141 protein-coding genes, 1 tRNA gene and 2 pseudogenes (1 of these 144 running past the window's edge) are annotated in these 178,609 nt (G+C 67.3%); 56 read left to right on the forward strand and 88 right to left on the reverse strand.

Features of this window, described 5'->3' with window-relative positions:
* Nucleotides 1-19,950 carry the 5' portion of a hypothetical protein gene (locus tag ACFP3H_RS09755; protein ID WP_378602793.1) on the reverse strand. 1,305 nt of this gene lie to the left of the window's left edge, so only the first 19,950 of its 21,255 coding nucleotides appear in the window; the start codon lies at nt 19,948-19,950; its stop codon lies off the left edge, out of view.
* 405 nt (nt 19,951-20,355) lie between these two features.
* Between ACFP3H_RS09755 and ACFP3H_RS09760 the strand changes: the two genes are divergently transcribed.
* The 5 genes from ACFP3H_RS09760 (at nt 20,356) to ACFP3H_RS09780 (ending at nt 28,792) form a co-directional block, all read left to right on the forward strand.
* Complete coding sequence (locus ACFP3H_RS09760; RefSeq protein WP_378602796.1) at nt 20,356-22,302, forward strand: Hsp70 family protein; 1,947 nt, start codon at nt 20,356-20,358, stop codon at nt 22,300-22,302.
* Complete coding sequence (locus ACFP3H_RS09765) at nt 22,299-24,785, forward strand: LuxR C-terminal-related transcriptional regulator (RefSeq protein WP_378602799.1); 2,487 nt, start codon at nt 22,299-22,301, stop codon at nt 24,783-24,785. The genes ACFP3H_RS09760 and ACFP3H_RS09765 overlap by 4 nt, the downstream gene beginning before the upstream one ends.
* Before the next feature lie 42 nt (nt 24,786-24,827).
* A complete protein-coding gene (locus ACFP3H_RS09770) occupies nt 24,828-25,907 on the forward strand; it encodes a hypothetical protein (protein ID WP_378602802.1) in 1,080 nt (359 codons plus the stop codon).
* 119 nt (nt 25,908-26,026) lie between these two features.
* A complete protein-coding gene (locus ACFP3H_RS09775; RefSeq protein WP_378602805.1) occupies nt 26,027-27,388 on the forward strand; it encodes a S1 family peptidase in 1,362 nt (453 codons plus the stop codon).
* 153 nt (nt 27,389-27,541) lie between these two features.
* The gene (locus ACFP3H_RS09780; RefSeq protein ID WP_378602808.1) at nt 27,542-28,792 is read left to right on the forward strand and encodes a S1 family peptidase; all 1,251 of its coding nucleotides are present in this window, start codon (nt 27,542-27,544) and stop codon (nt 28,790-28,792) included.
* Nucleotides 28,793-29,267: 475 nt separating this feature from the next.
* Here the strand turns inward: ACFP3H_RS09780 and ACFP3H_RS09785 are convergent, their stop codons facing one another.
* On the reverse strand, nt 29,268-29,909 hold the full coding sequence (locus ACFP3H_RS09785) for a DUF8020 domain-containing protein (RefSeq protein WP_378602811.1): 642 nt from the start codon (nt 29,907-29,909) through the stop codon (nt 29,268-29,270).
* A gap of 509 nt (nt 29,910-30,418) precedes the next feature.
* On the opposite strand from ACFP3H_RS09785, the gene ACFP3H_RS09790 reads away from it, so the two are divergent.
* The 3 genes from ACFP3H_RS09790 to ACFP3H_RS09800 all read left to right on the forward strand — a co-directional run bounded on the left by ACFP3H_RS09790 (nt 30,419) and on the right by ACFP3H_RS09800 (nt 34,490).
* Nucleotides 30,419-33,706, forward strand: coding sequence for a (Fe-S)-binding protein (locus tag ACFP3H_RS09790; RefSeq protein WP_378602814.1), 3,288 nt, complete (start codon nt 30,419-30,421; stop codon nt 33,704-33,706).
* A gap of 155 nt (nt 33,707-33,861) precedes the next feature.
* Entirely contained in the window at nt 33,862-34,062 is a 201-nt protein-coding gene (locus ACFP3H_RS09795) for a type II toxin-antitoxin system VapB family antitoxin (protein WP_378602817.1), read from the forward strand.
* An 11-nt stretch (nt 34,063-34,073) separates the two neighbouring features.
* Nucleotides 34,074-34,490 (forward strand): PIN domain nuclease, encoded by a 417-nt coding sequence (locus tag ACFP3H_RS09800; protein ID WP_378602820.1) that lies wholly within the window; start codon nt 34,074-34,076, stop codon nt 34,488-34,490.
* Here ACFP3H_RS09800 and ACFP3H_RS09805 read toward each other — a convergent pair.
* On the reverse strand, nt 34,465-34,989 hold the full coding sequence (locus ACFP3H_RS09805; RefSeq protein ID WP_378602823.1) for a YdcF family protein: 525 nt from the start codon (nt 34,987-34,989) through the stop codon (nt 34,465-34,467). The two genes, ACFP3H_RS09800 and ACFP3H_RS09805, sit on opposite strands and share 26 nt — an antisense overlap.
* Before the next feature lie 84 nt (nt 34,990-35,073).
* Between ACFP3H_RS09805 and ACFP3H_RS09810 the strand changes: the two genes are divergently transcribed.
* Together ACFP3H_RS09810 and ACFP3H_RS09815 are read left to right on the forward strand one after the other, a co-directional pair.
* A complete protein-coding gene (locus ACFP3H_RS09810; RefSeq protein ID WP_378602826.1) occupies nt 35,074-36,396 on the forward strand; it encodes a UDP-glucose dehydrogenase family protein in 1,323 nt (440 codons plus the stop codon).
* A gap of 88 nt (nt 36,397-36,484) precedes the next feature.
* Nucleotides 36,485-37,825, forward strand: coding sequence for a DUF7159 family protein (locus tag ACFP3H_RS09815; RefSeq protein ID WP_378602829.1), 1,341 nt, complete (start codon nt 36,485-36,487; stop codon nt 37,823-37,825).
* A gap of 64 nt (nt 37,826-37,889) precedes the next feature.
* Here ACFP3H_RS09815 and ACFP3H_RS09820 read toward each other — a convergent pair whose 3' ends face one another.
* From ACFP3H_RS09820 to ACFP3H_RS09830, 3 genes are all read right to left on the reverse strand, one after another.
* Nucleotides 37,890-39,164: a YibE/F family protein gene (locus tag ACFP3H_RS09820; protein ID WP_378602832.1), complete on the reverse strand. Its 1,275-nt coding sequence runs from the start codon at nt 39,162-39,164 to the stop codon at nt 37,890-37,892.
* Nucleotides 39,165-39,629: 465 nt separating this feature from the next.
* Nucleotides 39,630-40,853: a pyridoxal phosphate-dependent aminotransferase gene (locus ACFP3H_RS09825; protein WP_378602835.1), complete on the reverse strand. Its 1,224-nt coding sequence runs from the start codon at nt 40,851-40,853 to the stop codon at nt 39,630-39,632.
* A 267-nt stretch (nt 40,854-41,120) separates the two neighbouring features.
* Nucleotides 41,121-42,380, reverse strand: coding sequence for a helix-turn-helix domain-containing protein (locus ACFP3H_RS09830; RefSeq protein WP_378602838.1), 1,260 nt, complete (start codon nt 42,378-42,380; stop codon nt 41,121-41,123).
* 209 nt (nt 42,381-42,589) lie between these two features.
* Between ACFP3H_RS09830 and ACFP3H_RS09835 the strand changes: the two genes are divergently transcribed.
* On the forward strand, nt 42,590-43,102 hold the full coding sequence (locus tag ACFP3H_RS09835; protein ID WP_378602841.1) for a hypothetical protein: 513 nt from the start codon (nt 42,590-42,592) through the stop codon (nt 43,100-43,102).
* Here ACFP3H_RS09835 and dcd read toward each other — a convergent pair.
* Nucleotides 43,015-43,614, reverse strand: coding sequence for a dCTP deaminase (dcd, locus tag ACFP3H_RS09840; RefSeq protein WP_378602844.1), 600 nt, complete (start codon nt 43,612-43,614; stop codon nt 43,015-43,017). The genes ACFP3H_RS09835 and dcd overlap by 88 nt on opposite strands.
* Nucleotides 43,615-43,694: 80 nt before the next feature.
* On the opposite strand from dcd, the gene ACFP3H_RS09845 reads away from it, so the two are divergent.
* Nucleotides 43,695-43,765: transfer RNA gene (locus tag ACFP3H_RS09845), tRNA-Gly, on the forward strand.
* Between the two features lie 187 nt (nt 43,766-43,952).
* Here the strand turns inward: ACFP3H_RS09845 and ACFP3H_RS09850 are convergent.
* The 3 genes from ACFP3H_RS09850 to ACFP3H_RS09860 form a co-directional block, all read right to left on the reverse strand.
* Complete coding sequence (locus ACFP3H_RS09850) at nt 43,953-44,450, reverse strand: flavin reductase family protein (protein ID WP_378602847.1); 498 nt, start codon at nt 44,448-44,450, stop codon at nt 43,953-43,955.
* On the reverse strand, nt 44,443-44,943 hold the full coding sequence (locus ACFP3H_RS09855) for an NADPH-dependent FMN reductase (RefSeq protein WP_378602850.1): 501 nt from the start codon (nt 44,941-44,943) through the stop codon (nt 44,443-44,445). Before ACFP3H_RS09855 ends, ACFP3H_RS09850 begins: the two co-directional genes overlap by 8 nt.
* 131 nt (nt 44,944-45,074) lie before the next feature.
* Nucleotides 45,075-45,392 carry a hypothetical protein gene (locus ACFP3H_RS09860; RefSeq protein ID WP_378602853.1) on the reverse strand — a complete coding sequence of 106 codons (318 nt, stop codon included), beginning with the start codon at nt 45,390-45,392 and terminating at the stop codon, nt 45,075-45,077.
* Nucleotides 45,393-45,602: 210 nt separating this feature from the next.
* Between ACFP3H_RS09860 and ACFP3H_RS09865 the strand changes: the two genes are divergently transcribed.
* Entirely contained in the window at nt 45,603-46,709 is a 1,107-nt protein-coding gene (locus ACFP3H_RS09865; RefSeq protein WP_378603201.1) for a DUF4185 domain-containing protein, read from the forward strand.
* A gap of 169 nt (nt 46,710-46,878) precedes the next feature.
* Nucleotides 46,879-47,550, forward strand: a complete 672-nt coding sequence (locus ACFP3H_RS09870; protein WP_378602856.1) for a class I SAM-dependent methyltransferase — start codon at nt 46,879-46,881, stop codon at nt 47,548-47,550.
* 29 nt (nt 47,551-47,579) lie between these two features.
* On the opposite strand, the gene ACFP3H_RS09875 is transcribed toward ACFP3H_RS09870, so the two are convergent.
* On the reverse strand, nt 47,580-48,185 hold the full coding sequence (locus ACFP3H_RS09875; protein WP_378602859.1) for an alpha/beta hydrolase family protein: 606 nt from the start codon (nt 48,183-48,185) through the stop codon (nt 47,580-47,582).
* 235 nt (nt 48,186-48,420) lie between these two features.
* On the opposite strand from ACFP3H_RS09875, the gene ACFP3H_RS09880 reads away from it, so the two are divergent.
* On the forward strand, nt 48,421-50,256 hold the full coding sequence (locus ACFP3H_RS09880; RefSeq protein WP_378602862.1) for an acyl-CoA dehydrogenase: 1,836 nt from the start codon (nt 48,421-48,423) through the stop codon (nt 50,254-50,256).
* A 162-nt stretch (nt 50,257-50,418) separates the two neighbouring features.
* Here the strand turns inward: ACFP3H_RS09880 and ACFP3H_RS09885 are convergent, their stop codons facing one another.
* Both ACFP3H_RS09885 and ACFP3H_RS09890 read right to left on the reverse strand, forming a co-directional pair.
* Nucleotides 50,419-50,676: a hypothetical protein gene (locus ACFP3H_RS09885; RefSeq protein ID WP_378602865.1), complete on the reverse strand. Its 258-nt coding sequence runs from the start codon at nt 50,674-50,676 to the stop codon at nt 50,419-50,421.
* A gap of 148 nt (nt 50,677-50,824) precedes the next feature.
* Nucleotides 50,825-51,952 carry a helix-turn-helix transcriptional regulator gene (locus tag ACFP3H_RS09890; RefSeq protein WP_378602868.1) on the reverse strand — a complete coding sequence of 376 codons (1,128 nt, stop codon included), beginning with the start codon at nt 51,950-51,952 and terminating at the stop codon, nt 50,825-50,827.
* Between the two features lie 113 nt (nt 51,953-52,065).
* Between ACFP3H_RS09890 and ACFP3H_RS09895 the strand changes: the two genes are divergently transcribed.
* Together ACFP3H_RS09895 and ACFP3H_RS09900 are read left to right on the forward strand one after the other, a co-directional pair.
* Entirely contained in the window at nt 52,066-53,745 is a 1,680-nt protein-coding gene (locus tag ACFP3H_RS09895) for an FAD-binding protein (protein WP_378602871.1), read from the forward strand.
* Between the two features lie 107 nt (nt 53,746-53,852).
* Entirely contained in the window at nt 53,853-54,566 is a 714-nt protein-coding gene (locus ACFP3H_RS09900; RefSeq protein ID WP_378602874.1) for a helix-turn-helix domain-containing protein, read from the forward strand.
* Nucleotides 54,567-54,616: 50 nt separating this feature from the next.
* Here ACFP3H_RS09900 and ACFP3H_RS09905 read toward each other — a convergent pair whose 3' ends face one another.
* Together ACFP3H_RS09905 and ACFP3H_RS09910 are read right to left on the reverse strand one after the other, a co-directional pair.
* A complete protein-coding gene (locus tag ACFP3H_RS09905) occupies nt 54,617-54,880 on the reverse strand; it encodes a hypothetical protein (protein WP_378602876.1) in 264 nt (87 codons plus the stop codon).
* 295 nt (nt 54,881-55,175) lie between these two features.
* Entirely contained in the window at nt 55,176-55,391 is a 216-nt protein-coding gene (locus tag ACFP3H_RS09910; protein ID WP_378602879.1) for an LppU/SCO3897 family protein, read from the reverse strand.
* On the opposite strand from ACFP3H_RS09910, the gene ACFP3H_RS09915 reads away from it, so the two are divergent.
* Nucleotides 55,375-55,683, forward strand: a complete 309-nt coding sequence (locus tag ACFP3H_RS09915; RefSeq protein WP_378602881.1) for a hypothetical protein — start codon at nt 55,375-55,377, stop codon at nt 55,681-55,683. The two genes, ACFP3H_RS09910 and ACFP3H_RS09915, sit on opposite strands and share 17 nt — an antisense overlap.
* Before the next feature lie 323 nt (nt 55,684-56,006).
* Here the strand turns inward: ACFP3H_RS09915 and ACFP3H_RS09920 are convergent, their stop codons facing one another.
* From ACFP3H_RS09920 to ACFP3H_RS10060, 29 genes and pseudogenes are all read right to left on the reverse strand, one after another.
* Nucleotides 56,007-56,468, reverse strand: coding sequence for a hypothetical protein (locus ACFP3H_RS09920; RefSeq protein WP_378602884.1), 462 nt, complete (start codon nt 56,466-56,468; stop codon nt 56,007-56,009).
* 337 nt (nt 56,469-56,805) lie between these two features.
* Nucleotides 56,806-57,132: a hypothetical protein gene (locus tag ACFP3H_RS09925; protein WP_378602887.1), complete on the reverse strand. Its 327-nt coding sequence runs from the start codon at nt 57,130-57,132 to the stop codon at nt 56,806-56,808.
* A 539-nt stretch (nt 57,133-57,671) separates the two neighbouring features.
* Complete coding sequence (locus ACFP3H_RS09930) at nt 57,672-58,115, reverse strand: hypothetical protein (protein ID WP_378602890.1); 444 nt, start codon at nt 58,113-58,115, stop codon at nt 57,672-57,674.
* Nucleotides 58,115-58,498: a hypothetical protein gene (locus tag ACFP3H_RS09935; RefSeq protein ID WP_378602893.1), complete on the reverse strand. Its 384-nt coding sequence runs from the start codon at nt 58,496-58,498 to the stop codon at nt 58,115-58,117. Before ACFP3H_RS09935 ends, ACFP3H_RS09930 begins: the two co-directional genes overlap by 1 nt.
* An 8-nt stretch (nt 58,499-58,506) precedes the next feature.
* Nucleotides 58,507-59,787 (reverse strand): hypothetical protein, encoded by a 1,281-nt coding sequence (locus tag ACFP3H_RS09940; RefSeq protein WP_378602896.1) that lies wholly within the window; start codon nt 59,785-59,787, stop codon nt 58,507-58,509.
* Nucleotides 59,788-59,819: 32 nt separating this feature from the next.
* Nucleotides 59,820-60,872, reverse strand: coding sequence for a hypothetical protein (locus ACFP3H_RS09945; protein WP_378602899.1), 1,053 nt, complete (start codon nt 60,870-60,872; stop codon nt 59,820-59,822).
* Nucleotides 60,869-61,825 carry a hypothetical protein gene (locus tag ACFP3H_RS09950; RefSeq protein WP_378602902.1) on the reverse strand — a complete coding sequence of 319 codons (957 nt, stop codon included), beginning with the start codon at nt 61,823-61,825 and terminating at the stop codon, nt 60,869-60,871. The genes ACFP3H_RS09945 and ACFP3H_RS09950 overlap by 4 nt, the downstream gene beginning before the upstream one ends.
* A 126-nt stretch (nt 61,826-61,951) precedes the next feature.
* Nucleotides 61,952-62,995 (reverse strand): hypothetical protein, encoded by a 1,044-nt coding sequence (locus ACFP3H_RS09955; RefSeq protein WP_378602905.1) that lies wholly within the window; start codon nt 62,993-62,995, stop codon nt 61,952-61,954.
* Between the two features lie 25 nt (nt 62,996-63,020).
* Entirely contained in the window at nt 63,021-64,574 is a 1,554-nt protein-coding gene (locus tag ACFP3H_RS09960) for a Gp37-like protein (RefSeq protein ID WP_378602908.1), read from the reverse strand.
* 93 nt (nt 64,575-64,667) lie between these two features.
* Nucleotides 64,668-64,883 (reverse strand): hypothetical protein, encoded by a 216-nt coding sequence (locus tag ACFP3H_RS09965; RefSeq protein ID WP_378602911.1) that lies wholly within the window; start codon nt 64,881-64,883, stop codon nt 64,668-64,670.
* 368 nt (nt 64,884-65,251) lie between these two features.
* A pseudogene (locus ACFP3H_RS09970) lies at nt 65,252-66,004 on the reverse strand (transposase family protein); the annotation flags it as partial.
* Nucleotides 66,005-66,525: 521 nt separating this feature from the next.
* Nucleotides 66,526-66,954 (reverse strand): hypothetical protein, encoded by a 429-nt coding sequence (locus ACFP3H_RS09975; RefSeq protein WP_378602914.1) that lies wholly within the window; start codon nt 66,952-66,954, stop codon nt 66,526-66,528.
* 246 nt (nt 66,955-67,200) lie between these two features.
* Nucleotides 67,201-67,837 (reverse strand): annotated as a pseudogene (locus ACFP3H_RS09980) (transposase); the annotation flags it as partial.
* A gap of 628 nt (nt 67,838-68,465) precedes the next feature.
* Entirely contained in the window at nt 68,466-71,123 is a 2,658-nt protein-coding gene (locus tag ACFP3H_RS09985; RefSeq protein ID WP_378602917.1) for a DUF3990 domain-containing protein, read from the reverse strand.
* 87 nt (nt 71,124-71,210) lie between these two features.
* Nucleotides 71,211-72,104 (reverse strand): phage tail protein, encoded by an 894-nt coding sequence (locus tag ACFP3H_RS09990; protein WP_378602920.1) that lies wholly within the window; start codon nt 72,102-72,104, stop codon nt 71,211-71,213.
* Nucleotides 72,104-74,263 (reverse strand): hypothetical protein, encoded by a 2,160-nt coding sequence (locus ACFP3H_RS09995; protein ID WP_378602923.1) that lies wholly within the window; start codon nt 74,261-74,263, stop codon nt 72,104-72,106. The genes ACFP3H_RS09990 and ACFP3H_RS09995 overlap by 1 nt, the downstream gene beginning before the upstream one ends.
* Before the next feature lie 95 nt (nt 74,264-74,358).
* Nucleotides 74,359-74,775, reverse strand: a complete 417-nt coding sequence (locus ACFP3H_RS10000; RefSeq protein WP_378602926.1) for a DUF5361 domain-containing protein — start codon at nt 74,773-74,775, stop codon at nt 74,359-74,361.
* The gene (locus ACFP3H_RS10005) at nt 74,736-75,026 is read right to left on the reverse strand and encodes a hypothetical protein (RefSeq protein ID WP_378602929.1); all 291 of its coding nucleotides are present in this window, start codon (nt 75,024-75,026) and stop codon (nt 74,736-74,738) included. The genes ACFP3H_RS10000 and ACFP3H_RS10005 overlap by 40 nt, the downstream gene beginning before the upstream one ends.
* A gap of 117 nt (nt 75,027-75,143) precedes the next feature.
* Nucleotides 75,144-75,731: a phage tail tube protein gene (locus ACFP3H_RS10010; RefSeq protein ID WP_378602932.1), complete on the reverse strand. Its 588-nt coding sequence runs from the start codon at nt 75,729-75,731 to the stop codon at nt 75,144-75,146.
* Between the two features lie 71 nt (nt 75,732-75,802).
* Nucleotides 75,803-76,240 (reverse strand): hypothetical protein, encoded by a 438-nt coding sequence (locus ACFP3H_RS10015; RefSeq protein ID WP_378602935.1) that lies wholly within the window; start codon nt 76,238-76,240, stop codon nt 75,803-75,805.
* Between the two features lie 156 nt (nt 76,241-76,396).
* Nucleotides 76,397-77,278, reverse strand: a complete 882-nt coding sequence (locus tag ACFP3H_RS10020) for a DUF6881 domain-containing protein (RefSeq protein ID WP_378602938.1) — start codon at nt 77,276-77,278, stop codon at nt 76,397-76,399.
* The gene (locus ACFP3H_RS10025; protein ID WP_378602941.1) at nt 77,265-80,405 is read right to left on the reverse strand and encodes a hypothetical protein; all 3,141 of its coding nucleotides are present in this window, start codon (nt 80,403-80,405) and stop codon (nt 77,265-77,267) included. Before ACFP3H_RS10025 ends, ACFP3H_RS10020 begins: the two co-directional genes overlap by 14 nt.
* Complete coding sequence (locus tag ACFP3H_RS10030) at nt 80,402-81,016, reverse strand: hypothetical protein (protein ID WP_378602944.1); 615 nt, start codon at nt 81,014-81,016, stop codon at nt 80,402-80,404. Before ACFP3H_RS10030 ends, ACFP3H_RS10025 begins: the two co-directional genes overlap by 4 nt.
* A 165-nt stretch (nt 81,017-81,181) precedes the next feature.
* Complete coding sequence (locus ACFP3H_RS10035; protein ID WP_378602947.1) at nt 81,182-81,958, reverse strand: peptidoglycan recognition protein family protein; 777 nt, start codon at nt 81,956-81,958, stop codon at nt 81,182-81,184.
* 230 nt (nt 81,959-82,188) lie between these two features.
* Complete coding sequence (locus ACFP3H_RS10040) at nt 82,189-82,485, reverse strand: hypothetical protein (RefSeq protein ID WP_378602950.1); 297 nt, start codon at nt 82,483-82,485, stop codon at nt 82,189-82,191.
* Entirely contained in the window at nt 82,463-82,693 is a 231-nt protein-coding gene (locus tag ACFP3H_RS10045; RefSeq protein ID WP_378602953.1) for a hypothetical protein, read from the reverse strand. Before ACFP3H_RS10045 ends, ACFP3H_RS10040 begins: the two co-directional genes overlap by 23 nt.
* Nucleotides 82,694-82,726: 33 nt before the next feature.
* Nucleotides 82,727-83,494, reverse strand: coding sequence for a PE-PPE domain-containing protein (locus ACFP3H_RS10050; protein ID WP_378602956.1), 768 nt, complete (start codon nt 83,492-83,494; stop codon nt 82,727-82,729).
* A gap of 98 nt (nt 83,495-83,592) precedes the next feature.
* The gene (locus ACFP3H_RS10055; RefSeq protein ID WP_378602959.1) at nt 83,593-84,192 is read right to left on the reverse strand and encodes an ImmA/IrrE family metallo-endopeptidase; all 600 of its coding nucleotides are present in this window, start codon (nt 84,190-84,192) and stop codon (nt 83,593-83,595) included.
* A gap of 721 nt (nt 84,193-84,913) precedes the next feature.
* A complete protein-coding gene (locus ACFP3H_RS10060) occupies nt 84,914-85,606 on the reverse strand; it encodes a hypothetical protein (RefSeq protein WP_378602961.1) in 693 nt (230 codons plus the stop codon).
* A 379-nt stretch (nt 85,607-85,985) separates the two neighbouring features.
* Between ACFP3H_RS10060 and ACFP3H_RS10065 the strand changes: the two genes are divergently transcribed.
* Nucleotides 85,986-86,375, forward strand: coding sequence for a helix-turn-helix domain-containing protein (locus tag ACFP3H_RS10065; protein ID WP_378602964.1), 390 nt, complete (start codon nt 85,986-85,988; stop codon nt 86,373-86,375).
* Nucleotides 86,376-86,411: 36 nt separating this feature from the next.
* Nucleotides 86,412-86,804 (forward strand): transposase, encoded by a 393-nt coding sequence (locus tag ACFP3H_RS10070; RefSeq protein WP_378602968.1) that lies wholly within the window; start codon nt 86,412-86,414, stop codon nt 86,802-86,804.
* A gap of 33 nt (nt 86,805-86,837) precedes the next feature.
* Here ACFP3H_RS10070 and ACFP3H_RS10075 read toward each other — a convergent pair whose 3' ends face one another.
* The 8 genes from ACFP3H_RS10075 to ACFP3H_RS10110 form a co-directional block, all read right to left on the reverse strand.
* On the reverse strand, nt 86,838-87,209 hold the full coding sequence (locus ACFP3H_RS10075; protein ID WP_378602971.1) for a hypothetical protein: 372 nt from the start codon (nt 87,207-87,209) through the stop codon (nt 86,838-86,840).
* A gap of 58 nt (nt 87,210-87,267) precedes the next feature.
* The gene (locus ACFP3H_RS10080; protein ID WP_378602974.1) at nt 87,268-88,599 is read right to left on the reverse strand and encodes an acyltransferase family protein; all 1,332 of its coding nucleotides are present in this window, start codon (nt 88,597-88,599) and stop codon (nt 87,268-87,270) included.
* Nucleotides 88,592-90,043, reverse strand: coding sequence for a hypothetical protein (locus tag ACFP3H_RS10085; protein WP_378602977.1), 1,452 nt, complete (start codon nt 90,041-90,043; stop codon nt 88,592-88,594). Before ACFP3H_RS10085 ends, ACFP3H_RS10080 begins: the two co-directional genes overlap by 8 nt.
* 239 nt (nt 90,044-90,282) lie before the next feature.
* The gene (locus tag ACFP3H_RS10090) at nt 90,283-90,726 is read right to left on the reverse strand and encodes a hypothetical protein (protein WP_378602979.1); all 444 of its coding nucleotides are present in this window, start codon (nt 90,724-90,726) and stop codon (nt 90,283-90,285) included.
* A gap of 665 nt (nt 90,727-91,391) precedes the next feature.
* Nucleotides 91,392-91,745: a hypothetical protein gene (locus tag ACFP3H_RS10095; RefSeq protein WP_378602981.1), complete on the reverse strand. Its 354-nt coding sequence runs from the start codon at nt 91,743-91,745 to the stop codon at nt 91,392-91,394.
* Between the two features lie 438 nt (nt 91,746-92,183).
* Nucleotides 92,184-92,348 (reverse strand): hypothetical protein, encoded by a 165-nt coding sequence (locus ACFP3H_RS10100; RefSeq protein WP_378602984.1) that lies wholly within the window; start codon nt 92,346-92,348, stop codon nt 92,184-92,186.
* A gap of 174 nt (nt 92,349-92,522) precedes the next feature.
* Nucleotides 92,523-93,392 carry a MaoC family dehydratase gene (locus ACFP3H_RS10105; protein ID WP_378602987.1) on the reverse strand — a complete coding sequence of 290 codons (870 nt, stop codon included), beginning with the start codon at nt 93,390-93,392 and terminating at the stop codon, nt 92,523-92,525.
* Nucleotides 93,392-94,747, reverse strand: a complete 1,356-nt coding sequence (locus ACFP3H_RS10110) for a 3-oxoacyl-ACP reductase (protein WP_378602990.1) — start codon at nt 94,745-94,747, stop codon at nt 93,392-93,394. Before ACFP3H_RS10110 ends, ACFP3H_RS10105 begins: the two co-directional genes overlap by 1 nt.
* A 204-nt stretch (nt 94,748-94,951) precedes the next feature.
* On the opposite strand from ACFP3H_RS10110, the gene ACFP3H_RS10115 reads away from it, so the two are divergent.
* Complete coding sequence (locus ACFP3H_RS10115; protein WP_378602993.1) at nt 94,952-96,289, forward strand: acetyl-CoA C-acetyltransferase; 1,338 nt, start codon at nt 94,952-94,954, stop codon at nt 96,287-96,289.
* Nucleotides 96,290-96,372: 83 nt separating this feature from the next.
* Here the strand turns inward: ACFP3H_RS10115 and ACFP3H_RS10120 are convergent, their stop codons facing one another.
* From ACFP3H_RS10120 to gnd, 3 genes are all read right to left on the reverse strand, one after another.
* On the reverse strand, nt 96,373-97,335 hold the full coding sequence (locus tag ACFP3H_RS10120; protein WP_378602996.1) for an alpha/beta hydrolase: 963 nt from the start codon (nt 97,333-97,335) through the stop codon (nt 96,373-96,375).
* Between the two features lie 76 nt (nt 97,336-97,411).
* Entirely contained in the window at nt 97,412-98,116 is a 705-nt protein-coding gene (locus ACFP3H_RS10125) for a hypothetical protein (protein ID WP_378602999.1), read from the reverse strand.
* A 265-nt stretch (nt 98,117-98,381) separates the two neighbouring features.
* Entirely contained in the window at nt 98,382-99,413 is a 1,032-nt protein-coding gene (gene gnd, locus ACFP3H_RS10130; RefSeq protein ID WP_378603002.1) for a phosphogluconate dehydrogenase (NAD(+)-dependent, decarboxylating), read from the reverse strand.
* Nucleotides 99,414-99,714: 301 nt separating this feature from the next.
* On the opposite strand from gnd, the gene ACFP3H_RS10135 reads away from it, so the two are divergent.
* Nucleotides 99,715-101,571 (forward strand): VanW family protein, encoded by a 1,857-nt coding sequence (locus ACFP3H_RS10135; RefSeq protein WP_378603005.1) that lies wholly within the window; start codon nt 99,715-99,717, stop codon nt 101,569-101,571.
* A 50-nt stretch (nt 101,572-101,621) separates the two neighbouring features.
* Here the strand turns inward: ACFP3H_RS10135 and ACFP3H_RS10140 are convergent, their stop codons facing one another.
* From ACFP3H_RS10140 to ACFP3H_RS10150, 3 genes are all read right to left on the reverse strand, one after another.
* Nucleotides 101,622-102,806 (reverse strand): DUF5685 family protein, encoded by a 1,185-nt coding sequence (locus ACFP3H_RS10140; protein ID WP_378603204.1) that lies wholly within the window; start codon nt 102,804-102,806, stop codon nt 101,622-101,624.
* Nucleotides 102,807-102,881: 75 nt separating this feature from the next.
* Nucleotides 102,882-103,481 (reverse strand): TetR/AcrR family transcriptional regulator, encoded by a 600-nt coding sequence (locus ACFP3H_RS10145; protein WP_378603008.1) that lies wholly within the window; start codon nt 103,479-103,481, stop codon nt 102,882-102,884.
* An 86-nt stretch (nt 103,482-103,567) separates the two neighbouring features.
* A complete protein-coding gene (locus tag ACFP3H_RS10150; RefSeq protein WP_378603011.1) occupies nt 103,568-104,734 on the reverse strand; it encodes a glycoside hydrolase family 3 N-terminal domain-containing protein in 1,167 nt (388 codons plus the stop codon).
* 114 nt (nt 104,735-104,848) lie between these two features.
* On the opposite strand from ACFP3H_RS10150, the gene ACFP3H_RS10155 reads away from it, so the two are divergent.
* The 4 genes from ACFP3H_RS10155 to ACFP3H_RS10170 all read left to right on the forward strand — a co-directional run bounded on the left by ACFP3H_RS10155 (nt 104,849) and on the right by ACFP3H_RS10170 (nt 111,412).
* Complete coding sequence (locus ACFP3H_RS10155; protein WP_378603014.1) at nt 104,849-105,316, forward strand: universal stress protein; 468 nt, start codon at nt 104,849-104,851, stop codon at nt 105,314-105,316.
* Nucleotides 105,317-105,547: 231 nt separating this feature from the next.
* Nucleotides 105,548-106,666 carry an isochorismate synthase gene (locus tag ACFP3H_RS10160; protein ID WP_378603017.1) on the forward strand — a complete coding sequence of 373 codons (1,119 nt, stop codon included), beginning with the start codon at nt 105,548-105,550 and terminating at the stop codon, nt 106,664-106,666.
* A 41-nt stretch (nt 106,667-106,707) separates the two neighbouring features.
* Nucleotides 106,708-106,878: a DUF2613 domain-containing protein gene (locus ACFP3H_RS10165; protein ID WP_022566695.1), complete on the forward strand. Its 171-nt coding sequence runs from the start codon at nt 106,708-106,710 to the stop codon at nt 106,876-106,878.
* Nucleotides 106,859-111,412 (forward strand): alpha-(1->3)-arabinofuranosyltransferase, encoded by a 4,554-nt coding sequence (locus tag ACFP3H_RS10170; protein ID WP_378603207.1) that lies wholly within the window; start codon nt 106,859-106,861, stop codon nt 111,410-111,412. The genes ACFP3H_RS10165 and ACFP3H_RS10170 overlap by 20 nt, the downstream gene beginning before the upstream one ends.
* On the opposite strand, the gene ACFP3H_RS10175 is transcribed toward ACFP3H_RS10170, so the two are convergent.
* Nucleotides 111,384-112,490, reverse strand: a complete 1,107-nt coding sequence (locus tag ACFP3H_RS10175; RefSeq protein ID WP_378603020.1) for an acyltransferase family protein — start codon at nt 112,488-112,490, stop codon at nt 111,384-111,386. The two genes, ACFP3H_RS10170 and ACFP3H_RS10175, sit on opposite strands and share 29 nt — an antisense overlap.
* 184 nt (nt 112,491-112,674) lie before the next feature.
* Between ACFP3H_RS10175 and pgfA the strand changes: the two genes are divergently transcribed.
* The gene (gene pgfA, locus ACFP3H_RS10180) at nt 112,675-113,901 is read left to right on the forward strand and encodes a cell envelope lipid trafficking protein PgfA (RefSeq protein WP_378603023.1); all 1,227 of its coding nucleotides are present in this window, start codon (nt 112,675-112,677) and stop codon (nt 113,899-113,901) included.
* A 251-nt stretch (nt 113,902-114,152) separates the two neighbouring features.
* On the opposite strand, the gene ACFP3H_RS10185 is transcribed toward pgfA, so the two are convergent.
* A complete protein-coding gene (locus ACFP3H_RS10185) occupies nt 114,153-115,559 on the reverse strand; it encodes a polysaccharide biosynthesis protein (RefSeq protein ID WP_378603026.1) in 1,407 nt (468 codons plus the stop codon).
* Between the two features lie 205 nt (nt 115,560-115,764).
* On the opposite strand from ACFP3H_RS10185, the gene ACFP3H_RS10190 reads away from it, so the two are divergent.
* Nucleotides 115,765-117,558, forward strand: a complete 1,794-nt coding sequence (locus ACFP3H_RS10190) for an MmpA family trehalose lipid delivery protein (RefSeq protein ID WP_378603029.1) — start codon at nt 115,765-115,767, stop codon at nt 117,556-117,558.
* On the opposite strand, the gene ACFP3H_RS10195 is transcribed toward ACFP3H_RS10190, so the two are convergent.
* Entirely contained in the window at nt 117,527-118,693 is a 1,167-nt protein-coding gene (locus ACFP3H_RS10195) for a glycosyltransferase family 4 protein (protein ID WP_378603032.1), read from the reverse strand. The two genes, ACFP3H_RS10190 and ACFP3H_RS10195, sit on opposite strands and share 32 nt — an antisense overlap.
* Before the next feature lie 300 nt (nt 118,694-118,993).
* Between ACFP3H_RS10195 and ACFP3H_RS10200 the strand changes: the two genes are divergently transcribed.
* Nucleotides 118,994-119,794, forward strand: coding sequence for a class I SAM-dependent methyltransferase (locus ACFP3H_RS10200; protein ID WP_378603035.1), 801 nt, complete (start codon nt 118,994-118,996; stop codon nt 119,792-119,794).
* On the opposite strand, the gene ACFP3H_RS10205 is transcribed toward ACFP3H_RS10200, so the two are convergent.
* The gene (locus tag ACFP3H_RS10205; protein WP_378603038.1) at nt 119,795-120,091 is read right to left on the reverse strand and encodes a hypothetical protein; all 297 of its coding nucleotides are present in this window, start codon (nt 120,089-120,091) and stop codon (nt 119,795-119,797) included.
* A 212-nt stretch (nt 120,092-120,303) separates the two neighbouring features.
* On the opposite strand from ACFP3H_RS10205, the gene ACFP3H_RS10210 reads away from it, so the two are divergent.
* Nucleotides 120,304-121,761: an aldehyde dehydrogenase gene (locus ACFP3H_RS10210; RefSeq protein WP_378603041.1), complete on the forward strand. Its 1,458-nt coding sequence runs from the start codon at nt 120,304-120,306 to the stop codon at nt 121,759-121,761.
* A gap of 46 nt (nt 121,762-121,807) precedes the next feature.
* Here ACFP3H_RS10210 and ACFP3H_RS10215 read toward each other — a convergent pair whose 3' ends face one another.
* The 4 genes from ACFP3H_RS10215 to ACFP3H_RS10230 all read right to left on the reverse strand — a co-directional run bounded on the left by ACFP3H_RS10215 (nt 121,808) and on the right by ACFP3H_RS10230 (nt 126,843).
* Nucleotides 121,808-121,987, reverse strand: a complete 180-nt coding sequence (locus ACFP3H_RS10215; protein ID WP_378603044.1) for a hypothetical protein — start codon at nt 121,985-121,987, stop codon at nt 121,808-121,810.
* A 222-nt stretch (nt 121,988-122,209) separates the two neighbouring features.
* Complete coding sequence (locus ACFP3H_RS10220; RefSeq protein WP_378603047.1) at nt 122,210-124,039, reverse strand: phosphoenolpyruvate carboxykinase (GTP); 1,830 nt, start codon at nt 124,037-124,039, stop codon at nt 122,210-122,212.
* A 220-nt stretch (nt 124,040-124,259) separates the two neighbouring features.
* Nucleotides 124,260-125,747 (reverse strand): hypothetical protein, encoded by a 1,488-nt coding sequence (locus tag ACFP3H_RS10225; protein ID WP_378603050.1) that lies wholly within the window; start codon nt 125,745-125,747, stop codon nt 124,260-124,262.
* Nucleotides 125,734-126,843, reverse strand: a complete 1,110-nt coding sequence (locus ACFP3H_RS10230) for a hypothetical protein (RefSeq protein ID WP_378603053.1) — start codon at nt 126,841-126,843, stop codon at nt 125,734-125,736. The genes ACFP3H_RS10225 and ACFP3H_RS10230 overlap by 14 nt, the downstream gene beginning before the upstream one ends.
* A gap of 96 nt (nt 126,844-126,939) precedes the next feature.
* On the opposite strand from ACFP3H_RS10230, the gene trmB reads away from it, so the two are divergent.
* From trmB to ACFP3H_RS10245, 3 genes are read left to right on the forward strand one after another with little or no spacing between them, the layout of a single operon-like run.
* Nucleotides 126,940-127,743 carry a tRNA (guanosine(46)-N7)-methyltransferase TrmB gene (gene trmB, locus ACFP3H_RS10235; RefSeq protein WP_378603056.1) on the forward strand — a complete coding sequence of 268 codons (804 nt, stop codon included), beginning with the start codon at nt 126,940-126,942 and terminating at the stop codon, nt 127,741-127,743.
* A complete protein-coding gene (locus ACFP3H_RS10240; RefSeq protein WP_378603059.1) occupies nt 127,740-128,447 on the forward strand; it encodes an NYN domain-containing protein in 708 nt (235 codons plus the stop codon). Before trmB ends, ACFP3H_RS10240 begins: the two co-directional genes overlap by 4 nt.
* Nucleotides 128,448-133,895 (forward strand): MMPL family transporter, encoded by a 5,448-nt coding sequence (locus ACFP3H_RS10245; protein ID WP_378603062.1) that lies wholly within the window; start codon nt 128,448-128,450, stop codon nt 133,893-133,895.
* Between the two features lie 82 nt (nt 133,896-133,977).
* Here the strand turns inward: ACFP3H_RS10245 and ACFP3H_RS10250 are convergent, their stop codons facing one another.
* The 5 genes from ACFP3H_RS10250 to ACFP3H_RS10270 form a co-directional block, all read right to left on the reverse strand.
* Nucleotides 133,978-136,005, reverse strand: coding sequence for a DUF2339 domain-containing protein (locus tag ACFP3H_RS10250; protein ID WP_378603065.1), 2,028 nt, complete (start codon nt 136,003-136,005; stop codon nt 133,978-133,980).
* Between the two features lie 1,196 nt (nt 136,006-137,201).
* Nucleotides 137,202-137,873, reverse strand: a complete 672-nt coding sequence (locus tag ACFP3H_RS10255; RefSeq protein ID WP_378603068.1) for a DUF1707 SHOCT-like domain-containing protein — start codon at nt 137,871-137,873, stop codon at nt 137,202-137,204.
* A 62-nt stretch (nt 137,874-137,935) separates the two neighbouring features.
* Nucleotides 137,936-138,586 carry a response regulator gene (locus ACFP3H_RS10260; protein ID WP_378603071.1) on the reverse strand — a complete coding sequence of 217 codons (651 nt, stop codon included), beginning with the start codon at nt 138,584-138,586 and terminating at the stop codon, nt 137,936-137,938.
* A gap of 16 nt (nt 138,587-138,602) precedes the next feature.
* The gene (macS, locus tag ACFP3H_RS10265) at nt 138,603-139,781 is read right to left on the reverse strand and encodes a MacS family sensor histidine kinase (RefSeq protein WP_378603074.1); all 1,179 of its coding nucleotides are present in this window, start codon (nt 139,779-139,781) and stop codon (nt 138,603-138,605) included.
* Nucleotides 139,762-141,003, reverse strand: a complete 1,242-nt coding sequence (locus ACFP3H_RS10270; protein WP_378603077.1) for an AI-2E family transporter — start codon at nt 141,001-141,003, stop codon at nt 139,762-139,764. Before ACFP3H_RS10270 ends, macS begins: the two co-directional genes overlap by 20 nt.
* Nucleotides 141,004-141,075: 72 nt before the next feature.
* On the opposite strand from ACFP3H_RS10270, the gene ACFP3H_RS10275 reads away from it, so the two are divergent.
* Both ACFP3H_RS10275 and ACFP3H_RS10280 read left to right on the forward strand, forming a co-directional pair.
* On the forward strand, nt 141,076-142,611 hold the full coding sequence (locus ACFP3H_RS10275) for an adenylate/guanylate cyclase domain-containing protein (protein WP_378603210.1): 1,536 nt from the start codon (nt 141,076-141,078) through the stop codon (nt 142,609-142,611).
* 4 nt (nt 142,612-142,615) lie between these two features.
* Nucleotides 142,616-143,686, forward strand: a complete 1,071-nt coding sequence (locus tag ACFP3H_RS10280; RefSeq protein WP_378603080.1) for a lysylphosphatidylglycerol synthase transmembrane domain-containing protein — start codon at nt 142,616-142,618, stop codon at nt 143,684-143,686.
* A 1-nt stretch (nt 143,687) separates the two neighbouring features.
* Here ACFP3H_RS10280 and ACFP3H_RS10285 read toward each other — a convergent pair whose 3' ends face one another.
* Both ACFP3H_RS10285 and ACFP3H_RS10290 read right to left on the reverse strand, forming a co-directional pair.
* Nucleotides 143,688-144,044, reverse strand: a complete 357-nt coding sequence (locus ACFP3H_RS10285; protein WP_378603082.1) for a DUF3054 domain-containing protein — start codon at nt 144,042-144,044, stop codon at nt 143,688-143,690.
* A gap of 65 nt (nt 144,045-144,109) precedes the next feature.
* On the reverse strand, nt 144,110-145,696 hold the full coding sequence (locus tag ACFP3H_RS10290) for an NTF2-like N-terminal transpeptidase domain-containing protein (protein ID WP_378603085.1): 1,587 nt from the start codon (nt 145,694-145,696) through the stop codon (nt 144,110-144,112).
* Between the two features lie 490 nt (nt 145,697-146,186).
* On the opposite strand from ACFP3H_RS10290, the gene ACFP3H_RS10295 reads away from it, so the two are divergent.
* Nucleotides 146,187-146,741 carry a hypothetical protein gene (locus ACFP3H_RS10295; protein ID WP_378603088.1) on the forward strand — a complete coding sequence of 185 codons (555 nt, stop codon included), beginning with the start codon at nt 146,187-146,189 and terminating at the stop codon, nt 146,739-146,741.
* Between the two features lie 97 nt (nt 146,742-146,838).
* A complete protein-coding gene (gene aroQ, locus ACFP3H_RS10300) occupies nt 146,839-147,273 on the forward strand; it encodes a type II 3-dehydroquinate dehydratase (protein ID WP_378603091.1) in 435 nt (144 codons plus the stop codon).
* On the opposite strand, the gene ACFP3H_RS10305 is transcribed toward aroQ, so the two are convergent.
* Nucleotides 147,270-147,719, reverse strand: coding sequence for a nitroreductase family deazaflavin-dependent oxidoreductase (locus tag ACFP3H_RS10305; protein WP_378603094.1), 450 nt, complete (start codon nt 147,717-147,719; stop codon nt 147,270-147,272). The genes aroQ and ACFP3H_RS10305 overlap by 4 nt on opposite strands.
* Before the next feature lie 181 nt (nt 147,720-147,900).
* On the opposite strand from ACFP3H_RS10305, the gene ACFP3H_RS10310 reads away from it, so the two are divergent.
* The 3 genes from ACFP3H_RS10310 to ACFP3H_RS10320 are packed head-to-tail and all read left to right on the forward strand — an operon-like array spanning nt 147,901 to nt 149,880.
* Entirely contained in the window at nt 147,901-148,824 is a 924-nt protein-coding gene (locus ACFP3H_RS10310) for an ABC transporter ATP-binding protein (protein ID WP_378603097.1), read from the forward strand.
* Complete coding sequence (locus ACFP3H_RS10315) at nt 148,821-149,654, forward strand: ABC transporter permease (RefSeq protein ID WP_378603100.1); 834 nt, start codon at nt 148,821-148,823, stop codon at nt 149,652-149,654. Before ACFP3H_RS10310 ends, ACFP3H_RS10315 begins: the two co-directional genes overlap by 4 nt.
* Entirely contained in the window at nt 149,644-149,880 is a 237-nt protein-coding gene (locus ACFP3H_RS10320) for a helix-turn-helix transcriptional regulator (protein WP_067455043.1), read from the forward strand. Before ACFP3H_RS10315 ends, ACFP3H_RS10320 begins: the two co-directional genes overlap by 11 nt.
* A gap of 66 nt (nt 149,881-149,946) precedes the next feature.
* Here the strand turns inward: ACFP3H_RS10320 and ACFP3H_RS10325 are convergent, their stop codons facing one another.
* Nucleotides 149,947-150,915, reverse strand: a complete 969-nt coding sequence (locus tag ACFP3H_RS10325; RefSeq protein ID WP_378603213.1) for an NAD(P)-dependent oxidoreductase — start codon at nt 150,913-150,915, stop codon at nt 149,947-149,949.
* Between the two features lie 76 nt (nt 150,916-150,991).
* Between ACFP3H_RS10325 and ACFP3H_RS10330 the strand changes: the two genes are divergently transcribed.
* Nucleotides 150,992-151,336, forward strand: a complete 345-nt coding sequence (locus ACFP3H_RS10330; RefSeq protein WP_378603104.1) for a winged helix-turn-helix transcriptional regulator — start codon at nt 150,992-150,994, stop codon at nt 151,334-151,336.
* Nucleotides 151,337-151,358: 22 nt separating this feature from the next.
* Here ACFP3H_RS10330 and ACFP3H_RS10335 read toward each other — a convergent pair whose 3' ends face one another.
* Nucleotides 151,359-152,483 (reverse strand): glycerate kinase, encoded by a 1,125-nt coding sequence (locus ACFP3H_RS10335; protein ID WP_378603107.1) that lies wholly within the window; start codon nt 152,481-152,483, stop codon nt 151,359-151,361.
* 105 nt (nt 152,484-152,588) lie between these two features.
* Between ACFP3H_RS10335 and ACFP3H_RS10340 the strand changes: the two genes are divergently transcribed.
* Nucleotides 152,589-152,900 (forward strand): GNAT family N-acetyltransferase, encoded by a 312-nt coding sequence (locus ACFP3H_RS10340; protein WP_378603110.1) that lies wholly within the window; start codon nt 152,589-152,591, stop codon nt 152,898-152,900.
* Here the strand turns inward: ACFP3H_RS10340 and ACFP3H_RS10345 are convergent.
* Nucleotides 152,894-153,655 (reverse strand): lysophospholipid acyltransferase family protein, encoded by a 762-nt coding sequence (locus ACFP3H_RS10345; protein WP_378603113.1) that lies wholly within the window; start codon nt 153,653-153,655, stop codon nt 152,894-152,896. The two genes, ACFP3H_RS10340 and ACFP3H_RS10345, sit on opposite strands and share 7 nt — an antisense overlap.
* A 106-nt stretch (nt 153,656-153,761) precedes the next feature.
* Between ACFP3H_RS10345 and ACFP3H_RS10350 the strand changes: the two genes are divergently transcribed.
* The 3 genes from ACFP3H_RS10350 to ACFP3H_RS10360 all read left to right on the forward strand — a co-directional run bounded on the left by ACFP3H_RS10350 (nt 153,762) and on the right by ACFP3H_RS10360 (nt 155,670).
* Entirely contained in the window at nt 153,762-154,400 is a 639-nt protein-coding gene (locus tag ACFP3H_RS10350) for a YqgE/AlgH family protein (RefSeq protein ID WP_378603116.1), read from the forward strand.
* Between the two features lie 65 nt (nt 154,401-154,465).
* Nucleotides 154,466-154,975 carry a sigma-70 family RNA polymerase sigma factor gene (locus tag ACFP3H_RS10355; RefSeq protein ID WP_378603119.1) on the forward strand — a complete coding sequence of 170 codons (510 nt, stop codon included), beginning with the start codon at nt 154,466-154,468 and terminating at the stop codon, nt 154,973-154,975.
* Nucleotides 154,972-155,670, forward strand: coding sequence for a zf-HC2 domain-containing protein (locus ACFP3H_RS10360; protein WP_378603122.1), 699 nt, complete (start codon nt 154,972-154,974; stop codon nt 155,668-155,670). Before ACFP3H_RS10355 ends, ACFP3H_RS10360 begins: the two co-directional genes overlap by 4 nt.
* Before the next feature lie 48 nt (nt 155,671-155,718).
* On the opposite strand, the gene ACFP3H_RS10365 is transcribed toward ACFP3H_RS10360, so the two are convergent.
* The 3 genes from ACFP3H_RS10365 to ACFP3H_RS10375 form a co-directional block, all read right to left on the reverse strand.
* Nucleotides 155,719-156,510, reverse strand: coding sequence for an ABC transporter permease (locus tag ACFP3H_RS10365; protein WP_378603125.1), 792 nt, complete (start codon nt 156,508-156,510; stop codon nt 155,719-155,721).
* Entirely contained in the window at nt 156,507-157,469 is a 963-nt protein-coding gene (locus tag ACFP3H_RS10370; RefSeq protein ID WP_378603128.1) for an ATP-binding cassette domain-containing protein, read from the reverse strand. Before ACFP3H_RS10370 ends, ACFP3H_RS10365 begins: the two co-directional genes overlap by 4 nt.
* Before the next feature lie 116 nt (nt 157,470-157,585).
* Nucleotides 157,586-158,110 (reverse strand): EXLDI protein, encoded by a 525-nt coding sequence (locus ACFP3H_RS10375; RefSeq protein WP_378603131.1) that lies wholly within the window; start codon nt 158,108-158,110, stop codon nt 157,586-157,588.
* Between the two features lie 118 nt (nt 158,111-158,228).
* Between ACFP3H_RS10375 and ACFP3H_RS10380 the strand changes: the two genes are divergently transcribed.
* From ACFP3H_RS10380 to ACFP3H_RS10395, 4 genes are read left to right on the forward strand one after another with little or no spacing between them, the layout of a single operon-like run.
* Complete coding sequence (locus ACFP3H_RS10380) at nt 158,229-160,028, forward strand: thiamine pyrophosphate-binding protein (protein ID WP_378603134.1); 1,800 nt, start codon at nt 158,229-158,231, stop codon at nt 160,026-160,028.
* Nucleotides 160,025-160,681 carry an SRPBCC family protein gene (locus ACFP3H_RS10385; RefSeq protein ID WP_378603137.1) on the forward strand — a complete coding sequence of 219 codons (657 nt, stop codon included), beginning with the start codon at nt 160,025-160,027 and terminating at the stop codon, nt 160,679-160,681. Before ACFP3H_RS10380 ends, ACFP3H_RS10385 begins: the two co-directional genes overlap by 4 nt.
* 2 nt (nt 160,682-160,683) lie before the next feature.
* A complete protein-coding gene (locus tag ACFP3H_RS10390) occupies nt 160,684-161,697 on the forward strand; it encodes a 3-oxoacyl-ACP synthase III family protein (protein ID WP_378603216.1) in 1,014 nt (337 codons plus the stop codon).
* Complete coding sequence (locus ACFP3H_RS10395) at nt 161,694-162,722, forward strand: aminotransferase class I/II-fold pyridoxal phosphate-dependent enzyme (protein WP_378603140.1); 1,029 nt, start codon at nt 161,694-161,696, stop codon at nt 162,720-162,722. Before ACFP3H_RS10390 ends, ACFP3H_RS10395 begins: the two co-directional genes overlap by 4 nt.
* Before the next feature lie 90 nt (nt 162,723-162,812).
* On the opposite strand, the gene ACFP3H_RS10400 is transcribed toward ACFP3H_RS10395, so the two are convergent.
* Together ACFP3H_RS10400 and ACFP3H_RS10405 are read right to left on the reverse strand one after the other, a co-directional pair.
* Nucleotides 162,813-163,082, reverse strand: coding sequence for a hypothetical protein (locus ACFP3H_RS10400; RefSeq protein ID WP_378603143.1), 270 nt, complete (start codon nt 163,080-163,082; stop codon nt 162,813-162,815).
* A 58-nt stretch (nt 163,083-163,140) separates the two neighbouring features.
* On the reverse strand, nt 163,141-163,548 hold the full coding sequence (locus ACFP3H_RS10405; RefSeq protein WP_378603146.1) for an SdpI family protein: 408 nt from the start codon (nt 163,546-163,548) through the stop codon (nt 163,141-163,143).
* A gap of 237 nt (nt 163,549-163,785) precedes the next feature.
* On the opposite strand from ACFP3H_RS10405, the gene leuS reads away from it, so the two are divergent.
* Nucleotides 163,786-166,626 (forward strand): leucine--tRNA ligase, encoded by a 2,841-nt coding sequence (gene leuS / locus ACFP3H_RS10410; RefSeq protein WP_378603149.1) that lies wholly within the window; start codon nt 163,786-163,788, stop codon nt 166,624-166,626.
* 36 nt (nt 166,627-166,662) lie between these two features.
* Nucleotides 166,663-166,866, forward strand: coding sequence for a DUF5808 domain-containing protein (locus ACFP3H_RS10415; RefSeq protein ID WP_378603152.1), 204 nt, complete (start codon nt 166,663-166,665; stop codon nt 166,864-166,866).
* Here the strand turns inward: ACFP3H_RS10415 and ACFP3H_RS10420 are convergent.
* Together ACFP3H_RS10420 and ACFP3H_RS10425 are read right to left on the reverse strand one after the other, a co-directional pair.
* A complete protein-coding gene (locus tag ACFP3H_RS10420; protein ID WP_378603156.1) occupies nt 166,857-167,660 on the reverse strand; it encodes a polysaccharide deacetylase family protein in 804 nt (267 codons plus the stop codon). The two genes, ACFP3H_RS10415 and ACFP3H_RS10420, sit on opposite strands and share 10 nt — an antisense overlap.
* Nucleotides 167,661-167,848: 188 nt before the next feature.
* A complete protein-coding gene (locus ACFP3H_RS10425; protein ID WP_378603159.1) occupies nt 167,849-168,538 on the reverse strand; it encodes an SDR family oxidoreductase in 690 nt (229 codons plus the stop codon).
* Between the two features lie 142 nt (nt 168,539-168,680).
* Between ACFP3H_RS10425 and ACFP3H_RS10430 the strand changes: the two genes are divergently transcribed.
* Complete coding sequence (locus tag ACFP3H_RS10430; protein WP_378603162.1) at nt 168,681-169,181, forward strand: DUF6069 family protein; 501 nt, start codon at nt 168,681-168,683, stop codon at nt 169,179-169,181.
* 54 nt (nt 169,182-169,235) lie between these two features.
* A complete protein-coding gene (gene ggh / locus ACFP3H_RS10435; RefSeq protein ID WP_378603165.1) occupies nt 169,236-170,576 on the forward strand; it encodes a glucosylglycerate hydrolase in 1,341 nt (446 codons plus the stop codon).
* A gap of 1 nt (nt 170,577) precedes the next feature.
* Here the strand turns inward: ggh and ACFP3H_RS10440 are convergent, their stop codons facing one another.
* On the reverse strand, nt 170,578-171,249 hold the full coding sequence (locus tag ACFP3H_RS10440; protein WP_378603168.1) for a pentapeptide repeat-containing protein: 672 nt from the start codon (nt 171,247-171,249) through the stop codon (nt 170,578-170,580).
* Between the two features lie 75 nt (nt 171,250-171,324).
* On the opposite strand from ACFP3H_RS10440, the gene ACFP3H_RS10445 reads away from it, so the two are divergent.
* Complete coding sequence (locus ACFP3H_RS10445) at nt 171,325-171,735, forward strand: hypothetical protein (protein WP_378603171.1); 411 nt, start codon at nt 171,325-171,327, stop codon at nt 171,733-171,735.
* A gap of 76 nt (nt 171,736-171,811) precedes the next feature.
* On the opposite strand, the gene ACFP3H_RS10450 is transcribed toward ACFP3H_RS10445, so the two are convergent.
* The 3 genes from ACFP3H_RS10450 to ACFP3H_RS10460 all read right to left on the reverse strand — a co-directional run bounded on the left by ACFP3H_RS10450 (nt 171,812) and on the right by ACFP3H_RS10460 (nt 175,773).
* On the reverse strand, nt 171,812-173,866 hold the full coding sequence (locus ACFP3H_RS10450) for a PhoX family protein (protein ID WP_378603174.1): 2,055 nt from the start codon (nt 173,864-173,866) through the stop codon (nt 171,812-171,814).
* A 144-nt stretch (nt 173,867-174,010) separates the two neighbouring features.
* Nucleotides 174,011-174,811, reverse strand: a complete 801-nt coding sequence (locus tag ACFP3H_RS10455) for a hypothetical protein (RefSeq protein ID WP_378603177.1) — start codon at nt 174,809-174,811, stop codon at nt 174,011-174,013.
* 446 nt (nt 174,812-175,257) lie between these two features.
* Nucleotides 175,258-175,773, reverse strand: coding sequence for a lipoprotein LpqH (locus ACFP3H_RS10460; RefSeq protein WP_378603180.1), 516 nt, complete (start codon nt 175,771-175,773; stop codon nt 175,258-175,260).
* 141 nt (nt 175,774-175,914) lie between these two features.
* Between ACFP3H_RS10460 and ACFP3H_RS10465 the strand changes: the two genes are divergently transcribed.
* On the forward strand, nt 175,915-177,423 hold the full coding sequence (locus tag ACFP3H_RS10465) for a hypothetical protein (protein ID WP_378603183.1): 1,509 nt from the start codon (nt 175,915-175,917) through the stop codon (nt 177,421-177,423).
* Nucleotides 177,423-178,609, forward strand: a 1,187-nt coding sequence (locus ACFP3H_RS10470; RefSeq protein WP_378603186.1) for a hypothetical protein, incomplete at its 3' end; no start/stop codon positions are given. The genes ACFP3H_RS10465 and ACFP3H_RS10470, both read left to right, overlap by 1 nt.

The raw sequence follows: 178,609 nt of genomic DNA on the forward strand, positions 1-178,609 counted from the left end.
ACCGGTGTTGTTGTGGCTGGCACCGCTGAGGCCACTGCTGAACACGCCGGCCACCGCGTCCGGGTTCAGGACGTCGGTCATGCCGTTCATGATTCCGCCGATGCTGTCGACATTGCCGCCGACGCCGGTGATGTCCTCGAACGTGGAGCCGTTGATCAGGCCGTCGATCAGGTCGTTGCCGATCGGGGACTGGTCGATCGCCGCGCCGACGCCGCTGGTGGTGATGTCCTGGAAGGCCGCGCCGTTGAGGACATCGAGCACGCCGTCGTCGACCACATCGTTGAGAACGCCGTTGAGAATCGGGCTCTCGTCGATCGCCGCGCCGATACCGCTGGTGGAGATGTCCTGGAAGTTGGCCGCACCGAGCAGGCCACCCTCGCCACCGAGCAGACCGCCTTCGCCGCCGAGCAGGCCGCTCACGATGCCGCCGTCGATCACATCGTTGAGCACCGAGCTCTCGTCGATCGCCGCGCCGATGCCGTTGGCGGTGATGTCCTCGAAGACCGCGCCGCCGAGCAGGCCGCCCTCGCCGCCGAGCAGACCGGAGGCGATACCGCCGTCGATCAGATCCGCCGCGCCGCCGGCGCCACCGATACCCGCCACGCCGCCGTCGAGGACGTCGTTGAGGATCGGGACGTTGGACTCGTCGATCGCGGCACCGATACCGCTGGTGGTGATGTCGGTGAAGTCACCGCTGAGCAGGCCGCCGGCCAGGCCGGTCACGGCCGCGCCGTTCAGGATGCCGCCCAGGTCGTCGACATTGCCGCCGACGCCGGTGATGTCTTCGAAGGCCGCGCCGTTGAGGATGCCGCCCGCACCCGCCAGGCCGCCTTCGCCGTTCAGGATGCCGCCGTTGAGGATGCCGCCCGCGCCGGCCAGGCCACCGGTGCCCGAGAGCAGGCCACCCGCGATGCCGGTCACGTCGCCGGTGTTGGTCACGTCGCCGAGGGCGCCGCCGATGCCGGTGATGTTCTCGACGTCGACCAGATCGGTGAAGGTGGATTCGTCGATCGCCGCGCCGATGCCGTTGGTGGTGATGTCCTCGAAGTCGCCGCTGAAGATGCCGCCCGCCAGGCCGGTGATGTCCCCGTCGACCAGACCGCCGCCGAGCAGGCCACCGAGTGCGCCCGCCCCGGCGCCGTCGCCGCTGAGCACACCGCCCGCCACACCTGCCACGCCGCCGTCGACCAGGTCGCCGACCCCGGTGATGTCGCCGGTGTTGGTCACGCCGCCGAGCAGACCGCCCGCGCCGCCACCGAGCAGACCACCGTTGAGCACGCCGCCCGCACCGGCAAGGCCACCGTCGCCGTTGAGGATCCCGCCGGCCCCGGCCAGCCCGCCGTCGCCGTTCAGGATGCCGCCCAGGTCGTCGATGTTGCCGCCGATTCCGGTGATGTCCTCGACGTTCACGCCATTGAGGATGTCGCTCTCGTCGATCGCCGCGCCGATGCCGTTGATCGTGGTGTCCTCGGCGCCACCGAACAGGCCGCCGTCGCCGGCCGCACCGAGCAGGCCGTTGCCCACCCCGGCCGCGCCGAGCAGGCCACCGTCGCCGTTGAGGATGCCGCCGGCACCGGCCAGGCCACCGTCACCGTCGCCCGCCAGGCCACCCACGATGCCGCCGACCACGTTGCCGTTGCCGACGCCGCCCGCGCCGGCCAGGCCGCCGACGATATTGCCGACATCGCCGACATCGACCGCGTCGGTCACATCATGGGCGCCGATGCCGGTCAGATCGCCGCCGACCAGGCCACCACCGAGCACACCGCCAAGGGCGCCTGCCAGCGCGCCGTTGCCGAGCCCGCCGAAGTTGTTGAGCGACTCGTCGACCTGGCCGCCGATGCCCTGGATCTGCACGTCCTCCCACGCACTGGCCACGCTGTTGGCCAGGCCGCCGAAGTTGTCGCCGATGCCGTTCACATCGTTGAGTCCCGCGCCGAAAATGTTGTTGCCGCCGAGATTGATGTCGCCCATGTCAGTCACATCCCCAATGCCAGAAAGGTCAAGGTCGCCTACCACGCCGGTCACATCGCCGATCGAACCGACGATCCCGGTCACATCTCCCGCAATGCCACCGGCAACACCAGTCACATCACCTGCAATCCCACTGATGTCACCGACGGAGCCGGTCACATCGCCGATCGTGTTCGCCACATCCAGATCCCCGATCAGCCCGGTGACACCGGTGATATCGCCGATCGAGCCGGTCACATCGCCGATGACTCCACCTACCCCGGTGAGGTCGCCGACAGAGCCGATCAAGTCGCCACCGACGCCGGTCACATCGGCGATGCCGGTGACGATGCCGGTCAGGTCGCCGGTGAAGGCGCCCACATCGCCGGCGACGCCGGTGATGTCGCCGAAGAAGCCGGTGAGGTCACCGACCGAACCGGTGAGGTCGCCGCCGATCCCGGTGATACCGGCGACGAAACCGCCGATGTCGCCACCGAAACCGGTCAGGTCACCGAAGGAACCGGTCACGTCACCGAACAGGCCGGACACGTCGCCGACCGAGCCGGTGATATCGCCCAGCGAACCCGCGATGCCCGAGATATCGCCGAACGAACCCGCGATCCCGGTCAGCGAACCGGTGATGTCGCCGACCGAACCGCCGATGCCGGTGAGCGAGCCCGTGATGCCGGTGAGCGAGCCACCGATGTCGCCGACGGAGCCGCCGATACCGACCACCGAACCGACCAGGTCGCCGCCGACATTCACCACGTCGCCGAAGCTGCCGGTGATGCCTTCGAAGGTGTTGTTCCAGTCGCCCGAGATCGACACCAGGTCACTCACCAGGCCGCTGCCGAAACCGGTGATCGCGAAGGCGTTGTCGCTGAGGCCGGCGATCATGGCCGACCAGTCGCCGGAAACACCGGTCACGTCGCCCACCAGATCGCCGAAGTTCAGGTCACCGAAGGCGCCGGTCAGGTCGCCGAAGGTGCCACCGACATTGCCGATCATGTTCGACCAGTCACCGAAGACCGTGGTGACGTCGCTGAACGAATCGGTGATGCCGGTCAGGTCGCCGAAGGTGCCGGTGAGGTTGCCGACGTTGGTGATGTCGCCCAGCAGGCCACCCGTGCCGCCTCCGCCGCCACCACCGCCGCCGCCCGTGCCGCCGCCGATGATTCCGGTGATGTCGCCGATCGTGCCCGTGATGTCGTTGCCGCTCAGAGGTCCCGTCATGTCGCCCACCGTGCTGGTCAGGTCACCGGCGATGCCGGTCACGTCGTTGATTCCGGTCAGGTCGCCGCCGACACCGGTCAGATCGCCGAGAGAACCGATGAGGGTGCCGGTCGGGTCGGCGGTGATGTCGCCGATCGTGCTGGTCAGGTCGCCGCTCAGGATGTCGCCGACGGCGCCGACGCCAGTCAGGTCACCGATCACGTCACCGTTCACGAGGCCGCCGGTCAGGTCGCCGGTGTCGACCAGGTCGCCGGTGATGTCACCGATCGAGCCGCCGAGCAGGTCGCCGTTGATGAGGCCGCCGGTCAGATCGCCGACGCCGGTCAGATCGCCGGCGACGCCGGTCAGGTCGCCGACGAGGCCGCCACCGACGAGGCCGCCGGTGATATCGCCGATGCTGCCGACATCGGTCAGGTCGCCGTTGATGAGGCCGCCGGTGATGTCACCGATGTTGCCGACGTTGGTGAGGTCGCCGGTGATGTCACCGACGCTGCCGAGGTCGCCCGCCACGCCGGTCAGGTCGCCGACGAGGTCGCCACCGACCAGGCCACCGGTGATATCGCCGATGCTGCCGACATCGGTCAGGTCGCCGACCAGGTCGCCGCCCACGAGGCCACCGGTGATGTCACCGATGTTGCCGACATCGGTCAGGTCGCCGACCAGGTCGCCGCCCACGAGGCCACCGGTGATGTCACCGACACTGCCGACATTCGTGAGGTCGCCGACGAGGTCGCCGGTCACGTCGCCGTTGATCAGGCCGCCGGTCACGTCGCCGATGCTGCCGAGGTCGCCTGCCACACCGGTCAGATCGCCGACGAGATCGCCACCGATCAGATCGCCGCCGACCAGGCCGCCGGTCACGTCGCCGATCGCGCCGTCGAGCAGGTCGCCGGTCACGTCGCCGTTGATCAGGCCACCGGTGATATCGCTGATATTGCCGACATTGGTGAGGTCGCCTGCGATGCCGGTGAGGTTGCCGACGTTGGTGATGTCGCCGTCGAGCAGATCGCCGGTGATGTCACCGACGCCGTTGAGGTCGCCGGCGACGCCGGTCAGATCACCGATCAGATCGCCACCGACCAGGCCGCCGTCGATGAGATCGCCGGTGATGTCACCGATCGCGCCGATTCCGGTCAGACCGCCGAGCAGGTCGCCACCGACCAGACCACCCGTGATGTCGCCGACCAGATCGCCGCCCACCAGGCCTCCGGTGATATCGCCGATCGAACCGATCCCGGTCAGGCCACCGAGCAGGTCGCCGCCGACCAGGTCGCCACCAACGAGGCCGCCGGTGATGTCGCCGACCAGATCGCCGCCGACGAGGCCGCCCGTGATGTCGCCGATGCCATTGAGATCGCCGGCTACACCGGTCAGGTCACCGATCAGATCGCCATTGACGAGGCCGCCCGTAACGTCACCGACCAGGTCTCCACCGACCAGGCCACCGGTGATGTCACCGATACCGTTGAGATCGCCCGCGACGCCGGTCAGGTCACCGATCAGATCGCCATTGACGAGACCGCCGTCGACGAGGTCGCCGGTGATGCCACCGATCAGATCGCCGCCGACCAGGTCGCCGCCAACAAGGCCACCGGCGATGTCGCCGACCAGGTCGCCACCCACCAGGCCACCGGTGATGTCGCCGATCAGATCGCCGCCGACGAGGCCGCCGGTGATGTCGCCGATGCCGCTGAAGTCGCCGGCGATGCCGGTCAGGTCGCTGAGTACGTCGCCGCCGACGACGTTGCCGATCAGGTCGCCACCCACCAGGCCACCGGTGATGTCACCCACCAGGTCGCCGTTGACGAGACCGCCCGTGATGTCACCGACAAGGCCGCCGTCGATGAGGTCGCCGGTGATGTCACCGATCGAACCGATACCGGTCAGGCCACCGAGCACGTCGCCGTTGATCAGACCGCCGGTGATGTCACCGATCGAACCGATACCGGTCAGGCCGCTGAGGAGGTCACCACCGACAAGGCCGCCGATAAGGTCGCCACCGACCAGGCCGCCGGTGATATCGCCGTTGATCAGACCGCCGGTGATATCGCCGATCGAACCGATGCCGGTCAGGCCGCTGAGCAGGTCGCCTCCGAGCAGGTCACCGTTGATCAGACCGCCGGTGATGTCACCGATCGAACCGATACCGGTCAAGCCGCCGATCAGATCGCCGTTGACGAGACCGCCCGTGATGTCGCCGACCAGGTCGCCGTTGACGAGGCCACCGGTGATGTCACCCACCAGGTCGCCACCGACCAGGCCACCCGTGATGTCGCTGATCACGCCGCCGTCGATGAGGTCGCCAGTGATGTCGCCGATCAGATCGCCACCCACCAGGCCACCGGTGATATCACCCACGAGGTCGCCGTTGACGAGACCGCCCGTGACGTCGCCGACCAGGTCGCCACCGACCAGGCCGCCAGTGATGTCGCCGATCGAGCCGTCGATGAGGTCGCCGGTCACGTCACCGATGGAGCCGATGCCGGTAAGGTCGCCGCCGACCAAGCCGCCGACCAGGTCTCCGCCGACGAGGCCGCCGGTGATGTCGCCGATCGTGCCGATGCCGGTCAGGTCGCCGCTGAGGATGCCGCCGGCGATACCGGTCACGTCGCCGAGTGCGCCGATGCCGGTCAGGTCACCGCCGGTGATGTCGCCGACCAGACCGCCGAGGTCACCGGTGTTGGTGATGTCGCCGATCAGGCTGCCGATGTCGCCGGTGTTGGTGATGTCGCCGTTGAGGATGCCGCCGAGGATGTCGTTGTCGGTGATGTTGCTCAGCAGGTCACCGTTGACGATCCCGCCCGCGATGCCGGTGAGGTCGCCGGAGTTGCTGAACAGGTTGCTCGCGAGGCCGGCCAGGTCGATGCCGCCGATGAGATCGCCGCCGATGAAGTCGCCGCCGATGCCGGTGACCGCGGCGGCCAGACCGGTGAGGCCGATCAGGTTCGCGATATCGCCGTTGTTGGTCACGTTGCCGACGTTCTCGACCAGGTCGCCGGTGAGCTCGTTGTCGCTGATGCCGCTCAGGACGTCGCCGTTGATCAGGCCGGCGAGGTCGTTGTCGGTGATGTTGCCGACGAGGTCGCCGTTGACGACTCCGCCTGCGACGCCGGTCAGGTTGCTCAGGATGTCGCCGTTGACCACACCACCGGTGACCGCCGACAAATCGTTGAGGAAATCGCCGGTGAGGACGCCGTTCTCGGTGATGTCGCCGACGATTTCGCCGTTGAGGATGCCGCCCGCGACACCGGTCAGATCACCGGTATCGAGCAGGTCGCCGGTCACGTCACCGTTGACCAGACCGCCGGTGACGTCGTTGAGCACGTCGCCGTTGATCAGTCCGCCGGTGATGTCCCCGTCCACGAGGTCACCGGTGATATCGCCGATCGAGCCGACGTCGGTCAGGTCGCCGATGATGTCACCGTTCACCAGGCCGCCCGCGACACCGGTGAGATCGCCGTTGACGAGGCCGCCGGTGATGTCACCGTCCACGAGATCGCCGGTGATGTCACCGATCACGTCGCCGTTGATCAGGCCACCTGCGACACCCGCGATGTCGTTGTCGGTGATCGAGCCGACCAGGCCACCGATGTCACCCGAGTTGTCGAGCAGGTCGCCGGTGATGTCGCCGGCCACACCGGTCAGGTCGCCGTTCACGAGGCCGCCGGTGATGTCACCGGTGTTGGAGATCAGGCCGCCCGCGACGCCGGTGATGTCGTTGTCGACCAGGCCCGCGGTGAGATCGCCCGCGACACCGGTCAGATCACCGTCGATGAGGTCGCCGGTCACGTCGCCGTTGACCAAGCCGCCGGTCAGGTCGCCCGCGATGCCGGTGATGTCACCGTTGAGGATTCCGCCTGCGACGCCCGCGATGTCGTTGTCGGTGATCGAGCCGACCAGGCCGCCGATATCGCCGGAGTTGTCGAGCAGGTCGCCGGTGATGTCACCGTTGACCAGGCCGCCCGCGACACCGGTGAGATCGCCCGCGACGCCGGTCACGTCGAGCAGGTCACCGGTGATGTCGCCGTTGATCAGGCCGCCGGCCACACCGGCCAGCCCGCCGTCGATGAGATCGCCGGTCACGTCACCGTCGATCAGGTCGCCGGTGATGTCGCCCGTGTTGGAGATGAGTCCGCCCGCGACACCGGTGAAGTCGCCGTTGGTGATGTCGCTGAGCACGTCGCCGTTCACCAAGCCGCCCGCCACGCCGGTGATGCCGCCGACCACGTCACCGGTGTTGGTGATGTCGCTGAGCACGTCGCCGTTCACGAGACCGCCCGCGACGCCGGTGAGGTCCCCTGCGACACCGGCAATACCGCCGTCGATGAGGTCGCCGGTGATGTCACCGTTGACCAGGCCGCCCGCCACGCCGGTCACGTCGAGCAGGTCGCCCGTGATGTCGCCGTTGGTGATGTCACTGAGCACGTCGCCGTTCACCAGGCCGCCCGCCACGCCGGTCACGTCGCCGACCAGGTCGCCCGTGTTGGTGATGTCGCCGATCAGGTCGCCGTTGACCAGGCCCGCGGTGAGGTCGCCCGCGACCCCGGTGAGGTCGCCCGAGTTGTCGAGCAGGTCGCCGGTGATGTCACCGTTCACCAGGCCGCCCGCGACACCGGTCAGGCCGCCGTCGATCAGGTCGCCGGTGATGTCACCGTTGACGAGGCCGTTGGTCAGGTCGCCGGCCACGCCGGTCAGGTCGCCGGTGTTGCCGGTGATGTCGCCGACCGAACCGATCAGGCCACCGATATCGCCGGAGTTGTCCAGCAGGTCGCCCGCGACACCGGTCAGATCGCCGTTGACCAGGCCCGCGGTCAAGTCGCCCGCGATGCCGGTCACGTCGCCGTTCACGAGGCCGCCCGCGACGCCGGTCAGGTCACCCGCGACGCCGGTCAGGTCGCCCGCGCCGGTGATGTCGCCGACCGAACCGATCAGGCCACCGATGTCACCGGAGTTGTCCAGCAGGTCGCCGGTGATGCCGCCGTTGATCAGGCCGCCCGCGATGCCGGAGATATCGCCGGTGTTGGTGATGTCGCCGAGGACGCCGCCGATGTCGCCCGAGTTGTCGAGCAGGTCGCCCGCGATGCCGGTCACGTCGCCGTTGACCAGGCCGCCCGCGATACCGGTGAGATCGCCGGTGTTGGTGATGCCGCCGACGATGTCGCCCGCGACCCCGGTCAGGTCGCCGTTCACCAGACCACCCGCGACACCGGTCAGGTCACCGTTCACCAGACCACCCGCGACACCGGTCAGGTCACCGTTCACGAGGCCGCCGGCCACGCCCGCCACGTCGCCCGCGATGCCGGTCAGGTCGCCGGTGTTGCCGGTGATGTCGCTGACCAGGTCGCCGGTGTTGGTGATGTCGCCGACCACGCCGCCGATGGCGCCGGAATTGTCGACGAGGTCACCGACAATGGTGCCCGAGTTGTCGAGCAGGTCTCCGTTGATCAGACCGCCGGCCACGCCGGTGAGGTCGCCGCTGTTGCCGGTGATATCACCGACGATGTCTCCGGTGTTGTTCACGAGTCCTCCTGCCACGCCGGCGATATCGCCGCTGTTGGTGATGTCGCCGACCGAGCCGATGAGACCGCCGATCGTGCCGCTGTTGCCGGTGATGTCACCGACCGAACCGATCACGCCGCCGATATCGCCGCTGTTGGTGATATCGCTGAGTACGTCCCCGTTGACGAGACCGCCGGCGATGCCGGTCAGGTCACCGTCGACGAGGTCGCCGGTGATGTCGCCGTTGAGGATTCCGCCCGCGACGCCCGCGAGGTCGCCGTTGTTGGTGATGCCGCCGATGATGTCGCCGGAGTTGCCGGTGAGGTCGCCGATCACGTCCCCGTTGACCAGACCGCCTGCGACGCCGGTCACGTCGCCGGCGATGCCGGAGATATCGCCGGTGTTGTTCACCAGGCCACCCGCCACGCCGGTGAGATCGCCTGCGACACCGGCGATGTCGCCGTTGACCAGGCCACCCGCGATGCCGGTCAGGTCGCCGTTGGTCACGTCGCCGATGATGTCGCCGTTGACCAGGCCGCCGGCGATGCCGCTGACGTCGCCGACCGAGTTGGTCCAGTCGCCGACGGAGAAGACCAGGTCGTCGACGTTGTCGGAGATGTTGCCGATCGAGCCGGAGTTGTCGAGGAGGTCGCCGGCGATGCCGGTGAGGTCGCCGCTGTTGCCGATGTCGCCCACCGAACCGACGAGGTCGCCCGCGATGCCGCTGATGTCGCCGGTGTTGTTCACCAGGCCGCCCGCGACGCCGCTGATCGTGCCCGTGTTGTCGATCAGGTCGCCGGTGACGTCGCCGTTGATCAGGCCGCCGGTCACGTCGCCGTTGATCAGGCCGCCTGCCACACCGGTGATGTCGCCCGCGATGCCGGTGAGGTCGCCGGTGTTGCCGGTCAGATCGCCTGCCACCCCGGTCAGGTCACCTGCGATGCCGGTGAGGTCGCCCGAGTTGCCGGTGAGGTCGCCCGCGACGCCGCTGACATTGCTGAGCAGGTCGCCGCCGACGCCGGTGAGGTCGCCGTTCACCAGACCGCCCGCGACACCGGTGATGTCGCCGATCACGCTGGGGTCGCCGACCACGCCGGTGAGGTCGCCTGCCACGCCGGTGATGTCACCCGCGATTCCGCTCAGGTCGCCGGTGTTGCCGGTGATGTCGCCGACCGAGCCGACCAGATCGCCCGCGATGCCGGTGAAGTCGCCCGAGTTACTGAGCAGGCCGCCCGCCACCCCGGTGAGGTCGCCGGAATTGCTGAGCAGGTCGCCCGCGACACCGGTCAGATCACCCGAGTTGCTGAGCAGGTCGCCCGCGACACCGGTCAGATCACCCGAGTTGCCGGTCAGGTCGCCGGCGATACCGCTGACGTCGCCCGCGATGCCGCTCACGTCGCCGATGGTGTTGGTCAGATCGCCGGTGTTGTTGACCAGGCCGCCCGCGATGCCGGATACGTCGCCGACCAGGTCGCCGCCGACGCCGGTCACGTCGCCGATGCCGCTGAGGTCGCCTGCGACGCCGGTCAGGTCGCCCGCGATGCCGGTGAGGTCACCGGAGTTGCTGAGCAGGCCGCCCGCCACCCCGGTCACGTCGCCGACAGTGTTGGTCAGGTCGCCGGTGTTGTTGACCAGGCCGCCCGCGATGCCGGTCAGATCGCCGGAATTGCCGGTCAGGTTGCTGAGCAGGTCGCCGCCGACGCCGGTCACGTCGCCGATTCCGCCGGCGACACCGGTGAGATCGCCCGCGATGCCGGAGATGTCGCCGACCGAACCGAGCACGCCGCCCGCGACACCGGTCAGGTCGCCGGAGTTGCCGGTGAGGTCGCCGAGGGTGTTGGTCACGTTGCCGACGGTGTTGGTCAGGTCGCCGGAGTTGCCGGTCAAGTCACCGGCGATTCCGGTCAGGTCGCCCGTGATTCCGGTGATGTCGCCGACCGAACCGACATTGCCGGTCACATCGCTGATCGAATTGGTGAGATCGCCTGCGACCCCGGTGACATCGCCGACCGAACCGACGGTGTTGGTGAGATCGCCTGCGACGCCGGTCAGATCGCCGACCGTGTTGGTCACGTCGCTGATGGAACCGACGGTGTTGGTCAGATCGCCCGCGACACCGGTGACATCGCTGATCGAACCGACCGTGCCGGTCAGGTCCCCGGCAACACCGGTGAGATCGCCCGCGATGCCGGTGACGTCGCTGATCGAACCGACAGTCTGGGTCAGGTCGCCTGCTACGCCGGTGAGATCGCCGACCGTATTGGTCACGTCGCCGACGGAGCCGACGGTCTGGGTCAGGTCGCCGGCAACGCCGGTCAGATCGCCCGCGACGCCGGTGACGTCGCTGATCGAGCCGACGGTGTTGGTCAGATCGCCCGCGACGCCGGTGAGACCGCCGGCCACGCCGGTCACGTCGCCGACGGTGTTGGTCACGTCGCTGATCGAACCGACGGTGTTGGTCAGATCGCCCGCCACACCGGTCACGTCGCCGACCGTGTTGGTCACGTCGCTGATCGAGCCCACGGTCTGCGTCAGGTCACCCGCCACACCGGTCACGTCCCCGAGCGAGCCGACCGTCTGCGTCAGATCACCCGCTACGCCCGTGAGGTCGCCTGCGACGCCGGTGACGTCGCTGATGGAACCAACGGTGTTGGTCAGATCGCCCGCCACACCGGTCACGTCGCCGACGGTGTTGGTCACGTCGCTGATGGAACCGACGGTCTGCGTCAGGTCGCCCGCGACACCGGTCACGTCGCTGATAGAACCGACGGTCTGCGTCAGATCACCCGCGACACCGGTCACGTCGCTGATAGAACCGACGGTCTGCGTCAGATCACCCGCCACGCCGGTCACGTCGCTGATAGAACCGACGGTCTGCGTCAGATCACCCGCCACGCCGGTCACGTCGCTGATCGAACCGACCGTGTTGGTCAGATCGCCCGCAACACCCGTCACGTCGCTGATCGAGCCCACGGTCTGCGTCAGGTCACCCGCGACACCGGTCACGTCGCCGAGGGAACCGACCGTGTTGGTCAGGTCACCCGCGACGCCGGTGAGATCGCCGGCGACACCGGTCACGTCGCTGATCGATCCCACGGTCTGGGTCAGGTCACCGGCGACACCGGTCACGTCGCCGAGGGAACCGACGGTCTGGGTGAGATCGCCCGCGACACCGGTCACGTCGCTGATCGAACCGACCGTGTTGGTCAGATCCCCCGCGACGCCGGTGAGATCGCCGGCGACACCGGTCACGTCGCTGATCGAGCCGACGGTCTGGGTCAGGTCACCGGCGACGCCGGTCACGTCGCTGATGGAACCGACGGTACCGGTCAGATCGCCTGCGACACCGGCGATGTCGCCGACGGAGCCGACGGTCTGGGTCAGGTCGCCCGCTACACCGGTGAGGTCGCCGACGGTGTTCGTCACGTCGCCGACCGAGCCGATGGCGCTGGCGACGTCGCCGACCGTGTTGGTCACGTCGCCGACGGAGCCGACGGTTCCGGTGATGTCGCCGACGGAGCCGAGCACATCGCCCGCCACGCCGGTCACGTCGCCGACCGAGCCGACAGTTTGGGTCAGGTCACCGGCGACACCGGTCAGGTCGCCGGTCATTCCGGTGATGTCGCCGATGTTCTGGGTGAGATCGCCCGCGACGCCCGCGATGTCGCCGACGGAGCCGACGGTCTGGGTCAGGTCGCCGGCAACGCCGGTGAGGTCGCCCGCGACACCGGAGATGTCACCGACGGATTGGGTGATGTCGCCGACCGAGCCGACAGTTTGGGTCAGGTCACCGGCGACACCGGAAACGTCGCCGACCGAACCGACCAGGTCACCGGCAACCCCGGTCACGTCGCTGATCGAACCGACCGTCTGCGTCAGGTCGCCCGCAACGCCGGTCACGTCGCTGATCGAACCGACGGTGTTGGTCAGATCGCCCGCGACACCGGAGATGCCGCCTGCCACACCGGTCACGTCACCGACCGAACCGAGCACATCGCCCGCCACCCCGGTCACGTCGCTGATGGAGCCGACCGTCTGCGTCAGGTCGCCGGCAACGCCGGAGATACCGCCTGCCACACCGGTGACGTCGCCGACCGTGTTGGTGAGATCGCCCGCCACACCGGCGATGTCGCCGACCGAACCGACGGTCTGGGTGAGATCGCCGGCAACGCCGGTGAGATCGCCCGCCACGCCGGAGATGCCGCCTGCCACGCCGGTCACGTCACCCACCGAGCCGAAGACGTCGCCCGCCACCCCGGTCACGTCGCTGATGGAGCCGACCGTCTGCGTCAGGTCACCCGCAACACCGGAGACGTCGCCGACCGTTTGGGTGATGTCGCCGACCGAGCCGACGGTGTTGGTGAGATCGCCCGCGACACCGGAGACATCGCTGATCGAGTTGGTGAGATCGCCCGCGACCCCCGTGATGCCGCCTGCCACGCCCGTCACGTCACCGACCGAACCGAGCACGTCACCGGCGACACCGGTCACATCGCTGATCGAACCGACGGTGTTCGTCAGGTCGCCCGCGACACCGGAGACATCGCCGACCGAGCCGAGCACGTCACCGGCGACACCGGTCACGTCGCTGATGGAGCCGACTGTGTTGGTCAGGTCGCCCGCCACGCCGCTCACATCGCTGATCGAGTTGGTCAGGTCGCCCGACACGCCCGACACGTCGCCCACCGACTGCGTCAGGTCGCCTGCGACGCCCGAGACATCGCCCACCGAGTTGGTGAGGTTGCCGACGGTGTTCGTCAGGTCGCCTGCCACGCCGGTCACGTCGCCGATCGAGCCGGCGCCGTTGCCGATGCCGCCGGTCACGCCGGTCACCGACTGGGTGAGGTCGCCCGCGATGCCGGTGAAATCGCCTGCCACACCGGCGATGTCACCGACCGAGCCGACCGTGTTGGTGAGATCGCCTGCCACGCCGCTCACGTCGCTGATCGAGCCGACCAGGTCGCCCGCGACACCGGTGACGTCGCCGACCGAGCCGACCGTCTGCGTCAGGTCGCCCGCTACCCCGGACACGTCGCCGGTGATGCCGGACAGGTCGCCGCCGACGCCGGTGATGCCGCCGGTGATGCCGCTGATCGAGTTGGTGAGGTCGCCTGCCACGCCCGAGACGTCGCCGACCGAGTTGGTCACCTCGCCGACCGAGCCCGCGATGCCGGTGATGTCGCCCGCCACGCCGGTGAGGCCGCCGGCGATGTCGCCGACCGAGCCCACCGTGTTCGTGAGGTCGCCCGCGACGCCGGTCACGTCACCGACGGACTGGGTGAGGTCGCCGGCCACACCCGAGATGTCGCCGACCGACTGCGTCAGGTCACCCGCGACGCCCGAGACATCGCCGATGGAATTCGTCAGATCGCCCGCCACGCCGGTTACGTCACCGACGGAGCCGACGGTGCCGGTCACGTTGCTGAGCAGGTCGCCGCCGACGCCGGTCACGTCACCGACGGTGTTGGTCAGATCGCCCACGGAACCGACGGTGTTGGTGAGATCGCCCGCGACGCCGGAGATGTCGCCGGTCATGCCGGTCAGATCGCCCACGGTGTTGGTGACGTCGCCGACCGAGCCGACGGTGCCGAGCAGGTCGCCGCCGACGCCGGTCACGTCGCCGATGCCGCCCGCGACGCCCGAGATGTCGCCGATGGAATTCGTCAGATCGCCTGCCACGCCGGACAGGTCGCCCGCGATGCCGGTGATGTCACCGACGGAGCCGACGGTGTTGGTCAGGTCGCCGACCGAGCCGACGGTGTTGGCGAGATCGCCTGCGACGCCGGTGAAGTCGCCTGCGACGCCGGTCAGGTCGCCTGCCGCACCGGACAGGTCGCCCGCTACACCGGTGAGATCGCCTGCGACACCGGCGATGTCGCCGACCGAGCCGACCGTGTTGGTCAGGTCGCCCGCGATGCCGGTGATGTCGGTGATATCGCCCACCGAACCGACGGTGTTGGTGAGATCGCCTGCCACACCGGTGATGTCGGTGATGTCACCCACCGAGCCGACGGTGTTGGTGAGGTCACCTGCCACACCGGTGATGTCGCTGATAGCGCCCAGGTTGGTGATGTCGCCGACCGAACCGACGGTGTTGGTCAGGTCCCCGGCGACGCCGGTCAGGTCGCCGATCGAACCGACGTCGGTGATGTCGCCCGCGACGCCGGTGAGATCACCGACGGAGCCGACGGTGCCGAGCACGTCGCCCGCTACCCCGGTGAAATCGCCTGCGACACCGGCGATGTCGCCGACCGAGCCGACCGTGTTGGTCAGGTCGCCGCCGATGCTGCCGATGTCGCCGATCGAATTGGTGATGCCGCTGACGTCGCCCGCGACACCGGTGAGGTCGCCCGCGACACCGGATACGTCGCTGATCGAGCCGACCACATCGCCGGCCACGCCGGAGACGTCGCCGACGGAGCCGACCAGGTCGCCCGCGACACCGGTGACGTCGCCGACGGAGCCGACCGTGTTGGTGAGGTCGCCGAAGGTGTTGGTCAGGTCGCCGGCGACGCCGGTGACTTCGCCGACCGAACCGGCGATCCCGGTGATGTCGCCGGTCACGCCGGAGATGCCGCCGGTGATCCCGGTCAGGTCGCCTGCCACGCCGGTCAGGTCGCCCGCTACGCCGGTGACGTCGGTGATGGAACCGAGGTCGCCGCCGACCGCGGTGAGGTCGCCGACGGTGTTGGTCAGGTCGCCCGCGACGCCGCTGATATCGCCGCCGACCACGTCACCGACGACGTTGCTCACATCGCCGATGGAGCCGAGGTCGCCTGCCACCCCGGTGAGATCGCCTGCCACACCGGTGAATTCGCCGACCGAACCCGCGATGCCGGTGATGTCGCCGATCGAGCCGACCGACTGGGTGATGTCGCCGACGGAGCCGATTCCGCCGTCGAGAACATCGCCGACCGAGCCGATGTCACCGACCACATCGGTCACGTCACCGACCGAGCCGACGCCGGCGACCACGTCACCGACCACATTGCTGACATCGCCGACCCCGGTCAGGTCGCCGACCACATTGCTCACGTCACCGACGGAGCCCACACCCGAGATCACGTCACCGACGGAACCGACATCGCCGCCGATCACATCGCCGACCACGTTGGTCACGTCGCCACCGATCACGTCACCCACCACGTTGGTCACGTCGCCACCGACCACGTCACCCACCACGTTGGTCACGTCGCCACCGACCACGTCACCCACCACGTTGCTGACATCGCCGATCGAACCGACGCCGGCGATCACATCACCCACGGACCCGATATCGCCGACCGAGCCGAGCACATCCCCACCGACCACGTCACCCACGACGCCACTCACGTCGCCGACCGAACCCACACCCGAGATCACGTCACCCACGGAGCCACCGACTCCGGTCAGGTCGCCCACCACATTGCTCACGTCACCGACGGAGCCCACGCCCGAGATCACGTCGCCGACCGAGCCACCGATGCCGGTCACGTCGCCGACCGAGCCGAGCACGTCGCCACCGACGACGCCACCTACGACATTGCTGACGTCACCCACCGAGCCCACCCCGGAGATCACGTCGCCGACCGAACCCACGTCGCCGACCACCTGGGTGACGTCGCCGACCACATTGGTCACGTCGCCGATGGAGCCGACGTCGCCGCCCACCGAGCCGATATCGGACAGCACGTCGCCGACCGAACCGCCGACGCCGGTCACGTCACCGAGGACGTCACCGACCGAGCCGATATCGGTCACGTCGCCTACCGAGCCGATGCCGCCGGCGAGCACGTCGCCCACCGAACCACCGGTCACGTCGCCGACGACGCTGCCGATCGAGCCGACGTTCTGGGTCACGTCGCCGACCGAGCCGACGACGTTGCCCACGTTGCCCACCTCGGTGAGGTCGCCGACCACATTGCTCACATTGCCGACACCGCCGACCACGTCGCTGACGTCGCCGATGCTGCCGACCTCGGTGAGGTCACCCACCACGTTGGTGATGTCGCCGATGTTGCCGACCCCGCCGACGACCTCGCTCACGTCACCACCGACACTGCCGATGTTGGTGAGGTCCCCGACCACGTTGCTGATGTCGCCCCCGACATTGCCGACATCGGTCAGCCCGCCGACATTGGTGAGGTCGCCGACCACATTGCTGATGTCGCCCCCGACATTGCCGACGTCGGTCAGGCCGCCGACCACGTCCCCGCCGATGTTGCCGACGTCGGTGAGTCCACCGATGTTGGTCACGTCGCCGACTACGTCGCCGACGGAGCCGATGCCGGTCACCGCGTCGGTCACATCGCCGATCGAGCCGATATCGCCGGTGACCGAGCCGATCACGTTGCTGATGTCGCCCACCGAGCCGGCGCCGTTGAGCACGTCGCTCACGTTGCCCGCGACGTTGGTGAGGTCGCCGACCGAGCCGATGTCGCCGGTCACGTTGGTCACGTCACCGACGACATTGCTGACCGCGCCCGCACCGTTGAGTACGTCGGTCACGTCGCCGACGCCGATGTTGCCGGTCACGTTGCTCACGTCACCGACGACGTTGCTGATGCCACCGTCGACGACGTCGCCGACCACGTTGCCGACGCCGCCGTCGACCAGGTCGCCGGTGATGCCGCCGATGTCGGTGAGGTCGCCCGCGACACCGGTGATGTCGCTGATCGAGCCGATGTTTGTCAGGTCGCCGACCGCACTCGCCCCGTTGAGGACGTCGGTGACGTCGCCGATGTTGCCTGCCACGTTGCTCACGTCGCCGACCACGTTGCTGACATCGCCCACCGAGCCGATGCCGCTGACCACCTCGGTGACGTCGCCGATCGACCCGATGTCGCCCGCGACGTCGGTGATGTCGCCGATGGCGCCGATCCCGGTGACGGCGTTGGTCAGGTCGCCGACGTTGCCGGTGGTGACGTCGCCGAGGACGTCCCCGACGGTGTCGGCGTCGTTGAGCACGTTGGTGACGCTGCCGATTCCGCCTGCCACGTCGGTGATGTCGCCGATGGAGCCGACGTTGCTGATCACGTCGGTCACGTCGCCGATCGAGCCGGCGCCGTTGAGCACGTCGGTCAGGTTCTGGTCGCCCACCACCTGATTCACGTCGCCGACGACGCTGCCGATGGATCCGGCGCCGTTGAGCACGTCGCCTACGCTGCCCGCGTCGATGTCGGTGATGCCGCCGAGGACATCGCCCACCGAGCCGACGTTGGTGATGCCGCCGACCACGTCGCCGACCGAGCCGTTGAGCACGTTGCTGACGGCGTCGAGGTCGGTGATGTCGCCGACCGAGCCGATGTTGGTGACTCCGCCGAGGACGTCGCCGGCCACGTTGCTCACGTCGCCGACCGAGCCCGCCCCGTTGAGCACGTCGCCGACGGCGTCGATGTCGGTGATGTCGCCGAGCACGTTGCCGGTGTTGGTGACCGAGCCGAGCACGTCGCCGACGGATCCCACGTTGCTGAGAATGTCGCCGGCCGAGCCGACGGAGGCCACGTTGCCGAGCACATCGCCCACGTTGGTGACGCCACCGAGCACGTCGCCGACGCCGCTGATGTCACCGGCCGAGCCGATCACGTCGCCGACGGTGCCGACGTTGTTGAGCGTCTGGATGAAGTCGCCGAAGGCGAGCTCCTCGAGCACGGTGTTGAAGTCGCCGAAATCGCCGAAGTCGTTGAATACGTTGCTGATCGGGCTGACGCCGGTGAGGACGCCGCTGACGCCGCCGAGCGATCCGGAGACCACCGATACGGGCGCGGTGAGGTTGCCGATCAGCGCGTCGCCGATCTGGACGGCGTTGAACGCGTCGGTCATGTCGGTGGCGATCTGGGCGGCTTCGTTGAGTGCGTTGATGCCGGTGATGTCGCCGAGGGTGCTGCCGTTGGCCAGGCTCGCGATGTCGCCGAGGTTGGCGCCGCTGATCAGGTTGGTGACGTCGCCGACGTTGTTGCCGCCGAGCAGGTCGCCGATGTTGGCGCCGCCGACGAGGTTGGTGACGTCGCCGAGGGTGTTGCCGCCGCCGATCACGTCGCCGAGGCCGGTGATGTCGCCGAGGTTGCCGACCGTGTTGGTGAGGTCGCCGAGCTGGCCGACGTTGGTGAGGTCACCGAGGGTGTTGGTGAGGTTGCCGACGTCGCCGAGGTTGCCGAGTGTGTTGGTCACGTCGCCGAGGTTGCCCAGGGTGTTGGTCAGGTTGCCGACGTCGCCGACCACGTTGGTCAGGTTGCCGACGTCGTTGAGCGTGTCACCGAGGTTGCCGATGCTGCTCAGGGTGTCGCCGAGGTTGCCCAGGTTGTTGAGGGTGTCGCCGAGGTTGCCGACGTCGCCGAGGTTGCCCACGTCGCCCAGGTTGCCGATGTCGCCGAGGTTGATTCCGCCGAGATCGGTGCCGTTGAGCAGGTTGCTGACCGGGTCACCGTTGAGCAGGTTGCTGATCGGGTCGCCGGTGAGGATGTCGGGGCTGAAGATCTCGTTGTCGCCGTTGCCCTGGTTGTTGGTGGTGTTGCCGCTGTTGTTGTTGGTGGTGTTGCCACCGTTTCCGCCGTTGCCGCCGCCACCGTTGTTTCCGCCGGGTCCTCCCGGTCCCCCGGGCCCACCGGGCCCACCATTGCCGCCGCCACCGTTGTTTCCGCCACCCCCGTTGCCGCCGTTGCCGCCGCCCCCGTTGCCACCGTTACCGCCACCACCATTGCCCCCGCCGCCGTTACCGCCGCCGCCGTTACCGCCGCCGCCGTTACCGCCGCCACCATTGCCGCCGCCACCATTACCGCCGCCACCATTACCGCCGCCACCGTTACCGCCGCCGCCCCAGCCGCCATTACCTCCACCACCACCGGGCCCACCCGGCCCGAACCACCGACCTGGCCCACCGAAATACATCGCAGGCCCTGCCCCGGCCCCATAAGCCCCATACCCCGCACCAGCCCCATTACCGCCACCCGCGGCCGCACCGGATCGCCCGCCACCGCCACCACCGGCGGCACCGAAACGCCCGGCTCCACCGCCGAACCCGCCGTAACCGCCATACCCGGCGGCCCCGTACCCACCGGTGCCAGCACCCGCGCCGGCACCGACGATCCCGCGCAGCGGTGCCCCGCCGCCATCACACACCGAACGCGCCACCATCGGCGCGCAGGCAGCGATGTACTGCGGGGTCGCACACAATTTCGCCTGTTCGATGACCTGGTCGGGCGCATTGCAGTACGCGGCCGCGGCCTTCGGATCGCGCAGCAGATCGAGAATGAACTGCAGGATTGCGTTCTCCATGGGTGTGGTCATCGAAATCAGCTCCTTCGTGGATTTGCACGATGCTTCGACGCTATGGCTGCGGGCCTTCGGGTCGTAACGGGGCGGACCCCCGCATCTGGGCGGGTGCCTTCGTTAGGGGATTGCGGGGGATTAGGGGATCGGCCCGACGATCCAGCTCCGGGCCGTAACAGCAGCCGCTCAGCAACCGACAATGGAAATAGCTCGCTCGATGGTGTCCGTAGCTCCCGCATCCGCAGAGGTTTCGATATGACAGACCGTCTCGCGCTCGGCGTCACCGTCGGTGCATCGCGTTCAGTGGCCGTCGCGACGGCTGCCGACGGCGGTGAACCGGTGGCCGTGATCCAGCGACCCACTGCCGTAGAAGTAGCGACGACCGCGGGTCCTGCGGTCTTGGTGGAGGGGTTCTTATCGCGGGTGGGTGACCCGGTACGGATGCTCGCGCAGGACGGCTCCAGTCATGTGGCCGCCGACCTGGTAGCAGCGGCAACGACCCGGTTGATCGCCGATATCGCCGAGGTCACCGATGCCGACGCGGCGGTTGTCGCGTGCCATCCGGGGTGGTGGCCGGAGGTGCGGGTGCAGGCGGTGCGCGCGGCGTTGGACAACGCGGGCGCGGGCGCGGTGGTGCTCGTTCCCGAGCCGTTGGCCGTTGTTCGTCGCTATGAGATCGAGCGCGGTCTGCTCGACGAGGGCGCCCTCATCGTCTACGACCTCGGTGACAGTGGCCTGACGGTTTCGGTCGTGCGGACCGGGGAGAAGTCGGGTCTGCTGGGCGTTCCGGTGCACAGCTCGGAGATCGCCGGCTCGGAATTCGATTTGCTGACAATGCGCTATGTCCTGGGCCACGCGCTCGGCGACAACGAGATCAATCCGTTCGATCCGGCGGTCGAGACCGAGTTGGCGGCCCTGCGGGAACGCTGCCGCGTGGCGAAGGAAGATCTCTCGCTCGACACCGCGACGGTGGTGACGGTGGGTGCGTTGGCCGCCGATGGCAGCGGCCAGGTGCGCATCGTGCGTAACGAGCTGGAGGATCTGCTCCGCTCCGATGTGCAGGATTCGCTGGAGCTGGTCCGTGAGGCCGTGCAGCGGGCCGGGGTGGATATGCGTGAGGTGGAGTCGGTGCTGTTGACCGGCGGTGGTGGCGCGATGCCGTTGGTCGCCGAGCTGGTGTCCTCGGAGTTCGGGCTGCCGGTGGTGGCGTGTGTCGATCCGGCCACCGCGAGTGCGGCGGGTGCGGCGGAGTTGGCGGCGGATCTGTTGGCCGCGGAGAGTCCCGGGGTCTCGCCCCTGCTGGTCGACGGTTTGGGTTTGGCGGCCGGTCTGGCCGAGGAGCCGTCGGCCGCGGCCACCGGTTTCCCGGTGATCGACCCCGATCTCCTCGAGCGGGTCGAGGAGCCCGAGGAGTCGACGATCGACTTCGACGAGCCCGTGACCACCGGATCCGAACTCGCGACTACCGAGTCCACCGGTAAGCACGCCGCGGTCGCCGGTTCCGAGCTCGCTACGGCGGAGCCGTTCGGTGACGGCCCCGCCTTCTCCCTCGATGACATCGAGGACGACGACCCCAAGCCCCAGGTGGTCAATCGCAAGCGCATCGCCGTGATCGCCGCGGCGGTGGTCACCTTCGGCGCGCTGACCGCGGGCACCCTGGCCGTCGCGCCTCAGTTCGCGACCCCGAGCACGCCGTCGACGACGGAGAACGGCTCCCCCAGCGGCGGTGCCGATTCCCCGGTCTCGATCGCGACGACGCCCCCGTTGGACGCGAACGGTCGCCCGGTGATCGGCACGCCTGCCCTGGACGCTTCCGGCAAGCCGATCCCCGGCGCCCCGACCCTCGACGCGGCGGGCAAACCGATTCCGGGCACCACCGTCGACGCGACCGGCAAGCCGGTGGTCGGCACGCCCACCGTCGACGCCACGGGCAAGCCGATCCCCCCGGGTACGCAGAGCGCGCCGCAGGCCGGTCAGTCGCCCACTCAGCAGCAGCAGCAGCAACAGCAGCAATCGGCCGGTTCGGCCCCCGCGCCGGGCGCACCGGCCCCGGCCCAAGCCCCCCGGCAGCAGCAAGCGCCCGCACCGCAACAGCAGCAGGCGCCCGCCCCCCAACAGCAGGCCCCGGCTCCGGCTCCGCAACAGCAGAGCCCCGCTCCCCAGCAGCCCGCTCCGCAGCAGCCAGCCCCGCAGCAACCGGCTCCCCAGCAACCGGCCCCGCAGCAACCCCGCCCGCAGGTGCCGGCGCCCCAACTACCCAATATCGCCCAGGTTCCCGGCCAGGTTCTCAATGGCGCGGGCGAGGTAGTCGAGGGAACCGTCGGTGGCGTCACCCAGCTGCCCGGTGGACTGCTCGGAGGCGGCAATTGAGTTCGATCGCGCTCGACACCATGCCCAATGCCCGTGAAGTTCTCCGATCGGTCGATGCCGCGCCGCAGAAACCGGTGGTTTTGCTGCTGTCCGGCCGTTCCGGCACCGGGAAGTCGGTGTTGCTCGAGGCCGTGCGTCAGCGGTTGCGTGGCCGTGGTCTGTCGGTGGTGGCCACCGCGCCGTCGGCGGAGGACAACGGCGCGGTGATGGTGGCCGACGACCTGCACACCATGCCGCTCGACCAGCTAGAGGCTCTGCGTGTGGAGATCGAGTCCGGCACCCGTTCCTTCATCTGCGCGATGCAGCCGCGCCCGCATCATCCGGCGTTGCGTGCCCTGTGTGAGGCGATCAACCGGCACGGCCGCACGGTGGAGTTGCGTGCGCTGGGTTGTGGGGAGATCGGTTCCTTCGCCCGTGAGCTCGGTGTCACCGTCCCGCGCCCGCTGGTCGTGCATATCCACGACAAGACCGCCGGTGTGCACGGTGGCGTGGTCGCGGCCCTGTTGGCGGCGGGTACGGCCCGGCTGGACGCCGGTTTCGCCGCGGTCGACGAGGCGCTGACCGGCTGGACCCGGTCGCAGCTGGCCGGTGCCGACCCGGCCCTGCTCGACACTCTCGTCGTGGCCGCCACGGGGACCGGCCTGGACGCGGGTGAGCTCGCCGAGGTTCTCGGCGTGGAGCTCCCGGTCGCCAACGACCTGCTCGCTCGCGCTCGCGCCTGCTCGCTGGTCACCGACGCTGATCTGCTGTTGAGCGCGGCCGTGCCCCAACTGCGCATCCTGCTGGGCGATCGCCGCTATGTCGAGGTGCAGAAGCGCCTGCTCGACACCCGCCTCGACGCGGGCCTGCTCCGCGACCACACCGCCTTGCTGCTGGCCGAGTCCGGTGTCCGTGACGACCGGTTGGCCGAGTTCTTGTGCCGCGCGGCCGAGCACAACCGCGCCGAAGCGGCCCGCTATTACGCCGCCGCCGTCGCCGCGGGCACCGATCCGCGCTCGATCGCCCTGTCGTGGGCCGAGGCCGCCGCCCGCGCCGGCGACGACGACACCGCCCTGCGCCTGGCCGAGCCCCTGCTCGACAGCACCGACGCCGACGGCGCCGATCTGTCCGCCGCGGTGCGTATCTGCGCGAGCGTCCTCACCCGTCGCGGCCTGGTGAACCGTGCCGCCGCCCTGTATCGCTGGTTGGGTGCGAATCGGGTCGGCGCCGACTGGGCGGTCGCGGCGACGGTCTTGGTCTTGGCGGGCGATGGCGCCGCGGCCGCCGATGTGGCCGCCGATGCCGAACAGTGGCCGCCCACCCAGGCCGCCGCGGGGACCCGGTTGATCGCGCACGCCCTGCTCGCGTCCCTCGACCCGCACGGCGCGGGCACCGCGGCCGCCATCTCCGAACTCGTCCAGGCGGCCCATACCGGCAATCGCGACGGCGGCGTGACCACCCCGTGCAGTGCCGTCACCGCGGCCGCGCTGTTCAGTTTGAGCGCGGGCGAGCCCCGTCGCGCCGGTGACGCGATCCGCGCCGCGGCCGGTGCGGGCTTGCAGTTGCCGGTCCTGTCGGCGTGGACGGCGCTGCGCATCGGTGACGAGTGCCTGGCCACCGAGACGCTGGCAGGCATCGATATCGCCACCCTCGCCCCCCGCGACCGTCTGCTCGCGCACGCGTTGGCCGTCGGTCTGGCCCGGCGCAGCGGCGACGAACAGGCCCTGCACAATGCCTGGACTGCCGCCTTCCCGCTGTTCGACGAGGTCGATGTCGATCTGTTGAGCCTGGTCCCGATCGGCGAGTTGTGGTTGGCGGGCATCCAGTTGCGCGACGAGGGCCGCATCCAACCGTTGGTCGAGGCCGCTTCGGCTCTGCTGCGTACCTTGGGCCGTGCCCCTGCCTGGACCAATGCCTTCCACTGGTACGGCGTGCAGGCCGCGATCGCGAAGTCCTCGCCGACCGATCTGCTCCCGCACGCGCACGCGTTGAAGAACGCCGCGGCCGACGGCGATCCGCATGCCGCCGTGCTGGCCGACGCGGGTCGCACCTGGCTGTTGGTCCTGCGCGGTCAGGTCGATCTGGCCGCCGTGCAGTCGGCGGTGCTCGCCCTGGCCGCCCAGGGTCACACCTTCGACAGCGCCCGTCTCGCCGGTGACACCGCCCGGGTCGTCGACGACCCCACCTCGGCCAACGCCCTGCTGAAACTGGCCCGCTCGGTCCGCATCCCGGCGCGCCCGGATCCGTCGCGGACCAGCACCGACGACCCCCAGCCCGGCCCTCAGCAGGTGATCGAACCGCGCGCGCTCAGCGATCGCGAACGGGAGGTGGCCGAGCTGGTGCTGCTCGGTCTGACCTATCGCGAGATCGGCGCTCGGCTGTACATTTCGGCGAAGACGGTGGAGCATCACGTGGCGCGGATCCGACGTCGGATAGGCGCGCGCTCACGATCCGAATTACTGTCTATGCTGCGCGCGATGGGGCACGGTTCGCTACTGGTGTGACCTCGCGCGAATGATGTCCAATGCCGAAGCGAGGTAAACCGGATGGCCACTGGGGTCGGCCTGCGCATCGCCGATGACGAGTGCGTCGCCGCGGTGGTCACCGAAGACGGCACTGTGCGGCTCATCGAGCGAGCGTCGGTGTTGCATATGTCCGATGAGGGTGATGCCGCGCTGGGCGGTCCGGCGCCGGCGGGGCACGCGCATTCGATCGCCGGTTTCGTGCGCGCGATCGGTGATCCGGCCGGTGTCGATGTCGATGGCGGCGAGGCTTATCGGGCCGAGGATCTGCTGGCGACGGCGATGTTCTGCCTCATCGATCTCACGACCGAGCATCTGAGCGGTCCGGCCGAGTTCTATGCCACCCATCCGGCCGAGTGGTCGCCGGATGTGGTGCGTGGTGTGCGCGAGGCCCTGGATTATCTGGGTCTGAAGTCGGTGGCGTTGCTCGGCGAGGACGAGTTGCCGCAGCCGCAGGGCGATGCCGATCCGGGCCAGACTTTCGCTCGTGCGGCCGCCGAGGCCGCGCTGGTCGCGGTGTTGGCGACCCCGGCGGGGACCACTCCGCCCGATCCGATCGTCACCGAGAATTCGCAGGTGTCCACCGATGTGATGCCGGCGCTGCCGACGCCGATGGTGACCGCGCAGGCGTATTCGGCCGCGATGCCGGTGGCGCCGTTGTCGACGAAGGCGATGGCGCCGATCGCGGTCGCCCCGATCACCGATGCCCCGATCGCCTCCGCGCCCGCGCGCAGCAGGACCCCGTTGTTGATCGCCGCGGCCGCGCTGATCGGTCTGCTGCTCGGTGGTGTCGCGGTCTCGGTGCTGGTGCGCGGTGACGAGACGACCGCGCCGCCGACGATTTCCGATGCCAGCCCGGAGACGATCACCACCCCGGCGCCCGTGCCGCCGCCGCCGGTGGTGCCGACCACCACGGTCCCGATCGTGACGACCACGCCCGCCCCGGAGCCGACGACCGAAGAGCCGACGACGACCGTCCCGGAGCCGACCACCACGGTCCCCGAGACCACCGAGGCGCCGCCGACGACGACGCCGGAGCGCACTCGTCCGCTGCCCTTCAACACCTATATGCCCGCGCCCCTGACGATTCCGGGTCAGCGCTGAGGTCGGCGGCCGCACCGTAACCGCACCGGCTGAGCGGGCGTGCCCTAGAGTGATGCGCTGACCGACATGATCATCGTCGACGGTGGTCTCGGTCACTCGTTCGTACACGAAGGGACTTCATGCGCAAGTTGGTGGCGCGCCGCGCCGCGGTCAAGGCAGCCTCGGCCGGGTTCGCTGCGACCGTTCTTCTCGCACCCCTGCTCGGATCCGGCGTCGCGTCGTCGGAACCCCTTGCGCCGCAACAGCTTTCCGCAGACTCCCTACCCGGCGAACTGGTGACCGCACTGTCACGTGACCTGGGCATGTCAGCGACCGAGTACCTCGATCGGGCCGCGCGCGCCCAGCAGTTGCGCCAGTACGCCAGCGACTTCCGCGCCGAGAATCCCGAGACCTTCGCCGGCGCCTGGCTCACCCCCGACGGCAAGGCGGTCGTGGCCACCACCGACGCCGAGGCGGGCAAGATCGTCGCCGCCGCCGGCTACCAGACCCACCTCGCGCCGATCTCGGCCGGTGGTCTGGAAGGCGCGCTGGTGCAACTGAGCCAGTGGGTCGCGAGCCTGCCGCGCGAGATCTCCGCCCCGATCAGTTCCATCGCGATCGATGTCCTCAACAGCCAGCTGGTGCTCAATGTCGCCAACACCGGCACCGGCCACATGCTCAACCTGCCGACCCTGATCGCCACCATCAAGGTGGTGCTGTCGCCCGGCGGCGGCGGTCCGGTCGAGTACAAGCCGATGGGCGGCGACACCTACATCACCGCCAAGAAGGATCTGCACGACGCGAGCCTGCAGGGTGTCGACGTGTGCTCGTTCGGTTTCAACAGCACCGACGCCGCGGGCAACGCGCTCAATATCTCCGCCGGTCACTGCAACCCGAATGTCGACGAGAGCGGCACGGCGGCGGTGTACGTGCCCAACGTGCGCGATATCCCCAACAGCCCCGAGGTCGGTTCGTTCGTCCGGTCGGTGCTCGGCGGTCCCGCGGCCCTGGATTACTCGGTGATCAAGCTCAACGACCGCGCGGTGAACGCGGGCATGGATCAGCCGAGGGTGCGCGGCGCCAACGGCACCACGCTGCCGCTGACCGGCACCGCCGAGCCCGTCACCGGCGCCCCGGTCTGCAAGACCGGCCAATCCTCCACCTTCACCTGCGGTTTCGTGTCCGCGGATCGGGTGGAGACCCAGCTCTACACCGAGAACGGCGTCAGCAAGACCATCCGTGGCTTCGCCAGCACCGCCTGCACTCTCGGCGGTGACAGCGGCGGCGCGATCATCTCGGGCACGCTCGCGCTCGGAATCACCAGCGGCTCGAACGCGTCCGGTGCTCCCAACTGCACCGAGGCCAACACCCAGCTCGCCCCCTACGGCGGCACCGCCTCGCTCGGTGTCGCGATCCGGCCGATCCTGGCCGATATCGAGGCCAACTCCGGTGGCGGTGTTGGCAGCGGAATCATGGTGCGTACCAAGCCGAACGCGGGCTGAGCCGGGACGAATCACCGGCCGGACCGGGTGAGCGAAATCTCTTGCCCGGTCCGAGTAGGCATAAGTCGATCGACCCCATATAGTTCGATCATGCTCCTGCCACGTCTGGGTCGCACCCCGTCCGCGCGAAGCTCGACACGAGCTCGGAATTCTGTGATCGCCGCTTCGGCGGCGATTCTGCTGTTCGGCCCCACGATGGCGGTTGCCGACGCGGCGCCCGCGCCCGTCGACCTGCCCGCCCAGCTCGTCGAGGCGGTCACCCGCGACCTGAAGATCTCGCCCGCGGAGTACCTGCGTCGTGCCGATGTGGCCCAGCAGGTCGCCGCGTTCTCCACCACCGCGCAGCGTCAGTTCCCGCAGGTCTTCGCCGGTTCCTGGCTTAACGATCAGGGCAATGCCGTGGTCGCGCTGTCGCAGGGCCCCGGCACCGAGGAAGCGCGTGACGCGGCCCAGTCGGCCGGTTTCGAGGTCCGTGAGGTGGCCAAGAGCGAGTCCACGCTGCGCGGTGAGAAGACCGCGTTCGAGAACTGGCTCGCCGCCGCTCCCGCGGAGGTTTCCGCGCTGGTGCGTGGCGTCGTCGTCGACACCGTGAACAACGCGATCGCGGTGCGGGTGCAGCAGACCGGTCTGCCGCTGCCGAGCTTCATCGATCCCGCTCGCGTCGTGGTCACCGCGCCGCCGGTGGCGGGCGAGCGCGTCGAGCTGACCGCCACTCCCGTGGCCGGTGACGGCAACGGCGCCCTGGCCGGTGGCGACGGATACGCCTCGATCGTCGGTCGCAGTTCGCTGCGCTGCTCGCTCGGTTTCAACGGCACCGACCGTTCGGGCAATGTCGTGAACATCTCGGCGGGCCACTGCAACCCGGAGGTCGACAACGGTGGCAGCGCCGCCGTGTACGAGCTCAACGGTGACCGCGCGGGCGCTCAGCTGGGTAGCTTCCAGAAGTCGGTGCTCGGTGCGCAGGACTACTCGATCATCCGCGTGAACGACAACGCGCGCGCCCGCTTCGAGAACAACCTGGTCCGCGTCCCCGGCAACGCCCCCGTCCCCGTGGACGGCGTCGCCACCCCCGTCGTCGGCGCGCCTGTCTGCAAGTCGGGTTCGCGCACCGGCTTCAGCTGCGGCGTGATCAACGGTGTCGACCAGACCGTCCAGGTCGGCGACCGCCAGCTCACCCAGAGCTTCTCCGCCAACATCTGCGCCCTGCCCGGCGACTCCGGCGGCGCCATCATCTCCGGCCGCCTGGCCCTCGGCATCTCCAGCGCTTCCTCGGTCGCCGATTACCCGATCTGCGAGATCCCGAACATCATCGGCGCCATCACCGGCGACACCCCCCAGCTGTTCGCCCAGCCCCTCCACGTAATCCTCTCCGACAACCCAGGCCTCTCGGTCCGTACCAACTAGTCGGTACCCCCCCAGGCAGAGCAGCCCCAGAAAGGCCGGTAGCACCCCCGCTACCGGCCTTTCTGGCGTCCACCCACCCCTCCCACCTAACCCATCCGCACAACCCATATAGGCCCCCGCCATGACCGCACTCCCAACCCCGCACATCCCGACCCCGAGGAGGGATCGCCGCGCAGCGGCGTAGCGGCCCGGCCGCGAGTTAGCCGCCGTTGCGTCCGCGGCGCAGCCGCCAGCAACGGGTGCTAACTCGCGGCCCCTGGGGGCCGCGCTCGAGCGCGCCAGCGCTCCAAAAACACAGCCTGCCCAGCTCCCTGGGACCGCCGACCTCAATCCCCCAGCACCACCACAAGCCCAACCCCAATCCCCCAGCCCAACCCCGGTCCCCCACACCAGAACACCCCACCCCCAAAAAAACGCAAAAACCCCACTCCACCAGGAGCAGGGTTCAAGCGACCCAGGCCGAAGCCCGCAACAACTACTTCTTGTCAGCCCACACAGTCGTGCCATCCGGAGCCTGCAGCACCTGCAGCAGCTCCCACCCGGTCACAGCCATGGTCGGCCCACCGATAGCGATCATCCCGACAATGCCACCAACAGCGGCACCCACGGTCAGCCCCGGGATGCACCCGAGCGGGATCGTCACAACGCACCCGATCAGCGCACCGATAGCGGTACCGACGAACGTACCGATGGCGGTACCGATGCTGAACTTGCTGGAGAAGTCGTTGATCGCCTTCTGGTTCTCCTGCGCCGACGCGATTTCCGCGCCCTGCAGAACCGGCTTCGGCGAGACCTGGTGGGCCGCGACGTTCACGCCTTCCGGCTTCTCCGGGGTCAGTTCGAGGACGGTGGCGTCGTTGACGACCTCGGCCTTGGTCGGGATCTCGGTGCCGCCGATGGAGAACGCGATCGGCAGGGAGATGACCACGTCGCCGCGGGTGTCCTTGATCTCGGCGACGCGGGTCTTGGGCGCTTCGGGGGTTTCGCCCTCGAGCTCGACCAGCGAGAAGCTGCCGTTCTTCACCGTGGCCACGACGGTCTTGTCGACCAGTTTGACCGAGTACTTGATGTCCTGCGGCGCCTCTTCGGCGTGGGCGGTGCCCATGGCCACGGTCATAGCCCCGATAACCAGTGCGGCAGCCGCAGTAGTCCTACGGAAGTTCATTCAGGTTCCATTCATCAGGTGTGGTGCGGCGTGCGATCCAGCAACACGCGAGATCTCGTCAAGCGGGGGGTACCTCTGGTGAGATGTCCCCAACTTCTCCCCGAGCAGTGTGAAGACCAGCACAGCAAGCAGAACAGCCAGAGCCTAATGGACCGAAACCTTTGAGGCCAGAACGAATTTCGGCCGAAGAAGTAAGCATGACCTTAGCTTTGTCGCAGATCAAGCACGGTTTACGGTGTTAAAGAGCGGTAACGGAAACGATCCGACAAACTTTTTTGTGACATTGCTCACACGTCAATGACAGGTCCAGGCCCAGCTAACAAGGTCAGAGCACAGAAGCCGATCCTACGGTGGACAGCAGTAGTTACTGGCCGGTAACTTAGTGGCAGTTACGATACGAGCAATCGGGTGAGGTCTCCTCGCCCAGACACCTCGTGTTGCCTCGAAAGAAAGGTCGCGACATGAATGCCCTGACAATCACGTTGGGCACGATTGGAGCTGTGCTCAGCCTGTTCTGTTGGGCGTCGTTTATCGGCGGCGCATGGAACATCGGCAAGGCCATCACCATCGGACAGCCGGCTCCCGATCGTTGGCGACCGTTCTTCCCCCGCTTCAAGCACATGTTCATCGAGGTCGCGGCCCACACGCGGATGAACAAGTTCCGCACCGTGGGCTGGCCGCACTGGCTGGTCATGACCGGCTTCATCCTCGGCGCGATCCTGTGGTTCGAGGCCTACGGCCAGACCTTCAACGGCGCGTTCCACTGGCCGATCATCGGCGACACCGCCGCCTACCACCTGCTCGACGAGATCCTCGGCCTCGGCACCGTCCTCGGTATCGGCACGCTGATCGTGATCCGTCAGCTCAACCATCCCCGCGTGCCCGCGCGCCTGTCGCGCTTCAGCGGCTCCAAGATGGCGCCCGCCTATGTCATCGAGACGATCGTCTTGATGGAGGGCCTTGGCATGATCTTCGTCAAGGCGGGCAAGCTCGCCACCTATGGCGGCGCGCACGCCTCCACCGACTTCTTCACCATGCAGGTCGCCAAGATCCTGCCCGCGAGCCCGACCATGGTGTCGATCTTCGCGTTCATCAAGCTGATGTCGGGCATGGCCTTCCTGTACCTGGTCGGCCGCAACATCACCTGGGGCGTGGCCTGGCACCGCTTCTCGGCCTTCTTCAACATCTACTTCAAGCGTGAGGCCGACGGCAGCGTCGCCCTGGGCGCGGCCAAGCCGATGATCTCCAACGGCAAGGTTCTCGACATGGAGAACGTCGACCCCGAGGTCGACAATCTCGGTGCGGGCAACATGGCCGACTTCTCCTGGAAGGGCTGGCTGGACTTCACCACCTGCACCGAGTGTGGTCGCTGCCAGTCGCAGTGCCCCGCCTGGAACACCGGCAAGCCGCTCTCGCCCAAGCTGCTGATCATGTCGCTGCGCGACCACGGTTACGCCGCGGCCCCGTACCTGCTGGCCGGTGGCCGCAAGGATCCCGGTGGCGACGAGGTCGGTCTGGTCGATGCCGACGGCAAGCCCGACGAGGCCGCCCTGGCCAAGATCCCCGAGGCCGCCCGTGCCGAGGCCGCGCGCCCGCTGGTCGGTGCCGAGGACGTCATGGGCATCATCGATCCCGAGGTCCTGTGGAGCTGCACCACCTGTGGTGCGTGTGTCGAGCAGTGCCCGGTCGATATCGAGCACGTCGACCACATCATCGATATGCGCCGCTACCAGGTGCTGATCGAGTCGGAGTTCCCCTCCGAGCTGGCCGGTCTGTTCAAGAACCTGGAGAACAAGGGCAACCCGTGGGGTCAGAACTCCAAGGACCGCCTGAACTGGATCAAGGAAGTCGACTTCGACATCCCGGTCTTCGGTAAGGACGCCGACAGCTTCGACGGCTACGAGTACCTGTTCTGGGTCGGTTGCGCTGGTGCCTACGAGGACCGCGCGAAGAAGACCACCAAGGCCGTGGCCGAGCTCCTGGCCACCGCGGGCACCAAGTTCATGGTGCTCGGCGCCGAGGAGACCTGCACCGGTGACTCCGCGCGCCGCGCCGGCAACGAGTTCCTGTTCCAGCAGTTGGCCCTGCAGAACATCGAGGTCATCAACTCGGTGTTCGAGGGTGTGGAGCAGTCGAAGAAGAAGATCGTCGTCACCTGCGCGCACTGCTTCAACACGCTCAACAACGAATACCCGCAGGTCGGTGGCACCTACGAGGTCGTGCACCACACCCAGCTGCTCAACCGCCTCGTGCGGCAGAAGAAGCTGGTCCCGGTCGCGCAGGTCTCCCAGCAGATCACCTACCACGACCCCTGCTACCTGGGCCGCCACAACAAGATCTACAACGCCCCGCGTGAGCTGATGGAAGCCTCGGGTTCGACCCTGGTCGAGATGCCCCGGCACGCCGAACGTTCCATGTGCTGTGGTGCCGGTGGTGCCCGCATGTGGATGGAGGAGCAGCTCGGTAAGCGCATCAACGTCGACCGGGTCGACGAGGCGCTGTCCACCAACCCGACCAAGATCGCGACCGGTTGCCCGTTCTGCCGCGTGATGCTCAACGACGGCGTCACCGCCCGTCAGGAGGAGGGTCAGGGCGAAGGTGTCGAGGTCATCGACGTCTCGCAGCTGATGCTGGACTCGATCACCCGTATCGATGCCGCCGAACTGTCGGCCAACCTGCTCGTCGTGCAGGAGCCGAAGGTCGAGGAAGCGCCCGAGCCCGAACCGGAGCCCGTGGTCGTCGCCACGACCGAGACCGCCACCCCGAAGGCCGCCCCCACCGGCGGTGGCTTGGGCATGAAGGGTGCGGCGAAGGCACCCGGTGGCGGACTCGGCATGAAGGGCGCCGCGAAGGCACCCGGCGCGAAGGCCGAAGCGGCACCCGCCGCCGAGGCCGCCGCGCCCGCCAAGGGCCTGGGGATGAAGGGCGGCGCGAAGGCGCCCGGTGGCGGTCTGGGCATGAAGGGTGGCGCGAAGGCCCCCGGTGCCAAGGCAGCCGCCCCGGCCGAAGCACCGGCGACCGAGCAGGCTTCCGGCGAGGCGAAGCCGACAGTCGCCGCCAAGGGCCTGGCCATGAAGTCCGGCCTGAAGCGCCCCGCAGCCAAGGCTCCCGGCAAGCCCGCAGCTCCGGCCGCCGAGGCGACCTCCGCCGAGGCACCGGCCGCCGAGGCGAAGCCGTCGGTTCCGGCCAAGGGCCTGGCGATGAAGTCGGGCCTCAAGCGCCCGGCTGCCAAGGCACCTGGCGCGAAGCCCGCGGCTCCGGCAGCCCCCGCCGCCGAGGCGACCCCCGCCGAAGCACCGGCAGCCGAGCAGGCCCCGTCGGAGTCCAAGCCGTCGGTCCCCGCCAAGGGCCTGGCCATGAAGTCCGGCCTCAAGCGCCCCGCCGCCAAGACCCCCGGCAAGCCCGCAGCTCCGGCCGCCCCGGCAGCTGAGCCGACCCCGGCAGCAGCTACCGAGGCCCCGACCGCCGCACCGGCTTCGGCCCCCACCGAATCCAAGCCGACGGTCGCCGCCAAGGGCCTAGCCATGAAGTCGGGCATCAAACGCCCCACCACCAAGGCCCCCGGCACCCCGGCCGAACCCGAGCCCGAAGCTCCCACCGAGCCCAAGGCCGAGCCGGAAGCCCCCACCCTGGACAAAACCCCGGAGCCCACCAACGGCAACGGGCACACCACCCCACCCCCGCCCACCGCCAAGCCAGGCGGCCTCGGCTTCAAGTCCGGCGCCAAGTCCCCGGGCCGCAAGAACTGACAACTGAACACCGGTGAGAGCCCTCTCGGATTCTTCGGAATCCGAGAGGGCTCTCGCGTTGTCTGGGGGCCGGTGTCCCCGTGCGTCCCGCCATACCGCCAAGCGCCCAATTTTGATATCTTGGAGGCGATAGTTTTGATATCCGGAGGTAGGCCATGTCTCGCACACTGATCGACATCGACGACGACGCCCTGAATCTCGCAGCAGAAGAGCTCGGCACCAAGACCAAGGTAGCGACGGTCAACGCAGCCCTCCGTGAGGTCGCGAACCGGCGCGTAGTCACAAAGATGCTGCAACAGTTCCGCGACACTGAGACCGACCTCTCCGCCGATGGAATGAGAGGAGCCTGGCGCTGAGGACGATGTTCATGCTGGCTGACAAGTCAGCGATCGAATGGGTTCTACGCGACGACGCTGCCGCGGCAGAGTTCACCGCAGTGACCACCAGGCCCGGAGCTCTTGTCGCCGCATGCCATCTCACTGCTTTGGAGATCGGTTACTCGGCGCGCTCGCTAGCCGACTACACCGCCAAAATCGGGCATCAGAAGGCCCTGGTGTGGCTGCCGGTGACCGAAGAGGTGATGGACCGGGCCCTCGAGGTACAGGAGTTGCTCGCCGAACGTGGTTGCCACCGACTGCCGATTCCCGATCTGATCATCGCCGCGACCGCAGAGGTACATGGTGCGACGGTCATGCACGTCGACAGCGACTACGAGACGATCGCCGAAGTGACCGGACAACCGCACCACCGCCTGCCAGTCAGCAGTCCGCGAACCACGCCTTGACGTACCCCGCCGACTGATACGCGTAATCCCACGCCCATCGCACCGGCGAGAGAGACGGTTCCGGGTCGACGAACAGCAGCTCCCCCGCCCAACATTTCCCCAGGATGTAGCGCGCCCGCGAGATATGCGGCGTGAAGGTCACCACGATGACTCGGTCCCAGTCGCCCCCGAAATGCGCCAGCGCCCGCCCCTCCCCGAGCGTCGTGCGCGGTTCCGGATCGAAGCAGACGACCTCGAAGCTGTAGCCCCCGTGGCAGATTCGATTCACCATCGGACTGTGTTCGTAGGGGTTGGAGATCAGCACCCGGGGCGCGTACCCGTCGGCGGCCAACCGCAGCCCGAGCTGTTCGCGCCCGTCGTGCGCCCCGCCGAGCACCAGTATCGCGTCGGCCCGCCGCACGTCATCGACCCGCGGCCGCACGTACACCGGCCACAGCGCGACCACCGCGACCAGCACCGCGACCGCCGCGACTCCCCCGACGAACAGCATCCGGCGCATCACCGAATCCTAGGTTCACCAGATGTTGCGCCCCGGGCAGCCTCGCTGACGCGGCGTAGCCACGCGCGCCGCTTACCAAGAACTATGCGATGCACAGTCTTCGGAACGGGGTACCTCGGAGCCACGCACGCGGCGTGTATGGCCGAACTGGGACATGATGTGGTCGGGGTGGATGTCGATCCCGGCAAGGTGGCCAAATTGGCCGATGGGGTGGTGCCGTTCTACGAGCCGGGCCTCGAGGAGGTGTTGCAGCGCAACCTCGCTGCCGGCCGCCTGCGTTTCACCACCGATTACGCCGACGCGGCCGCGCACGCCGATGTCCATTTCCTCGGTGTCGGAACCCCGCAGAAGAAGGGCGAGTACGGCGCCGACCTGAAATATGTGCACGCCGTGGTCGATACGCTCGCCCCGATCCTGGAGCGCCCGGCGATGATCATCGGCAAGTCGACGGTCCCGGTGGGAACCGCCGCGGCCCTTGGCATTCGAGCGCGTGAGCAGTCGAAGGTCGCGGTGGAGGTCGCCTGGAATCCCGAGTTCCTGCGCGAGGGTTTCGCCGTCCAGGACACCCTGCGTCCCGACCGTCTCGTCCTGGGCCTGGACCACGGCCGCGAGAATTCGCGCTGGGTGGAGGACACCATCCGCGAGATCTACGCCGATCTCATCGCCGCCGAGATCCCGTTCCTCCGCACCGATCTGGCCACCGCCGAATTGGTGAAGGTGTCCGCGAATGCCTTTCTGGCCACGAAGATCTCGTTCATCAACGCCGTCTCGGAGGTGTGTGAGGCCACCGGCGCCGACGTCACCATGTTGGCCGACGCGCTCGGCTACGACGCCCGCATCGGCCGCCGTTTCCTCAATGCCGGCCTCGGTTTCGGCGGCGGCTGCCTCCCGAAGGACATCCGCGCCTTCATGGCCCGTTCGGGCGAGCTCGGCGCCGATCACGCGGTCGCGTTCCTGCGCGAGGTCGACAACATCAATATGCGCCGCCGCACCAAGGTCGTCGACATGGCCGCGCGCGCGTGTGGTGGTTCCCTGCTGGGCGCGAACGTGGCCGTCCTCGGCGCGGCGTTCAAGCCCGAGTCCGACGACGTGCGCGATTCCCCCGCCTTGAACGTGGCGGGCATGATCCAACTGCACGGCGCCGTGGTCACCGTGTACGACCCGAAGGCCGTGGAGAATTCGCGTCGCGTGTTCCCCACCCTGAACTACGCCACGTCGATCGCGGAGGCGTGCGATCGCGCCGATGTCGTGCTGGTCCTGACCGAGTGGAACGAATTCACCGCTTTGACTCCGGCCGACTTGGATCCGGTGGTACGGTCCCGTTCGATCATCGACGGTCGCAACTGCTTGGACAGCCCTACCTGGCGTGACGCCGGGTGGGTGTACGCCGGACTCGGTACCCCGTAGAGTGACGTTCCGAGCGGGGGCTTGTCGGACTCGGATCCGAGTTCACGGTCTCCGCAAGTCGTGCGGTACGAAACGAGATGGGCAGCGGATGAGTTCGGTTCTGGGAGTATCGGTGGGGGCCGGGACGGTGCGCCTTGCGCGTCCGCAGCACGGTGGCCCGCACGGGTTCGTCCCGCCGTTCCAGTTCGATGTCCAATCGATCGTGATGCCCGAGCAGCACGCCGAGGAGTCCGCGGCCGACGCCATCGCCGCTACCCTGTCCGCGTCTCCCGAGGTCGCCGCCACCACGATCACCTTCCGTAGCGAACCGCAGGCGAGGGCGGTGCGCGCCGCGATGGCTCGCCGCCAGCTCACCAACTATCAGCTCGTTCCCGAGGCTGTGGCGGCCGTGCATTTCGCCCACGCCACCACCGATATGCGTGAAGTGTCCACCTTGGCCGTGTACGACCTGGGCGCGTCGGGTCTCACGGTGAGCGTGGTCAATGCCCGCACCAGCGATGTGTATCAGTGCGAGCGGATCAGCGATATCAGCGGCGACTACTTGGATTCGCTGATCCGCGAGCAGCAGATCGCCTCGGGTCGTATCGCGCATCCGGCCGATCCGGCGGGCCTGTCCGCGTTGGACGCGCTGTGCCGTGCCGCCAAGGAGCAGCTGTCCCACAGCAACGCGGTGGCGTTGCCGAGTGAGCAGGGTCTGGTGCTGCTCACCCAGGAGAATTTCGAAGCGTTGATGATGCTGGCGATCGAGTCGTCGGCCCGGATGACCCGCGATGTGATCATCCGCGCGCAGCATCCGGTGCAGGCGGTGCTGGTGATCGGTGGTGGCGCCCGGATTCCGTTGATCGCCCGGGTGCTCGAGCGCACGATCGGTGTGCCGGTGTTGGTTCCGCCCGAGCCGGAGACCGCGTTGGCGCGCGGTGCCGCGCTGCTGGCCCGTCCCGCGCAGATCCAGCAGGCTCCCGCCGCTCCGCCGCAGACTCCGCTGGCCGAGCACGACGACGCGACTCCCGCTTGGCTCACCGCCCCGACCAAGCGTCGCCCCCTGTCCGCTCTCACCGACCGCGCGCACGCGCGCCGCGAACTGAATGTGGCGGTGCTGACGGTGAGTTCGCTGGTGGTGGTGGCCGCGATCGGTCTCGGCCTCGGCTACGGCCCCGAGGTCCTCGAGCGTGGTTCGTCGAGCGAGGGCTCCCAGGCCGTCCCCGCGACCACGTCGACGCGCCCCAGCACGGTCGAACCGACCCCCACCGTGGTGGTGCCCACCGAGGTCCAACACGAAACGGTCGCCGCGCCCCCGGTCGAACAACGCCAGACCGAGGAACCGGCCCCGCCCCCACCCACGCAGGGCCCCAACACCTTCACGGTCGTCCCCGGCCTCCCGCCGGTCGTCCTGCCGACCCTGCCCCCGGGCGCCATCCCCGGGTTGTAAGCCCCCGCATCGCTCGTGAGCTCGCGGCGCGCCCCGAGCTCACCGCATCAGCACCGCCCCGACCTCACCCCCGCCTGGCGTGCCGGGCCCGCGCGGGCACCGTCACCGCTTTGGACCCGAACGGCCGCGCCAACATCACCGCGATGGCTGTCGTCAACGGCACCGACAGCGCCAACGCGATCCCGCCGACTGCCGATCGCGTGATCTCGATGGCCACCGCGTCCCCCGTCAGCACATCGGTGATCGACCGTCCGGCCACGCTGAACAGCAGCAGCAACGGCAGCGCCCCGCCCGCGTAGGCGAGCACGAGCGTGTAGACCGTACTGGCGATGTGGTCGCGCCCGACCCGCATGGCCGCGGTGAAGATCTCCCGGCGCGAGGCGCCTTCGTCGAGCGCGGCGAGTTCGAAGGCCGCCGACGCCTGGGTGATGGTCACGTCGTTGAGCACGCCGAGCGAGCCGATGATGAAGCCCGCCAGCAGCAGTCCGGTGATGCTGACGTGCTGAATGTAGGTGGCCACGTTGGTGTTCTGTTCCTCGGACAACCCCGTGAGGTGGGTGATCTCGATCGCCACCCACGACAGCACCGCCGCGACCACCATCGAGGCCAGCGTCCCCAGCAGCGCCGAACTGGTCCGCAGGTTCACCCCGTGCGCGAGGTAGAGCACCACGTAGAGAATCAGTGCCCCCGAGACCAGCGCGACCGGGATCGCCGATTTCCCGTCGAGCAGCGCGGGCAGCAGGAAGATCACCACCACCCCGAACGCGAAGCACAGTCCCACCAGCGCCCGGAACCCACGCCAGCGCGCGACCACGCAGATCACCACCACGAACACGAGCACGATCAGCAGCAGTGGCAGCCCGCGCGAGTAGTCCTCGAACCCGTACATGGTGATCCCGGCCGGGTCCGCGGCGCGCACCATCCGAATGTCGTCGCCGGCGCGCAGGTCCGGTTGTCCGGGCCCCGGCGCGATCTCGAACAGCGTCTTCTTGCCCTTGTCGGGCCCCGACCGGATGTCGATGATGCTGCGTTGGCAGGAGTAGGCGGCGGTGCGCGGCGGTTCCGGCTGCCCGTCGAACGCCCGCCCGTTGGACGGACTCCCGCAGGACCCGATGTCCTGCATGACCACGGTCCCGGCTTCGGTCTGCACGACCCCGCCGGACATGGTCTGCATCGGCAGCGGCACTTCCACGTGCTGCTTGTCCGGCCACAGCATCACCGTCGCGATCAACACCACCGCCCCGATCACCGTCAACAGCCCGACGACGACCTTGGCGGCCGTGTCACTGATGGCAATGGGCCCGGAGTGATCGTGATGGTGATGATGATGCTCGCTCACCAGCCGAGCTTAAAGCACCTCATTTTCAATAACCCCCCGCCACACCAGATCTCACAAGAACATGGGTAACTCACCGGGCACGGGCTCAGCCAACTCACCTGGAAACCCCCGGCCGCATACAAAAGCCTCCCCGGGACTAGGTCTGGCCTGAGTCCCGGGGAGGCGGGTTTGTGGGCGGCGGAGAGCAGGGGGGGTGTCTCCGCCGCCGGGGTAGGCGCCCAGGGGGGTAGGCGCGCATACCTCGAGGCTCTCGGTTGTCCAGGGGGGGTAGACAACCGGGCCAGGCGCCGAAGCGCCGAGGTCTACTGTACACAAAAGATGGACTTTTGCACTAGTAGATCTTCAAAACATCCAAGATTCTGAACCCAGGGTCTGTTTTCCCTGTCATATCAGGACGCTCGCCCCGCCCAACCCCCGGAAAACGCACAGGTCAAGGCCATGACAAGTGAGGTCACACTGTAACCCCTACTGGCGGTAGCTCGACAGAAAGTTGCCGAACCGCTCGATCGCCACGGCCAGATCCCGCGCCCACGGCAGCGTCACGATCCGCAGATGGTCGTTCGCGGGCCAGTTGAACCCGGTCCCCTGGACCATCAGGATCTTCTCCTGCAACAGCAGATCGAGCACGAGCTTGCCGTCGTCGTGGATCTCGTGCACGTTCGGATCCAGCCGCGGGAACGCGTACAGCGCACCGCGCGGCTTCACACACGACACACCCGGGATCATGTTGAGCCGCTCCCACGCCACGTCGCGCTGCTCGAGCAGCCGCCCGCCGGGCAGAATCAGATCGTCGATGCTCTGATACCCGCCCAGAGCCACCTGAATCGCGTGCTGCGCGGGCACGTTCGGGCACAGCCGCGACGACGCCAGCAGGTCGATCCCCTCGAGGAACCCCGCCGCGTGCTCCTTGGGCCCGGTGATGGCGAGCCAGCCCGAGCGGTACCCGGCCACCCGATACGCCTTGGACAGCCCGTTGAAGGTCAGGCACAGCAGGTCGGGCGCGAGCGAGGCCAGCGAGATGTGCTTGGCATCGTCGTAGAGGATCTTGTCGTAGATCTCGTCGGCGAGCAGCAACAGCCGGTGCTTGCGCGCCAGGTCGACGATCTGCTGCAACACCTCCGCCGAGTACACCGCACCCGTCGGGTTGTTCGGGTTGATCACCAGCAGGGCCTTGGTCTTGTCGGTGATCTTGGATTCGATATCGGCGATATCGGGCTGCCAGCCGTTCTCCTCGTCGCACAGGTAGTGCACCGGGGTGCCGCCGGCGAGGCTGGTCATGGCCGTCCACAGCGGGTAGTCCGGGGCCGGGATCAGCACTTCGTCGCCGTTGTCGAGCAGCGCCTGCATGGTGACGGTGATCAGCTCCGAGACCCCGTTACCGAGGTAGACGTCGTCCACGTCGAGCTCGGGGAACCCCGGCACCAGCTCGTAGCGGGTCACGATCGCGCGCCGCGCCGACAGGATCCCCTTCGACTCGGAGTACCCCTGGGCATAGGGCAGCGCGGCGATGATGTCGCGCATGATCACATCGGGCGCCTCGAACCCGAACGGCGCCGGGTTGCCGATATTGAGCTTGAGGATCCGATGCCCCTCGGCCTCGAGCCGTGCTGCCTGCGCGTGCACCGGTCCACGAATCTCGTAGACCACGTTCTGCAACTTGGTCGACTGCTCGAGAACACGAGGGGTCACATGCGAAGGTTGAGGACTCACGGTCCCATGGTGCCACTGTCGGCAACCTGTTTTATCCCCCGACCCGAATATCGCAACACCTGCTCACGCACGTGCCGACCACTGCCGCCGGTCAGGGGTCCGCTGTCGCGGAGTGTGCGCTGACACGCGACCGACAGCTCGAAGGAGTGGCATATTCGTGCACTCAGCTGCCCGCCCGGGAGTTTTCCGCTCGAAAACGCGGAAGTATGCACGAAAATGCCAGGTCGTGGACCGGTTGTGGTGCACCTAAGCCCGGCCGGAAGCTCCGGGGAGGCGGAACTGCACGCAGAACTCCTCGATCCGCTCGTCGAGGCCCCGGGCTTCCACGGCGTCGCGATAGGTCGGCGCGGCGATCCGACGCCGCAACCCGACCAGCCGCTCACTCAGCTGCGCGATCCGCTTGTCCTCCGGCAGCCCGAGCACCGGCCGCAGCGCGTCGGCCGCCCCGTCGAGGCTGCCGTTGATGAGGTGGGCGGCCGCGTTGTCGACCCGTGCCAACGATTCGGCCCCGTAGGACCGCTGCAACGGCGGCCCACTCGAGTAGAGCGCGATCGCGCGCTCGGTGGCGGCGAGAGCCGGTTCGGCGCGACCGAGCTGAATGCACGTCGCGCCCGCGTAGTAGGCCGCCTTGGCCGGTCCGAACCCGAACACCCCGCCGATCTCGTCGTGCAGTTCGTCGCGTCGATCCCCCGCCGCCGCCTCGGCCGCGTGCAGGCACCGATCGGTCTCCACGTCGCTGCCCAATCGCGCCCACACCCGCGCCTCGATATTGAGCAACCGCACCCGCCCCAACCCGGGACCGACGAATTCCTGTCCGCTGCGGGCTAATTGGACCGCGTTGCGTGGCCGATCCGACCAGTTCTCGATCAGCGCGTGCATCCCCCGTGTCCACGCCCGTAACCCGTTGTGCCCGCTCAATTCCGCGTAAGCCCACGCGGCCCTGATCTGTTCGCCCGCCGCGTCGAGGTACCCGAGGTCGGTGCTCGCGTTGGCCAGCAACCCGGACAGCGTGCCCGCCAACAGGTATAGGTGGCTGGTGTCGACCGGCTTCTGCTGCCCGTCGAGTAGTCGATACACCCGCCTGCGCACCCGCAGCATCTCCACCATCATGGGAGCCGGTGCGGCATGGACGTATTCGTTGGCGATGCGCCGCACGTCGGCGTCGAGCTGGGCCAGGGTCGTTGCCCCCACGTTGGTGCCCTCCGCGGCGGCCGCGTGTTCGCTGGCCTCGTGCGCAGCCGCCATGATCAACTCCCTCTCCGACAACACCTCGGGCACCGCACCTGTGACAGCTCCGGCATCGACGAACGCGAGCCGGTCGGCGCCATCCACGGGCGCCAGCATGGCCGAGAACCGTTCGTGCACAACATCATCGGAGCGTGCCAGCGAGGTGTCGAGCGCGGCCTGATTCACCGGCCGAGGACGCACCCGCACCCCGCCGGCCTCCCACTTCGACACCAGCCGTTCGTGCACACCGAGATGAGCCGCGAACTCCCGGATGCTCATGCGTTTGGCATCGCGAAGAGCTCTGGCCTCTCTCCCTGTCCACTCCCCGACCACGGCGTCCACCATTCTCATCCGACGGACAACTTCCTCCAGAGTACGAGCGTCACAGTGATACTCACCACAACTTGGCGACAATCGGTGGCCAGGGGCAGTGAAAGGGCGGTGCGGGGCAGTGGTCACGCACCCCCGCCATGGGCGACTCTGGAAGCGTGGAAGCCAGAACTGTCGACGACTGGGTGCGGTGCTACCAGCGCGAATTCCGGCTACCCGTCCGTGAGCGCGGCGGCTTTGTGATGCTGCCGATCACCGACCGGCTCTGCGTGGTGCACCTGCCCACCGCGCGCGCCGAGAAGGTGCTCACGGCGTTGCGCGAGCAACGCCGTGAGGGTCCGGTGCTGGCACGCCAGATCCGCTGGAGCGTGCTCGCCGCGCCCGACGCCAGACCCACCGAGGAAGAGGCCGCCGAGCTCGCGGGTCTCGATATCGACATCCCCGGCCTCGGCAGCGCCGTCATGCTGCCGACCAGCCTCGGCCGGTGGAGTCGCGAGGGCTGTCACTGGGTGCGCCCGCCCACCGCCACCGACACCATGCCCGCGCTGTCGCTGGTCTTACGGATCGCGGCGGCGTCAGGCCCTCAGCGGTTGTCGACCGCGCTGAGCGAGGCCGGCGAGAGGGGAAAGTTCAGGTACGAACGCGACGGCGTCGGCCCCCGCTGCCCCTGATATTTCGACCCCGCCGCCGCGCTCCCGTACGGGTGCTCGGCCGGGCTCGACAGCCGGATCAGGCACAGCTGCCCGATCTTCATCCCCGGCCACAGCGTGATCGGCAGATTCGCCACGTTCGACAGCTCGAGGGTGATGTGCCCACTGAATCCCGGGTCGATGAACCCCGCGGTCGAATGCGTGAGCAGCCCGAGCCGCCCCAAACTCGACTTGCCCTCCAACCGTCCCGCCAGATCGTCGGGCAGCGAGCACACCTCGAGCGTCGACCCGAGCACGAACTCCCCCGGATGCAACACGAACGGCTCCCCCGCCTTCGGCTCCACCAAACTGGTCAGCTCGTCCTGCTGCTGGGCCGGATCGATATGGGTGTAGCGACTGTTGTCGAACACCCGGAACATCCCGTCGAGCCGCACGTCGATACTCGACGGCTGAACCATCGACTCGAGCATCGGTTCCACACCGAGCCGCCCCGCGGCGATCTCGGCCCTGATGTCACGATCGGAGAGCAGCACCGCCCCAGTGTAGGCACCCGATACTTGCATCGCCCCACAGGACTTCTGATAGAGTCGCGAACGCGCCCAGAGCGCACAATGCCGATGTAGTTCAATGGTAGAACTTCTGCTTCCCAAGCAGATGGCGCGGGTTCGATTCCCGTCATCGGCTCTCGTCCGCCTCCCCGCGTTTTTAGGCCAGACCTAGATGCGGGGAGGCTTTTTTGTGCGGCCGGCGGGTGGGTGTTTGGTTTGGTCAGCCCGTGCCCGGTGAGTTACCCATGTTCTTGTGAGATCAGTGGGTTTTTTACGGGGAAGGCCCCGGATCTTGTGATCCGGGGCCTTTTTTGTGGGGCTGATCAGCCTGTGTGCAGGGTGCGGAACTTGCTGCCGTGGAAGACCAGTGGGTCGATTCCCTCTCGGGCTGCCACTCGGTGGACTCGCAGGATCACTACCAGGTGGTCGCCGGCGGTGACCTGGGTTTCCGGTACTCCTTCGATCCAGGCTGTTGCTCCGTCGATGAATACCGCTTCGCCGGTCCCGCGGTGCACGGCGGTTTCGCGGAAGCGGTCGCCGTTGCGGGCGCCCAGTGCCTTGGCCGCGGCCTGCTGGTCGGTGCCGAGCAGGCTCAATCCGAGGTGGGTGGCGCCGGAGAGTTTCGGCCAGGTCGAGGACGAGTGTTGGACGCAGAACGACACCAGGGGTGGGTCCAGGGAGACGGGCACGAACGTGCTCACCGCCAAACCGTGTGGTACCCCGTAGATTTCGGCGCAGACCGCCACCACCCCGCTGGGGAAGTTCGCGAAGGCGCGGCGCAGTCCGTTGCCGTCGGCGGGAAAGTCCAAGAGCTCATGCATGTTTCACCTCTAGTGCCGATACCACCGGCGCCCACCGCTGCGCGTACGCCTCGATCACGCCGTCGTCGGCGTAGGTGCGGTCCCCGAGATAGAGCCCGGGTAGGGCAGCGGTCGCACCGATTTCCACCAGGACCGGCTTGAGCAGCAGGTCCGGTGCCAACGCGTGGGCGGGTCCGGCCCCGAGCATCACCGGCACCGCGAGCACGCCCGCCAGTCCGGTTCCCCCGTCGAACTGCTCGAGGAACAGCTTCAACAGCCCGGTGTAGGTGGCCTTGAAGGTCGGACTGGCGAAGACCACCAGTTCCGAAGCCGCCACCGTCCGTACCGCCGCGCCCACTGCGGGATCGCCCCATCCGAGCAGTCCGGGACCGAGCGTGACCAGGTCGATCACGGCCGGTTCGACCTCGGGCCGCAACGCCCGAGCCACTCGAATGCCCGCGTCCAACGTGCGCGAGGCCGGTTTCGGATTCCCGACCACCACCGTCACGCTCATCGTCGTGTCCCGGTGCTCGGCGTGTTCGTCGTCCTCGTTGTCACTGGCAACTCCTGTCGTGCGTCGGCGTTTCCAGTGCAACACCGACGCGCATACCGAACGAGGGTTTGAATCGCCGCGATCGATAGCCCTCAGCTGCCCATGCGCACGCACTCGGCCGCGATCTTCGACTGGGCCGCACTCACCTTCGCCGCGTCGTTCTCGCCGAGCAGTTTCACCGGGTCGTCGGATTGCGCGTTCGACACCATGACCCGCAGCCCGTCCTGCGACATCCCCGAGTCGATGAATACCCGCGCCGCGCAGTCGGCCAGGTCCGTGTCCTTCAACCCTTTGTCCTGCAACGACTTCGACAGTTCCGCCTGGGTTACCGCGGGCGCCTCGTCGCCGCCGCAGCCCGCCACCAGCACCGGCAGCGTGAGCAGTGCCACGGCGATCAGACTGTTGCGCACTCTGGTTCCTCTCGATCGTCGCGGATCGGCCGACCCGCGACGGTTCGGATCATGCCGCACACCGCCCACGGTGGCCACCCACCGCCGGCCACAAACGATCCGACAAGAATTCATGCCGAATAACTACCCGATGTACCCGGGATCACATTCCGAGACTGTTAGCATCGCTTCGATTTGCTGGCCAATCGAGCTGTGGAGGCAGTAGACACCGTGAACAAGACCGGATCAATCCTGCTGTCGGCGCTGGCAGGAACCACGGCCTTGCTGGTGAGCGCGGCGTCTCCCGTCCTCGCGAACCCCAACGCCATCAACCCGATTCCCGTGCTCAACGGCACGCACGGCCTGCCGGTCCTGCACGGCCGCACCGAGGCCGTGTTCCAGGTGACGGGCATGGCGAGCCCGAACAACACCCAGAACTACAACGTGCTCGGCACCGATCTGGGCATCATGTGGGACAACGGCCACGGCGAGATGCTCACCGCTTTCGGCGACACCGCGGGTATCGGTTTCCCCAATCTGCTCGCGGGCAGCACTTGGGCGTGGCGTTCCAATATCCTGGTCCGCACCCGCGACCGCGATCCCGCCGACGGCATCATGTTCGACAATGTGGTGCGCGACGTGGTCGGCCAGGCCCGTGACCTGATCCCCAGCCCGAAGATCCCGTTCATCGAGATCAGCCGCATCCCGACGGCGGGTATCTCCGTCAACGGCGTGCAGTACATGTCGCTGATGTCGGTGAAGACCTGGGATGCCCCCGGCGACTGGACCACCAGTTTCTCCGGCTTGGCCGCCTCCGCCGACAACGGCGAGACCTGGGCCGATCTGGGCCACACCCGCCGCCCCAACGAGGCGGGCCACAGCAATTTCCAGATGAACGCCTTCCTGAGGGACGGCGGTTTCATCTACGAGTACGGCACCCCCTCGGGCCGCAACAACGAGGCGTTCGTGGCCCGCGTCCCCGAGTCCCAGATCGAGAACCTGGCCGCCTACGAGTACTGGGACGGCGGCGCCTGGAAGCTCGACGACGTGAACGCGGCGGCCCCGATCATGGGCGGCGTCGGCGAACTCTCGGTGATGTACAACGAGTACCTCGGCCAATTCATCTCCCTCACCACCGACCCGTTCAACTCCGTGGTGCTGCGCCGCGCCTCCTCCCCCGTCGGCCCGTGGAGCGCCCCGGAGGTCCTGATCGACGCCCGCCAACTCCCCACCGCCTACGCCCCGTCGATCTACCCGTACCAAACCGGCCGCGACCTCTACTTCATGACCACCATCCACACCCAGTACAACGTCGTCCTGATGAGAACAACGTTGTAGAAAAGACACCCACTCGAATGACCATGTCTCGTAAGCACATGGGTAACTCACCGGGTACGGGCTAACATGATCACGTCCCCCTGGCAGCCGCGTCGCTATCGGCTGCGACCCTCAGTCTGGCCAGAGGTCACGGGGAGGCGGCGGAGCCCAGAATTCGCGGGGAGGCGGAATGGACGCGGGAGAGTGGGATAGGCGTTATGCGCGAAGTGAATTGGTGTGGGGTGCCCCGCCGAACAGCACTGTCGTCGAATACGTCTACGGCCTCGACCGCCGGATCCCTCTACTCCCCGACGAATCCGGCGTAACCCCCGCACTCCCGCGCGCCCTCGACCTGGCCTGCGGCGAGGGCCGCCACGCTCTCTGGCTGGCCACCCACGGCTGGCAGGTCACCGCCGTCGACTTCTCGCAGGTCGGTATCGACAAGGGCCGAACCGTCGCCGCCCGCCTGTCCCGTTCGGTCCGTTCCCGGGTCGACTGGCGCACCGCCGACATCACCGAACTCGCCGCCGCCGACATCACCGGCCCCTACGAACTCATCCTCATGGTCTTCGTCCACCTCCCCGCCGACGAACGCCGCACCCTGCTCAACGACCTCGCCGCCCTGCTCGCCCCCGGCGGCATGCTGTTGATCCTGGGCCACGCCACCCGCAATGTCACCGAGGGCTACGGCGGCCCCCAGGACCCCGACATCCTCTTCACCCCCGATGACCTGCGCGCCGACCTCGCCCACGCCGGGCTCACCATCCCCACCGCCCACGAGATCTTCCGCCCCACCGAGGGCCCCGACGCCATAGATTCCCTGCTCATCGCCCAACGCCCCCTGCCCGAACCCACCGACTGATCAAGATCATCAGGCCCTGCCGGCTTTCGCTACTCTCGGCCGACCGCCCACCGGGCGAACCAGGGTGTGACGGTGGCGGCGATGACGTCGAAGCCGGTGCGGAACGAGTGGGGTTGCTTGGGAATCACCCGAACCTCGGCGGCGTCGGCGGGATCGGGCACCCCGAACGGGTCGCTTCCCCCGTTGATCACCACCACCTCGATATCCCCGGTCGCCAGCAGCTCCTCGCGCCGACTCTTCTCGGGTTTGCCCGGCGGATGCAACGGGAACGACAGCGCGAGCACACCCCGCGCCCCCGCCGCCACGGCCGTCCGACACGCGACCCGGGCCCCGTTGCTGCGACCCCCCTGAACAACCGGCACCCCGGGAAACCGCTCCCGCAGCGCACCCACGATCTCGAGCCACGCCCGGTCCTGCACGTCGGCGTTGCCCGGCGCCCGCCGTCCGGCAACCCGGTACGGCTGCACCACCCGAGCTACCGCTCCACCGCCCTCGAGGGCCGAATCCCGCACGGCCAGAATGTCTTTCGCATCGACTCCACCACCGGCTCCGTGCGTGATCACCAGCAGGAAAGCCGGGCGATCCACGTCGTCGAGCTCGATCTCGGCCGGTCCCGCGGTCGTTTCGATGCGCACACCTCACGGTAGCCCCGTGGTCGCGGCGAGCAACGTTTCGGCAGTCGCGCGTGTTTTTCACATCACATTGCCATCCGCCCCTTTGCCGAGAGCCCTACCGGCCGGTAATATGGTGCATAAGTTACCCGCGAGTAGCATGCGGAAAACCGGCAGAGCTAGTCCGGTCGACACACCGACGGGCGGGAACGGCACCCCACCGACCGCACCAGAACTCAATGGAGAGTGAGTAACTCACATGGGCCACTACAAGGCAAACGTCCGCGACCTCGAGTTCAACCTCTTCGAGGTTCTCGGCATCGGCAAGGTGCTCGACGCAGGCGCCTTCGGCGACCTGGACACCGACACCGTCAAGGAAATGCTCTCCGAGGTCCGCCGCCTGGCCGAGGGCCCGCTGGCCGAGTCGTTCGCCGACGCCGACCGCAACCCGCCCGTGTTCGACCCGAACACCCATACCGTCAAGCTGCCCGAGTCCTTCAAGAAGTCCTACAAGGCGCTCGAAGACGGCGAGTGGTCCAAGGTCCCGCTGAACGAGGAGCTGGGCGGCCTCGCCGCTCCGTCCGCCGTCGCGTGGGCCCTGTCGGAGATGGTGCTCGGCGCCAACCCGCCCATCCAGATGTACGCCGCGGGCGCCGGCTTCGCCCAGGTGTTCTACAACAACGGCACCGAAGAGCAGAAGAAGTGGGCGGCCAAGATCGCCGACCGCAACTGGGGCGCCACCATGGTGCTGACCGAGCCCGACGCGGGCTCCGATGTCGGCGCCGGTCGCACCAAGGCGATCAAGCAGGAAGACGGCACCTGGCACATCGAGGGTGTGAAGCGCTTCATCACCTCGGCCGATTCCGACGACCTGTTCGAGAACATCATGCACCTGGTGCTGGCTCGCCCCGAGGGTGCCGGACCGGGCACCAAGGGCCTGTCGCTGTTCTACGTCCCGAAGGTCCACTTCGACTTCGAGACCGAGACCTACGGCGACCGCAACGGTGTGTTCGTCACCAACGTCGAGCACAAGATGGGCATCAAGGCCTCCACCACCTGTGAGGTCACCTTCGGCGGCCACGGCGTGCCCGCCAAGGGTTGGCTGGTCGGCGAGGTGCACAACGGCATCGCGCAGATGTTCGACGTCATCGAGAACGCCCGCATGATGGTCGGTACCAAGGCCATCGCGACCCTGTCGACCGGTTACCTGAACGCGCTGGACTACGCCAAGACCCGCGTCCAGGGTGCCGATCTCACCCAGATGACCGACAAGGCCGCGCCCCGCGTGACCATCACCCACCACCCGGACGTGCGTCGTTCGCTGGCCACCCAGAAGGCGTACGCCGAGGGCCTGCGCGCGATCTACCTCTACACCGCCGCGCACCAGAACCCGGAGATCGCCGAGGTCGTCTCGGGTGCGGACAAGGACGTCGCGTTCCGCGTGAACGACCTGCTGCTCCCGATCGTCAAGGGTGTGGGCTCCGAGCGCGCCTACCAGTACCTGACCGATTCGCTGCAGACCTTCGGTGGCTCGGGCTTCCTGCAGGACTACCCGATCGAGCAGTACATCCGCGACGCGAAGATCGACTCGCTCTACGAGGGCACCACCGCCATCCAGGCGCAGGACTTCTTCTTCCGCAAGATCGCCCGCGACCGCGGTGTGGCCCTGGCCCATGTGGCCGGCCAGATCCAGAAGTTCCTGGAGTCCGATTCCGCCAACGAGCGTCTCAAGGGTGAGCGCAAGCTGCTCGCCACCGCGCTCGAGGATGTCCAGACCATGGCCGCCACCCTGACCGGCCACCTGATGGGCGCCCAGGAGCAGCCGACCGAGCTGTACAAGGTCGGCCTGGGTTCGGTCCGCTTCCTGATGGCTGTCGGCGACCTGTTCATCGGCTGGATGCTGCTGAACCAGGCCGAGATCGCCCTCGCCGCCCTCGACAACGGCGCCACCGGCTCCGACGTCGCCTTCTACACCGGCAAGGTCGCCTCCGCCCAGTTCTTCGCCCGCAACATCCTCCCCGAGCTGACCGCCACCCGCGCGATCCTCGCCAACCTCGACAACGACATCATGGAACTGGACGAAGCCGCCTTCTGATCCGCCTCTCCGCGTATTTCGGCCGGACTCAGGTGGTTGTCCGGTCGGGGACGCGACTGGCGGGAAGGTGCGTGGGGAGTTAGCCGGTTCCCGGTGAGTTACCCATGTTCTCGCGAGATCAGTTGAACGGCCCGGAGCTTTTTGCTCCGGGCCGTTCGTCGTTCAGTTGCCGGTCGGCGGTTTGGCCGGGAAGAAGATCACGTAGAGCTGTTCGAGGAGGGTGTCGAAGGCTTCTCCCGAACCGGTGTAGACCTGTGGCGGGTAGGACACCGACTCCGGGGTATCGGCCGTGCCCGAGGTCAGCGCCGACAGGTCGGCCGACCCGGTGGGCGTGGTTTCCGCCGAAGCGGCACCGGCGCCGAGCATCGCGACGCTGACCACCGCCGCCGCGGCAACGCCGAACAGCCGAATTCCACTCATTGTGAACCCCTAATTTTTCAGACATTGGCCAGAGATGTTCCGGCACCGATCCCGTTCTAACAGCCGTGGCCCGCCCACGGGTAGAGGTAGGAATAGGGGCAAGACAACCCGGACCATCTGTGCCGACGTCACTCGGCGCCGCGCATCATCACTGCGCGAACCACCCCGACGGACTCACCTGCGCCCCCATCCGCGGCACATACTGCTCGAAGTACACCCGCGAGATCAGCTCCCGCCGACTGCGAACCCCCGCCTTCTCGAAGATCGATTTCAAATGATCCTGCACGGTGTAGGCCGACACATGCAGCGTGGCCGCGATCTCCTTGGTCTCCACTCCTTGCAGCACCAACCGCGTCACATCGTGCTCACGCGGCGTCAGCCCGAAGGCGGCGACGACGAGGGTGACGATTTCCGGCGGTCGCGCTTCCTCGATCGTGACCACCACATCCCCCACCGACCCGTCGCGCCCCGCCAACGGCGACGCGTGCAGCACCAACCACACCCCGCAGGCCGTGCGCACCCGAGCTCGCGGCATCTGCGCCCCCGGCGTCACCAGCATCCGCCGCGCCGCGCTGACCAGCGACAACACGATGCTCAACGGGTCGCCACTGTGCACCGAGAACCGCAATTGCGCGAACCGTTCCTCGGCCCCGAGGCTGATCTGCGCCACCTCGTCGCGCGCGTCCACGATCACCACCGCCGGCCCGCTGGGCACCTGCGGTTCCCCGTCGGCGAGCCGGGTCAGTACCCCCGACCGCACTCCCCGCGCGAACGCCCCCGACAGCGTCTCCAGATAGTCGATCTCGTCGTCACCGAAGCGCGGATCGTCGCTCCCCCGAAACATCGCCATGCACCCCCACACCCCCGACCCGTCCCGGAACACCAGCCGCGACTCGTCGGCGAACCCGTAGACGGGCCGCATCAACCGCGCCATCCGCTCACTGCGTTCGACTTCGTCGCCGAGCACCGCGCGCATCCCCACCGCCTGCCGGTCCGAGACCGCGAGCGACCGGAACGACGTGTCGTCCTCGACCCCGTACTCGATGACTCCCCAGAGCATGTCGTGGTCGTTGTTGGCGACCAGCGACCCGTATTTGCGCGCGCTGGTCAGCATCATCGTCGCCGGATCGTGGGTGCCGACGCACGCGGCCACCGCGGGCACCACGCGGCGCACCGCGTCGGTGGCCTCGAGCAGGAAGTCGTCGAGGCCGAGTCCGGCGCGGGAGAGCACGTCGAGATCGCCGCGCACGCGCTCGGGGAGTAACCGGCTGAGCATGTCTCCAGTATGGCGCCGCGACCGTAACCTCCGATATCCCAGATCCTTGGGATGCCCGTTTCCCCGCCCGCTTGGGATGGCCCGAGCGACCCGTTTCCAACGAATCTGGTCCGGTGACAATCACCATCGCGACCACTCCGGTCGACGAGACAGGTCGACTGGTCCACGCCGAGGACGCCGCCGCCCAGCTGTGTCTGGCGTTCGCGCGTCTCGATTCGGCGCTCACCGCACGAGGGGTCGGTGCCGCGTCGATCGAGGTCTTGCGGATTCGCACGCGCGTTCCGGTCGCCGATCTCGTCGATCTGGTCGAGGAATGGCTCGCGGGCGCCCCGGTGTCGGTGGAGCTCGTCGATGTCGCGCGGTTGGCCGTGCCCGGGATGCTCGTCGAGCTTTCCGCGCGCGTCCGGCTCACCACCTGCCGAACAGAAGGATCGAACATGACCCAGACCACGCCCGACGTCGCCGCTTTACGCGGCCTCGACGTCGTCTATTTCCCCGGCGACGCCGGGTATGACCAGCATCGCGCGCCGTGGAATGTCGCCGTGGACCAGCGTCCCGCGGCGGTCGCGGTGCCCCGTTCGGTCGAGGATGTGATCGAGGTGGTCAGCCGCGCGGCGGCGCTCGGCTTGCGGATCGCCCCGCAGAGCACCGGCCACGCCGCGTCCACGTTGGCCGACGCCGATTTCGCCCGGGTGGTCCTGTTGCGTCTGCACGAACTGACCGGCGTCACCGTCGACCCGACCGCCCGCACCGCGCGCGTCACCGGCGGCACCCTGTGGCGTGACGTGATCGCCGCCGCCGCCCCGCACGGCCTCACTGCCCTGCACGGCAGCGCGGGCGACGTGGCGGTGGCGGGTTTTGTCCTCGGCGGCGGTCTGTCGTTCTACGGTCGCGAGAAGGGTCTGGCGAGCTCCGCGGTTCGCGCGATCGAACTGGTCACCGCCGACGGTTCGTTCGTCCGCGCGACGGCCGAGGATCATCCCGACCTGTTCTGGGCCGTGCGGGGCGGCGGCGGCAATTTCGGTGTCGTCGTCGCCCTCGAACTCGACCTGCTGGACCTGGCCGACGTGTACGCGGGCATGCTGCTGTGGGACATCGAGCACGCCCCGAATGTCGTTGCGGCCTGGGCGGATTGGACGCGCTCGCTCCCCGAGTCGGTCACCACGTCCCTGCGCCTCATGCGCTTCCCTCCGGTCCCCGAGCTCCCCCCGTTCCTGTCGGGCCGCAGCCTGGTGGTCATCGACGGCGCCGTCCTCGAATCCGATTCCCGCGCAGCCGAACTCCTGGCGCCCCTACGCGCCCTGTCCCCCGAACTCGACACCTTCACCCGCATCCCCACCCTCGCCCTGCTCGACGTGCACATGGACCCGCCGTTCCCCACGCCCGTCGCGAGCGACCACGCCATGTTCGACCACCTGCCCGCCGAGGCGATCGCCGCCCTGCTCGCCGTCGCCGGCCCCGGCGTGGAAACCCCGCTGATGTTCGCCGGTTTCCGCCATCTGGGCGGCGCGTTGGCCCGCCCGCAGGATGCCGCGCTCTCGCACCTGCCCGGCGATTACGCCCTGTACGCGGTGTGCGTGACCCCCACTCCCGAACTTTTCGCGATGGGCGAGCGGATCACCGAGGGTGTCGTCGCGGCCCTGCGCCCGTGGGCCAACGACCGCGTCTTCGGCAATTTCGCCGAGCGCCCCGGCCTCGCGTCGAAGGCCTTCACCCCGGCGGAATGGCAACGCCTGCACCACATTCGCGACACCTACGACCCCAAACGCACCTGGCTGTCCAACCACGGATAGCCCTGCCACGGCCCGGAGTTCGCGCTCCGGGCCGTTTTTCGATGGCGGTGATCAACGCCGCGTATCCTGGAGTTCACCGTCGGTCGGGGTGAGGCTCGGGGGTTGGGATGGGTGAAAGTACCGCGCTCAGTGTGTATTTACGCGAGCGACGCATGGCGGCCGGGTTGGCGCGCAGCGAGCTGGCGGTGCGCGCGAAGATGGCGCCGCTACTGATCAGCCAGATCGAGTCGGGCACCCTTGTCCCCAATTCGCCTATGCTGCAACGCCTTTTCGACAGTCTCGACGTGCCGCTGTGGTATCGCAGGCACATCCTGATCCTGGGCCTGCCCGCCGTCGACTCGGGCCCCGCCCTCACCACACCCTCGGCCGAGGATCTCGCCGACCTGGCCAGCCTCACCCATCCCGCCTGCCTGGCCCGTTTCCCCACCATGGACGTGCTCGCCGCCAATGCCGAGTACCAGCGCCTGTTCCCCGGTCTCGGCGCCGGCGTCAACAAGCTCGAGTGGATGTTCCTCAATCCTGTCGCGAAGAAGGTCTATCTGGACTGGACCACCGAGGCCCAATTGCTCGTCCACGCCTTCCGCATGCTCTCGCCCCTGGTCGCCAATCAGCGCGTCACCGCGATCACCGAACAGTGCAGCCGCTCACCCGATTGGGATCCCGTGTGGACCAGCGACGTGCGCGCCCAGGACATCGCCCGCCGCCACCTGCGCCTGCGCGAACGCAGCACCGGCCTGGAACGCCGGATGACCCTGCGCGTCTACGACCCCGCCTACCCCACCCGCCCCTGGTGGCTCTACCGCCTGATCCCCGCCCGCTGAACGCCGCGAGGCCCCCGTCTCCGCAGCGACGGGGGCCCGCGAGAACTCGGTTACTCCTCGGCGTCGCCCGAGCCCGAGGTGAGCTGCTCGATCAGCGCGGCGAGCCCGTCGGCGGACCCGGTCTCGGCCTCTTCCTCGACGACCTCTTCGGCTTCCTCCGAGGACCCCGAGGTCAGCGACGCCAGCAGCGCCGCCAACTGCTCCGACGACCCGGTGCTGGGCGCGGGCTCTTCGGCCGAGGCCGTCCCCGCACCGAGAACCCCGATGCTCGCCGCCGCGACCATCGCCACACCGAAGACACGAATCTTGCTCATTGTGAACCCCTCGTAATTCAGACTTTCCACGGCTGTGCGCCGCACAAGATGTCTAACAGCGGATCAACCCCGTGCGACAGCCCGTTGAAAGGGGGGCAAGACAGCCGCGATCAGGACCCCAACGCGTTGATCGCCAACTGCAACAGCGAGGTCAACCCCCAGATCACCGGCGTAGCCGACCCCGGCGAAATCTCCAACCCCGTATCCATATCCAGTACCCTCACAGCCGCTCAACCATCAACAATTCTATTGTTCACCAAGATCATACGACCCCCTCCGCCCCGCACCCGCCCGCTCATCGCGGGCTGATCAGACACAGCGTGAACTCACCTGTCGTATAAACGAATTCGGTCTCCGGATAGCCCCGGCACCGCATCGACCGCTCCAACTCCGACGCGTACTGCCCCGTCCCCGCGACCTTGGCGACCACCTTGCCCATCGCCGCCGGATCCGAACACGCCACCTTCTCCACATCGGGCCGATCGTCCTCGAACTTGCCCGTGTGGTTCACGACGCAATCCCCCACCAGCGCACTGCCCGCCGACCGCGCCTCCGATGCCACCACAGCCCACGCCGCCACCGGCACCATCACCACCGGTATCAACAACCCCAACATCCCCGCCCGCCGCCGCAACGGCTTCCCCGGATCCAACGGCCGCCCAGGACTCCCCGGAATCGGCGCCCCCAACGCCTTGATCCGCCCCGCGGCCCCCAGGTTCTGTACCAAGATCACCGGCGTCACCACCAACGAAACCAGCCCGTACCACCCCATCAACACGCTCTCCACCGTCAACCGCCGATAGGTAGCCGTCCCACAGTCCCGACAGAACGGCCCCGCCTCGGTAACAAACCGCATCCACACCGCAAACCCGTAGTGCCCCCGAATCGGCGTCCGCACCGCGGGCGTAGCCCCACACAAACAGCAATAAACCCCATTAGCCACCACCCCAATCCCCTGATCTACCAACGCAACACTCCCTCGATCCACAGTGCCCGCCGATCGAGCAACCGAAGATCCTAACCCACAACTCAGCCCACAAACACTCAATCATGCTGTCTCACAACACTCCGAAAGAAGCCGTCAGAGACAAGGCCGGCATGGGAGCGTTCGCAATCGACACTTCGTTTAACCGAAGTATCTACACCAGACGTCCTCTGCCATTCCGGTTTCATCAAAATAGTTCTCCACACCGGTTTCGGTTGCGCGGGCGAGTTTGGACCGCTCACACGGATCGATCTCCGTACCAATGGCGTCCGAAATCTGACGCAGAACCGAGGTCAGCCTCGGCGCATTGTATGCAAATATCTCAGCCTGACTTCTTCCCCGAAGGTCAAAAGGCATCCATACATCGATATAAGTTTCCAATGTAACAGTTAGATAGTCCGCACCGAAACCTACTAAAACTGCGAGCGCTTCAGAATCATAGCTATATCGACTATAGGGATCGAACTGCCCCGTCAACCAGGAGTGAGTCCACGAATATGTCGGCACAAACTCGCCCCTCTGCTGAACACTTCGATTTCCTATTCGATCCACCAACCGGGATCCCATCACCGACAGCTCGCCCTGGTAGTCGAACTCAGCCACTGACCCGCCTACCGCGCTCGTGACACGAGCAGACGTTGCCGGGTCTCCCACTGAAAGGCGCTGACGGGACAAGATCTCATGGACGGTAGCGTGCACGTTGCAATTTTTCATAATTACCGCCTCGCCGGAAAACTTGCTATCAAATAGATCTACCCCCCACTGCCACCGAGCAACCGGCCACTTGACTCTCATCTACACCTCCTTTCCAGGAATCAATCGAACGTTCTCCGAGACTAGAATTTCGCCATTCGAAGCTCGGACAATGCCTGACTCATCGTCGCCGTCGATCAATATACGCGCCTGAAGCGAGGGCCGTTACCGAGACCACGTTACGATCCTAATCAACACCCTCGGGACGGTCGTATTCAAACTTCGCAGACATGACCCATGTCCCGGCAGCCTCCTTTTCATAGTGATAAGTAGCAGATCGCAAATGCGAACCACGCTCGATATGAAGATCTACCAGTTTCCCCACTGCATACAACAGGTCGTCATCCGGAAAGATGATCGGCTGCAAAGCCGACTTCAGGGTGATGCTGTACTGATCACCCTCCACCACGATCACGAGATCGGCCGAGTCATCTTCCTCATACATCTCCGCTAACACCAACCGCCCGATCTCCAAATCTAGCCCAGCATGCAGATCGAGAAAAGAGTCAGACATAAAACGAATCCTTCAAGGAATTTTGATCCAGACCAATCAAAGCACGCACTGACTGCGGCCAGTGGACCAACACGTCGCACCCCGGTACCCAACCGTGTTGTCGGCAGCCGACGGAACCATGCCCGGAAACGCGGCGTTTATCGCCTCAGCAGTCGGCGCCGACGCTGCAGCAGACCCGATGGGCGGCAGCTCGACCGGCACCGCCGAAGCTCTCGCCCCCACCAGAGCCACTCCAACCGACATCACCGCGGCCACACCGAGCACGACCAACCGATTCCTCATCCCCGCAACCTCCACATTCGCGCTCCCGACCGGCCCTGCGCCTACGCAGTGCTCGCTCCCGAACGTCACGCGCACCCAGGTGAAGCATAAACGCGCAACGGACGATCGCAGCCCACGCCGCGATCATGCTTCCACGAATATGGTTGCTGGACTGTCTAATTCGCGCGCATGCTCGCACTGCGGCCAACTACCAAACCAAAAAAGAGCCCAACCCCGCGAAGGGGTTGGGCTCTTTCGGATGGGCTCACACCACTACATCACCCGATCCGCAGAAACGTTGCGGCACTTCCGGTGATGGTGGCGTACCACAGCGGTGTACTGACATTGTGTGTCGTCTCGACGGTTACTACATCACCCGGCGCGATCGCGGCAGTAGTGCTCACCACCATCGTTCCCTGGTTCCCTGTCACGACCGCTCCCGTCGCGATCACCGTGGTCCCGTTCAGCACCAATCTGGCTTGGAAGTTCCCCGCCATCCCGGCACCCGAGTACGCGACATTGGCGACGATCGGCGTGGCGTCGGCACCGCTCTGGGTTTGGAGTCCGTTGCCGGACACTACGGAGCCCGGGTATCCGACGGTGTCAGCCGTCCAGCCGGGAACAACCGTGAAAACGGTGGCGCCGCCCGTCGTGACATTGCCGTTCTTCGTCATCCCGGACGGACTGAAGGGAGCCTCGCCACCTGCGAAAATGTGCGGCATCAGCCACTCACCTCCTTGTCGGCCGCCCCAGGAGGGCTCACGAACTCCGACACGGGTTCGACACCCGACCCCACCTCGACCTCGGTTTGAGACACCGACTCGATCTCGGACTCAGGATCCGGCTCGGGCTCGGGCTCCGGATCCGGATCCGGCTCGGGTTCGGGTTCGGGTTCGGGCTCAGGCTCGGGCTCGGGCTCGGGCTCGGGCTCAGGCTCAGGCTCGGGCTCAGGCTCAGGCTCGGGCTCGGGCTCGGGCTCAACAACCTCCTCGAGACCCCCCGGATACCCCGATTCAGGAGTAGCCCACACCGGCGTCCCACCCTCCGACACCTCCTCCTGAACAGGAACCGGCCCCCACATCATCACCGGCCCACCGATCTGCATAGTAGGCATCAAATCGTCACCCCCCGCATGCTCGCCTGCAGACCACGCCCCGCAGGACTGTCCACTGTCGTCACGTGCACTGTGACCCGGTCACCGATAGCGAAGCTCCACGTTCCGGTGACCGTGGTGTCGAGCGCGTGGTTGGCCGCGGCGATCGTCGCTGAGGTCCCAGCCACCGCCGTGCCGTTCTTGCGAAGCTCGACCACAAGGTTGCCGGTACCGGCTGTCTCGCCGCGGTAGGTCACCTTGGAAATGGTGATAGCCCGCTCGATCCGCACCCCTTCCGGAATCGTGCTGCCTGCCCCGGCCGTACGAATCCCGCTGTGCGACTTCAACGCGATGTCATACGCCTGACCCGCTGCGGTCGGCGTACGCGCATCCGACAGCCGCGGATCCGAACTCGACACCGCATCGACCGCGGTCCGCACCGCCGCCGCATCGGCAGCGGTGAGCAGCGTCCGCCCCACGGCCGTCGAATCGGCGATCTGACTCGCCGGATGGGTGTGTGCGGTCGGTACACGTGCGTTGTTCAGGCGCGGATCGTCTCCCGCCACCGCCGTGGTCGCGGTGTCACCGATGACCGGCGGGAACGTGGCGGGTTTACCGCTGATCCCCGACCACTGGGTGGTGCCGGCCGGACCACGCACCACGATGCCCTGACCGTTGGCGGTCCAGCCACCTACCCGGTAGATGTACAGCAGCCCATCGGATTTGACGATGAACTGGCTGCCGATGGCCGGGGCCGCGGGGAGTTCGGCGTAGGTGTTGACCTGACCGTCGATCTGGAGCCCGGTCCCGGGCGGACCCATCACCACCGCGTTGCCCGCCGAGGCGGGAACCGGCGAGACCAGCGTCAGATCGACCAGGCCCGTGGCCCCACCATCGGGGTTCTCCGAATCCGGCCCCGGCATGTACTTCGGCACGTTGAAGCTATAGGGCTCCAACGGAATTCGCTCGCCGTCATACGAGAGATCGAACGACACCCGCCAGGTCCAGTCCGAGGGATTGGTCGCCGGACTGGGTGCCACGAGTCGCACACCACGCTTGCCACGCCAGGTCAGATAGCCGAACTCGTCGAGCTGGCATTCGTAGTGTTTCGGCAGCTGAACGTAGGTCGCCGGGCCGGCCGTAGCACCGGGAACCAGCACTTTGGGCGCATCGGCGGTGAAGGTGAGAGTTCCTGTCAGCGGCGGGAATTCGGGAAGATCGCCGAGGTCGGGCCCGTCGTTGATATTGGCGAGGAACCGCCCGACGACCTTTCCGTATTCGAGCGGGGGCAGATCAGCCATGGATCAATGCCTTTCGAGAGTAGGAGAAGGGATCACGCGGTGAGCGGGACCGCGCGGACCTGAAGGTGGGAGTAGTTGTTGTAGACGTTGTATGTCCCGGTCCCGGTCACGCGCTCGACCACGACGTAGAGCGTCACCGTCTGATTCGCGGGCACGACGCCGAACGTCGGGCTGGGTTGCGACGAATAGGCGAACCCGCACCCCGGCGACACCGGGACGTGAGCTGCCCGAGTAACCGGGTGGCCCCAGCCATACCCGACGACATCGCCGTCGATGCTCCCGATTCGAACCAGCACGTCACAGCGCACAGGCGGCCCGGATTGGACAATCACACCGCCCTCGACCAGCGGTCGCCACGCCGTCGGCTGCGCCGGAATGGTGATGGAGGCGAGAACCTTCTTCTGCTCCTTGAGGTTCTGCCCGGAAAGGAACTGCTTCTCACCGATCACCCACGGCCCGCGCGGATGCGGAGTCGGGATGGGCCGAAACTTCTGTGCCGTAGCGTCCCAGGCCAGCACGTGGTCCTGGCCCAGCGGACGGTCCTCATCGATGAGAACGTCCGCCGCGTCCTGAATGCGGCCGGCTTCACCAGGGTCACCTTGGACTCCTGTGGCACCACGCGGAAAGGTGATTTCGACGTGCTGGCCGGGTGCTTCACCGATGACTCGGACCGAAGCGGACGAGCCTACCGGGCCCGCGACAGCACTGCCGGACAGCTGGTTCGCGGGTCCGCGGCGACCTGGACTCTTGAAGGCATCATCGAAGGCGATGAGTTCCATTCCAGTCCAGTAGTAGACCGCGTTCTCGGCGACTACACGCCAGGCCTTACGCGCGTCGTCGGTTCCCAGCCCGAGTGCGGTCAGCGCGGCGACATCGGCGACGTCACCCTGCCACAGCCAGGGCCAAGCGGCCGCACCTTCCGCGCCGGGCGGCCCCTGCGGGCCTTCCCGCAGCTCGATCAGCACCTCCCGGTCGACCATTTCGACGGGGTTCACCGTGTACGGCAGACCGACCGAGTCGGCGACGCCACGCATGGTGATCATGACGTCTTCGTCGTATACGGGCGTCTGGTCTTCGGTACTCACACTGCCCCCACGGGTCGAGCCAAGCAGACGACTTCCGAGTCGTCCATGATGTAGTCGTAATTGGCGGTGCCGGCATTGCGGCTGAGTACCACGGAGAAAGTGGCGCTCTGACCAGCGGGGATAACACCGACCGAGCTGGTCGGCGTCAGATTCCGCACGCCGAAGAACGGCTGGAACCGGGCACGGCTGACGATGCCGGTCACCTGCCCCGAACCCAGCGCCACCAATTGGCCTGTCGGCGAACCGATGCGAACCTCAGCGTCGACGCGCGTGGTGAACTGGTCGTAGTTCTCCCGCGAGCCCACGACTACGCCGCCGAAGATCATCGGGCGCCACGCGGTGTCCTGAGCGGGAACATTCAGCTGGGCCACGACTTTGGTCGCTGCGGAGATGTTGCTCTGGGAAGCGACGAAGCCGGCACCGCCGTCCCACGCGTGGTTGTCATTGATTGTCCACGGCCCACGCAGGCCCGGGTAGGGGGTGGGCTTCCACTTGCCGAGAGCGCCATCCCACATCGGGACAGCGCGATTGGCGTGAGCTCCGTCGAGATAGTCGGGGGACTGGCGAAGCGGGCCGGGCCCACCCAGTGCGCCCTTCTTGCCCTGAACCCCTCTCGGCACAACGAAGTTGAGCACGAGGTTCGGCGCCACGCCGGTGACCGTCACTGCCAGATCGGATCCAACCGGCCCGGTTTCGACCGTACCGATGGTCACCGAGCAGGACTCGCCGTCGGGTCCAGCCGCACCGAATGCCTCGGCGAAGCTGTCGAATCCCGAACCGTTCCAATATACGAGCGCCCCGGTGGACAGCACCCGCCACGCTTTGCCCGAGTGGGCGATGCCGAGCTTCGCCCCGATCGCCGACAGCGCGGCCTGATCGGCGACGTCGCCTTCCCACCGAAACGGCCGCGCCGCCTCGCCGGTCGGGCCGACCGGGCCCGCGAGCCCGGTCATCAGTTCCAGGTCGCCGGCACGTGGTGTGCCGTGCATTGCCTGAACCACGCCGGCACGTCCGACACCTTCATCGATGCCGCGGACCAGTGTGGACTCGAAATATTCTCCTACAGTAGTCATTTCAACTCAATCTGTGGATTCGGCAAATACGACGAGAGAGCACCGGCCCGGATGGAACCCGATGTTGCCGGTACCGGTGCCGACTCGTTCGACCGCGACGGCAAGTGTCGCGGGTTGGCCTGCGGGAACAACGGCGTAGTCCGACGACGGCGACAGCGAACGGGTCGTTGTGCCGTCCCGGTAGCACGGAATAACAGGCATGTACAACCAGCCACCGGCGCCGGCCGCTGTGGTGGCGAGTACCGCACCTTGCGAATTGTTCAGGCGCACAGTGAATTCACCGGATTGCGCGCCGTTGTTCACCGAGTACACATAGGAGTGGCCGTACACCAGCGGCCGCCAGGCGAACGGCTGCGCGGGAATGGTGAGAGTCGCCACCTCGATCCGACTGACCGCAGCCACGGTCTCGCCGACGAAGTCTTCCTGGTACCAGGCCCACGGCCCAGCACCCATGGGCGCGGATGCCGACCGGAAGCGTCGGGTCACTCGGTCGTAAGCGAACACGCCACCGTGGCTGGGACCGCTGGTCGTTTCATAGTCGTCGGCCATGGTGATGGTGCCGGACGCACCGACCGGACCAACCGGGCCCGGCAGGCCCGCCGCCGCCGTCGAACGGAGCTGCTGTTCGGCACCGGCCCCGATGAATTCGATCGCCGGGGTTGTCAGCGTCTCGCTATGCACTGTCGCTTCGGCAACGGTGATCGCATTCGCCGCGGCAGCAGGACCCACCGGCCCGACCGCGTCAACGGAATGCTGCCAACCTGAGCCGGTCCACACATCCATGCCGTTGTCGTCGAGCCGATGCCACCATTTGCCGCGGTCCTCAGCACCCAGCCCGGTGGGCCGTGCCGCGGCGTTCGCGATGGTCCCGATCTTGCGGAAGGTGCTGCGCGGTTTGCCGCGCGCACCCTGCGGCCCGGAAGGACCGGCAGGAAGCGGCAGGTCGCGCACATCGTCGCCCACGTCGACCTGTGCGGTGAGAATAGGCAGCCCATCGATATCGGGGGTGCGTCGGGCAGTGATATGGGCGGGGAAACTGATATCCGCCATGTTTTCCTCCTCTGCGTGAGGTGTGTCAGATGATGAGCAGGTCGAGGTCGGCGCCCACGTCGGTGGACAGGTCCTTGATCGCCGAGGCCACGCGGCCGAGCCGCTGCCACGCCTTGACCACCGAGTCCTCCTCGTCGGACCCGTCACCCACGGTGATCTCCCATTTGGCTGCGGTTTCGCGGTCATCGGTGAACGTCAGCTCGGTGACGAAGTCGGTGAACACCTTCTGGCCCATCGCGAATCCGATCTGGTCACCCAGGCCGAAGTCGCGACCGATCAGGTAGGGGGCGTTGTCCTGGATGGTCACCTTGTGGCTGGTGTAGCCGCGGGTCAGGTGCAGGCCCTGGCGCGCGGCGACGAAGCCGTCCAGGGTGAAGGCCTTGTCACTGCCGGTGATGTACAGCTCGCGGAAGGCGTACGGACCGGCTTTGTCGACCCGTTCCATGTCCCGGTAGACCATCCAGGCGAGGAACACATCGTCGAGCTGGCCGCGATAGAGCCAGTCCAGTCCGATCAGGGACAGCAGTCCCTTGATCGCCATCTCGATACCGGCGTTCACCCAGCCCGGCGATCGGCCACCGACGATGATGTCGGTCGCGGTCGGCTTGTGCAGCGCCACTTCGGAGGCGCCGATGCCGGAATACTCGCCTTCGAAGTACCAGACCCAGGGCAGGTTCCGCATGGTGCCGAACTTGCCCGGCGTCCCGTAGACCGCCTCGTATTCGCTGGTCGAGTCGAAGTTCGGATACCGCACCGGCGTGGTGCCGTCATCGGCGAACTCCTCGAACCACGACAGGATGCCGTCCAGCAGCGTGCCGGTCGGCCCGGTCACACCGGACTTGTCGACCGTCTCCAACACCACGGTCGGCTTGTCGAGGAAGAACCACTCCGGCGCCGGCTGCTCGTCCTCACCCGGCAGGAAGAACCGGGCCGTCAACATGACCCCGGAGTCCTCGAGCATCGGCGCGAACAGCTTGTCCGCCATATCGAATCGCGCCGAGGCTGCACTCCATCGACTGGTGTCGGTGCGCGGATCGACCGGCACCACCGCGATGGGAAACGTCGTGTTCCCTTGCAGCCGCATCAGATTCATCGTCAGGTAGGTCGTCACCAAGGTCCTGACCGGACCGAACAGGATGTGGTGACGGGGAAACTGCGCGAGCACCGGTGCGAACGGGCTCGCCCAGCAGCAGATCGTCGACACGTGGTTCCAGGCGTGAATCGCCTCGATGTCCACCGTCTCGACCCCGTTGTCGTCCCGAATGATCGACGCCTTCGTGATGTACCCGTCCCACCGAAAACCCCTGGTGTTCACGGTGATCGGCAGCGTCGTATCCGCGTGATTGCCGAACAGATGGTCGAAGTGCACCATGTCGCGCGGACAGATCATCTTCAACCCGCCGGCGGAGTTCCGCGGAAAGCTCACCTGCAACGACAGGTAATTCCGCTCCTCCCCCACCTCCTGCATGTCCTTGTCCCAGTATCGAACAAGAACCTCTTGATCCCGAGCATCCTCCTGCTCGACCCGAAACATCTCATCCATCCGCCGCGATTCCGCGTACGGTTCCCAAACACCCATCCTCCACCACCTTTCCTTGTTTTGGGCATAAAAAAACCCAACCCGGATCGGGTTGGGTTTCACTGGCCTCACCAGGGCCGTACTCGCATACGACTATTCGGCCACAGTATCGTCATACTTCTCGACCCGAACCAGAATGCCTCCGGTAATCAACTCGTCACTCGGAATTCGAACAGTGCTCATCAACGGAATTTCGCGCAACTTTCCATCAAGCAGCATCCACAACCCGAAGCAATCATCCTCCTCGTCGCGGATCATAACCTGCACGGAGTAGGGGTCCGGCCAATCCAACCCCTCGAGATGCTTCATGAGGCCCCACCAGTTATACCTATAGAACTGAATAACCCACATGTAGCAGTCGGACGAACCCATGAAGGTCCCCTCGAACACTGAGTCATCTACCGGCGTGAAACACTGATGCCATTCCCGATCAGAATCCGGTTCTGTCAATGGCTCCATTACCGACCGGCCATCACGGGCGATTACGATGACCTCCGCAAATCGACTCAATGCTCCACTCTCCATATCCCGGTTGCACATATATCCGACATGATACCGACCAACTTCTTCAGCTGCTACTGAATAAATTAGATCACAATGAGTGGCTGCCTGAAATGGAAGTCGACGTGCACCATACCCTGAGCCCTTTTCATCCTGCCGAAGCGGGCGGCTTGACGCTCGTGATCCTGGAGAACGCTGATCGCCTTCACCAGACGGGTGGTCTTGTCCGGGCAGCAACGGAGCTTGCGCAGGATCTTCCATACTTTGAGCTGGGCGAACGCCCGCTCCCGCGGCCGCGTAGCCGGGCATGAGCGCGGTTGGCTTGCTTCTGCGAGGCCGGCTTGTTCCTCCCTTTGTACGGGGTGAGAACTCCCGCGACGCCTTGGTAGCCCTTGTCCGCCAACGTGACCCAGCCTCCGATGACCAACTCGGTCACGATCTGCCAGATCCAGGCAGCTTTGCTGTCGTGGACACTGCCGGGTAAAGCTGGCGAGAGCCACACGATCTCGCCCTCGGGCGAGGCCAGGACCTGCACGTTCATCCCGTGTAACCGGTGTTTGCCGGAGTAGAACGGACGATCTGCGGCGACTCGGTCGATCGCGATTACGGTGCCATCCAGAATCAGATAGCTGTGACCAGCGGCTTTGGCCTTCCTCAACGACGATCTCAGGCTCGGTGCCTGTGCTGATAGCAGCGTGGTTGTTTCCTCGACGTAGTGCCAGGCGGTGCTCGTAGAGACCTCGAACCCGGCCGCGAGATCGGTGAATGGTTCACCTTTGCGCAGGTAGACCAGGACAAGCATGGCTTGTTGGCCGGGATCGAGTGCGCGCCACCGTGATCCGATCTCGCGTCGGCGCCGGCGGATCACGGCGGCGACGAAAGTGCAGGGTCGAAGATGACAACGGCAGTGCGGCACGGTAAAACAGCATGGGAAGCCTCTGGTGGACGAGTCGATGTGGTAATCAGCTCTCTTACCAGGGGCTTCGCCAGTTCGCACGCCAGGGAGGCGCCAATCATGCTGCGGGGCAACGCCGTTCAGCGGCAGGATGAAAAGGGCTCACTGAACCCATACTGCACCCGAGGTTCTATGGATGAATATTGGCGAGATATCTACCAAGCCGCAGCAGATCCAATCTTCCCGACCACCATCGAGAGAATCGCAGTAAAATTGGCCGCCATCAAGGTCCTCGGTTCCAAAAATAGAGACAATGCCCATTCGCGGACCGTTAGTCATGGAGAGAACGCTCGCTAGCCCATAGAATACACCGGCTACCGCTCCCATTTCTCCTTGACCGCCGGGCATGTCACCAGCACAGATACCGCCGGGACGACGCGCAAGCACCGCCCGCGCACGCTCGACCAGATCCGCCAATTCGACTACCGCGTGAGGACCTCTTACTGTTATTGGCACATAAAGTGCTGATGCCGTTACAATCGGCATACAGCTTCGTCAAGGCTGCGGCAATGCCAGAATATCAGCATTGCTCATTCCCGAATCTAGCAGAAGTTCCAATGCGGGACTAGAAACAACCAGGACAGCTCCATTGCCGCTTAGGCCGAAATCATCTACGGAGGCCACACCGATCGGCTTGAGCCACATCCACTCAGGCAGATCTATATCCATCCGTTCGATACCCTCCGAAGAAACGGAAGTAAGCACCTCCGAAAACTCTATACCCGTCATACCAGAGGTCTCCATTTTCTCCATAAGATCCCTAGTAACAATGAAGCATGGACTACTTTCCAAGAGCGGATCACCGAGCCAATCGTCGAACACGTACTCGAGCACGAGGACCTCCGGCGGTGTCTTTTCGAGGTTGTAGACAGTCCGCGGACCGTGACCGCCCGCTACTTCGGGTTCGATACAATAGAATTCCATCCGACTATCCTAGCCGATCACAGTGGCGGATCAAAGAAATGACCAAACGTTCTATCTATGTATGTCGCATAGTCAAGTAACTGCTGCTTGGTCGGAATGGTCCCAGCCTGCTCGTGACGGCGATAGAATCGGTTCCACGACTTGCGAATAATACTCAAGTGCACCCTGCTATTCACCGTACCCTTTGGGATGCCCCGAAGGTTTTCAAGGGAGTGCATTTCAGCATCCGAAACCACACCTGGATACTCTCCTTCGGGCGAAGGCATGCTCGACTCGAGCACGGACCTTGCGGTGAGACTTGTTGTGGGCTTGCTTCCATTCCGGCAACTCGATACCGGGTGATCGACGGTGCGGGATGATCACACCGGTGCCCTAGTAGCCGCCATCAGCGATCACGATCGCGTTGCGGCACGCGTGAGCGGCACCGGACTCGGCCCACGCTCGGCAGTCGTTGCGGTTACCTGGCAACGGTTTTCCCAGCGCGACGACCAACTCGGTGTCAGCGTCGATGACGACTTGGTGGTTAGTGGAGTACCGGTAGTTCTTACTCTGCGCGGCGACCTTGTGGTCGCGGGTCGGGACCAGGGTTTCCGTCGACGATCAACACCGCGCCGCGGGCGAACCGGGCGCGTGGTCGGAGCGCCAATGCCGGTCCCAGGTCTTCGATCACCCTGGCCGCGGCCGACTTCGAGACTTCGAACACTGCCGCGAGTTGCCGCGTTGTCAGGTTGGTTCGCCAGTATGTGGCCACCAGCAACACCCGGTCCTCGAAGCGCAAACCTCAGGGACGACCGCGTAACGGCCGGTCAGCGCCCTCGCGCCGCAACTTCGTGATCAGCCGAGCGAACGTCGCCGGCCGCAGCCCGGAGAACAGCTCCACCATCACCGGATCGGATGCCGAGATCACCACCGGTGACACGGTACCCGTTGTCGCTCAACGACTTACGGGACATCTCTTAGACCCGACCCAAACTCATCCATCCACCGTAGTTCTGCGTGCAGTCGCATTAACGGAATTCCGCACCAGGAGAGAACCTACGTCAGATTCGGCACCTTGCGATATAACAAAAACGAAATATCACTTCACAACCTCCCCCATAGCCTATGCGGCCACCTAATGGGATTTTTTCCAGCGCGGATCGATACCTTAGAAATCATCCACCAACGTCTAGCCCACCAAAGGAATTTCCAAATAAACAGGGAATTTAGGAGAATCTGAAAACGGCTCGGCGCGGGCAGTTGGACACAGCCAGCCGATTCCATCTCGCCAACAGGAATTCCAAACAAGATACTCCTTGCCCAGAGTTCCGGCTCGATCAAATAGATCGAATGATCATCGCCGACGATGCGCACACCTATAAACCGGGCGTCAACCCGAATCATAGCATCGCGGTGTTCCAATCCGTATGAATTCGAAATCTCAGACGCAATGCGGCAGAGATAATCAAGCGCTTCCTGATCCCTCCACATATTTATACCCAGCACCATCCCTAACTCCTATTCAGTCGATATTATTGGACTATATACCTATTCAGCACATCTATCGCACCTTTCGTGTGCCAACTCGTCTGAGTACCACTTCCTGTCGGAGCTTCTCCACGAAGGTACTTGGGCAAATTTGACAGAATCGGTCCCTCGACAACATCGAACGCATGGTCATTGAGTATATCATCGCGCCTAAACCGAGAGATGAAATTGGCCCACGATCCATCTGCACTTGGGAAATTCAACCGCGCCAATCGAGACATTTCGGATCGAGGGACCCGAAACTCAACGATGCCCGGAAAAGAACCGGGATTTCGATTCATAGCGCTCTGTGCATATTTGATGGCTTGGTCGTATTCGCGTGAAGTGTAGAATCCCGGCCCGAAGTCCAGCTTTCCGGGAGAGTTTCGACCAAACTGAACACCCGAACTCCTGATGATATTGGCGAATTCAGCCGTTGTTCCATGATAGAAAGTAATATTAGCATTGTTGCCACCTCGTCGCCCAAATAGCCACCGCGTATGCCATGCCGATGAGGACCTATTTACGCCATCAATCGAGACGTTTGCGGCACCGCGCGAGGAGGTACCGCCAGCCATGTTTCTAGTTCCGGCCGACACGAGAGCTCTCGAACGAGACGCAACATCAAGAGATGAGTCCAGTTTAGCGAAGGAATTGCCTGCAACCGACGCAATTTTCGCTTCGAAGGCTAGTTCTTCTGCTATCCATGAACCGATTCGAGGGCTGCCTTGGAAAACCTCTGGAACACTCGCCGAAACAGAACCGGAGGGTTGGCCTAAGCCATTCGGTCGTAGTCTTGGTGCACTTGCCGACAGTTGTACCGCCTCAACACGGTTCGGCATTAGCGGTGGCCTCAGTACATAACCTGGGGCCATTGGAGCGGGAAATGAGGTATACTTGGATGATCTAGCTCCACCCACAACGCCCGTAAGCGTATCTCCTGCGCCCAACCCGGCGATTGCGAGCTCGCGGCCGGTCAAAGAAACACCTTGAGAGGCAAGACGACTGCCGAAATACCGACTACCGATACCGACACCGAGACGCGCCCCGAGAAATGCCATTTCGGGTATACCGAAAAGGATCATGACCCCGTCGTAGACAAGCTGCCGGTTGTCTTCTGCGGACCCAGAGTCCAGGTCGAACATTTCGCCCGATACAAGAATTCCGTCGATATTTCTGAACGAGGTGTACTTGAGTCCGCCAGAATCCCATTTGCCGATACCGCGAAGGTTTCCCTGCTCATCAAAATAGGCATCGAGTTCGTACTTCGAACCGTCGGGATTCCGCATATGCCATTTCTGGATCGAAGTTCCATCCGGAATACGCACCAGCGCCTCGCGGCCGACGATCGGATTGGGGACCCACCTTCCACTCATCGGGTCGAACGTGTTTCCATAATCGGTTCCGCTGAGAGCTGCGTTGTACTCGTCCACCGGAGTTGTCGTGCCATCGGGTCGTACCACTGACCGATTGCCTAAATGGTCGGTGACGATGCTGCTCGGCTTGCCGTTCGTTCGGTCGGGAACTGTCAGTACTTCCATAGAAGGACCGTCACTACGTGTGTATTCAGTGACCGGTGTCCCGAGCAGGCTCGGCTGAAATTCTGCAGTACTGGTACGGCCATCGCTGTGCCACATCGTGGCGTAGCCGCTGGTCCCGTCTGGATTCAGCTGAATTACTTGCGCAGGCACAGTCGAACCGGGTGCTGGTTCTACGACGATGATGTTCGATTTGCTGTAGTGAACTGAATGTGAGCCGTCTGGATTCGCCGTCCAGGTAATACGATTTCCCTGTCCGTCGTCTACAGTTCGTGTCTTGGAGGTTCCGAACTTGTCGGTGATGGTGGCGTCGCGGGTGAGACCACCGGTCCCGGGCACAATTTCCGAGTGACTCTGGGAGACCACTTCACCGAATCTGTCTCGGACGGTCGTATCATTTTCACCGGTGGTTGGATTCTGGACGCCTGTAATTATCGTCTCGTCGATTCCGACCGTAACAGTTGCGACTCCCGCAAAGGTTGTCGAATCCCCCGGCGCGACCGGGATATTCTTCATGTATTCGTATATGTACGGTTTCTCGGCGAATTGAGTTTGGGCTGGAATCGGTTCTTGAACTCCAAGCATCGCTCCCGTCAGCGACCACGGCTGACTCACTGACGTCGCGGGCAGACGCGGTGCCGTCGGTTCAGCGGTCGGCGCGAGCGCAGGGCTGGTGGTAGTCGGCGCGGGCGTCGAAGTGGTCGGCGTACTTTGCGGTTGGGGGGCAGTTGGTACGGCAGCCGTATTGTTCGGAGATGTAGGCGCGGGCTGTACCGGAGTAGGTTGCTGGTTTCCGCTCCTCGGCTCCGCGACCTTCTTCTCCCCCGGATCCGCACGCGTGCCACGCGCTATCGGCTCATCGCTTACCGGCGGATCGATCTGGACCGGCCCATCGACGAAATCAATACTCGGTGGCGACTGCCGCCCGATACCGAGCAGCTCCTGCACGTTCCGAATCCGGTCGAACTGCCGCGCCGCAGAATGCGGAGTCATTCCGGCGAAGTTGTACGTCCGTGACGGACGCTCAGTTCCGCTGGACGCCTCAGACCCCAGCGGAGTCAAAGACGCCAGCCACTGCTGAAACCGAGACGGGTCATACCCCACGACAGGCTCCGGCACCACCACGGCGATACCTCCTCAGCTATCGAGAAAGCCCAACCCCCGCAAGGGGATTGGGCTTTCTCTCGATCGATGTTCAGTTGGCGGGAAGGATCAGAACGGTCGCGAAGACCGCGGCGTCACCGCCCCGATCACACTGGATTCGGTGTTCCCGTCCTCGACTTTCACCACGATGTCGGTGCTGGTCCACGGGTTCAGCGACGCGAGCCAGCGTCGACCGGCGAGCTGTCCCCAGACATTCACAACAGCGGTACTGCCCTCGGTGTAGAGGCGGGCGGTCCGGTGGCGCGGGTGGGTGTCGATGCGCAAGGTCTGACCGGCTGTCAGACGCGGCGTCTGGACCAGTCGTGGCTGTTCACCACCGACCGGGTCCAGGATCGACCAGCGCCCTGGCCCGTTCATCGTGTAGCGCGGCCAGGCCGGCTGATCCGCCGCATTGCGCAGGCGCAGAACGCCTTCACCGGTGCCGGAGGCATTGGTCCACACCATGGTTTCGTCGAAGTGCCGCTCGAGCGGATCCATCGCGGTCGCCGAGATCCGGTACATCGCGAAGCCGTTGCGGGCCGGGTCGATGTCACCGGAGGGCTCCGGCGCGGAATCGAGCTGGAACTGCTGGAATCGCCAACCCTGGTGTCGGGTGAAGTAGCCGACGGTGACCGGCTTGTCGGTTGACCAGCCTCGGAACCACGCGTCGTGCACCGCGAGGAATTCGCGCACGGGGTTGGACTCGCGTGCGACGGAGGCCGCGGAGATGATGGCGAGGAAGTCCCACTCCTTCTTCCACCGGACCGACCTCGCGAAGGTGGCACCATCTTGCCGCGCCCCTTCGGTGGTGAGCAGCTGGACCGGTGCGAACATGAAACCTGTTTGCGCCGAGAGCCTTACGCCTTCGCGGCCCGCGTTGGGACCAGCCAGGTGCCATACGCGACCGTTGTTGTCCCACACCACGATCTTGGTGTCTTGCATTTCGAGCATGTGGTTGGCCATCACCCGACTCCTCCGCGTTGCTGTGCGACCGTTTTGCGGCGCTGGACGCGGGCGATGGACATCGCGACGCTAGTGGGGTCCATGCCGTTGAAATTGAAGATGTCGCCGCGGGCGGTGTGCCCGCCGACGCCCTCGGCCAGGTCCGTCAGACCGAAGCCGGTGCCGACGAGTTCCTTGGCGGTGCTCGCCGCCCATTCGATCGGCTTGGCGACCAGGTCGACCGCCTTGCCCATCACTGTCGATCCGGCGAAGGATCCGAGCACGCCACCGATCGCGGCACCGGCGGGACCTGCGATCGCGGTGCCGAGACCGGCGCCGAGGAAGCCGCCCACCTGGCCGGCCAGATCCTGGGCCGCGCCCTTGGCTGCACCGGTGAGACCTTTGACCAGGCCGCCCGAGGAGGTGCCGGTGAGGAATCCCTGGACGCCCGCCTGCAGACCCGACCCTTCGTCGTAGTCGAATGCCTTCTGCTGCTCGTACGGTACGAGGAACTCGGTGTTGGATTCGATGCCGAGCTGTTTGGCCAGTTCACCATCGACCGAGAGCGCGTTGGAGACGGCCGGGATACCGAGTGCTCCGGCCAGCGCGCCGACGGTCGAGCCGACGTCACGCAGGGCAGTAGTGTCACTGAGTCCGAGCGATTCGCCGAAGTTCTTCGCCAACTCACTGCCGACGATCGATCCTCGATCGATGTAGTCGGCGCCTCCGTAGGTGGTCCGGTGCTCGGGTTCGGCCAGGCTGGTTCCCTGGAGGCCCTCACTGAGACTCGGCGTACGCGGCGTCGTCGCCGGTCCGAGGTCCACAGTGCCTCCGGTACCGCCGGAGAGGTAGACGACATTCGACCCGCCCCCCGAGGATCCCCCGGAGACGACGATGCTGTTCGACCCGCCGTCGGAACCACCACCGCCCGAACTCGTCGACAAGGTCGGGGCAGCACCGCCGGGTGCGACTTTGCCGCCCGACACTCCGTCCGAGAGGGTCGGATCCGAGGGCATCGTGCCGATCGCGGACTTCAACGACATCGATGCCGCGAATCCACCACCGAACCGCGAGCCGATCGTCTGACCGAGCTGCTCGCCGATCTCCGGCGCGAGCTGGCCGGCCGGTCCGAGCGCGGGCGCGATAGCCGCACCGAGCGCCGCACCGACCTGACCGCCGGCTTCGGTCGCCGAGGCGACGATTCCCGCGGACAACGCCTCGGAAAGCGCCGACAGCGGAGCCGCCGAGCCCTTGGCGGTCGAAGTCGACTCCTGGGCGAAGGCGGGCATCGCGCCCATCAGACCTTGCGGTTCCACGTTCAGCGCAGCCGTGATCGGCGGCCCATCGGTGGGGAATGGCGAGTTGGCGCCGAGATCGACCTGCACAGGTTCGGTTGTGCGACGACCGAACGGTCCGCCCGCACTCAGCACGGGCGCCAGGGCTCCGCCGAGTGCGGCGCCCGCGGTCCCCGCCGCGTCGACGGCCGCGCCGCCGATGCTGCCGAGCACATCCGCGATCAGCCCGGTTCCGAGCATCTCGCGCCACTTCTGCGGGTCGCCCATCCCCGAGTCGCCGACCAGTCCGCCGTTGGCGAACCCGGGCAGCATGCCCGCGAGGTAGCCGGCCGAGGGAACCCAGCCGGCGTTGATGGCCTCCAACAGCGGGAGCGCCCCGGCAGTCGCGGCCGCGTTGACCACGAACTCACCGTTCGACAGTCGGGCCAGGATCGAATCGCTGCTACCGGTGCCGGGTCCACGTACTGCGCCACCAGCGGCGTAACCCGCTGGTGCACTGATATTTTCGGAGACGACATTCTCGACACCGGATTCGGGCTTGGCCGGGTTGAGCAGTGTCGTCTTCGACGAGAACTTGATCAGACGAGTCTTGGTGTCGGTCGCGTCCGCGTCGGGGCGGAGCAGGTCCATCGCCTGCCCCGCGACCCGTTCCGCGATCGTGCCCGGCCCGGTGCCGAGCACATCGGACAACACACTGTCGAGCACCCCGAACAGGCCGGAGCCGATCAGGGCGTTCGGCGGGATGCGGCCATCCTTGTCGAGCAGGACCGTGTCCTCCTCCGGCAAGGTGATCGTGGCCGTTCCGCCGCCGGTGCCGCCCTCCCAGACGGCCCCGCTCGGCAGGCTGATCCGCATTCCCGGAGCCGGTGTGCCGCTCGTGGTCATCGCAAGAACGTCCGGCAATGTCATCGCCGTTGGGCGTTTCTTCTTCACAATTGGTATCCACTTTCTGCGTTCGACCGCTCCGGGGCTGCGGCCACCTACTCGTTCCAGCCGAGGAAGTCGTTCATCTGATCGAGTTCCGTTGCGGTGCCGACTCGTTCGCGGTTCGACTTCCGGCCCGGACGAGCGATCGGTTCGGGCTGATTGCGCCCGCGTCGACCGTCATCGGTTCTGGCCCAGGCCAACCACCGCAGGCTGTCGGAGACGTCCGCCAACAAATGCTCGGCGACCTTCCATCGACTGGCTTCCGGATGAATCACCCGAAGCAGCGCCGAATCGAGGGGAAGGTGCTTCACGATCGATCGCAGATCGGCCCAGCAGAGCGCGTCGGTGCCGAGCATCCGCAGCCGAAGCCCGAAGGCGATCAGGTCGTATTCGATTGCCTCGCTGTGCTCTTCGAGAAGAGCATCGAGGCTTAGGATTCCCCCAGGCTCAGCCCCGAGTGCGCGCGCCACGCCTCGAGCAGCCGGTGGTAGTCGTCGGGATCCATGTCGTCGAGCACCGCGAGCGCCTCGGGCGTCAGGTTCAGCTCGAGCAGGGTGTACATCGCGTCGACATCGCCGAGCCGACGAATTCGACGAACGAGACCCGGCTTGAGGTAGGACAGCGAAGGCAGCACGATTTCGGCGTCACCGACGAGGTAGGTGAAATCGTCCTTCACGACCGCGGGCTGGGCGATCTTGATGGGAGCAGCAGGAGAAGTCATGGGTAGCAGACCCTTTCGTTGTTCGGTGAAGGTGAATGACAGAAATAGGGAAGGGCCCAGCGGCGGCGGGCGGGCCTGCGCATAGGTGTTTTACCCGCCGCCGTTGGGGGCTTTCAATCAGGCAGTCTTGAGACCGTCATCGAGGTAGCGGTACGCCTTGATGCCGGAATCGTCCTTGAATGCCTCGACGTTGATCGTGAAGCCGGCCAGTTCGTTGGACACGAACTTCTTCTCGGTGATCGAGGAGATCTTGGCGTTCGGCAGCACGATGCGGAGCTTCTTGTCCTCGGTCTTCATGTCGAAGATCCACGAGCGACGCGGCAGGACCGCGCCGGTCTCGCGGACGTTGATCAGCTTGCCCGAGGTGGAGGTGGCCGCGGTCGCGGTCACATTGTTCTCACCGAAGATCTCGCTGAGCACGTCCTCGTCCCACACCGCGTAGAGGGTGAGGCCGAAGCGGACCGAGTGCTCGGTCTGCAGCTGGGCGATGATATCGGCGTTCCAGTCCTTGACCGTTTCGACCCGACGCTCACCGAGCGACTCGATGCCGTCCTCGGAGACGTAGCCCAGCGCGGTGAACGCGGGGGCGATGGTGCCGGCCGCGGTGGTCGGCAGGACGGTGTTGAGCGGCGCCACCAGGACACCGCCGGAAACGGCCAGGTTCGGGGTACCGGCGCCGATGAAATTGCTGGAAGGCAGAGCCATTGTTGTTATCTCCCTTGGGATTGTTGCGCAGGCCCTCGGGATGGGTACTTCAGTTCGACTCCGGAACGGAGTCAGGCGAGGACAGTGCCTCGCACAATCAGGTCGGTGACAAGTGTGTACCGCGGCGCGGCTGTCACCGGATCGGTGTCGTTCTCCATACCCGCATCCTCGACCTGGTCGCACCACACGGTGCCCAGGTAGCCGGGAGCGGCAGCACTCAGGATCGAACGCACAAGCGCGGCAAGGGTTGCCGCCGCGCCGGCGTCGTCGGTGCACTCGAGAACAACACGAGGACGATCGAGAATCAGCTGAGCGCTACGGCGCCCCTCCCGATCCTCGACATCAACTCGGGCTTTTCGGTCGTTTCTGGTAACTCGCACCATCCGGGCCGGACGCGGATCTAGGACCCGGCTGACCACAGTCGCGGTATCAGATACCGCGGCAAGTTGCGTCGTTAGATAATCGACCAAAGTTTGTTCGATATCAGGAAACAGTATTCTTTCATTCATGTCAAGTCCTTGAACAGAAATCGATCGGAACCATGATTTAGGCATGAAAAATCCCGACCGAACAACCGATCGGGATATCCATAAATATACGCGGAGCATACCTTTCGATAGAGCGAAACCCTGCGTTACCAGAAAGGAACTAGGGACACCGATCGATCAGAATCCATAGACAATCAGCCACTCAGTCTGGAACTGCTCTGGCGAAATCTGCGCAATAGAAACTATACGCTCGTCCCGCAACAGCTCCGAAGTTGACGGCCACGGATCCTCATGAGACAGGGTATACTCCCCCTCTGATGTGAGACTGGCGCTGTCGACACACCCATTAGGGAAAACCTCAACCTTTCGGTATTCGAGTCGACCTTCTCCCAACTCCAAGAACACCATAACTGGATCACGCTCAGAAACGTACTTCCGAACGATGCTGAAGTATTCGATGCCCGGTTCCTCGGGAACAAAACTAACAGCAAGACGCGAGGCGATCGCCCTATCCATTACAGGCTTATACAGATCGCTGGGACCAAGTTCCGCGTCTTTTCCCGGCCGATCCGCATACTCGGGATGCCTCCTGTCGGCAGTGTCGGCGTCCACATTGGGCAAATCATCGCCCAACTCTTCGGCAATCCACTCCGGAACGAGGGTACGTGGATATAGCTCGAGCTCCTTGACAAGATCACGAAATATTTCTTCGCCGACTTCGGGGCGCTCGTCGTATCCGAAGCTGCTCTCAAAGGAGCGGTCTGCCAACACGCTACAGCGCATGGTGAGCCACGATCCACGACCAGGAATGTACATCACATCTTTGAGTTCCCGAACCGAATTCGGAAGTCTCGCAGGTATGATAGGTGCGGGGAAATCGCCTTCACCGGAGTCGAATATAACACGTAAGAATGCACGTTCACCCACCAAGGCAAATTCGGCATCAATTCGATGCCACCCCCCATGAGCGCTACTCACCAAATCATCCGCAATGTTTCGCAACAAAGTCTGCTGCAGAATAATTGCCTGGTCGCCCGAGGTGCGATCATCTGTTGACAATTGAGTTTACCTCTTCCCATTGTCGATCACCGTGCATTCGATACCGCGTGTGATAGTACCACGGAGCACGCTCATCTCCTATCGGTCTCCTGCCTACAGAAGGAAGTCGAACCGGAGGTGCGCCGTAATCTAGAACAAGACTGAATTCGGCTAGCCCGGAACCACCATTTGATACCGACTGCCTCATCTTGGCGGTGACCTCTGCCTCCATCTGATAATACGCACCCGGAGACTGGTTCACAGCACTGCGTTGAGGCGAATAGAATGCCATTTCGGCTGGTGAGCCCCATTCATTTCGGAAGTGATGTCCAGCATCCAGTGGACGTCCCGATATTCTGCCACGCATTCTATTGAAAGCATTCTGCAAGCTTGCGGATCTCACACGATTGGCCAGAGGAACAATTCCGAGCCCTGAGCCGTACGCCTCAACGACCAAGCCTGTACGGTCGGTTCGCAACCAGAACTTTCCATTTACACGATATACTGCGTTCGGCTGCAAGTCACGGAGAATCTTGTTGCGCTTAATCGCACCAGTTGTACCACCATCCTTGTCGCGTGATCCCCATGTATCGATGAACTCCGGCGTTCCCGTCGAATTCGTATGCACATACGTTACGTTCTTACCATCATGAAACTCGTAGCGATGGCCTGGCTCCAATTTTGTTGTCACGACGTTCCCGTTTCCATCGAACGGATTCCGCAACTTTGCCTTGTCTTGAGGATTCAATAGGCGCGAAAAGGACGACACCGGCGGCCTATATCCGGGTAGCTGGCGGTAAACGTCGGAGTAGTGTGCACCGTTGGTTGATCCAGATCGGAACGGCTGAGCGGACGATGGGCGGCCCATCTGTCCTGTCGGTGTCGACCGCCCTGATCCGCCACGACTATTTCCCGAGTAGAAAGTTGCGCCACCGTTTCCAACTCGCCCGCCGAGAGCAGATGCACCCTGTTCTGCCAACTCGCGGAGCATACGCAGCCGAATTGACCTGGCGACGCTCTCGAATACCTCGACTGTCGCTGTCAGAGCATAATTTCTATTGCGGCCATGCTCGATCAAACTATTGGTGACGTCTGCCGACTGCTCTTTCAGCGAAAAGTATCCTCTAGCGTCCGTCACCGGACTTACATCTTTCGGGTTTCGACCACTGAGAGAGGCGTCCAGGCCATTGGACGGCTTCCGTCTCCCCCCTTTCCCAACTGCGTTTACTAAGTCGGCTGCTGTACCAGTATTTCGAGCCGAAGTCGTAGCGCCAGCTTTTACTGCAGGACCAAACCCTTTTATCGGTAGAAGCAATGTGGCTGCACCGAACGCCAAATCGCCAGAAGTCTTTAATGGGTGGCGTGTCGAGCCTTCCAAATCGGTATTCAGCACAGCCAAGGATCGTGCGTTAATGCTACGCTGCACTGGGATCCAAATATTACCTACAGCATCGGTGAATCCTTGGCCTCCGGAAACCCACTTGCCGAGTTGACTTGCAGCAGTAAACTGCGTCTTCAAGTCTGCGGAAACGATGCCAAACGCCGCAGCACCGATGCCGATTCCTAGGCCTAGGGTCGTACTCGAAACCGGATCCAGCCGGATGTCATCTCCAGTCATCGACCTAGAAATAGAAGGTAGATCCGGCTCGTATCCGAACTGCCCAGCGAACAGATTTATATCTGCGCCAATATTTGTCAGCTCGAACGCCGATAGGCCAACTGTCTTAACTTTGTCATGGATCCAAGTTCGATAACTCCCCAGAGAGTCAATAAGCTTTTCGGTTGTAGATCTCGTGTCCTCAGTGGGAGTGGTATCGACATCCTGCCGTGACCCGTCTGGATTTATGATGGTGTAGTGCCATGGATCCTTTACATGAATCCGCAGACCATCCTCCGCATATATCATTCTGGTGCCGTCGGAATGATCTAGATATGACGTTCTTTTACCGTCTGGATCGTAGCTATTTTCTCGGGTTACGACCCCCCGGAAGTTCCGGGACGTGCTGTGCAGCAATTTTCCGGACGAGTCTCGTATCGACTCGAAGGATCCGTCATCGGTCAGGATGATAGTGGAGTATGTGTTGCGACTGTCATTCGCAATCCAGCCGCTTATTCGCTTGTCAGATCCGATGTGTAGGTTTCGATACACCCCGGCATGGTCCGTTCCGAGAACATCGACACTCTGATCCGCGTTATACGTGCGATGTAGCCCATCGATCCCGAGATACCAACCAGTCTGATCGTGGTGCCGCTCCCCTACCAACTCGGTGTAGGACCTGCCCATTTCATCAGTGTTCGTGCGATAGGAGTAGCGATCGCTATTGCTATCGGGTATCGTGAATTCTTGCTCGCCATTATCGAGTTGCTCCGTTCCCCAGATAGTTCCCGACCGTGTATCTAGAGATACTGATTCACTTCCGCCCTTGCTGAGAATAGAGACTATCGTTGGATTCGAAGGGTCGTCACCAGGCGCCATGGTGTACTGCAGCGAATTTCCTGCACCGACACCATTTGCCCCCTCTGGAAGAATAACCGACATTGTGCCGGAGGAATTCATCCAAATCGTGTATCCCCCGTTTCCGTCAGCCACACGACGCATACTTATAACGTTGTTATCTGGAAGCGTGATTGTGGTATCAATAGTTTGCCCACCAGTCCCAGGAACGATCACATTCGTGGCAACGCCAAGCTGCGTCGTGGTCTCCCACGGAGTGCCGTCCGGCTGATCCGGTGGAGGACTAGCGACATCGAAGACAGAAGGACCCTGGTATTCCGGTGGCGTCCACTCAGAAGTCACACCTGGCTGTGCCGGCGACTTCTTCTCAGTCGGCGCTGGTGAAGTAACACCTGGCTGCTCTAGCGGTTTCTTCTCCGGTGGCGTCCACTCAGAAGTCACACCAGGCTGTACCGGCGACTTATCGTTGATGAGCGTTGCTGCCGAACTGCCGGGATATCCCGCCTGTTCTGTCAGCTTCCGCTGGGCCAGCACCCGGTCATAGGCTCGCGCGGCAGCAGCCGGATTCATCCCCGAATGGTTGAAAACCCGTGACTGCCGCTCCCGCTCACCCGACGACCCAGCCCCCAGCGGTGTCAACGACGCCCGCCATGCCGCGCCGGCACTCACCCAATCCGAAACGACATCACTCATTTCGAACCGTCCGACGCATCATCGATCCTGCGACGCAGCTCGGCCACCATCGCCGCGTACGCTTCCGACTTCGTCTTCCCCTCACACGCGATCCCCCGGGGATGAGTCGCGAACCACGCACTCCCCTCGACCTGTTTCACCGTGATCTCGTCGAAGTCGTAGAACTCCTCGACATCGGGCGTCGGCCAATTGCCTTCGGCGTCGGGCGTGATGTGCGTACCGGTGTCGAACGCGCCGGGCGCGCCGGCCGGAGTCGGGACCCACCTGATCTCCTCGAGTTCGGGATGCACCCGCACGCCTCGCTTGATCAGGTATTCCGCGACCCGGGTCGCCTGCTTGATCGAGGTCACTGTCGGCTCGGCTAGCCTGCGCCCGACCGGGCTGGTCCATGCGGGCAGGTGGATCACCGAAAGCTCTTCCGCCAGAGCGCGCACCTGCGGGTCGAGTTCGTCATCGGTTTCCGGCTCGGCGAGCTTGCCCGACATCGTCTGCTGCAAGAAGGCCAGGAACTCGGGAGTGACCAGCTGGCCGGACTCGGTCCGAACGTATTCCGGTGTCGAGGCTTCGTTGGACTTGAAGTCGACCGAACCGATGATTTCTTTACCGGACATGTGGTGGAGCCTCCCGAGCTCTGGGCATGAAAAAAGCCCGTGCCTGACGGCCGGGCTCGTGCGGGTTGTGGGTATGGAGTCAGGACAGGCCGAGCAGCGGCAGGATCACCGGGGCGAGCAGTACGGCCAGCTCGAGTAGTTCGAGAAGGACAGGAAGCATGGAGGTCACCTCCTCTCGGGCGAGGGCGATTCGAGGGCCTTGAGTCGGTCGAGAACGTCGGCCAACGCGTCGACCACCGTCATCCCGTCGAGCTGTTCCCACCCTCCGAACATCCCCGCGTCACGCTGCTGGCTACCACACAGCTGCTCGCGAATATCCTTCACATCGGACCCGATCGGGCCGCAGAAGGCGGTGATGAAATCTTGGAGTCGGGTGACTTCGGATGCGCTCATCGGAGCGTCCTTTCCGTCGATGAATGCCTGTACCTCGCGACGGAACTCGTCCATGTCGATACCGGCCGGGTCGATTTTTCCTTCGTGGGAGTACTCGCGGTGGGCCACGCAGTCCTCGGCGTCGCGGCCGATGCGGGCCAGGATGGCCGCGCAGCCGCGCTTGTAGGCGTCGAGTTGTGCTGGGGTCCAGTCGGTTCCGTCGCCGCGAGATACGGCTTCGATGCCGATCACGTGGTAGTTGGCGTTGTTGGTCGGCCAGCCGGGCCAGGAGCCGCGGCCCGCGTGCCAGCACACGCCCGCGGCGATCACGCGGTAGGTGCCGTCGCGTTCGAGGACCAGCTGGGCGAGTGGGCCGGGAAGGTCGGCGCGACCGTCCTGGACGATGCGCCAGTCGTTGCGGCCGCCGCCCGCGGTGTGGTGGCAGAGCACGCCGCGGATGTCACGGAAGTCGCCGTGGCCTCGGTCGCGCCAGCCTTGGTGCTCGATCACGTCGAGGCCGGCATCGCGCAGTACGTCGGCGAGCCACACCGGATCTCCGGTCCAGGACATGCGTTATCTCCTTGGGTGAGTGAGGTTTTGGTGGTCCCGCCCTCGCTGATGAGGGGAAGTGGCGAGGGCGGGACCTTCGCTCCTGACGCAGCGTCTGCGTCTACGACCGCGTTCCACCTGCGGGAGACGGGCGCGTCAGGAGCGGGCATGCGGCGGGCTCGAATCCCGCACTGTGTCGAGTGTTCTCCGGGGGCCGACCGCATGCGGTTCTGGGACGACGTCGAGGGTCGTCAGATTTCTTCTTGCAGGGTGGCGGGGATCTTGTACTGCGCCACCGGGGGTTCCTGGCCTGGCACATGCAGGCGCAGGAAGCCGAGTAGTTCGTCGATGTGGCGCTGAAGCGCTCGGATCAGTCGGATCGCGTCGCGGAATCGCAGGTGATCGTCGGCCGCCTGTTCCTCGAGCGCGACGACCCGCTCCCGCAACTTGGCGACTTCCCTGGCCTGCCACGCTGTCACCGCGCCGATCACGGTGGCCAGTGCCATTCCGATCGCCTGCACGAACTCAGGGCTCAACCACGTCGACATGTGCTTCACCGGCCGTTCCGGTGACCGGTGTGACAGCGGGGCGGATGAGCGCGCCGGCGATCACCGGAGTCGCCAAACCGTAAAGAGTGAGCAAGGTCTCGATCCACGCGGCATCGATCTCACGTCCCAGGAGATAGGCGAGGACGCCGGTGATCGCGACGAGTACAGATCGCACGAGCGCGGGCTCCGGGGTCTTGTTGATTCTCATAATGTGTTCCTTCCCACTACTTTTCGTGGGTGTTCAGATGCGCCCTTCGGCGACATCGCGGTTCAGCGCCTGGGCGAGTGCGCGGGCGTGGCCATGGCGGACGTAGTCGGTGGTGTGCCTGCCGTCGAACAGGTAGCCGCGAGCGAAGGCGACAGCGCCGGACCACTGCTGCCAGTTCGAGGGAGACCACCAGCGCTGCAACTGATTTCGCGTGGCGGTATCGAGCATTCGCTGCGCCCAGCGCACGGCCGCGTTCGCATTGGCGAAGCTGAAGAACGCGCTCAGGTCCGCGATGGTCCGCAGCGGGTTTCCCGCAGGCAGAGCGGTGATCGGGTCACCGGGGGCCGCCGCCCAGTAGGTGGGGATGCCGTCGATGTGCCGCTCCCCCACCACGCCGTAGCCGCCGGGATCGGTGTCGCCGAGGTACTTGCCCGCGGGGCGCCGGGGATCGGCGATCAGCGCGCAGGCGATCACCTCACGGCCGGGATGCTCACCGCGACCGATCTCGGCCGCGAGGTCACCCGCGACCGCCGCACCCTGCGAATATCCCGCGAGTACAACGAGATTCGGCGTGCGGTCGATGGCGGCGAGCAGTGCGCGCTTACCTTCGGCGACGCTTTCGGTGTAGCTCACATACGAGCCGTAGTCGGCGGGGTAGGGAACCATGCGGGCGGTGAACATCGACGTGTTCAGCCCGTCGATGAAGGCGCCGGTGACGCCGTCGCCGCCCGGGTTCCAGGTTCCGCCGACAACCAGCACGTCGATGGTGCGAGGCGATCCTTTCGGGGACCACAGTGACATGTTCGTACCTCTCCGGAACGTGGTGGAAGATCGCATTACTGCGCCAACGACAAAGCCCCCGTTCCGTTTTCACGGGACGAGGGCTGAGTGGGTCTTGATTACCGGTGGTGTCGGCCGGGCGCCAACTGGCGTAGTACGTCGCCCGAGCTGGAGGTCGGCCACAGGCACCGGTAGGGGTACTCCGACGGCATTCCGGGCAGCCAGCCAAGGCGGTCGAGCAGGTGGGGCGGTATCGCCGCGAACTCCTCGTTCGCCAGGTTCTGCAACCGCCAGCCGAGCAGGAACTCGGTGACTCCGAGCAATGCCGCGACGGTGGGAAGATCGTTGGCGACCTCCAACGCGTCACGAAGATCCGCGATGGGGATCAGGCGGTGTGCGACCACCTCGTGCACCTGCATCTCGACGCGACCGCGCCACCGGTCACCGTCGAGTGCTGCGGCGAGCTCGAGCGAATCGGCCATCTCGATGTGTGCGACAGCGTGTGCGATCACTTCGTTTCGCACATGACCGGAGAGATCCGCTTGGATCACGATCGCGCGGTCGACGACCGACCAATACGACACGAAGTCGAAGACCACCGCCGACTCCACCCGGATTCCTTGGTCGAACGCGGCTTCTTGGGCGTTGAACCCATTACGCTGCACCGGGATATTTCGTCGGCCGGGCACCGAAGCGTCCGACTCACCTTCATCACCCATGGCAATACACAACTCTCACAACTCGGAACTCAACACGACCTTCACACCATCACCACCCGACGTTGTCAGATGGCGTATGTCAGGTCACCGAGAGGTGGGACGCGTCACAATGGTCGGTCGTCGGAGCGAACGCCAACGGTCCACCGCACCAGCGATGACTTGGAGATCTTCTACACAGATATCGGCGAGGTCGACGTGGCCGACCGCCTTCTTTCCACCTGCCATCGAAGTGCCTACCCGAGGCAGGCGGCCATCTCCTTCACAAGCGGATCCCTCCCCGATCGACCTGCCGGAATCGTCGGGAGTAATTGCACCGAATGCACCTGACACAAGAAGAACCTCACCCAGCAGCCGAAATGTCGAGACTCTCGGTCGAGAGCACAAGCCCATTCTAGCGTCGACACGAACTGTGTCCCGATCAGGATCCACGGGGCCGACACTCGTCGGAGTCGAATCATGCTGCGCTAAACCACTTTTGGGCACGGCAATTCCCGCTGGCACTAGTTTGCGGCATCGCCCGCAACTTGTCAACCCTCAGTTTCGTGCGATGCGAAATCGCAGGTGGCGGTGGGTATTTCGATCGCGTGAGGCCGCCGAGTCTGCGCGAATATGGTGCGGCCTAAGCCTTTTGGACCCGTCCACCCGCTCGCACCGAAGCCCACACAACGCCAGCGGGGCGCCGGCAGTGATCTGCCGACGCCCCGCTGGGCCACTCTGTTCGCTATGCATCTTTCGTTCGCGCCCGCGATGGGAGGGCCCGGTGCGCGTCCAGAACCTCACCGACGACGAACAATTCAGGCCACTCCGCCGACCAGGGCCCCGGCACCGGGGAGATCAGACCCGCCTTGCGCAGCGTGCGGACGCGACGAGCAGTGAGCTTGCGAAAGCCGTCGCCCAACTGCTCGGCCAGCTTGCCGATGGCGGCGGCGTGCAGGCGCACGGCCCTGGCGCGCAGGACCAGGTCGGCGTCGGCAGCCGCGATCTCGGCGGGTGGGCACACGACCGTCTCCGCAGCTTCGATCGCGGCGCTGATCTCAGCCGGTGCGGTCTCCACACCTTCGGTCATGGCGAACGCAACGATGTTGCGCTGCAACCATTCCGCCATCCCCGCGATACCCGTGGCGCCGCTGTAGGCGACACCGCGCTGTTCACAAACCAACCGAACCCATGCCGCCAGGACCGATTGGAGATGGTCGGCCGCGGTGGCGGCGGCCGGATTGAACGGGAGCCGCTGTTCGCGCGCACCGTTACGGGTGCGGTAGTCCACGGTGCCGAACCGGGTCTGGCGGGTGCGCGCGTCCGCCAAATCCTCGGCAAGGTCCGGGATGTCGCCGAGCATTCTGGCCAGGTCCCGCGCATCTTCTCGATCCAGGTACAGGTGGTTGTCGTCGGCCCACCTGTCCAAGGGGGTCACACCGCACGGATCCTCCCGCGTGCGGTTCGACGCCGGAACGGCATCGTTTGGGCCCATGTACTTGCTCCTTCGGTTGATAGCGGGGCAGAGCCCCGGGCATGCCCGCTACGCGGCCGAACGGAGTGGCGCCTAGCGGGGCGATGTCGCGGAGTGACTCCTACTGGGACCCACAATCGGACATACGTTGTATGCAACGTTGTTGGGCCGCCGCTGTCAAGCCGAGTTCGCGCAGCGCGTTACCCAGTTATAAGTTCGCACAAACAAACTCGGCCGCCCCTAGTACCGATCCCAAGGTGGGGTCAGCCGCGACTAACACGCCCGCAGCGAGTGGATGCATACACTTCGTGCATCAGTGCAAACAATCTGCTACCCTCGATGCATGGTGAGACAACGGAGCGCGGTGGTCCCGTCCGAGGTCAGCGCCACCCTGCGGCTTGCTCGCAAGGAGCGCGAGATGTCGATGGACCGCGCCGCCAAGGCAGCACGAATCAGTACGAGCCTGTGGACGCAGGTCGAGAACGGCACCCAGTACAAGCGCGGCCAGAAGGTCCAGGCCAGCACAACCGCCGAAACCTTGCAGGCCATGGCCGAAGCAGTCGGCCTGGATGCCGAGCCCCTGCTCACGCAGGCCGGCTTGGACCCGGTCGACACAGAGCGGCCGCGACCCCAACCCGCCGAGGGAATCGTCGACCTCTCCGGCCTGTCCGAAGGGGACCTGCGGATCGTCGCCGCCTACGTCAACGGCCTTCGAGCGGCCAGGCACAGCTGAGCAGGATCCGCCCAGCAGCCCTCCTGACGGTCACGGTTGAAAGCACTGCCCTGGAAACAGGTTCCCGTCGCTGACCTCAGCACGGGCACAGGGCATGGTCGACGCGAGCGCCGCACGTTGAAGACCACCGCGATCGATGCCGGGATCGGCTTCCCCGGCGCCGAGCAGGTGCTGCGGATGACCCGGACTCGCACCGACTACAAGACCGGGAAACGCAGCACTGAAATCGTGTACGCGATCACTACCTTGACCGTCGCCGATGCCTCGCCAGCGTTGATCGCTACGTGGTTGCGGGGACACTGGGGGATCGAGAACCGAGTCCACCGGGTTCGTGATGTCACCTTCGACGAAGGCCGTTGCCGAGCGCGCACTGGTCACGCACCGCAAGTCCTGGCGACCTTACGCAACATTCGATATCGGCATTGGTAGCTGATGCTCCGAACGCATCCCTGGCCGGTATCGTCAAACTCCGATATCCATACCATCGGAAGCCTGGGCGTACAGCAGAGTAGAGTTTTCTTCTATTACGAGTTCGTCAGGCTGCCGGTCCAAGGTCACCTCGTCTTCAGCGGCCCATTCTTCACGGAGCAATGTGACTGCGATATCGAGATAATCGCCGGCGGTGACGGTGGCTTCCTGCCGAAATCTGGTGGCACGATTATCGCCACTCCCGACATCCGATGGCGGCATCAGGTTCAGAGTGCAGCGGTCCTCGGTGACCACCGCGGATTTCCTCCCCCATTCGATGGTGAACAAATTGTCCTTCTTGTCACCATTGGGGAGTGGAACCGGGGTGAACCAGATGCTTCCCGACTGCGGAATTACATGTTCCATACCGCGTGGACTGAATTTGACCGTATCACCGGCTGCACCCCGTAGACGAAATCTCATCTCAACCTCTCGCGTCCATCTTCGCCATCACCCGGTGCCCCCGCGCGAGGAACGGTTTCTCGATCTTGTTGTAGGTCAGCACAGACAAGGCCATGGCGACGATGAGCCAGGTGGTCCAGGTGAGCCAGGGGGCGAGGACGCCGAAGGTCGAGGTCGGCCATTTGGGGACGAAGTTGGTGACCAGGCCGTGGACCAGGTAGAGGGAGAAGCTGATTCGGCCGAGGAAGAGGAGGGGGCGGGGGAAGGAGTGGCGGCGTAGGAGTAGGGCCGCGGCGAACAGGGCGTAGGCGACGATGATGCTCAGCGCTGGTCCCTTCAGGCCGAGTTGTGTGGCCTCGGCGGCCGGGTCTCCGCCGAGGGCGGGGATGAGCACGAAGGAAATCACCATGCAGAGCGCGAGGCCGAACACGGCCCACCCGAGCCACGCGGGGGTGTCGCCCGCTGTCATGCGGTAGAGGACTGTGCCGACGAACATCGTCGCGAGGATGGCGGCCGAATAGCCCGAGGGGCCTGGTTGGTTGAGTGCCAACGGGATGGCGAGCGCGGCGATCAGGACTGCGACGGTCGCAGCGCGACGGGTGGGCGCGCGCCAGGCGAAGAAGGCAGCGGCCACGGCGGTGGCGGCGAGAACCGCCAGGCGGGTCGTGAGGTCGGAGTCGGGGCCGTTGAGCAGCGCGGGCGTCAGGAACAGTGCGGCGGCGAGGATCGCGCCGATCGCCAGGATCGCGACGGGGACGGACCGGCGGTTGAGTCTGCCGAGGAACAGCAGCGAGACGAGGGCGTAGAAGATCAGCTCGTAAGAAAGGGTCCACGCGACCACGAGTATCTGCGAATCGTGACCGGTGATGAAGTAGTGCGCCATCGTGGCGTTGGTGACCAGGTTCCACAACGGTTCGGTGAGAAAGCCGGGCGGGCCGCCGTACATGCCGACGAGGTGCAGCAACACCGCCACGACCATGATCACCCAGAACAGCGGGAACAGTCGGAAGAATCTCCCGACCCAGAAGGCGCCGAGCGAGCGGCCGCGCTCCATCGAGGCGGGGATGATGAATCCGCTGACGATAAAGAAGACGAAGACTCCGACCACGCCCGGGTTGACGTGATCGCCCAGGTATTTGCCGTATGCGGGCCACAGCGGGGCGGAGAAGTGCTCGAGCACCACGGCGAGCGCGGCGATGCCTCGGAGGGCATCCAGGAACTCGTACCGGCCGGCGCGGACGCGACCGGTCGCATTCGAGGATGAATCGTCCGGGCCTGCCGGCGAGGTGAGAGTGGCCCGACGCAGCGCCGTCGACCAGGCGAAGCCGCGGCTGCCCAGTTCGGTCTCAGTCAACTGCCGTCACCCAACTCCGCTGACTGCCGGATTTCTGGCCGATCTCACCCACGACTCGGCCGACAGGTTCGCCGGCATCCTTTCGTGCCACCACGAATCGCATACCCGACGCCAATTCCTCAGCAGTGCAGACGAATTCGGCGGTCACCAGCAGTTCCATCCGCGCCGCGTCGTCGGAGCAGACCCGGAGACCGGCGCGAGCGCCGCCGAGGACGAGCGGAACGACCTCGGCCCACGCGCCGTGCGGGCGACGTTCCAAGACGATCGCGCGGTCGCCCGCCGCCTCGGCCATGGACTCCAAAGCCGCTGGTACACCTACCATTTCATGGCGACGGTTGACCAGAGAGTTGGTCATCGCGACCACCGCTATTCCGATCACGAGTAACCCGACGCCCGCGTATTTCAGCCAGTCGGCCCGCTGCGTGAGGCCGATGAGCAGCAGCATGAACATGAACAGCGGGACCGCGTAGGAGAAGTAGCCGATATAGGCCTCATCGATCTGATCGATGCCGATCATCGCGTAGATCGACATCAACGGCACTGTTGCCGCGCAGAACGCGAGGCCGACCTGCAGGAACCGCTGCCCGCGCGCCACCACCGTGACCAGGGTGAACAGCGCGACGAAGGTGATCAGGGCGAGCACGAGGTTGGGACCCCAGAACTGCACGGTATAGGCCGCCGCCGTCCACGGCAGATGAATCCCGTGTCCGCCGCCGTAGCCGACGTACTTGGGCAATTCGCCGGGGAAATTCACGATGGTGTTGAGCAGGATCGGGAAGGTGAACGCGGCCACGACCGCACCGAACAATCGCCAATCACGCGTGGCGACCTCCAGCTTCCATCGCCAGATGACCAGGTACAGCGCGATCCCGCCGAGCAGCGGCACGAAGAACAGGAATTCGGCGTGCCCGTGAATGAGCAGTCCGCCGGCCAGCGCCGCGATCCACAGATGTTTGGTTCGGCCCGCCACCACCGAGGATGTCGCGATCAGGAAGACGAGGAACGGCCCGAAATACACATACGGGAACCAGAGGTGGCTGATCAGTTCGCGATAGGCGGTGAAGAACAGCAGACTCGCGCCGCCGAGCCCCGCGATGAGCATCGACGACGGGTACCAGCTGTAGACGATGCTCAGCGCCAGCGCCAGCATCGCGGCGTTGAGCAGCAGGATCGCGATGGCCTGCCCGTTCCACGGCGAGGGCACCAGATGCAGGATGTCGTAGAAGAGCCACTCGCCGAAGGCCTGCACGTAGATGAACGCGGGGCCGGGATGATGGAACCCCACCCGCGAGTAGTTGCCGACGAGCAGCTCGAAATCCTTCGCCGCGAGCACCTGGATCGAGACGGTCGCCGCGTCTCCCTCCTCGAACAGCACCCGGGTGAACAGGTCGCGACTGCTGACCAGCAGCGCCGCCCCGTACGCCAACCATGTCGTCACGAACACGACCAACACCGGACGCCCGCTCCGCGGAGCTGACCTGTCCCCCACCACGGTCGAATCCTCGACCGCCACATCAGTTTTCGTCACACCACACCACGGATAGCTCGAACACGGGCAACTGAACGTACAGCTGGAATCCTAGTGTCGGCCCGGGTGAACGCCAGTTGTGGGCAGTCGCTCGGCGACTACGGCCGAAACGACATATGCCCGGCGCTGGTCCGGGCATATGTCATCGGGTGGAGTTACTCGTCCCCGCCGGCTTCCGGCTCGATCGGGTCAACCGGGTCGACGGGGTCAACCGGGTCGACGGGATCGACCGGGTCAACGGGGTCAATCGGGTCGACGGGGTCGATCGGATCGATCGGATCGGTCGGATCGGTCGGGTCGGTCGGGTCGACCGGGTCCGCCCCCGCGGAACCGGTGACCAGTGCTTCGAGCAGGTCCGCCAGACCGTCGGCCGAACCGCTGCTGACTTCCTGCTCGGTACCGCCGCCGGTCTCGGGCGTGGTCTCGTCGGCGGCGGCGATGCCGGTACCGAACATGGCCATCCCGGCCGCGAGGACCAGACCGAAACCGAGCGTGCGCATCTTCTTCATTGAGTGAATCCCCTTGGTATGCAACATGATTGCCGACGTCATTGCCGACTGAAAAAAGTCTGGCACGCGGCCGGCGCAGCGCCTCGACACAACAGCGTCAGCGCGAGCACAACGCGATTGCCGGATATTTGCCTATCGCTGGGCGGCGCCAATGGTTCGGCCGCGAGATCCCCGCTTCACACCCGAGCAGATGTCGCGATTGTCTGATTATTTCAAGATCATCATCGCTGGCCAATCCGCCGTTTCCGACCCCACCAGCCCCGCCCGCAGCCAGATCCGAAGTGCCGAACCTTTCTTGATACCCAGTTAATGACCGGCACAGTTCATGACTAATCTCACCCCGAAGAGGCGTAACAATAAAATTGCTGAAATCGATTGCTAGACAGCGTATTTGAGGTCTTTCGGCCAACCGATGGAGTAGCCGGAAGATGTCCGGCCAGGTTCCTGCCGAATAGCTGTTCAATCCTGCGTCGGCGACCCGCCCCGCAGTCGAGGCACCTGCCCCCAGGACCCAAAGAGCAAGAACCCCACCGTGAACGCAGCATATGTGATCTACATCACCGATAAAGCCGCAGTGCACAAGGGTCCGTTATCGCCCACAGAGCCGGGATCGAAGTTCTGTCCGTCTTCATAGAAGGCCCAGGCACGCGCCGAATCGGCAACCCTTGATGATGCGAAACGCTTCACTTCCCGGCACACGGGTCCGAAACGACGAATGCCCGGCACAAGGCCGGGCATTCGTCATCGGGTGAGAGTTACTCGGTCCCGCCGGTCTCCGGCTCCTCCGCACCGGCCGAACCGCTCGTCAACGCCTTCAGGATGGCGGCGAGGCTGTCCGCGGAGCCGGTGGCGGGATCATCGGCGCCGCCGGCCTCGGCCTCGTCGGCGATGGCGTCGGCGGGGTCCGCCGGATCAGCCGGGGCCTCGGCGGAGCCGGTGAGCAGAGCCTCGATCAGAGCGGCCAGGCCCTCGGCCGAACCGGTGCTGACTTCCTGCTCGGTGCCGCCGCCGGTCTCGGGCTTCTCATCAGCCGCGGCGACACCGGTGCCGAACATGGCCATTCCGGCCGCGAGAACGATGCCGAAACCGAGCGTGCGAATCTTCTTCATCGAGTCAATCCCCTTGGTATGCAACATGATTGCCGACGTTGTTGCCGACTGGAAAATTTCTAACATCCCGAGGGTTGCCGACCCCAGCCCACAGGTTCGAGGGCAGGCGGTATTAGATAGCCGCAAGTTCGCCATCGCCGAGCTCGCCGCAGCGAGGTCACCCGCGAACCATCCCGACCATGTCTCAATTGCCTGATTCGCAGGACGAATCACTGCTGGACAATCGACCGAATCAACCACCACTCGTCGGAACAACCCCCACAAACAGGGGGTCGCGGTGGCAAAACCTCCCGCGTACCCAGTTAACGCCCAGCACAGACCATGATTGATCTCACGCCGCCGACTCCGTAACGAGCATGTAGCTGTAAACGATTACGCCGCAACGAATTTGATGATTCAGACCCGGACAAGAAGCTGCCGAACGTCCCCGAACCGCCCCTACCGATTCAGGAGCTGGCCGGCGCGCTGGAACGAGACGCCCAGTTCTACTGCCACCTCGAAGGAGCTCGGCTCGACTTCCAGCAACGTGGCAATCAGGTCGCGCGCCATCGGCTCGACCTCGCGCAGGTTGCGAGCTTGCGTCCACTGATCGATCTCGACCACATGGACCAGCCAGAATCGTCCTTCTCCCAGTACTTCCTCGCACTGCTTGTAGACCGTCTCAGCGTAGCGATTGCCGAGGTCAGAATGCCGACCGATAACCCAAGGGTCTAGTCGGCCCGCAACAACAAGGGCCGCACACCCCCCTGGAGTGTGCGGCCCTCGCCGGTGACGGCCTCAGCGCAACGTGGCGGTGAGGTGTGGGTAGCCCTTTGTGGGGTGGCGGATGGACAGGTCCCAGCCGGTGCCTGCCTGGTCGGCGTAGATGTTCACCGAGGACGGGATGAAGATCGGCTTGCCGAATTTGACCGTGTAGGTGGCCTTTTCGGGGACGCGGCCTTCCACCGAGGCGAGGATCGTCGCGGCCGACCACATGCCGTGGGCGATGGTTTTCGGGAAACCCATTGCCTTGGCGCCGATTCCGGAGACGTGGATCGGGTTGCGGTCGCCGGAGGCCGCGGCGTAGCGGTTGACGATCTTCTGGTCCACGCGCTGCACGCGCAGCGGAGGCGGGGGGACCTCGTCGGCCGGTGGCACCGATTTGGGGCCGCCGGACAGGGAGGTGCGCTGCTGGTGCAGGAAGGTCGAGACCTGGCGCCAGACCAGTTCGCGGCCGACCCGGATCTCGGTCACCGCGTCCACGAGCAGGCCCTTGGGGTGCTCGCGGAGGTTGTCGATGTGCGCGGTGAAGTCGAGCGGTTCGGCCGCCGAGATCTCGCGGGTGCGCTCGATGACGTTCTCGAAATGCACCGCGCCGACCGCCGTGAACGGGAAGTCGCGCGCCACGAGCAGTTCCATCACCAGCGGGAACGCGAGGATGAAGGGGTAGGTCAGCGGCAGGGTGTCGCTGAACCGCAGCCCGGTGGCGTGGCAGTAGGCGGCCAGGTGGTCGGGGTCGACCCGCACGCCGTCGACGACGACGCGACGGTCGGGCAGGGTCGGCTTGCGCGCGGACAGCGCGGCGGGCAGCGGGACGGCGCCCAGCGCCGCCTTCGCGTAGAGGCCGCCGTTGCCGGGGACCTCGGTGAGCGTGATCGTCTGGGTCATCAGGCGCCGATCAGGCTCTGACCGCAGACGCGAACCACGTTGCCGCTCACCGCGTTCGACGCGGGGCTCGCGAAGTAGGCGATGGTCTCGGCGACGTCGACGGTCTCGCCGCCCTGCAGCAGCGAGCTCATCAGCCGACCCGCCTCGCGGGTGCCGACGGGGATCGCGGCGGTCATGGCGGTCTCGATGAAGCCGGGGGCCACCGCGTTGATGGTGATGCCCTTCTCGGCCAGCAGCGGGGCCTCGGCGTCGACCATGCCGATGACACCGGCCTTGGAGGCGCCGTAGTTGGTCTGGCCGCGGTTGCCCGCGATGCCGGCGATGGAGGACACGTCGATCACGCGGCCGCCCTCCTTGAGCACGCCCTTGGCGACGAGGCCGGAGGTGATGCGGTGCGGGGCAGCGAGATTGACGCTGATGACCGAATTCCAGCGGCCCTCGTCCATGTTGGCGAGCAGCTTGTCGCGGGTGATGCCTGCGTTGTGCACGACGATGTCGATGCCGCCGAAACGCTCGGTGGCGAAGTCGGCCAGGCGCTCGGCGGCGTCGGGGGCGGTGACGTCGAGGGCCAGGGCGGTGGCGCCGACCCTGTTGGCGGTCTCGGACAGGGCCTCGCCGGCGGCGGGGATGTCGGCGACGATCACGGTGGCGCCGTCACGGGCGAACACCTCGGCGATGGTGGCGCCGATGCCGCGCGCGGCGCCGGTGACCACGGCCACCTTGCCCGCCAGCGGCTTGTCCCACGAGGTGGGGGCGACGGACTCGGCGGCACCGACGCGGATCACCTGGCCGTCGACGAACGCGGACTTGCCCGAGAGCAGGAAGCGCAGGGTGGACTCGAGACCCGTTGCGGCAGCACCGGATTCGGGGTGCACGTAGACGAGCTGGCCGGTGGCGCCGCGCAGCAGTTCCTTGGCGATGGAGCGGGTGAAGCCCTCGAGCGCGCGCTGGGCGATCTGCTCGTCGACCGAGCCGACCAGCTCGGGGGTGGTGCCGAGGACGACGACGCGGCCCGAGGGCGCGAGGCTGCGCATGGCGGGCTGGAAGAACTCGAACAGCTGGGCGAGCTTGTCGATGGAGTCGATGCCGGTGGCGTCGAAGACCAGCGCGCCGTATTTGGTGCCCGACTCGAGCGAGTCCGCGACGGTGTAGTCCGACAGCAGCGCGCGCACGGGCTCGGCCAGTCGGCCCTTGCCGCCCAACAGCACCGGGCCCGGCAGCGCGGGCTCGCCCGCCTTGTAGCGGCGCAGCTGCGCCGGCTGCGGCAGACCCAGCTTGCTCGCGAGGAACGCGCCGGGGGCGGAGTGGATGAAAGATCCGTAGAGGTTCGGTGCACCCTTGCTCTTGGCTGCCACTGTTCCTACCTTCTGTGCTCGACGAGTGTGTGACCGTGCTCCGCCCAGTGTCCCCCGTGTGAGCGCACACTTGCGGGTACGGTGTCGACAACGAACTTACTCCGGAGTAAGTTTAATGTAAACCGATACGACGCTGTGACCGCACGGGGGCCAATTCCACCGGCCACGCGTTACCCGGAACCGACAAGACCATGGAGAACTCGAGTGACAAGCAAAGCCCGCTCGGCCACGGCCAAGGCTGCAGCTAACACTGCCAAGCCCGCGAAGACCCAGCGCCCGGTCGCCATCGTTGGCGGTAACCGCATTCCGTTCGCTCGCTCGGACAAGGCGTACGCGAAGGCGTCCAACCAGGACATGTTCACCGCCGCGCTCGACGGGCTGGTCAGCCGGTTCGGCCTGCAGGGCGAGCGTCTGGGCATGGTCGTCGGCGGCGCCGTGCTCAAGAAGGTCGGCGAGCACAGCCTGATCCGCGAGAGCGTGCTCGGCTCCAAGCTCTCGCCCTACACCCCCGCCCACGACCTGCAGCTCGCCTGCGGCACCGGCCTGCAGTCGATCGTCACCGTCGGTGACGCGATCGCGCTGGGCCGCATCGACTCCGGCATCGGCGGCGGCGCCGACACCACCTCCGACGCGCCGATCGGCGTGAGCGAGGACATGCGCGAGTGGATGCTCACCGCCAACCGCGCGCGCACCACCAAGGACAAGGTCAAGCTGGTCGGCCAGCTGCGGCCCTCGATGCTCGGCATCGAGATCCCGCGCAACGCCGAGCCGCGCACCGGGCTGTCGATGGGCGAGCACGCCGCCATCACCGCCAAGGAATTCGGCGTCCCCCGCGAGGCACAGGACGAGCTGGCCTACCTCTCGCACAAGAACATGGCCGCCGCCTACGACCGTGGCTTCTTCGACGACCTGGTCACCCCGTTCCTCGGCCTGACCCGCGACGACAACCTGCGTCCCGGCTCGACCGTGGAGAAGCTGTCGACCCTGAAGCCGGTCTTCGGCGTCAAGGCGGGCGACGCCACCATGACCGCGGGCAACTCCACCCCGCTCACCGACGGCGCGTCCGCGGTGCTGCTGTCCACCGACGAGTGGGCCGCCGAGCACAAACTGCCGGTGCTCGCGCACCTGGTGGACTCCGAGGTCGCCGCGGTCGACTACATCCACGGCCCCGACGGCCTGCTGATGGCGCCCACCTACGCGGTCGCGCGCCTGCTGGCCCGCAACGGCCTGACCCTGCAGGACTTCGACTACTACGAAATCCACGAGGCCTTCGCCTCCGTGGTGCTGGCCACCCTGGCCGCGTGGGAGTCCGACGCCTACTGCAAGGAGCGCCTCGGCCTCGACGGCGCGCTCGGCTCGATCGACCGCAGCAAGCTCAACGTCAACGGCTCCTCGCTCGCCGCGGGCCACCCGTTCGCCGCGACCGGCGGCCGCATCGTCGCCTCGACCGCGAAGATGCTGGCGGAGAAGGGATCCGGCCGCGCGCTGATCTCCATCTGCGCCGCGGGCGGCCAGGGCGTGGTGGCGATCATCGAGCGCTAGTCGGCGCCGCGCACGACAACAGCGGGTGGTCTCCGGTTCGTCCGGCGACCACCCGCCGTCGTTCGTCCGGTTACCGGCGGAGATCAGCTCGTGCCGAGGGCCTCGGCGAACAGTGGCCAGGACGTGTGCAGGTCCTGTTCCCAGTACTTCCAGGTGTGGGTGCCCGTGGGGCGGAACTCGACCTGTGCGGGGATCGCCAGTTCGGTGAGGCGGGCGGCCAGGCGCTGGGTGCACAGGTGGGCGACGGCTTCGATGCTGCCGCCGAGCAGGATCTGGTCGAGGTAGGCGGGAGTCGGTGCGGCGGCGGCGGTTTCGATCGGGCCGGGTAGGCCGGTCGCGCTGGAGAGGTAGATCGCCGTGCCGCGCAGGCGTTCCGCGTTGAGGATCACGTCGTGCGCGCGCCAGGCGGGGTCGTCGGGGGCGCCCCACATATTGGCGGCGTCGGCGCCCGCGCGGGCCATCACCAGGTCGACGGCGGCGCGGCCGACGGGGTCGGCGACGGCGGCGCAACCGCTGTAGGCGCCGACGGCGCGGTAGCGGTCGGGGGCGGCGATCGCGAGGTTCAGCACAGCCGTGGCCGACATCGACAGTCCGGCAATGGCATTCACGCCGGTGGTGCGCAGGGTGGCGTCGATGATCGGGGGCAGTTCCTCGGTGAGGAAGGTCTGCCATTTGTTGCGGCCGAGCGTGGGGTCGTCGCGCTGCCAGTCGGTGTAGTAGGAGAACGCGCCCGCGGCGGGGGTGACCACATTGACGTTCTTGTCGGCGAAGAAGCTGACGATGTCGGTCTGGTTGTACCAGTTCGCGACATCCTCGCCGCCGCCCGCGCCGTTGAGCAGGTACAGCGTCGGCCGTGGCGCGCTGGTGTCGGCGGGGGTGATGACCCGCAGCGGGATCACCCGGTCCATCGCCGCGGAGTACACCGACAGGGTTTGTTGGCGTTGGCCCGGCCGGTCGACATGGTCGAGTCGGGCCACGTCGGCATGTGCGGTTACCGACGAAAACGCCAGCAGCACAAGGACGATCAGCGCCGCGCGCTTCACCATCGAATCCTTCCTCACTGTGTTCCCCCGGATCGCCGGGACGGAGCGTGAGCCGCCCCGGCGACCAGGTGCCGCGCGATCAACTCCCGATGAGATTGCGCAGCACGTTGGAGATGATGTCGGACACCGAACCGGTGGAGCTGAGCTGACCCTCGGAGGATCCGAGGCCGTTGTCGCCGAGGCTGCCGATCACCGTCTCGCCCGCGTTCGCGCCGCGCGCGGTGAAACAGGCTGTCAGGTTGGGCATTTCGTTGCCGACGCCGACCGTGCCCGCCACCCCGACACCGCCGCTGGTGACGGCCTGGCCCGCGGTGAGCGAGCTGGGCACCGGGTAGGTGATGGTCAGGGTGACCGGGTTGCCGGAGTTGACGAACCAGCCGGTGCTGGTCACCTTCCAGCCGCCCGCGTTGGGGGTGGGCGTGACGTCCTCGGTCTGCTGGCCGCCGATGGCGTGATAGGCGGTGATGGTGGCCTTGGTCGGGGCGCCGAAGCCGACCGGCGGGAAGTCGGTGATGGTGTTGACGTAGGGGTTGCCGATGCCGGTGGTGCCGATGACGACCTTGTAGGTGGCCGAGGTGCCGATGCCGATCTGGGCCGCCTCGACGGTCTTGTCGTAGACGTGGGTGACCCCGACGGTGCTGATGTCCTTCTTGGTCGCGTGGCTGCTCACCGCGCAGGTGCCGTCGGCCGCGGCGATACCGGAGCCGAGGCCGACGCCGACGCCGGCGATGACCAGGGTGGTGGTGGCGATTCCTGCTGCGAGACGCGAGGTGCTGAGGTTCATCGGCCCAAAATATCGACCCAAATGGACGCTTGTCCTGAAAAATAAGAACACGTTCTAATATTTGTGGAGTATCACCGTTTCACTCCTGGGATGCCCTCTACGCAGGTACGATCCGGGATTCGCCGACTGCCGGAATCGACCCGAAAACGCCACAACCGGCCCCGTCCGAGGACGGAAGCCGGTCGTAGGGCGTCAAGGTAGCTGAACTACTTCTGCGGCAGCTCGTTGTGACCGCCGAACGCCTTGCAGAGTGTTCCGTCCGGGCCTACTTCTGCGGGAGCTCGTTGTGACCGCCGAACGCCTTGCGCATCGCCGAGAGCATCTTGTCGGCGTAGAGGGCCTGCCCGCGCGAGGAGAAGCGCTGGTAGAGCGCTGCTGACAGGACCGGGACCGGGACAGCGGTGTCGATGGCGGCGTCGATGGTCCAGCGGCCCTCGCCGGAATCGGAGACGCGACCGCTGAACGAGTCCAGGTCGGGGTCGGCGACCAGGGCCGAGGCGGTGAGGTCGAGCAGCCAGGAGGCCACCACCGAACCGCGCCGCCACACCTCGGTGATCGCGGGGATGTCCAGGTCGTACATGTAGTACTCGGGGTGCTCCATCGGCGTCTCCTCGGCCGAGTGCTCACCGTGCAGGTACTCCGCGCCCGCGTTCGCGTGCTTGAGGATGTTCAGACCCTCGGCGTAGGCGCCCATCGCGCCGTACTCGATGCCGTTGTGCACCATCTTCACGAAGTGCCCGGCGCCGTGCGGCCCGCACAGCAGGTAGCCCTTCTCGGCCTGCGAGGGCTCACCGATGCGACCGGGGGTGCGCGGGGCCGACTCGTAACCGGGCGCGATGGTCGACAGCAGCGGCTCGAGGTAATCGACCTGGGCCTGATTGCCGCCGATCATCAGACAGTAACCGCGCTGCAGACCGAACACACCGCCCGAGGTGCCGATGTCGAGGTAGTGAATCCCCTTGGGCTCCAACGCCTTCGCGCGCTTGATGTCCTCGTGGTAGCGGCTGTTGCCACCGTCGATGATGATGTCGCCCGGCTCGAGCAGCTCGGCGACCTGATCGATCACCGCGCCGGTCGCGCCCGCCGGAATCATCACCCACACCACCCGGGGCACCTCGAGCAGACCGATGAACTCCGCGAGGTCGGTGGTGCCCTGGAACTTGTCACCGAGCTCGGACTCCAGCTCGGGGATCGGGCCGGGGTGGCGCTCGTAGCCGACGGCGGTGTGGCCGTCGCGCACGATGCGACGCACGATATTGGCGCCCATCCGGCCGAGGCCGATCATTCCCAGCTGCATCAGTTCTCCTCGTTGTCCGGTGTCGAGACAATTCTCACCACGGATTGTCCCGCGCTCGCGCATCATCGCGCAGCGCGGTGTCGCCGGGCACGCGGAAAATTCTTCCGATCGAGTTGTAACGCCCCGCTCCGGGCCACGATAAACAGATCGGCTCCGTGTAGTTGCCAGACCCCCGACCCGGCAACTGCGCGGAGCCTTTCACTGCCTCGACCCGGCCTCGAGCTGCCGAGCGGGTCGATCCGCGTTACCCTCGGGCCGGACCCCGCAAACATCTCGGGGCCATCCCAACGGAAGGACCTCCGTGCCCAGCGAGTCGAAAGCCGGAAACCCGGCCGACCGAAGGGGCGAGGTCGGACTACGCAAGCTGCTCGAATCAAATCGCACTTTCGATGCCGACACCACCGCCCTCACCCAGCCCCTGCGCACCGTGCCCCGCGACCAGTGGGCCACACCGACGCCGGGGCGCCCTTCGCCGACCCCATCGGGCAACCAGCAGCTGCTCAAGCGGATCGGCATCGTGGTCGGTGCCGTGTTCGCCGTCGGCACCGCCGCCTACCTGGCCGACCTGGCGCTGAGCGCCGGTGAGGTGCCGCGCGGCATCGTCGTCGCCGGTGTCGAACTCGGCGGGATGGACAAGGCCGAAGCCGACGCGCTGCTGCACGCCGAGCTCGGACCCAAGGCCGAACGACCGCTCCCCGTGCGCATCGGCGATGTGCAGGCGAGCCTCGTGCCCGCCGCCGCCGGTCTCGCGGTGGACTACGACCGCACCTGGGACACCGTCGGCTCACAGCCGCTGAACCCGGTGCGTCGCCTGATCTCGCTGTTCGGGACCCGCGAGGTCCCGGTGTCCAGCACGGTTGACGCCGCGGCGATGGACGCCCAGCTCGAGACCTTCCGGGTGCACGACAACCCGACCGTCGAGGGCACGGTGCGCTTCGAGAACGGCAGGCCGGTCGCGGTGGCGCCGGTGCCCGGACACGTCCTCGACGTCGACGGCGCGCGCACCACCATCACCGAGCGGTGGGCGTCGAGCAGCGAACTGGATCTGCCCGTGGTGGCCGCGCCGGTCGCGGTGCGCGCCGACGCGGTGCAGGCGGCCGTGCGCGATCTCGCCACCCCCGCCGTCGCGTCCCCGATCACGTTGACGGGCAAGGACACTCAGGTCACCCTGACCAGCTCGCAGATCGCCGACACCCTCGGCTTCGTGCCCGACGGCAACGGCGGACTGGCGGCCCGATTCGACAGCGACGCCGTGATCGCCCTGCTCGGGGCGGACCTGGCGAAGTCCGAGGTGGAGGAGAAGGACGCCACCTTCTCGGTGACCGGTGCGGGCAAGCCGAACGTGGTGCCCGCCGTGGTCGGCGAAAAGGTCGACTGGGCAAAGACTTTGGAGCAGCTGCCCGCCGTGCTCACCCAGCCCGGCCCGCGCACCAGCCCCGTCGCCTACGAGCGCATCGAACCCAAGCTCACCACCGAGGCCGCCAACGGGCTCGGGGTCAACGAGCTGATCGGCCAGTTCACCACCGGCGGCTTCAGCGGACCGTCGGGCGTGAACATCCGCACCGTCGCCGCGAAGGTCGACGGCGCGGTGGTCAAGCCCGGAGACACGTTCTCGCTCAACGACTTCACCGGCCCGCGCACCGCCGCCGAGGGCTACGTGGAATCCGGGATCATCGACAAGGGCAGGCCGAGTACCGCGGTCGGCGGCGGCATCAGCCAGTTCGCCACCACCCTCTACAACGCGGCCTACTTCGCCGGCATGGAAGACGCCGGACACACCGAACACAGCTACTACATCTCGCGCTACCCCGCCGCGCGCGAGGCGACAGTGTTCGACGGCGCGATCGACCTCGCCTTCCGCAACACCGCCGCGACGGGCGTCTACATCCAGGCCATCGCCACCGGATCCGACATCACCGTGCGGCTGTGGGGCACCAAAACCGTGAACGTGGAGTCGATCACGGGCGAGAAGTCGAAGCCGACCGAGCCCAACGAGATCACCCTGCCCAAGGGCAAGGACTGCATCGCGTCCGAGGGCGCGCCGGGGTTCACCATCTCCGATACGCGAGTGATCACCGATCACCAGACCGGTGCGCAGATCTCGCGGCATACGCGGACGGTGAAGTACGACCCGATCCCGATCGTGAAGTGCGAGTGAGCGGCGCTCTCGCGCGGTAGGTGAATTAACCACCGCGCGAGAGCGTTTCGTCAGCAGTCGCAGCAACATCCGTCGCAGCAGCAGCCGTCACCACAGCAGTCGCCGCAGCTGCTGCAGCAATCGCAACCCTCGCAACAGTTGCCGCAGTTCTTGGCCCAGGCATCCTTTTTCTCGCCGGTACACGGGCTGGTGTGGTCGACACAGCAGGCCATGCCGGTGCAGTAGACGCCGAGGATCAGCCCGGACGCACGCAGCGGTCCGGGCCGCCTCGGCCCCTTGTCCAGCGGCGCGGGGAATTGAAACGGCGAATTCTGTTGGGCGACCGGCGAAGTGCGGCAGGCGTGCCCGACCACCAGCCCGAGCCCCTGCCCCAGCCGCCGCACCAGACTCGCCAACGGATCCAGCAACGCCCACCGCACCGTCGGCAGCTGATCCAGCTCGGCCTCCGCCGCCACATCCCGGATCCGAGACTCGCTCTCGCGCAACAGATCATAGGCACGCGGCATATCAGTCCCCGTGGCCTCGAGCGGATTGAACCGCCCCCGCAGCCGGTCCCGCTCGAGATCCTCGATGGCGTCGGCGAGGTGCGCGATGCGACCGACGTGGCGCCCGATCTCTTGAAGGGCAGCAACGTTTTCCGGGCGACCAGCCAGGGTCGCGGCGTGACCGAAGAGGGTGGCCGCGCAGAGCTGCGTGGGGCCGGTGAGATCGTCGAGGGTGGTCGCGCCGAGTTGCGTAGGCCCGGCGAGGTCGTCGAGGGAGGCCGCGCGCGCTTCGAGCGCGGACTGCGAGGCTATTGCGGCCAGCATGGGCGCTACGTCCAGCCCGATCTGATCGGCCTGCCGCTGGGCGCGCACCGCCCACGTATTCGACACCCGACGCATCGGCCGCCGCGCGGGCGCCGCCGCGTCACCGTCGTCGACATGATCGCGAATCTTGGCCGCCCCCAACAGTAGTGACGCCGTCGCGGCCAACTGCACCCCCGGCGCGCTCGCACTCACCACCGAGGCCCGCCGCATCCCGCGCAGCGGACACGGCGCCGCCATCGTGCGCGCCCCGGCTCCCGCCTGCGCCTCGGTGAGCACACTCAACACGATCGCGTCGGTATTGGTCGCCGCGCGGGCCAGCTGGCCGTGCCCGTCGCGCAGACCGAGGCACAGCCCGCACATGTGCGCCTGCCACTGTCCCGGATCGATGCCGTATTTCGCCGCGCCGTGCGCGCACGGCTTCAACACACCGAACAACTGCCACCCCGTTTCGAGATTTCGCCAACGCTGCACAATCGCAGGCAGCGGGGGTTATCGCAACAGTTACTCGGGCTTCTTGCGACCGGCCAGACCACGCCAGGCGAGATCGTCGAGCAGATCGACCGCCTCGGCCACCTCGATGCGCCCGCTGGCGACCCGGTCGGCGATGGCCTCGCCCGCGCCGATCACCGCTGCGGCGACCACCTCGAAATTGGTGCCGGGGTCGGCATGGCGGGCGCTGGACTCGAGCAGCTTGGCGGTGAGTTCGATGACGCGCTCGCGGGCGTTGTCGATTTCGGCGGCGAAGGATTGCTGGCCGATCGCCTGACGGTAGAGAACCTGCCAGGACTGGCGGTTGCGGTCGACGAAGTCGAGGAAGCCCTCCAGCGCGGTGCGGACCTGTTCGTGCGGGGTCAGTTGCGGGTTGCCCGCGGGCGCGACGGCTTCGATGAAGCGCAGCCCCTCGCGTTGGATGCAGGCGCGGAAGAGTTCGTCTTTGGAGCCGTAGTACAGGTAGAGCATGGGTTTGGAGATCTTCGCCTCGGCCGCGATGGCATCCATCGACGTGTCGTGGAAGCCCCGTCTCGCGAATACCTCGACAGCCGCGTCGAGCATCTGCTGCTCGCGAACTGCCCGGGGAAGCCGCTTGGTCCCGCCTGCCATCCACTCTCCTACCGCAGGGTGAACCACCTATCTTACTCCAAGGTAAGTTCACCTGCGTTCATTTGCCACACGGTCGCCGGGGCCTATCAGCAGCCCAACGCCACACCCTTGTAGCGCGCCATCCGCAGCACGGAGGCATCAACCCGGTCGGCGGGCAGTTTGCCACTCGACACCGACTGTTCCAAACGGTCGAGCACCTGCGGCACCGCGTCCGAGCTGATCCACAGCGCGTTGTCGGCGCCGGCGACCAGCGTGGCCTCGACCGCGTCCTCGATCGACATCCGCGAGGTGATGGCGGCCATCCCGCTCAGATCGTCGGTGAAGATCGGGCCGTTGAACGGCGCCGCCCCGTACCCGGTGCCCTCGCGCAGCAGCGTCATCACGGCGGGACTGATGCTGGCGGGCACGTCGGGCTCGGTCAGGCCGGGCACATCGAGGTGGCCGACCATCACCGCGGCGCCGGAGTTCACCAGGTCGCGGAACGGGACGAGGTCGGTGTTCTGCATCTGATCCAGCGGCGGGGTGGTCACCGCGCCGGTGTGGGAGTCACCGGAGCCCGAACCGTGGCCGGGGAAGTGCTTGATCACCGAGCCGAGACCCACCTCGTTGGAGGCGCGGATGTAGGCGCTCGCGTAGTCGGTGACGGTCTTGGGGTCGTCGCTGTAGGAGCGGTCGCCGATCACGCTGTTGTCGGGCTGGCTGCTCACATCGGTATCGGGGGCGAAATCGACCGTGATCCCGACGTCCTTGAGGGCCTGCGACCTGGTCAGCGTGAACTGGTAGTACTCGTCGGGGCTCTGGGTCTGCGCGATCACGCGGGCCGAGGGCGCGGTGCCGATCACGTTGGCCGCGCGCGAGACACGCCCGCCCTCCTCGTCGATGGTGACCATCAGCGGCACCTTGGCATTGGCCTTGACGGCGTCGAGAGCGGAGGCGTTGAGCAGGCTGGTATCGGTCCAGCTGCCGATGAAGATGCCGCCCACCTGCTCCGAACTCACCACGTTCGACGCGTCCGCCGAGCCGGTGATGCCGACGGTGAGCAGCTGCGCGAGCTTCTCCCGCTGCGTGAGCTGAGCGAGATACTCTGCACCGCAAGCGTTTTGGGCCGGCGTGCCCGATGGATCCGCCGCACCGGCGGAGGGACCTGCCGCGCTGCTGCTCGCCGCGGGCGTCGTCTCGTTCGACGACCCTCCCGAGCAAGCGGTGGCGACAGCGGCGAGAACTGCGAACACGACCACAGGCGATTTCCGCATGTGCTCCACGGTAGCTCCCCCGTGGCCCGGACCACAGCCTCAGGTTCGCCATCGGGATGTCCGATTCGGGGGTAATCTGGGGAAAAGCAGCTCCGACCAGCGCAGGAGGTCGTCATGGCATGCGATCGGATGCTCATCGCCTACGACGGTTCCGAACACGCCAAGCGCGCCATCTCCTATGCCGGGCGTTTCCTGAGCGCCGAACGCGCCATCCTGCTCACCGCGTGGGAACCGATGGTCCGCCAGGCCGCCCGCATCTCCGGCCTGTCCGGGGTGATGCAGCCCGAGTGGGTGCCCGACGAGGACGTCGAGGACATCGCCTACTCCGACGCCCGCAAGATCAACGCCGAAGGCATCCACCTGGCCGCCCTCGCCGGAATCGACGCCGAACCCCGCACCGCCGAATGCACCACGACCATCTGGAACACGATCGTGGACTGCGCCGACGAACTCGACGTGGACATCATCGTCGCGGGCACCCGCGGCGCCACCGGCCTACGCGCCCTCCTCCACAGCAGCGTCGCCGAAGCCGTCCTGAAGCACGGCCACCGCCCGGTCTTCCTGGTGCCACCGGACCAGTAGTCGTCCGCCGGCCTGGCCTACGTCGCGCGAGCACACGTCGTCACACGAAGACGCACCTCGCCGCACGAGTCCTCCGTCGTCCTCAACTCACGAACCGGTCGCCGCCAGATGGCGTCGCCGACTCGGTCAGTTGATCACCACGCCCTGGTGACCGTCTCGGGCGGAAACCGCACCACCAGAGCGTGGTGATCAATCGACCAGGTGCGGTGGCGGGGTTAGGGTCGGGGGACCATGGATGAATTTCTGCTGGCTCGGCCCGACTCGGTGGTGCGGGGGTCCGGGGTGCGTGTGAGTTTCGCTGATCCGGGCGCGGCGGTCGCGGCTCGGCGGGGTTCCGCGATGGCGATCGTCGGGGCGCTGCCGTTCGATCCGGGTCAGGCGGCGGCGCTGTGGCAGCCCCGCGAACTGCTGCATACGGCGGGATCGTGGCGACCGGCCGCGCTGCCCGAGTTGCCCGCCGTGCGCGTCGTGGCCGAAATACCCAGTCCCGCAGAACATGTGGCGCGGGTGACGAAACTCGTCGAACAGCTCGGCGATCCGGCGAACGCGCTGCGCAAGGTGGTGGCCGCGCGGTCGATGGTGCTCGAGGCCGAGAGCGCGCTCGACCCGGAGGTGCTCGCCGGCTACCTGCTGGCCAGGCACCCGAACGCCGCCGTGTACGCGGTCGACCTGTTCGCGGCGGGACGACCGGGCGAGACGCTGATCGGCGCCACGCCCGAAGTGCTCGTCGCCCGACACGGCGATCGCGTCAGCCTCAACCCACTCGCGGGCACCCTCCCCCACCTGCCCGACCCGGCCGACGATGCCGCCCAGGCCCGAGAACTGTTGTCCAGCACCAAGAATCGCGAGGAACACGCCTACGTGATCGACTGGATCCGCGAGCGCCTCGCCCCGGTCTGCGCCGACCTCCACATCCCCGACGCGCCCGAACTCCTCAGCACCGAGCAGGTCTGGCACCTGGCCACCCCCATCCACGGCACCCTGCGCGACCCCTCGACCACCGCCCTCGACCTCGCCCTGCTGCTGCACCCCACCCCCGCAGTGAACGGCACACCCTTCGCCGACGCGCTCGACACGATCACCGCCGGGGAACCGTGGCGCGGCTTCTACGGCGGCGCGGTGGGCTGGTGCGACAGCGACGGCGACGGCGAATGGGTGGTCGCGATCCGCGGCGGCGAACTCGCCGCCGACCGGCGCCGCTTGCGGGCCAGCGCGGGCGGCGGGATCGTCGCGGCCTCGGACCCACGGGCCGAACTGGCCGAGACCACGGCCAAGCTCGGCACCCTGCTCGGCACCCTGCGTTGCGCGCTGCCCAACGACGGACCGAGCCCCTCGCACCTGCTAGGTTGACACCGAGACAGGCCCCGACGTCGAGCGTATTGGAGTGCGCGATGAAGTTTGCTGTTCCGGCTGTTGCCAGCGCGGTCGGCGGCGCCCTGCTGAGCGCGATCGCCGTCTTCGCCATCACGGCCGCGGTGCAGCAGAACACCGCACCCTCGATCGACCGCAGCGGTGACAAGGACTCCTCGCTGCTCAACGCTCCTGAATACGGCAGCCGCTGAGTCGCGCGCCCGCGCGTCACGCCCCACCACGGGGCAACCGGACAGGGCGCCACTGGGGTGGCGCTGGCTCGTCGGCACGGTAGTCGCCGCCTTCGTACTGACCTTCGCGCAGGCGCCCGGCCTCACCGTCGCCGACACCAAATACGACCTCGCGCAGAACCCCCTCGGCTTCCTCGCGCGGGCCGCCCACCTGTGGAACAGCCAGGCCCCCATGGGCCAGGTCCAGAACCAGGCCTACGGCTACTTCTTCCCGCACGGCGCCTTCTTCTCCGCGGGCCACCTGCTGCACCTGCCCGCCTGGGTCACCCAGCGCGTGTGGTGGGCGCTGCTGCTGCTCGCCGGGTTCTGGGGCATCGTCAAGCTGTGCGAAACGCTCGGGATCGGCTCGCGCGGGTCACGGGTGATCGCGGGCATCGCCTTCGCCCTGTCCCCGCGCGTCCTGACCACGCTCGGGTCCATCTCCTCGGAAACGCTGCCGATGATGCTGGCGCCCTGGGTGCTGCTCGCGCCCGCGGCCCTCGGGGTGGCGATCCGCGCTCGGCACTCGTCCGAGACCGCAGATCATTCGAGCGTGAGCCCGGCGCGGCGAGCTGGGGCGGTGTCGCCCACCGCACCAGGGGGGACGACCCGGCGACGCGGCCCCGCGAAGCCGCTGGATCCAGCGAAGGAGACCACGCGCTCGTCGGCCTCGCACGCGAGTACCGCGAAAGGTAACGACGGCCCGGCAGTCGAGCGCACGCGTCGACGCGGTGGTGTGTTCTCACGGGTGAGGGGGTCGGTACCGGGTTCGTCCCAGGTCACCGGTGGCGCGCTCTCCCCTGCCGGGAGCGCGTTGGCGTTGGCGCTGATGGGGTCGGTGAACGCGGTGGCGACGGTGGCGGCGTTCCTGCCCGCCGCGCTGTGGTGGGCCTCGTATCGACCGAATCGGCGGTGGTGGCGGTTCACGCGGGCGTGGATTCCGCTGCTGGTGCTCGCCACGTTCTGGTGGGTGGTGCCGCTGCTGCTGCTCGGCAAGGTGAGTCCGCCGTTCCTCGACTTCATCGAATCCTCCGGCGTGACCACGCAGTGGGCGTCGCTGAGCGAGGTGTTGCGCGGCACCGACAGCTGGACCCCGTTCGTCTCGCCCGAACGCATCGCGGGCGCGGTGCTGGTGACCCAGCCCGCCGCGGTGCTGGCGACAGGTCTGCTCGCGGCGGCCGGTATGGCCGGGCTGGCGCGGTCGGCGATGCCGTACCGGGGTCGGTTCGTGCTGATCCTGTGCGTGGGGTTGGCGGGAATCTGCGCTGGTTACGTCGGCACACTCGGCGGCCCGTTCGCCGAATCGGTGCGGATCTTCCTCGACGCTGGGGGCGCGCCGCTGCGCAATGTGCACAAGCTCGAACCGCTGATCCGGCTGCCGCTGGTGGTGGGTCTGGCGCACCTGCTGGGTCGGGTCGCGCTGCCCGCCTCGGTGCCGATGCCGGTGTGGCGCAGCGCTTTCGCCCATCCCGAACGCGATCGCCTCGTCGCGGTCGCCGCGCTGGTCATGGCCGCGCTCACCATCGCCACCTCGCTGGCCTGGACCGGTCGACTCGCCCCGCGCGGCGCCTACGACCGGGTACCCGCCTACTGGACCGACACCGCGAACTGGCTCGCCGACAACGCCGCCGACACCCGCGCCCTGATCGTGCCCGGCGCGCCGTTCGGCAGTCAGATCTGGGGCCTCACCCGCGACGAACCCCTACAGGCTCTGGCGAGTACCCCATGGGCCGTGCGGGATTCGGTCCCGCTCAATCCGCCCGGCACCATCCGCGCGATGGATTCGGTGCAGCGCCTCATCGCCGACGGCCGCCCCTCCACCGGCCTGGCCGCCACCCTGGCCGACCAGGGCATCGGAATCCTGGTGCTGCGCAACGACCTCGACCCCGAGACCTCCCGATCGACCCGGCCGATGCTGGCCCACCGCGCGATCGAGGGCTCGCCCGGAATCACCAAGGTCACCTCCTTCGGGTCGCTGATCGGCCCGCGCGCGGCGGATCGTGGGCTGGTGGTGGACAACGATCTGCTGCCCGCCTACCCGGCGGTCGAGATCTACCGGGTCGACGTGCCCCCGCCGGGCACGCCCGCCACCGTGCGCAGCGGCACCGGCGCGCCGTCGTCCTTCCCCGGCGCGTACACGACCCCGCTGGCCTCCGCGCCTGTGGTCCAAGGCGGCCCGGAAGTCCTGGAACGCCTGCGCCGTGACGGTGAAAACCCCATCGCGCCAACACTTCTCGAAGCCGACCGGGTCCGCGCCGGACTCCCGCCGCGCCCCGTCCTGCTGACCGACACCCCCATGGATCGCGAGGCCGACTTCGGTCGCGTCGACAACCACAACTCCTCGATCCGCGCCCCCGACGACCCGCGCCGCACCCACAACCTCGTCCCCGACTACCCCGTCGAGGGAACCGAACTCGTGCGCGGCGAATGGTCCGGCGCGACGGTGACCGCGTCCAGTTCCGCCTCCGACGCCACCCAGATCGGCGGCGCGGCCCCCGGCAGCTCCACCGCCGCCGCCGTCGACGGCGACCCCAGCACCGCGTGGATCAGCAATGGCTCCGAATCCGCTCTCGGACAGTGGATTCGACTCGATCTGGACGCGCCGATCGCGAACGGCTCGCTGCGTTTCACGACCACGGCGGCGGCGCTGGGCGACACGGTGAAGTGGGTGGAGGTCCGCACCTCGCGCGGAACCGTGTCGGCGCGCATCACCGAACCGGGCACGCCCGTGTCCGTCGCGCTGCCCGCGGGCAAGACCGACTGGGTGATGATCACCGCCGCGCGCACCGAAACCGGCACGCGTGGTGGGCAATTCGGCATCAGCGAACTCACCCTCGACGACTACTCGAACCGGGACGCGCCCGTGCGCGTCGACATCCGCCACCGGGTCGTGCTGCCCGAGGTCGCGCCCGGCACGATCGTCAACGGCTGGGACCTCGGACAGGAATTCCCCGGCCGCAGCAACTGTTTCGACGGACCCGACCGCGTGCACTGCAGCAAGGGACTCGGCCTGCCCGCCGAGGAACCCGGCGTCTTCGGCCGAACCCTCTCGGTACCCGAACCCCTCACTGTCGGTACCGATCTCACCGTGCGTACCCGGCCGGGACCCGGACTCGAAGCGCTGCTCACCGACGACACCCGCCCGGTCGCCCGCGGCAAGGCCGATGTCGCAGACCTGCGCGGCGCGGCCTTCGCGGCCACCGACGGCGACCCGAAAACCACCTGGACCGCCCCCGAGACCACCGTCCGCGAAACCGGCGGCGCCAAACCCACACTGGTACTGGAACTTCCCGAACCCGCCTTGGTCACCGGACTCGACATCACCACCGCACTGGGCGGCCTGCCCGCGACCGCCACCGCCGTCGCGGTGAACCTGGGCAACGGCCCGCAGATCCGCGAACTCCCCGAACGCGACCGCGGCGAACCCGCGCGAATCTCGCTGTACCCCACCGAAACCGACCGCATCGAGATCAGCATCATGCGCTGGAACGACGTCCTCGACCGCACCGCCCTCGGCTTCGTCCTCACCCAGCCCACCGGCCTCGCCGAAGTGGAAGTACTCGGACCCGACTACCCCGCCCACGCCCCCGGCGACCGACTCGTCACCATCGGCTGCGCGGACGGACCGGTGATCGCCCTCGGCGGCCGCGCCGTCCACACCACGGTCACCGCCACCGTCGACGAACTCCGCTCGGGCGCACCGGTTTCCGCACGCGCCTGCGAAGCGGACGCCACCGACATCGAACTCCTCCCCGGCCGAGTCGACCTCACCGTCGTCCCCACCGAACTGTTCACCGTCGACCACCTCCACCTCCCCCGCACCGACCCCTACCCCGGCGCGCCACCCACCGACCCCAGCGACCAGGCACCCTCGGAGGCCAGCGGAACAGCACCTTCGCTCGAAACACCCACCGACTCAGTCCCGCAACTGCTGGTCCTCCCACTCAGCACCAACGTCGGCTGGCAGGCAGAGACCGCTGACGGCAAGGAACTCGAACCGGTTGTCGTGGACGGTTGGCAGCAGGGTTGGTTGCTTCCGGCAGGCACCACCGGCGAGATCACCGTGTCCTTCCCGGCCGACCGCTGGTATCGCCTATCGATCTTCGGCGGACTTCTCCTCCTGATTCCCCTTGTGCTGCTTGCCATCCCGCGCCGACGCGAGGTCCCCGACCTCGGCCCGCCCCCCGGCACCTGGGGCGTTCGCTGGGGGGCGGCAATCGGCCTGACCGGAGCCGTCGCGGTCATCTCCGGCCCCATCGGCGCGGCAGTCGCCCTGATCGCCTTGGCCTGCAGTCACTTCCGACCACTGCGCACCGCGCGCACCCTGCCCTGGATCGCCGGACTCGGCACGTTGATCTCCGCCGCCGCGCTCTCGACGGGCACGTGGCGATCGGGCGTCGAGTACATGGGCGGTTCGGTCCTGGCCCAGGCCCCGGCGGTACTGGCGGTGGTCGCGGTGGGCGTCGCGGCCCTGCCACGTCGCCGACTCAGGTCCCGGCGGAAACGGGCTCGCTAGCGCGGCGGGCGGCGGCGCGCTTGTCCCAGCGGGCCGCCCAGCGGCGAGCCGGTTCCTCGACCAGCGCGAAGCTGGCCGCAGCGAGCGGCAGGGTCAGCAGCGTCGTCAGGACGATGACATAGAGGAAATGGCCGCTGAACGGCAGGATCCCGAAGACCGGGAACACGATCGTGAGCACCACCAGATGCCACAGGAAAATGCCGTAGGACCAGCGGCCGAGGATGGCGGCGGTGCTCGATTCCAGCCAGCGGTGCGAGGTGTCGCGGGTGTGGATCACCAGCGGCGCCAGCAGACAGAAGGCGAGAATCGTGCCGAGCACGATCTTCATCGCGTACTGCCAGGGGTGGGCGCGTTCCAGACCGGCGGGACCACCGAACTCCGTCGCCGAGGCCAGCAGCGCCACCAGCGCCACCGCCCACATCAGCCGCTGATTCGACAGCACCCGCGCCCACCGCGCCCCCGGCCGCACGAGATAGACCAGTTCCGCGAGCACCATGCCCGCCGCGAACCACGGCAGATAGCCGGGCAACCAGTTGTCGGCGTGGATGGCCTCCGGCGTCGGAATCGGCCACAGGTTCCAGGTCAGGCTCACCGCGATCAACCCGCACAGCACCGGCACCCGCCACCGCGCCGCCCGCCCGCGCAACCGCACGACCGACCACGCCAACAGCGGCAACACCAGATAAAAAGCCATCTCCACCGACAGGCTCCACATCTGGGTGAGCCCGTCGGTCAGGGTCAACGGCACGAACACCTGCAGCAGGTGCAGGTTCGACACCCACACCCGCAGGTTCGCCGTCTGCGCGGCGCCCGGCAGCAGCAACAGCACGAACACCACCACCACCCAGTACGCGGGCAGCACCCTGGCCACCCGGTGCAGCAGGTAGCGGACGGTGGTCGGGGCGCGACCGAATCCGCGCGCCGCCGCCGCGTGCGGGCGCCACAGCAGGAAACCCGACAGCGCGAAGAACACCGCGACCGCCATATCGAAGCGTTCCAGGATCGGGCCGATGACCGGGGTCGCGGCCGTACCGGTCTGGAACGCGACATGGGTGACCAGCACACCGAGTGCCGCCATTCCGCGCATTCCCTCCAGAGCGGGAATGAAGGCACGGGGGGCTGAAACGGGGCTGGTGGCGGTTGTCATCGAGATCCAGTCTGCCGTGTCGGCGATTTCAGTGGTACAGCGCACGCACCTTGCGAGGTCGGGCTGTTAGTGTCGACCACCGGGCCATCCGTGTTCGAACGACGAGGAGAGTTACATGGCACTGAGTGCCGGTACCAGAAGGACGGTCGCCTGCGTGCTCGTGGGTCTGGGCGCGGCATTACTCGTCGCCGCGCTGATGATCCCCACCTACACGGTGAGCAAGGTCGCCAAGACGCCGCTCGACCTCGAGATCACCACGATCGCGGAGAACCAGAAGGGCGAGGAGAGCCTCGTCCTCGACTCGAAGTCGCTCACCACCGGCGACGGGCCCCCCGTGGTGAACAAGGATGTGCCGCTGGTCTCCCAGCGCTTCGTCACCGTCGAGGAACCCTCCGACGCCGACCAGATGACGCTGCAGGCGGGCCAGACGCTGCGCCGCACCGACGTGCAGGGCGACACCGGCCTGCTCTCGGCCCTCATCGACCGCGTCACCATCTCGCGCACCACCGGCATGCCGGTCGACGCCGACCCCAACGGGTCGATCGCGGTGACCGTGAACAAGGACGGCAGCGTCATGGAACCGGTGCAGCACACCGGCATCGGCTACCGCTTCCCGATCGGCACCGAGAAGAAGACCTACCCGTACTTCGACATCAACGTGCGCCAGTCCTTCGACGCGAACTTCATCGAAGAGACCGAGATCAACAACCTCAAGGTCTACCGGTTCCAGATGACCGCGCCCGTCACCAACACCTGGGACGTGCAGCAGTCGCCGACCAACCGACTCACCCTGCCCGCCGCCAAGTGGGGCGTCGAGGGCGGCGAGGAGCCGGTCACGATGTACCGCTACTACACCAACGTGCGCGACCTGTGGGTCGAGCCGCAGACCGGCACCGTGATCAAGGGTGGCGAGTCGATCCACCTGTTCTACGCGCGTTCGGGCGACAAGCCCGAGGTCACCGCGCTCAAGTCGCACATCGTGTTCGACGAGGCGACGATCGAATCGCAGATCGCGATCGCCAAGGACAACACCGACAAGCTCTCCCTGTTCGGCCGGATCGTGCCGATCGTGTTCGGCATCCTCGGCGTGCTGGCCCTGCTCGGCGGCCTGTTCCTCGGCCTGCGCGGCGGCGGCACCCCCGCCCACGCCACCCCCCGCGGCTCACGAACCACGCCCGTCCCCACCACCGCCCCCGATGCCGACGACACCCCCACCACCCAGTGGGACGACGACGACACCGGAGCCACCCGCTGGGACGGCGACGACGCGCCCACCACGCAGTTCCCACGCGGGGACTACGACGGCCCCACCGAACAGATCGACATCAACAAACGCCCCTGAGCGACAGCACTTCTCGAACGGCCCCGGTCACCGCGACCGGGGCCGTTCGTGGTTTCCGGGCTGGGGGAAGGGCGGGTCGAGGGCGGCATAAACGTGCAGAGAATCGCTGATCGGGCCCGATTCTGGCTTTCGGAACGGTTGCGTGCACGAAAATGCCACCGTGGGGACTCTGACCTACCTGATTCCAGGCGAACTCGGCACCCTGTCCATCCTGGTTCCGAGGAAGACAGGCGCTCCGGGGTCGCTGGGAGCTACCGGGCGCGCAAGTCGAAGTCGGCCGTTGGCTTTCGAGCGGTGTGCAGGACGACCGCTGCGACGATCGTGGTGGTGACGGCGGCTACCGAGACGGCCGTTGTGATCAGGGTGGTGATGGTGCGGGCGAAGGCAAGCATGAGGGTGATCTCGACGGCCAAGCCGATCCAGGTGACGGCGGCCAGGGCGGTGCGTTCCACGGCGATTGCCGAGAGGAGGGCACCTTGCAGGACCGCCAGAATAGCGCCGTGCAGGGCGAACATCCACAGAATGCCCTGGATGGGGGCGTAATCGGCACCGGCGAACAGCGGGGCCAGTGGCGCGGCCACGGCGGCGCCCACCACCGCGACGATGCCGATCAGCGACAACACCGACAGCGCGTCGCGGATCGCGCGCGCGGAATGGGTCGGCTGCGCCATCCGGGGATACAGCACGACACCGACTGCCTGCGGCAGCCAGAACGCGATCTTGGTGGCGATGGTGCCCAGCGAATACCGGCTGGCATCGACCTCGTCGAGCACGATCCGCACCACGATCAAGTCGACCGAGGACAGCGCCATCAGCGCCGCCTGCACCTGCACCGCCCGCAGGACAGGCAGCACACCGACGGGCTTGACCGGAGTGGGCGCGCTCACCGCCGAGCGCGCTCGCCCGAGCCCCCGCGCCGCCACGACCGACTCGCCCGGCACCGAGTCCCCACCGGACGACGTCGCACGGGCCCCGCCGTCCACTACCGGTGAACGGTCCGCGCCACCGTCCACTGCCGGTGAACGGTCCGCGCTACCGTCCACCTCGCCGTCCACTACCGGTGAACGGTCCGCGCCACCGTCCACCTCGCCGTCCCCTACCGGTGAACAGTCCGCGTCGCCATCCAACCGGCGCTGACCGGTGGTCGATCGAGCGATCCGACCGGCGATGATCGCGGCGCCGACGATGCCGAGCGCACCCGCCCACAGCGCGCCGGCCGCACCGCCGCCGAGCGCGAGGGCGAGCAGCGCGGGCGCGACCCTGGCGGTACCGGCCATCGCGAGAACCGTCGCCAACGCGCGGAAGTGGTTGCCGCCCTGAAGAATTCCCTGCTCACCGGAGAGGATCACCAACGCGGGCGCGGCACCGAGCGCGGCCGCCGCCGCCCACACCCCGACATCGAGGACCACCGCGACCACCGGGATCAGCACCACCGCCACCGCGGCCACCATCGCCGCGCACCGCCACTGCATCGACCGCACCGCGCCCGCCGTGGCACCGCGCACCACCTCGCGCGCCACCACGTTCTGCATGGCCAGGGCGGGCACCGCGCACAGCAGCTGCACGGCGAGCAGGCTCGCGAACTCGCTGTACCCGGCCACGCCGAGCCAGCGACCGGCGAACAATTGCAGCAGGTAGCCGGCGACGTTGGCGGTCATCGCGCCGGCCGTCACCCAGGTGAGGTCAGCGACTACAGGGGGGCGACGGACCGAGGACACGCCCCATCGTCGCACCCCACTGTGTTCGCCATCACGCCAACCCCGAAAATGTGAGTCCGAGCGGACTCACCTCGAGCGATAGCGCCGTTCGATGCCGCCACCTGCTCGACCGCGATCGCGCCGGTACGTAAGGTGCACTCACGTGATGAGTCGTGGGCAAGCCAGGGCCGTGGTGGCCGGATACTGCGCCCTCCTCACGGCGATCATCATCGGACCGCTGGCAGGCTCCGGCTACCTGCTGCTGCGCGACGCGGTGAGCACCCCCCGCTCCTACCTCACCGACTCCGCCCTCGGCCTCGGCGCCGCCGCCCCCCGCGCCGTACCCCAGGACGCCCTGCTCGCCGCCCTGTCCCCCGTCGTCGACGGCGGCATCCTGGTGAAGGCGATCCTGATCGTCGCCCTGTGGTCGGCCGGTTACGGCGCGGCCGCACTGGCCCGCCGCCTCGTCCGCGCCGCCACCGGCGCCCAACTCGTCGCCGCCACCGTCGCCCTGTGGAACCCTTTCGTCGCCGAACGCCTCCTCCAAGGCCACTGGAGCCTCCTCGCCGGCTACGCCGCCCTCCCCTGGACCGCTCTCGCCGCCACCCGCATCCGAACCGCTTCGCGCCGAACAGGATTCAGCGACAACCCGGACCAGGGAACAACGAACCGTGTCGAATCTTTCCGCCGCACAGGCACTCTCGGCGGCTGGGCCGCACTGACCGCGAGCTTCGCCGCCGCCGGATTGACCCCGACCGGTTCGCTGCTGGCCGCCGTCATCGGACTCGCGCTGGTCGGCCGGCGCGCGCTACTTCCCGCCGCCGCCCTGTGGATCGTGACGTGCGCCCCCTGGCTGACCGCCACCGCGCTCGGCTCCGGCACCGAGCCGTCCGACCCGGCCGGTGTCTCCGCCTTCGCGGCACGCGCCGAACCGTGGCTCGGCACGCTCGGCAGCCTCGCCGGACTCGGCGGCATCTGGAACGGTGAGGCCGTACCAGCAAGTCGCACAACACCTCTCGCACTGGTCGGCACGCTGTTGCTGCTGGGCATCGTCGCGTTCGGGGTGCGCGCGGTGTGGGCTGAGCGCACCGGTCGGACACTGTTGGTAATCGCGGCGGTGGCGATCGTGCTGCCCGCACTCGGTGCGACGAGTTGGGGCCTGGCGGCAGGCGAGTGGCTGGTCGTGCACGTTCCCGGCGCCGGACTGCTGCGGGACACCCAGAAGTACGTGGCGCTGGCGATGCCCGCCTACGCGCTGTGCGCGGCCGCCGCGTGTCGGACCGTCGCCCGAGCGATACGGCGCCCGGAGGCCGAAGGCGAGTCGAAGGCATCCGTGCGTTGGGTAGCCGCCCTGTTCATCCTCTTGACCACCCTCCCCCTGGCCGACCTCGCCTGGGGAGTCGGCGGCGCCCTGCGCCCCGTCCACTACCCGGGGGGCTGGCATCAGGTCGCCGACCGCATCGAGGCCCCCGGCGACATCGCCGTCCTCCCCACCGGCATGTTCCGCCGATTCCCTTACAGCGGAACACCTCCCGTCCTCGACCCCGCCCCCCGCATCCTCCCCAACGACGTCCTACAAACCGGCGAACTGCGAGTCCGCGGCTACGCGGTCACCGGCGAGGGAAACCGAGCACGCACCGTAGAAGAAGCCCTCCTCCGAGGCGCCCCCGCCACCGAACTGGCCACCCTCGGCGTCGGCTGGATCCTCGTGGAACGCACCACCCCCGGCCCCCTCGGCGCCTCCGACCGCACCCTCACCACCGCCGACCTGCGATACCAGGACAACGACCTCGCCCTCTACCGAATCCCCGACCCGGCCACCCTCGACTCAGCCACCCCCACCCAACGCCGAATCTCCGCAGGCGCCCACCTCCTCTGGGCCCTCCTCCTGACCACAGCCCTGCTCACCGCATCCCGCCACCCCGACCCTAGATCCGAGGCGGAGCGACCAATCCGCTGACGGTGCGCCCCGCCGCGGCGGCCGCGAGGACTTCGTAGACGCCCGCCCCGGTCTGCTCCCAGGAGAACTCGTTCGCACGCGCCCGCGCCTTCTCACCCATCACCTGGCGCGTGTCGCGGTCGGCGAGCAGGTCGGCGGCGGCGCGGGCGAGGGCGGGCGCGTCGTCCACGAGCAGGCCGGTGACGCCGTCGACGATGGAGTCGGTGAGGCCCCGTGAGCTGCGGTAACCGATGGTGGGAACGCCGTGCTGGGCGGCTTCGATGACGGCGAGGCCCCAGCCTTCCTTGCGCGAGGGCATGACGTGGACCCACGCGGTCGAGAGGATCTCGTGCTTGCGACGTTCGTCGACGTGGCCGTGGAAGGTGACCGCGTCGGCGATGCCGAGGGTGTCGGCGCAGGCGCGCAGGTTGGGCGCCCACCACCCGTCACCGATCACGTCGAGGTGCACGTCGGGGAAGCGTTCGCGCAGGTGCGCGACGGCGGTGAGGGCGTCCTCGATCTGCTTGTGCGGGACCAGGCGCGACAGCACCGCGATGCGCGGGTGCGCGGCACGGGTGGTGTCGGTACCTGGCACGACCTCGACGGGGACCGGTTCGGCGCCGTTGCGGACCACCGCGATGCGCTCCCGGTCGACACCGAGCACCGACAACTCCTCGGCCGAGGGCAGCGACACGGTGAGGTACTGGTTGTCGCGATGCACGCGCGGGGACAGCGTGGACTCGATCCACCAGCCGATCCGCCCGACCAGCCGCCCGGCCACCGGCCACTGCTCACGGTGCCCGTGATGCACCAACACCACCGACGGCACGCCCGTGGCGCCGGCGAAGAAGGGAATGCCGTTCTGGGTGTCGATCACGACATCGGGGCGCACCCCACGCAACGGCCCGAAACCGAGCCGACCGGCCACGATGGCGGCCAACGCGCGCGGATACACGGTGAAGCGCCCACCCGCGCGACTGATATCGATGCCGTCGACCCGCTCACGCCTGGCCGCACCGGGGTATCCGGCCGTGCGCAGGGTGACCTTGATGCCCCGCGCGGCCAACTGCGCCCCGACCTGCTCCAGATACCGCTCGCTGCCACCACCCTGCGGGTGCCCGGTGTCACGCCAGCAGAGTAGGAGGACTTCACGCACGGTCGGGACTCGCATTCGATTCGGTGGCAGACAAATGTCGACGCCCACACTAGCGGGTGTAGGTCACACAACAGGTCGCTCTCTGCGGTGTTCGCCCAGATCAGCCGACCTGGGCGTGGTTCGCGCGCCGCTCAGACCGGCATCGGCCGAGTCCGAAGGTGGCATATTCGTGCATCCCCACAACGAACAGCCCGTTTTCTGGCTCCGCGACGCCGAAGTTGCACGATTATGCCAACCTCCCACCCACTCGACGCCCCCACCACCTGCCGCGCACCACAGATCTGCAAATACACTGCTGCCGTGTCGACCGCCACCCCGCAGAGAACCGAGCAGCCGATCCAGCCACGCGACCAGTCCAGGTTCGCGCGCCGGGCCACCCTGCGCAGGTCGCTGCGCCTGCTCACCAGCTTCCGCTTCGAGCAGTCCGACCCCGGCCGCTTCTACGGCGGCATCGCCACCGACAGCGCCGAGCTGGTCAGCGACTTCTACGCCGACGTCACCGGCCGCGACCTCACCGGCACCGTGGTCCTCGACGTCGGTGGCGGCCCCGGCTACTTCGCCGACGAGTTCAGCGCGCGCGGCGCCCGCTATGTCTCGGTCGAGCCGGACCCGTCGGAGATGCACGCGGCGGGGCTTCGGGTGTCGGGTTCGGTGCGCGGGTCGGGCATGGCACTGCCGTTCCGCGACGATTCCTTCGACGTCTGCTTCTCGTCCAATGTCGCCGAGCACGTGCCGCAGCCGTGGCTGATGGCCGAGGAGATGGTGCGGGTGACCAAGCCCGGCGGCCTCATCGTGTACTCGTACACGGTGTGGCACGGACCCTTCGGCGGACACGAGACCGGCCTGTGGCACTACCTCGGTGGCGAATTCGCGGCGCGTCGGTATCGGCGTAAGCACGGGCGCGAACCCAAGAACAGGTTCGGCCGTTCGCTGTTCGCTGTCACGGCTGAAGATGGATTGCGCTGGGCCGCAACGACTTCAGCCGATATCGATACCATTTTCCCGCGTTATCACCCGCGTTGGGCGTGGTGGCTGGTGCGCGTTCCGAAGGTTCGCGAGTTATTGGTGAGCAACCTCGTGGTGGTCGCTACCAAAGCCTGATCACGCCAGCCAACTCAATCTTCGTGCCCTGCGCGCCGGTTCGGGCAATACCGTGTCCCACGGTGATTCCTGAATTGCCAGACCGACGGTCTCCAACGTGGTAAGGCCGACCTGATCGGCGAGCGCTCCGACCATCGCAACCGCCTCAGCGGCCTGAATGGCGGCAGTCGCCTGCTCGATCGTGAGGGTGCGGCCGGGCAGGAAGGAGACAACCCATCCGCCACTGCCAACACTTTTCGCCTGATGGTCGGTCTGGTCGCTGGTCATCAACGATCGGCCGATCACTTGCACAGCCATGAGTAGGTCTCCCCAATTCGCTGTTAATGTTCGATGAATCGAGCGCAGCTGATCAGTAGCTAAAGCATCCCCTTTTCACCAGCTGAACGCAATAGTGCGTTTCCCCGAAAAGCGAACCGACAGGTTGGAATTCGCAATCTTCACAGTCGTTGCGCCCCAGCGATTTAGAACAGGTTGCAGACAATCCCCTTCCAAAACTGTAACGTGTTCTCATGCACTACGACAGTCTGTTCATCGGCGGCAAGTGGACAACCCCGGCCGGTAGGGACCGCATTTCGGTGGTCAGTCCGGCCACCGAGGAGACCGTCGGCAGCGTGCCCGCGGTAACGAATGCCGACGTCGACGCGGCGGTCGCCGCGGCCCGCGACGCGTTCGACAGCGGGCCGTGGCCGACGAAAGATCCGCTCGAAAGAGCCGAGATACTTGCCAAAGTCGCACGACTGATCGAGCAGCGCTCGCCGGAACTGCTCGCCGCGCTCACCGCCGAGATGGGCGCGCCGACACTGGCGGCGTTGACCCTCAACCAGATTCCGGCCGTGGCTGCCCTGGACGCGCTGGTCGAACTGGCGAAGACGTTCGCCTGGAACGAGACTCGGGTCGGCCTGTTCGGAACCTCGCGTGTGTCACGGGAACCGCGCGGCGTCGTCGCCGCGATCACGGCGTGGAACGTGCCGCTGTTCCTCGCGGTGAACAAGCTCGGACCCGCGCTGCTCGCGGGCTGCACGGTGGTGCTCAAGCCCTCGCCGCTGACCCCACTCACCGCGAACATCCTCGCCGACCTGTTCACCGAGGCCGGGCTGCCCGACGGCGTGCTCTCGGTCCTGCCCGCCGAGGCCGAGGCCAGCGAATACCTCGCCGCCCACCCCGACGTCGACAAGGTCACCTTCACCGGGAGCACCCCGGTCGGCAAGAAGCTCGCCGCGATCGCCGGCGAACAGCTCAAGACCGTCTCGCTCGAGCTCGGCGGCAAATCGGCCGCCATCGTGCTGCCCGATGTGGACCTGGCCGCGAGCATCCCCGTCCTCGCGTTCTCGGGGCTGATGAACAGCGGACAGGGCTGCGTCGCGCAGACCCGGATCCTGGCGCCGCGCAGCCGCTACGACGAGATCGTCGACGCCCTGGTCGCCCACGTGCGCACCATGCAGACCGGCGACCCGACCGACCCCGCCACCCAGCTCGGCCCGCTGATCAGCGAGAAGCAGCGCGACCGCGTCGAGGGCTACATCGCCAAAGGGCTGGCCGAGGGCGCGCGCCTGGTACTCGGCGGCGGACGGCCCGCCGGTGTCGAACGCGGCTGGTTCGTCGAGCCGACGATCTTCGCCGACGTCGACAACGCGAGCACCATCGCCCAGGAGGAGATCTTCGGCCCGGTCCTGTCGGTGATCCCCTACGACACCGAGGACGAGGCCATCGCGATCGCCAACGACTCCGACTACGGCCTGGCCGGTTCGGTGTGGACCACCGACATCGACCACGGCGTCGAGGTGGCGGCGCGCATCCGCACCGGCACGTTCGCGATCAACTGGTACGCCTTCGACCCGACCGCACCGTTCGGCGGCTACAAGAACTCCGGCATCGGCCGCGAGAACGGCCCGGAGGGACTCGACGCCTTCTGCGAACAGAAATCGGTCCTGATGCCGATGGGCTGGAGCGACAACTCATCCAGTTGAGACGCGCTCACACCCACGCGTGCGCATCACTCTGCTGGACCACTCCCTAACTCTCCGGCATACGCACCCGCAGTACCGGTTGCGCGGACACCTCGCCCCGGGCCGGTAGGTCGACGACTTCGACTCGCCAGCCCGGCGGCAGGACCCGTTCCAGCCGACCGGCCACGCGGTGCAGGGGAGTGCTCGAACAGGTGTCGGACTCGAATCCGGTCACCAGATCGGTCATGCGTCAAACCACCTCTCAACGTCGATCATCGTCGACCGCGTGGCGGTGCAGGAGTCTCGCGGGGGTTGAGCTCGTCAGGAAATATAGGCGAGAAGCAGCGTAACCGGGATCAGCGACGCACTGACATGCCCAGATGTACCCACAAATCCTTCGGCGAATCGTCCCCGGAACAGAAACCGCCCGTACCGAAAACGGTACGGGCGGTTCAGTGTTAGAGCCGGATCAGCCCAGGCGCTCCTTGAGTGCCTCGAACTCGTCGCGCACGCCGGAGGGCAGCTTGTCGCCGACGAACTCGAACCATTCCTCGATCGAGGGGATCTCCTTGCGCCACTCGTCGGCGTTCACCGCGAGTGCCTCGTCGACATCGGCGGCGACCACGTCGAGGCCGGCCAGGTCGAGGTCGGCGGCCGCGGGGACGTTGCCGACGGCGGTCGCGGTGGCGTTCGAGGTGCCCTCGATGCGGCCGACGATCCACTCCAGCACGCGGGAGTTCTCACCGAATCCGGGCCACAGGAAGCGGCCGTCGTCGCCACGACGGAACCAGTTGACGTAGAAGATCTTCGGCAGCTTGGTCGCGTCGGCGTTCTTGCCGAGGTCGATCCAGTGGTTGAGGTAGTCGCCCACGTGGTAGCCCAGGAACGGCAGCATCGCCATCGGGTCGCGACGGATGGTGCCGACGGTGCCCTCGGCGGCGGCGGTCTGCTCCGAGCCCATGGTGGCGCCCATGAACACGCCGTGCTCCCAGCCGAACGACTCGGTCACCAGCGGGACGGTGGTCTTGCGGCGACCGCCGAACAGGATGGCCGAGATCGGCACGCCCTGCGGGTCGTCCCACTCCGGCGCCAGGGTCGGGCACTGCGACATCGGGGTGCAGTAGCGCGAGTTCGGGTGCGCGGCGTGCGTGCCGGACTCGGGGGTCCAGTCGTTGCCCTTCCAGTCGATCAGGTGCTGCGGATCGCCTTCCAGGCCCTCCCACCACACATCGTTGTCGTCGGTGTTGGCGACGTTGGTGTAGACGGTGTTGCCCGCGTCGATGGTGGCCATCGCGTTGGGGTTGGAGCTGTGGTTGGTGCCCGGCGCGACGCCGAAGAAGCCGAACTCCGGGTTCACGGCGTAGAGCTGGCCGTCCTTGCCGAAACGCATCCAGGCGATGTCGTCGCCCAGGGTCTCCGCGCGCCAGCCGGGGATGGTCGGCTGGATCATCGCCAGGTTGGTCTTGCCACAGGCCGACGGGAACGCGGCGGCGATGTAGTAGTTCTTGTTCTCCGGCGAGATCAGCTTGAGGATGAGCATGTGCTCGGCCAGCCAGCCCTCGTCGTGGGCCATCGCCGAGGCGATGCGCAGCGAGTAGCACTTCTTGCCCAGCAGCGCGTTGCCGCCGTAGCCGGAACCGAAGGACCAGATCTCACGATCCTCGGGGAAGTGGGTGATGTACTTGGTGTCGCTGCACGGCCACGGCACATCGGCCTGGCCCTGCGCCAGCGGCGCGCCCACGGAGTGCAGCGCCTTCACGAACGGGCGGTCGGTGCCCAGCTTGTCGAGCGCGGCCTGGCCCATGCGGGTCATCACGCGCATCGAGACGACCACGTACTCGGAGTCGGTGATCTCCACGCCCAGCTTGGGGTCCTCGGCGCCGAGCGGGCCCATGCAGAACGGCACCACGTACATGGTGCGGCCCTTCATCGAGCCGCGGTACAGCTCGGTCATGGTGGCGCGCATCTCGGCGGGGTCGACCCAGTTGTTGGTCGGACCGGCGTCGGCCTCGGTGGCGGAACAGATGTAGGTGCGCGACTCGACGCGCGCCACATCGGAGGGATCCGACAGCGCTAGGAACGAGTTGGGTTTCTTCTTCTCGTCCAGCTTCTTGAAGGTGCCGGCCTCGACCAGCTGGGTGGTCAGGCGATCCCATTCCGCGTCGGAGCCGTCGGCCCAGACGACGCGATCGGGCTGGGTGAGCTCTGCGACTTCCTGTACCCAGGCGAGCAGTTCACTGTGCTCGGTCGGCGCCTTGCCGTCGGATCCACGAAGACCAGGAATGGTCGCTGAGGTCATGAAAACTCTCCTGAGATGGGCGGTTGTTCGATCCATCGATCGCCACCATGGGCGGGTAAGGCGTCCGCAGTGACCCTGACCGCGCACGGACTTCGAGCCGCGCATCGACTGGCAATAGCGGACGCCCAGGTTCCTACCTCAAGGTTAACGCGATATGACGACCGATATGGCATCGGGCTCCATTACTGGTACCCGCGAGTCAGTTCGCCAATCGCGCCGGTCACCACTGATCGAGAACGGCGATGTCGCGTTCACATGCCGACAGCTGCGCCGGACGCTGGGCGACGAGCCCGCGCGTGAGCGCGTCCAGCTCGGTGACGCGCCGGTCGACGGCCACCGCGCGCGCCGTGGATTCGCGCACGACGTGCTCGGCCAGCTCGGTCTCCGCGTCCACCAGCACGCCCGCGACACGCTGTTCGAGCTGGGCTTTGACATTCACCAGGGCCTCCGAGACCCAGTGCGAGAGGTGATTGCGCTCGGCGAGTCGCCTGCGGGCGCGCACGACCCACGCGGCCGCGCCGGCGCCGAGCAACAGGGTCACCGGGAAGCTCGCCGCGTCGAGTGCGGGCACCAGTGACATCGGCGCGACGATCAGTCGACCGAGGCCGACACCGGCCGACGCGCCGAGCACGATCATGAGGTGATCTTCGACACCACGGTGCCGTTTGTCCGGATCGGGGCCGACGCGCGGGGCCGGATCCCGGCGCACCTGCGCGGGAGGCGCGGTGCCGATGCGGCGGGCGGCCTCGCGCACCCGCTCGTCGATCACCGCGTCCACAGAAACGGACAATTCGCCCGCCGCTTGCTGGAGTCGTCGCGGATAGGCCCGCAGCTCGGCGCCGTCACAGCGATCGAGTTCGGCGCGGGAACGATTGTGCAGGGCCCGCACCATCGCGCCGACCTCGGTGGTCAGGTCGACACGGGCCAGTTGGACCTGACTGCGCACCGCCGCCAGCCCCGCCTGCCGACCGCCGTCGCGTTCGGCCATCAGCCCGATCCGCTCCTCGCGCAGCCGAGCGGTGTCGGTGCCCGAACGCAGGGCGGTGATCTGCTCGTCGATCCTGGCCCTGGTGTCGGTGAGCACGCGGGACAGCACGGCCGCGCGACGCTGCGCGCCGTCGACCGGTCCGCGCGCGGTGGCCGCGGCGAGCACGGCGTGCAGGCCCGCGACGCCGGAGCGGTCGAGTAGCGCCGAGTCGTCGGCGGCGCGGGCGGCGGCGGACAGACGCGCGGAGACGGCGAGGATGTCGAGGTCGGTGACGCCACGATCGGCGAGGAGTTCCAGATTGCGCGCACGGGTCGTTCGCCAGTCCTGGTAGGCGTGAAAACCGTTCATGGCGAGCAGGATTCGTCGATCGGCGGCGCGGAGTCGATCGATCAGAGCGAACATATCGGCACCGAGCACACTGCCCGCGTCGAACAGGATGAGCGCGGCGGCCGGGTCGGTGATTTTGACGGCGGCCGGGTCGGCCAGGTCGATATGCGGCTCGAAACGGGCGAGTTCGGTGCGCAGCAGGGTGGTGTTGGCGTCATCGGGTGCGTAGAAGTCGACGCTGGAACCCTCCCCGGCGGCGTTCATCGCGCGAATCAAGGCGCCGCCCTGGGGATTCCAGCGATCGATGACGGCGTTCACCTCAGCGGGCAGGGCGGCCTCGTCGGTGGACGGTTCGACCTGTTCCGCGAGGTCGGTCGCGTCAGAGTCCCGCACTGCTCAACCGCTCCCACGCTCGCACGTACCCGTTGTGCACCCGCAGCGCCGCGCGCCGGGCCGGAGGCGGCATATCGCTCGACACCACCGCGCGCCAGCGCGTGGCCCGCGAGAGCGCCTCGTCGGCGTCGGCGGGCGCGGGCGAGCGGTAACCGGCGGCCAGGTGGGCGACCTGCGGGCAGGCCAGGCCCGCGCACAGGCCGGTCCACAGCGCTTCGTCGCCGACCAGGTACTGCTCGATCAGTTCGCGGGCGCGGCCGCCGTCGCCGGGCACCGCGCGGGCCGCCGCGCGGATCAGCTCGTCGAGCAGTTCGCCGCCGCGCACCGCCTCCACCTGCTCGTATCGGCGGTGCACCAGCGCGTGCAGCGGGTCGATCCCGCTCGCGGAGTGCAGGATCTGGATGATCGCCGAGGAGGGCAGGTCGGGGTCGGCGCGCAGGGCCGACAGGGCGCAGTCCACGCCGTAGAGGTCCCAATGGGCGATCAACCGCTGCCGGGCCTGCTGATCGGAACCGCTGCCGATGAACAGGTCCGCCGCCAGCACCGACGGCACATCGGGCCCGACCGCCAGCCTGCGCAGATCGCTCAGATCGGCCGCGTCCACCGCGCCCGCCCTGGTCCGGGCGGCGACCGAGGCGATGATCGGCACCACCGGCAGGCCGAGCTCGCGGGCGTGCTGCTGCGCCGCCGCCACCGCGTCACCCCAGCGCGCACCCACCGCGTCGGCCTTGTTCAACACCACCAGGGCGCGACCGGCCGGAACACTGGCGAGCAGTCGCAGGTCAGCGGTCTGCGGCGCACCCGCCAGCACGTAGATGACCAGGTCGCCGTCGAGCACGGGGTCGGGCTCGTCGGGCTGATCCACCGGCGTGGTCTCCTGCGCCGACAGCAGGGCCAGCGCGGCCGACACGGTGCTCCGCCCGCTCAGCGCGCGCCCGGTGATCTGGATGTGCAGCGGACGCCGGCGGCGCGCCGCGGCAGCGCTCAACTGCTCGGCGATCGCCGGATCGGTGCCACGGCCGACGGCGAGTCGGGCGATCAGCTCGTCGAGCTGATCGGCGGCGCGGGTCTGGTCGAATTCGCTGGCTGTCGGCATCGGATACCCCCTTTACGGGGGCATTCTGTCAGATCGGGGCCGACCCAGCCGCCTCCCGCGAACTCGCCTGCGGCGTAACTCCGGGCATGCTGGACAATGGACGACGTGAACGACGCCGCCAACCACGCCGAGCCGACCAGCCACAAGCTGTCGGAGATGCCCAACGACGCGGGCCGCCGCTCGCTCACCGGCTCCCGGCTCTACCCCCGGGTCACGAGCTTCCGGTCCCGACGCGGCGCACTGACGCCGAACCAGCAGGCTTCCTGGGATCGCACCTGGCCGGTGATCGGGCGCGACGTGTCCAACGATCCGGTCGACGCCGACGCCTGGTTCGGGCGCTCCGCCCCGCTGGTCATCGAGATCGGCTGCGGTACCGGCACCGCCACCGCGGCGATGGCCAAGGCCGAACCGCACCTGAACCTGATCGGCATCGAGGTGTATCACCCGGGCCTGGCCCAGCTGGTGCAGCAGGTCGAGCGCGAAGAGATCGACAACATCCGCCTGCTGCGCGGCGACGCCGTCGATGTGTTGGAGAACATGGTTGCTCCGGAGTCGCTGATCGGGGTTCGGGTGTTCTTCCCCGACCCGTGGCCCAAGGCCCGCCACCACAAACGCCGCCTTTTGCAGGCGCCGACCTTCTCGCTCATCGCCAGCAGGCTCGTGCCCGGCGGTGTGTTGCATGTCGCTACCGACCACGCGGATTACGCGGAACAGATTCTCGAAGTAGGCTCGAAGGAACCGCTGTTCACCGGCCTGAACGACACCACCGGTGGCGACAGCGCCGCCAACCGCGTGACCGCGCCGATCGGCTTCGAACGGCCCGTCACCAAGTTCGAAGGCAAAGGTCTGCGTGCCGGAAGCGTCATCAACGAGTTCATATGGGGGAAGATCGACAGATGAGCGTGAGTGAGATCGCCCCCGAGATGCCGGTGTCCACCCCCGGTTCCGAGGCGCCGAGTGGTGCCGATGTGCGACGCGTTCTGCTGGTCTGGGACGCGCCGAACCTCGACATGGGACTCGGCGCCATCCTCGGTGGCCGTCCCACCGCCGCCTATCGCCCCCGTTTCGACGCCCTCGGCCGCTGGCTGCTGGCCCGCACCGCCGAGATCTCGGTCTCGTCCAAGGGCCGCATCGAAGCCGAGGCCACCGTCTTCACCAATATCGCGCCCGGCACCGCCGACGTGGTCCGCCCCTGGGTGGAAGCGCTGCGCAATGTCGGTTTCGCGGTGTTCGCCAAGCCCAAGATCGACGAGGACTCCGACGTCGACGCCGATATGCTCGCCCACATCGCCGCGCGGCAACGCGACGGCGGGCTGGCGGGCATCATGGTCGCCTCGGCCGACGGTCAAGCCTTTCGGGAGCCGCTCGAGGCCATCGCGGCCAAGGGAATCCCAGCTCAGGTGCTCGGATTCCGTGAGCACGCGAGTTGGGCCGTCACTTCCGATACCCTCGGGTTCGTCGACCTCGAAGACATCCCGGGCGTGTTCCGGGAACCGCTGCCGCGGGTGAGCCTCGAGTCGCTGCCCGACGAGGGCGCTTGGCTGCAGCCGTTCCGGCCGTTGTCCGCGCTACTCACTTCTCGCCCCGGTCAAGGAGTCGCTTAAGTGTTCACCCGCTGGGGCGATCTGGTCTATCGGTTCCGTTTCGCCGTCATCGTTGTGGTCGGCGCGGCGATGTTGGCGCTGGGCGCCTACGGCATGGGGCTGGGCCCCCGCCTGTCCCAGAGCGGCTGGTTCGATCCGGGTTCGGAATCGGTGCAGGGCGCGCAGATCGCGGACGGATCGTTCGGTCGCGACCACATGGCCGACGTGATCGTCATGTACAACGCGCCCGAGGGCAAGACGATCGATGATCCCGAGTTCTCGCAGAAGGTCATCGGCAGTCTGACCTCGATCGTCAACGACCATCCCGATCAGATCGGCATGATCAACGGCACCTATTGGAAGGTGGGCGACGCGCCCGCCGTGCCGTCGGCGTTCGGCTCCAAGGACAAGAAGCACGCGTTCGCCTCGATCGCCATCGAGGGTGACAACGACACCGTCATGATGGCCAATTATCGCGCCGTGGCGGATGTCTTCTACATCCCCGGCGTCGATGTCGAGGTCTCCGGCCTGCAACCGCTCGCGGTCACCCTCAACGACACGATCGCCCACGACACCAAGCGCATGGAAGTGCTGGCGCTGCCCGCCGTGGCGATCCTGCTGTTCTTCATCTTCGGCGGCATCGTCGCGGCCGCGCTGCCGCTGATCATCGGCGGTCTGACGATCATCGGCGCCACCGGTCTGGTGATGGTGCTGACCAACTTCACCGAGGTCAACTCCTTCGTCACCGGTGTCGTCTCGATGATCGGTCTCGGCCTCGCGATCGACTACGGGCTGTTCATAGTCAGCCGTTTCCGCGAGGAATTGGCCGAGGGCTACGACACCAGAGCCGCCGTCCGACGATCAGTGATGACCGCTGGACGAACAGTCGTGTTCTCCGCGACCATGATCATCGCCAGCCTCGGCGGCATCCTGCTGTTCCCGCAGGGCTTCCTGCGATCGGTCGCCTACGGCACCATCGCGACCGTGTCCCTCGCGGCGCTGACCGCGGTGACGATCCTGCCCGCGATGCTGGCCGTGCTCGGCCCGCGCGTCGACCTGCTCGGCCTCAAGCGTTTCCGCAAGACCAAGACCGCCGAGCAGATCGAGAACGGCTTCTGGGGCAACATGACCCGCTGGGTCATGAAGCACCCGCTCAAGATCGCCATCCCGATCACCGTCGGTCTGCTGCTGCTGATCATCCCGGTCAAGGACCTGGCGTTCGGCGGCATCAACGAGAAGTACCTCCCGCCGGACAATCCGACGCGCTCGGCACTCGAGCACTTCTACGAGGTCTTCCCGCAGAAGAAGACCGACCCGATCCAGCTGGTCTTCGTCTCGGACAACACCACCGCGATCGGCAAGGTCTGGAAGGAAGCCAACCAGGCTCCCGGCCTGGTCGGGCCGTTCGACGTGCCGACCAAGTCGCCGACCAACGCGGAGGTGTTCCGTACCTCGGCGACGCTGGTCGATCCCACCGGCGATGTCGCGCCGACCATCGACTACCTGCGTGGCCTCGAGATACCCGACGGCGTGACGATGTATGTCACCGGTCAGCCCACGCTCATGGCCGACAGTATCGACACGCTGCTGCACCTGATGCCATGGATGATCGCGCTCGTCCTGATCACGACCACCGTGCTCATGTTCTTGACGTTCGGCTCACTGGTGCTGCCGATCAAGGCCGCCCTGATGAGCGCGCTCGGCCTCGGCTCGACCCTCGGCATCCTGACCTGGATCTTCGTCGACGGCCACGGCGCCTCGCTGCTGAACTTCACACCACAACCGATCAGTGCCCCGGTTCTGATGTTGATCATCGCGATCATCTACGGCCTGTCGACCGACTACGAGGTCTTCCTGCTGTCCCGCATGGTGGAAGCGCGCGCCCAGGGCGCCTCGACCACCGAAGCTGTGCGCATCGGAACCGCCCAAACCGGGCGCATCATCACCGCCGCCGCGCTGATCCTGCTGGTGGTGACCGGCGCGTTCGCGTTCTCCGACATGGTGATGATGCAGTACATCGCCTACGGCATGATCGCGGCGCTGTTCATCGACGCCACCGTCCTGCGCATGCTGCTGGTCCCCGCGATCATGAAGCTGCTCGGCGACGACTGCTGGTGGGCGCCGAAGTGGATGAAGCGCATCCAGGAGAAGATCGGCCTGGGCGAGCCCATCCTCGATGACGAGCGTCCCGGCACCGGCGACGCGGTGGACCTGGTGAAGACCACCCCGATCACCGACCCGCCGACCATGCAGATGAAGGCGGTCCCCGACTCCAAGCTGGCCCGCACTCCCCGCAGGCCGCGCACGGTCGCCGAGATCGAGTCCGAGGCCCCGACCCAGCGCATGGACAAGATCACCGAGACCGACGAGCCCGCCCGCTCGCGCGCGCCGATCTCCCCCGATCCGACCCGCCCCCGCGCCGCCATGCTCTCCTCGGGCGAGCCGACTCAGGTCCTGCCCGTCGTCAAGCCCGGCGCCACCCCCGAGGACCTCGCCGCCGCCCCCGAGGACTCCGGCCTCGACGTGGCGAAGCCCGAGTCCGGCGAACCCACCCGCGTCCTCCCGATCGTCAAGCCCGGCACGCCGAATCCCGCCCTGACCAAGGACGATCCGCCCACCGACAACGACCCGGACGCCTCCGCCCCGACCCGCGACAACGCGAGCCCGACCACCAACCTCGGCGACCCCGAGACCGGCCCCGGCGGAGCCACCCGCACCACCAACGGCTCCACCTCCGGCGCCACCAGCTTCGGCACGATCGCGAACGCCCAGGGCAGCAGCGGATTCGGCGCCGGCTCGACCCGACAGGGAAGCACCAGCTTCGGCACAGGCTCCACCCCACAGGGTGATACCGATTTCGACGCGAGCTCGAACCCGAAGGGCAACACCGGTTCCAGCGCGAGCCGGGACCCGCAGGGTCCTGCCGGTTTCGGCGCACGCCTGAACCTGGAGGACAGCACCGGTTTCGGCACGGGCTCGACCCCGCAGGGTGATGCCGGCTTCGGCACGAGCTCGAACCCGGAGGACAGCACCGGCTTCGGCGCGAGCCGGGACCCGCAGAGTGATTCCGGTTTCGGCGCACGCTCGAACCTGAAGAGCAGCACCGGTTTCGGCACGAGCCCGGCCCCGCAGGGTGATAGCGGTTTCGGCGCGAGCCCGAACCCAGAGAGCAACACCGGCTTCGGCACGAGCTCGACCCCGCAGGGTGATGCCGGTTTCGGCGCACGCTCGAACGCGGAGAGCAGCACCGGCTTCGGCGCGAGCCCTGCCCCGCAGGGTGACACCAGCTTCAAGCTGCCGAGCCGTCGGACTGATGCACAGGCGCGCCCTGACGGTGTCAGCGCACTTTCCAGCGATTCGGCGAGCACGGGTTCGCAGTCGCTCGGCGACACCGGATCGGACATTCCGAGGCGTGTTCCCGACGCGGCGGCACGTCCGACCAGCGACATCAGCCTTTCCGGTGGCGCCGGTTCGCTCTCGCTCGACGAGGCGACCGACGTCCGGTCCGACGGCCAAGCCGACGCGCGACCGGTTGTCGACACCTTCGGCGCCTCACCGAGCCCCGCCGGCTTCACCGGCCCCAGCTTCGGCACCGATCCCCGCCCCGCCGTCGAAACCCCCAGCGGCCGTTCAACTTCGGACACCGACCCCGCAGACAGCGCGGATTCCGATCTCGTCCTGCCCGGCCTCGACAGCCCCACCCGCCCGCGCGGCTCCGAGCGCGTGCAACCCCCCACGGGCTACACCGCAGGCGTCATCGGCGATACCCCGCCGACCGGTCCCGCCTCCACCGAATCCAGCGACAACACCGGATTCCCCGGACCCGCAACGGTCCTCCCCCAGCGGCCGAGCATCATCCCGCCCGCCCGCCCGAACGTCGCAACCCCACCCCCGATCAGCGCGTTCCCCCCGCCGGCCCCGAGCATCGTCAACCCGCCGACCGGCGTAACTCCGCGCGCGGCCGACAACCCCCCGAGCGGCGTAACACCCCGCACGACCGATACCCCGCCGACCGGCATCAACCCGCCGAACGACGCGACACCTCATACAGGCGAAGCCTCGTCGAGCGGAGCAACGTTCCGCGCGCCCGAAACCCCGCCGAGCATCGTCACACCCCCACGCGGCGTAACACCCCGCCTGGCCGACAACGCGCCCAGCGGCATCAATCCGCCGAACGGCACGACCCCTCGCACGACCGACAACCTGCCCGGCGACGTGACGCCCCGCCCAACCGAAACCTCGCCGAGCGACGCGGCGGCAGCCCGTACGGGCGATGCCTCGTCGAGCGGCGAGGCCTTCCGCGCGGCCAGTACCTCGCCGAGCGGAGTGACACCTCGCGAGGCCGGAACCTCGCCGAGCGGTATCGACCTGACGGACGGCGCATCGTCCAGCGTGGCCGAGAACCCGTCTGCCGGCGTCACCCCGGCGAGCGCTGACAACCCGCCGAGCGGAACCTTCAGCGGATTCAATCCGGTCACCGAATCCAATTTCCGCCCGATCAGGCCGTTTTCGCGGCCGCCCGAGTCGAGCGCGCCCGCCGCGCCCGGCACCGGGACCGGCGCGGGATCCAGCCGTCCACTCGGTTCGGACACTCCGACTGGCGAAGCTGATAGCTCCGCGCGCGAATCTGCTTCGCGGGCAAGCGTTTTCGTCCCTCCCACGGACCTGTCGGCAACGCCGGGCGCACACCGCGCCGACGCCCTCGCGGGTACAGCGAGCGAGTCGGCGACCGAACGCGAGCCCTCGGACTCGTCGCGACGGGAGTCGTCGGACTCCGCACACGGCGTGTTCGGCACCCCGGTCCCCGTCGAACCCCAGCAGCCCAGTTCCCCGTGGAACAACGGCATGACCGGTCCGGGAACCCCGCGCGGTTTCACCACGCCGGAGCCGGAGCACGGTTCGCGGTTCGCCTCGGCCACCCCCTCGGCGGACAGCACGAACGGCTCGGCCGGCCCCGCCGCAGCTCACCCGGACAACTCCGCCGATTCGCCGAATCCCTCGGTGTCCCGGCCGGATTCGCCGCGTCTGGCGCAGGTGCGTCCGCAGGTGGCACCGACCGGATTCACCGCCGTCCCGCTCAACAACGAAACCGGCCCGCTGCCGATCTCGCTGCTGCAACAGGGCGAGGCGAACGGGCGGGGCGACGACGAGAGCGCTCCCGGTCAGTGGCAGGCGCCGTCGGGTTTCACGGCCGTTCCCGCCTCGCCCGCGGAATCCGAGGCGGCCTTCGACGCCACCGAGCAGGCCGAGCAGCGCCTGCCCGCCTCGGCACCCGCCGAGCCCGAAAACGATTCCCCCACCGCGGAATCGGGTGGCGCGGATACCCGCAACGAGATCGAGAACTGGATGGCTCAGCTGCGCTCCTCCCGGCGCGGCACGCCCGCCGACGAGGGTCGCCACCACGGTGGCGAGGGCCGCACGGTCAGCGTGAACGAGCTCCTGCGCCGCCGCGAGGACGACACCAACTGACGCACCCAGGACCACGACGAAACCCACGGCCAAGCTATCGGGCCGTGGGTTTCGTCGTTCAGTGGGTTTCGCCGTTCAGTGGCTAGTCGTCGGAACGCGGCGCCGCCTCCGCGAAGGCGCGTGCGTAGCGGGTTCCGGTGAGCAGCAACAGCATTCCGACCACGAGGAACGCCGCCACCCGGACCAGCCCGGACAGTGTCGCCAGGTCGAACAGGAACAGTTTCGCCAGTGCCGCCGCTGCCAGCAGCAGCCCGGAGACCAGGAAAACCTTCGCCACCGCGGGCGATGTCGACAGCCGCCGCAATCCGTAGAACAGCGACCCGGTCGCCGCCACCATCCACACGATGGTCGCGAGACTGTGCCCGACGATGAATCCGTCCGCCCCACCCAGCGCCACCCCGAGCGACACCGAGGCCACGAGCACCAGATACAACCCGGCCACACCCACCGCGATCCACACCACCGAGACAAGTGTCGGATCCGCGACCCGCGACAGCCGGGGCACACTCCACGCCACCATCGCCGCAACCCCCAACCCGACCACCGCGGCCACCGCCGTAGAGAAGTCGAGCTCCCCCTCCGCAAGCCGCTGCACCGCCAGCGTTTCCGGCGATGCGACAGCGAACAACACCATCCCACCGAGCAACGCGAACCCCGCCCCGATCCACGCCGCGACCCGCGTCCGACTCGCCACGCCCACCCCGAGAAACGCCAGCCCTACCACGAACAACATCGTCGGCAACACCCGAGGCTCATCCCCCGCCACCACCACACACGTCTGCAACAACGCAACCGCCCCCGTCAACCCAGCCACCAGCGCGGTATGCCGAGCAACCCCCAACCGCCCACCCCGCCCGAACCCCTCAGCACCGGTAGGCGCCGGAGCCGCCACATGATTCGGCCGGACAGATCCTGAACCTGACTGTGCAGCAACGACATCCGAACGCGCACCACCGATTAGCGGCTCAGCTCCCGCATGATTCGCCCAGTCAGCAGCGGATCCCGACTGCGCACCACCGGCAGACGACTGAGATCCGGCATGATTCGCCCAGTCCCCAGCGGCACCTGACTGCGCAGCACCGGCAGTCGACTGAGCTCCCGCACGATCCGCCCAGTCCCCAGCGGCACCTGACTGCGCAGCACCGGTAGTCGACTGAGCTCCCGCACGATCCGCCCAGTCCGCTGCGGAGCCCGACTGCGCAACACCGGTAGGTGACTGAGCTCCGGCATGATTCGGCCGGACAGCCGCACCGCCATGCCCGGTGACCGGACCGCCCTGGTCACGTGACGACCCCGGGATTCGATTTGTGAGTCCCGGAATCACCGCGGTCGCGGCGAGCGCGAGTAGGGCGGCGGCGAGGATGCCGGTGATGGTGGCGCTGACGGGGCGGTCGAACAGGGCCGCGGTGGCGAGTACGGGCAGGGCGGTGAGGGCGATCGTGATGCTGGCGGTGATGTCGCCGGGGTGGCGGCGGACCGCGAGTAGCGCGCCGACCAGGCCGACGACCGCGCAGGCGATGGCGGCGATCAACAGGCCGCGGCGCTGGGTGATCTCCTCGCCGGAGATCGCGCCTTCGAGGCCGCTGAGCGCGACCATGCCCAGGATCGCGAGCACCACCGGTAGCGTGCGGGCCACGTGCAGGACCGGCCAGTTCCGGCGCATCTGCACCGGAACGCCGGCCGCCTGCAAGACCACCAGGAATCCGAGCAACATCAATTCGGTGGTCAAGGCGGGCGACAACACCGCCGCCCCGACCACCACACCCACCGCCAGCGGCTGCGACTGCCACCGCATCGCGATCCCCACCCCGACCAGGGCAACGACCAACGCCGCCGCCAGTCCCACACCTCCCGGGATCCACCGGTAGTACCCGGTCATCGCCACGACATCGAGGTACAGCCCGGCAATACCCGTGGCCACCAACGCGATTCCACCGACGCGCCCACCCGGCCGGCCGAACACCCGCCACCCGGCCCCCACCAGCCCGACCGACAGCACCCCACCGGCGACAACCCGCGCCACCGGCCCGAAGAACCCGGCCTGCGCCGCCAACACCAACAGCATCAGCACGCCAACCAGCGTCACCGCCACCCCGGCCACCGCGAGCACCCGAGAGATAACCCCTTCCCGCTGCCACCACGGAACCCGAGGCGCCACCGGCCCCGACACCGCCCGCCCCCGCCCACCAGCAGGATTCCCCCACGCACCCCGCCCACCAGCCACATAACCAGCAGGCCCCGAAACACCAGGCCCCCATCCGGCCCCAACCGGCCGCCCAACCCCCGGACCAGGAACACCCTGCCACCCACCAGGCCCCGCAGGCCCACCCGGCCAACTACCCGACCCACCGGGCCCACCCGGCCAACCTCCGGGCACTCCTTGCCAACTCCCTGGACCACCAGGCATCCCGTGCCCAACACCGGGACCCCCAGGCATCCTCTGCCCAGCACCCGGCCCCCCGGGCACCCCCTGCCCAACACCCGGACCCTCGGGCACCTCCTGCCCAACACCCGGACCCCCGGGCAGACCATGCGAAGCACCCGGACCCCAAGGCCCCTGCCACCCAACACCCGGCACCACGGGCGCCCCGGGCACACTCCCCGACCCCCCACGCACGCCATGCCCAGCACCCGCCCCCTCTGATCCCCGCTGCCCACCGCCGGACCCGGCACCCGACACCACGGCCGCCGCCTGCCCCATCCCAGGACCCCCAACACCCGGGTCCCCGGACGCCCCGACCCCAGCCGTGCCGAGCCCACCGCCCGAAACCCCACCCCCCGGAAGCTCGTCACCGACCGCACCCGGCCCACGGTCGAACGTCGGCTCGACATTCACAGCCCCCGGACCTCGCGGCACATCGCCTGCCGGCTCCGAAGATGCCGACCGCCCAACACCCTCAGCATCCGCCTCCGACAGTCCACCGCTCGCGGCTCCACCCTCAACCGCAACATCCGACCCCCTGGACGGCACCCCCGCATCCACAGCACCCGTCCCACTGGAACCCGACTGCCCCTCAACAGGTTCCGCAAGCCCGGAACCATCCCCACCGACGACAGCGGACTCCCCTACCGCCCGCCCCTCAACAGCACCCCCCGCCAACAATTCCCGACGCAACTGCGCCGACAGCACATCCAGATCACCCCCGAGCCGCCCCATCTGCGCGCCGAGCGCCGTGAACTCCCCGGAGAGTCGCGCTACGAGCGCGGGATCGATAGCTGTACTCATTCCTCCATGATCGACCCCCGACCACCGCCGAGCATGAGTAGAAACCCCCGCCCGACCCCCTGTTCCTACGCGAACTCCCCCTAGGAGCCCAGGAACCTCTTCCACTGCACCATCAGCGGATACTTCGCCGTCACCGACCCGAATCGGACGCGCCCGTGGACGACGAGGTGCAGCGGCCCGATCGGCGGACCGGTGCGCACCTTGTTGTTGGCCGAGGACCCGATGAGATCGAGGCCGTTGAGGTCGACGGTGGCGGCGGCCGGGACGAGCAGGGTGAGGCTGGTGCAGTAGTCGTCGACCTGGATCTCCACGATCTGTGTCTCCATCACCGCTTCGGTGAAGTCCAAGGTCACCCCCGACATCAGATTGTTCAGATGCAGCACCGGCGGCACCTGCCAGGCCCCGCGCCGGTTCACCCCGGACAGCCGACTGCGGATCATCGCCGGATTGGAGCCGCCGTGCGGAACGGGCACGCGTCGGGGCTGGGGCATGGCGGCGGGCTGGGGGACACCGGCCACCCGCATGCCCGGTAGATCGACCAGGACGGCGTTCAGTTCGCCGCGGGTTCTGGCCGCGAGTGCGGTGTCCATCCGTTCGGTGAACTCGCCGAGGGAGAGCATCCCGAGCCCCACCGCCCGTTGCAGCAGCTGCCCGACGTGCTCACGTTCGGCGTCGGAGACGCGCAGTTCCCGGTCGCCGACGGGACCTGCCGTCGCGGCGCCGGGTACGAAAATGGATTCTGGACCGCCCATGCCTTCGAGGGTAACCACGCGCACCCGTCCGGCACATCAGGGCAAACCCCCATAGCCGTCCCCTACTCGAGCCCCTGCTCGATCGCGTACCGGGTGAGCTCCACCCGGTTGGCCAACTGCAATTTCCGCAGGGTGGCCTGTACGTGGTTCTCCACGGTCCGGTGCGACAGGCTCAATCGGGTGGCGATCTGCTTGGCCGACAACCCCTTGGCCACCATCCGCAGCACCTCGGTCTCCCGCTCGGTCAGCGACGGCCGATGCGGTTGGTCGGCGGCCACGGGCGCGGTGGCCATGCGCCGGTATTCTCCGAGCACCAACCCGGCCAGTCCGGGCGTGAACACGGGCTGACCAGCGGCGGTGGCGGTCACGGCGTCGATCAGCTCGGTCGCGGACGCGCTCTTCACCAGGTACCCGCTGGCCCCGGCCTTGATCGCGTCGAGCACGTCGTCGCGTTCGGCCGAGGCCGACAGCACCAGCACCCGACTCTTCGGCGACACCCGCAGCACCTCGGCGGTGGCGGTGGCCCCGTTCCCGTCGGTGAGCTGCATGTCCATCAGCACCACATCGGGTTGCACGGCCGCGGCCCGCCGACCGGCCGTGCCGACGCCGTCGGCGGTGGCGAGCACCTCGAACCCGGCTTCGGCGAGGTCGCGCGAGACACCTTCGCGCCACATCGGATGGTCGTCGACCACCATCACGGTAATGACCGCCATCGTCGCTGCTCCTCTCTCAGCGCGCCGATCGGCGCGGAATCCGGAATTCCCATTCGGTGCCGAGGTCGGGCCCCTCGGTCAACAACTCGACGGTCCCCCCGAGCGCTTCGATCCGCCCGATGATCGATCGCGAAACCCCCATCCGCCCTTCGGCTTCGGCGGCGGCGAGCCGACCGGCCGCGATGCCGACCCCGTCGTCACGCACACTCACCACGATCACATCGTCGGTATCTTCCAGCAGCACATAGGCTTTCGCCCCGTCCCCCGCGTGTAGCGAGACGTTCGACAGTGCCGTCCCCACCGCCGCCGCGATCTCCTGCGCCACCACCCGCCCGATCACCACGGGATCGCCCGGCGTGGCCACCGACACCGTCGGCGTGGCCCGCACGGTCAACAGCGGCCGCAGGTCCACCTCGGCCGCCCCCGCATCCGGCAGTTCCGCCTGCTCGGACAGCAACACTCGCAACGCCACCTCCTGCTCCCCCGCTCGCGCGGCGAGTTCGCTTGCCGCACCGCCGATCTCGGTCCCGCGCCGTTTGATGAACGCCAACACCTGCAACACCCCGTCGTGCACTTCCCGAGCCAACCGCTCCCGCTCCTGCGCCGCCGCCGTGATCCGCAGGGCCCGCTCGAGCTGCCCCTGGGCCCGCCGCGCCGTATTGGCCGCCAACCCGAGTGCCAACCCCACCGACACCAGCACCGGCGCGGTCGCGTCGCCCCACACGTCCTGGCCCCACTGATCCCGCACGGTCACGACAACCGCCGACATGAACAGTCCCGCAACAACTCCCGCCACCGGCCCACGCAACACCGCCATCGAGATCACCGAGTTCGCGATCCACAACGTCGTCGGCAGCGTCTGATGCCCGTGATACCAATCGTAGTCCGCCACAAGGCGAGTCGAGGCGATCAGCGCGACCGTCACCACCTGGTCCCCGAACACCACCCACCCGCGAATCCGCCCGGTCGCCTCGGGGAAGTACCACTGCGACAACAGCAGTGCCGAGGACCCCGACCAGATCGCCATCACCGCGATCAACATCCAACTCAGCCGAGGATGCTCGTAGTACTGCACCGACGCGATCTGCTGGCCGATCGCGTACAGCAGTGTGACCAGCCGAAACGCCTGCGCGGCCCGCCACAGGGGCGCGGTCGCGGCGTCGGCGGAGCTCAACTCAGCTGTGTGGGTCCGCATCGCCGGACTCGGCTTCCTCCCTGCGCAACCGCTTCGCCACATCGAAACGGCCGGCGGGCTCGGTCTTGTCGGGTTCGGCCACGAACCGTTTTCGCTCGTCGCCGCCGACGATCTCGCCGTAGGCCTCCTGCGGGCTGTCGGCGAGCAGGTAGCGAATCGCGGTGTTGCCCACCGCGATCAGCGGCACCGCGAGCAGCGCCCCGGCGATCCCGCCGACGACCAGGCCCGCGGTGATCGCCAACACCACGGCCAGCGGATGGATGCTCACCGCGCGTCCGAGCAGCAGTGGTTGCAGCACATGGCCTTCCAGCTGCATCACCGCGATGATGATGCCGAGCACGATCAACGCCGTGACCAAACCCTTGGTGACCAGCGCGATGAACACCGCGACGAACCCGGCGAAGAACGCGCCGATGATCGGGATGAACGCGCTGATGAACACCAGCGAGGCCAGCGGCAGCGCGAGCGGCACGTGCAGAATCGCCAACCCGGCCCCGATGCCGACCGCGTCCACCGCGGCCACCACCACGGTGGCGCGAACGAAGCCGATGAGCGTCCCGAAGCCCAGTTCACCGGCGGTGCGGACCTTTTCGCGGTGCGCGGTGGGGATGATCCGGGTGACGAAGTTCCAGATCTGATCGCCGCCGTAGAGGAAGAAGATCAGGATGAACAGGATCAGGAACGCCCCGGTGACGATGTGCCCGATCGCGGTGGCGGTGGTGAGCGCGCCGCTGGTCAGGCTCTCGCGGTTGTCCTGGATGGTGCGCACGATGGTGTCGCCGGCGTTGCGGATCTGCTGATCGCTCAGGTGCGCCGGACCGTTGATCAACCAGTCCTGCACCTTGTGCACGCTGTTGGTGACCTCGTTGGACAACCCCGGCACACCGTCGACGAACTGCTCGACCACGAAGGTCAACACCCCCGCCAGCAGCCCGATCGACCCGAGCAGCGCCACGAACACCCCGAGCGCGCGCGGAATCCCCGCCCGCTGCATCCAGTCCACCAGCGGCGCGAGCAGCGCGGCGGCGAGCAGGGCGATGGCCAGCGGAATCACCACGGTGGCGAATCGCTGCACGATCATCCCCACCGCGATCAACGCGCCGAAGATGATCAGCAGCCGCCAACTCCAGGCGGCGGCTTTGCGGACCAGGGGATGAACAGCCTCGGCGTCGGAACGCCACGGCGTCGACGCGGGTGCGGAATCTACCTTCTGGTCGGTCACTCGAGAGAGCCTATCGGTCACAGCGCTAGATTGGTTGTCGTGTCGGCGCCCCTGGAAGCGGTCAAACAGACCATGCGAACGCGCTGGCCGCTGTACCTGACGTCTGTGCTGTTGGCGAATGCCTTCGGCGCGGTGCTGGTGTGGGCGTTCATCCAATATGGTCTGCCCGTTCCCGAAGGCGATCCGGGTGGGGTGCGCCAGACCGGTCTGCTCGCACCGCTGCTCGTCTTCGGTGTCGCCGCGGTGCTCAGCATCATCGCGGCCGCGCTCATGTTGCGTCCGGTCATGCGCTGGCAGATGCGCGGTGGGCCGCCGAGCAGGCGTGAGCAGATGGCGGCGCTGCACGTGCCGCTGCGTCAGTCGATCGTGCACCTGATCCTGTGGATCATCGGCGGCGGCATCCTGGCGGCGCTGATCATCGCCGAGTCGCCGGAGTTGGCGGGCGCGGTGATCGTCACCGAATGTATGGCCGCCACCATCGTGTTCGGCTTCACCTACATGCTGGGCGAGCGCATCCTGCGTCCGGTCGCGGCCGAGGCGCTCACCGAGGGCACCTTCGACCAGACCCTGACCCCGGGCGTTGGCACCAGGATGGCGATGACCTGGGGCATGGGAACCTTCGCCCCGACCATCGCGATCGTGCTGCTGTGCGTCACCCAGATCTCCTCGGACGTGAAGTTCTCGGCGAAGTCGCTGGCCATCTCGATCCTGCTGCTGTGCGGGGTGGTGATTTTGCAGGCGCTGGCGCTGTCGATGCTGACCGGTTCGTCGATCTCGGACCCGGTGCGCCAGTTGTCCCAAGCCATCAACAGGGTGCAGGCCGGTTCGCGCGATGTGCAGGTGGAGGTCTACGACGGCAGTGAGATCGGCCTGCTGCAGGTGGGCTTCAACCGGATGATGGACGAGGCGGCCAAGCGGCGCAGGTTGCAGGAGCTGTTCGGTCAGCACGTCGGCGAGGACGTGGCCCAGCGGGCGCTGGACTACGGCACCGAACTCGGCGGCGAGACCCGGTTCGTGGCGGTGCTGTTCGTGGACATGGTCGGCTCCACGGCCGCCGCGGCCGAACGCCCGCCGACCGAGGTGGTCAGCCTGCTCAACGAGTTCTTCCGCGTGGTCGTCGACGTGATCGACAGCCACCACGGCTTCGTCAACAAGTTCGTCGGCGACGCCGCCCTGGCCATCTTCGGCGCCCCGCTCGATCGCCCCGACGCCCCGAGCGCCGCCCTGGCCGCCGCCCGTGACCTGCGCGAACGCCTGCGCGAGGTGACCAGCCTCGATATCGGCATCGGCGTCTCGGCCGGGCTGGCGGTCGCCGGAAACATCGGCGCGGCGAACCGTTTCGAGTACACCGTGATCGGCGACCCGGTTAACGAAGCCTCGCGCCTGACCGAATTGGCCAAGGACCATCCGGGTCGCGTTCTCGCTTCGGGCAGCGCGCTCTACTTCGCCGACGAAAGCGAGCAAGAACATTGGGTGACCGGCGACGAGGTCCAGCTGCGCGGACGACGCAGAAAAACTCGATTGGCCTGGCCGAAGTCGGCCGTCGAGGCGCCGCGACCGTGCCCGGACTGTGGTCGACCGGAAGCCGACTGTGTTCACCTAGGCTGAGATGGTGACGGCCGAAGGCGACCTAGCGGGTGCTCCGGCCGGGCGCCGCCGCCGTTTTCGGTGGGTCAAGTGGGTGCTCGGCGCGGTGATCCTCGCGCTGCTCGTCGGCGAAGGGGTGTACCTGTGGCCCCGGCTGCACGAGTCGTGGCGCACGCTGACCGAGATCCACTGGGGGTGGTTGTTCCTCTGTATCGCCCTGCAGGCGCTGTCGATGAGCGGGTTCGGGCGGGTGCAGAAACAGCTGCTGCACGCGGGCGGGGTGGATGTCAGCCAGGGTAAATCGGTCTCGGTGGTCTACGGCGCGACCGCGATGTCGCTGACGTTGCCCGCGGGTCAGGTGTTCTCCACCGCCTTCACCTACCGCCAGACGCGGCGCTGGGGCGCGAGTCCGATCGTGGCCTCGTGGCAGCTGGTCTTCTCCGGCGTGGTCGCCGCCGCCGGCCTGGCCCTGATCGGCATCGCGGGCGCCGCGCTGGTCGGGCAGGGGATCGGCGTCAAATTCGTCGGCTCGCTGGTGGTGCTCGGCCTGGTCCTGTTCACCGGCAACTACCTCGCCCGCCATCCCGGCACCCTCGAGGCGATCCTGCGGCGCGTGCTCGCGGTCATCAACCGGCTGCGCAAGAAGCCCGCCGATCACGGCATCGCCAAGCTGGGCGAGATCCGGCGCCAGCTCGAGTCGGTGGATCTGGGGAAGAAGGACGGCGCGCTGGTCGGGGTGTGGGCGCTGGTGCACCGGTTCGCCGATGTGGCCTGTCTGGGCGCGGCCTGCTTCGCGGTCGGGGCCGATCCGAAGTTGTCCGGGCTGCTCATCGCGTTCGCGGCGGGTAAGGCGGTCGGCTCGATTCCGTTCGCGCCCGGCGGCATCGTCTACGTGGACGCGACGCTGATCTACGGTCTCACCGCGGGGGCGGGCCTGCCCGCCGCCCAAGCCGTCGCGGCCGCGTTCGTCTACCGGCTGGTCAGCTTCATCCTGGTCGCGATCGTGGGCTGGATCGTCTTCGCGTTCCTGTTCCGCACGCCCCAAGCCGACGACGAAGAGTACGAGCAGGAGTTCAAGCAGCAGCGGCGGATCTGATTCACCGCAGCGCGCGAATGGCCGCACGCCAACCCAGCAGGAACAGCGCCAGCACCGTCGCGGCGACGATCACGAAGCTCAGTGCCACGCCCTGACCGCTGATCGCGCGAAAGGTCATCCCGCCGACGAGCGTGCCCGCCCAGATCAGAATTCCGCTGGGCCACACCGTGATCGCGTCGAATCGGGTGCTGCGCGCGACGAACATCGCCAGCAACCACCCGAGGATCAGCCCTAATGCGAAGGGCCACACCGTTTTCACGAGTCCGGCGAGCACGGCCTCATCATGACTTCGTCGACCGATCGCGCAGAACACGATCACCAAGACCAAATCGATACCGAACGGTGCGTATCTCTTCACCGACGTAGCGTAACCGGTCAAGATCGACTTCGAGACCGGCCCACCATCACTGACCAGTGATAACCCTACGGCTCCGGGGTGGCCAGCGATCGCAACATCACCGCGGCCAGCCGCGAGGTGGCGTCCCCGCTGTCGACATCGGCGATGTGCACCGCGAAGACCAGATCACCCATCGTGGCCAGCAACCAGCCGTCGTTGCCGCCCGTCGCGGCGAACGCGGTGATGTCCCGGAATCCGCGCAGCGCAGCGGTTTCCGGCTTGCCGCTGCCCTCGTTCATCATCGCGCGCAACCTGTCGACCGCCGCCGAGGGCAGCTCGGGCACCGGCGTATCGGTGGTGCCGGGACTGCCCGCCACGATCATCGGCGGCGCGACCGAACCGCGCGAGATCGCCGCGGCCGCGATGGCCATCCCGAACGGACTCGCCTGCACCGCATCCGAACCCGCGCCCTGGCGCACCTGCTCGGTGCTGCGGCCCGGCGCGCTGATCCGTCCGGTCACCTCGTCGAGCCCGGCCACCTTGAAGTCGACGCCCACCCCGAGCGCGGTCGCGGCCTCGGCCGCTTCCTGCACGGTGACATCCTGCGGCGGCTTGTTCTTGGTCGCCGCGGCCACCGCGCGGAACAGCTCCATCGTGCCGCCGGCGGGGTAGAGCCCGGTGAAGGCGACCGGCCCCTTCTCGGTGGCGTAGGAGTTCTGCGCGACCGCGACCACCGCGCCGGTCGAGGGCTGGATGGCCACCACCGTCGCCGCGGTACCGGCGCTGACCACCGCGTCCTCGGCGGCGCGTTGCAGACGCTGGTCCATCGTGGCGGAGATATCGGGACCGGCCGGGCCCTGATGGCCCGCCACCTGGTCGACGAGCTTGCCGTCGGGTTCGAAGATCTGCACGCCCCAGCCCGCGGTGGCCTCGAGGCTGTCCTGCCACACCTTGCGCAGCGCGTCGAGCATGGGCGAGCGGGTGCGCCGGTCGGCCGAGATCAGCTTGGGCTGCTTCTCCATCACCACGCCCGGCACCCTGGCCATGCGCGGTTCCAGGATCTCGAAATCGCCGTCGCGCAGGTTCACCGCGACGATCGGCTTGCCCTGCGAACCGGCCAGCTGCTGCATGAGCGAGGCCCCGGTGATCAGCGGCGCGACGGGTTCGATGGCGTCGGCGAGCGCGTTGGTGGTGGCAACCAGGTCACCGGTGCGGCTCGGGTCGATCTTGATGACATTGAGGGTCTGCTCGGTCATCAGCGTCTGGCCGGGCAGGTCGATGACCTTCGGCGGCGGCTCGGCCTTGGTGCGCACGAGTTTGACCGTGCGGTTGTCGGCCAGCTGCGGCATGACCACGGCAGGCTCCCAGGAGATCCGCCAGCCGATGGCGAGCTTGCGGACCTTGCCCTGCAGGGTGTAGTTCCAGTCCTTGTTCTCGCCGAAGTTCCAGGAGACGTCCATGCTGAAGATGGCCGATTCCTTGTCGAGGTCGATCACCTGCGAGGACTCGTAGTCGACGGTCCCCGGCTGCAACCCCTCGAACATTTGCTTCATGGTTGCCGACGCGGCGGCGGGGTAGGAGGTCAGGTCGGCGGCCTCGGCGTAATCCTGCTCGTCGAGCAGCTCGGTGAAGCGCGCGACCACCGTCTCCGCCTCGCTCGTAGTCCCACCCACTCCGCACGAGCACAACGCTGCGGCGAGGGTCGCAACCCCCGCGATCGCCATTGCGCCGCGGACGCGAAAGCGGCGGGATCCCCACACATCCATATCGCCCACTCTTCACTCTTGCCACTCCGGAAACAAAATCACCGTACCCGAAGTTGGACCGTCTCCAATGCCCCGGTAACTCGGGACTCTGCCCGACCTCGACACCTCGATTGTGCCGGAAATCTCGCCCCGATGAGGGACCGTTTTCCAACCTCGCCCAGTAAGCGAGGACAACTTGCTGTGTCAACCGTACCGATCGCTACGCCGGGTAGTGCGGATCTCGCATTTGTCCGGCGATTCAACGCGAGGGTACCCAGACCGGCCCGCGGCCAACCCCTCGGTATCCCCGCGCGACCTGCGCACGACCCGTTCACGCAGAGCGGAATCCGGGCTCGCGTTATCGGCGTAATCTTGTAATCACTGCAAGACGCACAACGGAAGACAGCAGGTGATCCCCATGCGGAACGCTCATCGTGAACGCGGATTCGGCCGCCCCGGCGGCTGGCAGCAGGCCGACCTGCCCGATCCCGCCGACGCCGCCGACTGGTTCGCCGGACGATTGCCCGCCGACTGGTTCGCCGGTCCGGTCGAGCTCGATATCGACCGCGACGAGATCGTCGTCATCGGCGAACTCCCCGCCGATCCCGACACCCCCAGCGCCACCAGGGAGGGCGCGCTGGCCCGGTTCCGCGAGTCCACCCGCCCGGCCCGGATGCGGATCGCCGAGGAGGCCCAGCGTCGCTACGGCCGCAGCGTGGCCTGGGGCGTGCGAGTCGACGGCGAGCGAATCCTGTTCACCCACTTGGCCGTCCCGGTGATGACCCGCCTGCGCCAACCCGAACGCCAGGTCCTCGACACCCTCATCGACGCCGGCGTGGCCCGCTCCCGCGCCGACGCCCTGGCCTGGACGGTGAAACTCGCCGGCAAGCACGCCGAATCCTGGCTCGCCGAACTCCGCGAGGCCATGCGCAAGGTCGACGACCTGCGCGCGGAAGGCCCGACTGGTCTGTGAGCTCGGCGGAGCCCGCCCTGATCCGGACTGAGTGGAGGGTGCGACGAAGGTAAGGGCTCCGCCTCGAGCGCGCCAGCGCTCCAATTAAGATGTCGACATGGAGCGCAGGCCGATTCTTGTCGTCAACGGGCCGAATCTGAACATGCTCGGCACCCGGCAGCCCGAGATCTACGGCGCCGAAACCCTCGACGACGTGATCGCGCTGTGCGAGAAGACCGCGGCCCGCTTCGATCGCACGGTCATCGCCTTCCAGTCCAATCACGAAGGCGCCCTGATCGATCGGATCCAGCAGGCCCGCGGCGAGGTGGGCGCCATCGTGATCAATCCCGGTGGCCTCACCCATACCTCGGTGGCGCTGCGTGACGCGCTGGTGATTCCCGAGGTGCCGATCGTCGAGGTGCACATCAGCAATGTGCACGCGCGCGAGGAGTTCCGGCACCACTCGTTCGTCTCCCCGATCGCGACCGCGGTGATCGCCGGCCTCGGCCTCCAGGGTTACGCCGCGGCGATCGAATTCCTGAGCAACTCCTAGCGGTCCAGCCGGAACACCGGGAATCCCGGTGCGGCAGCGGCGAATTCAGTATCGGTCGAGTTCTCGTCGAGACCCTCGAAGAACTTGCCGACCTCCCAGCCCCACTTCGCCAGGTAGCGGCGCAGCAGTGGGGCCTTGTCCGCGTCGGAAACCTCGGTGGCGGTGAAGGTTTCGGACTTGCGGCCCAGTCGCAGCTCGCCCTCGCCTGCGGCCCGCAGGTTGCGCACCCACTGGGTGTGGCCGCGCGGCGCGACCAGGTAGCGCTGCCCATCGGCATCGGTCAGCACGTTCACCATCGCCGTGCGCCACTGCCCGCTCTGCCGACCGCGCACCGCGAGCAGCCGCGATCCCGCGACGCTGACGCCCAGTTTCGGCAGCAGTTTGGCGATCTTGTTCATGGTCGGTTCGAAGCCGGTGGCGCCGAGGTGGCGGGTGGTGTCGGTCATGGGAATCACTCCTGAACTGTGAGCACTGCTCTCTGTTGAGTACCAGCATGCGCGCGCCATGACCCGAAGTCAAGAGCACCGCTCACAGTTTCCGAAATGTCCTTTTCCAGCGGAAGTATTGCCGTTATGGAATGTAGTACATATGCTACATACCATCGAAGGTCGATGACTGGGAGGACTCATGGCTTCGAGTAACAACGTCGTTCTCGACGTTCACCAACTACGCATGCGCTACGACGACAAGGACGTCCTGCACGACGTCACGTTCCAGGCCCGGCGCGGGGAAGTGCTCGTCATGCTCGGCCCCAACGGGGCGGGCAAGACCACCACGATCGAGATCCTCGAGGGGTTCCGCAGACGCTCGGCCGGCGAGGTCGAGGTGCTGGGGGCCGATCCCGAACACGGTGACGAGCACTGGCGCGCCCGCATCGGCGTGGTGCTGCAATCCTGGCGCGACCACGCCAAGTGGCGGGTCACCGAACTGCTCGCACACCTGGGCACCTACTACGCCCCTTATTCCACGACCACCATCCAACGACCTTGGGACACAGCTCAACTCATCGACCTGGTCGGTCTCACCGAGCAGGCCGACGCCAAGATCTCCACCCTGTCCGGCGGCCAACGCCGCAGGCTCGACGTGGCGATCGGCATCGTCGGCAGGCCCGAGGTGCTGTTCATGGACGAGCCGACCGCGGGCTTCGACCCGGCCGCCCGGCGCGACTTCCACGACCTGGTCCACCGGCTGGCCGATCTCGAGGACACCACCGTCCTGCTCACCACCCACGACCTCGACGAGGCCGAGAAACTCGCCGACCGCATCCTGGTCCTGGCAGGCGGACGGGTGATCGCCGACGGTTCCCCCGACGAGCTGTCGCGGTCGATCGCGGGTGAGGCGCAGGTCAGCTGGACCATCGACGACCAGCGCTTCGTGCACACGACCACCGAGTCGACCAGGTACGTGCACGAGCTGTTCCGCCAGCACGGCGAGGCCATCGCCGATCTCGAGGTGCGCCGCGCCTCCCTCGAGGACACCTATATGACCCTGGTCCGGCGCGCCGAATCCGGCGCCGCCGCCGTCCACACTCTCGCGGAGGTCACCCGATGAGCGCGATCCGTGCCGGCCTCAGCCGCGGCCTGATCGAATTGCGTCAGGCCTACACCAATCCCGTCGACCTGATCGGCCAGTTCCTCACCCCCACCATCACGCTGGTGATCCTGTTCCTGCTGCGTAACAAGACCTACGGCGACACCGAGCTGTCGATCGCCGAGTTGGCCGTGCCCGGTCTGCTGTCCACGATCATCTCGTTCAACGGCATGTACGCCCTGCTCAACGTACTGGTGCAGGACCGCGAGGACGGCACCCTGCTGCGGGCGAAGGCAGTACCGAAGGGCATGGTCGCGTACTTCGTCGGCAAGATCGTGACCACGGCGGGCGCGGTGCTCGTGCAGCTGGCTATCGTGCTCGGCGTGAGCATGGTGATCATCGGCGGGTTCTCGCTGAGCGCGGCAGGGGCGGTGACCTTCGGGTGGGTGGTCGCGCTCGGGCTGCTCGCGGTGCTGCCGTTCGGCGCGATCCTGGGCAGCGTCCTCGACGCGCGCACCAGCTTCCTGCTGACCATGCCGCTGATGGGGGTGATCGCGATCTCGGGCATCTTCTACCCGATCACCGCCATGCCCGGCTGGTTGCAGGGGGTGGCGCAGGTGTTCCCGGTCTACTGGCTCGGGCTCGGGACGCGCTCGGCGCTGCTGCCCGCCGACGCGGCCGCGATCGAACTCGACGAGTCCTGGCGGCACCTGGAAACCGTTGGGGTGCTTGGTCTCTGGGCAGTCGTCGGGCTGCTGATCGCGCCGACCGTGTTGCGTCGGATGGCCGGTCACGAGTCCGGTTCCAGCATGGCGCAGCGTCGAGAGAAGGCGTTGCAGCGTGCCTTCTGAGGTCATCTACAACCGCATCGCGATGTTGCGCGCCGAACGCGGCATCTCGCGGCGAGACCTGGCCGAGGCGCTCGGCGTGCACTACCAGACCGTCGGCTACCTCGAACGGGGCGAATACAGCCCCAGCCTGCACCTGGCCCTGCGCCTGGCGGCCTATTTCGAGGTGGCGGTGGAGGTGGTGTTCTCGACCGAGCCGTTCCCCAGGCTGGGCGCCGAGACCGCGTGAGCACCCGATACCGTCCGGCGGCACAGCCGGACGGTATCGGCGTGTCAGCGCCCACAACCTCGCCGGTCAGCTCGTCGGCGGCGTCACGACCCCCTCGCCGCGCATCAACTCGTAGGTCGACACCGGTTGTCCCGCAGCCTCACTCGCGGTGACGGCCTTGCGCCAGTACGACTGCGCCAGGTGCGAGAACCCCGCGTCGACGCCGACCTCCTCGCTGGCGTCGATGATGTGCTGCGCACCGGCGACCATCATCTTCAGCGAGGCCAGGTCGGCCCAGCCGCCCGCCTGGTTCGCGACCGAGAACTCCTGCATGAAGTGCGGGTAGGCCTCGCTGGACCGCACCGCGAACGGCACGAACTGGGCGATGTCGTGACCGGACGCGGCGATCATGGCCGTTGCCTGGTCGAAGGCGAGCAGCCACGGGTGGAACGTGGTGAGCAACGCCTGGTAGAAGACCTGCGCGAGGCCGTCGTCGGCACCGAGGTACTCCTGCGGGCTCAGGGGGCGCAGGAGTTCGGCGTGCGCGTCGAATACCTGCTTCGGGCCGCTGTAGAAGATGTAGGACGCGGGATGGTCGATGTGCTCGCCCGCCGACATCACGCCGCCGGAGAAGAACTCGGCACCGCGCTCGCGCACCCACGCCGCGCCCGCTCGCGCCTTCTCCGGCGAATCCGAAGACAGGTTCGCGATCACCTTGCCCGCCAACGCTTCCGGCGCCTGACCGAGCACGTCGTACATCGCGGCGTAGTCGGTCAGACTCAGGACCGAGACCTCGTTGGCGGCCAAGGCCTCGGCCACTGTCTCGGCTCGCTTCGCGCCGAGGGCGACCATCGCGTCGACCTTGGCCGGGCTGCGGTTCCACACGGTGACCTCGACGCCCGCCGCCAGGAAGGCGCGCACCATGGCCTGGCCCATCGGCCCGAGGCCGAGGACGGAGACGGAGCGGGTGCTGTGCTGTTCGGACATGTGCTGCCTCTTCCGATCTGGGGATTCTTGGTGGTTCGGCGCCGCTTTCCATGGTGTCCGCGCGGGTATCGTCGGGGAAGACCGAACGTTCGGGTGGGGTTGCTTACCTCGAGGTTGGAAATACGGTCAGAAGGGTGCGGCGACGATGAGCAGTGACGCGGATCACGACGTGTGTGGCATGAGCCTGGCCATCGACGTCATCGGTGGGAAGTGGAAGATGCACCTGATGTGGGTGCTCGGCGGCGGACCGCAGCGGTTCGGGCAGATCCGACGGCTGCTGGACGGGGTCAGCGAGAAGGTGCTCGCGGAGAATCTGCGGCACCTGGAAGCGCACGGTGTGGTGCGGCGCGAGATCTTTCCCGAGATTCCGCCGCGCGTGGAGTACTCGCTCACGCCGCTCGGCGAAACCCTGCGCCTGGCGTTGGCACCGCTCGAGGTGTGGGGCGATGCGCACCGCAGGGTGCTGACGGGGCCCGTCGCCGCCGGTTGACGGTGCGGCCCCGGCGCGGGAACTACAGGTGCTCCACCGCGATTCGCTCGCCGATCCGTTCCAGCAGCTCGGCCGCCGCGATGATCGATCGCGCCGGATCCGGTTCCAGATCGCTGAGCGGGTAGCAGTCGGCGAACCCCGCCGCGTGAATCTCCCCCTGTGACAACAGCGTTCGCCCCACTGCCGCGACCACCGGCACCCGCGCCGTCTTGGCCGCCGCGGCCACCCCCACCGGCGCCTTCCCGTGCATGCTCTGATGATCCAGCGATCCCTCCCCCGTGACCACCAGCGCCGCCCCCTCGACCAGCGCCGTGAACTCCAACAGCTCGAGCACCACATCGATCCCACTGCGCACCTGCGCACCCAACACCGCCAGCACCCCGAACCCGGTGCCGCCCGCCGCCCCCGCGCCACCGATCTCGGCGTAGCCGGTCCCCAGCACGGCAGCCCAATTCGACAGCGCCGCTTCCAGTTTCACCATCTGTCGCGCGGTCGCGCCCTTCTGCGGCGCGTACACCGCCACCGCCCCGGCGGGCCCGAGCAGCGGATTGTCCACATCGCAGGCCAGGGTGAAACTCGCCGTCGAGACCGCCGGGTGCAGTCCCGCGCGATCCACCGACACGACCTGCTCGAGCAGCGCGGCCACGTCCCCGTCACCGGTCAGTTCGCGCCCCTGCTCGTCGAGCAACCGCAACCCCAACGCCCGCAACAACCCCGACCCGCCGTCGGTCGAGGCGCTCCCCCCGAGTCCCAACACGATCTCGCGCGCCCCGCCGTCGAGCGCGTGCGCGATCACCACCCCCAACCCGAAGGTGTTCGCCACCATCGGCGCCAACCGCCCACCGGGCAGTTTCACCAACCCCACCGCCGCCGCCAACTCCACCACCGCGGTCTCCCCCCGCACCGCGTACACCGCGGTCGACGCCTCCCCGGTCGGTCCCGGCGCGGCCACGTCCACCCGCTTCCACCCGGCCGCCGCGAACGCCTCCACCATCCCGTCCCCACCATCGGCCACCGGCACGCACCGCACGTCGGCATCGGGCGAATGCCGCGAAATCCCGCGCGCCAACGCGGCCGCTACCGCCGGCGCCGACAACGAACCCTTGAACTTGTCCGGCGCAAGCAAAACCAACGGTCCAGAACCCATCCCGACATCTTCCGCCCAAACCACCGACCTCGCACCCCCCAATTTCCCCAGCACCACCCCGGCCAACGCGCGCGGTCGGGCCGTCGACACCTGTAGCGTCGAGATATGGCGACCGAGGTCCGCAACAACACCGCGCTCGAGCGGTTCGAACTCACCGCCGACGGACAACCCGCCGGCTACATCGAATACCAGGACACCGGGGACGAACGCGCCCTCGTGCACACCGAGATCTATCCCCAGTTCGAAGGCCGCGGCCTGGCGAACGTGCTCATCCAGGCAGCGCTGGACGCCAGTCGCGAACAGGGGTACGGGATCCTGCCGATGTGCCCGGTGGTGTTGCATTTCGTCAACACCCACCCGGACTACATCGCCTCGGTTCCCCAGCGGGCCAGGGGTTTGTTCGGGCTGCCTCAGTAGCGCGCGACCGCCGCGTCGACGGCGGCTTGCAGTTCGTCCTTGACCAGGCGGGCGATATCGCCGGGTCGGGGCGGCAGTTCCAGGATCGCGGTGCGCAGGTAGGCGACCCCGCCGACCACATCGGCGGCGGTCAGTTCGGCGGCCGGGTCCGGGTGCGGGCCGTAGTTCATCCCGATCGCGATCAGGGCGGGGGCGGCGTCGAGTTTGGCCGCGCGGAAGGCGATGTGCCCGATGCCGCTGCCGACCGACTGCACCTTGGTGTGGTCGACGTCATTGCAGGTTCCCTCGGGGAAAACGGCGAGGTGATCGCCCGCGGCCAACCGCTGCGCGCACACGTCCATCATGCGCTGACCGGCCGCGTTCACCGCGCGGATCCCGTGGTCCTTGCCGCGGAACACCGGGATCCCGCCCATCATGTCGACCTTGCGGCGCTGTTCGGGGTCGACGAACAGTTCGTCCTTGGCCAGCACCCGCACCCGCCCGATCTTGGCCCGCAGCGGCGAGCGCCACGCGGTCGCGGCCACCGTGTACGGGTCGCTGGTGGAGAGGTGGTTGATCGCGTAGATCACCGGCCGACCGGCGCGGATCAGCGCCCGCAACTGCTCCTTCGCGCCGTCGGCGAACAGCACGCGCGGCCGGAATCGACGGGCCAGCACCGCGTAGGAGGCCAACGCCTTCCACCGATTCTGCTGATGTCGCAGGTAGTAGTCGTACACGGCGTCGTTGTCGTCGAGCAGGACCGCTGGCGAGTGCATAACGCGACCCTACCGGGCGAACAGTGGCGCGAAGTGTGTGAAAAATTCCGGTTCCGATCCGGTGCGAGGCAAGCGCTCGGGGCCGCCGCAATGCGATGATGGCTCGGTGGCAGGCGGAGACGACCCGGACGAACGCCGGACGCGCGACGGGCACGGCGACGATCGGCGGCGCGGACAGCCCGCGGCGGGAGTGCGCGCGGGCAACCTGCTGGTGTCGGCGATCGACCTGGTGGAACCCACCTTCCGGCGCACCGTCGTGTACGTGATCGAACACAACGACGCGGGCAGTCTCGGCGTGGTGCTCAACCGCCCGAGCGAGACCCCGGTCGTGGACGTGCTGCCCGCGTGGGCCGATTTCGCCGCCTCGCCCACCGACCTGTACATCGGCGGCCCGGTCAAACGCGACGCGGCGCTGTGTCTGGCGGTGCTGCGCGAGGGCGTCGACATCTCCGAGATCCGGGGCCTGCGCCGGGTCGACGGCCGGGTGGTGCTGGTGGATCTCGACGCCGACCCCGCCGAGATCACCCCGCTGCTGGAACAGCTGCGGATCTTCGCCGGCTACGCGGGTTGGTCGATGGGCCAGCTCGACGGCGAACTCGACAACGAGGACTGGATCGTGGTCTCCGCGCTGCCGTCGGACCCCGTCGCCACCGACCGCCACGACCTGTGGGCGACGGTCCTGCGCAGGCAACCGTTGCCGCTGGCCCTGCTCGCCACCCACCCGATTGAACTCGAACGCAACTGACCCCGTTACTCCTACGACGAGCAGGAGTGACTATGAATTTCGACGAGCAGTGACGCGGGCGGCCGATGAACGACGGACGCGACGAATTGATGCGCGCGCTCTACGCCGAGCACGCACCCGCGCTGTGGCGCTTCACCCTCGGGTTGACGCGCGATCCGGGCCGGGCCGAGGACATCGTGCAGGAGACCCTGCTGCGGGCCTGGCAGCGTCCGGCCGTGCTGGAACAGACCGATACCTCGCCGCGCGCCTGGTTGTTCACCGTGGCACGTAACCTGGCTGTCGACGAGCATCGCAGCGCCCGCAATCGCCGCGAGTTCGGCACCGACACGCTGCCGGAGCAGGCGAGCCCGGATCAATCCGACCGCGCCCTCGACGGCTGGTTGGTCGCCGACGCGCTCGCCACCTTGAGCCCGGATCACCGCGAGGTGATCGTGCGGGCCTACTACCGCGGCCTCGGCATGGCCCAGATCGCCGATGAACTGGGTATCCCACCGGGGACGGTGAAATCGCGCCTGCATTACGGCATGCGGGCGATGCGATTGGCGCTACAGGAGATGGGGGTGACGAACCGATGACCGACCTCGCCGACGAGTACAGCACCTGGGACGCTGCCTATGTCCTCGGTTCGCTCGGTGCCACCGAGCGCCGGGAGTACGAGACGCACCTGCTCGATTGCGAGCACTGCCAGCAGGCGGTGTCCGAGCTGGCCGCGATGCCGGGCATGTTCGCCCTGGTCGATCGCGATACCGCGCTGTCGATGATCGAACCGCCCGCCCTGGTCCCCCCGCCGGTCCCCGACCTGATTCCGTCGCTGGCCGCGGCGGCCGAACGGCGCAGGAAGCGGCGACGCTGGACGGGTGTGGGCGCCGCGGTGGCGGCGGCCGCGGCCGCCGTGACGATCGCGATCCCGGTCACGGCCACGGTCGCGCGCACCGAGGCCCCGACCGAGCAGGTCGTGGCGCAGCAGGCCATGCGGGCCGTGGAGCAGACGCCGGTCAGCGCCGAGGTGAAGTTGGTCGCCGACGGCGATCGCACCCGCCTGGTCATGACCTGCCGGTACGCGCCGAGTTCCTACGGTTCCACCTACACCAACACCTACGGTCTGGTGGTGACCGCCGGTGATCAGCGCTGGGAACTGGACCAGTGGCCCGCGGGTCCGGGCACCGAGTTGACGGTGGATCGCACCATCGACGCGCCGCCGGATTCGATCAGCAAGGTGGAGATCACCTCGGTCGACTCGGGCCGCACGATCCTGGTCGCCGAAGTCTGAGCGCGAACAGCCCCGGAGGAATTCCTCCGGGGCTGTCTCGATAGCGGGTTACGCCTGCTTGCCGAAGATCGACCGCGACCACAGGTACCCGCCACCGGCGATGACCGCGCACCAGGCCAGGGCGATCCAGCCGTTGGCGCCGATCTCGGTGCCCATCAGCAGCCCGCGCAGGGTTTCGGTGATGGGCGTGAAGGGCTGGTATTCGGCGAACTGCCGCAACCCGACCGGCATGGTGTCGGTGGCCACCAGCCCGCTGCCGAGGAACGGCAACATGATGATGGGAAACGGTGCGTTGCTGGCACTTTCGACGGTGGGCGAGAGCAGGCCGAGGGCGATGGCGAGCCAGGAGAAGGCGAAGGTCACCAGCACGAGCAGCCCGAGCGCGGCGATCCACTCGAACGCATCGGCGTTGGGCCGGAACCCGATCAGCAGCGCCACACCGGTCATCACGGCGATGCCGCCGACGGCCTGGAGCAGCGAGCCGAGCACCTGCCCGGTGAGCATCGACGACCGCGAAATCGACATCACCCGAAAGCGATTCACGATGCCCTTGCTCGCGTCGCCGGCGATCGACACCGCTACCGACACCGTCATGTACGCGGGCAGCATCAACATCATGCCGGGCGCCAGATAATCGATGTAGTTGCCGCCGGACGACTTCTCCAGCGCGCCACCGAACACGAAGTTGAAGATCAGCATCAGCACGGTCGGCATGATGATGATGCTGAAGACCATGCTCGGATAGCGCTTGGCGTGCAGCAGATTGCGCCGCAACATCGTCATCGTGTCGGCGAAGGCGTACGAGGCGGACTGGGTCTGGGTCTTGGTCTGGGTGGTCATCGCAGTGACTCCTGCTCGGTGGTGGTGGTGCGGCCGGTGAGGGTGAGGAAGACGTCGTCGAGGTTCGGGGTGTGCACGGAAATCCCGCCTGCTTCGAGGTTTTCGGCATCGAGCACATCGAGCACCGCGCGCAGCGAGCGCACGCCACCGTCGCCCGGTACCGCCAGGGTGAGCCCGTCGCTGCCCTCGAGGACCTGGGCGGTGGGGCCGAAGGCGGAGCGCGCGATGTCGAGGGCGGCTCGTTCGCTGAAATCGATGCGGATGTGTCCGCCGGGGATCAGCCGTTTCAGTTCCGCCGCAGTGCCTTCGGCGACGATCCGGCCGCGGTCGAGTACCGCGATGCGGTCGGCCAGGTGGTCTGCCTCCTCCAGATACTGGGTGGTGAGGAAGACGGTGACGCCGAGGTCGTCGACCAGGGCGCGGATGATGTCCCAGATGGCGCGCCTGCTGCGCGGATCCAGGCCGGTGGTCGGCTCGTCGAGGAAGATCACCCGCGGGTTGCCCACCAGCGTCATCGCGAGGTCGAGCCTGCGCGTCATGCCGCCGGAGTAGGTACTCGCGGGCTTGTCGGCGGCCTCGACCAGATCGAAGCGTTCCAGCAGTTCGGTTGCCAGACTGCGGGTTTCGCGCTTCGGGAGGTGATTCAGGTCGCCCATCATCGCCAGGTTCTCGCGGCCGGTCAGCAGTTCGTCGACGGCGGCGAACTGTCCGGTGACCCCGATCATGCCGCGCACACCGGCGGCGTCGGTCGCCACGTCGTGGCCGCCGACGGTGATCTCGCCCGCGTCGGCGCCGATGAGCGTGGTGAGGATCTGCACGGTGGTGGTCTTGCCCGCGCCGTTGGGGCCGAGCAGGGAGAAGATGGTGCCCCGCGCGACGGTGAGGTCGATGCCGTCGAGGACCGTGTGTTCGCCGTAGGTCTTGCGCAGGCCGCGTGCGGTGATGGCCGAGTTGACCATGGTCGTCCCTTTCCAGAAAATTACATTCATTGGTGCGAATAAGTGCATGTTTGATCCACGCAGCCCCCCGGGGGGCTGCGGTGCTCAGTGAGGTATGTGGTTGTCGCCGAAAGGATTTAGATGTCGAGCTCCTCGACCATGGGATGCGCGGTCATGTCTTCGACCTTGCGGTAGAGCTTGTCCGGGACGCGCCCCTTCAGGTCCTTCAGCTCATCGAGGATCTCGTACTCGTAGTCGCCCCAATCCCACGGTGCGCCGATGCCGAACATGCGGCGCCAGTACTTCCATTCCTTCATGTCCCCGGCGGCCTCACCGGTGGGGTAGTCCTCCCACTTCGCCGTGTGGGTGTAGAGCACGAGCTTGCCCTTGCGACTGCGATACACCGCCTGGTGCAGCGCCTGCTTCTCGCCGGCGTCGCGCCACTCACCCAGCAGCGAGCCCTGGAAGCGCACCTGCCGGACACCGTCGCGCCCCACCTGCAGGGTGATCTCCTCGAACCCGGCCGCACGGCCCTCTTCCAGCTCGATGAGCCTGCGCAGGGCACTGACCACCGTGCTGGACAGGTTGCCGCCGACGAGTTCCTGCGCCCGCGCGAACACGGGCAGATCGTCGTCGGCTACGTAGATCGTCTTGTTGGGCATGAGGTAACTATACGTATATGTGTACGTACACACAAGGGTGAGTATTCGTCCACCCTCTGAACTCGCCCTCGGCGCGCCTCGTAATCGGAGTAGGGGCCACGAAGCAGAAGGAGGGCCGATGCCGGATCGAGTCGTCGATTACCTGGTACGGGCGGTAGCCGAGGCGGGAATCACCCAGATCTTCGGCGTGGACGGCGCCAATATCGAGGACCTGTTCGACGCGATCTTCGACGCGGGCAACACGCCCGAGGGGATCATCGCCAAGCACGAGTTCTCGGCGGCGACGATGGCCGACGGGTACGCGCGCAGCACCGGCGGGCTCGGTGTCGTCGCGGCGACCTCCGGCGGCGGCGCGGTGAATCTCGTTGCCGGACTTGCCGAGTCCTTCACCTCGCGGGTGCCGGTGCTGGCTCTGGTCGGGCAGCCGCCGACCAGTCTCGAGGGTCTCGGCGCGTTCCAGGATACGAGCGGACTCGCCGAATCCATCGACGCCGCCGCCCTTTTCGCGACAATCAGCCGCTACTGCGTTCGCGTGACCGACCCGGCCGAACTCCCCGCCCAACTCGCGGCGGCCGTGACAGCGGCACGGGAAGGCGGCCCCGCCGTTCTCCTGCTCCCGAAAGATGTTCAGCAACAGTCGATGCCGACGATCGTCGACGCACCACTCGCTCCGGCCGACAGCCCAGCTGGACCCGGCCCGTCCGGATTGTTCAACAACGCCTCACCCGAACCGGGCTCATCCGCGCGACCCCACCCCGCCGACGGCCGCCCGGCAGCACCCGCCCTGTCCATCGACGCACCGCCCGTTCCGTCCGAGATCGTCTCGCCCACCCAGACCGTCGCCGCCGCACTGGTCGCGGCCCGCAGCACCGGCAAGGTCGTCATCATCGCCGGTGACCAGGTCGCCCGCGACGACGCTCGGACCGAGCTCGCCGAACTGGTCGCGGCCCTGGACGCCTCGATCGGCCTGGCCCCCGACGCCAAGGACGTGTACTCCAACACGGGCCCCGGCTACTGCGGGGTCGCGGGCAGCATGGGCCACGCCGAGCTGGTCGAAGCACTGAGCGCGGCGAGCGTCTGCCTGCTGGTCGGTACCCGCCTGCCGGTCACCGCCCGCGCCGGGCTCGACGCCGCGCTGGCCGAGCTGCCCGTCCGCAGCGTGGGCGCACTGCCGCCGTATCTGTCCGCGACCCACGCCACCAGCACGGACCTCGCCGACACCCTCACCACGCTGCTCGCCGGGCTCGGCACCGAGCGCGGCGCGGGCGGGCGCACCACCGCGCCCACACCGATGACCGTCCCGGCCGCGGCGGGTCCCGGCCTGCGCTACCGCACGGTCGTCGAGGCCATCCAGACCGCCCTGCCCGACGGCGCGGATATTTTCGCCGACGCGGGTAACACCGGCGCCGCCGTGGTGCATTACCTACGGGTACCCGAGCACGGTCGGTTCACGGTCGCACTCGGGATGGGCGGCATGGGTTACGCCTTCGGCGCGGGCATCGGTTCCGCGTTCGCCCGACGCCACGGTGGGCACCGCACCGTGGTCATCGCCGGTGACGGCTCGTTCTTCATGCACGGCATGGAGATTCACACCGCCATCGAGCACGACCTGCCCATCACCTTCGTGGTGTTCAACAACAACGCGCACGCCATGTGCGTGACCCGAGAACAGCTCTACTACCGAGATCGATACAGCTTCAACCGTTTTCAACCCTCGTATCTGGGAGCGGGCATCGCCGCCATGTTCCCCGGGATCGACGCCCCCACCGTCTCCGAACCCGACCAGCTGGCCGAGGCACTGCACCGCGGCTTCGCCACCACCGGGCCGTCGTTCCTCGAAATCCTGTGTGACCCCGACGAAGTCCCGCCGTTCCTTCCCTTCCTGTCAGCCATCGAATCCTCCAGGAGCACCCCGTGACCACCAGCGCCCTGCCCGCCCTGTCCGACATCCGTGAGGAGGTGCCCGGCATCCTGCGGATCGAGAATTCCGACCGGGAGGCCACCACCCCGATCATCATGGACATGCTGCGTTCGGTGTATCCGCACGAGCAGATCTTCGGCGACTACTGCCCCGTGCAGACCTACATCGCCGCCCCGCCGCGCGAGGTCTACGAGTACCTCGCCGACACCCGTTCGCTCGAGGAGTGGACCTACAGCCTGCGCGGTTTCGTCGAGACCGAGGAGCCGGGCCTGTGGTTGGCCTACGACCGCCTCGGTGACGCGACCAAGTGTTTCACCCGCACCGTCGCCCATTCCGACGCGATGACCGTGGACTATCACTGCGCGTGGGACCAGTCCGAGCACCTGTGGATGATCTACCTGATGCGCGTCGTGGACGCCCAGGTGGTGTTCAACAAGCCCGGTTCGGTCGTCACCTGGGTCAACTGCAAGCACCCCTTCTACGACGAGAACGGCTATCCCGAGACCGCGCCGCCCAAGCGTCCGGTGTGGGTCGGCGATTTCTGGGAGATGTTCTCCGCCGGACACCAGCTCGAGCTCGACAACCTCAAAGCCATTTGTGAATACCGCGCGGCCAACGGGCTGCCGATCAAGCCGGAGTGGATGCAGTGAATATGCCGCAGGTGAGTCTGGTCGATGTCGCGAGCTATCTGCCCGGCGACCCCGTCCCGACCGAATACTTCACCCAGTTCTCCCGTTCCGAGCGGATGGCGAAGAACGTGATGTTCCGTTCGCCGGCCGGGCGCCACCATGTCGGTCGCGACGAAACCGCCGTCGATATGGCCGAGAAGGCGTTCGCGGTGCTGCGCGAACGCCACGGCGCCGGCCTGGCCGACGAGATCGACATCATCATCACCCACACCCAGCTGCCCGACAATCCCGTGCTCGGCGCCGGTCCCGAACTGGCACGCCGGCTCGGGGCGACCCCGTCGCAGGTCCTCGACGTGCACAACAGCGGCTGCGCGGCCTTCGTGCAGATGATGGCGATGGCGCGGATGATGCTGGCGACCAGCGACGCGAAGACCGCGCTGATCGTCGCCGCGCAGAATTGCGCCGGCCCGGTGTTCACCCAGCCCGATATCCGGAAATTGGCGCAGGCGCCGGTGCCCGGTGACGGCTGCGGTATCGGCCTGCTCCGCAAGGACGGTTCGGCGCCGATTCTCGATATCGAGACGCGCACCTATCCCGAATTCGCCGGGGATATGGATTTCTCCACCAACGGTGAGCGCAAGTATTGGGAGCCCGGCGAGGGTCAGCCGTGCGTGACGTTCTCCGAATCGAAGATCACCAAGGTGTTCGCGCGCGGTAATCGGCTGGTGCCCGAGGTGGCGCTCACGGTGTGCGATCGGATCGGGGTGAAGAGTCGCGATATCGACACCTTCGTCACCAATCAGCCCAACCGGCTGTTCCTGCGCAATTGGCACGACGCGCTGGAACTGCCCGCCGAACGCCATCCCGACACCTTCGATCAGTGCGGAAACCTTTTCGCCGCGGGCATTCCGGTGACCCTCGATACCGAGAATCGGGCCGGGCGGCTGCGCAACGGTTCGGTGGTGCTGCTCTCGGCGTTCGCGCACGCGGGTGACTTCGCGGGTGCGGCGGCGATCCGCTGGGGCGCCGCGCGATGAGTCTTCGACTGGTGGAACCGACGCTGCCCTCCCAGCGTTTCCGTGCCACGCCCACCGCCACCCGCTTCGACCTCGGCCTCAGCGAGAACCCTTTTCCGCCACTGCCTTCCATTCTGGACGCGGTGAACGACACGCTGGCCCAGGCGAATCGGTATCCAGAGTTCCTGCCGGACGAACTGCCCCGGATCATCGCCGACCACCTCGGGGTCTCCCCCGACGACGTGGTGGTCGGCGCGGGGGCCACCGGAGTCGCGATGCAGGTGATGCGCGCGCTCGGCGGTGGTGAATTGCTCACCAGCACACCGACGTTCGACGGGTACCCGATCATGGCCGAGATGGCTGGGATGGGTTTGGTCCCGGTGCCGATCGACCCCGGCGGCAATCAGGACCTGGCCGCGATGCGTCGCGCGGTGACCCGGCGGACCTCGCTGGTGGTGCTGTGCCGGCCGCACAACCCCACCGGCACCGTCCTGGACGCGGCGGCCGTGCGGTCCTTCCTCGGCGCGATTCCGGGTCACATCCCCGTGCTGCTCGACGAGGCGTATGTCGAATTCCTCGCTCCGGCAGACCGTCTCGACATCCACGCCCTGCTGCACCGCCACCAGAACCTGCTGATCCTGCGCACCTTCTCGAAGGCGTACGGGCTGGCCGGGTTGCGGATCGGCTACTGCGTCGGCCGCGGCAAGCTGATCCAGCGCATTCGTCAGCAGCAGTTGCCCTTCGGGATCACCACCGCCGCCGTGGCCGCGGTGCGCGCCGCCTACGCCGCCGACACGGAACTGCGCGACCGTGTCGACCGCATCAACCGCGAACGAGAGGTCCTGCGAATGTCACTGCGCGCCTGCGGAATCGACGTCCCCCGCAGCCACGCCAACTTCCTCTACCTGCCCGGCCCCGGCGTCGCGACAGCCCTGCGCCGCGCGGGCATCAAGGCCAAGGCCTACCCCGACGGCAGCGCCCGCATCGCCGTCGGCGACCCCGCCGCCGGGCGAGCCGTCCACGCGGCCCTGGTCGACCTGCGCTGACCCGCTCGACCACCATCGACCGCCCGGCAACCGCCGGGCCTCATCGACCGGGACCTGGGACCCCTCCCCCAGGTCCCGGTCCTTCCCCGTTCAGTCCCCGCCGCCCCCGCAGCCACCGCCACCACCGCCGTCGTGCCCTTCACTCCCCGCGATCCACCCCGCCGAACCCCCGGCGGCCGGCCCGAATCCCCCGTACCGCTGCATCCCCCGAATTCCCTTGGTCCCCTGGTGAATACGGAAGCAGGCCACCACGAAAGCAGCCGCCCCCACGGCGATCAACCCCACCCCGACCACAGTCCAGTGGCCGGCGACGACCACACCGAGAAACGCGACGAGAACCGCCGCTCCGAAAAGTTTCATGCCTACCCCCGATCGAACTACCTCAGTTGTAGCCCAGAGTCGGGGAAACCGCCAGGAATCAGTTGGCGGGGGCGCAGGTGTCGCGCAGGGAGCAGCCGCCGCACGAGGAGCCGCAGCCGCCGACGGGGGCGGGGGGCAGCAGGGGTTCGACGGTGCGGGCGGCCGCGTTGGCTCCCGCGCCGAGGGTGAAGACGGCGACGACGGCGACCAGGACCGCGATGATGACGCCGGGGAGCCCGCCCGCGGTGAGGGCGACCAGGCCGCCCGCGAAGAGCAGGGCGCCCGCGCCGACGGAGGTGGGGGCGGCGATGCGGTTGGCTATGCGGAAATTGTCGTCGCTGTGCAGCGCCGCTTCGGTGGTGACACCGAGGAAGCGGTTGCGGGGCAATTTGCCGAGCAGTCCGAGCACGCCGGTCACGATGGCGACCGCGGCCAGCGCGAACAACAGGAGAGCGACGACGACCATTCCTGCAGGCTAGCGCACCCGTGTCGGGCCGCGAGCGAGCGCTCCCGTCACAGGTGACCGGCCACACACCCGCGCGTGGGCTCGGAAATGGCGGGTATGCCGGGAGCGGGACCCCATCTCAGCAGTTCGGAGCGGGGGTGGAGTCGCGGCCCGTGGGAAATCCGATGGTGCCGACGTTCTACCCTGGTAGACGATATTTCCTTTACCGGGGACCGGCGAGAACAAGAAGGCAGGACCGTGCAGGACACTCGTGCAACCGAGACTGACGTACCTCAGCACCGGTACAACGCCGAGCTGGCTGGGCGGATCGAGCGCCGCTGGCAGCGCAACTGGAGCGAGCGCGCCACCTTCGAGGCGCCCAACCCGGTCGGTCCGCTCGCGGGTGACACCCCGGCCGACAAGCTGTTCATCCAGGACATGTTCCCGTTCCCCTCGGGCGCGGGCCTGCACGTGGGCCACCCGCTGGGCTACATCGCCACCGACGTGTTCGGCCGCTACCACCGCATGCGCGGCCGCAACGTGCTGCACGCGCTGGGCTACGACGCCTTCGGCCTGCCCGCCGAGCAGTACGCCGTGCAGACCGGCGCGCACCCCCGGGTGACCACCGAGTCCAACATCGCGACCATGCAGCGTCAGCTGGACCGTCTCGGCCTCGGCCACGACCCGCGCCGCTCCTTCGCCACCACCGATCCCGAGTACTACCGGTGGACGCAGTGGATCTTCCTGCGCATCTACAACGCCTGGTACGACCAGGAGGCCGGGAAGGCCCGGCCGATCGCCGATCTGGAAACCCAGTTCGCCAGCGGCGCGCGTCCGGTTCCCGACGGCGACTGGAACGCGCTGTCGACCGCCGAGCGTGGCGCGCTGATCGACTCGTATCGCCTCGTGTACCAGTCGGATTCGATCGTCAACTGGTGCCCGGGTCTGGGCACGGTGCTGTCGAACGAAGAGGTCACCGCCGACGGCCGCAGCGAGCGCGGCAACTTCCCGGTGTTCCGTAAGCGCATGTGGCAGTGGATGATGCGCATCACCTCCTACGCCGATCGCCTCGTCGACGACCTGGACACCCTGGACTGGCCCGACAATGTGAAGTCCATGCAGCGCAACTGGATCGGGCGCTCGCGCGGCGCCCAGGTGCGGTTCGACGCCGGCGGGGAGACCATCGAGGTCTTCACCACGCGCCCCGACACCCTGTTCGGCGCCACCTATGTCGTGCTGGCCCCCGAGCACGAGCTGGTCGACACGTTGACCGCCGCCGCCTGGCCCGCCGACACCGACACCCGCTGGACCAATGACAGCGCGACCCCGGCCGAAGCCGTTGCGGCGTACCGCAAGTCGATAGCGGCGAAGTCGGATCTGGAACGGCAGGAGAACAAGGAGAAGACCGGCGTCTTCCTGGGCTCCTACGCCACCAACCCGGCCGACGGCTCGCAGGTCCCGATCTTCATCGCCGACTACGTGCTCAGCGGCTACGGCACCGGCGCCATCATGGCGGTGCCCGGCCACGACGGTCGCGACTGGGATTTCGCCACCGCGCTGGGCCTGCCGATCGTGGCGGTGATCTCCGGCGGCGACGTCAGCGAGGCCGCCTGGACCGGTGACGGCGAACTGGTGAATTCCGGCTTCCTGAACGGACTTCCGGTCGACGAGGCCAAGACCACCATGATCGGCCACCTGGAAGCCGAGGGCCACGGCACCGGCACCGTGCAGTACAAGCTGCGCGACTGGCTGTTCGCCCGCCAGCGCTACTGGGGCGAGCCGTTCCCGATCGTCTACGACGAAGACGGTGTCGCCCACGCGCTGCCGGAATCCATGCTGCCCGTGGAACTTCCGGAGATGGAAGACTTCGCGCCGGTCACCTTCGACCCCGACGACGCGAATTCCGAGCCCTCCCCGCCGCTGGCCAAGGCCACCGACTGGGTCACGGTGGAACTGGATCTGGGCGACGGACCCAAGCGGTACCGCCGCGACACCAACGTGATGCCCAACTGGGCCGGCTCCTCGTGGTACCAGCTGCGCTACGCCGACCCGACCAACACCGAGACGTTCTGCGCCGAGGAGAACGAGAAGTACTGGCTGGGCCCGCGCACGGCCGAACACGGCCCGAACGATCCCGGCGGGGTGGATCTGTACGTCGGCGGCGTCGAGCACGCGGTGCTGCACCTGCTGTACGCGCGGTTCTGGCAGAAAGTGCTGTTCGACCTGGGCGATGTGTCCGGCAGCGAGCCCTACCGGCGCCTGTACAACCAGGGCTACGTGCAGGGTTACGCGTATAAGGACGAGCGCGGCGCGTACGTGCCCGCCGCCGAGATCGTCGAACGCGACGCGAAGTTCTTCTGGACCGGGCCCGACGGTGTCGAGATCGAGGTCTTCCAGGAGTACGGCAAGATCGGCAAGTCGCTCAAGAACGCCATCTCGCCCGACGAGATGTGCGACCTCTACGGCGCCGACACCTTCCGCTTCTACGAGATGTCGATGGGTCCGCTGGACACCTCGCGCCCGTGGGCGACCAAGGACGTCGTCGGCGCGCACCGCTTCCTGCAGCGGGTGTGGCGACTGGTCGTCGACGAGGAAACCGGCCTGGTGAAGGCCACCGACGAGCTGCCCGCCGACGAGACCCTGCGCCTGGTGCACCGCACCATCGCCGGGGTCGACGAGGATCTGGCGGCGCTGCGCGACAACACCGCCGGTGCCAAGCTGATCGAGCTGACCAACCACCTCACCAAGCACTACCCGACCGGTGCCCCCCGCGCCGCCGTGGAACCCCTGGTGCTGATGCTGGCCCCGCTGGCCCCGCACATCGCCGAGGAACTGTGGGAACGCCTCGGCCACACCACGTATCTGGCCCACGGCCCCTTCCCGATCGCCGATCCCGCACTGCTAGTTGCGGATTCGGTGGAGTACCCGATCCAGGTGAAGGGCAAGGTGCGCAGCCGGATCCAGGTGCCGGCCGACGCCGACCCCGCCACCATCGAGGCGGCCGCCCTGGCCGACGAGAAGGTCATCGCCCTGCTCGACGGCGCCGCACCCCGCAAGGTGATCGTCGTTCCCGGCAAGATGGTGAATATCGTCCCGTAGTTCGCACCACCCGTTCGACCGTGAGGAGCAGCGACGATGACTGAACCGAAGGACGGACGGGTGCCCGAACCCCAGGGAAAATGGGCGGGCCTGCCCTATGACTGGCGTCGCCCGACCTGGGCCAAGGTCAAGGCCCGGTCATGGAACCCGGACGATCCCCGCCTGTTCACGCCCAAGGCGTACGGGTGGGGTTACGACATGAACCTCTACCGCCTGTTCCACTGGCGCCGTCAGAGTTGAACTTGCAGAACATCATTCAGCGTGACCAGTGACAGGTTGCGCTCCCTGATGATGTCCACCAACTGCCCGTAGCAGCGGGTGACCGGTGGAAAGTTGGCGTGGCCGATGATGATGGTCTGCGCGGCGAAGTACTGGTGCGCGCACTGGATCAGGTAGTCCTCGGTGATCAGGCCCGAGTCCGACAGCGAGCCGTACCACATGGTCGGTACGGTGTAGCCGAGGTCGGCGGCCACCCGGTCGACGGTGGCGTTGTGGTTGCCGAAGGGCGGGCGGAAGAACGGCGTACCGTCCACACCGAAGTTGTTGTGCAGGAACGTTTTCGTGCGCTCGAGCTGGGAGGCGACGGCGCTGGCGCTGATCTTGGTGAGGTCGGGGTGGTCCCAGCTGTGGTTGGCGAGCTGGATCTGGCCGGATTCCACCAGCGGGCGCATGGCGTCGCGGTGGATGGACCAGGCTTCGTAGTAGCCGGTGACGAAGAAGGTGAAGCGGGCGCCGGTGTCCTTGGCCCACTGCACGTACGCGCCGACCACCTCGGGGCTGGCGCCGTCGTCGACGGTCAGCGCCATCGACTGGCCGGGACCGGGCAGGGCGGTGATGGTCTTGGCGGGAATGATCGTCTTCGGACCGCCCGGCGGCGGCGGGAGCAGCGGCCGTACCGGAGTCGGGGCGGGCGGGGGCGCGGGGATCTCACCACCGACACCGGCCTCGACAGCCTCGCCCTCGGCCGTCGCGCAGCCGGTCAGGGCCACGGCGGTCCCCGCGGCCAGCAACGTCAGCATGTGACGTCGTTTCATCGCCGAACCCCCTACTCACATTCTCGCGGTGCACGGACCCTACCGATCCGGATCAACGGTCCGCTGAACAACAGATGGCGGTATACGCGCTCGTTCCTGGGTGGCATATTCGTGCACTCGGCTCCCAGAACAACCAGATTTCGGACCTCGAGCGGCACGACTGCACGATTATGCTCCCCCAGACTCGATCACCGTGGTCGCAACACGACCTCGGTGGGGTGGCCGTCGCGTGGCGTGTCGATGGCTGTGCGCACCGCACCCGCCACCGTCTCCGGGGTGAGGAACTCCGCTGCCCGGTACTCGCGCCCCTCCTCGGCGACGATCGCGCGCTGCATATCCGTGTCGATCCGGCCGGGGAAGATCGAGGTCACGCGCAGGTCTGGCTCCTCCTGGCGCAGGGCGTCGGCGAAGGCGCGCAGGCCGAACTTGCTCGCCGCGTAGGAACCCCAGCCCGGATGCGCGCGAATGCCCGCGCCCGAATTGATCAGCACCACATGCCCGTTCGCGGCGCGCAGGGCGGGTAGCAGCAGGCGGGTGAGTTCGGCGACGGCGATCAGGTTCACCTCGAGGGTGTCGCGCCACTGCTGCACCGAGGACTCCGCGACGGTGCCGAGGTCGGCGATGCCGGCGTTGTGGACCAGCACGTCGAGGCGGTCGATCCGTTCGGCGGCCGCGGCGACGGCGGCGTAGTCGGTGAGCGGCACCGGCCAGCCGGTCGCGGCGGGGAGTTCGGCGAGGATCGGCTCCAGCGCGTCGGCCGAGCGGGCGCCCAGCAGCAGGTCGTGGGTGGGGGCGAGTTCGCGGGCGATCGCGGCGCCGAGTCCACGGCTGGCGCCGGTGATGAGAGCGGTCGGGGCGGGCGTACTGGTCACCGTCATGGGTCCACGGTATCGACGGCCGGGCCCGAGTGACCGGCGGGACGCACCCACATACCGGGCAAATCGGGCGCAACCCGGCACGGTTGTCGACACCGTGACCGTTTCCCCGCAGATCAGCGGCACTCGCTAGTACCGTTCGACTATGACCGATCCCCGGTACAACTACGGACCAGACAACCCGCAGTATCCCCAGCACCCCCAGGACCAGCAGCCCAAGGTCAATGTGGGCAAGCTGTGGGCGGGTGGCGTCGGCACGGCCGTGGTGGCCGCGCTGCTGGTCGTCGTCGCGATCATGCTGATCCGCGGCGTGCTCGGCATCGCGATCCTGTCCCCCGAGGGCGCGGGCGCGTACGGCACCGTCTCCACCACCTCCTACGCCGTCGCCGCGGCCGGCGCCGCGCTGCTGGCCACCGCCCTGCTGATGGTGTTGCTACTGGCCATGCCGAGCCCGCTCACCTTCTTCACCTGGATCTGCCTGCTGCTCACGGCGGTGGCGGTGATCCTGCCGTTCACGCTGGTCGCCGATCTGGACGCCAAGATCGCGACCGCGGCGATCAACCTGCTCGTCGGGCTGTGCATCACCACGATGCTCAGCTCGGTCGGGTCGGCCGCCCAGAACGACCCGCGCCGCGCCGGGTACTGATCGTCACAGTCGCGCCGAGATGCCGTAGGGGGCGCTACGCCGCAAAATAGAGGGATGACCGACCCGGGCTTCACCTCGACGCAGCTCGCGGCCCGCGCCGCCTACCTCCTGCGCGGCAACGACCTGGGCACGATGACCAGCGCCGCGCCGCGCCTGTACCCGCACATGTGGAGTTGGGACGCGGCGTTCGTCGCGGTCGGGTTGGCGCCGTTGAGTGTGGAGCGGGCGGTCGTCGAACTGGACACGCTGCTCTCGGCGCAGTGGCGCAACGGGATGATCCCGCACATCGTGTTCGCCAACGGGGTGGACGGGTATTTTCCGGGGCCCGCGCGCTGGGAGTGTCGTAGGTTGGCCGCCAACGCGCCGCTCGGACCCGACACCTCCGGGATCACCCAACCGCCCGTGCACGCCATCGCGGTGCAGCGGATCCTCGACCATTCCCGCAGGCACGGGCGCTCCACCCGGGCCGTCGCGGAGGAATTCCTGAACCGGCGCTGGCCGGATCTGGTGCGCTGGCACCGGTGGCTCGCGCACGCCCGCGACCCCAAGGAGACCGGGCGGATCACCCTGTACCACGGGTGGGAATCCGGGATGGACAACTCGCCGCGCTGGGATCGCGCGTACGCCAATGTTGTTCCCGGCGCGGATCTTCCGCCGTATCGGCGCGCGGACACCGCGATCATCTCCGATCTGACCCAGCGCCCCAGCGACCGCGAATACGACCGGTACCTGTGGTTGGTCGAGCAGATGCGGCGCGCCAATTACGACGACTACCAGCTCACCTCGGTGATGAGTTTCGCCGTGGAGGACGTGTTCGTCTCGGCGATCTTCGCACTGGCCTGCGAGGTGCTCGCCGATATCGGCGAGGAGTACAAGCAACCGCTCTCCGATGTGCGCGAACTGCACGGCTGGGCCGAACGTTTCCGCAAGGGCGTGGTCGCCACCACCGACGAACGCACCGGCGCCGCACGCGATTACGACGTGCGCCTGCAACGCTGGATCAGCACCGACACCCTCGCGATGTTCGCGCCGCTGCTCTCGGGCGGACTGCCCCGCCACGCCGAACGCGCCCTGCTCAACACCTTCGAGGGCCCGCGCTTCTGCGGCCACCCCGACCTGCGCTACGCCCTGCCGCCGTCGACCTCGCCCGTCGCCAAGGAATTCCGGCCGCGCGAATACTGGCGCGGCCCGGTCTGGCCGGTCATGAGCTGGCTGTTCTCCTGGGCCTTCGCCCACCGGGGCTGGGCCGAACGCTCCTACATGCTGCGCGCCGAGGGCCTGCGCCAGGCCAGCGACGGCAGCTTCGCCGAATACTACGAACCCTTCACCGGCGCCCCGCTGGGCAGCATGCAGCAATCCTGGACCGCCGCTTCGGTTCTCGACTGGTTGGGCTGAGTCACCGATTCCATTCGACGGCGATCCCGAGTTCGCGCGCGAGCGTGGCGGCCAGGGATTCGAGGTCACCGCCCGTGATCGTGGCGCCGCGCAGGGCGGAGACGCCGTAGAGGCCGGTGAGGTCGCAGTCCTCGAAGCGCAGGTTCTGGTGCGGGCGGGTCTCTGCGAAGCGGGCGCCGGTGAGGTTGCACCGCTCGAATCGGACATTGCGGAACTCGGTGCGCTGGAAATCGGCCTGGCGTAGATCGCAGTCGCGGAAAACGACCGAGCGCAAACGGGATTCGGCGAACGAGGCCAGGTCGGCGCGGGTGGAGTCGATCAGCACATCGCGCAGAACGCCTGCGGTCCAAGATAATCCGGTGATCCGGCCGTGCTCGATGACGGACTCGAGCATCGTGGAATCGTCGGCCTGCACATTGGCCAGATCGCAGACCCGCAGCGTCGATTCGGCGATCGTGGCCTGGCGCAACGTACTCGGGAAGCGGACGCTGTCGAACAGGCAGCCCTCCACGCTCAGCCCGTACACGTGCGACTCGGCGAAATCGACGTCGCGATACTCGACCTCGGTGACGCTCAGTTCGTCGACCGGATCGTCCCCCGGCGAGACCGCCGCCCGCAACGACCCCACCTTCGCCACCGCGGGCTCGAACCGCACCTCGCTCTTGCGTGCCATCCCACCAAGATACGGGCCACGACACACGCCGACACCGCTGGTCACACGGGTGCCGAACCATTACGGTCGACGGCCATGAGCCCCCCGCGCTGGCGTTCGACGCTCCGTGGTTGTTTCGCGTTCCTCGTCATCGGCTGCGCGCTCTCCAGCACCGACCCCGGCCCGCGTGGCCCCTCCTGGGAGCAGGCCGACACACAGCGGGTCGACCTCCCCGCGCTCCGCGCGACCGGACAGCAACTCTCGCTGGCCCGCGCCACCGAGCACCTCCCCGCCGCCGACCCGGTCGCGCGCCCGCCCACCGACCTCATCAACTCGGCCCACCACGACCTCGCCGACCTCCACCTGCACTCCCCCGTCCCCCACCCCGCCCTGGTGGGCACCGCACTGACCGATCCGGCCACCCACCCCACCTGGACCTTCTGGCGCGCCGCCACCGCGTCCCCCCGCCCCGACTTCACCACCATCGCCGGTCTCGGCGGCGGCTAGCCGATCCCTCCGCTGAAACGACGAAACCGCCACTCGCCCAGCCGAGTAGCGGTTTCATCAGCGGATCGGGCCTCGGCTACACGCCGATGCGACCGCCGTTCTTCTTCCAGACCACCGCGACCGAGGGACGCGGCTGGGCGGTGCCGCCGTCGGGCCAGTGCGACAGCGGCTGGTCGGTGGTGGCATCGTCACCCTCACCGGGGTGCTGCACGCACACGATCACCTGCTTCTCGGTGATGATCGGGCCGCAGGTCTCGCCGCCGCGCGGGACGGTCAGGAACTGCTTGGTCTCGCCGCGATCGGGGCCGTCCAGGACCACCGAGAACAGGCCGTCGTTGGACTTGAGCGCGTTGCCGTCGGTGGAGATCCACAGGTTGCCGTACGGGTCGAAGGCCAGGTTGTCCGGGCAGGAGATCGGGCTGACCTTGGCCTTGTCGAAACCGCTGAAGTAGGTGTCGGCGGCGGTGGGGTCACCGCAGACCAGCAGCAGCGTCCAGGTGAAGTCGGTGCCGGTGTGGTTGTCGGTGAGCTCGAGGACCTGGCCGTTCTTGTTCAGCTTGCGCGGGTTGGCCTCGTCCACGCCGGGCTTGCCCTCGGCGCCGCGGTTGGTGTTGTTGGTCAGCGCGACGTAGACCTTGCCGGTCTTGGGGTTGGTCTCGAAGTCCTCGGGGCGGTCCATCTTGGTGGCGCCGACCTTGTCACCGGCCTGGCGGGTGAACACCGCGACCTCTTCGGCGGACATGCCGTCGACCAGGGACTTGCCCTTGCCGTCGGCGCCGGTCTCGAGCAGCGGAATCCACTGGCCCTTACCGGTGAAACCGCCGGTGGGAACCTTGCCGGAGCCGTCGATCTCGGCCGCGTGGTCGCCGGTGAGCTTGGCGACGTAGAGGGTGCCCTCGTCGAGAATGGTCATGTTGTGCCGCATGGCCGAGGCGCCGACGCCCGACTGCACCTTCTTGGTGGAGACGAACTTGTACAGGTAGTCGAAGCGCTCGTCGTCGCCGCTGTAGGCCACGACGCTGCCGTCGCCGGTCACGTGGATGGTGGCGGCCTCGTGCTTGAAACGGCCGAGCGAGCTGTGCTTGACCGGCACCGAGGTGGCATCCCACGGGTTGACCTCGACGACGTAACCGAAGCGGTTGACCTCGTTGGGCTCGGCGGCGATGTCGAAGCGCGGGTCGAAGGTCTCCCACTTGCGCTCGGAGCCCGCGCCCTCGATGCCGTAGCGCTTGAGCCGCTTGGCAGCGTCGGCATCGGTGACCGTCTCGGCGTTGCCGAAGTACTGGTTGAAGTTCTCCTCACCCGAAAGCACTGTGCCCCACGGGGTCACACCGCCCGAGCAGTTGTTCAGCGTGCCGAGCACCTTGGTGCCGGTGGGATCGGCCTTGGTCTTGAGCAGCGCGCTCCCGGCGGCCGGGCCCTTGACCTCGAACTCGGTGGTGGCGGTGATGCGACGGTTGTACTTGCCGAAGGCGGGCTTCAGGTTGCCCGAACCGGACTCACCGTGCACCTCGACCACGCTCAAACCATGTGCGGCCAAGGCGATCTCGAACTGTTCGCGGGTCGGCGCGTCCTTGTCGTAGCCGCGGAACATCATCGGCTCGGTGCTGTACTCGTGGCTCACGACCAGCAGGTACTTCTCGGGCTGGCCCTCGATCGGCAGCAGGCCGGCGAAGTCGCAGTTGTAGCCGAACTGCTGGGCGGCCGCCGCGGCGGTCTGCTTGTCGAAGTCGAACGCGGGCGCGCCCTCGATCACCGCGTCACCCCAGCGGATCAGCACCGACTGCTCGTAGCCCTCGGGGGTGACGATCGCGTCTTCCTTGTTCGGCGCGACGGCGGTGAAACCGGTGCCGGTACCCGGCGAGCCGGTGGGGCTCGAGCCGGCATCGGCGCTGTCGTCGCCACAGGCGGCCAGCACGCTCACCGCGCCGACGCCGAGGACGACCGCGGCGCCGCCCTTGATCAGGCCACGACGGTTGAGCTTGGCGACGATGTCACCGAAGTACTCACCGTCGGAGGAATTGGGCACCTCGTGGAAGCAGGCGCTGCCACACTTGTATTCACAGGTCAAGGCGGCACGGGCCGACTGACCGTCGTGCTTGACGAACAGAGCGAGCGGTTTCGGACTCACGGTGACTCCTGAGTAGAACGGACTCCGGGCACCGTAAGCAGCCCAAGCGAGCCGTCGGGAAAGCGAAGATGAACGGGCGACCAAAACTGCGCGCTGTGCCCGACCCGACCCGGGTCAGCCACAGCGCGCGGTGGGGCGTTGTCATCAGGCGTTGACCGGAAGCGCGATCACCACCTCGTGCTCGCTGCCGGGCAGGTAGTGCACCTGCACGATCCGACCCAGTTGCACGTGACCGAATGCTGTCGGCGGCAGGTACTTCTCGGCACGGGTCTCGAACGTGGAGCCGTCGGGGCGGGTAACCACCAGGGCCAGCACGACTTCGGTGTAGCCGCCGCGGATGCGACCGGTGACGTCGATGCCGCGCACCACCGCCTGCGCGGTGAGTCCACGATCGGCGATATCGAGCTTGCCGCGGGTGGTGATGCCCTTGCGGATGAGCGATTCGTTCATCGCGCGCTGAACAGCGTTGCTGTCGCCGGAGCGGTCGACCTCGACCCGGTCGGTGCGGCCCGGGATATAGCGGACCGGCAACACGACCCCCGGCTGCAACAACGCCAACTCGGTGAGCGGGACGATCATCTTGGCGTGCGAATCGAAGACCTTTCCATCGGACCCCTCGACCCGGAAAGCGATCTTGATCTGCGGTTGATCGTTCACCGACACCCCCGTCTGCCGAAACGAGGTGATCGTGCCGATCCCCACCTCCGCGTGCCGGAATTCGCCGCTGTTGCGGCCGGTGAAAGCCTCCACGATGCCCTCGCCGGTGAAGGCGAAGACCATCGGGATGATGGTGAGGGCGACGATCGGCAAGGCCATCTGCGGGCCGACCCAGCCGAAGGTGGAGCCGGTGTACGGGTCGGGGTCGTAGGTGAGGCCGTGGAAGAGGTAGTAACCGAACGCGAGGATTCCGAACGCGACCGCGGCCGCACGGAGCTTGGACTGCATAATTTTCTCCTGTGTTTATTGGCGGCTGGCGCCGCGGTTCTCGGCGCTTAACTCCGCCTCTTCCCTCCCTCCGGGCACTCCTTCGTCGCACCCTCCGGTCAGTCCAGAGGCGGAGGCGCGCCGAGAACACCCAGGTGGGCCTGGCCCAGGTGTTTGAACTGGGTTTTTGGCGGCTGGCGCTGTGTTTTTGGCGGCTGGCGCCGCGGTTCTCGGCGCTTGACTCCGCCTCTGGGGGCTGGACCCAGGTGCTTGAACTGGGATCGCTGTGCTGGTTGGGCGGCTGGTGCCTCGGTTCTCGGCGGTCGACTTCGCTTCGTCCGGCCTGCGGGTACTCCTTCGTCACACCCTCCGGTCAGTCCAGAGGCGGTGGCGCGCCGAGAACGCTCAGGGGTACCTGGCCCAGGTGCTTGAACTGGGTTGGTGGTGTGCGACCGGGTCGCGGATGGTCAGGCGCCGACGATGGTGGCGCAGGCGAAGGTGACGTCGAACTTCGCGGTGGTGGGGCCCGCCATGGGGTTGGTCATGTCGGCGCTCACGCCCTCGCCGGTGATGCGGTAGGTGTTGCCGTCCTTGGTGAGGGTGGCCGAGCCGCCGGGCTGGCCGTTGCCGAAGCCGACCGCGTAGGGCAGGCCGTTGGCGCCGCCCTGGGTGCCGCCGATCGCGACCGCCTGCACGGTGTCGCCCTCGACCGACGCACTGACCGAGAGGGTGCCGTAGGTGGCGTTGGCCGCGTCGGTCAGCGCCAGGGCGAGCACGCCGCCCTGCTTGGCACAGGTGGTGTCGAACTTGGCGGTGACGTCCTTGCCGTCCACGCTGGCACTGGACTTGCCCGACGCCGGCGCCGGCGCGGCCGAACCCGAGGAGCTCGGGGTGGCGGTGCCCGCATCGTCACTGCACCCGGTAACCAGCAGCGCGGTGGCGGCGGCGGAAGCGGCGATGGCGGCGATCAGCTTGGTGTTCATGGGGTGTTCCGTTTCTCTCGTGTGAGCGGATCTCGGTGACCCGTTGAGAGAAAGGTAGAAACAATCCCCCACCTACCGATCCCAAGTTTCGGGCGAAACCCCAGGTAGCGGACATGGGTGGCGAGCCCCTAACCTATTGCGATGCGGAGGCCGCGCGCGATGGTGCTTGATGAGGTGTGGCGTGGGGTCGGTGGGGTGGATGCGCTGAGTGGGGCGCAGGGTGGGCCGTTGCGGCGGACGGTGAAGTTGATTCTGGATCCGCTGGTGTTGCGGCCGGTGCGGCATCCGGGGTTGGCGGGCAGTGTGCTCGATGCCGATGGGGTGGCGTTGTTGACGGCGCTCGTGCACGCGCAGGCGGACGTGCTGCGGGCGTGTTCGGCGTGGTTCGTGGTGGTGAAGCAGGCGCGGCGGGCGCTGCGGATCACCGAGGGGAACGCGCAGGATCTGTATTTTCAGCGGTGCTTCGAGCTGGCGGTGACCTGCGGGGCGCCGGGTATGGATGGGCGGGCGCGGGCCGAGGCGATGTTGCGGGAGGTGCACGAGAGCACCGGCGGGCGCACCACCGCCGCGTTGAAACGCTATGTGACTGAACCGAATCGGGTCGTCGAGCTGAATGGGCTGTTGGATATCGCCTGGTCGCGGCGGCCGCTCGCACCGTTCGGGGCGCGCGATCTGAGCGTCGAACTGACCGAGTTGCTCGATGCCTGCACGCTGGCCCGCGAGGGTGATCCGGCCGACGCGGGCCCGCTGTTCGACGACCTGCTCGACGACGGCGCCGGCACCCATCGCGGGGTAGCGCTGTGGCTCGCGCATCCCCGGGCGGGGGCCGATGACCTGGGGCTCACCGCATTCGAGATGCCGCGGCGGCCCGAACTGGGATCGTCCGCGTCGACCGCGAATCTGGCGCTGCCGTTCGATCGGACGGTCTACGAGCGGGTATTCACGGTGCTCCAGGGCAGTCTCGACCGGGTCGATCTGCCCGAGATTCCCGAGTTGGTGACGCGGGAGATCTCGCGGAGTTGTTCGCCGTGGGGATTGTTGGACGAATCGTTGCGGGTTGCCGCCGCTTCGGGAGCTGAACTGGCGCTGGGTCTTTCACCGCTCGGGGCGACCGGCGACGAAGAGGGATCGGTGGCCATCGGGACGGGCTGGGGCGGGCTCGGCGGATCGCGGGGAGGCGAGCTGGTCGACCGAGGCGGGTCGACAGGACGCGAGCTGGGCGACCGGCACCGGACAGAAGGACGCGGGCTGGGCGACCGGGATCGGTCAGCAGGACTCGAGCTGGGCGACCAGGGCGCGTCGGCGTACTCGCCTGGGCACGCGGCGGGTTCCTCGCGGGCGCATGAGGTGGTCAACAGTCGGTGGCGGCGGGAAGGGTATGTGCTGCAAGCGCGACGGTACGCGGTGCACGGGGTGGAGGGGCAGGCTGGGCCGCTGGCGGCGGTGGCCGTGGAGTTGCGCACGCCGTGGCGTCCCTATCTGCGCAGGTTGTGGGTGCGGTTGCACGGTCGGGACGTGCGGGAGTTGCCGGTGTATGAGCCCGGTGAGCTGTGGGATCTGCTCGACGGGGTCGCGCGGTCGGTGATGCTGGATCACCGCACGCGGGTGAAGCAGGCACTGAGCGTCTTCTCCGAAGCGAGGGCCAGCTGATGACCATCATCGACCTTCGCCACGAAGACCCCCGCCTGTTGGTCCTCGCCCCGGCGGGAGCACCGCTGGTCACCGATGCCGCGCCGGCCCTGGACGTGCTGGTGCTCGAAGTAGTCGGTGGGCATCTGACATGGAGCTTGCTCGACGACGAGGTGGTCCCCGCCGCTGTCCTCGATGATGCTGCGGCCGCACAGGATTGGATTTGGGCGGTGTACGGCGAAGAAGTCGCCCTTGCCGTCGCGGACAACCTGCCCGGTTCGCTGACCGCCTCCCCCGCGCAACCGGAACTGGTGGCGGCGTTGCGTCGACTCGCTTACGCGCACTGGGCGAGTCGGTGGTGGCCTGCTTCGACTGTCGAGGGGATCCCGACGCTGGACGCGCGACTTCTCGAGGAGGAGATCGAATCCCTCACCGACACCGGTGAATTCGTGCTCGAAGCCGCTCCCCAGGATGGGCCGGCCACATCCGAATTCCCCGGGGGCACGATCGCGGATGAGAACGAACTGAACCGCCGCGCAAGGCGTTCCGATGTTCCGCGCGCGGAGGACTACGCCTTGGCAGCCGGGGGCACGGAGTCGGTCGACGGTCTGATCATCGCCCGTGGCACGGCGGACTGGGACTGGCGTAGGTGCCCGCCCTGCCTACTCGATGCCGGGGGCCGGTCGGTGTCGTGGCAGGTCGTCCGGGTGGGCGAGGTATCGCAGGTCCAGGTCAGGGTGGTTGCGGCGCCGGAATGCCGGCGACACGTTCCCGAGCATCTTCGTCCGTACGCACGGGTGCGGCCGGCCACGTTCGCAGCACGTGACCAGGCCGGGGCGTCGGGCTCACACATGGAGCCGGGCGGCAGAAGCGGCGCAGGCGGCGCGGGCGACGCAGGCGGCACCAGCAGCACAGGCGGCGCGGGCGGCACCAGCAGCACCAGCAGCACAGGCAGCACAGGCAGCGCGGGCGGCGCAGGCGGCACCAGCAGCGCAGGCAGCGCGGGCGGCGCAGGCGGCGCAGGCAGCACCAGCAGCACAGGCAGCACCAGCAGCACAGGCAGCGCGGGCGGCGCAGGCAGCACCAGCAGCACCAGCAGCACAGGCAGCGCAGGCAGCGCGGGCGGCACCAGCAGCACAGGCAGCACAGGCAGCGCGGGCGGCACCAGCGCGGGCAGCGCGGGCAGCGCGGGCAGCGCGGGCGGCAC

Origin of the sequence: Nocardia lasii (assembly GCF_042658545.1) — a bacterium.
GTDB classification, from domain to species: domain Bacteria; phylum Actinomycetota; class Actinomycetes; order Mycobacteriales; family Mycobacteriaceae; genus Nocardia; species Nocardia lasii.

Coding starts and splice junctions, on each gene's coding strand:
- ACFP3H_RS09885 (WP_378602865.1), bottom strand. CDS start 50,676: ATGAGTGGAATTCGGCTGTTCGGCGTTGCCGCGGCGGCGGTGGTCAGC.
- ACFP3H_RS10155 (WP_378603014.1), top strand. CDS start 104,849: ATGGCATGCGATCGGATGCTCATCGCCTACGACGGTTCCGAACACGCC.
- ACFP3H_RS09925 (WP_378602887.1), bottom strand. CDS start 57,132: ATGTCTGACTCTTTTCTCGATCTGCATGCTGGGCTAGATTTGGAGATC.
- ACFP3H_RS10365 (WP_378603125.1), bottom strand. CDS start 156,510: ATGACCACCCAGACCAAGACCCAGACCCAGTCCGCCTCGTACGCCTTC.
- ACFP3H_RS09850 (WP_378602847.1), bottom strand. CDS start 44,450: ATGCATGAGCTCTTGGACTTTCCCGCCGACGGCAACGGACTGCGCCGC.
- ACFP3H_RS10025 (WP_378602941.1), bottom strand. CDS start 80,405: ATGAGTGATGTCGTTTCGGATTGGGTGAGTGCCGGCGCGGCATGGCGG.
- ACFP3H_RS09815 (WP_378602829.1), top strand. CDS start 36,485: ATGAGTTCGGTTCTGGGAGTATCGGTGGGGGCCGGGACGGTGCGCCTT.
- ACFP3H_RS10230 (WP_378603053.1), bottom strand. CDS start 126,843: ATGCCGACAGCCAGCGAATTCGACCAGACCCGCGCCGCCGATCAGCTC.
- ACFP3H_RS09965 (WP_378602911.1), bottom strand. CDS start 64,883: ATGAAGCATCTCGAGGGGTTGGATTGGCCGGACCCCTACTCCGTGCAG.
- ggh (WP_378603165.1), top strand. CDS start 169,236: ATGACCGACCCGGGCTTCACCTCGACGCAGCTCGCGGCCCGCGCCGCC.
- ACFP3H_RS10255 (WP_378603068.1), bottom strand. CDS start 137,873: ATGGGCGGTCCAGAATCCATTTTCGTACCCGGCGCCGCGACGGCAGGT.
- ACFP3H_RS10440 (WP_378603168.1), bottom strand. CDS start 171,249: ATGGCACGCAAGAGCGAGGTGCGGTTCGAGCCCGCGGTGGCGAAGGTG.
- ACFP3H_RS10430 (WP_378603162.1), top strand. CDS start 168,681: ATGACCGATCCCCGGTACAACTACGGACCAGACAACCCGCAGTATCCC.
- ACFP3H_RS09900 (WP_378602874.1), top strand. CDS start 53,853: ATGGGTGAAAGTACCGCGCTCAGTGTGTATTTACGCGAGCGACGCATG.
- ACFP3H_RS09800 (WP_378602820.1), top strand. CDS start 34,074: ATGCTGGCTGACAAGTCAGCGATCGAATGGGTTCTACGCGACGACGCT.
- ACFP3H_RS10335 (WP_378603107.1), bottom strand. CDS start 152,483: ATGGGTTCTGGACCGTTGGTTTTGCTTGCGCCGGACAAGTTCAAGGGT.
- ACFP3H_RS10425 (WP_378603159.1), bottom strand. CDS start 168,538: ATGACGGTGACCAGTACGCCCGCCCCGACCGCTCTCATCACCGGCGCC.
- ACFP3H_RS09770 (WP_378602802.1), top strand. CDS start 24,828: ATGGCCACTGGGGTCGGCCTGCGCATCGCCGATGACGAGTGCGTCGCC.
- ACFP3H_RS10035 (WP_378602947.1), bottom strand. CDS start 81,958: ATGTCCTGGACCGGAGATCCGGTGTGGCTCGCCGACGTACTGCGCGAT.
- ACFP3H_RS09905 (WP_378602876.1), bottom strand. CDS start 54,880: ATGAGCAAGATTCGTGTCTTCGGTGTGGCGATGGTCGCGGCGGCGAGC.
- ACFP3H_RS09960 (WP_378602908.1), bottom strand. CDS start 64,574: ATGGGTGTTTGGGAACCGTACGCGGAATCGCGGCGGATGGATGAGATG.
- ACFP3H_RS09870 (WP_378602856.1), top strand. CDS start 46,879: ATGGACGCGGGAGAGTGGGATAGGCGTTATGCGCGAAGTGAATTGGTG.
- ACFP3H_RS09775 (WP_378602805.1), top strand. CDS start 26,027: ATGCGCAAGTTGGTGGCGCGCCGCGCCGCGGTCAAGGCAGCCTCGGCC.
- ACFP3H_RS10105 (WP_378602987.1), bottom strand. CDS start 93,392: ATGACCCAGACGATCACGCTCACCGAGGTCCCCGGCAACGGCGGCCTC.
- ACFP3H_RS10145 (WP_378603008.1), bottom strand. CDS start 103,481: ATGGCAGGCGGGACCAAGCGGCTTCCCCGGGCAGTTCGCGAGCAGCAG.
- ACFP3H_RS10075 (WP_378602971.1), bottom strand. CDS start 87,209: ATGGAACATGTAATTCCGCAGTCGGGAAGCATCTGGTTCACCCCGGTT.
- ACFP3H_RS10210 (WP_378603041.1), top strand. CDS start 120,304: ATGCACTACGACAGTCTGTTCATCGGCGGCAAGTGGACAACCCCGGCC.
- ACFP3H_RS10455 (WP_378603177.1), bottom strand. CDS start 174,811: ATGCAGTCCAAGCTCCGTGCGGCCGCGGTCGCGTTCGGAATCCTCGCG.
- ACFP3H_RS09795 (WP_378602817.1), top strand. CDS start 33,862: ATGTCTCGCACACTGATCGACATCGACGACGACGCCCTGAATCTCGCA.
- ACFP3H_RS10175 (WP_378603020.1), bottom strand. CDS start 112,490: ATGGCGGCACTCGGTGTGCTGGTCACCCATGTCGCGTTCCAGACCGGT.
- ACFP3H_RS09855 (WP_378602850.1), bottom strand. CDS start 44,943: ATGAGCGTGACGGTGGTGGTCGGGAATCCGAAACCGGCCTCGCGCACG.
- ACFP3H_RS10445 (WP_378603171.1), top strand. CDS start 171,325: ATGAGCCCCCCGCGCTGGCGTTCGACGCTCCGTGGTTGTTTCGCGTTC.
- ACFP3H_RS10310 (WP_378603097.1), top strand. CDS start 147,901: ATGGCTTCGAGTAACAACGTCGTTCTCGACGTTCACCAACTACGCATG.
- ACFP3H_RS09805 (WP_378602823.1), bottom strand. CDS start 34,989: ATGCGCCGGATGCTGTTCGTCGGGGGAGTCGCGGCGGTCGCGGTGCTG.
- gnd (WP_378603002.1), bottom strand. CDS start 99,413: ATGCAGCTGGGAATGATCGGCCTCGGCCGGATGGGCGCCAATATCGTG.
- ACFP3H_RS10390 (WP_378603216.1), top strand. CDS start 160,684: ATGCCGCAGGTGAGTCTGGTCGATGTCGCGAGCTATCTGCCCGGCGAC.
- ACFP3H_RS10340 (WP_378603110.1), top strand. CDS start 152,589: ATGGCGACCGAGGTCCGCAACAACACCGCGCTCGAGCGGTTCGAACTC.
- ACFP3H_RS09880 (WP_378602862.1), top strand. CDS start 48,421: ATGGGCCACTACAAGGCAAACGTCCGCGACCTCGAGTTCAACCTCTTC.
- ACFP3H_RS09975 (WP_378602914.1), bottom strand. CDS start 66,954: ATGGAATTCTATTGTATCGAACCCGAAGTAGCGGGCGGTCACGGTCCG.
- ACFP3H_RS10065 (WP_378602964.1), top strand. CDS start 85,986: ATGGTGAGACAACGGAGCGCGGTGGTCCCGTCCGAGGTCAGCGCCACC.
- ACFP3H_RS09995 (WP_378602923.1), bottom strand. CDS start 74,263: ATGACCACGAGCGGCACACCGGCTCCGGGAATGCGGATCAGCCTGCCG.
- ACFP3H_RS10030 (WP_378602944.1), bottom strand. CDS start 81,016: ATGTCCGGTAAAGAAATCATCGGTTCGGTCGACTTCAAGTCCAACGAA.
- ACFP3H_RS10465 (WP_378603183.1), top strand. CDS start 175,915: ATGCGGAGGCCGCGCGCGATGGTGCTTGATGAGGTGTGGCGTGGGGTC.
- ACFP3H_RS10370 (WP_378603128.1), bottom strand. CDS start 157,469: ATGGTCAACTCGGCCATCACCGCACGCGGCCTGCGCAAGACCTACGGC.
- ACFP3H_RS10165 (WP_022566695.1), top strand. CDS start 106,708: ATGAAGTTTGCTGTTCCGGCTGTTGCCAGCGCGGTCGGCGGCGCCCTG.
- ACFP3H_RS09950 (WP_378602902.1), bottom strand. CDS start 61,825: ATGACCGGGCTCGCGGGCCCGGTCGGCCCGACCGGCGAGGCGGCGCGG.
- ACFP3H_RS10045 (WP_378602953.1), bottom strand. CDS start 82,693: ATGAGAATCAACAAGACCCCGGAGCCCGCGCTCGTGCGATCTGTACTC.
- macS (WP_378603074.1), bottom strand. CDS start 139,781: ATGCGGACCCACACAGCTGAGTTGAGCTCCGCCGACGCCGCGACCGCG.
- ACFP3H_RS10395 (WP_378603140.1), top strand. CDS start 161,694: ATGAGTCTTCGACTGGTGGAACCGACGCTGCCCTCCCAGCGTTTCCGT.
- ACFP3H_RS09790 (WP_378602814.1), top strand. CDS start 30,419: ATGAATGCCCTGACAATCACGTTGGGCACGATTGGAGCTGTGCTCAGC.
- ACFP3H_RS10005 (WP_378602929.1), bottom strand. CDS start 75,026: ATGACTTCTCCTGCTGCTCCCATCAAGATCGCCCAGCCCGCGGTCGTG.
- trmB (WP_378603056.1), top strand. CDS start 126,940: ATGGACGACGTGAACGACGCCGCCAACCACGCCGAGCCGACCAGCCAC.
- ACFP3H_RS10380 (WP_378603134.1), top strand. CDS start 158,229: ATGCCGGATCGAGTCGTCGATTACCTGGTACGGGCGGTAGCCGAGGCG.
- ACFP3H_RS10420 (WP_378603156.1), bottom strand. CDS start 167,660: ATGAAACGACGTCACATGCTGACGTTGCTGGCCGCGGGGACCGCCGTG.
- ACFP3H_RS10295 (WP_378603088.1), top strand. CDS start 146,187: ATGCGGAACGCTCATCGTGAACGCGGATTCGGCCGCCCCGGCGGCTGG.
- ACFP3H_RS10040 (WP_378602950.1), bottom strand. CDS start 82,485: ATGTCGACGTGGTTGAGCCCTGAGTTCGTGCAGGCGATCGGAATGGCA.
- ACFP3H_RS09930 (WP_378602890.1), bottom strand. CDS start 58,115: ATGCCGCACATTTTCGCAGGTGGCGAGGCTCCCTTCAGTCCGTCCGGG.
- ACFP3H_RS09890 (WP_378602868.1), bottom strand. CDS start 51,952: ATGCTCAGCCGGTTACTCCCCGAGCGCGTGCGCGGCGATCTCGACGTG.
- ACFP3H_RS09785 (WP_378602811.1), bottom strand. CDS start 29,909: ATGACCGTGGCCATGGGCACCGCCCACGCCGAAGAGGCGCCGCAGGAC.
- ACFP3H_RS09955 (WP_378602905.1), bottom strand. CDS start 62,995: ATGGCGGATATCAGTTTCCCCGCCCATATCACTGCCCGACGCACCCCC.
- ACFP3H_RS09935 (WP_378602893.1), bottom strand. CDS start 58,498: ATGCAGATCGGTGGGCCGGTGATGATGTGGGGGCCGGTTCCTGTTCAG.
- ACFP3H_RS10355 (WP_378603119.1), top strand. CDS start 154,466: ATGAACGACGGACGCGACGAATTGATGCGCGCGCTCTACGCCGAGCAC.
- ACFP3H_RS10345 (WP_378603113.1), bottom strand. CDS start 153,655: ATGCACTCGCCAGCGGTCCTGCTCGACGACAACGACGCCGTGTACGAC.
- ACFP3H_RS09810 (WP_378602826.1), top strand. CDS start 35,074: ATGCGATGCACAGTCTTCGGAACGGGGTACCTCGGAGCCACGCACGCG.
- ACFP3H_RS10095 (WP_378602981.1), bottom strand. CDS start 91,745: ATGAAGAAGATTCGCACGCTCGGTTTCGGCATCGTTCTCGCGGCCGGA.
- ACFP3H_RS10010 (WP_378602932.1), bottom strand. CDS start 75,731: ATGGCTCTGCCTTCCAGCAATTTCATCGGCGCCGGTACCCCGAACCTG.
- ACFP3H_RS10315 (WP_378603100.1), top strand. CDS start 148,821: ATGAGCGCGATCCGTGCCGGCCTCAGCCGCGGCCTGATCGAATTGCGT.
- ACFP3H_RS10050 (WP_378602956.1), bottom strand. CDS start 83,494: ATGTCACTGTGGTCCCCGAAAGGATCGCCTCGCACCATCGACGTGCTG.
- ACFP3H_RS10405 (WP_378603146.1), bottom strand. CDS start 163,548: ATGGTCGTCGTCGCTCTCCTGTTGTTCGCGCTGGCCGCGGTCGCCATC.
- ACFP3H_RS09990 (WP_378602920.1), bottom strand. CDS start 72,104: ATGGCCAACCACATGCTCGAAATGCAAGACACCAAGATCGTGGTGTGG.
- aroQ (WP_378603091.1), top strand. CDS start 146,839: ATGGAGCGCAGGCCGATTCTTGTCGTCAACGGGCCGAATCTGAACATG.
- ACFP3H_RS10415 (WP_378603152.1), top strand. CDS start 166,663: ATGACTGAACCGAAGGACGGACGGGTGCCCGAACCCCAGGGAAAATGG.
- ACFP3H_RS10055 (WP_378602959.1), bottom strand. CDS start 84,192: ATGGGTGATGAAGGTGAGTCGGACGCTTCGGTGCCCGGCCGACGAAAT.
- pgfA (WP_378603023.1), top strand. CDS start 112,675: ATGGCACTGAGTGCCGGTACCAGAAGGACGGTCGCCTGCGTGCTCGTG.
- ACFP3H_RS10330 (WP_378603104.1), top strand. CDS start 150,992: ATGAGCAGTGACGCGGATCACGACGTGTGTGGCATGAGCCTGGCCATC.
- ACFP3H_RS10375 (WP_378603131.1), bottom strand. CDS start 158,110: ATGCCCAACAAGACGATCTACGTAGCCGACGACGATCTGCCCGTGTTC.
- ACFP3H_RS09830 (WP_378602838.1), bottom strand. CDS start 42,380: ATGAGCATCCGGGAGTTCGCGGCTCATCTCGGTGTGCACGAACGGCTG.
- ACFP3H_RS10305 (WP_378603094.1), bottom strand. CDS start 147,719: ATGACCGACACCACCCGCCACCTCGGCGCCACCGGCTTCGAACCGACC.
- ACFP3H_RS10220 (WP_378603047.1), bottom strand. CDS start 124,039: ATGACCTCAGCGACCATTCCTGGTCTTCGTGGATCCGACGGCAAGGCG.
- ACFP3H_RS10400 (WP_378603143.1), bottom strand. CDS start 163,082: ATGAAACTTTTCGGAGCGGCGGTTCTCGTCGCGTTTCTCGGTGTGGTC.
- ACFP3H_RS10150 (WP_378603011.1), bottom strand. CDS start 104,734: ATGCGGAAATCGCCTGTGGTCGTGTTCGCAGTTCTCGCCGCTGTCGCC.
- ACFP3H_RS10190 (WP_378603029.1), top strand. CDS start 115,765: ATGAGTCGTGGGCAAGCCAGGGCCGTGGTGGCCGGATACTGCGCCCTC.
- ACFP3H_RS10160 (WP_378603017.1), top strand. CDS start 105,548: ATGGATGAATTTCTGCTGGCTCGGCCCGACTCGGTGGTGCGGGGGTCC.
- ACFP3H_RS09940 (WP_378602896.1), bottom strand. CDS start 59,787: ATGGCTGATCTGCCCCCGCTCGAATACGGAAAGGTCGTCGGGCGGTTC.
- ACFP3H_RS10215 (WP_378603044.1), bottom strand. CDS start 121,987: ATGACCGATCTGGTGACCGGATTCGAGTCCGACACCTGTTCGAGCACT.
- ACFP3H_RS10240 (WP_378603059.1), top strand. CDS start 127,740: ATGAGCGTGAGTGAGATCGCCCCCGAGATGCCGGTGTCCACCCCCGGT.
- ACFP3H_RS10015 (WP_378602935.1), bottom strand. CDS start 76,240: ATGAATGAAAGAATACTGTTTCCTGATATCGAACAAACTTTGGTCGAT.
- ACFP3H_RS10205 (WP_378603038.1), bottom strand. CDS start 120,091: ATGGCTGTGCAAGTGATCGGCCGATCGTTGATGACCAGCGACCAGACC.
- ACFP3H_RS10120 (WP_378602996.1), bottom strand. CDS start 97,335: ATGGTGAAGCGCGCGGCGCTGATCGTCCTTGTGCTGCTGGCGTTTTCG.
- ACFP3H_RS10460 (WP_378603180.1), bottom strand. CDS start 175,773: ATGAACACCAAGCTGATCGCCGCCATCGCCGCTTCCGCCGCCGCCACC.
- ACFP3H_RS10260 (WP_378603071.1), bottom strand. CDS start 138,586: ATGGCGGTCATTACCGTGATGGTGGTCGACGACCATCCGATGTGGCGC.
- ACFP3H_RS10275 (WP_378603210.1), top strand. CDS start 141,076: ATGCGAACGCGCTGGCCGCTGTACCTGACGTCTGTGCTGTTGGCGAAT.
- ACFP3H_RS10185 (WP_378603026.1), bottom strand. CDS start 115,559: ATGACCGCCAACGTCGCCGGCTACCTGCTGCAATTGTTCGCCGGTCGC.
- ACFP3H_RS10125 (WP_378602999.1), bottom strand. CDS start 98,116: ATGAACCTCAGCACCTCGCGTCTCGCAGCAGGAATCGCCACCACCACC.
- ACFP3H_RS10360 (WP_378603122.1), top strand. CDS start 154,972: ATGACCGACCTCGCCGACGAGTACAGCACCTGGGACGCTGCCTATGTC.